Origin of the sequence: Candidatus Enterococcus ikei, assembly GCF_017316105.1 — a bacterium.
In the GTDB taxonomy this organism is placed as follows: domain Bacteria; phylum Bacillota; class Bacilli; order Lactobacillales; family Enterococcaceae; genus Enterococcus_L; species Enterococcus_L ikei.
In genome coordinates this window covers 1-196,384 of sequence record NZ_JAFLWD010000008.1, presented here as the reverse complement: position 1 = coordinate 196,384, position 196,384 = coordinate 1, and the positions used below count along the sequence as shown (strand labels likewise).

Here is a 196,384-nt window from a genome sequence, read left to right as displayed (position 1 = left end):
TTGAATCCGTTCACTTTTCTTTCGTTCATAGCTTATTTTTTATATTCTTTATTTATTCGATTTATGCTTGAAATAGTTAAACGATATCTGTTCTTCAAATCCTATCAAGCAATATAAATGATAGGTAGCCTCATCCATCAGTGATTATTTTTTAGCTTGCTTTCTATTAAATATTATCAAGGCTGCAACTGCTGATAATACGGCTCCAATAATCATTAAAATTGGAGATTTAATTTCCCCAGTTTTTAGTAGACGCTGCTGATTTCCGTCACTTTTTTCATTTGGAATACTGCTATTACTTTGAGTGGTGTTCGTTGTTTCTGTGGTCGATGTTTCACTAGACGACTCTGCTTCACTAGTTTCGGATGTTTCCGTCACTTCTATAAGGTTGGTTCTGGCTGTTTTCAATTCTTGAGTCGTTTGTTTGATTTTGTTACGACTAACGGCTTGCGGTGTTTCTTTTGCTATTTGCACGAGGTTGATAGCTTCTGTTTTTTTATCATTCCAAGGTGTCCAGCTTTCTGGTGTGTAGTCGTCTTTCTTTAGTTCATTATTTTCTTCAATAACTGTTTCTAATTCTTGGATGTCCGTTGGTTGAACAATTTCTTCAGTTGTTACTAATTGGTTGATCAGTGTTTCAGCAGCTTCTTCTAAATCAGTAAGTGTTGAATTTTCATTGTCTACCACAGTTTGAGCGTTCTCTTTGACCTCAGTTAATTTTTTGGCAGATGAATCTGTCAATTCTTCTAAATCAACACTTTCAACTTCATCGATTTTATCTGTGATCACATCAATGGCTTGATTCACATTTCCGTTACCAACACCACCATTGGCATAATTAGTTAGACTGGCATTTCTTGATTGTGGTGTTCCATCCTCGTCTAGAGTATTCGCATTGTTTACATATTTTACTGATGAGTCTGTGACTTTTGTACTGTAATTAACAACTGCCGAAACGTATCCTTTGTCTCCGCTATAACTTCCTAAGCTTTGTAGCGATAGTATAAAGCCATTCACAGTAGGAATTACGCTTGTTATATCTCCTTGAATATTGCTTGGGAGTTGATATTTTTTTAAACTTACTTTATCTGCATTACGATAGTTAACACCGAATGAATCGCCAAGCAACTGTTGACCTGCTCCCAAGCTATCATTAATGATTGGCAGCAGCAGGTTTTGTCCAGAATTATTGATCGTGATCGTCCAATTTATTTTTTGAGGATCTAATGAATCGAATTTTCCGCTTTTAAAAATAGTTGTCGGATTCGTCGTTCCAGTACTTACACCGTTAATTTTGTTTACCATAAGTTCAAGATCACTAGTTGCACCGTTGATTGGTAACGGGATTGGATTGACGCCTTCTGTAGTTTGATTACTCACAAGTTTGACCCAAAAGAAAAATTGACCACTGATTGTATTATGATCTGTAACATAATCATTAAATGTAACCGTAACTTTATTAGTTGCTCGATCGATTTTTGCTATACCGATCTCAGTGCCATTTTCACTAAGTAATGGAAAATCATTGTAATTTACCATTTGTAAAATAGCCGGTAACTCAAACGTCAGTTCATCCCCTGCTTGTGCTTCATCAGGAAGATAAAATGAGTAATTGACTTTGATTTTGTCACTGCTTTTCACACGATGAATCGGATTATTCGCAATGTCAGTCAAGCTCACATTCGTTAATAGCTCAGAACCATATTCTTTTTTTGCTTTAACAATAGGTTGTTGCTTTGTCTGACTCTCGGTGGTACTTTCCTCAGTCGCGGATATGGTACTATCAAGACTTTCAGTACTACTATTTTCAGCTTGCTGTTCAAGGAGCTCTTTACTCGAAGTCACGTAAGATTCAGTTGTACTAGAATTAGTTTCTACTGCGTTTGTTTTCATCGAAATCCCTGTAACCATCAGCCAGAAAATAAATAATAACATGCTGATTTTACCCAATCGTTTTATCCTTCGCATCGTTTTACCCTCCGTTTTTAACAACTTTTTTATTAATTTTTATTATATAGCTATTATTTGACGCTGAACATTGATTTGCTTATGATAAACGAAAGTATTGATTTCTTGCAAAAAAGAAACTTTCAGCTTAAAATTAAATAATAGATGTTATTTATAAAATGGAGGAATGATTTTATGAAGAAAAAAATTGGTTTTTTTGTCGGAAGTTTGAGAAAAGACTCTTATAGTAAAGCAGTCGCAGTTGCTATTTCAAGTTTATTCCCAGAAGAATATGAACCTGTTTTTATCAACTTACAGGAATTAGAGATGTATAACCAAGATTTGGATGACGAAGGAACGCCTCCAGCTGCTTGGACAAAATTTAGAGATGAAGTAAAACAACTTTCTGGTCTGGTTTTTGTCACACCAGAGTATAACCGCTCTGTTCCAGGAGTTTTAAAAAATGCTTTAGACGTTGGTTCCCGTCCTTATGGTCAAAATGTTTGGGATGGTAAACCTGGCTTAGTTGTTAGCGTATCACCTGGCGCATTAAGTGCTTTCGGTGCAAATCATCATTTGCGCCAATCACTGGTTTTCCTTAATGTTCCTACCCTACAACAGCCTGAAGCTTATATCGGTAATGTTGTGAATTTAATCAATGAGGATGGAACTATTGCTGAAAATACCATGAGTTTTTTCAAAACAATCGTTGATTCTTATCTTACCTTTTTAAAGAAAAATAGTTAATTGTATTTAAATAGTCTAAACCAACGTTGAAAAACTGTTTGGTTTAGACTATTTTTTTACTTTATTTTTTCTTCTTTTTCTTCTTCTTATTTTTCTTCACCATGTGATTCATGGCCATTTTACCAAGTTTTCCTTTGATACCTCCGCCAAGCATTTGATCCATACCTGGGATGTCCATATTTCCTTTAGACATTTGCTGCATCATTTTTTTAGATTCTTTGAATTGTTTGATCATTCGATTGACTTCAACCACATTATTTCCTGAACCGGCAGCAATTCTCCGACGGCGGCTTGGGTTCAATAGATCTGGATTTTCTCTTTCAGCTGGTGTCATTGAAAGAACCATTGCTTTTTTACGTGCCACATCTTTAGGGTCGACTTTGACATTTTCTAAGCCAGGCATATTGTTCATTCCAGGGATCATTTTTAATAGATCTTCTATTGGTCCCATACCCATTACTTGATCCAATTGTTCGATAAAATCATTGAAATCAAAGCTGTTTTCTTTCATTTTTATCGCAAGTTCTTCAGCTTTTTTCTCATCATAATCTTGCTGGGCTTTTTCGATCAGAGTCAGCATATCCCCCATACCTAAAATACGGCTGGACATACGATCTGGATGGAAAATTTCTAAATCTGTTAGTTTTTCACCGGAACCGATGAATTTAATCGGCGCTCCTGTTACAGCACGAATAGACAATGCCGCACCACCACGAGTATCACCATCAAGTTTGGTGATAACAACCCCAGTTATTCCTAGTTGTTGATTAAAGCTATCTGCTACATTCACTGCGTCTTGACCAGTCATTGCATCTACTACGAGTAATATCTCATCCGGTTCTGCAACATTTTTGATTTGTTTCAGCTCGTCCATCAGCGCTTCATCAACATGAAGACGACCAGCCGTATCAATCAAAACATAATCATTTTTCTTTTCTTTCGCCAGTTCCATTCCTTGGCGAACGATTTCTACAGGATCTGTATCAGTACCCATATCAAAGACTGGCACATCTAATTGTTGGCCTAGTACTTTCAATTGATCGATTGCAGCAGGACGATAAATATCGGCTGCAATCATCAATGGGCGAGCATTTTCAGTTTTGATTAAGTGTTTGGCTAACTTTCCACCGAAAGTTGTCTTACCTGCCCCTTGTAGACCGGCCATCATGATCACAGTTGGGATTCGCTCAGATTTGTTCAAGCTAACCGTTTCTGATCCAAGTGTGGCTGTTAATTCTTCATCCACAATTTTAACGATTTGTTGTGCAGGTGATAAACTTTCAAGAACTTCAACACCGACTGCTCGTTCACGGACACGTTTGGTAAAATCTTTCACAACTTGTAAATTTACATCGGCTTCCAATAATGCCAGACGTATTTCTCTCATCATTTCTTTTACGTCAGCTTCAGATACTTTTCCTTTACGACGTAATTTGCTCATTGCCTGTTGCAGGCGATCTGTTAAACTTTCAAAAGCCATAATCTCATTCCTCTACTTCTTGTATTTGTTCTATATAATTAGCAAGCGTTGTATCTTTTGGGTAGGTTTCGTTTACATATTTTTTCAGTCCATCTAATAATTCACCGCGTACAATATAATCAGAAAATAAATGAAGCTTTTTTTCATATTCTTCTAAAATTTTTCCTGTACGTTTGATATTATCATAAACAGCTTGACGGCTAACTTCGTATTCTTCTGCGATCTCACCTAATGAAAAATCATCAGCATAATACATCTCCATATAATTCATTTGTTTTTCTGTCAACAAAGTGGAGTAAAATTCAAACAACGCGTTCATTCGATTGGTTTTTTCAATTTCCATACTTGTTGCTCCTATCTTCAATCCCTATTAGGTTACCGATTTCTAGATGATTAGTCAATAGTTCTTGTTTGATTTTCAAGGATTTTTTCAAAAGAGTCTATTAGATGGTCATAATAGCTTTGGGCATTTGCGCAAAAATCATTTTTGGAAAAACGTTCTTTTACTATTTCTTGCCTATTTTTATGCTGACGATAACCAGTTAAAACAGCTTCTGACAAGGATCCATTGAACAATTGCTTTAATGTTGTCAAAGAAACTGGAAATAAACTCTCCACTTCCTCTTCTTGTAAGTCAAAATTCTCCAAAATGATTTCCTTACGAACCAAGTAAACATTTGTAAATTCATTATCAATAAATGTGCCTAAATCTATCTCTACAGGGAAAACACCTAAGAATTCAGCCATATCAGCAGAAACTTCAATACCTAATTCTTCTTTTACTTCTCTAAAACCATCAAGAACAGTCTCTTCTTCTAATAAATGTCCTGCAGCTGTGATATCTAATTGGTTAGGAAAATCTTTTTTTAAAGAGGAGCGTTTTTGAAAATAAATGATAACATCTTCTTTGTTAATCGTGTAAAACCAGCAATGAAAGGTTTCATGCCATAGTCCTTTTGCATGAGCTGTTTGTCTTGTGGCAGTTCCAATCTGCTGGTAATTCTCATCAAAAATCTTTAAGACTTCATTTTCTGCCATCATAAACCTCACAATCAATTTGTGTTTGCCAGTCACTTTCTGAAACAACCGTCAACCCTTTAGTGATAAAATAAGCTGTGGCTACTCCACAACCACTTCTATGGTTACCGGAAAAAGTGCCGTCGTAAATACTATTGCCACCACAAGATGGGCTATTTTCTTTCAAGATAATTGTTGTGATATTGTTTTCAACTAGTTTTTGATGCGCAATGATTGCTCCTTGTTTAAACACATCCGTCATATCCTCACCTGTTTTCGTAAGAACCTTCGCCTTATTCTTCCAGACATCAAACCCGTCTCCACCTATTATTTCAGCGGGTTCTCTAGGAATCGGTAAACCACTTAAAACTTCAGGACATACAAGCATTGCTAGTCCATCTGCTACTAATTTTTTTAAAGCACCGATCTCTTTTGCTTGCCCATCATAACGGCAACATATCCCACCAAGACATGCACTAACACCAATCATTTGCTTCCCTCATTTCAATCTTTATTATTATACCATTTCTTTTGCTTTGAAAGTAGTTTTAGAAACATTCCATAAAGTTTTTGATACCTGCAAATCTGTGATAAAATGACGTTGTATTTATTTCGTATTTAAAGGAGCCAAATAGATGAAGAAAGTACTCGTTGTCGATGATGAACCATCGATCCTAACGTTATTAACATTTAATTTAGAAAAAGACGGTTATGAAGTAATGACCGCTGAGGATGGTGCTGTTGGTTATGAATTAGCGCTGTCCAACCAATTTGATTTTATCATCTTAGATGTTATGTTGCCAAATATGGACGGCTTAGAAATCACAAAATCACTACGTAGAGAAAAAATCGATACACCTATTTTGATTTTAACCGCTAAAGATGATCAGGTTGATAAAATCATCGGTTTAGAAATCGGGGCAGATGATTATTTAACAAAACCGTTTAGTCCTAGAGAAGTTCTTGCAAGAATGAAAGCTATTTTCCGCCGTTTAAAACCTGCCTCCAGCAAGTCAGAAGAATTTGACGAAACGACTAAAGCACCTTTAGTATTAGGTGAAATCAGTGTTGATGAACAAAATTATCAAGTGAACGTTCGTGGTAAAAAAATTGAGCTGACCCCAAAGGAATTTGAGCTTTTAGTTTATTTCATCAAGCGTAAAGACCGAGTGATCGACCGCGATACTTTATTAGATCGTATTTGGAACTATGACTTTGCAGGCCAAAGTCGAATTGTTGACGTTCATGTTAGCCATTTGAGAGATAAAATTGAAATCGATCCGAAAAGACCAGAATACTTGGTAACAGTAAGAGGATTTGGCTATCGCTTTCAGGAGCCTAAAAAATGAAGAAACGCCAACGAATCGAATATCTTTTAGTTTGGGTCATGATGGTTGCTTTATTTATCGGTAGTGTTTTATTGACGAACTACTTTTTCAAAAAGGAATTATTAACCCAACAAGAAGAATATTTACAAAAAAAAGGAACATTGCTTCTTGATCAGCTTCCTTCTGAACTGTTTGTGACACAAACAGTTTCTGCCCAACAAAAAAAACTTGTTGATCATTATTCGACGGATGAAAATGAGCGATTAACTTTGATGAATGCCAAAGGAGACATTTTTTACGACAGTTCTAACTCAACGCTACACGATTCAAGAAGCAGCCGACCTGAAATAAAAGCTATTCTTTCAGGTGCTGATTTTGGCTCTGCTTTAAGAAAGAGTGCTACTGTAAATAAAGAATTGCTTTATTTAGCATTACCAATACGGGAAAAAGGCGAACTTATCGGTATTATTCGTGTGGCAGAAGAAACAACTCAGTTTTCAAATAGCATTCAATCATTTCGAAGGTACATTTTATTTACTTTAGGCATTTTATTTTTAATTATCACAGCCTTTGTATTTTTGTTACTTCATCAAAAAAATGAACCTCTCGTCACGGTTTTACCCGTCTTGAAAAAAATTGTGAAATATCCTGATGAAGCTCGCTCAATCATCCAGGATTCGCCTGAATGGAATGAGCTTTACCAAACCGTCAATGTCTTAAGCCAACAAATGAGCCAAACTTATTTAGCTTATACATCAACTGAGGAACAGTTTCACGCCTTATTAGATGAATTGATGATCGGTGTATTTATTATTGATGTCAAAGGAAAACTACAGCTGATCAACCCTAAAATGCTTGAAATCTTAACAATCAAAGAAAATGATGCAGGGAAAGATTATTTTGACGTAATCAAAGAACCAGCTTTAATCCATCTGATTCATCAAGTCATCACAGAAAAAAGTTCTATACACCAAGAAATTAAACTAACAGACCTACCAAATGAAACAATTTTAGATATGTCTTTACGATTCATAGAAGAAGATGGCAATGATTATCAAGTTTTAGGTATCGCCTATGATTTAACTCGTGTAAGACAACTAGAAAAAATGCAAAAAGACTTTGTCAGCAATGTTTCTCATGAGTTAAAAACACCTGTTACTTCTTTATTAGGCTTTACTGAAACACTGTTAGATGGAGCAAAAGATGATCCTGAAACGCTCTCTCAATTTTTAGAAATCATGCAAAAAGATGCGTTGCGGCTACAACAGTTGATTCAAGAGATTTTACAACTATCACGTGATGGTAAAAATATATCCTATGATGATCAAGAGCTGCTCTTACTATCATTCACTCAAGAAATTTTGCGGTCATATCGTAAACCAATCAAAGAAAAGAATTTAACTATACAAATTATCGGAAATGAAACAATAAAATATACTACAAAGTATGAGCTTTTTTATCCAATTATCAAAAATTTGATTGAAAATGCGATACAATATTCCCAAACGGACGGAACGATCACTATTGAATTTGGTTTCGAGGATGAATTCTTTTTTGTAGTCAAAGATAGTGGGATCGGGATTAGTTTGGAAGATCAAGAGCGGATTTTTGAACGCTTTTATCGAGTGGATAAAGCACGCAGCCGCCATTCTGGCGGAACTGGTTTAGGCTTGTCGATCGTACACAATTATACTGAATTATTAGGTGGTTCGGTAAGTATCGACAGCCATCTGGGACTGGGTTCATCCTTTAAGATCAGCTTACCTAAAAATAGTTAAATCAAAAAGAGGCGAATGTTTTCACATCCAGCCTCTTTTTGATTATTTTAGGGGAAGAATTTATTTTTTTGTGATTGTGCCAGCTACATCCCGTTCTACTTTCATACCAGTCATTGGCAAGTAGCCCAATTCTTTTACAACTCCATTTTGAACATCATCTGATACCATAAAATCTAGAAAAGCTTGCACGTTTTCGTCAGGTTGGCCTTTTGTATACATGTGCTCATATGACCAAATTTTCCAAGAATTGTCCGCAACGTTTTCTTCGGTTGGTTTTACATCATCGACACTTAAAGCTACTGTTGAGTCATCCATATATGAAAAAGCAAGATAACTGATAGCTCCTGGCGTTTGAGCAACGATTTGACGAACAGTTCCAGATGAATCTTGTTCTTGAGATTGAACTGCTTTTGCTCCATCTAGTCCCCATTTTTCAAAGGTTGCTCGCGTTCCGCTACCGCTTGGACGGTTGATTACTGCGATTTCTTGATCTTTTCCGCCTAGATCTTTCCAGTTTTTAGTTTTTCCGGTAAAAATATCGATCAATTCTTGTTTGCTAATGTTTTTAACGCCGACATCTTTATTGACCACAGGGCCCATTCCAACCACCGCGACACGATGGTCAACAAGTTTTGATGCATCTACGCCCGATTTTTCTTCAGCAAAAACATCAGAATTACCAATCGTTACAGCGCCATCGGCAACTTGAGAAAGTCCAGTTCCGCTACCGCCTCCTTGAACTGAAATTGTATAATTAGCATGCTCAGCAACAAATTGATCTTTTGCTGCATCCACTAAAGGTTGTAAGGCAGTTGAACCCACTGCTACGATTTTAACAGGTTGATTACTGTTACTTCCGCTATCTTTAGATTTATTACTACTCTCACTAGTTGCAGCTCCTTGGTTGCCGCATCCTGCGATTAAAAGTCCTACACTTAAAACAATTGCTGATAATAAACGTTTCTTCATTTCTACACGTCCTTTTCAATTAGTTACAAGCTTAGTTTAACAGCGGTGTGTTAATTCTGTTTCAACGTTCTGTAAATAATGAGTAAAGGAATGTAAAGGTTTTGTTGAGAAAAAAATAGATGTAGGACAAAACACTTCGAGTTTTATTAAGACCACCAAAAATTCAAATAAACGGTGTGAACAAGTCAAGTTCTTCGGAAATTTCCTAAAAAACCACACCATGCGTTTTATGCATTGCGCGGTTATTAGTCCAATTGTTCGAACCTAAACGACTTTTGTTACATCTTAATCTAAAATCTGAATATATCTATAAGTTGATGCACTTATTTCTCCATGCTAGCTGTTCTTGTATCAGCCTTTTAATTTTTTATATATTTTTCGATACGTTTCATTGCTTCTTTGAGTGTCTTCAAATCTGCTGCATAACTAATCCGTACATAGCCTTCTGCCTCTTTACCAAAAGCAACACCTGGGATGATAGCCACCGCTTGTTTCTGGGCTAAATCCACACAAAACTGCATGGAATCCTGCTCATATCCTTCAGGAATTTTAGCAAAGATATAGAAAGCCCCATTAGGCCGAGCTACCTCAAACCCTAAAGCGGTCATTTGATTATAAACAAAATCTCGACGCTCACGGTATTCTTCTTTCATAACTGCCGCATCATTCATGCCTTCAATTAAAGCTCTAACTGCGGCTTTTTGTGAAATAGTAGATGCTGCTGTGACCAAATATTGATGAACTTTGATTATTTCAGCGATCAAATTTTCTGGTCCAAAGATAAAACCTATTCTCCAGCCAGTCATTGCGTGCGATTTTGATAAACCATTGATTAAAATCGTTTGTTCTGGAATAAACTCTGCAATTGAAACATGCTGATCTTCATAAGTCAATTCACTGTAGATTTCATCACTGATCACAAAAATAGGATAGTTTTTCAATACTTCTGAAATTGCTCTTACTTCTTCACGATTGTACGTCACACCTGTAGGATTACTTGGATAGTTTAAAATAATTGCTTTGACCTTATCACCGTGTTCTGTCATCGCCTCTTCAATCATTTCTGGTGTTAAAATAAAATTATTTGAACTTGTATCAATATAAACTGGCTCCGCTTGAGCTAAAGTAATCACTGGTTCATATCCTGGGTAAATCGGCGCAGGCATCAACACTTTATCCCCTGGTTCTAAAATAGACAATAAGCTTGATGAAATCGCTTCAGTCGCTCCAACAGTTACTAAAACTTCTGAAGATGGTTGATAACTTACTCCATATTTTTCTTTCATAAAAAAGGTTGCTGCTTCACGAACATCCGTTAAACCAGCCATTCCTGAATAATGTGAAAAGTTATTATTGATTGCATCATGGGCTGCCGTTTTTACATGCTCTGGCGTATTAAAATCCGGCTCTCCCAACGTAAGTTTTATAATTCCTTCAATATTCGTTACTTGCTCGTCGAACTGGCGAATCGTTGAAACGGCAATTTTATATACTTGCTTGTTAAATCTCTTAGTTAAATCCATGAGACACCCTCCCAGACCTTCAACTTTTATCGCTTTTTGCGTTAGTTGAATTTTTCTTAATGGAATTATAATAGCATAATAAACTGTAAAATGAAATTTGTATTTCAAAAAAACAGGTTTTTCTTTTCGTTTTCACATATTTTTCTTGCACAAATTTCTCTGCTTCTTTATAGTTATAAGAAATGAAGGGAGCACGCAAATATGAAAGGCATTCGAAAGATCACACCTTATATTCCAGGAGAACAACCAGACTATCCACATATGATCAAACTAAACACAAACGAAAATCCCTATCCACCCTCACCGAAAGTAGCTAGTGCATTAAAACATTTTGATACAGAACAATTAAAACGATACAGCTCTATAGATAATTTGTCTCTGAAAAAAGCTCTTGGAAAAAAATACGGACTATCTTCTGATCATTTTTTAATTGGAAATGGTTCAGATGAAGTGTTAGCTTTTTGTTTTCTAGCATTTTTCAATAGTTCTGATCCTATTTTATTTCCCGATATCACGTATGGATTTTATAAAGTTTGGGCAGACTTATTTCAGATTCCTTTTAAAGAAATCCCGTTAACCGATGATTTTGAAATAGATTTAGAGGCTTACAATCAATTAAATGGGGGGATAATTATTGCTAACCCCAATGCGCCTACAGGCTTGTTTAAATCATTTACTGAAATCAAGTATCTCCTAAAAAAGCATCCAGAAGTTATCGTGATTATTGATGAGGCTTATATTGATTTTGCTGGACACTCTGCAGTTTCCCTTCTAGATAATTACCCGAATCTAATCGTTATTCGGACTTTTTCAAAATCAAGTTCTTTGGCAGGCTTGCGAGTGGGTTATGCCATAGGAAATCCTAAATATATTCAAATTGCGGAGAGTATAAAATCCTCCTTTAATCCTTATTCTGTAGATATGTTAGCTGAAAGATTAGCAGTTGCTGCAGTTGAAGATGAAGAATACTATGTAGAACTATCGAAGAAAATTTGTAAAACAAGAGATTGGTTTGCAGAAAGCATCAAAACATTCGGTTTCTCTTCATTCGTTTCAAAAACAAATTTTGTACTTCTAACACACCCGAATTTAAATAGTGAAGATCTTTATCATTATTTGGAAACGCAAGATGTATTCGTTCGTTATTTCTCAAAAATCGAGAGATTAAAAAATTATCTACGCGTTTCGATTGGAACACAAGAAGAAATGGAAAAAGTGGCTCAACTGATAGGAAATTTTGCCAAAGATAACCATCGTGACTTCTAGAATTGTTTTCGGAGTTAAACCGTTCTGATCCCACCGTTTATCCGACTTTCACGTGACTGGGATGTGATTCAACGGATTCTATCAAAAGATGCACAGATATACTGATCCATTGAAGATTTATAAATTTTTTTCTCCATTATTTTTATATACCAATTAAATTTTTTCTCATAGAACAATATTTACACTAAAAAAACCACCTTTTTAACACGGGTGGTTTTTTTATATAAGACTATTTTTAACCTAAGCAGAATTTAACTAATTTTAGCAGTTTCAAAATAACTGTTTTAATTCTTTAATAAAATATTGACCAATATCACTTATCGTTTTATTCTTTTGATAAAGTATACAGATTTTGTTATTTGTACTTTCTGCTAACGGAATCAACTTTATTTCTTTTTTAGTAAAACCTGTCACAACACCAGAACCTGACGCGTAAGCCTCAGTTTCAACAAGTAAATTCATCAAAGTCCCGCGATCATTTGTATAAATCACAGTTTCTTGTTCTTGATTTTCGATTAGGTCTTCTGAAAAATAGGCAAAGTTACTACCTTCTTGGGTAAATCGAACTTGAGGATAGCAGCATAATTGTTCCAGCTGGATTTCTTTTTGTGCGGCTAATGGGTGATTTTTCCCAAGAAAAATATGCGTTTTAAAGCTACCTACGATCTCATACGTCAAATTAGCTTGCTCTAAATAGCGCTCGATCCCTGCTTGATTTTGACTATTTAAATAAATAATTCCTAATTCGCTATGATAACTCTTTACATCTTCAATTACTTTTAATGTGGTAGTTTCAAATACTCGAAAGTTTTTGTATTGCTCTTTGAATTGCTGGATCACTTTGCCCATGACTTCCCCTAAGAAATCATAATGCTGAGAAGAAATCGAAAACCGTTCACTCGTAGTCACTTCTTGGTAGCGATTTTCAATCATTTCCATCTGGGTCAAAATTTTTTCTGCATGTTCTAAAAATGTCAGCCCTTCATCAGTTAAGGAAGCGCCTTTGTTTGTACGGATAAATAAAGTAACGCCAATTTCTTCTTCTAATTCACGAATCCCATTAGACAAGCTTGGTTGAGTGATAAAAAGTTTTTTCGCAGCTTCTCTAAAACTACCATTATTCGCAACAGCTACCACATACTTCATTTGTTGTATGTTCATAATAGCCCTCCATCCTATTCAGAAAAATAGATTTTTCGTCCATTTAACGATTGGACTGGTCGATTATTAAATGGCAACATGCCTTCGTCGATTCGTTGGAAAAAATCATGATCCATTTCTTGAACCGTATCAAAAACAAACCAATGAACGGGCCCTTTAGTTGGCGGTGTTGTTAATGATCCTAAATAGTGAAAATGAGATTTTTTTTCAGGTAAAAAAATTGAAGGATCAAACCATTGTTGATGTGTTTCTGAATTCCAAACAAAAGCAGCCTGTTTTTTTGAAAATTTATTGTCTTCTTTAGTAATCATAAATAAACAACCAACTACTAAGTTATCACCAGAATTATTCATATGAACTAGATGAAATTCTAATGGACAGTGTTCCCCATCAAAAGTGTGCTCACTCGGTGTATGGAAATGAATATCTGTTAAATAATATTTTTCATCTTCAAAAATCACATAACTTTCTGTATTCGGTGGAACAAAATGGAACGTATTTTTAAATTCTTTTTCTGTAAATTCTTCTGTTTTATAATGAAATGCAATTGCTCTATCCGTCGTTCCACCATTGATCAACTCTTTTGATAGATTGACAGGAGATTGATAAGGATATTTAGCACCCGTTGAAAACCAATCACATAGCGTATGCCAGTGCTCTGGTCCAAGTTCTCCTGTATATCCCCACTCTACATCCATATTCCTAATATTTTTCATCAAACCCCACCTTCAGATTTTATCATTTGAATAACTGTATCTTATTTATTAATAACAGTCAATTTTGAAAAACTGTTTATGTATAATTTAAAGGCCTATTTTTTTAATAACCAAGATATAGCATATCAGAAGAAAGAGATCTATCAAGAAAAAAGCATGATTTTTGAGCGCTCATTCAAAATCATGCTTTTTTACTTTAAATTATTTATCTAACCAATTTTCAGGATCTTTTTTCCAGTTTTTCAATAAAGTAACATCACTTTGTTCGATATAGTTCGATTCTAACGCCGCTTCGATCAATGTTGAATAGTTGGTCAAGGTAATTAAATCCATATTATGCTCTGCAAATTTTTCTTTTCCTTTCGGCAATTCATAAGTGAAGATTGCCGCAACACCTAAAACATCGGCTCCTTCACGTTCTGCAGCCTCTGTTGCTTCCAATACACTTCCACCAGTTGAGATTAAATCTTCGATTACAACCATTTTTTGACCTTTAAAAATCCGACCTTCAATTTGATTGCCTTTCCCATGTTCTTTTGCTTTACTACGAATATAAACCATTGGTAAGTCTAAAATATCCGCTACCCATGCCGCATGAGGAATTCCTGCTGTTGCTGTTCCAGCAATTACTTCAACCTCTGGATAAGCCTGCTTGATTTTTTCTGCTAAACCTTTTGCAATTGCCTTACGAACAACTGGATAACTCATTGTGATACGATTATCGCAATAAATCGGGCTTTTAAGCCCACTTGCCCAGGTAAAAGGTTCATTAGGACTTAAAAATACGGCTTCAATTGCTAATAAGTCCTTAGCGATTGCTTTTGCTAATTCTGTCATTATTGTTCTCCGTTCCATTCGTTTTTTATCGATTTATAAGCTTCATAAGGTGTATTCGCTTGAGTAATTGGTCTGCCCACAACAATATAGGTCGAACCAATTTTTCTAGCATCACTTGGTGTTACAACTCGTTTTTGATCTCCAACTTCACTACCGCTTGGTCGAATGCCTGGAGTCAAACAAACAAATGTTTCACTCGTTTTTTGATGAATGAGTTCTGCTTCTAATGCTGAACAAACTACACCGTCTAGCCCAGCTTGTTCTGCGCATTTTGCATAATGAAGCACGCTTTCTTTTAGAGGAACGTCGATCAATTGATCCTGGTGCATTTCTGCTTCACTTGTTGATGTCAATTGTGTAACAGCGATCAATACTGGTACGTTTCCCCCTGGTTTTGTTCCTTTTATCAAACCTGCTTTAGCAGCTGCCATCATACGTTTACCACCAGCAGCATGAACATTCGTGATATCTACCCCTAATTTTGCTAAACCTGTCATAGCTTTTTCAACGGTATTCGGGATGTCGTGTAGTTTCAAATCAAGAAAAACGGAATGTCCCAACTCTTTTAACCAACGGACAATCTCAGGCCCTTCTTGATAAAACAATTCCATTCCTACTTTGACAAATAGGGCTTCGTCTTTCGGAAATTTTTCTAAAAACGCTTCTACTTCAACTTTAGAAGGGAAATCTAAAGCGATGATTGGTCGTTGGGTCATTGATTTTTCCCCTCTTTCACTTCTTTGATTAGTTGCTCCAATGATTCGATCCCGAGTTCTACCATTCTTTGAGGTAAGGCATCAATCAGTTTAGGACAGATATATGGGTCAGTGAAATTCGCTGTCCCAACCGCTACTGCACTTGATCCAGCCATAAACATTTCCAATACATCATCTACTGTTTGAACACCACCCATACCAATAATTGGTAAATTTGAAATTTGAGCTACTTGATGAATTAGTCGAATGGCAACTGGTTTGATTGCTGGACCAGACAGCCCTCCTGTTTGGTTAGCTAAAATCGGACGACGTGTTTTTAAATCAATCCGCATACCTAAAAGTGTATTGATCATTGAAAACCCATCGGCACCACCGGCTTCAATTGCTTGTGCGACTGGTACGATATCTGTCACATTGGGAGATAATTTGACATAAATCGGCACTTTAGCGACTTTTTTTACTGCTTGTGTTAATTGGAAAGCAACTTCTGGATCAGTCCCAAAAGCGATCCCACCATGTTTAACATTAGGACAGGAAATATTTAATTCGATTGCTTTTACATTTGGAGCATCACCGATTTTACTGCAGACTTCTACATAATCTTCTTCACAAGCACCCGCAACATTGGCGATGATCGGTAAATCATAGGCTTCCAAAGCTGGTAGCTTCGTGTTCATGACAACCTCCAAGCCAGGGTTTTGCAAGCCGATTGCATTTAGCATACCACTAGGTGTCTCTGCGACTCTTGGGGTAGGATTTCCAAAACGTGCCTGTGGTGTTGTTGCTTTGACCATGATCGATCCTAACTTTCCAAGATCATAATATTTAGCATATTCTTCGCCAAATCCAAAACAACCACTTGCAGGAATAATCGGATTTTTCAGCTCCAAGCCTGGAATACTAACAGCTAAAGGATTCTTTATCATAAAACCACCTCACTTGCTCTAAAAATAGGACCTTCGTCACATACTTTCACACTTTTAGTACCTGTTTCATCATCTGGGACATGACAAACACAGGCATAACAAGCACCCATTCCACAAGCCATCCGTTGCTCCATTGAAAGAAAGACATTTGGATTATCAGAAAAAACTTGAGCAACCATTTTTAACATGCCATTTGCGCCGCAAGCGTACACCGCATCAGGACGTTCTTTTTTTACAGCATCTAACAAAAGATTTCCTACATTTCCTTCAACCCCAAATGATCCATCATCTGTAGCAAATCTAGTGTCACCTAAAGCGATAAATTCATCTTGGAAATAAGCAACTTCTTTAGAAGCATAACCAAGAAAATGTACCACTTCCACACCTTTTTGCGTTAATTGTTTCGACAATTCATACATTGGCGGAATGCCAATGCCGCCACCAATTACATAAGCCTTTTGACCAGCTGTCAAAACCTCGGTATCAAATCCATTTCCTAAAGGACCCATGACATCTAATTTATCTCCGGCAACCATTTTAGAAAAGACGGTCGTTCCATCGCCTTCTGTCCGATAAATGATTGTACACGTTTTTGCTTGTTTATCAATTTGATTTAAACTTATCGGTCTTCTTAAAAGCATATCTTCTCTAGGAACCTTGATATGAATGAATTGACCTGGTTTTTCCATCTCGTTGACTAAATCGCCTGTTAAAGTCATTTGAAAAATTCTAGGAGCTAATTGTTTTTGAGAAACAATCGTCATAATTTCCTGTTTCATGTTTGCTACTCCTTTACAAAATATTGTAGAGAGGATGGGACAGAAATGTTTAACCTTTTATTTCTCGGAGTTTTACGCTTCTGTCCGAATATCTCTAGATTGCTTCAGTTGAGAAGGCTCTTGATTCTAAGACTTTCAAAATGGCTTCAGCTGTATCCAATGAAGTAAATAACGGCACACCATGCTCTACGGCTTCGCGACGAATCAAAAAGCCGTCTTGATTCAAGTCTGAACGATTTTTATCCATCGTATTTACAACTACTTGTGCTTCACCTGTACGAATCAAATCAAGCACTGTTTGGCCGCCCTTATGGTTTATTTTATCGACTGTTTTGACGCGTAAACCATTTTCTTCTAAGAATTTTGCTGTGCCTTTTGTCCCAATTAAACTATAACCGATAGCGTTGAAGCGTTTTGCTAAGTTCAGTGCTTCTTCTTTTGTCTCATCAGCGATTGTAAAAAGAACAGCTCCATAACTTGGCAATTGCAGACCAGAAGCTTCAAAAGCTTTATACAAGGCTTTTTCTAAACTATGATCAGATCCCATTACTTCACCTGTTGATTTCATTTCTGGACCTAAGTAGGTATCAACTTTTTGTAGTTTAGTGAAAGAGAATACAGGCGCTTTAACGTGAACTTGTTTGCTTTCAGGATATAATCCGTCTTTATAGCCTAGCTCACTTAATTTCTGCCCAAGAATCGCTTTTGTTGCTATCTGAGCCATTGGAATGCCTGTAATTTTACTTAAAAATGGTACCGTTCGGCTCGCACGAGGATTGACCTCGATCACATAGACTTTTTCTTCATGTATGACAAATTGGATATTCATCATTCCGATACAGTTCAATCCAAGCGCTAACTTTTTAGTGTAATCAGCAATCGTTCTTTGGATATCTTCTGATAAGCTTTGTGGCGGATAAACAGCCATTGAATCACCAGAATGGACTCCTGCACGCTCAATATGTTCCATGATTCCTGGAATCAACACTGTTTCGCCATCACAAATCGCATCAACTTCACACTCTTTGCCTAACAAGTAGCTATCAACTAAAACTGGATGCTCTGGAGATGCTTTGACTGCATTCATCATGTAGTCTTCCAAATCTTTTTGATTCTCTACGATTTCCATGGCTCGTCCACCAAGAACATAACTTGGACGGACTAAAACTGGGTAACCAATTCTGTTTGCGACCTTTACGGCTTCTTCAGCACTTGTAGCCGTATCTCCAGGAGGTTGAGGTATATCTAATTCTTGTAACGCTTGTTCAAATAAGTCACGATTTTCAGCTCGATCTAAATCTTCAATCGAAGTGCCCAAGATCTTAACGCCTTGTTTCACTAAAGGTTCAGCTAAATTGATTGCTGTTTGCCCACCAAATTGAACAATTACGCCAGTTGGCTGCTCCAATTCGATTACGTTCATAACATCTTCTAAAGTTAATGGTTCAAAATAAAGTTTATCTGAAATCGAAAAGTCAGTTGAGACCGTTTCAGGATTACTATTCATAATGATAGCTTCATAACCAGCTGCTTGAATTGCCTTAACTGAATGAACAGTGGCATAATCAAACTCTACCCCTTGTCCGATCCGAATTGGGCCTGATCCTAATACTAGGACAGATGGTTTCTCTGAGCGAATACTTTCATTTTCAAATTCATACGTGCTATAAAAATAAGGTGTTTGAGATTCAAACTCTGCTGCGCAAGTGTCTACCATTTTGTAGACTGGAAGAATCTTTTGTTCATGGCGGTAATCAGTAACTGCTTTTTCAGTCATTTGCCACAATTCAGCAATCTTACGATCGGTGAATCCGTTTTGTTTCGCTTCTTTCAATACGGTTGTATCCTGCACATTTTCCTTCAACGTTGTTTCTAACTCAACGATATGAAGAAGTTTATCTAAGAAGAATAAGTCGATTTTGGTCAACATAGCTAATTCTTCAATCGGATAACCTCGGCGAATTCCTTCGGATAAATAAAACAGACGATCATCTTGTGCTTTCACGATTTTTTCAGTTAAACGTTCATCGCTAAACTCTTCCAACTCTTTTAATTCAATATGATAGGCGCCAATTTCAAGTGAACGGACAGCTTTTAACAACGATTCTTCAATATTGCGACCGATCGCCATAACTTCTCCTGTTGCTTTCATCTGAGTGCCTAAACGACGATCACCTTTTTCAAATTTATCAAAAGGCCAGCGGGGAATTTTCGCTACCACATAATCTAAAGCTGGTTCAAACTCAGCGTAAGTTGTCTCAGTGACAGGATTTTTCATTTCATCTAAAGTTAAACCCACTGCGATTTTAGCAGCTAGTTTAGCGATGGGATATCCTGTAGCTTTACTGGCTAATGCAGATGAACGTGAGACACGTGGATTTACTTCGATCACATAATAATTGAAACTATGAGGATCAAGCGCCAACTGAACGTTACAACCGCCTTCTATTTTCAAAGCTCTTATAATTTTTAATGATGCATCTCGAAGCATTTGGTATTCATAATCAGACAGTGTTTGGCTTGGAGCAAAAACTATCGAGTCTCCAGTATGAATTCCTACCGGATCGAAGTTTTCCATATTGCAGACAACAATTGCATTATCAGCAGAATCACGCATCACTTCATATTCGATTTCTTTAAAACCAGCAATACTTTTTTCAATCAGGCATTGGGTTGCCGGAGATAATTTCAAGCCATTTTCAGCTACGATTCGTAACTCTTCTTCATTATCACACATCCCTCCGCCAGTTCCACCTAAAGTGAATGCTGGACGTACAATAATCGGATAACCAATCGTGTTAGCAAATTCTACTGCCTGCTCCACAGTGTTGACTATTTCACTTTCGGGAATCGGCTGATCCAAGTCTTCCATTAATTGTTTAAATAAATCGCGATCTTCCGCTTGGTCTATTGCGCTTAATTTTGTGCCCAATAACTCGACATTCAGCTCATCTAAAATACCAGAAGCAGCTAATTCCATCGCCATATTCAATCCTGTTTGACCGCCTAAAGTTGGTAATAACGCATCTGGACGTTCTTTACGTAAGATACGGGAAACAAATTCTAATGTAATCGGTTCGATATATACTTGATCAGCAATTTCTTTATCCGTCATTATCGTTGCTGGATTTGAGTTTACTAAAACAACTTCGTAGCCCTCTTCTCTTAAGGCAAGACATGCCTGAGTACCAGCATAATCAAATTCTGCGGCTTGACCGATAATAATTGGTCCTGAACCGATGACCATAATTTTCTTGATATCTGTTCTTTTTGGCATTAGTCTTGCTCCTTCCACGCATCCATTAGTTCCATAAATTCATCAAATAAGTGAAGTCCATCATGTGGACCTGGTGCTGCATCTGGATGGTATTGAACAGTAAACGCTGGATATTGACGGTGTCTAACACCTTCGACAGTTCCATCATTTACTTCTACATGTGTGACCATCAATTTTTCTGGATCAACGGTTGCTTCATCTACTGCATAGCCATGATTTTGTGAAGTAAAATCAATTCTTCCAGTTGCGATTTCTCTCACAGGATGATTTAATCCCCGATGACCAAATTTCATTTTGTACGTATCTGCACCGTTGGCAAGAGCAAATAGCTGATGTCCTAAACAAATTCCGAAAATTGGTACTTTTCCTTGGATTGCTTGAATCATTTCAATCGCTTCTGGCACATCCTTTGGATCACCGGGTCCATTGGTCAGCATTACGCCATCCGGAGATAGCTCTAAAATCGTTTCAGCATCTGTGTTATAGGGTAAAACTGTCAAGTTACAATGACGCTTTGAAAGTTCACGTAAAATGCTATGTTTCAATCCAAAATCAACCACGACTACATTACGTCCGATACCAGGACTTGGATATGGTTTAGTTGTTGAAACTTGAGCCACTTGATTTTTAGGCATCACGGTTGCTTTCAGCTGATCAAATGCATGAGTTAAATCATCACCTGCATCAATAAATCCTGCTTTCATTGTCCCAACGGAACGAAGCTTTCTAGTCAAAGCTCGTGTGTCGATCCCTGATATGCCAGGTATTCCTTTTCTTTTAAGAAATTCATCTAATGTCATTTGAGCCCGCCAATTTGATGCAAGTCGAGCATGTTCTTTCACAATTACACCTTTACAAGTAGGAGAAATCGATTCATAATCATCGCGATTGACACCATAATTACCAACCATTGGATAAGTAAATGTAATGATTTGACCATTGAAACTTTGATCAGTGATCGTTTCTTGATAACCAGTCATGCTTGTCGTAAATACGACTTCACCAACCACATCGACTGCTGCACCAAATGCTTTTCCTTCAAAAACGGTTCCGTCTTCTAGTATCAATAATCGCTTCAAATTTATGCATCTCCTTTAGACCATGCTGATTGTCCATCAACAAAAGTCATTAGTGTATTTCCTTTAACTTTCCAGCCAACGAACGGTGTGTTGACACCTTGTGATTCAAAATCTTTATCATCGATCGCTTCTTCTGTCGCTAAGTCAAAAACGGCAATATCTGCTGGGCTGCCAATCGTTAATGTTCCTGCCTCTAAACCGAATATTTCAGCTGGTTTTGTTGCCATCCAGTCGATTACTTGTTCAAGAGTAAATTTACCTGTTTCAACAAAATGGGTATAAATCAATTGGAAGGCTGTTTCACTTCCGACAATACCGAAAGGTGCTTTTAAGAATGTTTGATTTTTTTCTTCTAATCCATGAGGAGCGTGATCGGTTGCAATACAATCGATCGTACCGTCCAAAAGACCTTCAATCAGTGCGTCACGATCTTCAGTTGCACGCAATGGCGGATTCATCTTCCAAAAACCATTATCTTCCGGGATGTTTTCATCGATTAAAATCAAGTGATGAGGAGCAACCTCAGCTGTTACATGAACACCTGCACGTTTAGCATCACGAATGACACGGACGCTTTCTTTGGTGGAGACATGACAAACATGGTAGTGTACGCCAGTCTCACCTGCTAAAATGACGTCCCGTGCAATTTGTGAGGCTTCTGTAGAGCTTAAAATCCCCGGCAAACCTAATTTCTTAGAAATCTCTCCCTCATGCATCACACCATCGAATAATAGTGACTCATCTTCTGTATGAGCAACAATCGCCATTCCAAGCGATGCGGCTTCTTTCATAGCCAGATGCATTGTCCCAGCAGTTTGAACTCCTACACCATCGTTTGTAAAAGCAAATGCGCCAGCTTCTTTCAAGGCTTTTTGATCTGTTAAAGTTTCGCTACGCAACTCTTCTGTGATAGGAGCGTATTGTAAGACTTTTACTACAGCATTTTTTTTGATGATCTCGTACACTTCTTTTAGTTTTTCTGCAGTATCTGGTACAGGATTTAAATTAGGCATAGCGCATACCGTTGTATAACCGCCCCTAGCAGCTGATTTGCTACCTGTTTCAATTGTCTCTTTATAGGTAAAGCCTGGCTCTCTTAAATGAACATGAACATCAACTAAACCTGGAGTGATCAGCTGCCCTTTTGCATCGTACACTTTTTCAAAGGTACTTTCGTCAAAAAACTCACCAATTGCTCTGATCTTACCATCTTCAATCCAAATTTCTGCTGGAATTAATTGATTGTCTTTTTTAATTATTTTTCCATTTTTGATAAGTGTTTTCATGTTGTTCACCTATGCCTTTCCATGTAATACTGCTTCTAAAATTGCCATTCTCATATAAACACCGTTGCTCATCTGTTGAATGATTCTGGATTGAATTCCTTCGACTAGTGAATCGGCTAGTTCAACATCACGATTAACAGGAGCTGGATGCATGATAACCGCATGCTTTTGTAGTTGTTTTGCTCGCTCAACTGTCAAGCCGTATTGCTGATGGTATTCTTCTTTTGAAAATAGTTCTGATCCATCATGACGTTCATGCTGAACGCGAAGCAACATCATTACATCAACAGTTTCAACCACTTCATCTAAAGGCATATAATGTCCATAAGCTTCAAATTGTTTATCGTACCACTCTTCTGGACCTGAGAAAAAGATTGTTGCACCAAGACGTTTTAGCATTTGCATGTTTGACTTGGCAACTCTGGAATGTGTGATATCGCCCACGATTGCAATTTTTAGGCCTTCAAAATAACCAAACTCTTCGTAAATCGTCATTAAGTCTAATAGACATTGCGTTGGATGCTGTCCGCTGCCGTCACCACCGTTGATGATGGAGCACTGGATCGTTTTACTTTGAATCAGTTCGTCATAATAATTTTCTTCACCGTGACGAATGACTGCCACATCTACTCCGATTGCTGACATTGTCAGTACCGTATCGTAAAGCGTTTCACCTTTTTTTACCGAGCTCATGCTTTCTTCAAATTCAATTACTTCGATCCCTAGTTTTTTCTCAGCAACGTCAAAACTTTTATGGGTTCGTGTACTATTTTCAAAGAACAAATTTGTCGCAAAGTATTGCTTTTTCTCAGGTTGCCATGTCGCACCTTGTTTAAATTCTTGTGCACGATGAATCAACCCCATAACCTCTTGATCACTTAATGCTTCTACGGTTAAAAGATGTTTTAAACTGATACGTTCAGATGTGATGATCATTCGTTTTCCTCCTTAGTTTTAAAGCTGAAAGGCTAGCTCTTGAAGCTAGATAACACAAAAGCTGAAAGGGCTTGTTCAGCCTTGAAGCTAGATAATGATTCTAACAACATTCCGCTTCATTTTTATTAGTTAGACTTTTCTTCACTACGTGCAGTTTCAGGTAAAATCAAGTTCAGAATAATTCCTAAAACTGTCGCTAATGCCATTGATGATAATTCAAAGGTATCTAGCTTAAATACCAATCCTCCGATACCAATAACTAAGATCACGGATGCGATAAGTAAGTTCTTTTTCTTGTCAAAATCGATTTGATTGTCAATCAGGATTTTTAATCCGCTTGCTGCAATTACTCCGAATAATACAAAACTGATACCCGAAATGACTGGACCAGGAATACTTAAAATGACTGCACTTAACTTCCCAACAAATCCAAGACCGACCGCAAAGACTGCTGCTCCTCCGATAACAAAGACACTGTGCACTCGTGTAATTGCTAAAACCCCGATGTTTTCTCCGTAACTTGTGACAGGCGGTCCTCCGACTAAACCAGCTACGATTTGTGCTGCTCCGTCTCCCATCAATGTTTTGGATAAGCCTGGATCTTGGAAAAAGTTACGTTTAGTTAATTTATTCAAGACCATTAAATGTCCGATATGTTCTGTCATTGTTACAAAAGCGATCGGTGCCATTGTTGTAATTGCATTTAGGTATAATTTAGGTTGATATTGAACGAAGGGGATTTCAAAGTTCGGCATAGCGAACCAAGCGGCATTTTTGATTGGCTCTACGTCTACGATTCCGAACGCTAATGCCACTAAGTAACCACTGACAATCCCTAATAAAATCGGAATCAAGCCGAGAAATCCTTTGAAAAACATGTTATAAAAAATCGTTAAGCCTAAAGTAATTAATGCGACCGCGATAAATTTAAAATCATATTCGCCATTATTGAACATAGCATTATTTGAAGCATTTGCTGCCAGGCCAAGACCTATGACCATCACTACAGGTCCGACAACGATCGGTGGTAAAATTTTATCCAACCAAGCTGAACCAATTTTGCTGATGATGATCGAAACGATCAAGTATACCAAACCTGTTGTCATCGCGCCTTGAGCGATTGCGGGATAACCATCGCTTTTCATCAACATTTGCATTGCTGCGATAAATGCAAAGCTACTTCCTAGATAGGCTGGTATTTTCCCTTTGGTAACGAACAAGTAAACGATTGTTCCAAGACCAGAACTGACTAAAGCAATTCCTGGGTCAATTCCAACTAAAATCGGGACTAAAACTGTTGCTCCGAACATAGTGAATAAATGCTGTAAACTTAAGCCGATCCAATGGGCTGTTTTTGGTCTATCATGAATATCTAAAACTGCTTCTTCATTGCGAAATTCTTTCTCTGTCATCTCAACCTATCCTATCTCTACTATTGTATTTGTTTATTCTTCAGTACTTGCAATCAAAATCCGGTCAGCGCCGTCTTTTTCTTCTACTTCAACAATGATTTCTTCAGCCATTGACGTTGGAATGTTTTTCCCAACATAATCTGCTCGAATCGGTAGTTCTCGATGCCCTCTATCAACTAAAACAGCTAATGAAATTTTTCTTGGTCGTCCAAGATCCATCACTGCATCCATTGCTGCCCGAATCGTTCGACCTGTAAAGAGTACATCGTCGATCAATATCACTTCTTTTCCTTCTAAAGAAACTGGAATATCAGATGAGTGAAGTTCTGGTTCATCTAATGAACGTTCTTTCATTGATTGTCCGTCCATATCATCACGATATAAGGTAATATCCAGCTCACCTACTGGAACCTCGATTTGTTCCAATTGTTTTAAACGTTCAGCAATTCTTTGTGCAATGTAGATCCCTCGAGTCTTGATTCCTACTAAAACAATATCTTGGATTCCTTTATTTCTCTCAATGATTTCATAAGTGATTCTTGTTAGTGCACGTTTCATTGTTACCGCATCGACAACTTCTTTTCCTTGCATTTTTTCTCCTCCTAAAATTTGTAGTTTTTACTAATGCCTTATGAACAATTTGTTTCAGTGTAAAGGCGATACACTTGCTCTTTTTCATGGGGTATTAGCGATTGTTCTTCCTAATTTTGAGTAGTTGAAGTTTTTTAGTGATTCACTAGTAAAAGTATTTCTCTCACTTCGTTCGCCAAGTATTTTTCATCAGCTACTCTGTCAGTCGCTGTGATGAAAAACAAAAATCCTCCTACCCGTGTTCGGATAGGAGGATTGAATTTATCTATACAAAGATACCATTCATTTCACACAGATTTTTTCTAAGCGCACCTAGATATTGTTCTGCATGTTTCCTTCTTAGCCTCACGGGACTACTCTTAAAGGATTACTTATTTAATTTTCTTTCTAAAACAGTGTACCTTTTCTTTTGAAATAAATCAATCATTATTCCTTAATTGGTCTAAAGTTTTTTCAAAAAGGTCAGGTAAAGGCGCTTCAAAGACCATCATTTGGCCAGTTGTAGGGTGTTTAAATCCTAACATTTCTGCATGTAAAAATTGTCCTTTGCCTTTTAAGGTTTTTCTTGGTCCGTATAATGGATCACCTGCAACGGGAAAGCCAATATATTTCATGTGTACCCGAATTTGATGAGTACGTCCTGTTTCTAATTGTAATTGAACCAAGGTAAAATCATTAAATCGTTCCAACACTTCAAAATGAGTTACAGCAGATTTGCCGCCTTCAATTACCGCTTGCATTTTGCGATCATTTTTTGAACGACCAATCGGTGCGTTGATTTCCCCTTTGTCATGAGATATTTCACCATGCACTAATGCAACATACTTTCTAAGTGAGGTTTTATCTTTCAATTGTTCAGCTAAAGCAACATGGGCTTTATCATTTTTGGCTACCATTAACAATCCAGAGGTATCTTTATCAATCCGATGAACGATGCCTGGTCGGATAATTCCATTGATTGAAGATAAATCTTTTATATGATACAACAACGCATTCACTAGCGTTCCATTTTGATGCCCAGCTGATGGATGAACCACCATGCCCTGAGGTTTATTAATAACAAGTACATCGTCATCTTCATAAACGATTTCGATTGGAATATTTTCTGCTTGAACATCCAATTCCTCTGGTTCTGGAATAGTAATGTTGATTTCATCATTTTCTTTGACTTTATAATTTGAACGAGTCACTTCACCATTGACTGTGATATTTTCATCTTTTAGCCATTGCTGGATTTGTGAACGAGAATGATCTTTCAGTAAGTCACTTAAGACCTTATCGATCCGTCCTTTTTCTTGTTTTATTTTTACAATAATTTGTTCCATTTTTTCCATCCTTTGCTGCTTTTTCGTCTAAAATCAAATAAATAAAGATACATGCTACACCAATAACTAACACGGAGTCAGCAACATTGAATATAGGAAAGTTAATAAATTCTGTCTGGAACATATCAACGACATATCCTAAACGTAAACGGTCAATAAAATTACCGATCGCTCCTGCAAGGACTAAACTCAATCCAACTGTAAACCACTTGCTTCCATTGATATTTTTAACTAAGATATACAAAACTACAGCTACCACGATCACCGTAATAATGTAGAAAAACCACATTTTCCCTTCTAAAAGGCTCCAAGCAGCTCCGGTATTACGAATATTAGTAAACGATAACACGCCAGGAATAAACTCCTTCGTTTCTCCTAATTGGATATTGGCGACCGTTAAATACTTCACCCACTGATCTAAACCGATCAATACTGCACTGATAATTAGATATATTGCTAACAACTGCGTTCATTCCTTCTCTAAATTATTGTATAAATCTCTTGGACGAATAATACCAAGTAAACTCCCATTTGGGTTACCATCTTTTGTAATCAATATTGCTTCCAGTCTAACTTGGGTCACAAACATTTCTTCTACTTGAAAAACAGTCGTCTCTTTGCTGACGAATTGGTAATTGCTTCCTTTGTAGTTATTTACTAAAAGTTCAGATGCTTTTTTACCCTCTAAATGGATATCACCTTTTGAGCTTTCAATCGCCAACCAGATACCTATACCGCGAACGGTTATTAATCCTTTAAAAACACCATCATCATAAATAGGAAACTGAGAATATTGTTTTCGAGCTACGATCGATAATATTTCTTTGATTGAAATATTCACATCAAAACCAGTAACTTTTTTTGAAAAACGAGGGAGGACTTTTTCTGGACTGATCAATGCTTGTTCGATTTCCTGCATTCGTTGAACGGCCCAATCATTTGGCTCAGCGATCACAAAATCAGTTGAAATACGTTCATGTACAATCGCATTTCTCAATTGTGCCATTTGGAGCAAGTCATCTTGAAAGAGCGTAATTTGACTGTCTTTTTTTCTAGCTAAACGGCGAACCATTTCGCTAAAACCCATGCTTGTGGGATTATTTAATTGTTCGCGAAACCATTTTTCAATTCGATTAAAGCTACTCAAAAATTCTTCGGCTCTCTCACCCATCATCTTTTCTCCTTGACTACATAAGCTTTATTTAACATAGAAAATACAAATCCAAAATAGATAATAAGCAATGCCAAGATTCCTAGTATATTTAAATGCAGTATTGGAATCAACAACATACCAATAAAGAGTATAACATACACTAAAATCAGAGAGGAATTCATCGTGATTTCCAACTCGATCACTTGTCCCGTATCAAGTACTGTATATGGAGCACTTTTCAAAAAGAAAAATGACGCCTGAATAGTACACTTTTCCTCATCTATTTCAATTTGCTTCGATTCGTTTTGACTCAAATATATCCACTTTTTATCATTTTTTTTAATCTCGATCGGACTACCCATTCCATAAAATCCGGTATTTCTAGTACAACGAATATTCATGCTGATTCCTCCTCGAGCTTTAGTTTAAAGTATATAACAAAAAACAGCAGACTGGAAGAAAGAAGTTGATTTGAGTGGAAATAAACTAGATTCTATAAAAAAGACTAGTTTATAACTCTACGAGTCACAACCTAGTCTTACAAAATCTTGATAACAATGGAATCATAAATAACCTTTTCCATCTAAAAATCACTATTTATTAAAACAAGCCAATCGCGTTCCCATCCTTGTCAACATCCATGTTCAGTGCCGCAGGCTTTTTGGGTAAACCTGGCATTGTCATAACATCTCCAGTTAACGCTACAATAAATCCAGCACCAATCTTTGGTACAAGTTCACGGATAGTAATTGTAAAGTCTTGCGGGCAGCCTAGCTTTTGAGGATCATCCGATAACGAGTATTGAGTTTTAGCCATACACACTGGTAATCGATCCCAACCATACTTTTCAAAAGTCGCCAATTGATTTTGTGCTTTTTTAGAAAAAGCTATATCACTGCCACCATATATTTTAGTTACAATCGCCTTGACCTTATCCTCCAAGTTCATCCCCATTTGATAAATGGTTTTAAAATCAGCAGTCTCTTCTTCGATAACTTGAGTAATACGTTTAGCTAGAGAAATTCCTCCTTCAGCTCCTTTTTCCCAAACACTAGTCAGTTCAACTGGGACGTTGATTGATTCACACAAATCATTTAAAGCATCGATTTCATTTTCGGTATCGTCAATAAATTCATTGATTGCAACAACTACTGGCAAACCGTAACTTTTCATATTTTCAACATGTTTTTGTAAATTAGCAAATCCCTTGACCAAGGCAGGAATATTTTCAGTATTTAGCGCAGTCTTTTCAATACCACCATGCATTTTAAGAGCACGAATCGTTGCAACGATCACCACGGCATCTGGTGCTTTTTTCAAATTGGGTACTTTGATATCTAAGAATTTTTCTGCCCCTAAATCTGCGCCAAAACCAGCTTCAGTTACAACATACTCACCAAGCTTTAATGCTGTCTTTGTCGCTAAAATACTATTACACCCATGGGCAATATTAGCAAATGGACCACCATGAACTAGCGCTGGCGTGCCATATATCGTTTGAACTAGATTAGGTTTTATCGCATCTTTTAGTAATAAGGTCAATGCTCCTTGTACGCCTAAATCACTAACGGTTACTGGCTCACGATCAAAGGTATAACCAACTACAATATTTCCTAAACGGAACTTAAGATCTTCTAAATCTGCTGCCAAACATAAAATTGCCATGATTTCACTGGCTACCGTAATATCAAAACCATCCTCACGAGGTACTCCTTGGATCGGACCGCCTAATCCAATAATGACTTGACGTAATGCACGATCATTCAAATCCACCACACGTTTCCATATCACTCGTCTAGCATCAATATTCAACTCATTTCCTTGTTGGATATGATTATCTAACAAAGCAGAAAGTGCATTATTTGCAGTTGTAATAGCATGCATATCCCCTGTAAAATGTAAGTTGATATCTTCCATCGGTAAAACTTGTGCGTATCCCCCACCTGTAGCACCGCCTTTGATTCCCATCACAGGTCCTAATGAAGGCTCACGTAAAGCAATCACTGTCTTTTTACCAATATGATTCAGCGCATCACCTAAACCGATCGTTACAGTGGATTTTCCTTCACCTGCTGGCGTCGGATTGATTGACGTAACTAATATTAGCTTTCCTTCATCTTTTTCCGCTAAGCGTTGTACTGCTGAAAAGTCAATTTTAGCTTTGGATTTTCCAAATAATTCCAAATCATCTGGGGTTAAACCAATCGATTCTGCCACAGTGTTTATGGGCAATAAGTCAACTTCTTGAGAAATTTCAATATCTGTTTTCATCAACAAACCTCTTTTCCCGAACTTTATTCGTGAAAAAATAAAGTTCGTTAAGCTATTTATCATTATAACGTTTATTTCATTCCTTTTCCATCACAAAAAGCGCTTTTTCACAAAAGATTGACGGGGTCTATTTTTCACTTTATAATGATGCTAGACTTTAGAATATAAAGGAGCGTGATTTGAATGGAAAAAGGGTTCGTCAAGTGGTTCGATAATAGAAAAGGTTACGGTTTTATTGGTTACAATGAAAACGAGGAAATCTTTGTTCATTTCACAGCAATTGAAGAAGATGGCTTTAAGTCATTAGAAGAAAATCAAGCAGTTGAATTCGAAGTAATGGAAGGCACACGTGGCTTACAAGCCGCTCATGTGAAGAAAATATAGAAAAAACAGCATCTTGTTTACACAAGATGCTGTTTTTTAATAATGTTTACCAATAGTCAACTGAGGATCTTCAATAACCCTACCAGTAAATGATTTTTGCTGTTTCATCGATTTTATGAACGCTCGTTTTGTTTTCTTTGTCATGATAAATAATTGTGTATCATCTTTGAAAGAAGGTGAGATTATTTCAATACACTTAGGTCCAACTCGAATTATTTCAATAGTAGCTAATTTTATTTTTTTGCGTCTGACTGGTAATAAAGCATGAATAAACAAGGATTCTTCTTCTATTACAAAATAACGATTATAACCTAATAAGGTAAAGAAAATGAAAATGCCTAATACAATATTACTTGTCAAATACGGACGTGTATACTCCAATGTCAGTATCAAACTTAAAAATAAAATGCCAAATGTACAGGACCAATAAATTATCGCTGTTGATAATTCTGGTTGCCAATGATAGACTTTTTTCTTCATGTAGCGACCCCTTAATAAAAATTCAGTATGTTATAATAATAACATACTTCAACTTTGAACGAAAAGAAAATAAGGAGATATTTATGTTACGAATATATGTCGATGCTGCAACAAAAGGAAATCCAGGCCCTAGTGGTGGCGGGATCGTTATTGTAGGAGATTCACTTCATGAACAAATCCATATACCTCTTGGCGAGTGTTCTAACCATGAAGCAGAGTTTAAAGTTTTTATTAAAGCCATTCAATTAGCTATTGAAAAAAAATTGAATGATCAAACTATTTTGATTCATTCTGACAGTAAAATCGTTGTTCAAACAATTGAAAAAAGGCACGCTAAAAATCCTTTATTCCAACCTTATCTACAGATCTTTCAGCAGTTAGAAAGTAATTTCCCACTACTATTAGTCAAATGGATTCCTGAAAGTCAAAATAAAGGTGCTGATACTTTAGCAAGACAAGCCTTACAAAAATTCCATTAACCTTGAAGTTTGGACGAAAGTGACATGATTTTTCTACTTTCAGTCTAACTTCAAGGTTTTTTACATCGTCAAATCTGCTATTTCACCATTCGTTACTCCAAGGATAGATAATGGCGATACCTCAATCTGCATTCCTCGTTTACCGGCTGAGACAATGATTGTATCGTATGTATTTGCTTCTTCTGCAAGATACGTTGGAAATAATTTTTTCATCCCAATCGGCGAGCAGCCACCTCTAATATACCCAGTTGTTTCTTCTAAATCTCTTAAATGGAGCATTTCAACTTTTTTATTTCCGCTCGCATGCGCTAATTTTTTTAAGTCTAGTTCTTTGTTACCAGGAATCACTGCAACGACTGGACCTGTTTTATTTCCTACAGTCACTAATGTTTTAAATATTTTGCCATCTTCTATTCCTAATTTTTCAGCAACGCTATCTGCACTTAAATGGTCCTCGCTCCACTCAAACTCATACTCTTTATAAGCTATTTTTTGTTGTTCAATAATGCGCATCGCATTTGTTTTTTGTATTTTCTTTTTCTTAGACAATTTCTTCACCTCGTAATTAAGTTTATCAAAGAATTTACTGGATGCAAGAAAAATAGACTAGTTAAAAATGAATGCTTCCATTTCTAACTAGTCTAATTTTTACATTGCTAAGGTTTTAAGGATTTCGCGTAATTCACCCACAGGCACTTGCCCCGGAGCTGATGCTTTTTTTGCTGCACCAAAAGTCATTGCTGAACCAAAAACTTCTCCACACATTCTGCTAACCATACCTAATTGTCCCATTGACATTGTAACGATTGGTCGATTTGCATGTATTTTTTTCATTTCATTTGTTGCTTCTAAAAGTGTTAAGACGTCCTCTGCAGATTGCGGCATTACAGCAATTTTGCAAATATCCGCATTTTTTTCCTGCATACTGCACAATCTTGAAACGATTTCTTCTTTATTCGGTGTTTTATCAAAATCATGGTTACACATCACGATTTTGATTTCTTTTTCATGAGCTGCTTTGATCGTTTCTTGAACAAGTTCTGCATCCATAAATAATTCCACATCTAGTAAATCAATTTGGCCCTGTTCGATAACAGTTTTATATAAATCAAAATATTGTTCATCTGAAAACGCAATTTCGCCGCCTTCTTGTTTTGTACGAAAAGTGAAAAGAACAGGTTTTTCAGAAAGAATTTCAGCGATTTTTTTTGACATCTCTGCCGCTGCTTGAAAATCTGCTACTTGGTCAAAGAAATCAACACGCCATTCAACAAGATCGCAATCGATCGTTAGTAAATGTTTCGCTTCTGCGATTAATTCTGCTTCATTTTTACCTACTAGAGGAACAATAATCTTAGGACTCCCGCTACCGAGAGTTACGTTTTTAACTGTGACTGTATTCATTCTTTGCATCCTCCTTATTTAGATGTATCGATTGTTTGACGATAGCGAATAAAAATAATAACTGCCAATACAAAACCGATTCCTGCAATGATTGTATCAAATAACATGATACCACGCACATTTGTTTTCGCAATTTGGGCAGCTGCCACTGGAATAACAAATGAAGCGATACTCCCAAATGTATAATAAATCCCTGTGATTGTCCCTTTACCTGCTGGGAACATTTCACCCATAACAGTTAATCCTAATTGTAACACGCCACCCGCTGCAAAGAAACCAACCAAAGCGGCACCAATCATACAAACAAGTGGTGTTGGGAATAACCACATAATCGCGATCGTCAAAAATGAAACAAAGGTATAAATAACAACTAGATAAACTGAACGAACTTTTGAAGCCATAATTGCTGTAAATGCTACACATAATAATGAACCAATAGAATAATAAGAAACTAACACGCCTGCATCCGTTTGAGCCATGCCTGCAACTTGTTCACCATATGTTCCGATAAATTGACTGATTAGATAAAAAGTTGCTTGAGCGATAAAACCATAGATCACAAAGGCAACCCCTTCAATAGCCATCTTAGGTTTTGATTTAAATTTAACTGCTGGAGCTTGTTCTACTGCTTCTTCCGTTTCTTCAGCAAGTTTAGCATCTGCATCTGGGAAAGGTTGTTTCCATAAATAAATTGCATTGACGCCAAGTAAAATTGCAGCGATCATAAATGACCAGCCAAACCATAAATGATTTGAAGCTAAGAATTTAATCATCAATGGCAAAGCAAATTGTCCACCTTGAATAAAGGCTTTTAACAAAACAGTTGCTGTTCCAGCAGTTTTTGGAAATGATTCCATCAACGCAGGATATGTTCCAGAATCTAGGAACGAATTAGAAATCCCGGCAATTACTGCAAAAAACATCGCTAACTCAACACTTGGACTATACAATATACCAAAGAAGTAAGCCGCGTATGTCACCATGCCTAAGTAAATAAATGGTTTACGTCCAAACTTATCAGATAAACGCCCAGAAATCATGATTGCAATCAGACGTCCGATTCCTAACATCGAAATAACTTTGGCGATTCCCATTAAATCTGTATCCCATTGAGTCATCAAAGAATTTTGATTTTGTGAAATAATAATAACGCCCATCCCATGGACAATGTAGTTGATATAAAGACCTATGGCGGTCGGTGTGTATTTATTTTTCATCGTTTTCTCCTAACTGTTAGTCCTTAAATAGTAATTCTTTAATATAATCAACAGGCATATCTTCTCCAGTGAAATGTTTGAAAGCTTCTGCTCCTTGATAAAGCATCATGCCTAGTCCGTTGATTGTTTTCTTCGCGCCATGTTCACGGGCAAATTTTAACAATTTTGTTTCTTTTGGAATATAGACAACATCAAAAACTACTAAATCTGGACGGATAACTTCAGGGTCATTGATCAAGCTTTCTTCTTGTAGAGGTTTCATACCTACTCCTGTTGCGTCAATATAAATGCTACTTTCACTAATTGATTGTTTAAACGCAACTTGATCAGACAAATCTGTTAGTGTTGCTGAACAATCTGTATTTTCATTAATTTTCTTAACAGTTGCTTCAGCGTTTTTATAGTGCTGATCATTAATATTGAAAATTCGTAATTCTTTGGCACCATCTAACGCTGCTTGAATCGCAATTGCTGTTCCTGCACCGCCAGCTCCTGTCATTGTAACGATTTGACCTTTGACTTCTACGCCTTCTTCTTTCAACGCACGCATCGCGCCAGTTCCGTCAGTTACATGCCCGACTAAATGGCCTTTTCCATCTTTGTTTGTGACAGTATTAACTGCACCAACTAATTTTGCAGCGGGTGAAAGCTCGTCTAAATAAGGAATGATCGCTTGTTTATTTGGCATAGAAACGTTTGATCCGCGAATTCCTAATGCACGAATTCCTTGAACTGCATCTTTTAATTCTTCATTTCCAACTTCAAACGCCAGATAAGCATAGTCTAAACCTAATTTAGCAAATGCTTCATTGTGCATTGTTGGTGATAAACTGTGGCGAATCGGTGTTGCAATCAAGCTGATCAATAATGTGTGTCCATCAATTCTTTCTGTCATGATAAATTCCCTCACTTTATATAGTTTGTGTCACTTGTAAACTTTTTGTTTGTTCAAACAACATTTTTTGTGTTCGTGTGTTTTCTAAAACTTCGATTGTTTTCAGAATGTCGCGGGCTTCTCTTGTCCCTTCCATGATTCGTCTAGCAACTTTACTGTCCCCCATATTTAAAAGTACAGCACCATTGCTTCTAGCATATTGATCAAGTTCACGAATCATCGGTGCTTCAGCACGCATTCCTAAACATACAAAACCTAAATCAAATGGTAATTCGATCATTTCTCCATCTTTTTCAACTAAAAAGCTATTTTCTCTAACTTCTGTCAGTTTTGTTTCTACATGGACTTCCACATCAAATTTTTCGACAATTTCCATCATCGCAAGTTTTGTAATCAAATCAAGATCTTTCCCGATTTCACCTTGCATTTCCACAATACTCACTTTTTTAGCACCACGTTCAGCATAATATTCCACAACGTCTAAACCAACAGCCCCTCCGCCAATCACAACAACTTCTTTTCCTTCAAACTCTTGGAATTTTGACATATCATCTAAAATATCAAAAATAGAGAAGATTTTTCTATTTGGATTATCCAATTGTTCTTTTAAGCCATTGATTGGTGGTAATAACGGTTTTGCACCCGTAGCATTAACAATGATATCTGGTCCGATTGCTTCGATATCAGCTAATGTTGCTGCATGATTTAAATGAATCGCTAAATTATCTAGTTCTTTACAACGATTGATTTCATAAGTAATAAAATCATCGATTCGTTTCTTATCTGGGAAACGAGCAATTTCATGACCTAAGCCGCCCAGATACTCTTTTTGTTCAAAAAGTTCTACGCTAACACCAACTTCAGCTGCTGTAGCTGCCGCTTCAAGTCCTGTCGTCCCTCCACCGATAACAACCATTTTAGTTGGATGTAGAATAGGTTTCATTTTATAGTCATCTTCATAATGTAGATCTGGATTTACGGTACAACGCATTGGGCGAGCTTTGGCAATACGATGATCAGCACATCCGATGTTGCAAGAAATACATTTTCTTAGTAAATCTTCTTGTCCATTGGCTACTTTGTTAACCCAGTTTGGTTCGGCAATCAATCCACGCCCCATTGCTAAAAGATCTGCATCTCCTGCTTCAAGGATTTCAGTTGCTCGTTTAGGACTGCGGATATTTCCAGAAGTAACGGTTACTTTATCAGGAAAACGCTCCTTAACCGCTTTTGACATATACGCACGCCAGCCATCCGCTAAATTCATTTTATCGATTTGATATTGTAAGCTGTCATTCAACGCAGCTGATACATTTAATATATCTACTTCCTCTGCAAAATAACTTAAAATTTCAATTGTATCTTCTAATGTATTACCACCTTCTAATAATTCATCTGCACTAAAACGAAGAGAAATTGGAAAAAACGGACCTACCGCTTTTCTAACAGCTTCAACCACTAATTTAGTTAAACGAGCACGATTTTCTGGACTTCCGCCAAATTTATCTGTTCGTTTATTATATAAAGGAGATAAAAACTGACTTAAAAGATACGAATGTCCTGCGTGAATTTCTACACAATCAAAACCAGCACGTTGTGCTCTTAATGCGCCATCAGCATAACGATCAACGATTCCATAGATTTCTTCTTCAGTCAAAGGACGTGGAATAGGATTACCTTTTTTTGAAGGAATATTTGATGCAGAAACTGGTTGCTCCCCTTCTAAGCGTAATCCATAGGCAGAAGCTCCTGCATGATTGATTTGAACAGACGTACACGCACCATAAGCATGCATCTTTTCATTAAAATGCCATAACCCAGAAATATATTGATCATTATCCATTCTTAATTGACGAGCACCATTTGTTCCCATCGGATAATCGATACACACATTTTCCAGAGTAATTAAACCAGTTCCACCTTTTGCTCGTTGTTCATAATAGGACACATGCTGCATACTGAATGTTCCATCCATATTAGCGAAGTTCGTTCCCATTGGCGGCATGACAACACGATTTTTCAACGTCATTCGTTTTACAGTTAAAGGTTCAAAGATTGCTTGATAATTATTCATGATAACCTCCTAAATTTAAAAGCGAAGCGAGCTCGTTCAACCTCGACTGGAAAATAGGAAATTATGAAAGAGGTGTTCTTTACCTCTTTCATCATTTATCTTTTTCCCGAGAGGTTAGCCCGCGTAGCTAGATAACAATAAAAGCGGACAAATCAGGTAATCCTGTAGAAAATTAAGAAATTGACATTGAAATGGTCTTTATTTCATTGACAATTTATCTATTTTCCTAAGGATTGATTTGTATAGCTAGATAACATTATCTTAAAGATAATTTTTAATTGTGAAATACTTAACAATTACTATGTCATCATTTTAATTCAATAAATCAATAAATTCCAATGAATGTTTTTTATCTTTTCTATAAATATATTTTATCAATGGGTTTTATTTCTTTTTTGATGCATCATTGTATAATTATTGATAAACTATATTTATGAATGAACCATAAGGAGTTTTGTAAATGAATTTAAGACAATTAGAGTTTTTCCGAATGTTGGCTGATACTCAACATATGACTCATGCCGCAAAGTTATTAAATACTACACAACCTAATCTTAGCCACTCCATGTCTGAGTTAGAAAAAGAATTAGATGCTCAATTGTTTGAAAAAAAAGGACGAAACATCCAACTGACAAAATACGGGAAATTTTTCTACACTTACGTTTCTACTGCTTTAGAAGAATTAACCAAAGGAGAGCGTGCTTTAAGAGAATTGGTCAGTCCAGAAAAAGGATTAGTTGATTTCGGGTTTATTTATACTGCCGGGTCATTTTTAGCGCCTATGTTAATGAAAGAATTCTCAGCGTATCCGGGAAATGAACAAATTCGTTTTAATTTATTTCAAGGAAATTCATCCGATATGACTGATTTATTGTTGAAGGAAGCTGTTGATATCGCCATCACTTCTAAATTAAAAGAAGATCAACAATTAAATTATGAAATTTTAACAGAACAAGAGATTGTCTTAGTTGTCCCGCTCCATCACCCTCTAGCTATCTATGATAGTATTTCATTGAAGCAAACAAGTGATTATCCATTCGTTTATTTTAATGAAAGAAGTGGGTTGCGTCCTTATCTTGATAAAATGCTGACAGCGGCATCTATCGCACCAAATATTATTTGTGAAGTTGAGGAAGATCATACCATGTTAGGATTTGTTGCACACGATTATGGAATTGCCTTGATGCCGAAAATTCCATCGATTTCAGCTTATAAAGTAAAAACTATTGCTTTAGAAGATAACTTTTTCCCCCGTTATATTTATCTAGCGACAAAAAAGGATCATTTTCTTTCGCCAGCCGCTTTACGCTTTAAAGAATTTGTGATCCCTTTTGCTCAAAATATGTTTTATCAATACAAAAATGACTGAGACATATCCCAGTCACATGGAATCAAAATAAAAGATGGGAGCAGAAGCATCTGTTACGCTACGCGTAGAGACACACTTCTGTTCCCACCTTTTTCTATTTTTTTATCTCAATAAAGAATACTTTTAAATAGTTTCCCTCTTCAAAATGACTATTTGTTTTAAAGTCATTAGGTAACTGGTACGTTTCTTTAAAGTTATAATGAACTTTTTTCTCTTCTAATGCTTGAATAATCATCTTTTTATACTTTTCAAGAGAAATATTAGCAGCATTTGTCGAGGCGATCAACAAGCCTTTATTTTCCATGATATCAATAGAATCTTTGACTAAATCTCCATAATTTTTTGCAACAGAAAATACTTTTTTCTTATTGCGAGCAAAACTTGGCGGATCTAAAACAATCACATCATACTTTAATTGTTTGCGAACAGCATATTTAAAATACTCAAAAACATCCATAACAATAATCTTTTGATCTTCTACAGCTAAGTGATTCACTTCAAACTGTTCTTTTGTTTTTGGTAAACTTCGCTTCGCTAAGTCTACACTTGTTGTGTTAACTGCGCCGCCCATGGCACTTGCGACAGAAAAAGCTCCTGTGTAACTAAACATGTTTAAAACGGATTTTCCAGCTGCTATTCCTTCAACTAAACGACCTCTAACTTCTTTTTGATCCAGAAATATACCTGTCATCAGTCCATCATTTAAATACGTGGCATAAGATACACCATTTTCAGAAACCAATAGTGGTTCAGGTGCCTCGGTTCCAAATAAGAGTTGTGATTCAGGAAGTGATTTATTTGGAAAACGAACTTTTTCATATGCTCCTTTGATTTCTAGAAAACTCTTTTGGAAGGCTTGTACAATTTCTGCTTTTTTTTGATATAACGTTTCATTATACCAAGAGAATACTGCAAAATCGTCATAACGATCAATAGTTAAGCCACCCAAGCCATCCCCTTCTCCATTAAATAAACGATAGGCAGAAGTTGAGCCGTCTTGTTCAAATACCGAGCGATGAGCCTTCGCTTTTGAAAATAGTTCTTCTAAAAAAAGTGAATCTATGCGACCTTGCCAATTCACTAGCCAGCCAATTCCCTTATTTTGTTCCCCAAGATAACCACTAGCAATAAAACGACCTTGATTATCGATCACGTTCACCCACTCTTTTGGAAAAGTGTTCGGAACCTCCATAAGGTCCTCTTTTTGAATCAGAGGATACCCTGCTTTAAATTTTTTTTCTGATTTTTTCGTTACTTTTATATCCATGTTTTTAGACATCCTTCATCTGAAATTCTTTATACATATACCTCTTATTTGTTTCGACCTTCATTAGTATATCAAAAAACAGTTCTTCTGTCCTTATCAATTATTGACAACTTAGCAAGCGATTATCTTAAGAAAAGTAAAATTTTATTAACTTTTCTACGCCAAATCTTGATTTAAATTGACATAGAAATACAGACAGAGTAGAATTAGAACAGTGTATGTAAAGCTTTTGAAAAACTTTCATTTGCTTTCTTTTAGATTTAACTTTAGAAAGGATACGTTTACCTTGAATATTTTAAAAAAATTAAAAATGCCTAATTTCTTAAATACACGGCTAGGACTATTCGGTTTCGTCGCTGTCTTGATTTGGCTAAAAAACATTTTTGCTTATACAGTAGATTTTCACTTAAGAATTGAGAATGCTTTTGAATATTTTATTCTCTTCATTAATCCAGTTGCATCAACATTTTTCTTATTAGCAATTGCATTATACATTAGAAGAAAAAAAGCATCTTACATTACCATGATGGTAATTTACTTTTTAATGACTTTACTGTTATTCTCAAATGTTGTTTACTACAGAGAATTTACTGACTTCATTACAGTGAATACGATGCTTGGTGCAGGAAAAGTAGCTAGTGGTCTTGGTGAAAGTGCCCTTCGTTTATTTAGACCGTATGATGTACTTTATTGGCTCGACTTTATCATTATTGGCATTTTATTGCTGACTAAAAAAATCAAAACGGATGAGCGTCCTGTAAGAGCTCGTGTTGCTGTTTCGATCAGCATGTTGTCAGCTTTGTTTTTTGCAGCAAACTTAACATTAGCAGAAACTGCACGTCCATCCTTGTTAACACGTCAATTTTCTCGTGACTATATTGTAAAATTTTTAGGATTGAACGCATTTACAGTTTATGATGGCGTTACTACTTATCAAACAAACCAAGTTCGAGCTGAAGCCAGTGAGAATGATATGGATAGTGTGGCAGACTATGTTAAAGGCCACTACGCAGCGCCAAACCCTGAAACATTCGGTATGGCTAAAGGTAAAAATGTAATTTATATTCACTTAGAAAGTTTCCAACAATTTTTGATTGATTTCAAATTAAAAGATGAAAATGGAGCTGAACATGTAGTTACACCGTTCCTTAACAGCATCTATCACAGTAATAGCACGTATAGTTTTGATAATTTCTTCCATCAAGTTGGACAAGGAAAAACAAGTGATGCAGAGACAATGTTTGAAAATTCATTATTTGGTTTAGATCAAGGTTCTCTTTTCACCCAAGTCGGTGGGAAAAATACCTTCCAAGCGGCTCCAGCTATTTTAGGTCAAGAAGCTGGTTATACGAGCGCTGTTTTCCACGGAAATGCTGGTAACTTCTGGAACCGCAATGAAACATACAAACATCTAGGCTATAACTATTTCTTTGATGCTAATTACTATGATGTGAATGAAGATAATTCGTTCCAATATGGCTTGCACGATAAACCGTTCTTCCAACAGTCAACACAATATTTGGAACATTTACAACAACCATTTTATTCTAAATTTATTGCTGTTTCGAATCATTATCCATATTCTCAATTTACAAATGATGAAGCTGGATTCCCGATTGCTCAAACATCAGATGAAACAATCAATGGATACTTCGCTACCGCAAATTATCTAGATAAATCTGTTGAAGAATTTTTCAATTATTTGAAAGCTTCTGGACTGTATGAAAATTCTGTTATTGTACTTTATGGTGACCATTATGGCGTGTCCACTTCTAGAAACCAAAACTTAGCTGAATTAGTTGGTAAGACAAAATCAACATGGAACGATTTTGATAATTCAACAATGCAGCGTGTTCCTTATATGATTCATATTCCGGGTCAAACAAACGGCGGTATCAATCATACTTATGGTGGTCAAATTGATGCATTACCTACCCTCTTACATTTAATGGGTATCGATACTAAAAATTATATTCAAATGGGGCAAGATTTGTTTTCTAAAGAAAATTCACAACTAGTTGCCTTTAGAAATGGAAATTATGTTTCACCTAAATATACAATGCTTGGCTCAAGTATCTATGAAACAGCCACTGGTCGTTTGATTGAAGAACCAACAGATCAAGAAAAACAAGAAGCTAAAGACTTGAAAGACAAAGCAAACTTACAGCTTCAAATGTCTGATCAAACCACAAACGGCGACTTGCTACGCTTTTATACAAACAGTGGTTTAGAACCTGTAAACCCAGATAACTACAATTACAAAGATCAATTAAAACAACTAGAGAAAATAGAAGATGAAAAAGGAAAAGAATCAACAAGTGTATATAGTAAAAACAATAATACATCGACTGTTGATAAATACCATACTGAATCTTACCAAGACTATTTGAAATCTGGGAAATAGTAACAATTAATCACGAAAGCTTGAGTAAATTACTCAAGCTTTTTTAAATCTTTTTCATAATTAATTCATATTCTTCTTTTATACTTATCGTAGTGAGGTGAATCTTTTGAAAAATATACGTTACGCTTTTGCTAGCGTTTCTTATCATAAAAAAATTTCTTTTGGCATTGGCATCTGTTCCGCATTTTTTCTATTTTTAGCAACAAGTATTTTGAACCTCATTGATATGGAAAAAATGTTGCATGATCAAGTCAGCAATTTGCCCAATATCTCTGATTACCTTGTTAATTATCACAAAATAATAAAGCTCTATTCCTCTTTGTATCTAGCCGTTTTATTTATTTGGGTGGTTTTGACTGCTGTAATCATTTTTATTTCATTGCGAGTAAAGGAACAAGATATGCTGAAGTGGCGTATTATGGGATTTTCAAAGCGGTTTGTCATCAAGCAATTGCTCTGGGAAAATCTTATACCCATAATTGTAGGAATGTTCACTGCAGCTGTATTCCTCTTAGTTTGCCAACATACATATGAGTTTATTTTAATACAGATTCGACCATGGATTACAGATGGATTAGGTATTAAACGTGTGGCTTTTTTCTCTTCAAATACAATTGTAGAAAGCACTCCAAATCAAATAGTGAATACGATTGGAAATACACATTTCCTTTCTATCGGAATCAGCGGTTTACCTGTCGCTACCATATTTAGGGCATTCTTAAAAAATTGCCTTGTCCTATTATCTATAACTACTGGAATCACTTTGTTATTATCAAGCTCATTTTCAAAAAAAACGAAAAAAGTATTTAGGATGTGAGTAAATGAATTTTTCTTTAGAACAAAATTGGACAGAAAATAGCTTTAAAGAGTTGTTTCAGCAACAACATATGACTGTTGTTCTAGAAGATCAAAGTAGTATTCAAGCAGATTTTTATTTTTTGATCGATAAATCTTTTGATATGAAACAATCAATGGCGATTGGTTTCATTCTATCTGAAAACACTTTTTTACCTTATCTTTCCATTAGAGATAATCTATTTGTAGGAACCTCCATCAAAGAAAAAAATAAAAAACAACTGCTCAATAACTATCTGGAGTATGTCGGACTTACGACAAGTGTGCTCAACAAATCTGAAGAGCAACTAACAACATTTGAACAAATCAAACTTCAATTGGTTCAATTATTGCTCATAGATAAAGACATCATTATTATTGATGATATCTTTCAAGAACTTTCCATTGGTCAACGCCAAGAATTATTACCGTTGCTTCAAAAAATTGCCAAAGAAAAACAAAAGGCGATCTTAGTTCTGACAAACGATATCCAAATTGCTGAGAGTCCATACATGGATAAAATCATTAAAACGGCTTAAAATTGAATAAACAACAAAACAAAAGCAGCTCCTTTGAAATTCTAGGAGCTGCTTTAATCTTGTTCTCTTTTATACCTTATTCTTGATCTTCGATTTCAACATCTGGAAATGAAATAGTAAAGCTGGTCCCTTTGCCTTCTTCGCTTTCAACATTAATCTTTCCTTTGTGTAACCTTACTAACTGCTGAACAATGGATAAACCTAGACCTGATTCACCATACTTTGTATTTTTTCTTGATGGATCAACTTTGTAATAGCGATCCCAAATATTTTGGACTTGCTCTTCTGACATTCCAATTCCTGTGTCAGTTATCGATACGATCGTCTCTAAATACCCTTTTTGAATACGAATTCTTATCTCACCATCGTGCGTAAATTGAATCGCATTTTGAATGATGTTTACCATGATCTGAACAAAACGATCATAATCTGCAAAGACATCTATACTTTCATCTGTCTCTAAAATAAGTTGATCATTCGCTGATTCTGCTTTTGCTTCTAATTGAGTAATAATGTTTTTTAACGTCTCAGTTGCATCAAATTTTTTGACTACAATACTAATTTGATTCGTTCTTATTTTTTCATAATCTAAATTCTCATTTACTAAACGAATAAGCCGAGATGTTTCGTTTTGCATAAGCTTAATCGCATTTTCTCTTTGAGCTTCTGGTATTGCATTGTATTGCAATCCTTCAAGCAAACCATTAATGGTCGTCAAAGGCGTTCTCATCTCATGAGAAGCGTCTGCCATAAATTGACGCCGACGGTCTTCCTGACGATCAATCTCTTCTCTAGATTCCTTTAGTGACTCAGCCATTTTATTAAAGTCTTCTGCTAAATCATCAAACTCATCCTTATCATGTGTAACGAGTTTAATGTCAAAATTCCCACTGGTTATCTCTTTTGTTGCTTTTCTCATTCGATTGATTCGTTTTACTTGGAAACTGGCAAAAAAGTAACTCAAAATCAAGCCTACAATACTTGATATGATAAATCCCTTAAACAGATTACCTGTTATTGCATCTACACTATCGGAAACATTTTTTGCTGGCTGCGTAACTACTAAAGCGCCAATAATCGTGTTTTCATTCGTTTGAGTATTTGTCTGAGTGACTGGTATCATGACATAGGAAGACATATTATCATTTCCATAGATATCTTTATTGACAGTGATATACTTTTCTTGTCCGTTCATCAATTTATCCCAGTTTTCTTCTATCAAAGAGTAATCTAATTTCTTCTTTGTATTGATTGGATATTGAATCGACATATCATGGTCAATAAAAACAAACTGAACATCTTGATTGCTCAATACACTTTCTGATATGGTAAAAGACATATTTAGTAACTCTTGATCGGTCATTCCTGGATATCGATTGATAGAGTCTTTGGTCTTCCATGATGACTGAGCGTACCCACGAAGTTGCTCATAATTTGTATCTTGCATCGTCTTTTTAGTAAGCTGCGTAAAGGATGTACCAACAATCAAAATGATCAAGATGATCACACCCCAAAACGCCAGTAATTGTTGATATAAATATTTCATCTAAGCGACTCCAGAATCATCAAATTTATACCCTACACCCCAAACGGTTTGTATAACTTGCGGTCCCACTTTTTCAATTTTTTGACGTAATTTTTTAATATGTGCATCTACTGTACGTTCATCACCAAAATACTGATAATCCCAAACCATCTCAAGTAATTGTTCACGAGAAAAGACCTGTCTTGGTTTTTTCGCTAATGTATAAAGCAAGTCAAATTCTTTTGGTGTCAACCCACCGATTAATTTATTATCAAGGTATGCTTCTCGTGTCTTTGTATTCATCTTAAAGTGATCTGTCTCTACATCAAATTGATCATCTGATCGTTCTACGCCATCTGTTGCATGATCCCCTATTTCTGAACGACGATGCAATGCTTTTATTCGAGCAATCAAAGTTAGCGGGCTAAATGGTTTTGTTACATAATCATCTGCACCCATTTCTAAGCCAATTACCTGATCACTTTCAGAATCTCTGGCAGTCAGCATAATAATCGGGACAGTATTCGATACTTTGCGGACTTCTCGGCAGACTGCCATTCCATCCATTGTTGGTAAGTTTAAATCCAACGTAATCATATCCCACTTTTCAGGATTTTCTAAAAAAGTATCTAAGCCTTCTTTACCATCATATTTAAATGTAGCATCCCAGCCCTCGTTTAAGAAAAACATTTGCATCATTTCTGATACGGATTCATTATCTTCTATCATTAATACATTCATTGTATATTCTCCTCTTCAATTCAAGTTTAACGTCACTTATATTATACTCTAAATTTTAACTATCTCCAATAACTTCTATCTTTCTTCAAAAAAGCTTTGTCTTTTATTCAATCTTTGATAAGATTAAGAATGAAAGGACGTTGAAAATTCATGGAAAATATACAAGCAGTTGCTTTTTTTGATTTAGATGGCACATTATTAGATAATAAATCACAAATCACACCTGAAATCACGAGTGCGATCCAGGCCTTAAAAGACAATCATGTCTTACCTTTGATCGCGACTGGTCGTACGATCGTAGAAATTGAACAGATTATGAAAGTTAGCGGCATTGATTCAGCGATCGTAATGAATGGACAGTTTATTCAAGTCGAAGGAAAGAAAATTTATTCAGATGAGTTTACTTATGAAGAGTGTTTAAAAATGTATGAGCATGTCAAACGTTTAGGTCACGAAATCTCGTATTACAATGATCAGCAAATTTGGTGTTCTGGTCATAATGAAATCGTTGCAAACGCCTATGCTTTTATCCATTCTGATGTTCCTGTAATCGATCGTTCTAGCTTAGATGGAAAAACAGTTAATATGATGTTAGTCTTATCGGAAGATGGTGACGCGCATTATTTAGAACATTTTCCAGAAATGACATTTTATCGTAATGGCCCGTACTCAATTGATACTGTTAGAAAAGGCGTTTCTAAAGGCAGCGGTGTCCAAAACTTATTTAAAACGTTAAATTTACCAAAGGTTCCAACTTTTGCCTTCGGTGATGGCATCAATGATCTAGCTTTATTTGAAGCTTGTGACAATAAAATTGCTATGGAAAATGCACGGATCGAATTAAAAGAACGTTCTAGTTTTATTACCAAGAAAAATACTGATGGCGGCATTGTTCATGCCCTAAAACATTTTGATTTGATTTAATGGATGTATCACTGAAAAATGGCAACAAAAAATCCCACTTCTTATTTAGAAGATGGGATTTCTTTTTTATGTCTTTTTTGATGAACACAGACAACGGTCCCTGTCACTTGAATCAGTAAGAGAAAAAACAGAATAACGCTTAATCCCATATGCCCTTGATCGAACGTTCTTTTTAACAATACAAGTAAAATCAGACTGCTTACTGAATAAAGTGACCATTGTTTATCCATAATATCTAGACCCCTTCGGTTTCTTACATACAAGGATAGGACTTTTGCTATAAAAATGCAAGTGTCTTTTATGAATCTGTGAGCTTTCCTTCAAAGTTTTAGGAGTTTTTTATAATTCTAAGGATATTCTAAACATTTCTATGTAAATTTTAAACATTTTTCAGTAGCAAAAGATTCTGTCCATTTCAAATAACAGGAAAAAGTGATACACTACTTTTATTGTAAACTTTACTGTAAGGAGTTTTGATTTATGTGTGAAAATAAAGAACCTAATATGCAACTTATTTTAGATACATGCTTGATGGCTGGTAAAATTATGACTGAGAGCGGTTCTGAAGTCTATCGAGTAGAAGATACGATGAATAGAATTGCTGAAAATGCTGGTCAAAATGAAAGTGTTAGCTACGTTACTGCGACAGGATTATTTATGGGATTCCGTTCTAGTAACTACACTCAATTAGAAAATGTTACAGAACGTAGTATTAATTTAGAAAAAGTCGCAATTGTAAATAACCTTTCACGGAAATTTGCTAATAAAGAAATTTCTTTGAATGAATTAAATCATAGACTAACAAACATTGATCATGATGCACCAACCTACTCAGTTCCTCTACAAATATTCGCAGCCGGACTTGTTAGTTGTACCTTGATGTATATATTTGGCGGTAATTGGAATGATTTTTTTGCTACCTTTATTATTGGTATGATTGGTTTTAGTATTTCTTTTTTTACTAAAGAATGGCTAAATATTAAGTTTCTAGATGATTTTCTTGCTGCTTTTACAATTGGTTTATTAGCCTATTTAGCGGTAAAATTTCACTTAGCTGAAAATATTGATAATATTATTATCGGTGCTGTTATGCCGCTTGTTCCTGGAGTTGCAATCACAAATTCTTTTAGAGATATACTCGCAGGTCATTTGCTGAGCGGAACTGCTCGTGCAACGGAAGCGATTTTTATTGCAGGCTCGATTAGAATTGGCATCGCAATTGTTTTTAAATTATTTATGTAAGGAGACCTGACTGTGGAAGTTATCATTCATTGTTTATTTAGTTATTTAAGTACGGTTACTTTTGGAATCGTTACAAATGTACCTAGAAAAGTGTTAAATGCTTGCGGCATCACTGGTGCTGTTGGTTGGATGATTTTTTGGTTGACAAAAAATTTAGAAGCCGGAGCGATATTTGCTAATTTTCTTGGAGCAATTGGTATTGGTTTAGTAAGTATTTATTTTTCACGCAGAAAAAAAATGCCTATGACGATTTTCAATATACCAAGCCTTGTTCCTTTAGTACCAGGCGGTCCAGCCTATCAAGCGGTTAGAAGTATTGTTTTAGGTGAGTATGTTGATGGCTTCCATTCAATTATTAAAGTCATCATGACAGCTGGAGCAATTGCTGCTGGTTTTATGGTTACCGGGATTGTTGAACGCCTGTTAAAAAAATTATTGGACAAAAATAAATCTGTGATAAAAACACAGTAATTAAAAAATGGATCAGAAGCGTTTACTTCTGATTCCACCGTTTATTCGTATTTAGAGTGTGGAACAAAAGTGCTTTTTACTTTTGTTCCACACTCTTTTTAATTCAATCAATTGCGATTTCTTCAGGCTCTTCTTCAAAAAACAGCAATAAGTCTGGTAATGTTAATTTTTCTTTTTCCTCTTTATTCAAATCTTTAATAATTCGACCTTTTTGCAAGACGATCAAGCGATTACCATAATGTAAGGCATCTTCCATTCTGTGAGTGATCATCAAACAAGTTAAATCGGCTTCTTTGATTCGTTGATCTGTCAACTGCATCAGCTGTTTAGATGTTTTCGGATCTAACGCTGCTGTATGTTCATCTAAAAGCAGTAATTCTGGTTTAGTCAGAGTAGCCATCAATAAGCTTAATGCTTGTCTTTGCCCGCCTGAAAGGTTACCAGTTGGTGTATCCAAATGTTTTTCCAGACCATTTCCTACTTCACTGCAAATCTTTGTAAAAAATGCTCTTTGTTCATTTATTTTACGTAAACGCAGCCCACGTTTTTTACCTCGATACATCGCTAAAAGTAAGTTTTCAGCAACAGTCATTCTTGGCGCTGTCCCCATTTTAGGATCTTGAAAAACACGTGAAAAATATTTTGCTCGTTTTTCTTCTGAATAAGTGGTGATTTTCTGGTCGTTGATAAATAAGTCGCCTTCACTCAAATCGATCGTTCCTGCAATACTATTGAATAACGTACTTTTACCAGCACCATTGCCGCCTAATACTGTAACAAATTCACCTTGAGCAATAGTAAGATTTACTTGATTCAAAATTACTTTTGTCTCATTCAATCCATTGTCGATTCGTTTTGTTGCGTTTTTAAGTTCTAAAACTGTACTCATTTTTTAACCTCCTTTTCTGGTAGAAAGTTTAACTTCAACGCTTTTTTCAGTTGAGGAATCATTAAGCACGCTGCTAAGATTACCGCAGAGAATATTTTTAAGTATGTTGTATCAAATCCAAGTTTGATTACTAATAAAATAAGTAATTGGTAAATAATACTGCCCACTACAATTGCTACTAAACGTTCAGCAAAGGTTAAATCACCAAACAACACTTCCCCAATGATGATCGATGCCAAACCAATAACGATTACACCTGTTCCTTTGTTGACATCTGCATAGCCGTCATTTTGTGCAATCAGAGCTCCTGATAATGCAATGACTCCATTTGATAAAGTCAATCCTAAAATTTTCATAGAATCAGTTTTGATCCCGATTGAACGAGCCATATGCTCGTTGTCACCAGTAGCAATATAGGCTTGTCCTAAATTAGTATTGAAGAAAAATAAGAGTAAGCTAATAATGATCACTAAAAATATCACACCTAAAAATACAATATCGTAATAGTTAGGTAAGTTTAATTGTAAAAAGAAATCTTGAATTTTAGGTTTGTTCAATAAAGATAAATTTGGTGTCTGCATCACATATAAAATAACGGAATTTAAACCAGACATCACTAAAATTCCTGCTAAGATCACTGGGATTTTTCCTTTAGTAAAAAGCAATCCTGTTACTAATCCAGCACACATTCCTGCTAAAACACCTAATAACGTTGCTAAGATTGGATGAATCCCTGATGTAATTGCTGTAACACAAACTGCTCCTCCTAATGGAAATGAACCTTCTGTCGTCATATCTGGAAAATTTAAAATACGGTAAGTCATAAAAATACCTAGTCCTAATATTGCCCATAACATCCCTTGGCCAATTGCTGAAACAATCATTTGATCCTCTCCTTATGTTTAGTCTATTATTTTTGCTTTTGATTGAATATCTTCAGGTATTGAAATCCCTAATCTATCCGCTTGTTTTTGATTAATAATAATATCCCCTGTTTTAAATGTATAAATCGGTGTTGTTGCAGGTTTTGCTTCTCCTGATAAAATGGCCCCTGCCATCTTCCCTGTTTGTACACCTAAATCAAACTGATTGATGCCGACTGTAGCCACTCCGCCTTGTTCAACCATTGTATCTACAGATGGAATTATTGGTGTTTTTGTTTTGTCAGCTTCACTGACCACCGTTTGCATCGCATTTGCTATAGTATTATCGGTTGGGATATAAATAACATCTACTTCACTTGTCATGACTTGAACTGTTTGCGCAATTTCGTTACTAGAAGGAACCGCAAATGTTTTTACAGTCAAACCTTTCGTTTCCGCAACTTTTTTCGCCTCTTCTACTTGATATTTTGAATTTTCCTCAGAAGATGCATACAAAATTCCGATTTTTTTACTTTTCGGCAAAATTTTCGTTACTAAATCAAACTGGGCATCAACTGGTGACTTATCGCTAACTCCTGTTATATTCCCACCAGGTTTTTGATTATTTTTTACAAGTCCAGCACTGACTGGATCAGTGATTGCTCCAAGTACGATTGGTATTTCGGATGTCGTATTAGCAAGTGCTTGTGCTGCTGGTGTTGCAATTCCTATCAAAACGTCAGACTTTTTTTCTTGGACTAATTGTTGGCTCATCGTAGTTAATTTACTTTGATCTGCTTGACCATTTTGAAAAGCAATAGTCATATTTTTCCCATCTTCATATCCTTTTTCTTTCAATCCAGCTTGTATACCTTTATAAATTTGATCCAAAGCTGGATGGCTGACAAATTGGAGTACTCCTACTGTCGGCATTTTTTCTTTAACCGTTTCTTTTTTTTCTACAAAAAATGATCCAATTAGAAAAATAACAATAATAAGCACGGTGATTGATAAGCGATTTCTTTTCATTTTTTATCCTCCTATATCTATCCTCAATAAGTAAACATTGCTTAAAAATAAGTTCAAATAAAAAAACAACGACAAATCCTAAACAGGAGCGGTCGTTGTTTTATAAACAAAAACCACATAGATCAATAATCATCTATGCAGTCAAAAAATTCATCACGAACAAACTAACATAGATACAAGATTTAGAATTCATCTTCTAAAGCTGTATCTATGAGAGTATCATACATACAACTATCTACGCCAGTTTTGCCATGAGTTATTCAATTGCTTAATTGGTTTTGATAGTTTATTCATGTAATCACTCCTATAGTTTTTCTATTAGAAACAGTCTACACCAAAAATAATTTGTTCGTCAAGTCTAAAAATGTCATAAACTTTACTTAAATTAAATTTTTTCTTTATTTTTCGATTTTTTTAGTCGTCTACGATAACTCCAGCTATCTTTTTGTTCCTTAACGGGATAAAATTTCAAATTAGTAAACATTTTTTGAGAAGCCTTGTTCCAATTAAAAATTTCACTTACAGTCATGAATTCTCTGCCCATTTTTTTTGACTTATAAATAAAATACTTTGTAACGATCCGACCAATCTGGCGATTACGAAACTCTTGATCAATGACAATTGCGTAATCGTCTTCCGCTAGCCAAACATCACCGATTATTTGAAATTTATGGCCATTTTTATATTCGATGTAATAAAGGATTCCGTGATCATTTTGCCATTCGTACATTTGTTTGATTTGCTCTTTTGTATAGGTACATTCCTTGCCAATAATGTTACGCATACTTTCCGGATCTTGGTACCATTTCAACGATTCCATTCGAAGCTTATCAAAAGGCACTAGCCGAATGTTTTCATTTATTCTGACTTTTTTTAGAGAATTACGATTGAAAGAGGACCCAGTATCAAGCCGAGTCCTCTTTTTAAATAATTCAGTTGCCAAAGTCCGCCATTTAGTACCTGTCACGTCGATCACTTCTTACATAAACGCGTTGTAGTTTAGTTCTCATCATTAAAAGTCCTAATAAAATGAATAGAGCGAATTCCATAGTAAGCCCTTCTTTCCATTAATAGATTTTATTCTACTGCCGAATCTTCTTCAAGAGGTTGTTCTTCATTCGTTTGCACTTGACTTGTTGTTTGTGTTGTCTCAGTTGTCGTTTGTGACGTAGCTGGCGCTGATGATGCTGGTGTTGCTGGTGGCTGAACGCTTTCTCCGATACTAGACAATGGTAATTGATTTAAAGCTGGAATCAGCATGGTTTTTGTGTCAAAGCTCTCATCAACAAGAATTCTGTTTTTTTCTTTGCCATTTTCAAAGAAGATGATCGTCACTTCATTTTTTTTGATATTATATTTTTTTTCTATATTTTCTGCGTCATAAACAAGTGGATAAATATAAATACTGTGGTTGAAATCTTTCATTTGCTTAGAATCTTTTAAAACATTGATAACATTTTCATAGTTTTCCCCACTAGGTACGGAGAATAAAACAGTCATCGCAGTTTTTTCACTGATTTCTTTATCAGCTGTTTTAGCTTCTAAATAATTTGCTTTCTTGCCTAACTTTTCTTGATTCACTAAAGATTCTATTTCAGATGAACGAATATTTGCCTGCATTTTCGGTACAAAGATAAATAAACTAATAATAAATAAAACAATCACAACTAAAATAATTGCACTAAGTTTTTTGTGTTTGTTTAAAGCGGCTATAAAGTCATCTTTAATATCGATAAAATTTTTGTTCATGTGGTCTCTCCTCTGCAACTTATATCTTTATTATACTAGTAGTTCTGACCTTTGCCTAGTATAACAAATAATGCTCTAGTAATTTTTAATAAAAAAACATAATAGTTCTCATATATAAATATATATATATACTAAAAAATAACAATAACTTGAGTTTTTCCCACCTGTTGACAAATTTCTTCTACTAGCCTATACTTTCTTTAAATGATGAATATATTAGAATACGATGAAAAGAAGAGTACTGTTTCATGAAAATTCATAAGAGAGTCTCGGTTGCTGAAAAGAGATAATTTGAACAAACAGGAAGATGGTCTTTAAGTAAGTATTGGCAAACACTTGTATAGCTAATACTGGGAGCGCCCATTATAGCGTCAAGGTATCGATCATTACGATCTTGTACCTACAGAGGAAAATCTTGTAAGAGATTTTTAAATTAAAGGTGGTAACGCGATTATTCGTCCTTTACTTTTGCAAAAAAGTAAGGGGCTTTTTTTGTACTTTTCATAATAATTATTTAAAAATGGAGGAAAAATAATGCCAAATAATAAGCAGAAAATACCGTTTCGTTATGATATCGTAGGAAGTTTTTTACGTCCTGAATCGTAAAAAAATGCACGTGCCTCATATGCAAATGGTGATATTACCAAGCAAGAATTAACAAAAGTAGAAGATCAAGCGATCATTGCTTTGATCAATAAGCAAAAAGCTGTTGGCCTTCATGCAGTAACAGATGGCGAATTTCGCCGTCGCTGGTGGCATCTAGACTTTATCGCAGGTCTGAATGGCATTACTGTTTATGATTTTCAAACAACTGCGTTTGGTATTTCAACCGAGGCTCAAGGAACCTATGTCAGCGGTCCATTGTCGTTTTCAAAAGACCATCCTTTTCTCGATCATTTTCGTTTTACTCAAAAACATGCATCTCCCACTTTAGCTAAACAAACGATTCCTGGGCCAAATATGATTTTCTTGGATTCGTTGATTTTGTCAAAACAATACAATGAGAATCCGATTTACGATTCTTTAGAAACCTTCAAGCAAGACTTGATCACAACCTATCAAGAAGCAATTCAAGCTTTCTATGATGCAGGCTGTCGTTATTTGCAACTAGATGATACAAGCTGGGGCGGCTTATTTGATGATCGCTTCCGTGAACTGATCAAAACTAACGGTTTGGACGCCGATCAACTGTTAAACGATTTCCAAGAAGTCACCGAAAGATCTTTAGCCAAAAAACCAGCTGATCTTGCTGTTACATTCCATTTTTGCAAAGGAAACTTTCAATCTCACTGGCTTTATAATGGTTCTTATGAAACAATTGCAAAAAATTTATTTTCTATTGAGGCATTTGACGGATTTTTCTTAGAGTATGATGATGAACGTTCTGGTGGATTTGAACCGCTCAAAGAATTACAAAATCAACGAATCGTCTTAGGTTTAGTGACAACTAAAAATGGTCAGCTAGAAGACCCCTCTTCCATCATTAAACGAATCAAAGACGCAAGCAAGTTTATTCCTTTAGAACAAATTTGTTTATCTCCTCAATGCGGCTTTGCTTCAACACACGAAGGAAATCATTTGACGGAAGAGGATCAATGGCAGAAAATTAAACTTGTCAAAACAATCGTGGAAACAGTTTGGCAAGATGCATAAATAAAAAGGAGGCAACAACATGACATTGATTAAAGAAGTTCCATTTCGCTACGATCAGGTAGGTAGTTTCTTACGACCTGAAAGATTAAAAGAAGCTAGAAAACAGTTTGAAAATAAAACAATTTCAGCAGAAGAATTAAAACTCGTTGAAGACCAAGCAATTATCGAGCTGATCAACAAACAAGTTCAAGTAGGATTAAAAGCCGTGACTGATGGTGAATTTCGCCGTAGTTGGTGGCATTTAGACTTTCTTTGGGGCTTAAATGGTGTCACACAAACAACCCCTGATGACGGTTATCAATTTAACAAAGTCAAAACAAGAGCTGCCTCTTATGAAATTACTGGTGACGTTTCTTTTAATCCGAATCATCCCTTTTTTGAGTCCTTTGCTTTTTTAAAAGAGCATACGCCAAAAGGAATTATTTCCAAAGCATCCATTCCTTCCCCGACTTTATTATTTAATCGGAAAAGCAGCAGTACGTTTATTTCTGAAAATTACCAAGATGAAACAGCCTTTATTGATGATTTGGTTGAAGCTTATCAAAAAACTATTCTAAAATTTTATGATTTAGGTTGCCGTTACCTTCAATTAGACGATACTTCTTGGGGGATGTATACAGGATTTATCGAAAATGCAAAAACGGAACAAGAAATACTGCAATGGCAACGTCATTGTGATGCCGGTGTTACGATTATCAATCAGCTTCTAGCGGGGCTTCCTGATGACTTAACAGTCACAATGCATGTCTGTCGTGGAAACTATAAATCTGACTGGGCTATTGCAGGTCCATATGACCATGTAGCTGCTTACTTAGCACAATTGACTATTGATGGTTATTTCTTAGAGTATGACGATGAACGCTCCGGCGGATTTGAACCATTAGCACAAATCTATAAAAGTGGCCCAACTAAAAAAGTCGTTCTTGGTTTAGTAACTTCCAAATTTCCTACGTTGGAATCAGAAGATAGTTTAATAAAACGGATTACAGAAGCAAGCACATATATACCACTAGAAAACCTGTGTCTTTCTCCTCAATGTGGATTTGCTTCCACCGAAGAAGGCAATCATTTAACAGAAGAGGAACAATGGGCTAAAGTACGATTAGTAATCGATACTGCTAAATCGGTTTGGAAAGATGCATAAAAAAACAAGAAGCGGAGTTATGCTCTCGCTTCTTGTTTTTTTATCGGTTCACCGAACGTGCCATGTAGTTGATTATGTGTCGCATTCTACGAATCGTTTCTTTGTTCGCACGTTCTTGACTCGTACCAACTGCTGGCAGTAATAAAATATCTGCACCCGCTTTAGCAATTTCTAAATTGGTTTCAAAAGTCCCAGAATTTCCTGTTAAACAAATAAAATTAATACACCTTTCCTCTACCAAATAGATTCATCAATTTCACATTCTTTAACTTTTATTTTCCACTTCCTTTATAAATAAAAAGAACTCCGTTATAATAGTACTATTATGTATATAGAATTGAGGGATGTTTATGTCATTTGATGGCGTATTTACTCATACAATGGTCTCAGAATTGTCTGAAGCGTTAGTCACAGGCCGAATTTCAAAAATTCACCAGCCTTATGACAATGAAATTATTTTAGTTATCCGTACGAAAGGGAAAAATCATAAATTACTTTTATCAGCTCACCCAAGCTATGCTCGGGTTCAACTGACCGATATCGCTTATGCCAATCCAGACACACCGCCAAACTTTGTCATGATGCTACGTAAGTTTCTTGAAGGAGCGATTTTGGAACAAATTCATCAAGTAGATAATGACCGGGTGATCCATTTTACTTTCACCAAAAGAGACGAACTCGGTGATTTACAAAATATCATTTTGATCGTTGAATTGATGGGCAGACACAGTACGATTGTTTTGATGAACAAAGAAAACGGCAAGATTTTAGATGCTATCAAACATATCGGCAGTTCCCAAAATAGTTACCGTTCTTTACTACCTGGCGTTGAATATATTGATCCGCCAAAACAAGAGCAACAAAATCCATTCTTAGCTAGTAAAGAAAAAGTCTTCGAGCTCCTTTCAAAAACTAGTGAAATCAATGGAAAATATTTACAAAGTCAATTTCAAGGTTTAGGCAAAGACACAGCTGATGAATTAGCATTTCGTTTAAATGAACAACCCAATGAAAAAATGCCTGTCTGGCAAACATTTTGGGCTTCACTTGAAACACAAACTAGCCCAACCTTAACAACGACTGAGAAAAAAGAGTTTTTCACTCCCCTTCCTTTTGTTTCACTAGATGGAAAACAACAAACTTTTGAAACGCTAAGTGAATTGCTCGATGTCTTTTATGGTGGAAAAGCTGAAAAAGACCGCGTCAAACAACAAGGTGGCGAACTGATCCATAAAATCGAAAATGAATTAAAACGAAATCAAAGTAAGGTCGTAAAGCTTCAACAAACATTAGCTGATACAGAACACGCTGAAAACTATCGTCGTGATGGTGAACTCTTGACAACCTTTATGGCTCAGGTTCCAAAAGGCGCTGAATTTGTTGAGTTGCCGAATTATTACGAAGAAGATCAGTTATTAAAAATAAAATTAAATCCAGCACTTACTCCTAACCAAAATGCTCAAAAGTATTTTCAAAAATATCAAAAATTAAAAAATGCTGTAAAAGTCGTTTATGGTCAAATTGAACAAGCGAATCAAGAAATCAGCTACTTAGAATCTGTCTTATCGCAATTAGAAATTGCAGGTCCGATGGATATCGAGATCATTCGTGAAGAATTGATCGAACAAGGCTATGTCAAAAAACGCGGTGCTAAAAAACAAAAACAGCCTAAGAAAAGTAAACCAGAAGAATTTTACGCTAGCGACGGCAGCTTGATTCTCGTAGGCCGCAATAATCTGCAAAATGATCAGCTGACTCTTAGAACAGCGAAAAAAACAGATATTTGGCTACATGCAAAAGATATTCCAGGCTCTCACGTCATCATCAAGAATACCGATCCATCTGAGGAAACATTATTGGAAGCAGCAAAACTTGCCGCTTATTATTCAAAATATCGTTTATCTGCCCAAGTTCCTGTTGATTATGTTCAAGTAAAACACGTGCACAAACCTAATGGTGCTAAACCTGGATATGTTATTTATGAAAATCAAAAAACGATTTATGTTACCCCTGACGAAGAATTCCTAGAAACATTAAAGAGGACGAAACAAAACTAGAAAACAGTTTTGCATCACCCTTTAAAAGCAAATAAAAAAACAAGGCAAACATAGCTTATTTTCAAATGAGCTGTGTTTGTCTTGTCTTCTTTTTTAATCACGAGCAACCATTGCTCGTTTAACTAAGTTATTCGATACCTCAGAAATAATCGTATTTGCTGAAACACCATTCAATACAGGCTTTTTAAGAGTCATATAAAAAATATACTCAGGGTTTTCAGTTGGTGTGATCGTGACTACCGAATGTAAATACTCTTGTGTTTGGTAGCTACCATTCTCAAAGAACTCTGCTGTCCCAGTTTTAGCAGAGACATTTAATCCTTCTATTGCATATTCTTTTCCCATCCCGTATCTCGGATCTACTGTAACATCTTTCATATATTCCAAGACTTTTTTAGCAGTTTCGCTGGAGATGGGTGTTCCTACAGTTTCTGGTTGGATCATTGTTTCTTCACCATTTGAAGAAACAATTTTACTGATAATATTCGGTTTTAGCATTTGTCCGCCATTAGCAATTGCAGTGTATGCCTGAAGCATTTGTAAGTTGGTAACAGAGATACCTTGTCCGTATGCGGTCATTGCTCTGTCTACCGTTGTCTTATTCTGAATCTCTCCAGCTGCTTCACCTGCTAAACCAAAATTTGTGCTTTGACCAAAACCAAACTTTTTAAGATATTCTTGCCACAAATCAGGCATTCGTTCTTGAAGTGTCACCATTCCTACATTACTTGACCAAGCTAATCCTTGCCTAAATGTCATATTACCATCGCCAACACCGTTATTCCAATCACTGATCTTGGTATCATCAATTTTGATACTTCCAGAGGCAAACTGTTCAGTTTCATTGAATTTATTTTCTTCAATTGCACTTGCAACCATCATACTTTTCATTGTTGAGCCTGGTTCATAGACATCTTCTACAAGAATATTACTCCATCGAGCAGTATTAGGATCATCTAAGCCTTTTTTTGTATCTAATTCAAATGATGGGCGTTGAGAAGTTGCCAAAATATTTCCAGTTTTTGCTTCCATCAAGGTAGCCGTTATATGTTCAGGCTGATATTTTGTTACAGCATCGTCTAATAACTCTTCCAAATAAAATTGTAAATTACTATCCAGCGTGGTGTAAATATCACTTCCATCAACCTTTTTTTTCTCTTTCACACTGCCAGGTTTTACATCACCTAAAGCAGAGTTTTTTTCATAGCTTCTAGAACCTTTTTTACCAGATAGTTTGTCATCATAGGCTTCTTCAATGCCCATAACGCCCTTTTCGTCGCCTTTGTCATTTTGCTGAGTATATCCAATAAAATAAGAGGCAAAATTGCCTACTTGGTACGCACGTTTTTTCTCTTCTCTAAAATAAATACCGGAAATTTTTTTCTTGTCCAGCTCTTCTTGAATGTTTCTTTTTGTTTCAAAATTCAAATTCTTACCATTCGTTCCAAATTCAACCGTAGTAACGGATTCTCCTTCTTCATTGACACTAGGTTTTAATTGTTTTAATGTCATGTCTTTATCTATTTTTACATATTTTTCAAAGATTTCAGCAATCGATGCCCAATCTTTTTCTTGAACATATAGTTTTTTACCTTCTAAATCAGTGTAATTTTTATCTAAAATTGCATATAGAGAAAATGCACTTGAATCCTCGACTAATACATTGCCATTTTTATCGAAAATCGATCCTCTTTTGGCTTCCAACGTTTCATGAACTTCATACAGATCTTTTGTCTTTTCAGAAAGAGAGGTTCCTGCAACCTTACCTGTAATCAGAATATATGAGAATCGAATTGTAAATAACAAGAAAATCAAAATGGCCAAAAATAAAACAATTACGCCAACTCGTTTTCGATTTTTAGTTGTTGAGAGATTACGACTATTAATTATGTCTTTTATTTTTTTCATTTTTGCTTATCTCCAAGTTGAGTTTTTGTGTAGCTTTCTATTTAAAAGTCTGGGTTTATACCTCGTCTTCTAAAGAACTGTGTTCTTTCATTCTACCTCTTTTAACCATTGATTTTCCGCTTGTTATTCACTTCTTAAACAAAAATTAGAATCTTGTAAAAGTACTTATTTTTTCCCTAAATGAAATTGAAGTTTCTATTCATACGCAAGCTAAAATAAAGAACATAACTCTAAATTTCTCTGAGTTATGTTCCTTTTTAACTTATTTTTTTCTTGCTACATGTACTTTCAATTGTTTGCCTTTGATTGTTCTTTCTTTCATCGCTTGAATAACCAGTTGACCTTTTCCATTTAAAATATCAACATACGTCACATTTTCTTGAATGGTGATAATACCAATATCTTCCGAGTTGATTCCTTCAATTTTTGAAATAGTTCCCACAAAATCAAGTGCACGTAATTTCTTTTTCTTACCGCCATTAAAATAAACTTTTGTGATTTCTTCATTTACTCGCTTGGCTTTTTGATGCTTTTGTTTTTGCTTCGTTGTAATTTTTTTCTCAAAAGCGGGTTTACTTCTAGCAACTAGTTTAGCATTTGGTAAAGTGATTCTTGTCATTGTCAGCTCAGCAAAAGCCTCGATTTCTCTTTTTAAAGTCTCTTCTTTTGGTGTGACAAATGTCAGTGCAAAACCTTCTTTACCTGCACGACCCGTTCGGCCAACCCGGTGAACATAGCTTTCTTTTTCAAACGGTACGTCTAGATTAATGACGTGAGTGATATTTTCAATATCGATACCTCGAGCAGCAACATCTGTCGCTACAAGGTAACGAAACTTTCCTTTTCTAAAAGCATCCATTACTTCAAAACGATCTTCCTGCATCATCCCGCCATGTAATTTTCCAACTGGATATTCTGCGTTGACTAAGAAATCGAATGTATCATTGACCATCTCTTGTGTATTGCCAAAAATAATACATGTGTCTGGATTTTCAACGATTGTTACCGCTTCTAGTGCTGCTAATTTATTGTCTTGTGTTACATCTAAAAAAGCATGTTGAATCTTAGGCGTTGTTTTTTCAGTTGCTTCGATTTTTACTATAGTTGGTTCATTTAAATAGGAACGACTCATTTGTTCGATTGTTTTGGGCATCGTTGCAGAAAATAAAAGCGTATTTTTAGCTTCTGACAATGCAGCAATGATCTCTTTAACCTGATCAATAAATCCCATATTCAGCATTTCATCTGCTTCATCAATAACTAAACAATTAATTTTTTCAAGAGGAAGTGTTCCTTTTATGATATGATCCAACACACGGCCTGGTGTTCCTACTACGATATGGCTTTTTTGTTTTAGTTCTGATTTTTGTTTAACAAATGAAGCTTTACCATAGACTGCTGTAGCTTTTATTCGTTTGTATCGTCCTATATTGATGATGTCTTCTTGTACTTGTTGAGCAAGTTCTCTGGTTGGTTCTAGAACAAGAACTTGTGGTTTATTTTCGGCCCAATCTACCTTTTCGCAAAGTGGAATAGCAAAACTAGCTGTCTTTCCGCTCCCTGTTTGAGACTGCACTAAAACATCTTTTCCCTTCAAAACAGCTGGAATAACCGCTTGTTGGACTGGTGTGGGTGTTTCGTAGCCTAAATCTGAAATAGCATTTAAGATTACCTCACTTAGTGGATAGGTATTGAAATTTATTTTACTCATTGTTTCCCCATTCTTCTATTTTATTGATCAAAATGACTTGCATGCTTTTGGTGTAAACTTATTTGTCATCTTCGTTATCTAAATAGTTTTCGATTTTTTTGACTCAGTTACTCATTATCCATGAAAAGTCATCGAACTGCAAGAGGAGGATTTACAAATAGGGTTTAGTAATCAAGTCACCTGAATTTGCTAACTCTTCAGGTGTTCCACTAAACATTAATTTCCCGCCTTTTGTACCACCTTCTGGTCCAATCTCAATGATCCAATCTGCCTGTTTGATCATACTTAAATGATGTTCTAAGAGAATTAAGCTACTGTTTTCATCCACCATTTGCTTAAAAAGTGTCAATAATTGATCGATATCAGCTAAATGTAGCCCATCTGTTGGTTCATCCAATAAGTAAATCGTTCCTTTTTTATGAAGCTGATTTGCTAATTTTAATCGCTGCAATTCTCCACCAGAAAGTGTTGTTAACGATTGATTCAACCGTAAATAACCTAACCCAACTTCCAACAGAGTCAACAATTCTTGCTTAAAGGATTGATCTAAAAAAAATTGACTACTCTCATTCACCGTCATTTCCAAAACATCCACAATCGTTTTGTCTTTATACGTGTATTTCAATACTTCAGGATCATATCGTGTACCATGACAGACTTCACAAGTAGTCACGATATCTTCCATGAAAGCCATATCAGAAACGATTACACCTTTGCCGCGACATCTTGGACAGGCTCCCTTTGAATTATAGCTAAATAAAGCAGCACTTACACCATTTTGTTTGGCAAATAATTCACGGATTTTCCTGAAGATATCCAAATATGTTAATGGAGTTGAACGTAAATTGATTCCAATACTTTTTTGTGAAATTGCTACGATCTCATGATTTTCTTCAACAGCAGTTTGACGAATGATTTCTCCCAATGAAGATTTGCCCGATCCTGCAACTCCACAAATAACGGTCATTACACCTAGAGGAATTTCTACAGAAAAGTCTTTTAAATTATGGAGAGTAGCGTTTTTTATCTCTAAAAAACTTTTTGGTTTACGCGGATTTTTTTTAATTGGGATTTCAGTCTGTAAAGCTTTGCTCGTTATAGTTTTAGACTGAAGAAATTCAGCATAATCGCCAGCAAATTGAAGTTCCCCGCCACCTTCTCCAGCACCTGGCCCCATATCAAGAATATAATCTGCACAGCGAATCAGTTGCGGATTATGTTCTACTAAAACCACGGTGTTTCCTTTATCTTTTAAAGCAAGCAACGCATTATTGATACGGTCGATGTCTTTAGGATGTAAGCCAGCGCTCGGTTCATCTAAAATATACATCATATCATTCAATGCGCTATTGATGTATTTAGAAATTCTGATCCGCTGTGCTTCACCGCCAGAAAGACTTCCAGTCGATCTTCCTAAAGTCAAATAGCTTAAGCCGATTTCAATTAAAGCCTCCAAGCGTTTTTGAATTTCAGGTTTGATATCTACCGCCAAAGGGGCATCGATCTTTTCAATAAAAGAAGTTAATTCATCCAGTGAAAACATCACGACATCAGCAATACTTTTACCTGAAATTTTACAGCTTCTCACTCGCTCGTTTACCCGAGTACCACGACATGCCGAACAAGTTTCGACAGTTATAAAACGATCTAATTGCTTTTGGTGTCTTTTTCCTTCATCTGATTGTAGAATACTCCTTCTCATCCGAGGGATCAAGCCTTCAAATAATGCAGTATGGGGCCATTTTTCTGGTGGATTTTTTAATTTTTGTTGTGGTGCATACAAAAATAATTCTAACTCCTCTTTCGTATAGTCTTTTATTTTCTTATCCAAATCAAATAGACCGCTGTCTGCATAACGTTTCCAACGCCAAAATCCCGCATGAAAAGTCGGAAAGTCTATCGGACCTTCATTTAAAGATTTATTAAAATCGACTAATTCATGAACATCAATAGTTGTCACGGTTCCAATACCATCACACTCAGGACATTTCCCATCAGGATGATTGAACGAAAAAGTATCTGAATAGCCAACAAATGGTTCTCCTACCCTTGAAAAAAGTAAACGTAAAAAAGTATAGATATCAGTATACGTTCCCACTGTTGACCGAGAATTGGAAGATAATTTCTTTTGTTCGATTACAATCGCAACAGGTAAATTTTCTATACTTTCAACAATTGGTCTACCATATTTAGGTAAGTATTTTTGTAGAAAGCTTGGAAAAGTATCATTCAATTCTCTGCGTGATTCAGCAGCTAGCGTATCAAAAATCAAAGAAGATTTTCCAGAACCAGAAACTCCTGTCACCACGGTTAATTTATGTTTTGGGATTTGAGTTGTCACGTTTTTCAAGTTATTTTGGGTTGCGTTTTTTATTTTGATCCATTCTTTCTCCATATTTCTCCCCCTACAATTAGTCTTTCTTGCAATAGCTGATACTTCTTACTCTCAACTATTTATTATAAAACTATCTAAAATGTATTACTAATAAAGTGATACACTTTTTCTTAGCCAGAATACGAAAAAGCCTATCTCGTTAGAGATAGGCAAGAAAGAGGGAAATGAAAAAATTGGTTTATTAGGGTTGAATTAATCATATTAGCCTAACCTTAAATAGAGCTTAAATGTTTCAGGTTTAAACACACTTTTCCAAAAAAGTCTTTTTTATTTAAGTATTATAAATTTCCGAAGAAAAAGACTTTTTCTTTTTCGCGGCATTGAATCTGAACGGATGAAAAAACTTTTTTTGAATGGATCATTTGTACTTTTTCATTTAAAGTTTTTAAGCAAAAGTAAGTTCTAACGACCTGTACGTTTTCTTTCTGTCTCTGGATATCTATCACCAACAATTTGAATTTGTTGCAACGCGCATTCAATCATTGTTTTTTCGTCAGGACTAAATACTATATTTGCAGCTTCAATATTTTCCAAAATCCGTTCCTTTTTCGTTGTTCCTGGAATTGGAACGATCCATGGTTTTTGATCAAGTATCCAAGCAATCGCAAGTTGTGCAGTTGTGACACCTTTCGCATCTGCAATTTCCTTCATAAAATCAAGTAAGACTTGATTCGCACTCATAGCTTCTTGGGTGAATCTCGGCAATTCACCCCGATTATCATTTTCACTAAAATGGGTATTTTTATCCAACTTTCCAGTAAGGTATCCCCTTCCCAATGGGCTATATGAAACCAAACCAATTCCCAGCTCTTCTAAAACAGGAAAAACTTCTTCTTCAACTTCCCGCCACCAAATCGAATATTCACTTTCAACTGCGGCTAATGGTTCCACTACATGAGCTTTGCGAATTGTTTGTGCCCCTGCTTCAGATAATCCCCAATGTAAAATTTTCCCTTCCTGTTTGAGTTTTTGAATCGTTAGCGCAACTTCTTCGATTGGCGTGTTTGGATCAATTCGGTGGATATAATACAAATCAATATAATCCGTTTTTAAACGTTTTAACGAGCCTTCTACAGCTGAGATAATCGTTTTTGGGCTACTATCTGGTTCATTTTTTAATCCATCGATTTTGAATCCGCCTTTTGTTGCAATTTGCACTTGTTTTCTTTTTCCAGCTAATGCTTCTCCAACCAATTCTTCATTCGTATACGGACCATATACTTCAGCCGTATCAAACATTTTGATTCCTGCATCAATCGCTGTATGAATAACATCGATCATTTCGTTTTTGTCTTTTACTGGACCTCGATGATAATTCAAACCCATACAACCAAATCCTATTTCTGATGTCACTAAACCATTTTCACCAAGTTTTCTTTCTTTCATAAATTGATCCGTCCTTTCTAATCGCTTTTATGATAAAACTATATCAATTAGAGTGAACTATAAGTCAAGTGTTTTCCTTTAAGATTTTTAATGAATCAGTCTAAAAATCACTTGGACATAGATAAGCAGATTCCTCTTAGCAAAATTTTAAAAAACACAAAAAAGTGCTGAAAATTGTTCCTTCCAGCACTAATATATAGGACATGAATCTTTCACTTTAGGATCAAGCGTAAAATAAATGATAAACCAAACCATCCAATCAAGCTAATACCTATTGCGATTACCCAGCCTAAAAGGTTATGTTCTAAAGGTAAAGGCATATTCATTCCAAAAAAACCAGTTACAATCGTTGGAATTGTTAACAAAATTGAAAGAACTGTCAAAATTTTCATCGTGTCATTCAAATTATTATTTAAAATATTATTATAGGTACCCGATAATTGCTGTAAAACTTGCGCTGTTAATTGAGCCATTTCAACTAACTGTCTAGCCTCAATCAACGTATCTTCCCACTGCTCTTTTTCAACCTCATTCAACGATTGGAAAATCACATTGGTTTTTATTTGTTCTAATAAAACTGCGTTTTGTTTTGTCGCTGATATAAAATAGGCAACACTAGTTTCTACATCAGATAAAGCTAATAAATTCGTCTTAGTCGTTTTCTCTTTCAGCATATTATTAATATGATTTCGCTCTTTATTCATCTCTTCAATCACAGGAAAAAATTTATCTGTAATTAAAAATAAACTCGAAAACAAGAATTTAAAAACAGAAATATCTGAATTGTTTTGTAAATATTTTTCCATATACTCAATAATATAGGTATTTTCATTATTTGTGATCGTTAATAATTGTTTATTTTTAATTAAAAATGTCATTGGTACAGCTTCGTAGTGATTGTTGTTCTTTTTATTTTGTGGAACATTGTAGATCAGAATAAACGCATCTAGTTCATTATCATATTCAATACGCGCACGTTCATTTTTATCTAATGCATAAGAGATAATTTCACTATCTAGACCATATTGCTTATATAAATCGGAATCCGTTGCAACTTGATCAGAGTTGATATTGATCCAAACATTTTCTCCATTGCCAAACTTTTTTTCAGTTATCATAAAAAAACCTCCTAATTTCTCTCAAAATACTCTTCAGCTTTCGTAAGATTCTCTTTCAGCTGTTGTTGCTCTTCTTTCGTCAATCCCTTACAAATTTTTTCATTGAGCTGTTCAAAAATAAGATTCACTTGACCTACTAACTGCTTACCTTCAGTCGTCAGAAAAATATTTTTCTGTCGTTCATTATTTTTGGGAATTTCACGATATACAAGATTCCTGTATTCTAAACCTTTTAAAATATTCGTGACCGTTGCCTGCTTTTTACCTAAATAATCTGCAATATCTCGCTGTATTGTAGCCGGGTGAAGAAAAATATAAGTAAGACTACGTGCTTGCAAACTATTTAACTGCAATGATTTTAATCGTGCTACCACATAATTTTGCTGTAAGATACTAAGTGTATAAATTTTTTCTGCCAAACCATCTTGATTAGAAACCATTCTGATCACCTCTTCGATAATAGTTTAAATTAAAACACTTTATTTTACAACTGTTTAAAAATATTCTATACACACAAAAAAGAAAGCCAGACAAAACTAACTATCCGTTTTGTCTGACTATCTATATCCAAGTTAACTTGCCATGTAAATTTATACAATTAATTTCTCAAAATAAGCTAACACACGTTGAATTTCTTGATTCCAAAAATCCCATGTATGCGCACCTTCACGCTCTTCATAAACATAATGAATAAGTGACCCTTCTGCTTTGCTTCGGAAGGTCTGATTATCCTGATAAAGAAAATCCTCTGTTCCACAAATTTGTAGAAAATGTGGCGCAGATATTTTACCTAAATTTGCAGAAAATAGTTGAAACAGATTATTCGAACTTTGAGCTAATCTTGATACGTCCCCAAAGATAAGTTTAAATGTTTCATTTCTTCCACTATCTCGTTCCCACAAAGACACAACATCCAATGCTCCAGATATGGAAGCAGCTGCTCTTATTTTGTCAGGATACGTCATTGCCCATTTAAACGCACCATAACCACCCATTGATAAACCAGCAACGAACGTTTTATCCGAAGAAGCTGACAAACCAAACCATTCATGGATCTTCTGCGGTAATTCTAACGTCAAATAATCCCAGTAATCAGCTCCAAAGACCATATTAGTATAATAACTAACCTCTACTTGAGGCATGATGATCACAAAAGGATATTCCTCTGCAAAACGTGCTAAACTCGTCGCATCTAGCCAAGCATTACAATCATCTGAATAGCCATGAAGTAAATAGAGCACTGGAGAATCACGTGTCATCTCCTCAGGCAAATAAACATTCACATGAGTTGCCTTTTCTAATATCTGTGATCGAAAGCTCATTCGTGCAAGCGCCATTCTTATCCATTCCTTTCAGAAAATGACGGTCCATCAATAAAGCTAGTATAAATATGATCATCGTCTGTTTCTTCCCCGGCAATTAATTGAATGATCTTTTCAGCAGCCAACATCCCCCAACGGTGTTTAGAATAAGAAATCGTCGCCAATCGTGGGTGAACAAAAGCGCTAATATCAATATTATCAAAACCAATCACGCGAATTTCTTTCCCAATTTCGTATGACGTTTCTTTAAAATATTTATAAATCCCAATGGCCATTTCATCATTCAATGCAAAAATATCTACAGGAAAAGTCGGATCTTTTTCCATGATTTCCTTCGCTGCTCGATATCCCGATGGTTCTGTGAAATCTCCTGAAATAATCTCATAGTCAATAGCAAACCGTTCCAATTCTTTGATACTAGCATTTAATCGTTCTTGACCATCGTAACTTTTTTGGGGTCCCGAAACTAAAAATAGTTTTTCCGTTTGACATGCTACAGCTTTTTCAATAGCTAAAGTGGCGCCGCCTTTATTATCGAGTAAAATTTTACGTACATTTTTATGTGTGATTAAACGATCTAAAATCACTAAAAAATGTCCTCGATCAGCGTATTGCTCGATTTCATTATTTTTAAATGTCCAATCCAAAACAATTGCACCATCGATCATTCGCTCGGGAATAAATAAATGTGATTTACTCCCGCTGCAAACAATCATTTCAAAGTTTTGAGCTTCTAAGCCTTTTTTTATACCATCCAATAACTCACCGTAAAAACTACCTCCATAATCGGCAAGATAAACACCAATTATATTGGTTTGTTGCCTTTTTAAGGTTCGAGCAGCCATGTTAGGAACATAGTCCAATTCCTCTGCAATCGCTTGAATTCTTGCCCGAGTTGCTTCAGTGACTTTTGGACTGCCGTTTAACGCATAAGAAACAGTTGAAATCGATACCCCTGCTTTTTTTGCAATTTCTTTGATTCCTACCATGAACGCTCATCTCCTAACAAAAAATATCTAGTTGGTTTTCTTTTTTATCTAAGCAACTCGTAAGTTCTTTTAATGAAACAATATAGCCGCCTGGTCGATATGGATTTTGTTCTCGTTGCGTAGCCAGTTCTGTTCCATTAGCTAAAACAGCTTCTTTAGAACTCCCTATATGAAAAGCAATCCGCACATCTTTACCGGCTATTTGATAAATCATTGTCAATCCGTCTAATTCTTTAGGTAAGACAGGATCTAGGGTCACATTTTGTTTGTCTTCTCGAATCCCCAATACATTCGTTAATAGCTGGTTCATATAAATTCCTGGTCCGCTAGAATAAATACGCCAGCCGCCTTTGACGCCAACACTACCATCTTTTAGTTTGTCAAAATTTTCTTGGGCATCGTATCTTGTTTTAAAATCACCATCTGAGCTACTAAAATAGACATTGGCCTGGCGAATTTCAGCATTTTTGACATGCTCTTTTATTTGAATCGGGTTAATAATATTCAACGCACGCCATGTTTCATCTGACTTACCTAATTTCGCCATCGCTTCGGTAAAACGGATATGAGCATGAACGTACTGCAACCCAATTTCACGACCAAAATTAGCCGATTGTTCAGCACGCTTAAAGTTTGTGCTTACGCCACCATTATAAGTTGCTGGTCGATTCATCAAACGAACCCCATCAGGAAATTGCAAGTGTTTTTTTATAATCTCATAGTGATGCTCCACTTGTTCTGCTGTCAATAATTCAGCGATCATAGTACGTGTCATCGGCAATAAACGATATTGGATTCCTGTTTTTTTGTCAGCTGGATGTATCATAAATTCGACATGGTCGGTATCTTCCATATAAACAAATCCTGGAATTGTTTCAGTAGATAAAATGTATTTTTCAAAGTCTTTTTTGATATTTACAGCTAACTCATGTAAATGCTCGCCGTAATTCGCATCAACTTCTGACAATAAACCAGCTAATTTATTGACTACTTGATACGTCAAAGCAACCGTCCAACTACTCGCCATATATTTTTTTAATTTATTATCATACGGTTGTAACGTATCATCCCAATCGCCATCACTGTAGCAAGATAAATACGTTCCCTCTAAAAAGTTGTCTTCAATAAACTGAATCTCTTTTTTTACATGATCAAATAATGTAGTGGTTTCAGTTGTTTTTAAGAATGTTGTACGATCAGTATAAGGAATTTCTTCATTTAAAATCCCGAAGTCTTTTGTTTTTGCTAAATAATCAGCCACAATTTTCATTGGCCAGACAATCACATCACCATGGCTTTCATCAGCTTTTTGTTTTTCATAACGATCAAACATAAACCACTGCGGCCAATTTCCATCATCTTCAAATTGATTAGCATAAACACTTTTAATGATCGAGCGCACAACTTCTGGTCGATTGACTGCAAAGAAAAATTCTGTTGGTCCTTGCGAGACATCTCTTGTTCCCCAAGCTGCTCCGCCATATTGCTCTAAACCGTGCGGAGAAAGATAGTGAACAAGCATATTATGGGTGTACCAACGTGATAAAATATTCATTGATTCGACCATTTCAGTTTCATGAGCTAGCTGAAAGTTATTCAAAAGCCCATTGATAAAGCTCAAATATTGATTGTTTTCTGTTTTATATAAGGTATTTACTTCCTTAAATGCCTCTCCTGTCAAACTTCCTTGGATATGCATAGAAAACACCGCTTGTTCTTCAATCACAAAAACCGTTAAAACTTCTTGTGATCCATCAGATAAAAATAGGCGTTCATCTGTTAAATCAAAAGGTTTATCTAGAGAAAAGTAATAGGTTAAATCTGGATACTCTTCATGGATAACAGAATTCGTTGACGCTTTTACAGTGACTAATTCATTTGCTTTCGTTATTTCATAAGCAGGATCTTCCTCATCTGCATTCATCACTAATTGATTAGTTAGCGCAAACGTATACTTCAACCCTTGTTGGCTTGTCACTTCTGTACGTATTTCTTTTGTATCACAAAGCGTAAACGTTCTCACTGTAATTATATCATTCTCTAATTTATAATACCATGTGCTAGAGTTTAATCCCATCTCAAATGCAGAAGGCATTGTCAAAATCCGCCATTTTTTGCCATCTTTGATATAGATTCTTTGTCCAGATTGTTTCATGATATTTAATCCGTTACGGCTGTTACTCATTAATTTGTTCATTGATGTATTACCTAAAACGATTTGTGAATTAAATAAACCATACATATAAACAGTCGTACTTAATAAAGGATGATCCACACTTAGCTCTGTTCCGCTTAAAAGAATATGTCCGTGCGCTCTTTCCATAACCACTTCTTTTTCTTTCAAAACTACATGATGATAATCGGTAGTAAAGAAAGAAACTACTTTATCATCAATCGTTTCAATTTGATTTTGAATTGGAAATAATTCGTTGCGTTCTTGATCGGTTAATGTTTGTCCTGTGATTGGTTCTCCAAGGTTTTTCTTAATGTATTTTCCTTTTTCAGATTCCTTATCTATTTTCAATGAGTCGTAATTTTTTTTGATATCTGTTGTTGAAATAAGTGGTTTTTCAATCACTGTTTCTTGATTTTTTATTGGTGCTCCATAAAAAAATATTTTCGTTTCATGCTCACCAACATCGTATCTTTCTGTTTGTAAAGCGATGTAGGCAAATTCGTATTGGTACACTTCATTTGCTAAAAATGCTTGATCCAAAGCATAAGCCCGATTTGTTTCTTTATAATCACGACCGAAAAATTGATACCCATCTGTCGAAAACCCAACCAATGGATTTAAACTACCTTGCTCAATCACTGGGAAATTCCCTTCTTGTGGTTGATTTTGACGAGAAGAAATAATGATTGTTCCATTTTCTTTTGCCACATGATGATCCACGTATTGAGACATGTACGCTTCATTTGAGCGAACAGCACCTTTAGTTGCATTACCGATATCTTGACCATAAATGACATCTACTTTTTGTTTAGCTCCCGTCAATGTCACTTGCCAAAACCAAATACCTGACTCTGCTATTTGAAAATCAACTCTGTAGGTTACGCCTGAAAAGCTGCCGACCCACGTTGCTTGTTCTTTGCTAATATGAAAATGACTAGCTGAATTCGAACCGACCATCGGTGCCGATTGAATCCCTTCTTCATCATAGACTCTTAAATATAGTTGATTACAACTGCCATCTAACGCATTTCCATGCAGTTGGTTAATCATTATATTTCCGTGTAGAAATTCGTAAAGATCTCCAGTCTCTAAAAACGAGACGGTTGTTCCACCCTTTTCAATTCTTCTTTTTTGATCCGTCATCTCACTCTTCCTATCTATTTCAATAATTTGAACGTTTTTGTTTGTACATCCCTACTATTTGATCCGATCATTAAGTCAAATGTTCCTGCGTCACTGGCATAACTCTGATCACTATGAACATAACGTAAAAATTCTTCAGTGATTGTAAATTGAACCGTCTTTTTCTCGTGTGCTTGTAGATCAACTTTTTCAAAGCCTTTTAATTCTTTCACTGGGCGAACAACTTCACCGATTTGATCACATATATATAATTGAACCGTTTCTTGACCAGAAATATCTGATTGGTTTTCTACAGTAATAGAAGCAGTTATTGTTTCACCAGATTTTAATTCATCTGAGCTTAGTTTAAAGTCAGTGTAAGTAAATTCGCTGTAGCTTAAACCATAACCAAATGGATATTTTGCAAAATTTGAAACGTCTAAATATTTACTTACATATTTTTCATTACCAGGTTTATAAGGTCTACCTGTATTATCGTAGTTGTAATAAACAGGTACTTGTCCCACTGTTTCTGGGAATGACATGCTTAAACGAGCACTTGGATTATACTCTCCATAAAGAATATCAGCTAATGCTGCGCCGCCCTCTGTCCCAGGGAACCATGCTTCAACAATTGCTTTCGCGGAGTCGATTCCTTGTAAATCTAGCGGACGACCATTGTAAAGTGTCACAATAATATTGTCATTTACTGCTTGAACAGCTTTAAATAAGTCTAATTGAGCTTGAGGTAACCGGATATCACTGCGGCTTGATGCTTCACCACTCATCCATTCTTCTTCACCAAGAGCTAAGACAACTTTATCTGCTTCTTTGGCTAAAGCAACAGCTTCATCGATTGCAGCTTGACTTGGTTTAAAATAGTCGAACGCTTCTTTTCCAATCACATACTCTGCCTCAAGTTGATCAACACCTTGCGCTAAAGAAATTGCTTCGTCTTTTTTACCTTGCCAAGACCAAACACCGATTACATCATGAGAATCCGCAGCAGGTCCTATGATTGCAACTTTCTCTTGTTTCGATAATGGTAAAATATTCTCATTTTTTAATAAAACAATTGATTTTCTCGCAATATCTCTTGCAATATCACGATGCTCTTTTGATAAAACGACTTCTTTTTCTAAAGCAACATCTGCGCCTCTATGTGGGTTTTCAAATAAGCCTAAGTCATTTTTCAATGTGAGAATTCGTAAAACGGCTTCATCTAGTATTGCTTCATCAACGACGTTTTCTTCTATTAATTCCTTCAAGTTTTCTGTATAGCAAGTCGTCATCATTTCAATATCTACACCAGCTTTGATAGCAAGTTCTGCGGCTTGTTTTTTATCTTCTGCCACACCATGAGGAATCAATTCGATCACTGCGCCCCAGTCGGAAATGACCACACCATCGAAACCAAACTCTTTTCTCAAAACATCTCTAAACAACCACTTGTTTCCTGTTGCTGGAACACCATCTACTGTGTTGAATGACGTCATAACTAATTTGGCCCCTGCATCAAGTGCTGCTTTATAACCAGGTAAATAGCTATCTCGTAATTGTCTCTCAGACATATTGACTGTGTTATAATCGCGACCGCCAATTGCCGCGCCATATGCCGCAAAGTGTTTAACACAAGCAGCTACACGGAAGAAATCATTTTTCAGATTATCCCCTTGGTACCCTTTAACAAATGCTTCTGCAAAACGACTATTTAAAAAGGGATCTTCCCCAGTTGATTCCATCACACGACCCCAACGAGGATCACGAACCAAGTCGACCATTGGTGAAAATGTCACATGCAACCCAGATACTGCTGCTTCTTTTGCAGAAACTTCTGCCACTTTTTTGGCTGCTTCCACATCCCATGAACTGCCTAAACCAAGTGGAATCGGGAAAATCGTGCGGAAACCATGTATAATATCCGCCATTAAAATCGTCGGTATGCCTAATCGGTTGTTCTCCATATAGGCTTTTTGTACACGGATAGCCTCTTTAGCACCTGAAATTCCAAGTGTTGTTCCAGCATTATTAATATCTTCATGTGTCAAACCCAGATCCGTCATCGGTCCTGTTTTTTCTTCTGCCTTTTCAGAATAAAATTCTGCGGCTAATTGAAGTAATTGTCCTACTTTTTCATCTAATGTCATTTGTTCCAGTAAATCTATTAATTGCTTTTGCTCCATATTTATTCACCTTTTCTTTTTATATTTTGGGGAAGATTCAAATTTTTATTCTTGGTGATTATTTTATTCCGGAAACGTTAAATCCTTGTAAAATATATTTTTGGAAAATCGAGAAGACAATCAAAATTGGAATAACCATAAAGGTCGCTCCTGCCATTTGTAAGGCATAATTTGACCCATGTTGTCCTTGTAATAGTTGTAAACCTACAGACAAGGTATAATATTTTTCATCATTGGCAATGATCAATGGCCATAAGAATGAATTCCACCCGCCGATAAAAGTTAAAATCCCTTGAACAGCTAAAATCGGGCGACTGACTGGTAAGATAATCTTGAAAAAGATATACCATTCACTGGCTCCATCAAGTCTTGCTGCTTCAAGCATTTCATTTGAGATAGTATTCATAAATTGTCGGAATAGAAAAATCCCGAATGCCCCTGCTAATCCTGGCAAGACAATCCCAATCAATGTATTCGTCAAACCAACGGAGTTCAATAATAAATACACAGGAATCATCGTTACTTGACCTGGAATCATCATTGTTGCTAAAACCATCAGAAAAAGACCATTTTTCCCTTTAAAATCAAACTTAGCAAAACCATAACCTGCCATAGCATTTAATAACAAGCCAATAAACGAACAAGCCGTAATGATCAATGTATTTTTAAGATATGTCCCAAAGTTTAATCTAAAAAACAGTTCTTTAAAATTATCGAATGTTGCTTCTTTTGGTAATAAACTAGGAACGATCTGATTGATCTCTGCATTCGTTTTGAATGAAGAAAAAATCATCCATAAAAACGGGAAAAAGGTCATAACACCCAGAACGCCTAAGAGGATACCTATAAAAAGCTTGAAGCTCATTTGCGCATTTTTATGTGAATTCATGTCGTTCTCTCCTTTTATCCTTCATTTTCTTTTTGTTTTGTTTGGATTCTCATTTGGATACTTGTCACGATAATAATCGCAATAAATAAAATCACAGATCCTGCTGCTGCATAACCAAATTTATTGTATTGGAAGCCTCTTTGGTAAATAAATAAGGCAACGGATAAGGTACTATCTAACGGTCCACCTTTGGTCATAACGAATGGTTCATCGAAGAATTGGAACCAACCGATCAAGGTTGTTACGGTTACAAAGAAAATCGAAAATTTCAGTAACGGAATCGTAATCTTTAAAATTTGTTGCCATTTATTGGCACCATCGATTTCTGCTGCTTCATAATATTCTTTTGGAATGCCTTGGATCGCCGCTAAGAAGATCAACATATTCAAACCGATTGCTTTCCAGACAGCTATAATGATCAGTGAAAGTTTTGATGTGCTAGGATCTGTTAACCACATAATCGGCCCAAGATTTAGATAGGATAATAAATGGTTTAACAAGCCGATTGTTGGATTATATAAATACATCCAGACAACAGAAACTGCCACGGTATTCGTGATCGAAGGACTATAGAATACTAAACGCATGAATGAGAAAAACTTATTCTCACCAAAATTGATCATAATAGCTAACGCTAATGAAGAAATAATAACTAGCGGCACACCGATAACGACATAATATGCCGTATTAAACATCGCTTGTCCGAAAACCTTGTCCTGAAATATATTTAAGTAATTATCAAAACCGACAAAATTTATCCGAGAAAAATCCGCTAAACCAGCTAAACTCATATCTGTAAAACTGATTGTCACTGCGATAAAAATCGGAATGATCGAAAAAATAAGTAATAACGCCACAGCTGGAGCGATAAAAAAATAAGGCGATTTTGTTTTTTTCATTTTTTTCTTTCCTCCTTATGTAAGATTAAAAGGAATAAAAGCTAGGTTCGAATCTATTGTTCACGAAATTTAAGATAAACAATATGTTCAGAGCTTTTATTCCCTTTTTCTTATAACTATTACTTGATCAATGTTTCCGTTTGTTCATTTAATTCATCCATTGCATCTTGTAGATTTTTTCCACTAACAACAACTTGTTCCCATTGTTTCATGAAGTTTTGAGAAATTTCATCCCATTGTTTTAATAATGGCATCGGTTGTGATTCATTTAATTGTTTTCCAAATACTGAAATTAATGGATCATTTTTAAAGACCTCAGAATTCCATGATTCTTTATTGGTTGGAAGTGAATTCGTACTTTCAAAGAATTTTGTTTGATTTTCGGGTTTTGAAAGATATTCGATCAATTTCATTCCGTCATCTTTTTTCTTAGAACTACTAAAGACTGCCAAGTTTGCACCGCCAGTAACAGACATATTGTTTACAGGTCCTTTCGGTAATTCAGCAACGCCCCATTTTCCATCAATATCAGGAGCAGAATCTTTAATGCTGTTGATCATCCAAGGTCCGCTAATGAACATTGGTACAACACCTTCACCACCAAAGCTTTGACCGATTTCTAACCCTAAATCCGTTTTAGGAGCTGAACCATCCTGAACAAGTTTATCTAAGAATTTTAAGGCATCGACCATTTCTGGTTGATTGAAAAGTGGCTTATTATCTTTATCAAATAATTTTGAGCCATTTTGACGAGCAAACATAAAGCCAAATGTTGGTTCTTTCAGTTCCACACCAAATCCATATTTATTCTCTCCACGAGCTGCTAATTTTTTTGCAGCCTCGGCTAATTCATCCCATGTTTTAGGTGCTTCTTTAAAACCAACACTTTCTAATAAATCTTTTCTATAATACAAGCCACGAGTTTCTGTGTACCAAGGCACAGCATACGTTTGTCCGTCAAATTGAGTTGTTGCTACAGAGCCATCGAAAAAGTTATCTGATTTCATGACATCATTTTTCTTTACGTCATCCGTTATATCCAATAATGCGCCCGCATCCACAAATTCACTCATATAAGTTGTACCCATTTGAACAACATCAGGACCCTCTTTAGAAGCAACTGCCGTTAATAGCTTATCTCTTGAAGTAGACCACGGAATACTTTGGATCTTGACTTTGATTCCTGATTCCTTCGTAAATGCATCAACAATTGGCTTGATTCCTTGATCACCATCACCCATATACCAAAATGTCAGTTCATCTGAAGCGCTTTCTTTATTTCCCGAAGAACATGCTGCCATTACACCTACAGTTGCGAATAAAGTTGTTCCTAGTATGCAAAGCTTTTTCCATGATTTCATACTTCCACTCCTCAATAATATTTAGTGAAACGTTTCTACAAAAATGATTATATTCCTTATACAGAATAAAAGCAAGCGTTTTCTTCCGAGGAATAACCACTATTCTAACCCATTAAAGGAAGAATTCGATGTAATCAGATAAAAACGTTTCACTAAAAAGGTCCAGACATTCTATTTTGATATAAGAATTAACCAGTTATTTAGCGAAACATAGATAAAAAACCTCACCGTAGTTGTCCCTAACTCAGCTGATGAGGTTTTTGAATCATTAAGTACTTTCTTGACGATAAAATAGTTAGTGTAGGATAAATTTTTTTATATCTTCTACAGCAATCGTTCTATTTTCTCCTAAGAATAACTGATGTCTTCCATTTTCATATATTTTTACAGATACTTGCGCCTTAGTAGCTTTGGCTAGATAATACGCACTTTTGTAATAGGTTGTTTCATCTTGCCTATTTTGTAAAATAAGCATTTTTTTATTTGCTTTCATTTGAATAGTGCGATTCAGCTTTTTCTTTGTTCTTTGAAGCACTGATAAGAAGTGAACGCACGAGCGAATAGAAACTGTTTTAGCGGAACTAAAATAGTAATCTAACGTTTCTTGTTTGTTGAAAAAAAGTCCTTGAACAATATCTTGCATAATTACTTTAGCATTATACAGATAAATTGGCGTACTACACAAAACTAGCTGATCTACTGCTTCTCGCTCTGATGCTAAAATTGTCAATAAGCCGCCCATTGAAAAACCGATACAGGTAATATGGAGGTACTCTTGCTCAAGTTCATCCAATTTTCTCTCAACATCCGCTAACCATTGATCGGAGGTTGCTTTTGAAAAATTTTCTTTGATCCCATCATGTCCAGTTAATTGAATCCAAAATGAATCAAGATTACTTTGTTTAAGATGATTATGTAAATAGAGGATTTCTTTTTCATTCCCGCCAAACCCATGGATGATTAGTATTGCTCTTTTTTTCATTATAGCCTACTTTCTTGTGGAATAAAGTGATAAAAAAATGAAATATTATTTTTCACTTTACCATTTTAACTTGAATACGGCTAATTATTGTTTACTATCTTAGCAATTTTAATAAAAATTAAGAAGGCAGAGAACGCTATCCAAAAAGAAAAGTAAATACTTCTCACCGCTCTATTTTCTTCCATTGTTTTTAGTTTTTCTTACGCTATTAACCAAAGTACAAACAGATAACAGCATCATAATAATCCCTTCTGCCATAAAAATGTCAGTATTTTCCTTCGAAGGCAGTATATTTCCTAATACAGAAATTGAAATGGGTGCACAAGCTGCGCCAATATTGAAACCGATTAATAGTAAAGATGTACTTTTTTCTGAATCCCCTTTTGTATCTTGATTCACCTCATTAAACAAATACGGGATAAATGTGCGGAAAGAAAAGCCGCACAACATTACAGCGAATGAAATTGACACTAAATTTTGAGAAATGGCAATCATAAACATCGATATACCTAATAGGAAAAAAGCAATCGGTAACGTCCATTTTTTAGTCATCGTAACGATTGATCCAAATAATGCCCCTGCAGTCATTGCACCTAATCCAACTAAGGCGATTAAATTACTACCATCTGTCGCATCGCCAAAACCTTTTTCAAGCAATAACGAGGTGATTTTCACCGTAACCGACATATATATTGTTACAACTATAATCAATAAAGCGATGTAACCATACGTTGATGGCTTGATTTTTTGACTCTTTGCCTCACTATTATGTTCCTCTCCATCTTTAGAAACGTCTGGAACAAACCATGTAAATAGTAATAAAATCGGCAAAGCAAGTAGATACGCCAAAAATGAACCACGCCAATTCATCACCAGCAATTGACCAACTGTAAATGTAATAATCATGCCACCAATTCCTTCAAAGGCGCTTTGAAAACCAATTACAGATGAAAGTTCTTTTCCTTGATACAGTTTTCCAGCTAGAGAAAAGAGTAATGGGTTAAACAAGCCAATTCCGATTCCAAATAATATCCTACTGAAAAAAACAAACCAAAAAGACTGTGTAAATACTGGCATAATTCCTGCGCTTAAAACAATTACAATACCCACTTGGACAGAGCGCTTGTAGCCAAATTTTCTAGCGAACATCTGGCTAAACGGTACTGTTAAGATGATAAATAAAGAAGGTATTGTGGTAATCAATTCAATCAGAGTAGGATTGATAGTAGGATAAGCTACTATCATCGCTGGAATATTCGCAGCAATTGCTCCACCTGACACGACAAGTAATGAAACAGATAATAACGAGAGTTTGGTTATTTTATTCACTGAGTTGTCTCCTTTAAGATACGCAAAAGATAGTTCTTATTTTTTATTCCCCAAAAATTTCTTTTGCTAAGTTAAAAGCTGACCACGCTTTTGGCCAACCTGTATAAAAAGCTAAATGAGTGATCAATTCCACCATTTCTTCTTTGGTCACACCATTTTGTTTTGCCATCTTCATATGTGCTTCTAATTGCGGTACACCTTGGGTCAATAGGCTTGAACAAGTGATCAAACTTCGGTCACGTGGTGAAAGTTGTTCTTCTCTTGCCCAAACCTCTCCAAATAATACATCGTCATTTAATTCTGCAAATTTTGGTGCAAATGCACCTAATTGATCTCTGCCGGCTGTTTGTTTTTTCATTAGGTAGGACTCCCATCTTTTATTCATTTTTTAATTGATCGTATAATTCATCTGAAACAGGTTCTAACCATTCTGGAGTGCCAGCTGTAATTGCTAAATGCTCAAACCAGCTATCTTTTGCCGCACCGTGCCAATGTTTCACACCATCATGCGTAACGACAACATCTCCTGCTGTTAAAAATTGAGCAGGTTTCCCCTCTTCTTGGTACCAGCCTTCACCACCAGTTACTAGTAAAAGTTGAAATCCGTCATGATGGATATGCCAATAATTGCGGCAACCAGGTTCAAAGGTAACATTTCCTACACCCACGTTGACCTCAGGATCTGCAACTAAATTTTTTAAATAGCTTTGACCGATAAAATAGTCTGCATACGCCTGATTTTTTTCACCTATAGGAAAAATCACACCATTTTTTACTTCTTCAAATTTTGCCATTTTAGTTTCCTCCAACTATTATGCTTATTTATGACCAACGATAACATGTGGAACATAAGGTTCTTCCAAAAACTGAACCTCTTCTTCAGTTAAAAGTATATCCAAAGCAGGAATCGCATTCGTTAAATGACTTTCTTTAGTTGCACCAATTATAGGCGCGACAACGGGGGCTTTTTGAAGTAGCCAAGCAAGCGCCACTTGTACGCGTTCAATCCCACGTTTTTCAGCAATTTCAGCGACTCTTTCAACGATGATTCGATCCTGATCAGCTGTCGTATCATATTTTGACATCGCTGTTTTATCCATTTCAAAACGTTTCGTTTGTGCGCTCCAATCACGTGTCAAACGACCTGATGCCAATGGGCTATATGGTGTAACTGCAATTTTTTGATCTTCACACAATGGCAGCATTTCTCTTTCTTCTTCACGATATAATAGATTTAAGTGATTTTGCATGGAAACAAATTTTGTCCAGCCATTTTTATCAGCTACTGCTTGAGCTTTGGCAAACTGCCACGCGAACATCGCAGAAGCACCGATATAACGGACTTTCCCAGATTTTACTACATCATGTAACGCTTCCATGGTCTCTTCGATCGGTGTATTATAATCCCAACGGTGAATGATGTATAAATCCACATAGTCCATGTTTAAACGTTCCAAACTAGCATCAATTTGATGGAAGATTTCTTTTCTAGAGAGTCCTCCACTATTCGGGACATCTTTTTTCATTGTTGTAAATAATTTCGTTGCAACAACGATTTCATCTCGATTTGCATACTCATTCAATGCTTTTCCAAGAATCCGCTCACTTGCACCGTAAGAATAAACATTGGCTGTATCAAAGAAATTTATTCCTAAATCCAGTGCTTTTTTAATCACTTTTTTGCTCTCTTCCTCTTCTAAAACCCACTCATGAAATCCACTATTAGGATCTCCAAAACCCATTGCGCCTAAACAAATTCTTGAAACTTCCATTCCTGTATTACCAAATTTTACGTAGTTCATTTTGTTTCCTCCTTGTTATAAATTCTTTTTATCACTAAATATATTCTATCTCTTAAAGTACACTCTAAGTCAAGCAGTATATTTAATAAAAAAAACTTCTAAAACATGATCCCTCTATAAATGAATAGAAGTACAACATGATCTAGAAATTAATTATTTTAATCGCTTAATATATCCGAAATCCAATGACCAAATTCACACGCTAAATGCAACTGATGCTGCTCAATCATGTAATTTGGCAAAATACTAGGAAATTCAACTAATGCTTTAAAACGAAAGCCATTTTCTTCTTTTTTTACTTGATGACGAACTCCACCAATGATTGTGCCATTTTCCAATCGAGCTGAACCAGCTGCTTGAACCGTGTAACCAGCAGTTAACTTCGACTTTAACCCTGTTTCGTCGCCATAATGGGCAAAGAAATGTGTCGGTAATGGCGCACCACCTGTAACTTCAATGACTTCTTGAATTGTTGGTGTAATACTTTGCAAAACATAATGATCCGGATTAGATCCTAGATTCATAGCTAAATGAACTTGATTATTTTTCATCATGATTTCTGTAATACGTTGCATTACCTCATGAGGTTCTAACTCACTATTTGGAACAACTATTTCAGTAATACTAAATTTTCTCTTGCCTCGTGAAACTCTCGTTGCGATAACCGACCCCATATTTCCAAGTCCAGATCTTTTGTTTAAAAGCTTTCGAAGTTGATCAAGCCCTATATCCATTTTAATTCTTAAAAGTTCTTTTTGCATTGCTTCAACATCTTTTTGCTCGGCCGATTCGTCAAATTGTGAATCATCTGAACTATCCGCAATCTTTTTTAAAAGCCTATGTGCTTTGATTAAACGTTTGTATTCCCACTCAATCACTTTTTCAGCTGGAACAACCATTCCACCTATTTCAAAAGTCATTCTATCTGTTTTGATCATTGGCTTTTCTCCTATTCTAAATCTGACCGTTAAATGATTATCAAATTTATTTTTTTATGTTAATTTTTGCTGATAATCCGTAATGCTTGTAGAAATACGATTTAACATGTTACTTAATGTCTTTATTTCTGTTTCAGTTAGCTCATTCAAATCTTTTATCAAAGAAGAGTAAAGTTCCTCATGAAGTTTTTCATGGTAAAGAAAAATCTGATTTCCTAAATCCGTTAATGTAAAGAAAATTTCTTTCCTGTTCTTTTCATCTTTGTGTTTCATGATTAAACCTAGCTTTTCAAGACGTGGTATTTGTTGTGAAATGGCACCTTTTGTTATACCTAAAATAGTTGCTAACTTCGTGGTATTCATATTTGGGTATCTGCCAATAGCTTCAATTAAATGCACTGCTCCAGTATTTAACCGTATACCATTTGGAAACATAATCGGCAATTTTTGAACATCACTCAATTCATTATTCACCCGAATAAAGCTTTCTAGTAATTGTTGAAAATATTGATTTTCTTCCATGATAAGCTCCTTCCACCAAATATTGTATAGCACTAAACAATGAGAATCAAATAGTTTGATTTAACTATAATTTTACACATTTTTTTCAAAATCGTTATCATAGAAAAAAGGCAACTCTTTTGGAGTCACCTTGGCTATTTAATGACTGAGCAAAGTTTTAAAAAAACTCACACTGCATTACATTGCTATTCTTATCAACTTCACCTCTATCTATTCAAATTAAAATCTCTTAACGCATTTTCAGCCGGAATCATATGCTCATCATAATTAGCTAATTTAAACTCTAACCTTTCAATAGCCACATTTAATTCCGATGCTTTTACTTTCAATTCTGCAATTTGGTCGGCAATGATTTCTTTACGAGCAGGTACAGTTTCATTTCCCACTTGAAACAAGGTCAAATATTCAACCAACGATTCAATTGATAAGCCCGCATTTCTCATTTGTCTACTAAAAACGATCCAATGTAAATCTTCTTCATCAAAATTACGAATCCCGTTGTCACTACGTTTCACAGGTGGAATTAAACCAATTCGTTCATAGTACCTAATCGTATCTGCAGAAACCCCACTTAATTCACTTATCTTCTTTATATTCATGCCTTATTCCTCCTCTGCACATTACTTAACAAGTCTCTTTCTTGTTCATTATAAAACAAGTTTCTTCCCATTTACAAACTTTCTTATTAACTTGAAGTTCACTTAAAGATTTGATTTTGCAACGTTAGTTTTGTGGATTATAAACAACAGCAGACAAAAAAACCATCTAATTTTACTTTAATCAGTAATTAGATGGTCAGCTATACTTGTTATAGCCATGGTATTTTTTGAGTAAATAACAGATGTAAACAAACCACAATCTAGCACAAATACATGCTCAATTTAATCTTCTTTATAGGTTCTCACCGTATTTGAAATAGAAGCTATACTATAAAGCAGTGCATCATCATACTCTTTATCCGCATCCACTTCTAAATGATCATTGAACATTTCTTCATATTCAGTGATCGACAACCCTTTTCGTTCAGCTAATTGTTTTTGATGCAACTCAGTAAGTAATTGGTTTTCAAAGCCACCAACAAGTGTACCGCTAAAAAATTCCGCTACAGTACCGGAACCATAACTAAATAATCCAATTTGCTCTCCTGCCTTTAATTTGGCATTTTCTAACAATGAAATCAGCCCAAGGTACAAAGAACCTGTATATAAATTACCCACTTGTCGACTATAAACAATACTTGCTTCATATTTCGCTAAAATTCGTTCTTGCTCTTCGGGCGCTTCATCTTCTAAAGCTGCTAACAAAGCTTTTTTGCCCATTTTTGTATAAGGTATATGAAAGGTTAACGCATGAAAATCAGCAAATGATTTTTTATGTCTTTGCTGATATTCTTTCCATACTTTTTGAAAAGCCTGAATATACGTTTCATTCGATAATTGGCCATCCACCATTGGATAATCATGTCCAACTGGGCGCCAAAAATCATAAATGTCTTGTGTCAACGCCACACTATCATTGTTCAATTGTAAAATTCTTGGATCAGCGGAAACTAACATAGCAATCGCCCCGACACCTTGCGTTGGTTCGCCACCAGAAGCTAAGCCATATTTAGCGATGTCAGAAGCAACAACTAATACTTTACTTTCTGGATGAATGTTAATGTGCGCCACGGCATACTGTAACGCAGCAGTTCCAGCGTAGCAAGCTTCTTTTATTTCAAATGCGCGTGCAAATGGTTGAATCCCTAACAAACGATGTAACACTACCGCCGACGCCTTGGATTCATCAATACCAGACTCCGTCCCTACGATCACCATATCGATTTGCTTTTTATCTTCATCCGTTAAAATATTTTTTGCAGCATTCGCAGCAAAAGTCACAATATCTTGAGTTTTTTTATTAACGGCCATTTTGTCTTGTCCAATACCGATATGAAATTTATTCGGATCTACCTCTCTTGCTAAAGCTAAATCGGTCATATCCACATAGTATGGTGGGACAAAAAAACTGATTTTATCTATGCCAACGTTCATTTTATATCTCCTTTATTGTTATTCTCAATTCATTACATAGTATAATTTATCATAAGTTCAAGCAAAATAGGTAGAAAAAAGGATCTTTTAAAATTTGTTAAAGAATTTCTGAAGTTTTTTTATTATAATTTATAGAGTATTCTTTTTTCATAAACCATGGTATATTTCATATTGGAGGTGACGTCGTGGAAATCGTAATTATCGACGCCTTAAGAACGCCTATCGGCAAGTATCGAGGACAATTAAATTCATTATCAGCCGTTGAGCTTGGAACGGCGGTTACAAAAGAATTACTTATAAGGAATACAAAAGCAGCAGAACATATAGGACAAGTCATTTTTGGAAATGTATTACAAGCAGGAAATGGGCAAAATCCGGCAAGACAAATTGCATTGAACAGTGGATTAGGCTTTGAAGTCCCCGCTTTTACTGTCAATGAAGTTTGCGGATCTGGTATGAAAGCTATCAGTTTAGCCAAACAATCCATTCAATTAGGGCAAGCTGACGTTATTATAGCTGGCGGAACAGAAAGCATGACGACTGCTCCTGCCATCACATACAAAGAAGAGGACACTTATTCCAAACCTGTGCCAACTATGATGGTAGACGGCTTAACTGATGCATTTAGCGGTAAAGCGATGGGATTAACAGCAGAAAACGTTGCTGAACAGTTTAATATCACACGAGAAATGCAGGATACCTTTGCGGCGCATTCACAGATAAAAGCAGCAAAAGCGCAAGCCGAAGGAAAGTTTGCAAAAGAAATCGTTCCTTTATCTATCAATGGTACTATTTTTGATTACGATGAAGGTGTTAGAAAAGATACAACTATAGAAAAATTAAGCACATTAAAAACAGTTTTCAAAGAAAATGGCTCTGTCACAGCTGGCAATGCCTCAACAATCAATGATGCCGCTTCAGCAATGATACTAGCTTCAAAATCATTCGCAGAAAAACATCAGCTTCCTTATCTTGCTATTATCAAAGATGTTACTGAAATTGGCATTGATCCAAGTATAATGGGCATTTCTCCAATTAAAGCCATTCAAACCTTATTACAACGCAACGATTTGAATGTTGAAGATATTGATTTATTTGAAATCAATGAAGCTTTTGCTGCTTCTTCGATTGTTGTCCAAAATGAATTGAGAATTCCTGACGAAAAACTTAACATTTGGGGTGGCGGTATTAGTTTAGGTCATCCAATTGGTGCTTCTGGGACGCGAATCGTTTCGACTTTAATTAGACAACTTGAAGACACAAATAATCGCTATGGTATCGCTTCACTTTGTGTGGGCGGCGGCTTAGGTCTTGCTATGCTTCTAGAACGGCCTAAACGAACAACAAGGGAAAAAAAGTTTTATCAACTATCCAGAGATGAGCGATTGACCTTCATACAGGAAACAGGAAATCTTTCATTAGAAAACAAAACAGAGTTAGAGAATATGTCTTTGAACGAAGAAATTGCTAATCATTTAATTGAAAACCAAATCAGTGAAATGTCAGTGCCCATGGGGATTGTGACGGACGTTTTAGTAAATGAACAATCATATAATGTCCCTATGGCAACCGAAGAACCTTCTGTTATTGCAGCCTGTAGTAATGGTTCTAAATTGATTCGAAATAACGGCGGCATTCAAAGCCATTTGTCTGAAGGTCTGTTGAGAGGTCAAATCGTCTTTATGAATGTGATTGATCAAACATCTATAAAAGAAAAAATCGAACAATCAACAGATGAAATTTTCATTCAAGCAGAAAAAACTTACCCCTCTATTGTAAAACGTGGTGGCGGTTTAAAAAGAATTCAAGTTCGTCAGTTCTCAGAGGATGATAGTTTCTTGTCAGTAGATTTACTTGTCGATACAAAAGATGCAATGGGTGCTAATATTGTAAATTCTATTTTAGAAGGCGTAGCCGATTTATTCCGCCAATGGTTTGATGAAGAAATTCTTTTTAGCATTTTAAGTAACCTTGCAACAGAATCCTTAGTAACTGCAACTTGTACCCTTTCGTTTGCTAGTTTGAGCAAAACTGGTGATTTAGAATCTGGAAAATTGGTTGCGGAAAAAATTGCAGCAGCTTCACAATTAGCTCAGATAGATTCATATCGCGCAACAACACACAACAAAGGAATCATGAACGGAGTAGATGCTGTAGTTTTAGCTACTGGCAATGATACTCGTGCGGTAGCTGCGGCTGCGCATGCTTTCGCAGTAAAGGGAGAATATCGCGGATTAAGTCAGTGGGAGCTCGTAGATGATGGTTTATACGGAAAAATAGAATTACCTTTAGCTATCGGAACAGTTGGCGGTGCTATTCGTGTATTGCCTAAAGCACAAGCAGCCTTAGAAATATTAAATGTAACGTCTGCTAAAGAATTAGCAGAAGTAATCGCAGCAATCGGTTTAGCACAAAATCTCGCGGCATTACGCGCGTTAGTCTCAGAAGGAATACAACAAGGTCATATGTCCTTACAAGCTCGTTCTTTGGCTATGTCTGTCGGTGCAAAAGGTTCAGAAATTGAAACCGTTGCAGAGAAACTAAAAACTGGTTTGATGAATCAAGAGCAAGCTTTAGCATTTTTATTAGATATAAGACAATAAAGTATTCTCATCTTACTAAAACTGAGGGTATAAATAAACTGAATGGTAGCCTGTTAAAAGTTAATCAGCTACCCATTCAGTTTATTTGTATCCTCTTTTTGTCGTTCGCTTAAGGACTGTAAATTATTGCAACCTTTAACTTTTAAAAATCACTCCAATATATTGATTTTCAATTCTCCTGCTACTTTTATTTTTACAGCTAAATTTTATTTATTTTTATTTGAACCTGTTACAATTATTTTTGAGGTGAGGATCATGGTTTTATCGATAATATTCTTTGTTTTGGGTATTCTCTCATTATTTAAGTACATCACAACAAGAGAAAAACTGTATTTATATATCACTTTGTCTTACTTTGCCTTTTCACTTTTTATAGCTCTTATTTTACATTATCTATTTAGTTATCCATTTTAAGCCTATTGAATGCATTTTTTGATTAAAACCATGGTTTTGACTATAATTTTAGAATTAAAAAGACATGAGCTCAAACGTCAAGTACACTACAGAACGGAAAAAATAAAACCCCTTGATAATCAAGGGGTTCATTGTTAATAAATAACAAGTTTTTAACGACGGATTTCTTTAATACGAGCTGCTTTACCGTGTAATGCACGTAAGTAATAAAGTTTCGCACGACGAACTTTACCATAACGAACTACTTCGATTTGAGCAACACGGGGTGTGTGTAATGGGAATGTACGTTCTACACCAACACCGTTAGAAATTTTACGTACTGTATAAGTTTCGCTGATACCAGCGCCGCGGCGTCCGATAACAACTCCTTCAAATAATTGGATACGTTCGCGCGTTCCTTCGACTACTTTCGCATGTACGCGAACAGTGTCTCCAGGACGAAATGCAGGGATATCCGTACGTAATTGTTCTTGTGTTAATTCTTGAATTAATGGATTCATTCTTTTTTCTCCTCATTCCAAACATTCTTATGGCAACTGCCACAGCGGAATATCGTAATAGTTGAGCGCTTTGCACTCACTGAAATAGTTTAACATAGCTATTGATTGCTGTAAAGGGATTTTTCTTTAAAGATAGTTTATTTCCTATTCCGTTTTTGACTTTTCTTCTTCAATAATCTCAGTAAGGAATTTTTTCATTTCATCATCAAGTTCAAGAGTTTCCAGCATATCAGGGCGTCTTAAATACGTTCTACGTAAAGATTCTTTCAACTGCCATTCTGCAATCAATTTATGATTTCCATTTGTCAAAACCTCTGGCACACTCATTCCCTTAAACTCAGCTGGGCGTGTATATTGCGGATGTTCCAACAATCCTGTTGAATGCGAGTCTGTTTGTGCTGATAGTTTATTCCCTAATACATCAGGAAGTAAACGCACCGTTGCATCGATCATAACCATTGCACCTAATTCTCCGCCAGTCAAAACGTAGTCTCCAAGTGAAACTTCATCCGTAACTAAAGAACGAATACGCTCATCATATCCCTCATAATGACCGCAAATAAAGACTAGATGCTCTTCTTCAGAAAATTCTTCCGCCATTTTTTGATCAAACCGTTTGCCTGCCGGATCCAGTAAAATCACACGTTTTTTGGTTTCTGGCGATGCTTCTTCAATTCTTCGTAAGTTATCATAGATTGGCTGAACTTTTAATAACATTCCTGCTCCACCGCCGTAAGGATAATCATCAACTGACTGATGCTTATTATCAGAATGATCACGGAAATTTGAAACATTGATTTCTAATAAGTTTTTCTCTACAGCTTTTCCAATGATCGATTCTCCCATTGGACCTTCAAACATTCTTGGAAAAAGCGTTAATACATCAATTCTCATCGTCAATCAAACCTTCTGGAATTTCTACACGAACGATGCCTTCTTCTAAATCAATTGACTTAACAACTGATTCGATATAAGGAATCAAGGCATCTTTTTTCTTAGGTCTTTGAACAACCCAGACATCATTTGCACCTGGCGAAAGAATTTCTTTGATCTTGCCAAGTTCTTCACCGTTTTCGTCAATAACAGTCAATCCAATGATTTCGTGATAATAAAATTCGTCGCCTGGTAAATCCTTTAAGTCGTCTTTTGACACCTTTAAAATTCCATCACGGTATTTTTCAACATCATTGATTGAAAAATGATCTTCAAACGTTACAATATCAAAATTTTTATGTTTTCGATGCGTTTTTATCGTTAATTCTATTGGCGCTTTTTTTTCTTGAAATAATGTCAAAACTGAGCCTTTTTTATATCGAAGCTCTGGAAAATCTGTTTGCGAAATTATTCTTACTTCGCCTTTTAAGCCTTGGGTATTGACGATTTTCCCAACATTTAAATATTCAGTCACTTAAAACCCTCATTTCAAAATTTTAGTCTTTTTCATTCTACCATTTCTATAGTCTGAATTCTATTATATATACGCAAAAAGAAAGCGATTCTTCGCTGAATCACTTTCTTTTAACATGTTTAAGCATTAACACCTGTTAAAGTTCCATAAATCAAGAACAAATTCAATGCAGTCAATACAATCGCAATGACCCAAGCAAGAATTTTTACCCACATAGGATTAGCAAACATACCCATGATTTTTTTATCACTCGTATACATCGTCAACGGGATGATAGATATTGGCAAAGCAATACTTAAGAATACTTGGGTATATAATAACAAATCTTCGACAGCCGATTCTCTACCGCCATAAAGAATCACACATATGATTACTGGCACGATCGCAATCAAACGTGTCACGACTCTACGCATCCACAGTGGCATTTTCAAGTGAATGAAACCTTCCATAACAATTTGACCTGAAAGTGTTCCAGTGATCGTTGAGTTTTGTCCAGAAGCAAGTAACGCAATCGCAAATAAAATACTCAAAACTGGGCTAGCTATATTTCCTACAATATCAGGATTTTTTAATGCATCGAATAAGTCCACAAACTTCCCTAAATCACTATTTGTTCCATAAAATAACGCACCACCTAAGATCAATAACAAACAATTAACAATGAATGCAACCGTCAATTGAATATTTGAATCCCAGATCGTAAACCGAATTGCCTTTGCCTTCTCTTTATCGTCATTACGATCAAATTTTCTTGCTTGAGCGATTGAAGAATGCAAATATAAATTATGAGGCATAACTGTTGCTCCAACAATTCCTAATGCTAAAAATAGCATCGATTTGTCACTGGCAATTCTTGTATCTGGAATAAATCCACGAAGTACTTCACCTATATTTGGATCAGCAAGCGCTACTTCATAAGCAAAAACAAAAAAGATAACCGCAATCAAACAAGCTACAATAGCTTCAATTTTTCTAAAACCTAATTTCGTTAATAATAACAATAATAATACATCAAACGTCGTAATCAACACGCCAATCAGCAATGGAAATCCGAATAATAATTGTAATGCCACAGCCCCACCGATTACCTCAGCAATATCCGTTGCCATAATCGCTAGTTCTGTAATGATCCATAAAACAAACCCTGTTTTTTTGCTTGTATGTTCTCTGGTTGCTTGAGCTAAATCTCTTCCTGTAACAATGCCTAATTTGGCTGCCATGCTTTGAAGCAGCATAGCAATCAAGCTTGATAATAAGATGACACTCAATAATGCATATTTATATTCTGCACCACCAGCAATTGATGTAATCCAATTCCCAGGGTCCATATAACCAACGGCCACTAAGGCTCCTGGACCACTATAGGCCATTAATGTTCGCCAAAAACTGGCGTTTTTCGGAACATCAACGGTGTTGTTGATTTCCTCAAGACTAGGACCGTTTGCGTAGTCCAATAACTTTTCTGCTTCATTTTTCTTTTCTTTCATGTATATCCTTCTTCCAACTATAAAGTATCAGGTTTATATTATTATATTTTTAGGCACCCCATAATCCTTAAAACAATTATAATCCTCTCATTGTTTCTTGTAAATAGGAACACTCAGTTATTTTTTTATTTAGGTCTAAAGTTGGATGTTTTTGCTGCTTGTTCTTTGTATAATTATCGTAATAAGTCGTTTCTTACAACTTTGTTCGTGAAAATTGATAAATAACAATGGTAAAATAATAAGAAGACTTTTATAATAGAATTAGTTACTTTATCTAGTTTTATGGCTAGTCTCTAGGAAAAATGATGACCTATTGTTCGTGACCAATAACCGCACAAATCTATTTTTCTACGAGTATGAACGAACCCGCTACGCTTTTAAATTAAGGAGATGATAAAATGAGCATCGCGCTTTCAAGAAAAATTATTAACTGCATTTCTATCGTTGGAATTATAGCCACGATTGCTGTGACGATTTACTTTATACGATTAGGTGTATTTAAAGATGTAGACGCTTTGAGAGGATTAGTCGGTGACTCAGTGATCTTAGGTCCTATCCTATTTATGCTGATACAAATTATTCAAGTGGTGATTCCAATCATACCAGGCGGTATCAGTTGTGCTGCAGGTGTTTTGATATTTGGTCCTTTTGCAGGATTTATCTATAATTATGTTGGTATTGCAATCGGTTCTGTAATTATTTTCTTGTTAGGACGACAATATGGTAAACCTTTTATTCTAAGTTTAGTTAGTGATAAAACCTATAACAAATATATTGGCTGGCTAGATAATGAGAAACGCTTCGAACGTCTTTTTGCATTAGCAATTTTTCTTCCAATCGCTCCTGATGATGCGCTTTGCTTAATGGCTGGATTAACGAAAATGTCTATAAAGAAATTTACATTGATCATTATTTTAGCCAAACCTGTTTCAATTTTCTTATATAGCTTAGCACTAATATACGGTGGTACATTCTTAAACGGTTTATTAGGTTTTTAGCATTTTAAATTATATAATAGAAACTTGCAGGATAGGATGCAACAGTATCCTATCTTCTTTTATTTTAGTTTTATAAGGGTGGATTAAATAATGAAATACTTAAAAAATAGTTTTAAAAATATGATTGATTTTTTTGCAGGTACGTCTGCTTACTTTCGTGATGTTTTATTGATGCATGGGTTTATGCTTTTTATTTTACTCCCTCTATTAGCTAGTTCAACACGCTTTATTTTAAGGCAAGGGAAAATCGAGTATCTGTCTTATGATACGATTCCAATCATCTTTTCAAAACATCCCGGCGTGCTTATTGCGTTGATTCTTGTATTGTTGACGATCGTAATTGCTGTCTTTTTTGAATTTACATTTTTACTTTTGAGTATCTTTTTTATAAAGAAAAAAGAACCGATCTCTTTGACGAATTTACTTAGAGGAACAATTCTTCAACTGAAAAAAATTCGCTTTAGTACCATTCTTTTTTTCCTATTTTACTTTTTCTTAGTCTTACCACTTAGTGGTTTAGGATTCAATTCAGATTTGTTGGCAAAAATAAAAATCCCCGCATTTATTATGGATTTCATCTTTGCAAATCGAGTGACGATTATTGGTTTAGTTGTTTTAGGATATTTAATTTTCTTTTATCTATCTATTCGCTTGATTTTTGCACTCCCTGAAATGATATTAAGAGATGTTCCTTTTCGCCAAGCTGTTAAAGAAAGTTGGCGCTCTACCAAAAATCATTTCTTTAGGATTCTTGGGCAGTTTATCGTAATTGGCGGCAGTATTATTCTTGTTTTTATTCTTAGTTATACAATCATATTAAGTGCTCAAGCCATTATTGAGACAGCTTTACCAAGTTACGCTTTAGTCAGTGCAGTCATTGCCATGACGTTATTACAATTTATTTTACTTCTTAATATTGTTTTTTCTACGGTGGGAATTTTTTATATTACGATCGATTATATGGATGATGAAGGATTTTTACCCGATTTACCCCAATGGTTTTTCGATCAGCCAAAACAACAAAAAAAAGAATGGACTGCTTTGAAAATTGGATTATTTGCATTTACTGCAGCGCTCTTTGGTATCGGTGTAGGGACTTACAATACCAATTACTTAAGCAATCCTTCTGTCACAGAACCGTTAACGATTTCTCACAGAGGAGTTGACTCAGCAAACGGTGTTCAAAATACACTTCCTGCTCTTGAAAAAACTAGTATGGAACATCCAACTTATGTAGAGATGGATATACAAGAAACCAAAGATAAACAATTCGTGGTTATGCACGATTTCAATTTGAAAAAACTTACAGGTGTAGATAAAAGACCAAACCAACTAACACTAGCTGAGCTGACTAAATTAGCCGCTAAAGAAAACGGGCTGGAAGCTAAAGTTTGTTCTTTTGATGACTATCTTGCTAAAGCGAAAGAATTACAGCAAAAATTATTGATTGAGATCAAAACAACGCCGCAAGATAGCTCTGACTTGGTTGAACGTTTTACTGAGAAATATCGTGATGTTATTTTATCGGAAAAACATATTCTTCACACGTTGACCTTTAATACGGCCACTCAATTAAAAGAACAAGAGCCAAAGTTTTACGTGGGGTACATCCTTCCCTTTAATATTGTGGGACCGCCGGTTGCAAATGTAGATTTCTTTACAATGGAATATACAACCTTAAATCGAAATTTCATCAACGCAGCGCATAATGATGGAAAAAAAGTCTATGCTTGGACTGTCAATGATGAAGATACGATGACTCGTATGATGTTTTACGGTGTAGATGGTATTGTTACAGATGAACTAGAGTTACTTAATGAAACGATCAAAACTGATTTAGATGAACTCACCTACTCTGATAAACTATTTCATTTCGTTATCGGGATTGGTTAAAATAGTGTAAACAAATAGAGTGACGTATAAACATTATCTGTTTTACGTCACTCTATTTATTTTGCGTTCATTCGTGTTTTACCTTCTTGGCACATATACAGAAGCGGACAAATATCACATTTTGGATTCCTTGCTAAGCAATGATACCGCCCGAAAAAAATCATCGTATGATGAGTTTTTACCCATAATTCTTTAGGGATTTTTCTCATTAAAGTCTGTTCGACTTCCATTACATTGGCATCTAACTTACAAATGCGTAAACGTTTCGAGACTCGTTCAACATGAGTATCAACCGCAATTGCGGGTTCACCAAAAGCATCACCCATCACCACATTAGCCGTTTTACGACCAACACCTGGTAAAGAAACTAGTTCTTCACGAGTTTCAGGAACATTTCCGTCAAAATGATCTAGTAATTGTTCAGCACAGGCCTTAATATTCTTTGCCTTATTTCGATACAAACCAATCGTTTTGATTTTTTGAATGATATCATCTATCGGTGCGTTTGCAAGTGCCTCAGGCGTTGGATATGCTGCAAATAACGCAGGTGTTGCTTTATTCACAGAAACATCCGTTGCTTGGGCGCTTAAAATAACCGCAATCAATAATTGAAAAGGACTTTTATGAGTAAGTTCGCACGCAGCATCTGGGAACATCTCATACATGATTTCTATCGCTTCCATTGTTTTCTCTTTGGAAAGCATCTACCTACCCCCTACTCACTATCTTCTGGATTAAGCCAATTGTGTAGAGTAACTTTGGGAATCGGCTCATTTGTACTACCATGTTGCTCGATTTCTTTTTGGATCAGTGCTTGTTTTCGACGTTTTTGATCTTCTGCTACTTGCTCTTTGGTCGTGATGTTTTTACGTTCCCATGCAAGTAGGATTCGATCGATATATTTCAAGCTATATGCCTGGTTCAGCACCGCTTCTCTTAATGCCAAACGAATAAGTTCGGGCTGATAGTGGTCTGTTTCTAACCATTGACCGATCATCTCCAATTCAATTGGCGATAATTGACGCCCAAACTCTTTTTCAAACCCTTGATAAAGCTGTTTAATTGTTTCTTCTGACGTCACTTCTTTTTGTTTGTCTGCCTGTTTTTGCTGTAAAAGGGCAATTTTTTCAAAAATCGGCAATAAATCATACGTATCCATCATTTGACCTTGTTCATTTTGTTTTGTTTCAATGCTTAAAAAGCCACGAGAAACAAGTTGATTCAACAACCTATAAATAACATCCATTGGTTTTCCCAAGATTTGACTGAATTCAGCTAGATCTGGAAACAAATCTCCTTTGGCTTGTGAGCGATACAATTGCAGCCAAAATAAAAATTCTTCATCGGTTAAACCAATCTTCTGATAGTTCTCGATCACTAAGTTGGAGACAGTTGTTTCACCAGCTTTTAGATATTCATTGATTGATAACATAACTGCTTCCTGCTTTCTGTTGCTAAATATATATAAACATTATTTGTTGATTTTGTACACATCATAGTAAACTGACCTCATATAATCGATCAAGTATTGCGGATTTAACGATTCCCCTGTTGCATCCAAAATCAACTGATTTGGTTTTCTTGAGGCTCCGTATTGATGAATGTGCTCTGTTAACCAATTTTTGATTAAAGAGTAGTCGTCGCTAGCCAGAAGAGCATCGACATCTACTTCTTTTTTCATCGCGTGAAGTAATTGAGCGGCATACATATAACCTAAAGCGTAGGAAGGAAAATAACCAAAACTCCCCCCAGACCAATGAACATCCTGCACGATTCCTTCTAAATCATTCTGCGGACGAATCCCTAAATATTCTTCATACTTATCATTCCAAATTTCAGGTAGATCATCAACCGAAATATCCTCATTAAAAATCATTTTTTCAATTTCATAACGGATGATGATATGAAGTGGATACGTTAAACTATCTGCTTCGATCCGAACTAAACTCGCTTTTGTTTCTTTCAAAGAATCATAGAAAGTATCAAAATCAATATCATCAAATGTCCCTTCAGTACATTCTTTAAAAAATGGAAATTGTTTAGTCCAAAATTGTTTATTACTGCCTATAATAATTTCATTAAATAACGATTGAGACTCATGGATTCCCATAGAAGTCCCAGTTGAAAGTGGCGTGTAATCATATTTTGGATCAATACTTTGTTCATAAATTCCATGACCGGCTTCATGAATAACCCCAAAAGTCGCCATTGAAAAATTATGTTCATCCCAACGTGTAGTGATTCGTCCATCATTACGATTTAAAGCCAACATAAACGGATGAACTGTATCATCTAAACGTCCACGAGTAAAATCATAACCTAACTGTTCTGCAACACCTACCACAAAGGTTCTTTGTTGCTCTTTAGTAACTCGTCTGGATAAGAAATCTGTACGCGGAGCAGTCCCTTTTTCGGCAATCGTTGCTCTAATTTCCATGATTCCATTTTTTAATTGATTAAAAATCTGATCTAATTTTTCAACACTTAGGCCAGGTTCATATTGATTTAGCAAGACATCATAATTTGTTGCTTCATCTTTTTTCCAATATGGAATAAATTCCTTTAAAAAATCAATGATTGTTTGAATTTCGCTTTTCATTTCAGCAAAATCTTTAGACTTTCTAGCTTGTAACCAAGCCGTATGTGCATTCGTTAAGGCTGTATTATATGCTTGCATCCGTTCAGCTGGAATACTGTGGTTTAACTCATATTCTTCTTTGACTTTTTTGTATACAGACAAACCAACTTCTGACAATTCATCAGAGTGCGTATCAAAATAAGCTAACGCTTCTTCTACTTTTGGTCCAACACTGCGTTCAAATGCCATCCCTGATAAATAACCAACAGCTTCTCCTCTAAATCCACTGCTAGCTTCTGGCATGCCTGTTTGGCTATCCCATTCCAGTAAACCTAAAGCTTCGTTTATTAACTGAATTTCCTTGATTTCTTGTAAAAATTCTTGTTCTTTCATAACATTCACCTACTCTTCTCTTGGCTTTCTCGGTGGTCTTTCTCCCCAATATTGGAACAAATCAGTACGCAACGCACCATTATACAGTTTTCTTTTCTTGGTAGCTCTTGCGCCATAATATTGCTCAAAGGTTAAATCACTCGTTAAAATATACTTACTCCATGTTTTGAGCGGACGGAAAACTTCGCCCATCTCTTTGTAGAGTTTACGTACAGACTCTTCCTCACCTAAACGTTCTCCATACGGCGGATTCGCAACCATTACGCCATATTCTTTTTCTGTTGTAAAATCACGCAAAGCCAATTGTTTAAATGTGATAGAATCACCTAAACCAATTTCTTCCGCATTTGCTTTGGCGATTTCAATCATTTTTCCATTGATATCTGATCCCATAATATCTAACTCGATATCATAATCTGCTTTTTCATCTGCTTCTTTACGAACTTTTTCAAAGACCGCTGAGTCAAACCAATCCCAAGTTTCACAAACAAACTCACGGTTAAATCCTGGTGCAATATTGTGTCCGATCAACGCTGCTTCTATACAGATCGTACCTGATCCGCAAACAGGATCAAAGAAAGGACGGTCTTTACGCCAATTCGTTAATGTCACTAATGCTGCAGCCATATTTTCTTTCAACGGAGCTCCACCTTTTTCAATTCGGTAGCCACGTTTAAATAAACTTGGACCTGTCGTATCAAGAGTTACCGTCACGTGATCTTTTAAAAGAGCAACTTCTAATTGAAAAAATGCGCCTGTTTCAGCTAAAGGAACTGTTGCCGGACGATGATACACTTCTCTTAAGCGGTTAACGATCGCTTTTTTAGTGATCGATTGACAATCAGGTGTGCTGTATAATTTTGATTTGATTGATTTTCCAGCTACAGGAAATTCTGCATCCATCGGTAAATAATCTTCCCATGGCAAAGCTTTCACTTTTTCAAATAATTCATCAAAGCTAAATGCATCAAATTCGCCAACAATAATTTTAATACGGTCAGCTGTACGCAACCATAAGTTTGTCGTAGCGATTGTTTCCATCGTGCCTTCGAAAAGAGCCTTACCATTTTCGACTTCACATGGAATCCCTAAATCACGAAGTTCTTTTCCTACTAAAGCTTCTAAGCCACTCGCTGCAGTTGCAACCAGTTTAAATGTTTTTTCTTTTGTCATTATATCTCCTCTTGTTCTTATTATTGTTAAGAACTGTTCATTACTCTATCTATACTAAAATGTTTATCTCTTACTTTAAAAAAAGCCTTCACAACAAAGTTGGAAGGTCATCCTGAATACTTGTAATTTTCTGTAAGCCATGTTCTGTATCGAATGCCTCTCAGGGAAAGACACTCGACGGTCATCATCTATCTGCAGAAATTAATCTGCCTCTTCTACTCGTTCATTTCCTTTAGAAGAGCGCCCCTACCATTGTTTGAGTTGCTCGCTCGAGGGGTTTACCGCGTTCCACCAATTCCGTTTCCAAAATTGCTTCGTCACTGTGGCACTTTCAAGGGTACTTTGACATAGCCGAAACCTTAGTCATTTTTCCTGCCGTTACTTTTTCAAGCACCTTAGCTTATGATTTCGCTAAGCACGAACACTACAGACATCTCAGTCTGTGCGAGCATGGACTTTCCTCAGCCTGAATAAATTCAAACCGCGATCACCCGAAAATTACAATATTTTGATTCAATCAATTAAAATTGACGTGTTTCTGAGTTATCTACTTCACGTTCATAAGGATTGTGTAAATTGCTTTCATACGGATTAGAATGACTCATGCCAGAAATTGGATTTGAAGCAGGAGTATCATCTAATTTTTTGCCGAATACTTCACGTTCTAAATTAGATAAACGTTTTAGAATGTCGAAGTTTGTTACAGCAGCACTCTTAGGCATTTCTTGACTACTGCGAGTCGGCATTGCTTGTTGTACTTTGGATGCTTGATCCACTTTAGCTAGTAAACGATTATTTTCTTCTTGCAACGTTAAAATTTCTTTGTTATACGCTTCATAATCTTTGATTACGTTATCTAAAAATTCATCAACTTCAACTGGATCATACCCGCGCATTTTTGTTTTAAATTCTTTTTGTAAAATATCTTTTGGACTGTATACTAAATTTGCCATACTTACACCTCTTTATTTTCTTTGATTAGGATAAAAGTTCATAGTTCAACAGCATTATTGTATCGGAAAATCGTCAGAAAATCAAACAGATTATCACTATTCCATCGAGTTTTGTAAATCATCCATTGTTATCATGCGGATTTCGTAAGGAAATTTTTCTGAAAAATGTTCCGCATCCTTTAAGAAATACTCTGTTTTACCGGGGTATTCCTTGTCATAAACTAATAAACTTGCACCAGTATGTTCTAATAAAAAACGCGTATGCATTTTTAATTGTGCTGGCGATTTATAAGGCTGATGACTTACCGAATCAACAAAATCTGCTAAAATCTCAATTTTTTCTAAATTTCCACGATTTTTTTCATTCCAATTACTACCAAATTCTTTAAAAGGATAAATAATGCCCAGCTTTAGTTCTGGATAATCATTTTTCAATTCCCCTACAACTTCTGCTGCCCAAATCTCTGTTCCAAGATTGCCGGAAACCAAAACCCACTCCAATCCAGTGTCTAAATAGCCCATAATTTCCTTTTTTAATACATTTTTAATAACTGTAATTTTAGGGTCATTGTCTTGAAAAGCCCCGATTTCAAAGCTTTTATAACCAGTCACATAAAGTGTTTTTACGTTTTCCATAGACATTCCTTTTCTTTCATAAAGATTTTTTGTTATAATATTGGCTAGGAGTGTGATAGAAATGGCTTTTCATTATCCTAATGGTACTCCCTATAACAATCATGAAGCACCGAAATCAAAAAAACAAGTAAAAAACCAAAAATCAGTTCAATTTGGTAAACGAGGAATGGACTTTGAAGAAGAGCTCAATAAAAGCAATGCGTATTATTTAACCCATAATACAGCAGTCATTCACAAAAAGCCCACCCCCGTTCAAATTGTAAAAGTTGATTACCCCAGCCGTAGCGCTGCTGTGATCAAAGAAGCTTATTTTAGACAAGCCTCCACAACTGATTATAATGGTGTCTACAATGGATATTATCTGGACTTTGAAGCAAAGGAAACCAAGAATAAAACATCTTTTCCTTTTAAAAACTTTCATCAACACCAGATCGAACATATCCAGCAATGTTTGGCACAAAAAGGGATTTGCTTCGTTCTAATGTGGTTCTCTTCATTGAATAGATGTTTCTTTTTTAGCGGAGAAAATTTAATAACCTATTGGTCAGAACAAGAAATCACTGGAAAAAAATCGTTGCCTTTATCTATTATTGAAAAAAATGGAATAGAGATCCAAATTGGAATTGCACCTAGAGTTCCATTTTTGGACGCAGTCGAGCAACATATTCAATCAAACAAAGGAGTTGCGATTAATGACAACTGATGAAATAGGATCACGTGCTGCGAGACACGGACATACACCTACTTCCAACACCACTGAAAACACACCTTCCAACGGCGGAAAAAAACCAAAGAAAAAGCGAATCCTTCTAAAAATCTTTCTAGGATTAGTTCTTCTTGGCATTCTTGGTTTACTTGCTGGCTTAGGTCTCTTCTGGTCTTATGCTAAAGAGGCGCCAAAACTGGACGATGACATGCTAAATGCAACAGTTTCATCAAAACTTTATGATGCAAATAATGAGGTTTTTGAAGAATTAGGTGCAGAAAAACGTGAAATGATCAAACCAACTGATGTTCCGCAATTATTAAAAGATGCGGTTGTGTCAGTTGAGGACAAACGTTTTTATAAGCATAGCGGTGTTGATCCAATCCGTATTTTAGGATCTGCTTTTTCAAACTTTAAAAATGGCGGTCTTCAAGGCGGTAGCACACTGACCCAACAGTTAATTAAACTTTCCTACTTTTCAACAAAAGAAAAAGATCAAAATCTTAAACGGAAAGCCCAAGAAGCATGGCTTGCGATGCAACTAGAAAAAGAAAAATCAAAAGAAGAAATTCTAACGTATTACATCAATAAAGTTTATATGGCAAATGGCCTGTACGGTATGGAAACAGCTGCTCAAAATTATTATGGCAAACCGTTAGCAGAACTGTCCCTTCCACAAACAGCTTTACTAGCCGGAATGCCGCAAGCACCAAATGATTATGATCCATATGTAAAACCAGAGATAGCTAAAGAACGTCGAGATGTTGTTTTATTTACAATGAAAGAAAACGAGAAAATCACACAAAAAGAATACGATGATGCTAAGGCAACACCAATTGATGACGGTTTACAACCTTTAAAACAATCGAATGAAAACCGTAAAATCGTTGATAACTATATCAGAGAAGTTATTGCTGAGGTAGAAGGTATGGGTAAAAATCCCTACACAGATGGTTTAGAAATTCACACAAACCTTGATATGAATGCGCAAAAACGACTTTACGATATTGTTAACAGTGACACTTATGTTAAATACCCTGATCAAGATTTTCAAGTTGCTTCAACAGTGATCGATGTCAAAACTGGTCAAGTCAAAGCCCAAATCGGCGGTCGAAATATTCCTGATGATGTCCAATTAGGAACGAATCTGGCAATCGAAACTGACCGTGATGTCGGATCAACAATGAAACCAATCGCGGACTATGGCCCTGCCATTGAAAACTTGAACTATTCGACAGGTCGAACAATGTACGATAAACCAACAAATTACGAAGGAACTACAATTCCTGTTACAAATGCTGATATGCAATATTATGGTGCTTTGACAATGCGTAAAGCTATCATGTTTTCTCGTAATACAACAGCGATTCAAACATTCGATGCTGTTGGTAGCGATAAATCTGCTGAATTTCTTAAAAACTTAGGAATTGAATTTAAACAGATCGTTGCCGCTAATGCAATATCAAGTAATACAAATGAGTTAGGCGGAAATAAATATGGTGTTTCTTCCTTAAAACTTGCCGCAGCTTACGCCTCATTTGCGAATATGGGCGTTTACAACAAACCTTATTATGTCAATAAAGTCGTCTACCAAGATGGTTCAGAAGATGTAACTGAAACAGAAAGTAAACGTGCTATGAAAGATTCGACTGCTTATATGATGACCGATATGCTCAAAGATGTTATCTCCGGCGGTACAGCCTTTAATGCAGAGGTTCCTGGATTGATCCAAGCCGGAAAAACCGGAACAGCGAACTATACTGCCGAAGATCTTGCAAAGATAGGCGCCTCTGAATCAGCCAGTATTGCGCCTGACAGCACTTTTGTTGGTTATACACCTCATTATGCAGTTTCTGTCTGGACAGGCTATAAACAACGTTTAACCCCTATTCCATACGAATATTGGGGAACAGCATCTGATGTGTATAGAGAAATGATGAGTTATCTATCAGAAGGAGTCTCTAATGATGACTGGACCATGCCTGACACGGTTATACGTTCTGGTAGTGAATTGTATGTCAAAGGAGCCTATGAAGAACAATTAGTGCCATCAAATACTAGCTACGAAAGTTCTTCGACTAGTGAAAGTTCAGTAAATTCGGAACCAGCTTCAAGCAGCTCTATAGTTCCTTCACAAACAGAACCACCAGTAAGTCAGTCAAGCGAGACACCCGTTTCGTCTACTCAACAAACAGAACCACAGATTTCAACAGCGCCATCTGAAGTCTTACCAAGCAGTGAGCCTACGTTGCCGTCAACCACTCCGACAACGCCTCCTGTGCAAAATAACGCAGCCAGAAGACGATCATCATCTTCCGGCTGACACATATAAAATAAAAGGTACGATGTCTAATTAACGACAACGTACCTTTTATTTTATTGATTATTTAATGCTGCCTCAACAAATCCTTTAATCAAATGTTGTGGTCTATTTGGTCTAGAAATCAATTCTGGATGGAACTGACAAGCAACAAAGAATTTCTTCTCTGGTAACTCAACAATTTCAACTAAGCGATTGTCTGGTGAAACACCAGAAAAAACTAAGCCATTTTCTTCAAATAATTGACGGTATTTATTGTTGAACTCATAGCGATGACGATGACGTTCTTGAACAACCTCTTGTCCTTCGTATGCGGCTGCTGTGACACTGCCTTTTTTCAACTTACAAGGATACAAACCTAAACGCAATGTTCCGCCAAGATTCTCAACATTTTCTTGATCTGCCATCAGATCAATGATGTTGTTAAGAATATCTGGATTATTTTCTGCTGAACCAGCATCTTCAAGTTTTACAACATTACGAGCAAATTCCACACAGGCCATTTGCATACCTAAACAAATACCTAGGAATGGTACATCATTTTCACGGGCAAAACGAATTGCTTCGATCTTCCCTTCTACTCCACGATCACCAAATCCACCTGGAACCAAGATTCCATCAGCATCTTTTAAGATTTCAGCAACGTTTTCTTCTGTCAATTCTTGTGAATCGATCCAGTCGATCGCAATATCAGAGTCAAAAGCAAAACCAGCATGTTTCAACGCTTCAACGACTGAAAGGTACGCATCAGGAAGTTCTACATACTTCCCAACTAAAGCAATTCTAGTTGTTTTCTTCAGGCCTAATACTTTTTCTTCTAATGCACGCCATTCAGTCATATCAGCAACTGGTGCATCTATTTTTAAATGATCACAGACGATCTGATCCATATTTTGAGCTTGCAGCGCTAATGGGATCGAATAAAGCGTTTCTACATCACGTGATTCAATAACAGCTTCTGGTGCTACATCACAAAATTGAGCTAATTTATTTTTTGTCCCTTGAGAAACTGGTAATTCTGTACGAACAACTAAAATATTTGGTTGAATCCCTAAACTGCGCAATTCTTTTACGCTATGTTGTGTTGGTTTTGTTTTCATTTCGCCGGCCGCTTTTAAGTAAGGAATCAGTGTTGTGTGGATATACATCACATTATCACTACCAACATCAGCTTTCATCTGACGTAAGGCTTCTAAAAATGGTAACGATTCAATATCACCTACTGTTCCGCCGACTTCCGTAATAATGATATCCGCATCTGTCATAGTAGCAGCACGCATGATTTTGTCTTTGATTTCATTTGTGATATGAGGTATAACTTGTACAGTTGCACCTAAGTATTCACCTTTGCGTTCTTTTCTCAATACTTCTGAATAAATCTTCCCTGTTGTCACATTAGAGTATTTATTTAAGTTGATATCGATAAAACGTTCATAGTGACCTAAGTCCAAATCTGTTTCGGCACCGTCATCTGTGACAAAAACTTCTCCGTGTTGGTAAGGACTCATTGTTCCTGGATCCACATTGATGTATGGATCAAATTTTTGAATCGTTACTTTCAAGCCGCGATTTTTTAATAAACGTCCTAAAGATGCTGCAACAATACCCTTCCCAATCGAAGAAACTACGCCGCCTGTAACAAAGATATATTTTGTCATAATATAAAAAAACCCTTTCTTAAAATAGATTTGTAGAGATAAGTGAGCAACGAATAGGTTGTTTTTTTACTTACTACAAAAAACAAAAGCTCCCTATCCAAAATGAATAGGGAGCTGGAATTCGTTGTAAACTTCTGACCTTCTCAAAGGTGCCCAAGTAGTATAATACAAGCAAATCTATTTGAGGTCAAGCATTTCTGTTAGAAGATTTTTGTTTTTTTAGTAAAGTTTTAAACCTTTACTCATTTAATCGTTGATATAAGCATTTTTATACGTGCTAGTCGCACCAAAGTTATGATACTCGATTCCTTTAACACCTGGACGGACTAATTGTCCTCTTGCTTGTTGATATAATGGAATCAACGCAACATCTTCTTCTACTAAAACTTTTTCAGCTGCAATCAATGTTTCCCAACGTTTTTCAGGTTCATTAGCATATTTATTAGAAGCGTCATCAATCAACTGATCATATTTTTCACTGCGGTAACTTGTTTTATTTTTTGTGCTTACTGAGCTTTCTAAGAACGTCATTGGATCTTGGTAATCTGGTCCCCACATACTAACAGAAAGTTCATAATCCCCTTTTTTCATCAGCTCAATTGAATTATTCAATGGAACTGTTTTTACATTGATTTTCAATCCTGGCAATGTTTTTTCTAATTGTCCTTGAATAAATTCAGCAACTTTTTTGTCGCCATCACCATCTTTAGATAGTAATTCGATCGTTACATCGCCATTCAATTCTTTTTTAGCTTTGTCTAAATATTCATTAGCTAATTTTTCGTCTGTTTTTACTAAGTCGCCTGCTTCTTTTCTAAAATCTTCTCCCGTTTCAGGATTAGCTACGAAATTTTTAGGAATATAACCATAAATATCTTTTGAACCATCTGCTAAAATATTTTCAACTAAACTTTTCTTATCTAGCGCATACGCAACTGCTTTACGTACGTTTTCATTAGCAAAGATCGATGGTTTGTCGTTTCTCTTTTGATTCATTCTTAAAGAGTAGACTTTTGAACGTTGGATTGCTTCGTAATCTGGATTGTCTTTATTTTGTTTAGCAAAGTCTCCTGTCAGAATCGCTACATCTAATTCACCTGATTCATACAGATTGAAAACAGTGTTTGTTTCTTTTAAGACTTCAAAGTGGATTTTTTCCGACTTCACTTTGTCTGCATCATAATAATCTGGATTCGCAACTAAATCCCATGACATTGAAGCTTGGTCCCAGTTCTCCATTAAGAATGGTCCATTGGAAACGATATTTTCGCTAGAAGTGCCATATTCTTTGCCTTTTTCAGTTACAAATTTTTCATTTTGCGGGAAGAATGGTGAAAAGGCCAATAATGAAGTGAAATAAGTAACTGGTTTCGCCATTTTGATTTCCAGTGTATAATCGTCTAACGCTTTTACACCAAGCTCATCCGCTGATTTTTCTTCATTGACGATTTCAGTACCGTTAAGAATTGTTCCATCCATTAAGAAGAAGTAATTCGCTTGATTTTTTGGATCAGCCATTTTTTTCCAAGCAAAAACGAAATCATTCGCTGTGACTTTATCGCCGTTTGACCATTTCGCATCATCTCTGAGTTTGATTTTATACGTTTTGCCATCTTCTGAAATTTCTGGCATTTCTTTAGCTACAGCCGGTATCACGTTATCTTTTTCATCTAGCTGATAAAGACCTTCAAACACGTTAGATTGTGCATTAACACTAGGCTCATCTTGTGTGAAGATCGTATCCATCGATCCTACTTCGGATGCTTCCATCAAATTTAATACTCTTGAAGATTTTTGTTCTGTTGATGCACCTTTACTGGCAGTATTATCTGTTTTATCGCTTGCTTTCCCTCCACAAGCTGAAAGTAATAGCATTGCTGTAATCAATGTAAGACTTTGTTTTAAACCTTTTTTCATACGTTTCACCTTTTCCTTTTCTTTTTTATTTATTACACAATTTCCTCCATTGAAACCAACTCTTGTTTTACTTCTAAGTAGGCATAAGGAAGTCCTTGGTTTTCATATTCGAATTCTCCTCGCTGATTGTCGATTGGATCCGCTCTTAAAAAGCGCTTTGGAGGATCAAAATCTTTTTGGATCTCGCTATTTGCTGGCATCCTGAATATATCTAAATTGCCGAAATAATAATTCCAACGATCTAAATCCCCATTTCTACGTGCGCCACCGCCAAATGATAAGTCAGCGAAAACCCAACCGTATGGTGCCACATAAAATTGTGCCCAATCGTGACAGCCTGTGTAGTATTGTGACACATATAGACCTGACTGCCATTTTGCGGGGATTTTCGCCATTCGACATAAAGTGATAAACAAGATTGCTTGAACGCCGCAATCCCCCTTTAAATTGACTGCAGCATACTCTGAAATATTATCAATCGTGAAATATTCCCGCATGAACGAATAATTGACTTTGGTTGTGATAAAATCATAAATTTTTCGTGCTTTTTTGATTGGATTAGTTTCCCCAGCTAAAATCTCTTCAAGCAGCTGTTCCAAATAAGGAGTAAAACGAATATGAGGTAGTTGTTCGCTTAGTTCAAATTCTGGTTGAAGCTCAGACACTTTGTTTGGATCTAGTTCAACGTAATCAACTTGATTGATAAAACTGTATTCAACTGAAAAAACTTGATCTTCTTCTAATGTCGTTTCAAAATAAACTGTTCGTTGTGCTGCTTTTTCAGGTGCAATAAAAGTAGCTTCAGGTGTCGTTTTTAAAATTTGAATATCTGAAGCTTGTTTGCATTCTTTTGGTAATGGCAAGTATACGCGAACTTTCTCACCTGGACGTTCGTGTTCTTTTTTCACTTGAATACTTGTTTTTAAATGAATTTTTACTTTTCTCCCACCCTGTTCTTTCATTAGCTGAACATTCTGGGTCAATTCTTGTTTTCTCAAACGGTCTACTTCGTTGTCTTTTTTAACAATCAATCTCGCTTCATAATCGGCTTGTGTCTTAATCAGATTCATCAAGAAACGACGTTGAAAATGAACCTTTCCATCAATATACAGCCAGTCGACTTTACCAGTTTCTTTTAAAACGGTTAACTCTTGCTCTTGATATTCTTTAAACGTTTCTTTCATCATCTGGTTTGCTTCAGCAATTGCGAATGGATACTCATTAATCCCAACGATCCGGATAATATCTTGTTCGATTTCTAAACGTTTCCTTAACGCTTCAGGTAATTCATTCGACAAGAGATGCTCAATCAATTTCCCGGCACCATCAAAGTCCCCATAATTTTTTAGTTTGATAACATCTTCCGGTAACGGCACACTCATATATTTTAGATCGTAATACATTTGACCACTCACCTTTCTTATTTACTTAGCCCCAAACCAGCTTTATCGGATAATGAAATCAGACTAGTTGGTTCTAATCCTACACCGCCTGGAATCGCGACTTCATTTAAACCAAAAGTTGCATCTAAATCTGCTCTAGTGATATTTTTGGTCGCTGCTGCTAAATGCGCGGCAGCCGTTACACCAATATTGGTCTCTTCTACCATACATCCGATCATACATTCAACACCAGCAGCTTCACAAATGCTATTGATTTTCAGTGCTTCATGGATTCCGCCGCATTTCATCAATTTGATATTAACGAAATCAACAGCACGTGCCTTGATCAACCGCAATGCATCTTTGGAATTAAAGCAACTTTCATCAGACATAATTGGTGTTGACACATTATTTGTGACAAAAGCTAAGCCATCGATATCATTGTACGCAACTGGCTGCTCTACTAATTCGATACTGTATTCTGCCAAATGATTGATTGTATTAACTGCTTCTTTAGGTTTCCAGCCTTGATTGGCATCTAAGCGTAAATTTATTTGACTGCCAACAGCCTCTCTTATCGCTTTGATCCGAGCGACATCGGCTTCAAAACCAGTTCCTACTTTTATTTTCAACGTATCAAACCCTTGTAAAACAGCTAATTTCGCTTTTTCGACCATTCTTTCAGTCGTATCGATGCCCACTGTCATATCCGTCTTAACACAAGAATCAAAGCCTCCTAAAAGTTTATATACAGGTAGATTAGCTTTTTTCCCAAATAAATCATAACAAGCAATATCGATTGCCGTCTTAGCGGATGGAGCAAGTGCTGCTACAGAATTCATGATACTATGAACTTTTTCTATGTCTAATGGATCGATTCCTAGTAATTGCTTTTCAAATAATTGAATACACTCTGTTGTTCCTTTTAAAGTTTCACCTGTAATCAAAATGCCAGGTGACCCTTCGCCGTAACCAATGATTCCTTCATCCGTTTCTATTTCAACAATCGCACTCATTGAGTGTTCAATCGTGCCCAGTGAGATTGTGATTGGTTCTTTTAACTTTACAGCCTTTGGTTCTACACTTATTTTTGTTATTTTCACTTGATTTCCCCCAGTATTATTTGCATTAAATTAGTGCGTATTTCTACGCTATGACTTACTACCCAAAATAATATATCAATCTAAACGAAATAATAAGCATTCTTTTTTTAATTTTGAATTAAATTTTACCACAAAAATTGAATTATTTGTTACAATTTTAAGTTTACTCTATGGAAATGTCAATATAATAATGAGATTTAGATGTGTTTTTTTTAATCGTAATCCAAGTGCTTGTAATTTTGTAACGAATTCGAGATAATATGAATGAAAAAAGGACTCTAAACAAAGGACGGCTGTCAATGGAATTTAGAAAAATTAAAAATTTACGGAAAGAAAAAAAAATCACCTTAACTGAATTAGGAGAAAAAACAGGATACTCCGCTAGTTTCTTGTCGCAAATCGAACGTGGAACTAATCGCCCTTCTCTAGAAGCATTGAGAAAAATCGCTGATGCATTAGACGTCACTGTAGCTTCACTTTTAGCGAATGAAGCGCCTCAAGTTATTCAGGATGACGAAACTTCAGAACATGGTTATAAAGTAATTCGAAACTCCTCTGGCACCATTTATAACCCTTGGCAAACGAATTCTACTTATTATGATACTCTGTTCAATTTACCCGTACATACAAATAACATGGTTATTTCAAAAATTTATATTGATGCACAAGCATCATCCAGCGGTCGGAAAATTGCTCATAATCTTTGTGAAATAAATTACGTAATCAAAGGTGAAGCAACAATTGAATTAAAAGATGAAATACTGATTTTACATGAAGGAGATGCGATTTTTTTAGAAGCTTTTACTCAACATAATATTATTAATGCAACGGAAGATGAATTGTTGCTATTTACATTACAGTTTTAGCGTAATGTCCTGCCTTATTGAAAAAGATTCTCATTTACAAAGTATTTAAAAAAAGGTATCATATGTAAAGAACGAACTGTCAAGAGTCCTGTTATATTTGCTGTTTTATTCATCCAAAAGCAAAGAACAACGGACGAACAATAAAAAGGAGTAGATACAATGACTGAAACAAATCAAGAGTGGTCTGCCGAAGAGGTTGAGGATATTAAGGAACAGATTTTAACCGCGTTAGAAACTGTGATTGATCCTGAACTTGGAATTGATATCGTTAACTTGGGATTGATTTATGAAGTTGAATTTGCACAAAATGGTGACACTGTCATCAAAATGACCTTAACAACCATGGGCTGTCCGTTAGCTGATGTTCTGACTGAACAAATCCATGAAGCTCTAAAAGAAATTCCTGAAGTAAAGAATCCAGAAGTAAAACTTGTCTGGTATCCAGCTTGGACGACTGATAAAATGTCCCGTTATGCTCGGATTGCTTTGGGTATTCGTTAAAGTTAACACTTAAATTAGTAACTAAAAAAGGAGTAACCGCTATATTTGCAGTTACTCTTTTTTTGCTACTTTCAAATAATTTTAGATTTGTTATCCTTATGAATATAATTCAATGCTTCCAAGTTTGAGACGAAATTAAGGTTGCTCAATCAGCGCTATTAAGATTTTTTTCATCGCTACAAAAACAGAACGGTTTTCAATTTTTTATTCATTTAATTTCACTCCCTAGATAATCAAATTTAGAAGGTTTTATGTATTTCATCTTTTCATTATTCTCTCAACCTACTATTTTTTTATTAAACAAAAAATAAGCCGAAAATCGCTGAAGTATAATCAGTAATTTTCGACCTAAAAATGTTAGTTTCTATTTTTTTTCAATACTGCATTCAGCATGATAATTCCCGTAACAATTGTGGTTACAGCCTGCAATAATTTGATTTTATCGATTCCTTTTGATTTGACGGTCATATTAACCCCTCCTGATGTTTATATTTCTATCTTACAACTAGAAGTAGTTCATTGCCAATAACAAGCTTACATAGACATTACTTAAATAAACGCATTTAAACTCTATTTTTATTGACTGATAATAAAAACACCTACAATTATCAAAATAACTGCTAAAACTTTACGAACACTCAGCTTTTCTTTGAAAATAAAATAAGAAATGATAACTGTCCAAACATAGGTCAATGAAGTCATTGGAAAAGCGATTGAATAATCTAAAAGTTTTAATAAAGCAATATTTGTCACCGCACTTAAGATATACAAAAACGAACCTAAATAAATCCAACCATTGGTCAATACAAGTTTAAGACTTAATTGCGGAAGATCATTCATGCCCTTTTTTAATGCCAACGCACCTGCACTACCAGAAAATGTCGTAACAACGAGAATCAGCAAAATCGTCGCATAATTGGTCATATGGTTTCCTCATTTCCTTCAATACCTAAAAGGACTGAACCTGCAATAATGAAACCTGTTCCTATTAACTTATACCAAGTGATACTTTCATTTAAAAACACTGCCCCCAAAAGGATCGATAAAGCAAATCCTAGACTCATCATCGGCTGTAAAATTGATACTTCTCCATAACGAAAAGCTGCCATCATGAAAAACATTCCAGCACCTGCTGCTATGAATCCGATAATATATAAGATGAATGCATAATTCCCCGTTCCATCTGCTCCAAATTTCCACGCCAATTGCCCTAAGCTACTTAATGTAGCAGCGATCAAAATCAATACAACACCCAAACTTACCTTCTGTTGCTTATTTTTTGAGTCCATATTTGTACTCCCTTCTTAACAATAGCGATCAATAAATTCAAAAACCGTGCCAAAATAGTGATCTGGTTCATAAATAAACGAGGATAAATGCGGCGCCTTTTCAACAATTAAACTTTCCTTTACCCCGTTTGTGGCTTCCATATTTTCATAAAGCATTTGATGTGGAACAAATTTATCCCCTGTGCCATGAATAAACAAAGTTGGCAAATTATTTTTGGCTAGTTGATCAACAGAAGAAGCTTCTTTAAGTGAATAACCAACTTTCTTTTTAGCTAAATAATCAGCAATCGTTAATATAGGAAACGCAGGTAACTTGAAAGCCGAGCGCAGCATTGCCCCAAATTCATTGTATACAGAAGAATAGCCACAGTCCACAATTAGACCTTTAACATTTTTCGGTAATTCTTCGCCACTTGTCATCATCACCGTTGCCGCTCCCATCGATCCGCCGAATAAAATAATTTCAGCTGACGGTTCCATTGAGATTATTTCTTGAATCCACTTTAATAAATCCAAACGGTCTAACCAGCCCATTCCGATGACATTTCCTGTACTTTTTCCATGAGCTCTTAAATCTGGAATCAAAATATTGTACTGTTGATCAGAAAACCTAGAGGCAACAAAAGCCATGTCACGCTGACCATAAGAACGATAGCCATGGACGCAAATCACCCACTTTTTACTTTCAGGGTGTGGAATGATCAAACGGCTGTAAAGCTTTTCCTCAGCTGTCTCCAGCCAATAATCTTGAGCAAAGCTTTCTTGCCAAAAGATATCCCCTTGTTGATTTTGTTTTTCTTCAGTAAGATCATAATGAGACTTTCCCTTATTGAAATTGTCTGGGTTCATCATTTTATGTCCCGTCGTGTCATACCATTTATTATCTCTAAAAAGAGCAACGTTCAAGAAAAAATTTGCTGCATAAACTGAAACTGCAACAATCAAAATCAATAAGATAACCAAAACCACCACAATCCACTTCAAAAATAACACCTCACTCCTAAAATTTAATGCCTTATTCAAGTATACTCCTATTTGAGAAAAAAAGTATGGATGTACTCAAGCGAAAAAACCTTCTCCAATTGGAAAAGGCTTCGATCACTTGCTATTGACAATCTAATGCAATTAGATCTTCATACGTTTCTCGACGAATCGCTAGTTTATCTTGACCATTTTCAACAAATACAACGGCTGGTTTTAAATTACGATTATAGTTATTGGCCATTGAATAGCCATAAGCACCTGTACTTGTAATTGCGAATAAGTCTCCTGCATCCATTGGCGGCAACTCGATTTCTTTGATCAAAACATCACCGGATTCACAATATTTACCAACGATTCTCACTTCTTCCAGTGTTTCTGTACTAATTCTATTCGCTAAAAATCCATCATATACTGCATCATACAATGCTGGTCTGATATTGTCCCCCATTCCGCCATCTACTGAAACATAATGCCGCACATTTGGGATCACTTTTTGGGCACCTACAGTGTAGATTGTTGTTCCAGCTTCCGCGATAATACTACGACCTGGCTCGATCCAAATTTCCGGGAATGCATAATCTAGTAATTCACATTGACCTTTCACCGCATTTACGATAGCTTTAACAAACGCTTCTGGTTCAAGTGGATCATCCGCTTGGGTGTATTGTACACCAAAACCACCACCCATATTCAAAATATCCACAGTATAGCCAAATGTATTTTTCCACTCATTTAAAATTAGCAACATTTTCTCAACAGCTGCCAAAAAACCTTCTGCAGAAAAAATTTGTGATCCAATATGACAATGAGCTCCTTTTAAAATCAGATGATCATCAGCTAATATTTTTTCTAAAGCTGCAGTTGCTTGTCCGCTATTTACATCAAAACCAAACTTAGAATCCACTTGCCCAGTCAAAATATAATCATGTGTTTGTGCATCCACTCCTGGCGTAATACGAAACATGACCGCTTGCTTCTTCCCTTTTTCCTTTAAAACAGCACTTAATAAGTCAATTTCATAAAAATTATCAATAATAATTGTTCCCACGCCTTGGTCTACAGCGAATGCTAATTCTTCTTTTGTCTTATTATTACCATGAAATTCGATATTTTCAGGTAACATGCCACCTTTGATCGCTGTATAAATTTCTCCAGCTGAAACCACATCACAACCGACTTCTTCTTCTGCTAAAAGTTTATACATCGCTAAACAACAAAATGCTTTACTTGCATAAATGACCTTATTTTTTACTCCTAAAGAGTTGAATGTTTGTTTAAATCCTCGGGCACGTTGACGAATATGTGCAACATCGTAAACAAATAATGGCGTTCCGTATTTCTCAGCTAAAGTAACGGTATCACAACCGCCAATCGTTAAATGTTCTTGTTCATTAAATTTTGCCGTTCCAAATAATAATGGCATCTCTTCACCTTCTTTAATTGATTATTAAAAATAATAGCATAAAAATGAAAAACTTCCTATCTATTTTTCATCATTTTCACAACGGAATCAGAAATTTAGTCTCTTTATATTGATCGTCTTCTGATCAATAACACTCACTCGGAAAGAACTTGATAGATTCTCTCACTTAACTCTCTCATCCCGTCTTCGGCTTGTTGATTTGCAAAAAGAATGACTAAATCTTGATTATTCTGATCTCCATAAATGACTGTGTCGTAGCCACCGAGATTTCCCTCAGAATATTTTAGTTCATCAAAATAAATCATCCCTGATTGATAGCCTTCGTTTTTTACACCAGCAAGCTGTTCATATTCATTTTGATCAAAAAGTTGCCCATTAGTTAAGCTTTGAAGAAACACAAGAAAATCTTCAGGGCTCATATACATATTCCCTGCCCCTAATAAACTGGAAAACAACTTATCACTTGTTGGAAAAGGATCAGGCTGATAATCTTGTCCTATATAAAAATACGGCTGTGCTTTCGTTTCATTTTTAGGTAAATCATCCCAAAAATACGTATGCTCTAATTCTAATTTTTCTATGATTTTCTTTTGAATAACTTCTTCATAAGGTTGCTGTAAAATTTTGGAAATAATGCCGGCTAACAGCGTATAATTTCCATTTGTATAAAAAAATTCTTTGTCCTGTGTAACAGTCAATGTTTTTAAAGTATTATCAAGTTGGCTTTTTTGATCCTTTAACAGTGTTGCAGGCTCTTCTTCTTCCATCATGATTCCAGAGCTATGGTTAAGCAGTTCTCTGATGGTAATATCCTGACTAAAATCAACTTCTGGAAAAAATGAATCTAACGTCGTATCAAACGTAAGTTGATCATCTTTTACTAATTCTAATATAATTGCTCCCGTAATTATTTTTTGCAAAGAAGCAATAGGAAATACACTGTCCACTTTGTTAGACAATTTCTTTTCTGCATCAGCATACCCATAACTTTGTTGAGAAAAAATAGCTCCTTGACTGACGATCAATGCAGTTCCTTGAAAATGAGCATCTTTGATTTCTTGATCAATATATTTTTTCATCTCTGATTTAGCAGTTTCTTCACCTTTGACATTTTGCTTCGACTCAGAGCCGGATTCTTCAAAAAAGCCGTTTTCCTTATTAAAAAACCATCCGATTAATAAAAACAAAACTAGCAATCCTACAATAATGTAGCCTTTTGATCGTTTACTCATTCAGTACACTTCTTCCTTTATCCATTTCAAATAAATTATACCATTTACTGAATGAAAAGCAGACTAAAATGAAAAGCTGGACTTACAGCAACGCACCAAACAAGTAATACTCTATGTGACTCCCTGTACCTAATTTTTTCAAACGAAGCTGTAAAAATCTAACGATTAGACTAAAGACCGCACAATGCATAAACGCATTGTGCAGTCTTTAGAAAATTTCCGAAGCCTTTGATTCTTAATAAACTTTTGTCTCACTCACATCTCACGGAACTTAGATATAGATTTTCAAATGTTTTCTACGACTCTTGAGCAATGGTTAAAATAGCAGCTGGAATCCGATACGGCGAACACGAAATGTAATCCACACCAATCTTTTTCAAGAAACGAATAGATTGAGGATCTCCGCCAACCTCACCACAAACGCCGATTTTAATTGTCGGATCAACCTCTCTTATTTTATCAACAGCAATTTTCATTAACATACCAACACCTTCTTCATCGATATGTTGAAATGGATCGTTTTTTAGAAGCTGTTTGTCTTGGTAAGCACCTATAAATTTGACTGAATCATCCCTAGAAAAACCATAAGTCAGTTGAGTTAAATCATTCGTACCAAAACTGAAAAAGTCAGCGGCTTCTGCGATTTTTTCAGCAGTTAAACAAGCTCTTGGTATTTCTAACATCGTTCCAATTTTATATGGGATAACTTGTTCTTTCTCATCAAAAATCTCTTGAATTGTCCGAACAAGACGTTCTCTTAACCAAAGCATTTCTTCTTGACTCCCGATCAACGGAATCATGATTTCTGGAACAATTGTTGAATTGCCTTCATGTTGAGAGACTTCTATGGCACTTTCAATAATGGCGGCGACTTGCATTTCATAAATTTGCGGCGTTGTAATAGCTAAACGGCAACCCCGATGCCCTAACATCGGATTTTGCTCATGTAGCTCTGCGATTCGATGATTGATTTGCTCTTTTGTTCGTTTTGTGGCATTTGCTAAGTGTATGATTTCTTCTTCCGTTTGCGGTAAAAATTCATGTAACGGAGGATCTAATAAACGAATAGTGCATGATTTATTTTTTAATAAAGTAAACATTGTTCGGAAATCTTCTTTTTGAAATTCTTTTAGTTGATTTAAAGGTGCCATGAGTGATTCTTCATTTTCTGCAAGAATCATTTTCCGCATTTCAAAAATTCGTTCTTCCCCGAAAAACATATGCTCCGTTCTTGCTAAACCAATCCCTTCCGCACCTAATTTTAATGCGGTTTCAATATCTGCTGGTGTTTCAGCATTCGCTTTAACATCAATACTTGCCGCCTCTTTAGCCCAATCTGTAATAATTTCTAAGACTTGCCATTCATCGCCTTGTACATAAGGGATACTACCTTTATAAATGGTTCCTGTTGTTCCATCTACAGAAATAGGATCACCTTGATGCAAAGTAACCCCATCTGCGGTTGCTTGTTCCAAAAATTCATCCACATAAACTTCTTCACAGCCTGCAACACAGCATACACCCATGCCTCTAGCTACAACAGCAGCATGTGATGTCATGCCGCCTCTAGAAGTCACGATGGCTTCACTAACGACCATTCCTTCTATATCTTCTGGCGATGTTTCTTGACGAATTAAAATAACTTTTTCCCCTTGTTCACTCGCTTTTTTCGCTTGTTCTGCCGTAAAATAAATGTTTCCACTGGCTGCCCCAGGACTCGCTGGTAACCCTTTTGCAAAAATGGCAGCCTCTTTTAAACACTCTGGTTCAAAAACAGGATGAAGTAATTGCGTCACCATTGTTGGATTGATTCGCTGAATGGCTTCTTTTTTAGAAATAATTCCTTCTTCTACCAACTGAATGCAAACTTTGAATGCAGATTTAGCTGTTCGTTTCCCATTTCTAGTTTGTAAAAGATAGAGTTTCCCATTCTCAATCGTAAATTCAATATCTTGCATATCTTTGTAATGATTCTCCAACAAACCGCTTAACTTCAAAAATTCTTGATATACTTTTGGCATCAACAGTTCAAGTTCACTAATCGGTTGAGGTGTTCTAATCCCTGCTACTACGTCCTCTCCTTGAGCATTCAGTAAAAACTCCCCGAAAATGCCTTTCTCTCCTGTCGCAGGATTTCTAGTAAATGCTACCCCTGTACCGCTTTTAGAACCAAAGTTTCCAAAGACCATCTCTTGAATATTGACTGCTGTTCCTAATGAATCTGAAATATTGTGTAAACGACGATATGTGATCGCTCTGCGGTTATTCCATGAACGAAAAACGGCTTCTACTGCTAAAGTTAGCTGTTCGTATGGATCTTGCGGGAATGGTTGATGACTGACTTCCAAAAAGATATCTTTATAAACCGCTACCAATTTCTGCCAATCTTCTGCCTGCATTTCAGTATCCAAAACATATTTATTCTTTGACTTATAAAAATCCAATTGTTCTTCAAATCGATTTTTATCAATCCCACAAACTACATCACCAAACATTTGTAAAAGTCTTCTATAACAATCATAAGCAAAACGACTATCGCCTGTTTTTTGAATCAAACCAATCACAGTTTCATCGTTTAACCCTAAATTTAAAATCGTATCCATCATTCCCGGCATTGAAAATTTCGAACCACTTCTCACTGAAACTAAAAGTGGATCAGCTGCTGCCCCAAATTTTTTCTTCGTTCTTCTTTCCATACTCTCAATATGTTGTCGGATTTCCATATTTAACTCATTTGAATCAAATTCTTTCTTTTGTAAATAATCTAAGCAAGCTCTTGTGGTAATGGTGAAACCAGTCGGTACAGGTAATGCTAATTTTGTCATTTCCGCTAAGTTAGCTCCCTTGCCTCCTAATAAATCTACTTGTTCTTTACTTCCTTCTGAAAAATCAATGACATATCTCACGAGCAAACTCTCCTTCGTTTCTATATAGTGTATCACATTACTTTAAAAACGATTATATTGTGTATCACATTGAAAGTCAACAGGTAATAGTGTAACTTTTTTTTATTGTTGCATTATTTTTATAAGAAATATATAATAATTAGTGTGTCACATTAAGAAAGTAGGTTGATAAAATGAAACTTACCTCAAGACAATTAGAGATCATCAAAATCGTCAAGGAAAATGAGCCCATCAGTGGAGACAGCATTGCTAAAACACTTGGTTTAAGCCGAGCAACCTTGAGAAGCGATTTAGCTATTTTGACGATGACTGGTTTGCTTGATGCGAGACCAAAAGTTGGCTATTTTTATACAGGTCAGACAATTGAACCTTTGCTTTATGAAAAATTGTACAAAAAAACTGTAGAAGATATTATGTTGCCACCCATACTTATCCATCAGAGTACAACGGTTTATGATGCCGTAACAAATTTATTTATGTATGATGTTGGCTCTTTATATGTTAAAGATGACAACGATGAGTTAAACGGCATTTTGTCTCGTAAAGATTTATTACGAGCTGCGATCAGTAACCCTAATACAGAAAAAACCCCTGTTGCTATGATCATGAGCCGTATGCCTAATATTATTACGATAACTCGCGACCGGACTATTCTAGAAGCGGGCGGATTATTGATGCAACATAGTATTGATACATTGCCTGTCGTTGAGATCAATCAACCAAAAAAAGTAATCGGTAAAGTAACAAAAACTAGGATGATGGCTTACTTTATTAATGCAGGTAATGACATTGAAAAAGAAAACTATTAACAAATAAAAAGGTTCTTCACGATTGCTCTTTTAAAATTTATTTAAAAAGAGACAAATTTAGAACTATAAAAAAAATAGGAGCGTGCATTTATGCAAAAGAACAAAATCAAAATTTATTTAGTATCAGATTCCGTTGGAGAAACTGCACAAAAAATCATTTCAGCCGTTTCAGCACAATATCCAAGTATTGATATGAGCGATATTCAACGTTTCCCTTTCATCACTGATGAAGAATTATTACAGCCCATTTTAAAAGATGCTCTACATGATAAAGCTGTTGTAGTCACAACATTGGTGAATAAAAAACTTGTAAATTTAGTCAAAGACTTCTCTAATCGTACCGGACTACAATATGTCGATTACATGAGTCCATTAAGTGAAATCGTTGAGGGAACCTTTGGCGTTCAGCCCTTACAAGAACCTGGGGCTATCCATAAGTTAAACGAACAATACTTCAGTCGTGTTTCAGCAATCGAATTTGCGGTTCGGTATGACGATGGTAAAGATTCAAAAGGCTTTTTAGAAGCTGATTATGTATTATTAGGTGTTTCTCGCACATCTAAAACACCATTGAGTATGTATATGGCAAACAGAAATCATAAAGTGGCGAACCTGCCTTTGATCCCAGAAGTTGCTTTACCTGCTGAACTAGACCAAATCGATCCTAAAAAAATCATTGGTTTAACAACAAGTATCGATAGTTTAATGGACATCCGTAAATCTCGTCTGCATTCTTTAGGGTTAAAAGAAGACTCTGCCTATACAAATGCCGATCGTATTCAAGAAGAGTTGGATTATGCAAATAGCGTTTTTGAAAAATATAATGCTTTAGTAATCAACGTCGATAAAAAATCTATTGAAGAAACAACAACGATCATCGAAGATTTAGCCCAAAACGAACGCTAAGGAGTCGTGCAGATGAGCAACTTTCAATCTAAAGAACTGATTGCTGAAATTATTAATCTAGAAGCCATTTTAAATTTACCCAAAGGAACCGAACATTTCATCAGCGACCTTCATGGGGAATTTGATGCCTTCAATCATATTTTAAGAAACGGTTCTGGAAGTATTCGTAACAAAGTTCATACTCTATTTAATCAAGAACTTTCTATAGAACAAATGGATGAATTGTGTTTTTTGATTTATTACCCTGAAGAAAAAATTCAGTCTTTAAAAAAACAACACACTTTATCTCAAAACTGGTGGTTTGAAACTATTGAACATCTGCTGATTATCGTTCGTTTTTCATCAAGTAAATATACTCGATCCAAAGTTCGTAAAGCCTTACCTAAAACCTATGCCTATATCTTAGAAGAATTGATTTATCAGTACGATGAAACCACTGACAAAAAAGCCTACTATCGTCAAATAATCAAAAAAATCATCGAACTTGATGAAGCAGAATATTTTATTACTGATTTAGCGTATTTGACTCAACGTTTTGTCATTGATCATCTTCATGTGATTGGAGATATTTATGATCGTGGGCCTCATCCTGACAAAATTATGGACTCTTTAACTGAGTACCATTCCTTAGACATTCAGTGGGGAAATCACGATATCATTTGGCTAGGTGCCGTGAGTGGATCAAAAGCTTGTTTAGCAAATGTATTGCGGATCTGCGCCCGTTATGGCAATCTTGATCTATTAGAAAATGCGTATGGTATTGATTTACACTTACTAAAATCATTTAGTCGTAAAACCTATCATGAGAATATCCATTTTAAGCCTAAGGAAAATCCTTACAGAAAGCTTTCAATAGCCGAAGTAACTGATTCGATGAAAATTCAGCAAGCAATGGCGATCATCCAAGAAAAGTTAGAAGGTCAAATTATCAAACGGCGACCAGAATTTCAGATGGAGCATCGATTGTTATTGAATACAATTCAAGAAAACCAGCTTACGATTAATAAACAAACTTACAATTTAGTCAATACTTGCTTTCAAACAATCGATTGGAATAATCCTTATCAACTATCTAAGGATGAAGAACGAGTTATCACAGATTTACTAGAGCAATTTCAACATGCCCAAAAATTAAATCAGCATATGGCTTTTCTCATAGAAAAAGGCTCACTTTATCTTTCCTATAATAAAAATTTATTGATACATGGCTGTATCCCTCTTAACAAAGATGGATCTTTTCAATCAGTGTTATTCAATAAAAAAACGTATAGTGGTAAAAGCTTACTTGATTTTTTTGAAGCTAATATTAAACAATCGTTTGAGCAACCTTGGCAAACTGAAGACTTTTCAACTGATCTCGTCTGGTATCTTTGGTGCGGTGAACGTTCATCACTCTTTGGAAAAAAAGCTATGAAAACATTCGAACGTTATTTTATCAAAGATAGTGAAACCCATATTGAGGAGAAAAATGCTTATTATGAGTTAAGAAATGATCCTGAGATCTGTTGCCGTATTTTAAATGCCTTTTCAATCAATGAACCAGATGCTCATATCATCAATGGGCATACACCTGTCAAACTACTCAAAGGTGAATCTCCAATTAAAGCAAGCGGAAAAATGATTGTGATTGATGGCGGCTTTTCACGAGCCTATCAAAAAGTGACTGGAATCGGCGGATACACACTCTTGTATAATTCTTTCGGAATGCAATTAGCGGCTCATAAACCTTTTTCTGACAAAAAAACTGCTATCGAAAAAAATGATGATATTATTTCCACACGTCAAATTGTAGATCGTCAGGTAAAACGATTGAAAGTCAAAGACACAACGATCGGTTTATCTTTGATAAAAGATACTAAACAGCTGAAACAGCGATTAGATAACCATGATCACTATTCTTATAAACATAAATAAAAAAAACAGAAGAGCTCAGAGACAAAACGAATCATCCGTTTTGTCTCTTGGCTCTTCTATTAGTTGATTAAGTCAAATTGTTGATTTTTCAATTCATAAACATCATCACATGCATTCCCGACTTCCTGCTCATGAGTTACGATAATAATACATTTTTGTTGTTCATGCGCTACTTTTTGAAATAGCTGAACAATGTCTTTTGACGTTTTTTCATCTAAATTACCTGTTGGTTCGTCAGCTACAATTAGTTCATGATCACAACATAGTGCTCTGACGATTGCGACACGTTGTTGCTGTCCACCTGAAAGTTGTGTCACATTTTGTTTAGCAAGCTTTTCATCAATCCCTACACTTGCTAAATTTTCCAGAGCATAGGTCTTTTTATCCACTTGTTTTGAACTAGATATTTCCATTGCCGTTAAGATATTGTCCAGCGCAGACATATAAGGCAACAAGTTATACGCTTGAAATATAATCGAAACATCATTTTTACGATAATTTCTAAGCCCAATTTTAGATAATGACTCACCATTATAAAGAATAGTACCTGCTTTTGGTACATCTAAACCTGCAATCAAGGAAAGAAAAGTTGTTTTCCCTGAACCGCTTGCGCCTAAAATAGCATACATTTTTCCACGTTGAAATTCTAAATTTACATTCTTATACAGAAATTCTTGTTCATTTTTGTACCAATATCCTACTTCTTGTGTTTGCAACATCGCATTTCCTCTTTTCTATGTGGTTAGTATTTTTTTAGGTTGTAGTCTTAAAATTCCAATGGAGGATAAAACGATTGAAAAGAAGCTGATCAATAATCCGAGAGCCGCTAATGTTGCGATCTCTTTTGGCTGAACAGAAATATTCAACTCTTCGATCGCTTTCGCTGCTTCTTCAGAACTTGCGCCAAGCATGCTCATGCCACCGCCAGGTCCGCCTTTTCTCTGTTCTCCTCTATTTCCCATTTCAGTTGGTTGTCCTTGATTATTTCCAGATTGTTGAGCAGTTTCAGTTTGTTGATTAATCAACTGCTCTCCAACTACATTTCCTACAATATTTCCGCTAAACGTGGCAATTACTAGTGCAACAAACATACAGAGAATGATTTCACTGAAAAATTGTAAAACAACTTTAAACCGTGATTCACCAAGAGACAACAAGACTCCGATTTCATAGCGTCGTTCTCTAATCGTCATCATAACAATCAAGGTCAATATGATCACTCCGGCAATTGCCACTAGAATAACGATATTTTTAGCAAAGCTTGCAACATTATTTAAAGGCTGTAGCATTTGTTGATACGCCTGATCATTTGTTTGCAGGCTAAAGTTTTCTGTATCGATCAATTTTTCAGCAGACTTAACGAAAGTATCCATTTCTTTGGGATCATCAAGGGTATAAAAAGCTGAATCAATGGTTCCTTTTGCATTCTCTCCTTTTAATGTATTAGCAAATGTATAAGATGTGTACAACGTATTTGATGGGTTTAAAAAATTAAACTGCATTCCCATACTGTCACCATTTTCAGAAGTTTTATAAATTCCTTTAACAGTCATGTCATAGGTTGTTGTTTCATCGTCTGGACTAGTTATTTTGAATGTATCTCCTACACTTAATCCATTAGCTTCAGCCAATGTTTGTTCGATCACAACATTGTTTGTTCCTTCATCCGAATCGTTGATTGCCTCACCACTCGTGATTTCAGCAACACCTTCAGAAAAATCACTCAACATGGATAGATCCATTACACCACTTACTTGAAAATCACTTTGCTTCATTTCAGACATTGGGCCTCCACCCATACGTCCACTTTCTTGAGGTTGATTTTCCTCTCCTGACTCATTCGTCTGTTCATTGTTGTTTGATTCAGAAGTTGTGTTCTCACTTGTTTCACTAGATATAGGCGTGATACCGTCACCTGCGCCAGCTGATGAAGATGATAAAAATGAATAAGACTTCACATTTGTTAAAGCTGCAATTTTTTGAGCATCTTCTAAAGAAACAGGCGTTAAACTAAAACTACCTGGATCTGGCCTTTCACTGCCGCTATTCGCCTGACTCTTTTTCATTGCAGCCTCGCGATTAGCAGATAAGGTAACTGTGGCACCGATACTTTTTTGAGCATTTTCTGTCGCAGTCAAGGCAGCACTTTTAATTGTCAATCCTGCTAAGACAAAAATCAAAATAGCTGAAAAAACAGCACATAATAAAAATGTTCGCCCTTTTTTTGCCTTCATACTTAATCCTGCTCGTTTGATAAAATTCATATAATTCCTCCTCAATATAAAAGCACAGTATGCTTGTGAACATTCATTACTTTAGTTGACGTACCTTAAATAAAACTTAAATGACAAATACATCATTATATTCTCAACAAATCTTGCAAAAGAAATAGAAAAATGATTAAATGATGATGGTCGCATTTTTATCAAAAGATTTTAGAGGTTTTAAGTTTCCTTTAATTAATCTTTGGTATGATTGGTTTAAGATTTAATTTTTTTGAAGGGAACGTAAGCTATTTGGAAAAAAAGAAAATGACTCTATATGGGATGATTTTCTCTATTTGTTTCTTTTTAATCGTATCGTTCTTTTTTTCTACCCATACAGTAGATTACGCAAACGAAACAGAAACAAATGAAAAAATTAATGCTCCAGTTAAAACTACATCTACTTCTGCCAGTAAAAATCCGGAACCTAAAGTAACAGAAAGCCCCGAATTAACGGCTTTTTACCATAAAATAAATCAAACAATGATTGATGCTGCAAAAAGTTTCAAAGGCGATGTTGGGATGACTTACGTTGATTTAACAACAGGTAAACAACTTTCTGTTGATGGAATGAAAGAATTCTACAGTGCTAGTACAATTAAAGTCCCTTTAGCTATGATGGTTGCTGACAAAGTTCAAGCTGGTAGCTTAAAATGGGAGGATCAACTTTCATTTAACGAAAAAGAAGATTACGAAGATGGTACTGGAATCATCATCAACAATATACAACCAACATATTCAGTAAGAACTTTACAAGAATATAGCATCACTTATTCAGATAATATTGCTAAAAATATGTTATATGATACTTTCGGTGGCGATGTAAAAGCCAAACAAACGCTTTACGCCCACTTTTTACAAAAAGAAACAGATTGGGATGACGCAAAATTCACTTCTGAAGATGCTGCGAAAATTCTCAAGATTTTATACGAAGAAAAATCATCTAATCAGGAATATCAAACGATTTATGATTACATGAAAAACACTGTTTTCCATGAACGCATGGATACCCCCACAACATCTGGAAAAGTTGCACATAAAATTGGTTCATACGAAGGTTTTCTACATGATATTGGGATATTGGAAACAGAACATCCTTTTATTTTGACAGTATTTACTAATGGACAGACAGATGCTGGAATCTCTTTTATTTCAATGGTCACAGATCAATTATGGTCTGTGCAAAGTAATGAATATCCAAAAAAATAATGATAAAAAAGATTATTGAAAGGCGTCATCAAAGGACGTTCTCTCTCAATAATCTTTTTTTATAATCATGTCTAAAGTAAAATTAAAGGCAAGCGAGCTGACTCAAAGGAGTCATCACTCGCTTGCCTTTTACTTCTAATTTCGACTTAATTACCCATGTTTTTGATCTTAATCAACCGAGTAATCTCACTTCGTTCATTTTCTTCTAATTTCATCTGAATATAATAAATTGTTTCTTCTAATTGAGGGATCGTCATATATTCTAACGCATTTACACGACGACGTGTCTTTTCTATTTCTTCAGACATCAACTGACAGGTCTTCTCCACTTCAGCCAATTCCAACAACTTCGGTAAAATAGCTGAAATTTTCCCAAAAACATCGTCGAGCTCTGCATTTGAGTTTAAATAACCGTAATTTAAAGGAGCTTCCACGGCCGTTTCATCATAATGAAAATTCATGATTGGAACCGTAACGCTCATAATATTTTTCTCGATGATATCAAGGGTTACCTCATTTGCTGGAATCGCTACTAATTCCTCGATAAAAGCTTCATTTAAGGTCGCATTAGCCAGTACAAAATTTGATAATGCACTTGTCAATTCTTCTTCTACATCGATTCGTAGTTGATTATTTTTTTTGACTAGTAAAATAAAGCGACGCATGAGCTCATCTTGTTTGTCTTTTAATAGCTTATGTCCGCGAGTTGCTGTGCCAAGTTGTTTCTTTAAACGAGAGAGTTCCATTCTTGTGGGATTCACATTTAACCGTGCCACTTTTGATCACTCTCCTTCAGTCAAATATTCGTCTAACATATCGTCTTTTATTCGTTTTAGTTCGGTTCTTGGAAGCATAGACAATAATTCCCAACCTAAGTCTAGTGTTTCATTGATTGAACGATTCTTGTAAAATCCTTGATTGACATATTCTTTTTCAAAACGATCAGCAAATTTAGCATAAATTTTATCTACCTCTGATAAAGCTGATTCACCAAGAACAACGGCCAATTCTTTAGCTTGTTTCCCTTGAGCATAAGCTGCGAACAATTGATTCATTGTAGGCGCATGATCGATCCGCGTTTTCCCTTCTCCAGTCCCTTTGTCTTTTAACCGAGATAACGAAGGCAGCACATCGATGGGTGGCTGAATGCCACTTTTATATAATTCTCTAGATAAAATGATTTGTCCCTCAGTGATATATCCTGTTAAATCAGGAATTGGATGCGTTTTGTCATCTTCTGGCATCGTTAAAATCGGAATCTGTGTTACAGAACCTTTTGTCCCGCGAATTCGACCAGCCCGTTCATACAGTGTAGCTAAATTGGTATAAAGGTAGCCTGGATAACCACGACGCCCAGGTACTTCTCGACGAGCTGCCGAAATCTCACGTAAGGCTTCACAATAATTAGTCATATCCGTCATAATTACTAGCACATGCATACCTTTTTCATACGCTAAGTATTCTGCTGCAGTTAGCGCCATTCTCGGTGTAGCGATTCGCTCGATAGCAGGATCATTAGCTAGATTCATAAACATCACAGAACGATCGATTGCTCCAGTTTGACGGAAATCTTCCATAAAAAACTCGGCTTCTTCAAAAGTAATCCCAATTGCAGCAAAAACAACCGCAAACTCTTCGTCGCTATTCAAAACATTTGCCTGTCTGGCAATTTGTGCCGCTAATTCTTTATGCGGCAAGCCAGAGCCTGAAAATACAGGCAATTTTTGACCACGAACTAAGGTATTCAAATGATCGATTGCAGAAATCCCTGTTTGAATAAATTCATCAGGATAATCTCTAGCCACTGGATTAATGACTTCCCCATTGATATCAACCATTTTTTCCGATAAAATTTCAGGACCATTATCTTTAGGTCGACCTAAACCATCAAAAATCCGACCGACCATATCTTCTGATACACCTAATTCCAAAGGATGACCTAAAAAACGAACTTTTGAATCACGAAGATTGATGCCACTAGTTCCTTCAAAAATCTGGACCATCGCTTTATCACCATTGATTTCAAGCACCTGACCACGACGAATTTCACCATTTTGCATGCGAACTTCGATCAATTCCTCATATTTGACTCCTTCGACTTTTTCAACAATCATCAAGGGACCAACAACTTCATTAATCGTACGATACTCTTTAATCATTCGTCATCCCTCCATCTGCAACGATTTGTTTTAAAACTTGTTTGATTTCATCCACCAAACCATCTAACCGATCGATTTGATTTTCTGGTAGATATTTACTTCTGGCAATTTGATTCCTTAATCCAACTGTTCCAAGCATGATTTCAGATAAATAAGCGCCTAAAGTTAATGCCTGTTGCCCTTCTTTGTAAAAAGTTAAGATCAAACGTAGCATTTTATATTGTTTTTCTCTAGAGGTAAATGTATCTACTTCGTCAAATGCATTTTGCTGTAAATAATCTTCACGAATTGATTTAGCCACTTCTAAAGTCAAGCGATCTTTGTCTGATAATGAATCGATTCCGACAAGACGAACAATTTCTTCTAATTGCGACTCTTCTTGTAAAATACGCATGCCTTCCATAACCATTTGAGACCAATCAACTTGAAGCTGTTGATCTAGGTATTTACCAACTTCTGAATCATATAAAGAATAACTTTGCAGCCAGTTGATTGATGGAAAATGACGTTTTTGTGCTAAAGTAGCATCTAATCCCCAGAAAACTTTTACCACTCGTAAAGTATTCTGAGTAACTGGCTCAGAGATATCTCCACCTGACGGAGAAACCGCACTGATGGCTGTAATACTGCCTTCACGATGATCTTTTCCTAACGCTACAACTTGTCCAGCACGTTCATAATACTCAGCTAAACGGCTACCTAGGTACGCTGGATACCCTTCATCACCTGGCATTTCTTCCAAACGTCCACTCATTTCACGCAATGCTTCTGCCCAACGTGAAGTTGAATCTGCCATAATAGCGACAGAATAGCCCATATCACGGAAATATTCTGCAATTGTGATACCAGTGTAAATCGATGCTTCACGAGCTGCCACTGGCATGTTAGAGGTGTTGGCGATCAACACTGTACGCTCCATAACAGATTCACCAGTACTTGGATCAATCAATTCAGGAAATTCGTTCAGTACATCAGTCATTTCATTGCCTCGTTCACCACAGCCCACATAAACAACTAAATCAACATCTGCCCATTTAGCGATTTGGTGCTGTACCACAGTTTTCCCAGCACCAAAAGGACCGGGAACAGCTGCTGATCCACCTTTAGTTACTGGAAAAAAGGTATCAATAACTCGTTGGCCTGTAAGAAGAGGAACATCTGGGTTTAATTTTTCCAAAATTGGACGACTACGGCGAACAGGCCATTTTTGCATCATTGTATATTCTTTTTCACCAGTTACGGTTTCGATGATATAAATGGTTTCTTCGATCGTAAATTCACCTTTTTTGACTTCTTTCACTACTCCACTAACACCAAAGGGCACCATGATTTTATGAGGGATCACTTTTGTTTCTTGGACAAAACCGATAATATCTCCTGCCGTTACCTCTTCACCAACCGCAACACTTGGTTCAAAAATCCATTTTTTTGTTCTATCTAACGCTGGAATCTGGACCCCTCTGCTTAAAAAGTTGCTTGCAGTTACTTCTGCAAAAGTATCTAAAGGACGTTGAATACCATCAAACATCTCTGAAATCAAACCTGGTGCAAGTTCAACCGACAACGCCTCTCCTGTTGTTACGACTGGCTCGCCAGGTCCAATTCCTGTAGTTTCTTCATATACTTGAATCGATGCAACATCTCCGCGCATCTCAATAATTTCTCCTATAACACCCAATTCTCCTACATGACAAATATCCTGAATACTTGCATCAGACATATTTTCGGCCATAACTAAGGGACCGGATACTTTAATAATTCTACCAGTTTGCAAAATCATTCCTCCTATTTAGAAAAGCTGAGCAGGCTCGATTCGCTCCGACTGAAAAATAGGAAACTATGACTGAGGCGCTTTTTGCCTTATTCATAGGTTATCTTTTTTCCGAGGAGTTAGCCTGCAAAGCTAGATCAAAGTAACGCTGAATATATTCCTGCTTTCTACAATATATTCTGCCCAACCGCTCGTTCAACATTTTCCTGAATTTCTTTCAAGCCAATCCCTTTTGTTCCATTATGACTTGGAATCAAAATAATCGCTGGTGTCACTTCACTTTTATAACGCTCAATCGTTTCTACAGCTAATTCAGAGGCATCTTCTGTAATAAAAATCACTCCAAAGTTACCCTTAGCCATCATTTCGATTGTTTCTCTGACTTGTTTCGCTGAGGCTGCATAAATGACCTCAAATCCAAACAGTTTAAACGGCATGACGGAATCTCTGTCGCCAATTACACCAATTTTATATACCATCCGTTATCCGCATCCTTTCTCTAACAACATCTATAGGAAAGTTACTTCTTTTACTAACTAGAATCAAACGGAGATTTTTCCATTCCACTTCCTTAGCGTTTAAAAAAGCTAATAGCGGTAACGGACCAAAAGCCATAATCTTGGCTTTATCATACAAACTTGTCAGGTAATCATCTTTTATCTTTTCAAAAGCAATTAAATCTAATTCTTTTGTTTCAGTGGAAACAATTGGTATAAGTAACCCACCATAGATTGTATTTAGGACAAAATCTGTAAAGACAGTTAACGGCTGCTCCGTATATTCTAAAAAAGTTTCTTTAGAGATATTGCCCGAACTAGATAAAACCGTTGATAAAAAATTCTCGTGCTGTCCTTGAATGATTCCTCTGGCCATTGTAGAAATATTAGTCAAATCTATAAAAGCTGTAACTTCTGCTACAATATCTTTAACCCCGATAGATTCCGCTAATTGCCTTTGGAACGTTAAAAAATTCCTATCATAAATAATATCAATCGCTTGAAGTGTGGATGATTCTTGAAAATAATCCAATACTTCAAGAACTGCATTCATCAATGTTTCAGGTAATTCAGTGGATATCCGAGTGCGTATCGCACTTTTTAGTGTTTCTATTGAATAGCGTCCATCCTCAATAAACAGATGATCCAAATTTTCCCCTGTCAGTTCAGCTTTTGTTAAAACTTTCAAGTTATGAAAAGTGGCTCTAGACGTATAAATTGCTATAATTTCAGGCTCTGGCGCCATTTCATACAACCACTCATACAATCTCCCTTTTTCTTTTGAATAAATATATTCAAACTGATCAGCAAAATCATCTGTCATATACGTTCCATAAATAGTATTTTTTAAAATCTCTTTTAGTTCTTTTGTATTTTTTGCGTTTAATAGTTGTTCATATTGACTATTGCTCAAAAGTTCTGTTTCTTTAAGACGTATCAAAGGATTGATTTGGTTATACGCAGTGTCTTTCATCATGATCCTCCTAGTTTAAAAACGTAATTAGCTCGATTTGCTCCGACTAAAAATAGGAAAAAATAAATGCAACAATCTTTGTCACAGGTATTTTTTTCGGAGGAACTTGCTAATAAAACGAAGCAACTGATTTACTTTTTTGAAAATTATTATTGAAACAGCATTTCTGCGATTTGAAAACTTTCCATTTTTTTGACTTCCTGAACCAGACTTGAAAACAAGAAATTATATTCAATCCCTTCTTTTGCAATGATAAATCCACCATCACCTAAAATCAGTTCGTTTTGCAGTACAAATATCAGTTTTTCAGAAGAATGTTCTAACAGCCATTGATCTGATAACTTACCTTTGGAAAATTCGCCCAACATTAACTGAACTTCTCCTTCAATTGGCAACTGCTCAATGATTTGTTCGACAAAAGTTTGAAATTCTATTTCAGTCCAGTGACTCATTCGTTCAACAACCTTTGAAAAAAGCTCTTCTAGATAAACTTGCTTCTGATTTAATGTTGCTTGTTTAATATCCAATTGCTGACGATTTTGTTTTTGTTTAAAGGCTTTATTTGTTTGTTCCTGATTTTTTTCGATCAATTTACTTTCTTGTAAAACTAACGCTTCTTCCATCTCTTGATACTCATGATCAATTCTTAGGGTTTCGGTTTGTTTTAGCGTTGCTACTTCTTCGTGACCTTTTTCTAGAATTTGTTCAACAATTTTTTCGATTGCATCCATTTTTTTCCTCCTGTTACTTCACATTTAGTACAAGTAAGAATGAGATAACAAACCCAAGAATGGCATATGTTTCCACCATGGCAGCGTAAATGATCCCTTTTGTTGCATGTTCTGGTTTCTTCGCTAAAATTTGAATTCCTGCTGCAGCAACTCGTCCTTGCGCAATTCCAGAAAATAATCCAGCAAAGGCAATCGGTAATGATGCAACAAAATAATCCAAGCCTTGAACCATTGTCATATCATTGTTTAAGTTGATAAAAATCAAGAAGGCAATAACGAAACCGTACAATCCTTGTGTTCCTGGCAATAATTGTAAAATCAACGCCTGACCAAATTTTTCAGGTTGTTCTGTTGTCAAGGCCGCAGCTGCTTCACCAGTAAAGCCAACACCCTTTGCTGAACCGATTCCGGCTAAGATCGTAGCCATCGCCATTCCTAAAACTGCAAAAAGAATGCCACCATTGTTATTAATTAAGTAATCTATCATATTTTTATTCCTCCACTATTCTTTGACTTTTGATTTTTTTTCGATATTCATGTACTTTTCTTCTGTTTTCAACGGTTTGAATGCACGACCACCGCCTGTATAAAATTTCCCAAAAAACTCTACGTACTGTAAACGCGCGCCATGAACGTAGGCACTTAGTAAGCTTAAAAAGAGATTCAATGCATGTAAAGCGATAATCAGTATGATTCCTACAGTAAATCGAGCTGCTGGAGGCATAAATGCGACTAACATATTAAATGCAGCAGCAATACTTCCGCCAGAAATACCTAAGGCCATTAGCCGAGTATAGCTGACTAAATCGCCAATATATCCGGTTAAACCATATAGCCCATAAAGACCTTTAGCCAATCCTTTAACTTTTGATTTTGATTGAATGATTGGGACAACCACGATTGACAAGGCAGAAATCACGGCGACAATACTTCCTGTCATAACTAAGCCATCATTCATAAATATCAACATACCTAAAACCACAATCAAAATCCCTACCAACAATCCTTGCCATGCAAAACTTTCACTGATACTCTCTAAATATCGTTTTCGCTTAGTTAGCTCAATCCCGTTGACCATCAAGCCTGTCAATAACTGGATGAACCCAAAAACAACCGATAAAATCAAGATCGTATTCACATCTTCCGTTGTTGATAAAATCGGAAACGGTAGATGAATGCCTAACAGAACTTTAGGCAATGCCGCTCCGAAAAAAGAACCATAGATAAATCCCCAGATGACGGTTGGAAATGACAATATCAGAAAGAAATCTGCAAAACGTTTCATTCCTCGTGGTAAAACCATCAGCTTAAGTGCCAGTAATGCACCTAATAACATCAACAAACCATAGCCAATATCTGCCACCATCATACCGAAAAATACCATATAAAAAGGAGTCATGATCGGTGTCGGATCGATTTCATCATATTTCGGCAAACTATACATTTCTGTGAGCATTTCAAATGGCGCTACAATCGAATTATTTTTCAATTTCACGGGAATATCCACTTGAATCTCATCTGCTGTTGGCTGATCAAAGGTGACATAAACTTCATCTATTTGTAAAGCTGCTGTTAGTTCCTCTTTCTCTTCTATTGGAATCCATCCTTGCAGGACAAAAAAATAGGAAGTATTTAATAGATGTTTTTTTACAGCTTCCCGATGAATATACGCATAGGTCATCTCTTCCGCTAAATAAAGTTCTTCCAAATGTTCACGATAAGAAGACAAACTGATTTTCACTTTCTTTTCTTCATCAACAAGTTCAGCTAATTCCTCTTTAGTCCTTTGATATGCTTCCTTCGGTAAAATATCATATGGGTAATCGAATGAATTAAAGCTATATTTAGTAGTAATTTCATCCACAAACATAGACTGATTTTTTAAATAAACCAAACTATAATACACATGATTTTGGCTATGATAAATTTCTTCCACATAAACAGATACAACTTTTTCTATAGCAGCTAAAAACTCAGCCTGATTAGCTGAACTAATTGTTCCTAGTAGAATATTCGTACTTTCTAGTGAATTATTTTTCGGGACAATATCTAAATACTGCCAACGAGCCAACCATTTTTCTTTTGACAACAAGTCTTTTCTCCTTGTCTCAATTGATGTCAATTGACTTTTCAATGAAGCAATTTCTTTTAAATATCCGCTGATTTTCAATTCATTAAAACTTTTCTCCAACTCGCTTAAGGTACCCACTCGTCTTTTTAATGGTTTCTTTTTAGAATTACTCTCAGCGTAACGCTCAATAAATACCAAGGCTTCCTGAATTTCCACCAACATAGTTTTGAAACGCTTCTTTTGGCTTTGGTCATCTTCTGAAAAGGTTGAAGCAAAGTGCTTTTTTATATAAGAGCTATCTACATTCGAATGAAAAAAATCTTTGATCTCAATCGCCTGCAAGCCCTGAATCGTTTGAAGAATTGCTTCTTCTTGATCTGCTGCAGCTATGATCGTCATTTTTTCCATTTTATTGACTGCCATAGATTTTTTTCACCCTTTCTATTACATAATCAACGATGGCTTCTTTATTTTTTTTATATTTTTCCTCAAACTCTTTATTTTTTTCTTGCGCTTCACTCAGTAAAATGTCTTTTTCCTTTTGAAGCTGTTCAGTTTTTTGTCGTTCTAATTCATGAAGTAACCTTTTCACTTTCTCTTGACTCTGTTCTTGTTTTTTCTTAAAATCTGCGGCTTGCTTTTGCTCATAGGCACCTATTTCTTCTTTAGCCTCTTGTCTCATTTTTTCAACGCTATTTTCCGCATCACGGATTTTATCTAGTGCTTCTAAAACCATTCTTTCACCCCTATCATTTGACTACTTCGTACGTCTCTTTATTATTGAAGGTTGTGCCTTAGTACAATCAAAAAGGGAATAACCTGTGCTTTTACATACTAAAAACACAACTTATTCCCTTAAACTTTGATTGAAAAATAAAAAAGGGCGTAAGTTCAAAAAACTGCTCTTCTCACCCCTTGAAGAACCTGATCCTTGAAGCTTGCGCCCAACCATTTTTATTTATATGCATTCATCTTAGCAAAAATGAACTCAAATTACAACTGCTTTACGTGTATACTTTATCTGACTTATCTACGAAAAAAAGAATCCCATCTTCAAACGAAGATGGGAAAGGAGTTTTACTCATGAGAGTAAATGAAAAAAAGTTTGTTGTTAGGATAAATTCATCTTACTACCCTATTATATTTTTTACAAACAAAATGCATTATAATTTTTATAAAAAAATGACATAATTCTAGAAAATGTTTTAAAAAAAGAATGCTTCCATATCATATGGTGAACGGTTGATTCGTTCAAGGATTGTTTCTTTCCATACATCTGTGAACCAGTCATACTGAATTTGATTGATAATACTTTTCTTTAGTTCATTTGTCATTACCTCACTAGTAATTTCCCCTTCGTAAAATGAGTCCAACGTTGTCAAAACTTTCACATTCGTATGCTGCTGAAACCGATAAATTCGCCCTTTTTCTATGTAATAAAACCAGTGATTAATAATAATCGCAAATCGTTCTTCCTTATTTTCAAGTAATCTGACAAACATTTGAGGTGTGATCTTCTTCATCTTTTCTACTCCTTTGGCAGATCATAAATATTCATTTATCCTACCTTTTAAGTCTTTATTTAACATCACTTTATCTTATCAAAAAAAAACTTAATAAACAATCTTGCTCCAAAAACAATTAACTATTTATTTTCTACATCATCCATTAAGAAAATTGCTAAACATCGATTTAAATTCAATCTCTATGTTTAAAACACTCAACTATTTGATATAATAAAAAATGAACTAACTATTAATTTATTGATTGGAGAAAAATATGGATCAGCATTTAATAAAAGTAACTACGACATTTCATCATACATGGATGATTGATCTGAAAAAAGATCCCTTTTCTGAAGAAAATAATATCTTGTTTGGAGATACATTGCGGCTTTCTATTGCTAAAAATGATTCCTATTATTTTTCAGAAAATATTGCACTAACATATAAGAAAGAAATCTTATCCAAAGAAAAACCAACAGAAAGCGAGATTGAATTTTTTCATTATATGAGAACTGCTAAAGAAAAAACATTTTCCAAGACACTCGCAGCAAAATATGACATAGAACAATACGTAGCTCAAGCAAATCCCTCTGAGCTTTTGGAGGTAAATAATTAAAACAAATCAAATAATAGCCTCTGATTTACTTCATTCAACAGGAAAAGTAAATCAGAAGCTATTATTTTGCACTTTTTTTGTTACGCACTTTTTACTTATACACTTAGTTTTTTTAGATAAATTTTTTGTTCACAAAAGTTGCTCTTTGATAACTTACAATCAGAAAGTAAAATAAAGTTCTTAGCCTCCTGCAGAAACAGTAAACACAGCAATAGCGCTAGTTACGAAAAGAATAATCGAAACCATTAGAACACCTCCAAGATAAATTAAAAAAAATCAAGGTTTGCAAACAAATAATTTTCCTTAAGTAAAGAATAACAAACAGAAGAGAATTTGAACAGTAAAATATTGCTAAAATGCGAAATTAGCAAGAAAATCTTTAATAATTTTCGTTTTTTTATTAAAATTGAGTTTTTTGCACCTTTCTTATGCTATAATCGCATAAGAAGGGAGATATATCCATGAATATCATAGAAACTTTACGTTTTTTCAGATTGAAATTAAAACTTACTCAACGGGAGATGATGCCTGATTATACAGACCCTTCGACCTACTCAAAAATCGAAAGTAACACTCGATCTTTAAAAGTAAGTGAACTTGAAGAAATATTAGGGCATATCTCTATTAATTCTGAGGAATTTTTCACTTTTGCAACGTTTGACAAAGAACAGCAATACTTTAGGAAATACTACTACTATTGCGCTGCTCATCTAGAAAATAAAAGTACAAAACAAAAACTACTTACTTATTTCTATTCTTTAAAAGAGAAGGAAGATAAAACCTTGCGAGAGTTATCAAACTATCTTGCTATTAAAAATTTCTTTCACGGTCAATGGGATGAAGTTGATTCAATAACCTCCAAAGAAATGAGCAGCACGTTTCAAACTCTCATGAATAAATCTTTTTATATTCAATATGACTATATAATTACTAACAATCTTATCCGATTTCTAGATGCAAAACAAGCCGATTTGCTCATAGCCCGATTATTTCCAATTAAATATGAAGAACAACGTGATTTTACCACCAAAAAATTTGCTCATAATATTCTGATTAATCTGATTTCCTTAAGACTTTACGCAAAAGACTATACCAGTGCAAAGAAATACATTAAACTGGCTAAAAAACAAGATAAACAAAACGAGAATTATAGTTTCAAACTAAACCTTCAGTATTTAAACAACCTCTTGAACTATCTTCTTGACGGTGAGCCAGACCATATGGAGCGCGTGTATGACTTCATTCACTTGTTAGAAAATGCTGGCGATATTATGCAAGCACAAGAAGTGAAAAAAGAAGTAAAAATGTTGACCCACGAGCGAGATAGTGAAAAAATGCTAAGCAGTTATTCCGTAGGTATTTTAAAGGATAGCTAATAGAACTTTACGATTAAAACTAGAATATCCCACCTTTTAAAAGGTGGGATAAGGAGTATTACTCGGATTGAGTAAAATGAAAATACTGTTAGGGTATATTTATAATACCACGCATTGTTATACATTTCAACCCCAGAGTAAAAAATATCTTTTTGTATGCCATTTCGTTCTAAAAATCAGACTCACCCTAATATAACCCTCTTATTCCTTTAAAATCCATTCTTTGCTTTCTCAAATAGTTTATTAATCATCCTAATTTACATTAACATCTTATATAAATATCTTCTTTTCTGTTAAAATAGAGAAAAATATACTTTTACAGGAGAATTCACTTGAATAGTAAACAAAGCCAAAAAAATACACTTATCTTATTGATATTATTGTGGATAAGCGCGATTTCGATTTTTCCTTATTTCTTGACTAACTATATTTTTAGTCAAGATGATCTATTATTTCACAGAACCAGATTAGATAGATATTACCAAACAGTTAAACATTTGGATTTTTTTCCTAGAGTCTTTCCTACAATGGGTTTAAATTTTGGATATGGTGCTGATTTATTTTATCCTTCTATTTTATTATTACCTTTTGCTTTTTTTCGAATAATCGGAATCAGTTTTGTTCCTTCTTACTATTTATACCAATTCTTAATCAGTTTCATCACAGCAGCTACCTCTTATTATTTTTTATATGCCATTAAAAACAAGAAAAAACAGGCATTATTGTTCTCTTGTTTTTATACACTTGCTACTTATCGTTTGATTGATCAATCTGTTCGGGCAGCACTAGGTGAGACATTAGCCTTTGCATTTTTACCGTTATTTATTTTAGGTGTCTACACGATCTTCTATACAAATCAGCATCGTTGGAAGCTATTAAGTGTTAGCATGAGTTTGTTAATCGCCAGTCACTTGATCACTGCTTTTTATTCCTTTATCTTACTGATTATTTTCATATTATTGAATTGGAAAAAATGCAAGCAGGCTCAAATAAAAAGTTTGATTCAATCTGGCGCTTTAACCATTGGTTTGTCCGCTTGGTTTTTATTTCCTTACCTCGAGCAAACCTATCATCTAACATTTAATTTTGCTAATACAACCCTATGGGCTACTGGACTGAATTTTAGTTTAAGCAATTTAATTAGCAATAGCCTTGCAAATGTGAGTGCCCCATTCACAGAACTTAAACCAAATATTGGCTTATTTTTATTAGTCGTTGTTATTATTGCATGTTTTAATTACCAAAAATTAACGACTAATAATAAAAAAATAACATTAGCTACACTCTGTTTGATTTTACTGGCAACAAATATTTTCCCTTGGGCATTTTTTAAAGTATCGGTACTAGCAACAATACAGTTTCCTTGGCGATTATTGCTATTTTCTTCCTTTTTTGCCAGTTTACTTGCAACTGGTCTGATCGAACAATTTCAGTTATTGAGTAGTAGACAGGTACTTATGTTTATTGCTATAAGCAGTTTTTTAACTATTAGCTTTAATGTAAACAATTTGATGCAAAGCAACAGCCAAAATAGTATAACCGTGACCAATAAAAATTACTCTGATTTTTATGAGTCAGAAATTGGACATGGAAAAGAGTATCTAATCAAAGATACTGATTTCAAAAAATATTTTGCTTCACCTAGTCCAATAATCGATGGCGTCTCTTCCTCCGATTCGTTGAATCAAGCTGACAATAAATACAACTATAGTTCATATACTTTACAGACTAATGGCACTCAAGAAGTTCAACTTCCTAAATTTTATTACAAAGGCTACGAGGTAAAAGATGGACAAAAAGTGCTCAGTAATTATAATAAAGCCGGGCTGGTCACAGTAAAACTAGACAATGGTATTCATAATATTACAGTCTCTTATAAAAAAACTGTTATTCAAACTGTTTCTCTTCTATTTTCTACTCTTTTAGCTGGACTGCTGATTTTACAATTTTTAATGAAAAAGAAGAAGTAAGTTTTTTATAAAAATGACCGGTAAATAAATATGGATTCGTCCATTAAAAAATATAGTTTGGCAAAAAAACTAATAGGAATTTCTCAGGAATATATGATCAATCTTTGCGAATCAAAGATATTGGTTGGACTGGGAAAAAGTACTGGTAGTATTTTAGTGAACTATAGCTACTTCATATTTAAAAATTGTGGAAAACTAAATATGAAGTGGCATTGATTCTTCTCATGATATCAATCAATTAACATAAACTTACTTAATCCACTTAATTTCTAGAAAATTATAACCAAGGTTTGAGTCAACTTGTCTTTCTTCATGATAAAAAACCGAATCTTGCTTTAGATTCGGCTACAATGCTTTGTTTATACAAGCTCACCAGGGCTGACTTGTTGGACCTACAGTAAATTCATTGACATTTACATCTTCTGGTTGATCGATTGCATAAGCAACAATACTAGCCACTCGATCAGGTGCAATGCCGTATTCATCATACAAATCAGCCATTCCTGCAGCTGTTTTTTTGTCTGTAATTGTATCAAGTAACTCTGTATTAATTGCAGCTGGGTAAATGGTTGCTGTACGGATATTTGTCCCCTCTTGCGCTGATTCCATTCTCAATACTTCCATTAAATCACGAACCGCCCATTTCGTTGCACCATAAACAGCACTTCCAGGGTAAGCTTTAAGACCAGCTACCGATGAAGTTGTAATCACATGTCCAGATTTTTGCTCAATATAATGGGGTAATACTGCTGCTAAACCGTTTAGCACTCCTTTGATATTGATATCAATCATTTGATTCCATTCATCTTCTTTAAGTGCTGATAATGGTGAACTTGGCATAATCCCAGCATTTAAAAAGATAACATCTATTTTTCCAAAAGTAGCAATAGCAAAATCCACCAGTTTTTTATTGTCTACTCGTTTCGTTACATCAGTTACTAAATAAACTGCCTCACCTGATTTTTGTTTGACTTTTTCAACAATAGCTTGCAGTTTTTCCTCTCTGCGTGCAGCTAATACAAGTTTTGCTCCTTTTTCAGCTAATAAGATTGCTGTTGCTTCTCCAATTCCTGACGAGGCTCCTGTAATAATTACTACTTTATCTTTAATGGTCATTTGTCTCTCTCCTTTGTTAGCTTTAGGGCTTCAAAGTAGCATGAACTGCAGTCATTTCTGCCCTAAAATTTAATAAATCTACTTCCGTTATTTTGCCTATTCTAGTATATGAATAATTTGTGGTTCGCTTGATTAGACACCAATTTAATTGGGAGTGATTGGCTTTCAATTGTTATGTTCATAACTTTTACTTCTTCAGTTTATCCTATCAGCTGATCTTTCAAACTATTCTATTCAGAAATACAAGAACGATCAAAACAAGCTTTCTTTTAACCTTCCTCATCTTCTTCAATTTTACGCACTATTTTGGCTGGGCTTCCTACTACAACCACATTGTTAGGAACATCTTTTGTTACCGTTGAATCAGCAGCAACAATCGAATTTTCTCCAATTGTCACCCCAGGTAAAACAGTTACATTTGCTCCAATCCATGCATTTTTCTTAATACAGATTGGATCTACTTTGATCCCACGCCTATGTTTAGGTGCTATTAAATGATTCACCGTAATCAATCTAGATCCTGGACCAATCAAAACCTGATCTTCAATCGTAATACCACCTAAATCGACAAACATTACATTTTGATTAATAAAAACGTCTTTCCCAAACGTAATATGCTGACCAAAATCACTATAGAAAGGTTGGGATATTTTTACTGACGAATCAATTACTTGCCCTGTTATTTTCTCTAAATATTGTAAAACCTCTTCATTAGGATAATATTGCGCATTCAACATCATAATCAATTGTTCATTATTCTGTTTTACTATATGAATTTCTTTGAATAAGGGCGAATCTTCTAAAATCTCCTTTCCTACAAGTTTCTTCTTAAGCTCAATATTTATCATTTGCTTCTCCTCCCTAGATTTCATTTATTTTTACTATCCAAAGTATACCTGAATCAGTTATACTTAACTAATACCTATAAGCCATACATAACTATTCTTTTTAGTTATAGAAAGGAGCAATAAAATGGAACTTCGCGTGTTAACGTACTTTTTAACGGTTGCAAGAGAAAAAACAATTAGTAAAGCTGCTGAGGTCTTACATATTTCACAGCCAACCCTTTCTAAACAATTAAAAGAATTAGAAGAAGAACTTGGTGTTACACTATTTATCAGGGGAAATCGATTTATCACATTAACAGAAGATGGTATCTATTTAATGAATAGAGGGAAAGAAATTCTATCTTTGGTTGAGTCAACAACTGCAAACCTTATTCAAAATGAAGTAATCAGTGGACAAATTACGATTGGCGGTGGAGAAACACAAGCGTTTGAGTTTCTTGCTCGTATTTTGCATGAACTTAGAAACAACTATCCAGAAATTAACGTACACCTCTATAGCGGAAATGCTGATGATGTATTGGAAAAAATTGATAAAGGCCTTTTAGATTTTGGACTAGTTATTGACCCAGTAGAAAAACAAAAATACGAATATATTCGACTGCCTTTAATTGACTCTTGGGGGATTTTAGTCAATAAATCACATCTTCTTGCTAACAAAAAAACAGTCCAACCAAAAGATATTGAACATACACCTTTACTCATTTCAAATCAATCATTTGTTGATAATCAGCTGTCTGAATGGTTTGGAGGAAATATAGAGCATCTTAATGTTGTTGGCTCATATAACCTACTTTATAATGCCTCACTATTGGTAAAAGAGGGTGTCGCAAGCGCTCTTTGTATTGATGGTATTGTAAATACGTCTAACACGAATCTAACCTTCATTCCCTTTTCTCCACCACTAACCGCAAATATCAACATTGTTTGGAAAAAAGACCAAATATTTTCAAGTGCTTCAAAAGAATTTTTACGTCTACTAAAGTTGGTTTAGTTATATCTGCCACAACTTAGACTTATTAAATAATCAGATTGATACGTTATCACATTTTTTAACTTATTAAGGTGTAGATAGCTATAAGTTGAATAATGGTTTTATGCGCTATTTAAGTAACATAAAAAAATTAGAGAAAGAAAATACCAGCCGAAGTAAAAAATTACTAGGCTGGTATTTCCTTAATGCTCTTTTTTGGTGGGATGGGCAATAATCCCTTTTTTGTAATCTAGCTTTCGATCCTTTAGCAACTTAGACTTAAAACAAACGGTATCTTCTCAGGAGTATTTACAAATAAGTAAGCATAATAAACCCCTGTTATCCCTGTCATAAGACTTAAATCTAAATTAAAATCATTAATTCTTTCATAGTTACAAATATCCTTAATTGAATTAAAACAGGCCTGTTGAATGAATTGTTTTAATTTATCTTTGTCCTCACTTGATTCCGTAACATAGTATTTGATAAGTGCATTACCTAATTCACCATGACACAAATTCATCCTTGTAAATCGTCTATTACTCATAAGTTCGTTAGCTATTTCAATGTCTTTTTGAAATAACAACTTACTTTCATATTTTTTTAATAAATATCTAGACAATAAAATCCCGGGTGTACCGTTACACCAACCAAGTGTATCGTAACTAATACTATCCTCTCTTAAATCTTCCCATCCCCATTCATGTCGATGATTATTTTCTTTATTTAACAATAAAATGATATATGAATCATATGTAAAATCATTACTACTATATTGATAATACTGTAGTGCTAGCATAATCCCAGACATCCCGTGAGAAAAACCTGTTATCAATTTTTGGGCTGTTGTCTGCTCCGAAATAACCTCTATCAGTCTATTAATAAAAGATTTTCCAAAATCTAAGAAAACGTTATTTTTTGATAAATTATATAAATTTAAGCAAACAATTGCTAAACCAGAAAAGCCATCTATAATATCGTAAAAGGGGATTTTTAAACACAAAATTCTTCTTGATAGCACAGTTAAAAACTGATCAGCCTTTATTAAATACTGTTTATCCTCAGTGATTTTAAAGCAGGCTTCACACAAATACAAAACAGAAGAACAACCTGAAAAAACACCTAAATTATTACAATTTTTGGGTACCACCAGATAGCAATCAATAATTTCATTTGCAAACTCTAAAAAGTCCTTATTGTTCGAGCTTGCATAGCGCGATATCGACAATAATCCAATGCCGATCCAACCAGTATACAATGAATGATCTAATTTTTTTATAAAATTTTCATCTAGCGAAAAAGTAATATTATATACAGAATCTAGATTGTTTTTGAATTGCTCTCTTAACAAATATAGAAAATCATCTATTTTTTCTTCGAAATCATATGAGCTTTCCTCTGTAAAAGTAGTTTCTATTTCTTTTAAAGAAGTTATATTAAGTTCAGTAAATTCTGTTTGAAATGAGCTATTTATTAATTTTTTTTGAAAAATAAGATCTTGTTTAGTCAATTTATCAAAATTCATTTCAAATTGTTCAAAAGGTGTATCAGAAAATTCATAAATAAGTTCATTATTTTTTTCATTCATAATTTTTTTACTAGTCGCTAAGATTTTCCAATGTGGAATATCACCATTCAAAAGACTCTCATAATCCCCATCATTTACCGTATGATATGTCTGTGAATTATGGATATTTAATAGAAAATTTTCTCTTCCATTTGCTTCTGACAAAAGCTTAGGGTGATAGCTAAGAGATAAAAAACTTGAATAGTAACTTGTATTGTTAAATAAAATCCGTACAAAAGAGTTATCATTAATACATTGTTTAGTCAATCGTATCAACTCCTCTTTATTAGATAAACAAAACTTATATCCTTTTTCAAACCCAAATAAAATTTCTCCTATAAAATCTTTAGCAATATATATTTTATCTTTATAATGTGGTAAATTTACTATTTCTTGCTCTTCCCGTTTTAACCTATATTCCATAAAACCATTGTCTAAAAATTGATAAGTTTCATTTGTTGAATATTTTCTATCAAACTTCTTATTTAACGCAGTCAGTTTATTTACTTCAAAAGTTTGAGATAATGGAGGAATCATCTGTGTATCTAAAACAGTATCCGATAAACCTTCGGTAGAAAGTTTTGCAAAAATGCATTCTGCATCAATAATAACTGGATCATTCCCGTAAGCAATCAGATTTTCATAATGGATATCTTGACCATTTAAAACATACATGAAAGCAAGCAAGACTCCAGCTTTTTCATAAAATTCTTTTGAATTTAAAGGATCATCTAATTCTTTAGAATGAACATATTCCATCCAATAGTATCCATTTCTTTCAATTATATTTACTGTTTTCAGTTTTTCATCATGATTTAAGTTATATACATAAATAAAATTATTTAACACCAAATCTGAAAAACATTCTCTTGGTTTATACACCACTTTTCCATCATCAAATTCAATAATACAAACCATTTGCCCTCCATTATGGGAATCACCTTGACCAAAAAAAAGATTCTTAATCTTATCTGTATTTATGATATTAAATAAACTGAACTCTTTTTTATCTTCGTATATTCTTTTTACAATCGTATTAAGATTATTAACAGACTGCTTATATAGGCGACCTAATATCCTTAAAAGACCAGGATATTTATCAAAAAAAATCAAAAATTCGTTTTCATTATTCTTATAAAAAAATTATAATCACGCATATTTTCAAGATTCAATTCTTTATTACTTGTTTTAATAAGATTAAAATCAAAAATCATCGTTCTAATAGAAATTTCTCTTACTTTATCTTTCAAAAATTTTTTTATACTACTAATACTTTGCTCTGAGTATAGGTTTAAATCTAATCTCAATGAATTTAAACACAATTCAGAAAAAATTTCACATAAAAAAAAATCTTCTAAAGAACTTGTTTGATTTTTATAATGATGCCATTCAACTAAAAGTTGATTCAAAAAAAAACTTTCACAATTACTACTGATTTGATTATGTTTTCTATTTCCCATAAATGACCAAGTCCTTTCATACTATATTAATTATATCTTTGTTCACATTGAGAAAATGATACTTTTTAGCACAAATTATAAAATAATCAAAGAAACATTTCTATCTATTCAGTTGAATGATACTTACTTTATTTTGTTTTAGAAATATAAAAACTGGAAGATATGTCTTCCAGTTTTTATATTTTATAACTAAGTACAACAACATGAACCTACATCCATCGTAAGACACGGTCCGCCTAATTTAGTTGCGCATGGTGTAATGTCAATAGAAACTACACATGAGAAACCCACAGACAGAAAAGAACGTGAAGAATATTTATTCAACCCTTCTAGTTCTTTATCTAAATTTCCAGATAAATTATACAAATCTTCCAAATCATTTCACCGCCTTTCCCATTTGATATATATAATGTAACTTATGAACATTATATAATAATGTTTTTTAATTAAATATATAATTAAATTATTTTTTGCTTAATGAGGTAAACATATAACAATTTAATAATGATTAAAATTAATTTTACTTAGACATTTCTATTTTTTTCACAGTGACATCTGTAAATTTTAACATTTGAAATCTATTTGCATTGAATTGCAAACCAATTCGAGAAAATCTAATATCCCCTGAATTTACTATTGTAGAATACTTTTGCCATTTATCATTACGTTGAACAAAGACTCGCTCTGTATTTGCTGCTCCTCCTTCGGAAGTCCATTTATTAAGCTGTAATGAACCATTACCATAAACTGCCGTACTACTTCCATAGCCAGAATATGAAACTTCATATACTGAATTTGGATCAATGTTAATCGTTTGGTCTACTGTGACATACCCTGAACCTACTAGTGAAACATAATTTCCATGTTCGTTAGTTTTAAGGGAAGCGTCTTTTCCACCTATACTCCAATTCTCGAATCCTTTTGAAAAATCTCCATTTTTAATTAAGTTTACATTTTCAGTTAGGTTGTTTTGCGTTTTTAATACTGAAAGGTCTTCAATATTATCTTGTGCATTAGCTTGTTCTACACCCATATAAATTGAAGCTGACATTACCATAGCAAGAGCTGCACCCCAAATAATTTTCTTTTTGTTCATAATTTCATTCCTCCAAATTTCAATATATTTTTATTGCATGATCAGTATATCACAATGTTTTCAACTAAAATTTAATTATTAATGTTTTTTAATTTTATACATACAATTAAAAAACATTAATTTCGAATTATTTCTCATATATTATATGAACAACATTTTTCAACACTAATATGAATTTTTTTTTACAAATAGAAAACAAACATTACTTATTATATATATTAATTAAAATGATTATGTCTTTAATACATGAGCTATCACCACAGAAAAATAAAATACCAAGACGTTTGTTTTAACTATTTTTGTTATTTTATCTCATTTTAATACTCGATAATAACAGGCATAAACCTACAACAGCAAAAAGAACTATAACAAATAATGCTTTAGTAATGAAACCTAAAACCTTGTAACTCTTAATCATTTTTCCAACTTCTAGTAACTGTATTTTGATACAACTCAATTAAACTATAAAATAAAATACATGTGAAAAGAGATTAAATTAGCACTTTTGTATCCATATACGTTTTTAAAAAGGCCAATTTATACGTATAAAAAGATTAGAGAAAGAGGTAATCCAGATTAAGACAAGAAGATCATTTGATGAATCATTCAAAAATTTCTGCTGTTAAGTTTATTGTACAGGGAGATTTTCTGTAAAAGAAATTATTACAGAACTGTGCGTTCATACGGATAGTCTTTATTATTTGGTTCAGGAAAAGAAATTGCTCTTTTTAATGCCCAATATAAAATTAAGAAACTAGAACTTTAGTTGCTAAAAAGGTTCCGAGTATTCTTGTAACAAAACAAGAAATCAGATTCCAATCTTTAAAGGAACATCAACAGAAAGTAACGATGGTACCCTGCCGAACATTGAATTGTCTCGAAAGCTGGATTTTATGAGTATCTGATACGTAAACCATCAAAAAAACAGCTATGTAAATTGCAAACGAGTCAAGAAACTTTTCCATCAAATGGTTTTATATCCGAAAAGAAGCTGTTATAAATATAAAAGATACAATAGCCACTATGCTCAATCAGGTGGCTACAAAATTCAAGATAGACTCGCCGCTTACACTGACATAAAAACAATGATGAATGGTATCAAAGGAAAAACAAGAAGAAGCCTTCATTTTGTTAGCTGATTACGTATATTATAGTAATCGCATTCAATTTAAAAAAATAGACAGTAGAAAAACTGTACAAACCTCTGTACATCAACGTTTTCACTGTCTGTCTCCATAACTTTTATGGAGACGGAATGAGTATTGACTGTCTAGTAAGATTTATAAGTCTATATAGGCTTAATTGACCTAATTTCAATAGATTTTACTCTTCATTTAAACTTATTTAAAAACAAATCATACTCGAAGGATTTTGGTCAAAATTTGGTCAATAAAAAAGAACACCTTCAAAACGTTGGTAAAACAACATTTCAAAGGTGTTCACTCATATGGAGACGGCGGGAATAGAGTTTCTTTGAAACATATCGTTCATTAGCGTTTCCTCTTAGCTTAGGATAATAACTACACAATTTAAAAGTCCAAGTACACTACTGTACACAATAGGTAGATATATCGTGGTCAATTACAGGGGCACTTAAAACGAAATTATCTCGGGCAAGCAACAATTATTCCTTTAAATTTTAATCATTTATCCTTTTGACTGTAACCAAGTTATGATAGTAAGAAATTTTTCGAAATATAATTTCATTGAAAAATAGTTATTTTCGATGTCGTCGTTCTCATAATCCATTTCTAAAATCTTTTTACAGCATTCAATTAAGTTCAATGAACTGCTATATTTTAAATTACTAAATCTAATAATTTCAAATGAAACGATAATTTTTTCTCTATATTCATAAAAATCATTGTAACCAATGTAGAAGTTTTTTGTAGTCTTGTACTATATTGAGATTCATACACGTAAAGATTATCTTCAAACTCACTCATAATTTCCTTTTCAACAAACAACTCTTATAAATTATTTTTAAATATCAATTTATTAGGACCGTTTTTTGAATTCAATGTAACAATTTACAATATATAACCACTTCTTATTCAGTCGCCGTGCTAAATAAAGCAGCTGCAAGACGAAAAAGAATACTACCAATTTTTAGCAAAAGTGGGGGGGGAACGTATCTCTTAATCAACTCGCTTCTCAAAATCGACTATCCAGTTTTTCTCATTACTAACTATCCATAACCCATTATTTGCTTGTTTTTCTGTCATTCCTGTTAAACGTTCCATGCCTTCACGAATAATTATAAATATACCTCTCTTCGCTTTACCACCGTCTAAGTAAAATGTTGATCCATCCAAAATTTTTATATTCTGGCACACATTTCTATACATCTTTACTTTATTTGCATAAATTTAGTCTTTAAGTAAATAGTCTATATATTTTTTAAAAAGATTCTGTTTTTTTCCATTCAGCATCATACCAGTAGCATGTATCTACTAATTCATTATTAATAATACCTTCCGAAATACACCCATGACAATTGGCTGATAGCAGACAATCTTTACAATTCTCTTTGCTTGGCATGACTATCTCTTTAAATTTGTTACTATATTTTTCCGAATAAGCTCCAATTGTTCCTTTTTTTAAGTTGTAAATTGGATAATCTATCATTAAACAAGGATGGATAAATCCATCTGGGTCAATTCTTATTAATTTAAACCCTGCACCACAGTGATGTTGTGAATGAAAATTATGATCCTCCTCTAATTGAACGATAAACGAATCGTCCGATATAATTTTTCCGAGTTCCTCTATCCATTCATCAACGATTAATTTTTTTCTAATATCAGCATTTATTCCATTTTCTTTACTTCTTCCTGCATCAATCAAGACAGCTAATCTGTGTCGTTTAACACCTTTCTCCTTTAATATATGAGATAATTCAAATACTTCGTCCTTATTCTGATCAATAAGAGTCGTAACCACATCAATATTATATTCTAGCTCTGTTAATTTAGAGATAAACTTCATCGAGCGAGAATAAGCATCTTTTCTTCCACGTATTGAATTATGTCCTTCTGTCAACCCATCTATACTTACTTGCACTCCAGCTATAAATTTTTGATTTTTCTTAAAAAATTCAAAAATTTTATCACTTTGATAGAAGCCACTTGTTAAAATAGTTATTACAATACCATTTTTTATGAATTCTTCTACTATTTCGTTAAAATTAGGATGGTATAATGGATCTCCTCCCGTCAACTGAACATACAATATACCATTGTCTTTCATCTCAATAGCAATTTTTTTTATTAAATCTAATTCTATAAATTCTTTCCTCTTCATAGAACATTCTCTATAACAATGTTTACAAAAAAGAGGACATTTATATGTAAGCTCAACAGTTAATATTGTCGGTATCCAATAATCTTGTGACCCCAGAATATCAATTTTTGCTCTAGATGCATGACCTTGTAATTCAACATCATTATTAAGAGTAGAAGTATAGATAAATTCTTTTACTATACTCAAGACTTTTCCATAATTTTCATTATATTTTACAGATAATATTCCTGCAATCTCCTCAATCGAGTTACTTCCATCTGAAAGACTAAATATTTCTGATGCGGTTTCATTTATTTGTTTTAAGAAATTTATATTTTCATCCAGACTTCTTATCAACGCTGATGATTCAGGATACTTAATTATTTTTCTTGGTTTTTTTAATAATGGATACATTTTTTCCTCCTCTTTTCCCACTCAACTATATAAAAAAGACCAGATAAACTCTGGCCTTCTTTACATTTTATAGAGCTACCATAGCCGCTCCACAAGTAGGTAATAATGGTACCCACGCTGCAAAACCGCCATTAAAGAAACAAGTTGCTACATTTTGATCCAAATATTGTGGTTTTTCCATGTTATTTTCCTCCTTTTATTTTTTTATAAAAAACATAGAACTAACAAGTATTTTTTTCAAAACCAATGTTAGTAAAATGTTTAATAGTAACAATGATAACAAGAATGTGATAACAAGTATTAGATTATTCCAAACAAGACTATAGGCTATCATTACTATTGATCCTACTATTAACGCTAAAAACATAGATATAAATTCACTTGTTTTTTTATCATCTACTACAACGGAAATCAATAAAACTACACTACCCATGATATATGTTATTAGGGGTAAGATGATGAACACTTTGGGATTAAATAGGTACAGCATCTGACTTTCGGAATTATACATTAGTATATACATTAACAATGTTTGAAAAATTTGAAATAACGTACCTACTACTACACATAAAAATATTTTTCCTATAATTACATTAAAGAAGTTGAATTTAGATAATAAGAGCATCTGTAATGTCGACTCTTCTTTTTCTCTAACAATAGAATCTCTAATCAAAATTGTTGAAAAAAATGAACTGAATAAAAAACTACATAAAATATTAATAGCTGGAGACATCACTCCTCCTTTTCCATCTTGAATAGCTATGAAACCTGATGAAATGAACGGTAATAGCATCATTAATAAAAATTTAATTGATGTATGTAGCAATTCAGTGACTTCTTTTTTGAAAATTATATAACTTTCACTCAACATTTTTTTCAGAATTAACACCTACTTTATCAAAGTATACAGTCTCTAAAACTGTTTCAGCTGTAGTATTTTTGTAAACTATTTTTCCTCTATTTAAAATCAATACATTTGTCGATATATCATTTATAAAATCAATATTATGACTGTTGATAATAATAGTTTTTCCCTTATCCATTAGCTCCACTAAGTAATCTTTTAAAATAATCAACATCTCTGGATCTAAACCATTAGTGGGTTCATCTAAATAAATAAACTCTTTCCCTGAAATTATGATTAATCCAATTGCTAATCTTTTTTTCTGTCCTTGAGACAACCTACTTGCTAATTTATTTTTAATGTCCCATAGTCCTAATTTTTGTAGTGTATCGTCTAAAAGAACTAATGTTTTAGATTTACTCAATGATAATTTAAATTCAAAATTTTGTAAAACAGTTAAGTGATTATAGTATCCCCCAAACTCTGGCAAATAATCATAATCATCACTATTATTTATAATACGTCCTTCTCTAGGTGATAATAATTTCATTATTAAATAGCTTAATGTAGTTTTGCCTGCACCATTATGACCTAAAACTCCCCAACACTCTCCTTGATTAATTTTTAAATTAATTTCAGATAACACTTTTTCTTTTCGTTTATATCCAAAACTAACATTTATTAACTCTATCATTCAATAGTATCTCCTCATCACAATATTATTTTATTATTCTATCTAACACATTAATAATATCTAATCCTTCATTAATAATGCATATTTCATTGTTAACTGTACAACAGATACTTTTTATAATTTGATTTGGATTATTTACAGGTTTTTCATTTAAATTAAAAAATAACAGCTCGTTCCCATCAACTGTAGGCTCATTAATCATCCCTAAATTGTCACAATTGTTATTTACAACTATTTCTCTTTGAATATTCATATGAGCATCATGAGACAATAGTGTTTTAAACAACAACTGATTATTTAAATAATAGCATTCTGTGAAATCTTTTCTCTTTACACTTAAATGAAAGTTTTTCTTTTTCATAAATCGATAAAGGTCTGAATATTCTTTATATTCACTTAATAACAACGATAGTGAATAAATAATTTAAGTATAAGCAATTTCTGATATATTTAAATATTCATCAATTACATTACTACTTATTTTTTTTATCTTATTATCACTATTAATATTTTTCAAACATTTTTCAAAATTATGCTTAATAGGAAATAATGAAGTAATCGAAATGTTGAAATCTAAAACATCAGCATAGTATTTACAAGTGTTGACTGCAATATCTTTAACTTTATCTTTGGTAATAATGCAAACTTTAAAATAATCTGGCTTTTCTGTATTCTTTTGTATTAATGATTCTTTTAAAGAACTATCTAACAAAAAATTTATGTCTTCTTTTTTAGAAAAAAAATGATACACATCCAATAAATAATCTGTCTTCATTCCTTCTATAAATGGAATACTTACTGACATTCTTTCTTCTTTTTTATTATATCCAAACATAGATAAAACTTTTGATTTAACTTGATTATTCAATATTTTCTCTGTGATACATATTGCAACAATATTTTTTTTGAAAAATTTGGATTTATTATCAATGATTTCTTTCACTTAAATTCCTCCACTTTTTTTTATATAAATTGTAGGGGATCCCACACCAACATCTAACATCTGATTATTCTTAACACAATAAGCATGGACTATTTTCAAATCATTCCCAATAAAAACAATACGTTCTAAGCTTTCTTGAGAATTTCCGGATAATAGTAAATTTTCCATTCTATATGTTGGAATTCCGTCTTCATAAAGAATTCCCCTAACAAATAATTGATAGTGACCTGTCCGAAAATCAACACCTCCACCAAAAATTTGAGAAATTTCTACATAGTTCTTATATTTTTCATGACAGTTATAATCAAAATTTTTACAGTTCTCAACATAGGTGACCCTCATTCTAGGAATAGTTTTTTTTAATATACTATCTGTTCTAAAAAAACCATCATTTGAATCAATCAAACTAATAATTTTTCCATTTTTTATCAGTTCAGTCCTTTTTATTTCAACATTATTATCGTCGTATTTGTTTAACCCTACAATATGTTCATTTCCTTTTATATCATCAGTAACAGATAAAAATTCACAATTTACCGAATCATTTACTGTTAAAATAGATATATTGTCAGACTCCAGTAGATGTCCTACTGTTTCATGTATAAAATATCCGCCAATTGCTGGAGGAAATAAAATATCATGTTCGTGTATATCAATTTTTTTTGAGGTAAATTTAATGTTTTTTTGAAATTCTGTAATTTAGAATACATAATTTTTTTAAATTTATCTCGCTCAAATAAAATTTTATAATCGTAATCTTCATATGAAGGAATATCATCCTTAATAAATATCAACCTGAAATAAGAAACTTCTCGAATTTCTACATGTTCGCCTACAACAATATTCTCTTTTTTTTTAAAGATAAACAATTGAATCTCTTCTTCCACTTGTCTGATAACATCCATTAAATCATCTAACGCTAAAAATAATTTCCTTATTTCTAACGATACAAAATTTTCTTGTAACAGATTATCATGTAACGGCTTATTGGAAGAATAAAAGGGGATTATTTCTTTTTTAATTTCTTGTTTATCCATAATGATAATTACTTTATGACTACACTGTAGCAATAGTTCGTTAAACATACATCCCTCCAAAATTAAAATAGATCATAGCAAGTTAAAACCTCATGCGAATATATTCACATGAATGCCTAAACACGGTAAATATGATAGTCAACCTAAAAAACACAAAATGTTCATTAATTCTTTTTTTAAATTATATATCTTAAACAAATGAAAAGCAATGTTTTTTTTACTTCAGTTAATCTTTTTCAAACCTATTACCGATATCCTCATGTTATTCAAAAAACTAAAGATGAAGCAGTTAAAAATTTTTCAGCTCTAGTAAATTTATAATTAATCGTGGTCAGTCTCTTGGTCAATCAAAAAAACAGGTGCTAAAAACGTCTTATGATCCTCTACAGATCAACGTTTCTAGCACCTATCTTTAAAAATCGAGTGGAGACGGCGGGAGTCGAACCCGCGTCCAAACACATTGTCACTTAAACTTCTACGCTCATAGTCATACTATTTTAAGGCTTCGCTGAAGTTCATGCCGCATAACAGGCCCAAACTCTCGCTAGTCTGATGATCTCTTCTAAATTTTACAGACGGAAAAATTTAGCGTATCCCACTTAATTTGAGACCCTTACCCGAGCACATGGGCGATGCCGGGAGGATCTTCACCTGCTGTTTTTACGCAGCTAGAGCGAAAGTATTGTTTTCGTTTTTAGCAGTTATATTTAACTGTAACGTTTTTACGTAGACGTAACCTACGAAACGCGATTCAAGCTCAACTATGCCTGTCGAATCCGTAACGTCCCCGTTAAGATTAAATAGCATAATATACGCTTTTGTTAGTATAACATATTTTTCTTGAGTTTTAAAGGATCAAGAGCTAAAATCTTACCCTTTAACCTGAACAGAATAACAAAAAAACAGTACTTATATCAATAGTCTTGGCTTTTAAAAAATCAATGTCCTGTTCCAAACGTGTTTACTAAAATTGTGCCAATCACAATGAATCCGATGCCAATTACTGTTGGCGTATTGATTTGTTCTTTCCAATAAACTACTGAAAAAACTGTGATTAATATAATTCCAACCGCGCCCCATAATGCATAGGCAACATTTAATGGCATATATTTTATAGCTTTCGATAAACTGTAAAAACAAACGATATAAGCAATCAAACATTCTACTGAGGGTAATAATTTACTAAATCCATCGGTGGCTTTTAATAAGTTTGTTGCTATGACTTCACTTATTATCGCTACAAAAAGATACAAATATCCAATCACACTCTTCCCTCCTCTGGCAATTCCTAAATCATTATATCAAAAATTCAAAAAAATTAAACAATGATTTTATTCTGCTTATATAAAAAATTCGATATACATAAAAAATCATCAATAGATTTAGCAATTCAAAATCCATTAATGATCTCTTACTTATGCTATTTTCTTATTACTAAATCAAGCTTCAGCATCATAATTAAGCATCCAATTAATACCAAATTTGTCAATAACCATCCCATATTTTTTAGACCAAAATGTTTTTCCTAGAGGCATTGTAACCTTACCACCTTCAGCTAAACGTGCAAAAAATCGATCGATTTTAGCTTCGTCACCTGTACTAATCACCAAAGAAATATTATTTCCCTCAGTAAGTGTCAAACCCATGCCATCCGGCACATCAGAAAACATGACTGGCACACCTTCAATTGTCATCGAAGCATTGATGATCAAATCTTTCCAGGCTTCTGGTGTTGGATGTTCAGGATCTTCTGGTGCATCAGCAAATGTCATTATTCCTTCGCTTTTCACATCAAAGACAGTTTCATAAAACGCAATTGCATCAGCTGATTGGTTCTTAAAATTCAAATATACTTCTAACATGATAGTCATCCTCTCTACCTATTTTTTATGATTATCTCACGTAAAAATAGATTAAGCGAAAGGGACGCTCATCTGTCAAGAAAAATCGGTTCCTTGCAGAAGTGCAGCAACAAATTCTTCTAAATATTCTTGGTCTACTTTATCATACCCATACGTTATTGAGCTATCAATATCCAAAACACCCAACAAAACTCCATCTTTGACCAGTGGTACAACAATTTCAGACCGAGCAGCTGAATCACACGAAATATAGTTTTTATGATTTTTGACATCCTCAACGACTAAGGTTTCACGTTTTTCAGCAGATTCTCCGCAAACGCCTTTTCCCATTTTGATCCTTGTACAAGAAACTTTTCCCTGGAAAGGTCCCAAGACTAACTCGTCTCCGTCAAATAAATAATATCCTGCAAAAACAGTATTAGGGAGCGCATCTGCTAATAATGCTGAAGAATTGGCCAAGTTAGCAATTTTATCCTGTTCAATTTCAATGATTGCGGCTTGCTGTTGTACTAATAATTGGTAAGCGGCGATCTTTTCTGCTTTTGTTTTCCACATTTTTAATCCACTCTCTTTTCTATAGGCGAAATAGTATGTTTGTTTATTATTTTCTCATTATAGCATACACTTCTATTTTATAAGTTTCAGGATCTATTTTTACTGATCATTCTAATAAAAAAACATCTCAACACAAGCTCTCGTTGAAATGTCTTTTTATTAGGAAAACAATTGCTCTTGATCAATTTGCTCCCAAGTATAACAGTCTTTGCCAAAGTGACCTTGACTTGCTGTTTTATAATATACTGGACGATCCAACTTTAAATGCTGAATAATACCCGATGGGCTTAAATCAACAGTATTCACGATCATCGAACGGATACTTTCTTGGGTAATTTTTCCAGTATTAAAGGTTTCTATATTTATAGATAACGGTTGGGTTAAACCAATTCCATAAGATAAACTGACTTCACATCGATCTGCATAGCCCGCTGCTACAATATTCTTAGCTAAATAACGAGCCATATAAGTAACTGATCGATCAACTTTTGTTGGATCCTTTCCAGAAAAAGCACCTCCGCCATGTTTAGCAAAACCTCCGTAGGTATCGATAATAATTTTTCTACCAGTCAAGCCAGTATCCCCTTTAGGTCCACCGATTATAAATCGGCCAGAAGGATTGATATAAAATTCTGTCTTATCTGTCAGCCACTTTGAAGGAATCACTTGTCTAATCACTAGATGTTCTATCTCTTGTCTGATAGTCTTATTCGTTACATAAGGACTGTGTTGTGCACTGATGACAACAGCCGTGACGGTTTCTGGTTGACCATCTCGATAACGCATTGTCACTTGTGCTTTTCCATCTGGTCGTAAATAAGAACAAATTCCTTTATCTCTTAATTCTGTTAATCTTTCCACTAAACGATTCGCTAAAACAAAAGGTAAAGGTAAAAATGTATCCGTTTCTGACGTCGCATATCCAAACATCATTCCTTGATCTCCAGCGCCTAACTCATCTTTTGAAACTGCCTGTTTAATATCTGGAGATTGATTTCTGATTAAATTGATAACTTGTCCTGTATAGCAGTCAAAGCCACTCTCAACGGAAACATAACCAATTTTTTCGAGAATCTTTCGAGCAATTTCTTCTTCATTTATCGAAACTTGACTTGTGATTTCACCGGCCAAAACAAGAGTGTTTTCTGTAATCAATACCTCACATGCTACATGACTTTTACAATCCTGCGACAAATAGGCATCTAAAATACCGTCACTAATTTGATCACACACTTTATCTGGATGACCAATCGTTACCGCTTCAGACGTATAATATTGTTCTGACATCACCATCACCATTTCCTATTTGATAGCTTCTCGCTTACGATATTCATGAGGAGTCATCTTCATATGTTTCGTAAAAACTCTCGTAAAATACGAAGAATCTGCAAAGCCGACTTCTGTTGCAATTCGATATAATGGTAAATCTGTCTCGTGCAAAAGACGACAAGATTCTTCAATTTTTAATAAGTTAACATAATCATTTACACTGATTCCTAGCTCTTTTCGAAATAATCGCCCAAAATATTGCGGATTCAAATAAACATGATTGGCAATATCATCAATCGTTGTTTTTTGTTTGAAATTTTTCTTGATAAATTGGATTGCTTTATTGATTCCTTCACTAAATTGCTTGTTGTAACTTTCTGAAAGAGTATATTTTTTCTTTCGTGTCATAAATTTGTCCAAATGTTGCATTATTTGTTTTTTGGTATAAGGTTTCAACAAGTACCCGCGAATATTATAAGTCAATCCCTGACTTAACAAGTCAAAATTTGAATAAATAGACGTCCAAATTGTGTAAATCGTTGGTTTTATCTGCAGCATTTCTTTTTGTAATTCCAATCCATTAACACCTGCTACTTCAATATCCATCACAACTAATTCTGGTTGAAACACTCTAGCTTTCTTTAATGCTTCCGTTCCATTTTGTACCTCGACTACATTTAGATTCTCACGTTGATAATTTTCTTTTATAATTTCTTTTATAAATTTTCGTTCTAATTCATCTTCTTCCACAATCATTATATTTTTCATGTACGTCATCCTCTGGTTATACTGTTAATCCTTTTGATGCTGGAATCATAACCTCTACAGCTAATTCATTTAACGTTTCTACTAGTTGAACACGGGCTTGATCCCCTAACAATTCAATCAATCTTTCATTACTTTTGGCGATCACTTGCTGAAATTCATCTTCTATAACACACGCTCGTTTTCTTTTCGAGACAATTTTCTCTTGAATAGTAATCACAATAGTTCTGTTTATTTCAGCAACTGTAAATAACAAAAAACAATCATCCCCGTATTTCGGCAATCTAGTTTCTAATAATTTTTCTACAATTGGAATCAGAGTCATCACAGGTATACGGTAATCTACCAACTCGGAGGAAAGATTCACTTGATACGATAAACGATTAGCAAATTTAGTTGTGCTGATTTCCAAGTAATTACTTAAATAACTAAATGCTTCTTTTAAAGAAATACAGTGATTTTGCGATTGATAATTATAACGAATCACACTAGATAATTTATAAACGGCTTCTTCCAGTTCAGGATTTTCATTAAAATGGGCTAACCTTGCTAATGTAGTGAGTGAATTAAATACAAAATAAGGTGTCAGCCCTTTGATATTGTCCTGATTTTCTATATGCTCAATTTTTTGTGATAAAATTTTTAAATTATTTTCCGTCTTCTGCTTCTCTTTTTTTAATTTTTCCATTGTCAAAGTTTGAGATAAAAAAGCGGCAAACACTGAAGCAAAATTCTCTACTTTTTCTAAATCATCCTCTTCAAAAAGATGTAAGACATTGATTCTTTCATTTGCACCAGCTTTATCGATATCAGATACAATCAATAAATTGATATCTGTCTCATCTTTAAAGAACGGGCCGAAAATCAACAGACCACGCTCGTTTCCGCAGTATTGAAACGGATAAACAAACTTACTTAATCCATAGCTACAACGATGGCAATATGGGGTGATTTTCTTTTTCCTAAAAATACCACTGCTGGAAGGACAAGAAGAACAATCCGTTGATCGTTTACAAAAGCTTTGATTGGCTTCATCGACCGTTGAATTTCCTTTATCGAAAGATTGAAAATGCGTACGCACCTTAAATGGAAACCTTTTCAACAATTCCTGAGACTGTTCAACAGTTTGCTGAGAAAGCTCTGATCTGGTGTAGACAGTTAAATAAACATTTTCCACACAACTTGCTCCTTTTTAATACATTTATGTCATACTCAGAGTATAACATAAATAACATTTTCTGCAATTTAAGCTTTTAATGCCGCCATCGTTAAATAATTATATGGTGTATTAAAATGGGGTAAAAAGAATATATCCAACAACTTCAATTTATCGATAGATAACTGTTCCTGAATTGCCAAAGAAAAAACATGAGTCATTGCTGAAACATCCAATCTTGAAGCAAGCTGAGCACCTAGAATTCTACGCGTTTTTTTATCGTAAACAATGCGTAATGTCACTGGTTCATTTTCAGATTTCATAAATAAAGGTTTTTGATAATCTTGGTGTTCAACGTAGGCTGCGTCTGGATTTTGCTGTCTTGCATTTTTATATGTCCAGCCCGTTGAAAATAAATTTAAGCCAAAAATTGAAATACCATTTGAGCCTTGGACTCCTGCAGTTTCTATTGGAATACCACACGCATTAGAACCCGCAACCACACCACTACGAACGGCATTTGTTGCCAAAGCGATATAATCTGTTTCGCCTGTGGTATTATTTAAAATAGTGCTACAATCACCAATTGCATATACATGTTTCTGACTGGTTTGTTGGCATCTATCTACAAGATATGCACCGTTTTTAAATAACGCTAACTGTTCTTTTCCAAGTAAGTTGTTTGGTTTGAACCCCACTGCTAAAAAAACGAAGTCTATCGCATACTCACCTTTATCAGTCACTAATTTTTCAACATGACCTGACTCGTTGCTTTTAAACTCACTAATTTTTTCATTAAATTGTCCTTTAACTCCTCTTTCTTCCATATTTTTAGCCATCATATCAGAAAATTCTTTGTCATAATAGCCACTTAGACATGTCGAAGCGGCATCGAAAAGTCGAACATTTTTTCCTCGACGTTTACAAGCTTCTGCCATCTCTACTCCAATATAGCCAGCACCAACTACAGCAATATTTTTGATAGATTCATCTTCTAGAATTTGATTGGCATACACTGCTTCATCGAATGACTTGATAAACTGAATATTTTTGCTTTTTATTCCTGGTAACGATGGTAAAATCGGAATTGAACCTGTCGCTAAAATCAGTTCATCATATGATTCTTGCCATCTTTTGTGCACATTTGATACAAAAACTAATTTTTGTTCAAAATCGATTTTTTCTACCACAGTCTCTAGATTAACTTCAATTCCTTTTTGTTGTAACCCTTCTTTTGATGTATAGAACAGTGATTCTGGCTCATCGATTTGTTCCCCCAACCATAAAGCACTGCCACAACCTAAATAACTGATTCGATTAGATTTTTCAAAGATAGTTACTTTGTTGTCTGAATGATCAACAATTGTATTTGCCGCAGCAATACCTCCGTGATTTCCACCTACAATCACAATTTTTTTCATGAGGTTTTCCCCACTCCTTTTAGTTTGAATAATTGATTTTTATCTGATTGTTCGTTATATGATCTTTAGCTAGCTCTGTTAATTTAGCATTTTTTGCTAGCGTGACTTGTTTCTTGTTCACAACATCTTCATAAGTAATAAATCCCGATAATACATGCTCCTCCAAATGATCAAGCATTTGACCATTTTGGGGTTTCACTTGGACAGATTCTTTGGAGACAGTTACACCTATTGCCGTTTCAATGGTTGATTTTAGTTGAATACTTTCAATAAATTCGACACCTAATCTTTCAAGGATTTCTTGATAGTATGCAAACATTTTTAAGTAATTATTCTTATTCACGGTCTTTTTCTCTTTAGATAAAAATTCAGGAATCAGTGTCCATATATTTTTTTCCATAATTAACGCTTGTTGCAAGGCATATAACCCATCAGTATCAGCTATACATAACGCACCTTTAGTTAAAAATTCTGTTGTCATATCAGGAATAAGGACAAAATCACAATTACTTATACTTTGTTCAATCTGTCTGAAACCACAGATTTGCTTGCCAAGTTTAGCAATCAAATTAGGCTGCTGTGCTTCTTCAATATATTCTGCTGATAGACAATAAAATAATTCAAGCGATAAATCTGCTAAATAATCATAACAAAACTCTTGGTAGTTACTTGCTCCAGTCAAAATCACTAAAGCTTTACTACTCGGTTTCGGTGTTTTTTGTAATAATCTTATCAGTTCTTTGATCAACTTCTCATCCATGCTGTTCACCTATTTTCACTTTTTCGGCATGATAGTAATCATTTGATTGTTACTGATTCCTAGCGCATTGGCCTCATCCATATCCAGATGGCATTCTAATAGAAATTGATCAGATACACGAATCACGACCTCATCTAATGTTCCACCGCGTTCACCTTCTACTCGAATTGAAACAAGTTGGCGGTCTATTACATTTAATTGTTCCGCTTCTATTGGCGTCATATGGATATGTCTCTTAGCAATAATCACTTTCTTTTCCATAATAACCGAACCAAAAGGTCCAATTACAGTCAATGTTGCTGCATTAGTTAAGTCTCCAGATTCTCTAACTGGTGGCTTAATACCTAAAGTAAAGCTATCGCTTTTTGAAATTTCAATTTGTGAAACTGGACGAACCGGTCCTAATACGCGCACTTTTTCAAATGTTCCTTTAGGTCCTGCGATTAAGACGGTTTCTTTTGCGGCATATTGACCTGGCTGTTTTAATTCTTTGATTGGTGTTAGTTTATAACCTTCCCCAAATAAGCTTTCTAAATCTTGTTGGCTCAAATGAATATGCCTATTCGATATACCGACTGGAATGGTATTTTTTATACTATCGCTAGGAATCGCGTTTTTTTCATTTAATAATCGAATCAATTGTTTTACTAATTGTTCATTTGTCATTCCATACATCCTTTCAGTCTTTTTTTAGTAACTATTTCTTTGACTGTTTGGTTTGCTTTTTAGTAGTCTTACTCTTTGCTAATTTCTTCACTGGTAATTTTTCTTTTGTTTTTTCAGAAATGATCTCACTCTCTTTTTCAGCTGGGTTTTCATTTATCTCAGTTTTATTTAGTTCATTTTGCTCTTCAATTTTTGGTGTGGCTACTGTTTCCTGAACCATTTTTCGTTTTTTCTTTGTGTTAAGAATATGATTGATTTTTAATACTTCATCCATTGAAAAAATAGAGAGTATATTTGGATACAATCTCGGAATAACGTGATAAGAAACAACTTTCCCGACTTTTTCTGCTGCAATGTGCCCTGCATCGATTGCAGCTTTTACTGCACCTACATCGCCAGCAACTATCATCGTAATCAATCCAGATCCAACACGTTTCGTTCCGACAAATGTCACATTTGCTGATTTCAACATGACATCAAGTCCTTCAACTGCTGGAGGAAATCCTTTTGTTTCAATCATTCCAATCGCTTCTTGATTCATCTTCTAACCCTCCTTTTTTAGGCTGCTCCAGCTTCTTTAACTGGCTAATTATCTTTTTTCATCTTCACTCCAATTACTTGTTGTAGAAATTGTTCTGATGGTGATGAAATGGTTGTGCAATTCACACTATATTTATGCATCTGGCTAGATTGTTTGACTGTTTCTATCGCAGTTGTTACATTTCCAACCTCTCCATTGACCAAAAAATAACCTTTCCCCGCCATTCCAATTGTTACTTTAATTTCAAGTAGTTCAACTGCCGATGCTTTTAATGCCGTATCGCATAATTTAATCAGTCCTACAGTTGAATTGACTTCTACAATACCAATTGCACTTAAGGTGCCAGCTATATGCTGTTTTCTATTTAGTCTGTAGATAATCTGTGGTGATACACGGAAAATCGCTGTAGTTTTGATAATTTCTTTCTTGTATTGTTCTTTAAAAAAATCTTCTGATTGTTTGATTTGACCAACGACTCCTGTATAAAGAATCAGATAACGGCCGGGACAAATTGCTTTTGATAGGTGAATATTTACTTCATAATTTTTAGTCAGTTCATTTAAAGCTTCCATTCCCTTTGCCATCGATTTCAGCTCGATCACACCAATAGAATCTTCTTGATTTCCCATTTGAGCCGGCCCTCCTTTTTCTCAATGCTTGACTACTCTGATTGGCAAATCAAACTGAGCCATGTATTCCCTGATATTTTCAAGCTCATCATCTGTATAAGACATATCAATATCTTGTAAAGGGTAAGCTTGACCTAATTGTTCATATTTGGCCACCCCAAGTTTGTGATAAGGTAAAATATCGATACTCTTTAAGTGACCGTTCGTGTAGATTTTTTTAATATACAAAACAGTCTCTTTTAATACTTCCAACGAATCGTTCAACCCTTTGATCAACGGCATTCTAACTGAAATCGTAGCTCCAGCTTGAAACAACTGTTCCAAATTTGTCATAATTCGTTCATTTCTTGCTCCAACTAATTCACGATGCCGTTCTGGATTAAAATGCTTCACATCAAATAAAAATAAATCAGTCACATCAACAAATTTTTTCATAGTTTCCCACTTTGTATATCCACACGTTTCAATCGCCGTATGGATCCCGTTATTCTTACATTCAGCTAAAAGTTCTACCGCAAAATCACCTTGATACGTCACTTCGCCACCGCCAAGAGTAACACCACCATTTGAACTCATGTAAAACAGAGTATCTTGTAAGATAACATCCATAACTTCTGATACAGTCATATCTTGACCCATCACCTTCAAAGCATTTTTAGGACATTTTTCTTCACAAATACGGCAACCGCTGCAAGAAATTTCACGATCAACAAAGTGTTCTTTCTGCCCATCGATCGTCGTACGCATTTTGTGGATATTTCTTGGGCAAACTTTAGCACAAATCCCACAATCATCACATAATGATTTTTGTTTCATTACTTGAAAACCAGGTTCTACACTTTCTGGATTCGAGCACCATTTACACCGTAACGGACAGCCTTTAAAGAAGACTAGCGTACGAATCCCGTCTCCATCATAAATAGAATATTTCTGGATATTAAAGATTCGGGCCGTTTTTTTTGCTGATAACATCTTCTCCACTACTTTCCATTATTTTTTCGGCAAATATTTTCTCAACATCTCTTTTCCAGCATCATTTATCTGATATGTTGTCAATAACTGATTGTGTTCATTGATACACGCATCTGCTTCATCTAATAAACCATTTTCTTTTAGTGCAAGTAAGTGATCTAAAAACGCCACTTCATTAAATTGCTTTTCAGCGCCATATTCTGGATGTAAACAAGTCATCAATTCTTGAAAATGCATTTTTTCCTGTTCTAATTCTTTAAGAACTCGAAAACGCAAAGGTAACAACGTTTCTGCCATTATGCTGCCTCCTTTTTAAAAAACGAAAGCGGATTGACTGATACCATGATTGCTCCAAAAGTAATTAACAATGCACCTACAATGACTGTCGGTGTAATCGCTGAAAAATCTTGAGAAACCACTGCTGAAAAAATAATTCCCCACATAACATAAGTACTATTTAAAGCCATTCCTTTGGCTACTCCACACATACTATTTGCGTTATACCACTGTAAAAATGAAACAGCTGCAACCAATGCGGCTAAAGCTAACACGACTAACGTTTTTGGTGATTGAAACACATGTTGGAAAATACCAAACCCATTTACTAATGGCATTACAATCAAAAAGAATGTTAAACCCGATGTAATATCACGAATCGTGATTGTTACTTTGGGATCAAGAACAGAACCGCCAAATGCTGAAAGCACACCTTCAAGTCCCCACCCTAAAGCAGCAACTGCGGCGCAAATAATACCTAAATAAAAATTCTCTACATTCCCCTCAGGTGGTGTATAAGAAATAACTACTGCACCAACTACACAAATAGCCATACCTGCCCAAACACGTTGAGTAATTTTTTCTTTTAAGAAAACAGCTGAAAGTAACGCACCAACTACTGGACATAACGCAGATATCGGCACCGCATATGTTGGGCCAGCAAAAGCAATACCCAATAGATATGCACCTTGTGCCACAGGTCCTCCCATTAAGGCTGCTAAACATGTCATTTTCCCTGGAAATAATTTTAAACTTCTAAAAATTTCTTTTAATCTACCTTGATAAGCGTTATAAATAATTAGCCAAACCGCTGCTAAAAAATCATTGAACCCCGCAAAAACCAAAGGTAGTGCATATGCATTTGGTTCATCTGAAAATAAAAATAGCGAGATTGCTAAAGCTAATAGTGCACTGTTCAAGCCAAAGAGTAAGCCAGAAGATAAACCATTTAACAGCCCTTTTCGTTCAAAACTGCTTGCTTGTTTGATTTTTGCTTGTTCAATATTGTTGACACTTAGATCGTTTACATTGTTCATTTTTTTCCTCCCTCTGTATATTGAGGTTGAGTAAAAAGTTGCTTAATCATCTTGATTACGTTGCGTGCATTAAACAACTTTTACTCACCATTACTTGATATCGAGAACGAATATACTCTCTAAAGTGAGTATTAGAAATGTTCGATCATTGTCCGACTAATAATTTCATCTTGTACTTCTTTACACAATTCAACAAAGTAAGCACTATAACCTGCCACACGAATAATCAAATCACGATATTGCTCAGGATGTTCTTGGGCTTTTAATAACAGATCATTGTCGATATAACTAAATTGCATCTGCCCATTTCCTAAAATCGATGCTGTCCGCAAGAGATTGATCAAACCATTCTCTCCTTCTGGCGTTTCTAAAATTCCTTTAAGCAATTTAAAGTTATGCACCATACCAATCGTCATACTTTCAACACCTAATTTACTAACTGATTTAATAATCGCTGTCGGACCAAATTTATCAGCGCCCTGACTTGGAGAAATCCCATCAGATAGTGGTACCCACGCATTTCTGCCGTTAGGTGTTGCAGCAGTCATTTCACCAAATGGCGTGTTGTTTGAAATCGATAATGTGCCATGACTCATTTTCGAATACAACATGTCATATTGTTGATGTTCTCTTTCAGTCCAGTTAATAATTTCAGCTGCAATTGAATCCGCATAATCATCATCATTTCCATATTTCGGAGCGTCTAAACAATCACGTTTGATTTGATCATATCCAACAAAATCAACATCTAAAGCTTCTTTGATTTGTTTTAATGTGTATTTACGATCTTCAAAGACTAATTTTTTGATAACGACCATTGAATCAACATACGTTCCTAAACCAGACCAAACTAGCCCCGGACCATTGTTGACTACTGCTCCACCATGTGTGACATCTTTTCCAGTATCCATACATCCTTCTACCATTAACGACATCAATGGTTTTGGTGCAACTTCTGAATGGACTCGTTGACTGATCACCGTTCCGATTGCTGATAAATGAACGATTCGTCTCAATTGTTCTTTAACAGCCTCATCAAATTGTTCAAATGTTGTAAACTGATCTAAATCACCTGTATCTATCCCTTGTTTTGAACCATGCCATTTCATGATCCCACGATTTAAAACAAATTCAATCGCAATTGGCCATTGTGTATAGCCTGTAGATGTCCATTGGTAGATTCTGCCAGATTTTTGCGGTTCAACACAACCCATTAAACAATAATCACGCGCATCTTCAATACCAAATCCTTTTGCCAACATCATCTTGATATGAGAATCATCAAAGTGACAAGCTGGAAATCCCATACCTGCTTTTACGACTTCAACAATTTTTTTCAAATATTTTTGCGGTGACTGATTATGAATGCGACAAGCCAATGAAGGTTGATAAACCTTTGTCATGCGGATCGCTTCCATGATGGCATATGTCAATTCATTCGTCGCATCTCCACCAGTACGTTTTACGCCACCGACTGTACAGTTGATGAACGGTTGGTAGCCAGCAAAGAACTTAGCTCCCCCTTCACTAGACAACCACATATACTCAGAACATTTGATAAAGAAACAACCTAACAATTCGATTGCTTCATGTTCAGTCATTCGTCCAGCTTCAAGATCTGCTTTATACATCGGATAGATATACTGATCTAATCGTCCTAAAGAAATACCCGTTTGATTTTCTTCAATAACAAATAATGATTCCATTGTCCAAATCGATTGCAATGCTTCTTTAAATGTTTTAGGCGGATTTGCGGGAACTTTCAACAAAACTTCAGCAGTTTCTAAAAGTTCAGATTTTCGAACTGGATCGCTTTCTCTCAAGGCTAATTCTTTCGCATGATCAGATAACCGTTTAGAATAATTTAAGATACCATCGCATGTTTCGATTTCGGCTTTGTAAAAATAAATTTTTTCAATGTCTTCTGGGTTACTCATAGATAGTTCAGCGAGTTTATTCTCTGCTTCTTCTTTGATTTTATTGATTCCTTTTTTGATCAATAAAATATCATACCCTGGGCATGTATCGCCTCCACCATTAATTTGGTGATAGGACAAATCACTGACAAAAGCTTCGCCTGAAAATTCCCAAAGTCCAGCTTCTTCATACTGTGATTGGCAGACTTCATCTAACGAACGTGTTTCCCAAAACGGAAAAATTTCTTCACGGAGAACTCTTTTCGTTTCATCCGTAATTTCAAATGGATCTTGAGGTCGTGAATCAATCGTATCAAGTTCATCTAACACCCAACGCCAAGCAATATCTGGAGCAACAGCTCCTGCACGGGGACGTCCACAAGGGTGACCCACAATCAGTTCATTCTCTTGAATGAGTAAGGGTGCTGTTTCACAAGCGTGTTTAAACGCTTTTGCCCGCAAAATGATTTTAGGCATGCCCCAATGTTTTTTTGCAATTTCAGTTACTGCTTTTGCTCGATGGGCCGTTACTGAAGGACGAATCGTTAAATAATGATCCTTCAATTTTTTCAATCTTGGACTAAATGAACTTAATTCATCGCCTTGAGTCGGTGCAGTATTGGATATAATAACAGGATCATCCTCTTTTAATTCTTGAATGATGCCTGAAAATAACTTAACTAATTCTTGTGACTCTGTACTGGATAAATTTTTAGTTGCATCCAGTAATTGTTTTTCTAAAAGATCCGTATTCATTCACTTTTCCTCCTTTAAATTAAAAGCACACTGTGATGCTAGCTTACTTAGAAACGTTCTCCTCTAAATGCTTTAGAACAAATATAAATCAGTTCTTCCTCGTTTGGCAGACGAGGTGTAGCAACAGTACAGTTGTCTTTTAATGCAAGCTGTCCAATTTCTTTTAGCTTTTCTTTTAACGCTTGTTTTTCTACGCCCATTTCAGATAATGACGTAGGTACATCCAATGCTTGATTTAATACTTTGATCGCTTGGATTAAATTTTCACAACTTTGTCTGGTCGTTCCTCCTGATATACCTAAAATTTCTGCCAAATAAGCATATCTTTCTGCAGTTTCTATTTTTATTTTATCTGTTAATCCAGCGTTGTATGCAATTACATGAGGCATCAAAACTGCATTCGTTCTGCCATGTGGAAGATGAAAAATCCCACCAATTGCATGGGCTAAACTATGATTGATACCTAAAGCTGCATTTGTAAAAGCAATTCCTGCCATACAAGAAGCATTATGCATCTTCTGTCTTGCTTCGATGTCTTCACCATTTTGATAGGCTGTCAATAAATAATCGAAGACCAATTTGATTGTTTTTTCAGCTAACGCATCTGAAAAATCAGAATGCTGTGTTGAAACGTATGCTTCTATTGCATGACATAGTGTATCTAGGCCTGTATCAGCTGTGACATTCGCTGGTACAGATCGAACAAATTGTGTATCAAGAATTGCAACATCCGGCGTCATTTTTTCATCAATGATCACTAATTTGTCGCCAGACATTTTAATCACTGAAAAGGCTGTAACTTCAGAACCTGTACCACTAGTTGAGGGGATACAAATAAATAATGGTTTAACTATTGATTGACTCATTTCGATGGAATATAGAATGCCTTTAGCTGTATCAATAACTGATCCACCACCGACTGCAATCACAACTTCTGGTTGAAATGCTGAAAAAATTTTGATGCCTTTAGTGACCATTTTTATCGTTGGATCGGGCTCTATATCAGAAAAAAGTTGAACTTGAAATCCATTTTTTTCTAGTTTTTCTTTAACGATTTGAGCATGACCAATTGTAATCATCATTTCATCACAGACTATCATTGCTCGATTTCCTTGAATTGTGTCTAAATAATCTAGAGCTTGATTGTCAAAATATATATCAGTTTTTAAATTAAAGCGTCTCATTCTTCTCCTCCTATACTCACGGCTGAATTTGTAATTGTTCTACAATTGCAACGATTGCCATATTGTCCTGAAACGTTTCACACCGTTCCGAGGTGGAGTATTCTCCTAATAAAACGATATCTTCAACACCAGCACCAACTTTATCTATAGCAACGTATAGATCTTCTTTCAATGTCATGTGCTGATCGATTTTTTGGACGATCAGTAATTTTGCCCCAGTTAATTCAGGACTTTTTTGATTTGATATGATTCGTCCTATTACTTTTCCTAGGATCATCGTTTTCACCAACTTCTATTGTTTAACACGCTCAAGTAAGACTTTCAAAATCGCTGCTATATCTTCAGTTTCCTGCAATTCTTTTGTCGATGGACAGCTAGCATTTTCTTGGTTAGCCCCAGCTCCTCTTAGGTCATCCAAGCTTCTAACACCAAATCCGACTTTACGAATATTGACTAGATTCCATGGACTTACATTATCTGATGTTGAGCCGTGTCCGATTGCACCACACCCTAATGTCAATGCTGGCGCTAGATTTGTTGTAGCACCGATTCCGCCAATTGCCGCCGGAGTGTTCACGAGTATTCGATATACAGGCTTTTTAAGGGCAAATTCTCGAATCACATCTTCATTTTTTGTATGAACTGTTAAAGTATGACCTTGACCTTCATTCGTCAAAAGTTCAATACAACGTTCACAAGCATTCTGCCAATCCTTCTCAGTATAATACGCTAAAACTGGGCATAATTTTTCCCTCGAATATGGATTTATGGAAGATATTGGTTTACCATTTTGATTTGAAACCAAAATTTTAATAGAATTATCAACTGAAAATCCTGCTTTTTCCGCCAAAAATTGTGCACTTTGTCCAACAACTGCTGCATTGATTGCACCATTTGGTTTCAACAAATAGTTTCCTAAGAGATCACTTTCTTCATTTGTCATAAAATAGGCACCTTGTTTAAGCAACTCTCGTTTTACTTCTTCAGCAATAAAATCTTCAGCAATAATTGACTGCTCTGACGCACAGATAACGCCATTATCAAAGGTTTTACTAGTAATGATATCTTCAACTGCTTGTTTGATATTAGCAGATCGTTCAATAAATGCTGGCCCGTTGCCTGGTCCTCCGCTAATGGTTGGCGTTCCAGAATTGTATGCTGCTCGAACCATTCCTTCTCCACCAGTTGCTAAAATAAGTGCGACATCTTTATGTTTCATCATTTCTTGCGTCCCCTGTAAAGTAAGCGTGTCAAGATAGCCGATCAAACCTTCTGGTGCTCCGGCTTCTATTGCAGCTGCGATAATAATATCTAATGTTTTTTTTGAACATTTCTGTGCATTAGGATGTGGGGAAAAAACAATCCCATTCCCAGATTTTAAAGCAATCAATGATTTATAGATTGCTGTAGATGTCGGATTAGTTGATGGAATCAAGGCCGTAATCACGCCTAATGGGATGCCTATGTCCATCGTTTTGTTGATTTGGTCTTCTTGAATGATTCCTAATATTTTCATATCTCGAATGTATTCAAAAACACGTTGGCTAGCAAATGTATTTTTTATGACTTTATCAGATACTTTTCCAAAGCCAGTTTCTTCATGAGCCATTTGTGCTAGCTCTACTGCATGCTCTTTAGCTTTGATTGCAACATGTTCAACAATGCTGTCGATTTTTTCAACTGAAAATTCTTTAAATTGTAACTGTGCTTTTTTTGCCCTTACTATGATATTTCTAGCTTCTTGAACAGAGCGCAAATCCTTATCTATTTCAACTAATACCATGTGTTCAGCCTCCTTCGCTTAGAATGTTGGCACTCCTTGGGATTTTGGTATTTCTCCCATTGAACGTAAAATGTTTAATCCAACTTCTCTTGCTGCAATCACAGACTGGCGAACTGCACCTGAATCACCTGTTACAGTTACTGCGATCTGATTGGCAAAGCTAGCATTTTCAACTGCTAAATATTGAACGATATCAACGCTGGCTGTTTTTAATGCAGTATCTGCCATAACTAAACCAACAGCTGCAGGACCTCCGATTACAATACCAAACGACTTGCCTTGTGTTGCTCCATAGGCTTTTTCTAAAGCTAAGCTAGCACGAGCCGTATAGTGAAATTCTACATGTCCTGACTCACTTGTATAAAAATCACCAAAATGATTTTCAGTAGATTGCAGCATGATTTCAACCGCACGACGTACATCTGATACATCATGAGCAGCAAAAATAACTGTGGCACCACGACCAGCACCGCTTTTAGTATCTCTTGCAAATTCGATTGACGCGATTTCTGTATTAGTAGCTTTAACTGCATCGTCAGCTGCCCAAATTAAAGTCGCACCACAACAACGTGAACTAACAAAACCTACGGAACGATAACTTGAATCTAAGTTGATCTCTTTTCTCAACTGAGTATCCAAATTAGCAATGACCAATCCGACTGTCCCACCGACTGTGGCACCTACATATTCAGTCACAGGTGTTACTTTTTCCATTGAATTATTCCCGCCAGTTAACACTTTTTCTAAAATTTCAGAATTCATTATTCATTCTCCTCTTCTTTGTTATTGATTGCGTTTACATTTAAGTTCGATTATTCAGCATCTATATCATGTTTGATGAGAATTTTATCAACATCTACATGAGGTCTTGGAATCACGTGTGATGAATTGATTTCGCCAACATTTCTTGCAGAAGCAACACCACTATCAACGGCTGACTTTACTGCTCCCACATCACCTCTTACCATTACTGTTACTAATCCTGAACCAACATTTTCATAACCCACCAATTGTACATTTGCGGATTTACACATTGCATCTGCTGCTTCAATAGCTGCAACCAAGCCTTTTGTTTCGATCATTCCTAACGCTTCGTGAGACATAGTATTTACCTCCAAAATAATTATTGTTTACATGTTTTAGTTTAACTTGTAAAATTCATAGATTTTTTTAAAATAAAGACCTTCTATTGTAAAAAAGAGAGGTTGTGAAAGAAATTGTTTGTCGCTATCCTGTTTTTTTATTATTGAAGATATTCATATTCTTCATAACAAATTCAAACGAATTCATACTTTTTTCAAGCTTTTTTATGTTTGATTTAATCTATTAAGGTTATAGTTTAATCATAGTAAACCACCAATAATTTTGTGGATGAACGTGGTGTTAAAACTCTTTGAGGACTAACGGATGTTTATTCTCGACCCGATGAGGTGTAGGTTCGAATCCTACCGTCCACGTACGTGCAACTTTAGCACTTGATTATACAATATCAGCTTTGAAAGGAAAGATGTCTTATGAAAAAAATGATCGTTACAGGAGCAACATTATCTGCAATTACCTTAGCTGCTTATTCATTTTTGAAACATACACCTAAACATCAACATGATTATGGCAAACTATATAAAAAAGTTGTCTTGAACGATTTGTGTTCAAGACAACTTTTTTATTATTTTTTCACAAGTTTAGTTATTTAAATAGTAAATGATACTCTCCTTCTTCAGCACTATCTAAGAATTGATATAAGATCAATTCCATGATCGCTAACATTGAAATATGCGAAGTGATTTCCATTTTATTTAAAAAAAATTCATCTGTAAAGACATAAAAATTAACATCGCTCATATTTTGAACCACGTTGTTATCTGCACCTGTAATTGAAACAATTAGTGGATGAGTAGCATTTTTTAAATGCTGCATCAATTGAATCCATTCTTCATCTTTGCCCTGATAAGTTAAAATAAATACCAGATCTTCAGCTTTGATCTGCTTTTGGACAACTGCCCGCATCGATTGATCTTCTGGAAACACGACCAAAAAACCAGCTGCTACAAATAAGTATCTTACGTATTGCATCAGCTGCTTATTCATCCCTTTAGCAAATAAATAGATAATTGGCTTTTTTTTCAACCGTTCCCCCACTTTGATCAGACTATTTTTATCGATCACCCGAACAGATTCATTGATATTTTTAAGATATTCTTCTCGATAATCTTTTTGGGAAACAACAAATGGGCTAACTTTTTCTTCTCTTTTCTGGTTTAATAGTGTATATTTGATGACTGTTGTAAATTCACTATAGCCAGAAAAGCCGATTTTTCTAACGAACCTCAAAAAAGTCGTGGTAGATACAAAACAATCATCCGCCACTTCACGAATGCTTTTATTTTTAATTTCATTTAAGTTTTTCACAACATAGTCAAATAGTAGATGTTCATTTTTGGTTAATTCTGCAACATGAGGGTTTACCACTTCAAAAAAGTCCATATACTTCCCTCCTACCTAATTTTAGGAATACTTTGCGCAATACAATGAATATTTCCGCCGCCTAACAAAATTTCTCGAGCTGGAACACCAATAATTTTGCGATTTGGGTATAGTTTTTCTAATAGTGATCCAGCTACTTGATCATTTTTATCATTAAACAAAGGATAAATAATGCCCTCGTTAGCTGTGTAATAACTAACATAACTAGCAGTCAGTCGGTCTCCTGGAAATCTTGGCAGCATGCCGTTTACTGGGTCTACTCCCTGACTTTCTTCTGTTGTGATATACATTGGTTCTGGCATCAACATTTTATGGATAATTAGTTTTCGTCCTTTTGCATCAGTTTCATTTTTTAGCTGTTCATAAGCTGCTTTAGAAATCTCATATTGAGGATCATCAGGGTCATCTGTCCAAGTTAGAACAATTTCACCTGGACGGATAATATTAAGCATATTATCGATATCACCGTTCGTCTCATCCAAAAAGAAACCTTGTTTTAACCAAATAATTTTTTCTACAGTGCAGTATAATTTTAAAATCGTTTCGATTTCCTCTTTTGAACGTTTACCATTTCTCCCTTCAGAAAGTAAAACTTCTTCTGTTGTATATAACGTTCCATCACCATCAAAATGAATCGAACAACCTTCTAAAATAAATTTCTCTAGAGAATAATAGTCAATCCGATTAAACTCGCATAATTTTTCAGCGATCAAATCGTCTTGATCCCACGGAAAGTAGAGTCCATCTAATAACCCGCCCCAAGCGTTAAAACGCCAGTCTACTCCCCGAACGTCTCCTTTCTTATTTATTACATAAATTGGGCCATAATCTTTGATCCAAGCATCATTATTACTCATCTCCATCACTCGGATTGATTCTGGTAGTAATTGTCGGGCATTTTTATATTGCTTAGCAGAAACCAACATCGTTACTGGTTCAAACATCGCAATCGTTTTGGCTACTTCAGCATAGGCTGTTTGTGCTGGTTTTCCACCATTACGCCAATTATCAGGTCGTTCTGGCCAAATCATATAAGTTTCTTCATGTGGCTCAAATTCTCCTGGTACGAAAAAACCATCCATTTTAGGATTGCTAGTTGTTAATTTCATACGAGCTTGTCTCCTTTACCTCATCAGTCGCTAGTGTTTTTATATGTAAGCGATATATTTTAATATATCAGAAAGAAAGAGTAGAAACTAGTTTTTGCCTCTACTCTTCTAATAAAACTAAGCCGTTATAATTGTACCAGTTTCTTCAGTCAACAAATTTTTGATATTTTCTAAGGAGGTGATCACGGCTTTGCCATTGGTATTTTCTTTAATAAATGTTATTGCGGCTTGTACTTTAGGCAACATACTGCCTGGTGCAAACTGATTTTCTTCCATATATTTCTCCATATCAGCAACCCTGACTTTCGTTAGATCAGATTGATTCGGTTGATTAAAATTGATGCTGACATGATCCACACCAGTTAAAATCACTAACATATCCGCATGAATTAAAGCGGCAATTTTTTCAGAAGCGAAATCTTTATCAATCACAGCTTCTACTCCTTGATACGTATCATCTTTCAAAATAACTGGAATTCCTCCGCCGCCACCTGCAATTGTTACAATACTATTTTCGACCAGTTGCTGAATCACTGGATATTCAACGATATCGATCGGTTTTGGTGAAGGAACGACTTTACGATAACCGCGGCCAGCATCTTCTATATACGTTGCAGATGTTTGTTTTTTTTCTCTCTCCATTTCGTCCTTACTTAAAAAAGGACCGATGGGTTTACTTGGTGTTTGAAATGCTGGATCTGTTTCACTGACAACCACTTGGGTCAAAAGAGTTGCTACATTTTTTGAAATATTTCTTTTTTTCAATTCATCAACTAAAGCGTTCTCCAACCAATAGCCAATACTACCTTGAGTCATTGCAACAGCGGTGTCAACAGGCATTGCTGGATTTTTTTCTGTTGCACCTACTTGCTGTTGTAATAATAAGTTCCCAACCTGTGGCCCATTGCCATGCGTGATGATCAATTCATGGCCTGCTTCAATAAAATCTGCTAAATAATAAGCTGTTTGTACTAATGCTTGTTGCTGCCCTTTGGCACTAGGATCTGTGGTTAAAATGGCATTTCCTCCCAGAGCGACTACAATACGTTTTTTCATTTATTTCACCTCACTTTGGTACTTGTTGGGTAATACAGTGGATATTCCCACCGCCTAAAAGAATTTCTCTAGCAGGAACACCAACAATTTTTCTATCAGGATATAATTTTTGTAATAACGCAATGGCTTTTTCATCATTTGGATCATCGAATAAAGGTAAAACGATCCCGCCATTTGCCGTGTAATAATTTGCATAACTAGCAGCCAAACGATCCCCTTTTTCTCTAGGCAATGTTCCTGCTACTGCATCAACTCCTAAACTTTCTTCTTCTGTAATTAAAATCGGTTTAGGTACATATAATTTATGAACAACTAGCTTGCGGCCCTTGGCATCTGTTTCGTTTTCTAAAATGTCCAAACATTCTTTTGAAATTTCATATTGGGGATCGTTTTTGTCATCTGTCCAAGCTAATACAACTTCTCCTGGTTTGGTAAAATTCACAATATTATCTACATGACCATTAGTTTCATCTAAATAAATACCACGCTTTAACCAAATGATTTTTTCTAGTGACAAGTATTCTTTTAGAACTTGTTCTATTTGTTCTTTTGAAAGCTGCGAATTTCTACCTTCTGATAGTAGACATTCTTCTGTTGTGATCAATGTTCCTTCACCATCTACATGAATAGAACCACCTTCTAAGACAAAATCATTTAAACGATACCGATCAATCCACTCTACTTCACAAATTTTTTGTGCCACTTGGTCATCTTTATCCCAAGGGAAATAAAGACCATCGACTAAGCCCCCCCATGAATTGAAGGTCCAATCTACACCACGAATGTCTCCTTCATCATTCTTCACAAAGGTCGGTCCACAATCTCGAACCCAAGCATCATCGTTGGCAATTTCAACAACACGAATATCTTCTGGCAACATATGACGGGCATTATCATATTGTTCAGCAGAGACACCCACAGTCACTGGTTCAAATTCATTGATTGCAGCAGCAACATCTACAAATGTTTTCTGCGCAGGTTTGCCACCGTTACGCCAATTATCTGGACGTTCTGGCCATAAAATATATACGCCCCGATGCGCTTCAAATTCCCCAGGCATGCGGAAGCCGTCTTTTTTCGGTGAACTATCAATTGTTTTCATGTTTTAAACTCTCCTTCTCTTGATTTTTTTCTGCTTCTTTTTTAACATACCCTTTATCCCCTAAGCGAATACAAATTTCTCCAATGATCGTTGCAGCCAGTGTTCCGATCAAGATCGGTATTTTTTCCGTAAACTCTGTACTAGATAACGGAACAATCGAGAAAAATAAAGTAATAACTAACAATGCCAATGGAATATAAGCAATAATTTTTAATAAAACAGGTCCTCCTGGTACTTTGAATGGTCTTTCTTTATCGGGATCGATTTTACGTAATTTCAAAAAAGCTGGAAACATCATGATATAGGAAAGTAATAATGCCACCACATTCAAGGCAAAGAACGCCCAAAAGATATTTTCATTTGGAATAAACGGTGCTGCCACTACTAACACTGAGGCGACTATTCCATTTACAATGGAAGCACCGACTGGCATTTCATTTTTAGGATTTTCTTTGGCAAACACTTTTGGCATATCATGATTTTTGGCAGCATAAAAAGCAACATAGTTTACGCCCAATGCCCAAGAAATTAGATTCGCCGCTAATGTATACATAAACAATAACCCAATAATGATCACAAACGGATTGATTCCACCGACTAATAAAATAAAGCTATCGATCAGCCCGCCTGAGGTTGATAATTGATCTGCCGGAACAGCTGCTCCCATTCCAAATGCAGCAAATAGGTAGAAGAATGCGATCAAAATACCTCCGAAGATAATAGCCTGTGGAATTTGTTTTTTAGGATTTTCCATATCACTCGCTAACGTTGTAACTACTTCAAAGCCTAAGAAGTTAAACAAAATAACTGAGATAAAACTTAAGCTTTCTAGATCAAAGGTTGGTAATAGTGCTTTTCCAGAAAAATCATTGGCCATCCCTTTGGTCACCGCATGATAGATTCCTAAGACACCTAGGCAAACCATGATCGCTACTTTTGCAAAAGCAGCAAGGTTTAAAATCCATTTACTATCACTAACGGGATAACAGCTAATGAATGTCACTGCCCAAATAAAGACTAATTGACCAATCACTAATGCTGGTGTTCCCAGCTCCAAACCAAAGATCTGTGTCATCACTTCCGTAAAAAGAACAGCCAAGCTTGCCATCCAAATTGGAAAATTGATCCAATAAAACCAAGCGACACGTGCTCCCCAACGACGGCCAAAAGCCATTTTGACCCAATCATAGATGCCACCGTCTCCTGTATACGTGGTCCCTAGTTCAGCAGAAATCAAACCATAGGGCAGGAAGAATAAAATAAGTAAAATACCCCACCAGAAAAATTGTGATGAACCGATTGCAGCGGCAGGAGCAGCAGATTCAACAACAAGTATGACAACAACTGCCATTAGAACTGCGTCAAACAACCGAAATTTCTTTTTTTCTTTCATGTTTTGTACGCACCTTTCATTAAGGAAATGGAAATAGAAGTAGAAAAGATTTTATGATCGACTCCACTTCGTTTCCATCATTTCTCTAAATTCACTTAGCAACTACAGCATTTCTCAACATTAATTCAAATTCAGCATCATACTGTTCACCAACTGCTTCACTAGCATAATCTAAGTACGGATTCATAAAGTAAACTAATAATGAACGCATTGCCGTTAAACGATTTTCAGCTTCATCTAAAACGATAGAGTAAGGAGCATCTAATACTTCGTCTGTCACTTCTTCCCCTCTTGTTGCAGGTAAACAATGTAAGAATTTAACATGAGGTGCCGCTCTATCGATCAAGCCTTGATTTACTTGATATTTTGGATAGAAGGTCGCCATCCGTTCTTCTTCTGATAATTCAGCTTCATATAAGCCATACCAAACATCTGTATAAATAAAATCGGCGTCTTTCATTGCTTCTTCTGGATCTTCTGTGATCAAAACACTGCCGCCAGAAAGCTCAGCATTTTTACGACCGATTGCCAATGTTTCTTCTTTGATTTGGAAACCTTTTGGTCCGAATTGAACAAAATCCATTCCCATTTTTGTTGCCATAAACATCGTAGAAACACATACTTGAGTTGCATCTCCTACAAAGACGATTTTACAATCACTAAGTTTTTTACCTACTGGCAAATGTTCTGTCATTGTAATGATATCGCCTAATTCTTGTGTGGGATGGTTATAATCACTCATACCATTGATAACTGGGATCGTTGCATCTTTTGCCAGATCGACAATGGTTTGATGACGTTCAACACGAGCCATTAAGATATCTACTAAACGTGATAACACACGAGCTGTATCTCCTAAAGATTCATGACCACCCAATTGAATTTGTCCCGGCGCTAAATATTGTGCATGACCACCAAGTTGTGTCATTGCTGTTTCAAAAGATACTCTAGTGCGCGTTGACGACTGTTCAAAAATCATTCCTAATGTTTTATCTTTTAAGAGCGGCGGATAGTAGCCATTTTTAATTGATTCTTTTAATTTTAAAGCGAGTTGGATCATAAAATCGATTTCTGCTTTCGTAAAATCATTTGTATCAACAAAGTCTCTTTTTCTCATCATTGCTTCCACCAATCCATTTTTAGTTTTTTATTGTCGGATTCCTCGAGTTTTCCTTTTGACGGATTAAGCATACATCGAAAACCACTCTTTTTGAAGCGTTTTCCAAACTCTTGATGAAGTGCAAAGCAGCTTGTATTTTGTTCCATTTTGCGTAACAGGTTACATAGATCATTTAAGTTCCATACAGCAAAAAGGACAAAAACGAGGGTTAGCTCCTTGCTTTTGTCCTTTTATTGTAATTAAGAATAGATTTAGTTCGTTAAATCTTCTCCATTAGTCGCAATGACTTTTTTATACCAGTCAAATGATTTTTTCTTCGAACGTTTCAACGTACCATTGCCCTCATTATCACGGTCTACATAGATAAAGCCATAACGTTTTTTCATTTCCCCTGTTCCAGCTGAAACAAGATCGATACAACCCCAGGTTGTATAACCTAATAAATCAACCCCATCAAGTTCTACGGCATCTTTCATCGCTTGAATATGAGCTGCTAGGTATTCGATGCGGTAATCATCGATCACATTGCCATTTTCGTCTGGTGTATCTACTGCTCCTAAGCCATTTTCAACGATAAACAATGGTTTTTGGTAACGATCATATAAGTCATTCATAGTTGTACGTAAGCCTAGCGGATCAATTTGCCAGCCCCATTCACTTGCTTCCAAGTATGGATTCTTCACTGAGGCAAAGATGTTTCCAGCTGTTTTTTCATTGATTGCTGGATCGGTGGATTGAACTCTTGAAGAATAGTAAGAAAATGAGATAAAGTCTACTGTATGTTCTTTCAATAATTCTAAATCCCCGTCTTCAATCGGTAATTCGATTCCTTCACGTTCTAATTCTTTCAACGCATAGGCTGGGTATTCTCCACGAGATTGTACATCGATAAAGAAGAAATTCTCACGATCAGCCTTGCGTGCTGCCCAAACATCTTCTGGTTTACATGTATAGGCATAGTTTGTTCCAGCTGCTAACATACAACCTACTTGGTTTTCTGGGTCGACTTCATGAGCGATTTTTGTTGCGATGGCGCTTGCTAATAATTCGTGATGCGCCGCTTGATATTTGACTTGTTCCTTGTTTTCGCCTTCTTCAAAATAAAGACCAGCCCCCATAAATGGTGCGTGTAAAATCATATTGATTTCGTTGAATGTTAACCAATATTTAACTAAGCCTTTGTAACGGTTGAAAATCACGTTACATAGATTTTCGTAAAAGCCAACCATTTCACGACTGCGCCATGCACCATATTTTTCCACTAAGTGCATAGGACAATCAAAGTGAGTGATGGTTACAAGGGGTTCTATATTGTGTTTGCGGCATTCTTTGAACAAATCTTCATAGAACTTCAAGCCTTCTTCATTCGGCTCAGTTTCGTCTCCTAGAGGGAAAATACGACTCCAGGCAATTGATAAACGGTAGGTTTTAAAACCCATTTCGCCGAATAACGCGATATCTTCTTGATAACGGTGGTACATGTCGATCGCATTTTGAGCTGGGTAGAAATGTTCGTCGTCAAAAGCAAACATTTTTTTCTCCCCTGTGATTACTGGAAAACGATCTGGACCAACTGGTGCTAGATCAACGTTAGCTAATCCACGACCTCCTTCGTTATAGCCGCCTTCACATTGATTGGCCGCTGTTGCGCCGCCCCATAAAAAGTCTTTTCTAAATCCCATAAAAAATCATCCTCCAATATATTAGAATAAAAGGTTTCTTATTATCGAATAACCTTCATTACTTGTTCACCTTGTTCTGCCAACGCTTTGGTTAATGTAATAATATCTCCAAAATCTGCTGAATTTGTTACAACAACGGGTGTAATTATATTATAGCCTTTTTCAGCAATTTTTTCTAAGTCAAATTCAACTAACTTATCACCAATTTGAACTCTTTGTCCTTTTTCTACAACATATTCATAACCAGTTCCATTTAGCTGAACAGTATCAATCCCAACATGTATCAATAATTCAATTCCTGAGTCACTCGTTAGCCCAATTGCATGTTTAGAATCAAAAACTGCTGTAACTGTTCCTGAAAATGGTGCATAGACAATACCTTCAACCGGCTTCACTGCAAAACCTTTACCTAAAATTTCTTCTGAAAACATACCATCTCCAACTACTGACAAAGGAACTATTTCTCCTTTTACAGGAGTTGCTACATTAATTACATCTTCAGAAATTGTAGAGTTTACTACTTTATCACTTTCACTTTCTTTTTGTGTTCCTTCAGTAACAGGCTCTTTATATAGAATATATGAAATAACAAAAGAAATCACAATACTAATTGCTGCACCAATACAAGCCATATATAAGTGCTTTAACGTATCATCTCCGATATAACTTGGAAGTGTCAATAAACCTGGTGAACCACCGGTAAAGTTTTTTACGCGGCTAATTCCCATGAATAAGCCCCCAAGACCACCACCGATCATCGCTGCATATAAAGGCGTTTTAAATCTTAAGTTGACACCATATAATGCAGGTTCTGTAATACCAAATAAGCCAGTTAAACCAGCTGAAGCTGCTAATTGTTTGATCGAAGAGTCTTTACTTTTAAGTCCAACTGCTAATGAAGCAGCACCTTGCCCTAGATTTGACGCCAACATTCCTGGATAAATAACTGTGTCATATCCTGTTGTCATACGATTATTGATTCCAATTGGAACAAGACCATAATGAGTACCTGTTGCCACAAATAATGGTGTAAATGCACCAATGATTGTTGGAACTAACCAAGGACTAAAGTTTTCCAATGCTTTGATTCCATTTGAAATACCATCGCTGATAAAGTAACCAATTGGGCCAATAACTACTAAAGAAACTGTACCAACAATAGCAATTGTAATTAACGGTTTGCTAAAGAATTTAATCACTTTTGGTGAAACTTTATCTGCAATTGGTTCAACATATGACATAAACCAAACAGACAAGATAATTGGAATAACTGAAGAGCCGTATGTTACAGCAGAAATCGGCATACCGAACAGATGAATTCCGCCTTCTCCGGCTTCTTTAATCGCATTGACCATTCCTACAAAATTAGGATGGAGTAAAATTCCGCCTACCATCATCGCTAAATACATATTCGTTTTAAATTTCTGAGCAGAAGAAGCCGCTAATAGAATTGGCAAGAAGTAAAAAGCAGAATCTGCCATAAAATCAATAATAATATAGGTTTGTCCAGTTTTATCGATCGCATTGAAAACAACTAATAATGAAAGAACTGCTTTTAACATCCCAGCTGCTGTAATTGCTGGTAGAATTGGCGTAAAAATACCTGTAATTGTATCAATAATTTTTGATGCGGTGCCACGATCATCTTTTTCGTTTGACTCCATTTGTTGTCCGTCTAAAGAGGGTATTTCTTTCAAAATTTCTTTATAGACACTGCCCACATCACTACCAATGATCACTTGATATTGTCCGCCTTTTGAAACAACACCCATAACACCTGTAGTATTTTTTATTTCATCTGTTTGAGCTTTTCCCTCATCTTTCAAGTTAAAACGTAATCTTGTTGCACAGTGAGTTAAACCACCAATATTTTGTTTCCCACCGATTTTTTCAATAATCGATTGTGCTAATTCCTGATAATTCATTCCTTTTCCTCCTAAACATAATAAAAACCATAAAAAATACCTAAGAAACCTCTTGTTTCAAAGAGATTTTCCTAGGTATAGCCTGCTCAAACGCAGTAACAATCCTTTAATTGTTGGTTATTCTTCTGATATGAATGGTAAGATAAATCATTTCATCTTCTTGTAAATCACGACCAAATTCTTTTCCGATATATTCACGAATTTTCAGCGCACAAAGGTATTCTTCTTGATATTTTTCTTTTAACATAAACAGAAAACCTTCATCCTTGTCTTTATCCAGCTCAATTCCACTAAACAAACGCTGTACAAAAAACTTTAAGTGTGTGATAAAACGTTCATAATTTAACGTATATTCATCCAAATCAGTTTTATAATGATACTTAACAATATTGATGATTTTTTGAATGACTTTCGTCATCTCAGAAACTTGGCTGACTTGTGAGAGATCCAGTTCAGCATTAACGATATGCAATGCTATAAAACCTGCTTCATCTTCTGGCAGCACAATGTTCAGACGATTAGAAATCATGTTTAATGCTTCTTTTCCGATCAAGTATTCATGATTATAAAAACGCTTGATTTCCCAAAGAAGTGCATTTCTAACAGGTAAACCATTATTGTGTCGTTCGATCGCATAATCGATATGGTCTGTTAATGTAAGATAGATATTTTCATTCAACTTTTTACCTAAAGAAACTTTGGCAAAACCAATAATTTCATTAGCGACCTGTAAATGCTCTAAACGAACATTTGACAATAGCTGAGTGAGTTTATTTGTACTGATGTCTGCATTACTCGTATACACTTTCTCTACAAGAGCATCATCAATGACATCACCTATCGTTTTTTTAAACCCAATTCCTTTACCCATCACCAATACTTCATGACCGTCTGCATCAAGAGACTTTACAATATTATTATTAATTACTTTTTTTACTTCCATGATATCTCCTCAATGAGATTAGATCAGCTAGCTAATTAAATGTTGATAAAAAGAAATAAAGTATAGCCTGAAAATTCAGTAACAATCTTGATTTCTCTTGTTATTAAAACATGAAAGTAAAGCGTTGTCAATAAAGGAAAAAAACAATCCTTGGCTTTGCTATGTATAAATTCCACTAATTAAATATTATTGTTACTTATCGTAAAACAATAAACAGCAAGACCGATTTGATTCATCTGTCTTGCTGTTTTTATTTCTCTCACTAATTATATCGAGTCTACTTAATATAAATACTTATTTCTTAAAATTTCTAAGTGATCTTTATCTACCGCTAATACTTCTTTTAAATAATTAGTTATCGTACCATAGCGTTTCTCTACAGTATTATAAGCACCATCTAAATAATCTTCTCTTGTTTGCTGTAGTGATGCCAGAAATGCTAATACATCTTCATTGTCAGTATATTTTTTATAGATTGCCATCCTTTTTGCATTTCTAGGCGCATTCATTTGATCAGTTAATAAATAATCTTGATAAATTTGTTCTTTATCTACACCCAATGCACCTAGATACAAGGCAGCCGCCCAACCCGTTCGGTCTTTCCCACCTTGGCAATGGAAAATCAGAGGCGTTACATCGTCTTGTAGGAGAGTTTTGAAAAATTTTTTATACGCCTCAATGGCATTTGCTCCTACTACCAATTGCTCCATTTGTTTGATCATGACATTGCGGTTTTTAATCAACTGCTGGCGACCTTCATCTGTCTTTACCATTACTTCTAATTGAGCTATTTTGTCTTCATCTTTTTTTGAAACAGATTGAGTACTAGCTTGTTGGGCAATGTCTGCATGAGGATTAAAATTAAATGTCTCACTTGTTGAAATCAACTTGTTTGGATCTTTGGCAATTTCTTCTGGCGAACGAAAATCAATGATTCGTTTAACTCCCATACGTTCAATGTATTCTTGACCATGCTCGTCGATTTGATGCAAGGCATCTGAGCGGAAAATTTTCCCCCAACTAGTTAATCGATTATCCGTTGTAAGGTAGCCCCCCATATCACGGCAATTATATAAATTAGTCAAAGGTACTCTTCGTTCTGCTCCTATAAAAGTTGTTACGTTTGATTTTAGATGAAAGTAAAGACGTTCTTTAGGATCTGGATCCGTCAATTTTTGCCAGCCTGTTTCGTAAAATTCAAAATAGATAGTATTATTCAAAGTTGAACTGTTTGTCCCATAATATACTTTTACAGGAACTTCCACTGTATCAGGAATGCAGATCGCCAATTCATCCCCGTCTCTTTTCACTTGAAGTGCTTGCATCATTTCACGCTCCTACTGATTTTCAAGATTTGCAGTTTCTTCTGCAACTCCTTGACTATCCAATTTTTTCATAAATGGCAGATACAGTAATAATACCACAACAAATTGAATCAACTGTACAACCAATCCTTGCCAACCAGCTGCCATAAAACCAGATAAGAAAGTTGGAAGATTTTTAGGCACATTCACACTAATAACTGGTAAAAATCCAATAATTGTAGCGATATATGCAATCCCTACGCAGACAGCTGCTGAAAGAGTCAATGGAATAAAAATGATTGCATTCATGATCATCGGAATCCCAAATTTCATTGGTTCAGTGATTCCAAAAATACTTGGCACTAAAGAGATTTTTCCAATTGATTTGAACTTTTCACTTCTGCTCATCCAAACTAAAATGACTGCTAATGCTAAGGCTCTAGGTCCTTTAAATGCATCTAAGAAGAATGAATTGATAATATTAGTAGCTGCTTCTCCAGCTGCTACTGCTTCCATATTTGCATATGCTTGTGTTGTAAATAAGACCGCAATAACTGAACCTACTACCATGCTTCCGTGAATACCAAAGAACCATAATAATTCTGATAAAAACATAATGAATAAAGCGGACCAAATCGAACCACCTAAAGATTCAAGTGGTGTTTGAAGATTTGTATAAATAAAATCATGAACATTTCCAAATTTAGTCTCAGCAAATGCTGTGCTGATCATAAGTATTACGATAAAAATAATTGCTGCTGGAACGATTGCTTCAAACGTTTTCGCAATAGCTGTCGGCACACTTTCAGGCATTCTAAAGGTGATACGTTTTTCTACCATCTTAGCAAACACCCAAGTCACGACTAATGCTACGATCATCCCAACGAAAATGCCTTTTGATCCTAAATAAGTTAACTCAAACGCCATCGCAGGCTTCTCTTTACCAATATCAAATGCAGTAATTGGAGTTAAAACAAAAAACGAAGCCAATGATAAAATAATTGAAGAAATCGCATCTCCTTTTTTCTCTCTTGCCATTGCACAAGAAATACCGATAATCACATAAATCGTGATAAGATTACTTGAAATAGATGTTCCTAACGAACAAGCTTTCATCACCATTTCAGGTAAGCCAGGAATCATTCCAATAATCGTTGCCAGACTTCCTACAATCGTGATTGGTAGGGTCATCATCATCCCATTAGCGATACTCTTAACAAAAGTATTATTTGAAAACTTATTGACAAATACATTCAACCCATTAATAAATGAACTTTTTTTCGTTTCTGACATTTGTAGTCCTCCTTTAACTATCCTTACCTAGATGCAATGACTTCTTGTGCCTTTTTAAAAACTTTTTCCCCATTCATCATGCCGTAATCCATCATCTCGATCACTAAAACTGGAATATTAGGATACTCTTTTTTCACATCGTCTTGTTGGTAACCAACTTGTGGGCCTAATAAAATAATATCTGAACCTGTCACTTTTTCTTCAAGTTCACTAAGACCACATGCGGAAATATTCGCTTCAATTCCTTGTGAATTGGCATACTCTTCCATCTTTTTAACTAACATTCCTGTTGACATTCCACCTGCACATGCTAATGTAATTTTCATCCTAAATCACCTTTTCCTTTTTATTTTTAATCATTCTGTTTAATTAAAATACGCAATTCTTGGAGTTCTTCATGTAAATCAATAAATTCTTTGGTAAAATCTGTTGCAGTAATCGCTGCCATCATATGATCTTGCGCATGTGTCAAAAACATATTTGCCGGTTCATCCGGATTATTCGCAAATTTTTGTAAAATATCTGTGTGATACTGATGAGCAATTTTTAAATTACTTTTGCTCTCCTCTAACATTTTTTTTGCGCTAGCGTTCTCTCCATTTTTAGCTTCTTTGATTGCATTCATCGCTAATGACTTTGCATTTCCAGCATAAACAATGATCTGCATAACGTCTGTCTCTGAAATCATTTAACCTTCTCCCTTCAAACACTAATTACGTTTACATAGTTATATACGCAATAAGTGTGCCAAACAATTAAGAGTTTGATTTAATAGCAATCACAGCACATGTGTTTCTTACTACATACAGATAAAACACATTTATCTTGAAGAGCAAAACACATTGTCATAAATAAAACAGATGACTTTGACTATTTCGATGCACAACATTATACTTAGTCCATAGAATACAAAACACACTATCTATCAAAGGTCGGGGAAAAAATGAAAAGAATTGATAAAGTAGCAGAATTACTTACCCAATACTCTGAAGAACTGCCTGTAACTGCGAGTGAAATTGCGGAACAGCTAAGTATCACTCGAGCAAATGTCAGCAGTGATTTAAACCAATTAGTTAAATTAGGTAAAGCAAAAAAAAGTGGCACTAAACCTGTTTATTTCTACTCAACATCTTCAAAAAAAGAAGCTACAGATAATATTTTGGACGAATTTATCAAAAAAAACCCTAGCCTTTTTCACTGTGGTGAACAGGCTAAAGCAGCTGTATTATATCCACCAAATGGAATGCATATCCTATTGACTGGAGAAACTGGTGTTGGAAAGAGTATGTTTGCTGAATTTATTTATACTTATGCTGTAACACAGAAAAAAGTGAAAGCGGATTCTAAATTTGTCACCTTCAATTGTGCAGACTATGCCAACAATCCACAATTATTAGTGGGTTCTATTTTTGGCGTTCTTAAAGGCGCTTATACTGGTGCAGATGATGATCGAGTAGGATTACTGGAAAAAGCAAATGGCGGTATTTTATTTCTTGATGAAGTGCATCGCTTGCCTCCTGAGGGACAAGAAATGCTATTTACCTTCATTGATCGAGGTATCTATCGAAGACTTGGTGAAACAAGTAGTGAAAGACAAGCACAAGTATTACTCGTTTGTGCAACAACAGAAGACACTTCATCTTCTTTGCTCCAAACATTTATCCGTAGAATACCAATGAGAATCGAAATCCCTAGTTTAGTAGACCGTGGTTTAGAAGAACGCTTAGGTTTGATTTCAACTTTCTTCCAAAACGAAACAAAGAAATTGAGAACACCAATAGAAGTCTCTACCAATACGGTTCGAGCTTTATTAGGATACCATTGTCCAAATAATGTAGGGCAGTTAAAAGCAGATATTCAACTGCTTTGTGCAAAAGCTTACGCCCAGTTTATTGCTAGACAAGAAGAAACCATCAAAATCAGTAGTTATGAACTTCCTCATTATATCCGGGAAGGTCTTTACAATACGGAGGACCGAAAAAAAATCTGGCTTCTTCTACCAAATATGAATGCTCGCTTCTTCCTTTTTAACGAAGAAGAAACCACACTATTTTTACCCAAAGATACAAAAGGAAATGATATCTACCAAATCATTGAGCAAAAAATGAGTGATATGGAACGAATCGGTTTGGATCTTTCTCAAACATCTGAAATCATCGACACCACGATCACCAATTATTATCGCTCATATAATAGCGATAATATTGTTGATTTAACAAACCTCGAACAGATTGTAGGTTCTGAAATCGTTGCAACAGCTAATAAAGTATGTGAAAAAGCCTCTCGATTATTAAACGTTTATCTGTCAGATAATGTCCGTTATGGATTAGCCCTCCATTTGTATAATACAATTCAGAGAGTCAAACGAGGTCAGACGATTATTAATCCGCGAATCACAGAAATTAAAAGCGAGTTTCCTCGACTTTTTGAAGCGGCTCAACATTGTCTTTCTGTTATCGAAGCTGACTTTAGCATCCAGCTCCCTGAAGATGAAGCCGGTTTTCTTGCACTATTTTTCACCTCTGAGGAGAGTCCAAATAAAAACAAAGCTAAAGTTGAAGTTATCGTTGTGGCTCACGGGGAGTCAACCGCAACAAGTATGGCTAATGTGGTCAACAAGCTTCTCGGAGAACGGATAGCTGTCGGATTTGATATGAGCCTTGAAGAAAAACCAATCGTTGCTTTGACTAACATTCAAAAGTATCTCTCTAGCAAAGATCAGTTAAAAGATGTCCTATTGTTGGTGGATATGGGTTCTTTGATTAATTTTAGTGATGAGCTAGAAAAAAAACTAGATATTCACATCCGTTGCATTGAACTTGTCAGCACTCTTCACGTTTTAGAAGCTAGTCGAAAAGCTTCCCTTGGCTATGGTTTAAATGAAATATTTGAATCAACTATGAATATCAAAGGTCTTTCTACTTACCAAAAAAAGAATGACGAACAAAAAAAATTAAAATTGTATATTCTTACACTCTGCACTACAGGTGAAGGTTCTGCCCAACTAATAAAAAAAATGCTAAGCAGCCGATTGAACTTAAGAGGTGGTGAATGTGAAATTGTCTCTCTACAAATAACGGATGAACATTTATTAGAACAAACCATTAGTAACTTAAGTCAATCAGGAAAAATCATTTGTACGATTGGCACTTTTCAGTTGACTCTACCCTCTCCACATTTTTCGATTACCGATGCGTTAGATGAGACAAAAACAGCAAAAATCCAGTCTCTTATTGATTATGAAATAGCCTTTGAAGGTATGCGAACTAATATTGCTAGTATGCTTGAATACGAACATGGTGAAAAACTAATCTTTTCAGTACGAGAATGGGTTGAAGCAATGGCTTTAGAAATTAATCCTGATATTTCTTATGAAATAAAAGTAGGATTAGCATGCCATGTTGTTTGTATGATCGACCGTTTAAAACAAGGAAAAAATGTCAGTAGCTTCCCACAAACAACAGCATTTCAAGAAAAATATACAAAGGAAATAAAAAGCGTCCAAAAAAATAGTCAATTTTTAGAAACATATTACGCAATTAGCATACCGCAAGATGAAATATTTTATATTACAGCCTTTTTTATGAGTGAATCATTTATTTAAAACAGTTATCCTAAAAAAGAAGCGACGAATCAATCTTCTATAAGTAGATTAATTCGTCGCATGAATTTTATTAAAATGAAAGCTGCGTATTGTCGAAACATCCAAGTCACTTGTTCATTAGTCATCAATACAACTCTTTTCCAAGTTACTTCTTCTATTCATATTCTTCTTCGGTTGCAAAATACTGATTATGAATAAACACAAATATCAAACCAATCAATACCATAAATGCGGCAAAATAGAATGTCACACTAGAATTCCAAATTTCTGCTAATTTTCCAGCTACAAAAGGTGCGATTGCTCCACCAAAAAAGCGAATAAAACTATAAGAAGACGAAGCAACACTTCTTTCAATTTCAGGAATCTCCATCGCAATAGTTGTCAACAACGTATTGATCAAGCCTTGGAAAAAACCTGCCAAAATTACACCTAAAGCAACTAATTCAGGCGCTTGTGCATTAAATCCAATAAAACTTAAACAAGCAAAGAAAAAGAATAATGCTAGTAAAATTGTTCTATAAGTATTGATTCTTTTCTCTAAAATAGGTGCAATAAATACAGAAGCAATTGCTAGTAAAGAGCCCCAGCCAAAAAAGACAAAACCAACTTGCATTTCTGTAAATCCTTCAAGTAAAAATGGCGCATAAGCTAACAACGTAAAAAAGCCAAAATTATACAACAACGCAATAATCCCGATTGAACGTAGCTTATGGTTACTTAATGCTTTAATCCCTGCAAAAAGAGAAACTTTTTTCTTTGGCTTCGCCATAGGAGATAATAACAATCCAATCGCTAACGTTGCGATAAACATCAATGTCGCCACACCGAAAAATGGTAAGCGCCAAGACATACTTCCTAACACGCCTCCAAGTAAAGGTCCAATAGCCATTCCTAGCCCCATAGAAGCTTCATACATAATAATAGCTTTTTCTGTTTGACCAGCCAGAACTCCGACAATTGTTGACAAGGCAGTTGAAATAAATAAAGCATTTCCCAAGCCCCAACCAGCACGCAAATAAATCAGCCCATTAATCGTTTCAGAAAAACCAGCTAAACATGAAAACCCTATAATAATAATAAGTCCGAAAATCAATGTTTTCTTTGCACCGATCCTACTTGAAATAAAACCTGTAAACAACATCATGACACCTGTCACCAGCATATAACTTGTAAATAGAAGTGTTGTTTGCGCTGGTGTAGCATCCAACTGTTTCGCGATTGTTTTTAAGATAGGATCAACTAAACCAATTCCCATAAATGCAATCATACAAGTGAACGCAACTGCATACGCGGAACGCAGTCCACCTTTATCAACCTTCACTTCTTCTAAACGTTCCTCTAAAAATTCTGATTCTTCCACTTCATTACCTTCTTTCTATATAAAAATACTACATAAATAAATACATGTCAATATTTACATGTATTTATTTATAATGTTTCTGCTTAATTTGTGCTATAATGGAAAATAAGCGGATTCAACATGGAAAAGGAGACCAGTTAGTATGAATACTCTTAGTTATATTTTACTTTGTATGTTAGTCAGAAAACCTTGTACCGGTTACGAATTAAAACAGTACCTCTCACTTTTTTGGGAAGCCCACCATAGTCAAATCTATACTTCGTTAGCAAAGCTTTTAAAAGAAGAATATGTTTCAGTTGAAAATGACGAAAAACATTCTCAAAAAAAAATCTACCATTTAACTAAAAAAGGAGAAAAAGTCGTCAATGTTTGGATAGAAGAAGAAACAAAAGAACCTTCTCAAAAAGACGAATTTCTTGCCAAAATGTATGTAGCTTCGATCTTAGATAAAGATACAGTCAAAGGTCTACTTTTCGAAAGAAAACAGCATCAATTAAAAATACTCAAGCAAAATCAAGAGAAACAAGCTCAAATCGATCAATTAACAGATCCACAAGAAAAACAAAAAAACTTTGGACGTTTTTTAGTCATCCAAAGAAAAATACGTATATGTGAAGAAGAGTTACAATGGTGTCAGTGGGCCGAAGAACAAGTTGAGCAGTTATTTTCTTCTAATCAATTGCTATAAGCTGATTTTTAACGATACAAAAAAGGAAAGAAAACAATTAAATGTCTTCTTCCCTTTTTTGTATCATTATATTTTATTTTTACGTATTTTAACTATGATAATTGATGTAAAAGAAAGAAATAGACCTAAAAATAATAAAAACACTTGATCTTTTTCTCCTGTTTTAGGTAATACTTGCTGTTCTTTATTTTTTTCAGTATTTTTAACTTTTATGTTTATTCCGCCTGATCCTAGAACATTATCTTTATGATTATCAATTTCTGTATTTTTTTCATAGTTATTTCCCTCAACAAATACAATTATTTTTTTAGATATTTTACCATAGGAATAAATTATCTCATATTCGCCCACTTTTGATGTATCCACTACGCCAGTAACTTTGATGTCCTTGAATTCAACAAATGCACCCGCTTTGTCAGTCGCACCATCAAAATTATCTTCTGGATTCCATTTATCTCCTACTTTAATCGCTGAGCTTTTCACATGAATACTTTCTTTATTTTCTTTTACAGTAACTACAATCGCTTTTACACTGTTAGCATATGCATAAGTAATTGGATACCTTCCCGGTACTTGAGTGTTAACTATCCCAATGATCATACTTTCATTAAATGGAATACTCATTCCATCTTTGTCATTTGCAGAAACAAAGTTATCTTGACCATTCCAGTCATCTCCTACATAAATGAACGAGTCTTTTGCCTGAATACTTTCTTTGTTTTCTTTTACGGTAACAGTTACCGTTTTTGATATACTACCATTTTTATAAGTAACGTGATAAACTCCCGGTACCTTTGGGTTTACCGTATCTTTTGTCATGCTAGGATCAAATTCTATAATCTCCCCATCAATATCAGTTGCCGAAATAAAATTATCTTTAGCTTCCCAAGTTTCTCCTATGTAAACAATAGAATCTTTTACTTCGAGTGTTTGCTTATTCTCTTTCACAGTAACAGTAATCGTTTTAGATATACTTTTATTTGTATAAGTAACTTCATAACTTCCAGGAACATTCGTATTAACTACATCATCCGTCATACTCGGATCAAAGGGTAGAATATTTCCATCCTCATCGGTTGCTGAAATAAAATTATCTTCTGGATTCCAGTCTTCTCCAACATATATCATAGAATCTTTTACTTCTAAAGTTGGTAATTTTTCAGCCCAATAATAATTACCGCTCATTGTTGAACCGTCATACTGCTCTGCTAATTCGTCTGATGTGTAAACAGGTCCTTTATGATCTCTTTGCCATTTGCCATAGTAAGGTGCAGTAGCACTAGGCATTGGTAGTTTTACTTCGTCTTTAAATTGAAATAGCTCCCCAAGTTTAATATGTTTAAGCCGCTTCATATTATCAAACATTTCATACATATAAACTACTTGACTCGTATTAAAACTGGATAAATCTAAACTACTTATTAGGCTAGCACTAAACATGTTATTTATATTTCTCGCTTGACTTATATCAAAATTTGATAAGTCTAAGTTCTCTATTTGGCTACCATTAAACATATTATCCAACTCTTTTACGCTACTTGTATTAAACTTAGATATATCTAAATTATTTAATTTACTCCATCTAAACATAGCATTCATATTTGTCACTTGAGTCGTATCAAACCCGGACAAGTCTAAATTATTCAAATCAAGGCCACTAAACATGCCACTCATATCTGTTGCTGCGCTAGTATTAAAATTTGATACATCTAAGCTCCTCACATTACTTCCACTAAACATACCACTCATATCTTCTACAAGACCAGTATCAAAGTTCGTTATATCTAAGTTACTCAAATTTTTAGTACCATAAAACATACTTCTCATAGAAGTGACTTTACTCGTATTAAAGCTTGATACATTTAAACTAACTAAACTAGTAGTATAAGAAAACATAAAACCCATCTCTTGAACTTGGCTTGTATCAAAATTTGATAAATCTAACACTACCAAACTACCTGCATTAGCAAACATGTCACGCATAAATTTTACTCCACTTGTATCTAATTCACCTAGGTTCATAATTTCAGTCACATGATTTAAGTCTGAAAAAAGATGGGAAGAGTTGCTAGCTGCTTTAACAGGACCATCAAAAATTATTTTATTGATTTGATTTTTAAATTGGGTCCAAGGAGATCTATTTTGAGTATTTGCAAATTCTCCGCTAGCTATGTGCAAGGTGCCTGTAGAATCAAGTTCCCATTTACTAGTACCAAATGTCCCTGAAACCAAAACCGCTTTTGAAGATCTTTCATTCTCTTCTTCATTTTCCATAATTGGTTCAGTAAATACTTCAGATCCAGTTACAGAATTATCTGTTTCATCTGTTGTATATTGACTTGTAGTTATTGCTTCATTAACATCAGAACTAGTGACACTTGAGCTTTCAGTTTCTGCAGTCCGATCTATATTATCAGAATTTTCTACTACCATCATTTCTGCACTTGTCAAAACTGGGCAAATATAACTAGCCAGTAAAATAGACAAAAAACAAATGTTTATTTTTTTCATAGTAACCTCTTTTATCTTATTTCTATTAACATACTAAGAGTATAACAACGACTGCAGTTTAATCGACATATCTTTGCTAACTTAGCAATAGTTAACATCTTACCAAATATCAATAGAAAAGTCTACAGTATCATTTTTTTTAAGTTTAAAACACTATCAAACCAGTCTTATATTGAACTTAAATGTGTCACAATTTTTTCTGATACTAATTTAATGATATCTAAAAGACTCAACTACTTACATTTCAATTCTTATATAGAATAGAACAAAATGAACCTCTTCTATATTAAACAAAAAGAAAAACATCAACGTATAGTTTACGTTGATGCTTCATTGATACCGGCGGCCGGGGTCGAACCGGCACGATCGTGAGATCACTGGATTTTGAGTCCAGCGCGTCTGCCAATTCCGCCACGCCGGCATGAAATATTTTTTTGCAAGGCGGTAACCGGATTTGAACCGGTGATGAAGGTTTTGCAGACCTCTGCCTTACCACTTGGCTATACCGCCATAATATGAAATTAATAATTCTCTTAAAGAGAAAACTGGGGTAGCTGGATTCGAACCAACGCATGACAGGATCAAAACCTGTTGCCTTACCGCTTGGCTATACCCCAAAAATTAGAGCTAAGGGCGACTGATGGGAATCGAACCCACGCGTGGCGGAACCACAATCCGCTGTGTTAACCACTTCACCACAATCGCCATAAAACATATAAGATAATACTTAGAGCTAAGGGCGACTGATGGGAATCGAACCCACGCATGGCGGAACCACAATCCGCTGTGTTAACCACTTCACCACAATCGCCATAAAATATTAACAGGGATAGTAGGAATCGAACCCACAATGACGGTTTTGGAGACCGTAGTTATACCGTTTAACTATATCCCTACTATGTAATGGAGGAAAGTGGATTCGAACCACTGAACCCTAAGGAACGGATTTACAGTCCGTCGCGTTTAGCCACTTCGCTATTCCTCCAAATGGCGCAAGACAGAATCGAACTGCCGACACACGGAGCTTCAATCCGTTGCTCTACCAACTGAGCTACTGCGCCAAGAAACTATAATAATAACGGTCTGGACGGGACTCGAACCCGCGACCTCCTGCGTGACAGGCAGGCATTCTAACCAGCTGAACTACCAAACCGTAATTTAATGGAGGTTGACGGGATCGAACCGCCGACCCCCTGCTTGTAAGGCAGGTGCTCTCCCAGCTGAGCTAAACCTCCAAAAAATATAAATGACCCGTACGGGAATCGAACCCGTGATACCGCCGTGAAAGGGCGGTGTCTTAACCGCTTGACCAACGGGCCAATAAGAAACTTAATACGGAGAGTAAGGGATTCGAACCCTTGAGACAGTGTTAACCGTCTACATGATTTCCAATCATGCTCCTTCGGCCTCTCGGACAACTCTCCAGAGTTAAAAGAAGCAAAATATTACTCATAAATCCTATATTAAGGAACTCCGGCAGTAGGACTCGAACCTACAACATCATGATTAACAGTCATGCGCTACTACCAACTGAGCTATGCCGGAATAATTAGCGTGGCGACGTCCTACTCTCACAAAGGGAAACCCTTCACTACAATCGGCGCTAAGAAGCTTAACTTCTGTGTTCGGCATGGGAACAGGTGTATCCTTCTCGCTATCGCCACCACACTGGGTGTTGT

The 196,384-nt window shown here is 35.2% G+C and carries 172 protein-coding genes, 13 tRNA genes, 1 rRNA gene, 2 other RNA genes, 3 pseudogenes and 1 other annotated feature; of the genes and pseudogenes, 34 read left to right on the top strand and 157 right to left on the bottom strand.

Annotated features, from left to right (window positions below):
* Positions 1 to 144: 144 nt before the first annotated feature.
* Complete coding sequence (locus JZO69_RS04080; protein ID WP_207111617.1) at positions 145 to 1,968, bottom strand: LPXTG cell wall anchor domain-containing protein; 1,824 nt, start codon at positions 1,966 to 1,968, stop codon at positions 145 to 147.
* Between the two features lie 174 nt (positions 1,969 to 2,142).
* Between JZO69_RS04080 and JZO69_RS04075 the strand changes: the two genes are divergently transcribed.
* Complete coding sequence (locus JZO69_RS04075; RefSeq protein ID WP_207111616.1) at positions 2,143 to 2,694, top strand: NADPH-dependent FMN reductase; 552 nt, start codon at positions 2,143 to 2,145, stop codon at positions 2,692 to 2,694.
* A gap of 61 nt (positions 2,695 to 2,755) precedes the next feature.
* Here JZO69_RS04075 and ffh read toward each other — a convergent pair whose 3' ends face one another.
* Genes ffh through JZO69_RS04055 form a run of 4 tightly spaced genes read right to left on the bottom strand, consistent with a single transcriptional unit; the run spans position 2,756 to position 5,681 of the window.
* The gene (gene ffh / locus JZO69_RS04070; RefSeq protein WP_207111615.1) at positions 2,756 to 4,174 is read right to left on the bottom strand and encodes a signal recognition particle protein; all 1,419 of its coding nucleotides are present in this window, start codon (positions 4,172 to 4,174) and stop codon (positions 2,756 to 2,758) included.
* A 4-nt stretch (positions 4,175 to 4,178) separates the two neighbouring features.
* Entirely contained in the window at positions 4,179 to 4,517 is a 339-nt protein-coding gene (locus tag JZO69_RS04065; RefSeq protein ID WP_207111614.1) for a putative DNA-binding protein, read from the bottom strand.
* 50 nt (positions 4,518 to 4,567) lie between these two features.
* Positions 4,568 to 5,212, bottom strand: a complete 645-nt coding sequence (locus JZO69_RS04060) for an NUDIX hydrolase (protein WP_207111613.1) — start codon at positions 5,210 to 5,212, stop codon at positions 4,568 to 4,570.
* Positions 5,199 to 5,681 carry a 2-thiouracil desulfurase family protein gene (locus JZO69_RS04055; RefSeq protein ID WP_207111612.1) on the bottom strand — a complete coding sequence of 161 codons (483 nt, stop codon included), beginning with the start codon at positions 5,679 to 5,681 and terminating at the stop codon, positions 5,199 to 5,201. The genes JZO69_RS04060 and JZO69_RS04055 overlap by 14 nt, the downstream gene beginning before the upstream one ends.
* Positions 5,682 to 5,826: 145 nt before the next feature.
* Between JZO69_RS04055 and JZO69_RS04050 the strand changes: the two genes are divergently transcribed.
* Entirely contained in the window at positions 5,827 to 6,540 is a 714-nt protein-coding gene (locus tag JZO69_RS04050; RefSeq protein ID WP_207111611.1) for a response regulator transcription factor, read from the top strand.
* Entirely contained in the window at positions 6,537 to 8,297 is a 1,761-nt protein-coding gene (locus tag JZO69_RS04045; RefSeq protein ID WP_207111610.1) for a sensor histidine kinase, read from the top strand. Before JZO69_RS04050 ends, JZO69_RS04045 begins: the two co-directional genes overlap by 4 nt.
* Positions 8,298 to 8,357: 60 nt before the next feature.
* Here JZO69_RS04045 and JZO69_RS04040 read toward each other — a convergent pair whose 3' ends face one another.
* Both JZO69_RS04040 and JZO69_RS04035 read right to left on the bottom strand, forming a co-directional pair.
* Positions 8,358 to 9,266 carry a phosphate ABC transporter substrate-binding protein PstS family protein gene (locus JZO69_RS04040; RefSeq protein ID WP_207111609.1) on the bottom strand — a complete coding sequence of 303 codons (909 nt, stop codon included), beginning with the start codon at positions 9,264 to 9,266 and terminating at the stop codon, positions 8,358 to 8,360.
* Positions 9,267 to 9,625: 359 nt separating this feature from the next.
* Positions 9,626 to 10,789, bottom strand: coding sequence for a pyridoxal phosphate-dependent aminotransferase (locus JZO69_RS04035; protein WP_207111608.1), 1,164 nt, complete (start codon positions 10,787 to 10,789; stop codon positions 9,626 to 9,628).
* A gap of 201 nt (positions 10,790 to 10,990) precedes the next feature.
* On the opposite strand from JZO69_RS04035, the gene hisC reads away from it, so the two are divergent.
* Entirely contained in the window at positions 10,991 to 12,055 is a 1,065-nt protein-coding gene (gene hisC, locus JZO69_RS04030) for a histidinol-phosphate transaminase (RefSeq protein ID WP_207111607.1), read from the top strand.
* Positions 12,056 to 12,325: 270 nt separating this feature from the next.
* Here the strand turns inward: hisC and JZO69_RS04025 are convergent, their stop codons facing one another.
* The 17 genes from JZO69_RS04025 to JZO69_RS03945 all read right to left on the bottom strand — a co-directional run bounded on the left by JZO69_RS04025 (position 12,326) and on the right by JZO69_RS03945 (position 30,520).
* Positions 12,326 to 13,216, bottom strand: coding sequence for a LysR family transcriptional regulator (locus JZO69_RS04025; protein WP_207111606.1), 891 nt, complete (start codon positions 13,214 to 13,216; stop codon positions 12,326 to 12,328).
* Positions 13,217 to 13,230: 14 nt separating this feature from the next.
* On the bottom strand, positions 13,231 to 13,932 hold the full coding sequence (locus JZO69_RS04020) for a carbonic anhydrase family protein (protein WP_207111605.1): 702 nt from the start codon (positions 13,930 to 13,932) through the stop codon (positions 13,231 to 13,233).
* A 201-nt stretch (positions 13,933 to 14,133) separates the two neighbouring features.
* Positions 14,134 to 14,769, bottom strand: a complete 636-nt coding sequence (pyrE, locus tag JZO69_RS04015; RefSeq protein ID WP_207111604.1) for an orotate phosphoribosyltransferase — start codon at positions 14,767 to 14,769, stop codon at positions 14,134 to 14,136.
* Positions 14,769 to 15,485 carry an orotidine-5'-phosphate decarboxylase gene (pyrF, locus tag JZO69_RS04010; protein WP_207111603.1) on the bottom strand — a complete coding sequence of 239 codons (717 nt, stop codon included), beginning with the start codon at positions 15,483 to 15,485 and terminating at the stop codon, positions 14,769 to 14,771. Before pyrF ends, pyrE begins: the two co-directional genes overlap by 1 nt.
* Positions 15,482 to 16,411, bottom strand: a complete 930-nt coding sequence (locus JZO69_RS04005) for a dihydroorotate dehydrogenase (protein WP_207111602.1) — start codon at positions 16,409 to 16,411, stop codon at positions 15,482 to 15,484. The genes pyrF and JZO69_RS04005 overlap by 4 nt, the downstream gene beginning before the upstream one ends.
* Positions 16,408 to 17,190, bottom strand: coding sequence for a dihydroorotate dehydrogenase electron transfer subunit (locus JZO69_RS04000; RefSeq protein ID WP_207111601.1), 783 nt, complete (start codon positions 17,188 to 17,190; stop codon positions 16,408 to 16,410). The genes JZO69_RS04005 and JZO69_RS04000 overlap by 4 nt, the downstream gene beginning before the upstream one ends.
* A 94-nt stretch (positions 17,191 to 17,284) precedes the next feature.
* Positions 17,285 to 20,467, bottom strand: a complete 3,183-nt coding sequence (gene carB, locus JZO69_RS03995) for a carbamoyl-phosphate synthase large subunit (protein WP_207111600.1) — start codon at positions 20,465 to 20,467, stop codon at positions 17,285 to 17,287.
* Complete coding sequence (locus JZO69_RS03990; RefSeq protein ID WP_207111599.1) at positions 20,467 to 21,546, bottom strand: carbamoyl phosphate synthase small subunit; 1,080 nt, start codon at positions 21,544 to 21,546, stop codon at positions 20,467 to 20,469. Before JZO69_RS03990 ends, carB begins: the two co-directional genes overlap by 1 nt.
* Positions 21,547 to 21,548: 2 nt before the next feature.
* Positions 21,549 to 22,832: a dihydroorotase gene (gene pyrC / locus JZO69_RS03985; protein ID WP_207111598.1), complete on the bottom strand. Its 1,284-nt coding sequence runs from the start codon at positions 22,830 to 22,832 to the stop codon at positions 21,549 to 21,551.
* A gap of 9 nt (positions 22,833 to 22,841) precedes the next feature.
* Positions 22,842 to 23,768: an aspartate carbamoyltransferase catalytic subunit gene (locus JZO69_RS03980; RefSeq protein WP_207111597.1), complete on the bottom strand. Its 927-nt coding sequence runs from the start codon at positions 23,766 to 23,768 to the stop codon at positions 22,842 to 22,844.
* 125 nt (positions 23,769 to 23,893) lie between these two features.
* Complete coding sequence (locus JZO69_RS03975) at positions 23,894 to 25,180, bottom strand: solute carrier family 23 protein (protein WP_207111596.1); 1,287 nt, start codon at positions 25,178 to 25,180, stop codon at positions 23,894 to 23,896.
* A gap of 33 nt (positions 25,181 to 25,213) precedes the next feature.
* A complete protein-coding gene (pyrR, locus tag JZO69_RS03970) occupies positions 25,214 to 25,771 on the bottom strand; it encodes a bifunctional pyr operon transcriptional regulator/uracil phosphoribosyltransferase PyrR (protein ID WP_207111595.1) in 558 nt (185 codons plus the stop codon).
* A gap of 419 nt (positions 25,772 to 26,190) precedes the next feature.
* Complete coding sequence (locus JZO69_RS03965; RefSeq protein WP_207111594.1) at positions 26,191 to 27,096, bottom strand: RluA family pseudouridine synthase; 906 nt, start codon at positions 27,094 to 27,096, stop codon at positions 26,191 to 26,193.
* Positions 27,047 to 27,559: a signal peptidase II gene (gene lspA, locus JZO69_RS03960; protein ID WP_207111593.1), complete on the bottom strand. Its 513-nt coding sequence runs from the start codon at positions 27,557 to 27,559 to the stop codon at positions 27,047 to 27,049. Before lspA ends, JZO69_RS03965 begins: the two co-directional genes overlap by 50 nt.
* Before the next feature lie 6 nt (positions 27,560 to 27,565).
* Positions 27,566 to 28,267 (bottom strand): CBS domain-containing protein, encoded by a 702-nt coding sequence (locus JZO69_RS03955; RefSeq protein WP_207111592.1) that lies wholly within the window; start codon positions 28,265 to 28,267, stop codon positions 27,566 to 27,568.
* Complete coding sequence (locus tag JZO69_RS03950) at positions 28,267 to 28,650, bottom strand: hypothetical protein (protein WP_207111591.1); 384 nt, start codon at positions 28,648 to 28,650, stop codon at positions 28,267 to 28,269. The genes JZO69_RS03955 and JZO69_RS03950 overlap by 1 nt, the downstream gene beginning before the upstream one ends.
* Before the next feature lie 199 nt (positions 28,651 to 28,849).
* Entirely contained in the window at positions 28,850 to 30,520 is a 1,671-nt protein-coding gene (locus JZO69_RS03945; RefSeq protein ID WP_207111590.1) for a formate--tetrahydrofolate ligase, read from the bottom strand.
* Between the two features lie 183 nt (positions 30,521 to 30,703).
* On the opposite strand from JZO69_RS03945, the gene JZO69_RS03940 reads away from it, so the two are divergent.
* Positions 30,704 to 30,904, top strand: a complete 201-nt coding sequence (locus tag JZO69_RS03940) for a cold-shock protein (RefSeq protein ID WP_207111589.1) — start codon at positions 30,704 to 30,706, stop codon at positions 30,902 to 30,904.
* A 36-nt stretch (positions 30,905 to 30,940) separates the two neighbouring features.
* Here JZO69_RS03940 and JZO69_RS03935 read toward each other — a convergent pair whose 3' ends face one another.
* Positions 30,941 to 31,384, bottom strand: coding sequence for an EbsA family protein (locus JZO69_RS03935; RefSeq protein WP_207111588.1), 444 nt, complete (start codon positions 31,382 to 31,384; stop codon positions 30,941 to 30,943).
* An 83-nt stretch (positions 31,385 to 31,467) separates the two neighbouring features.
* Here JZO69_RS03935 and JZO69_RS03930 point away from each other — a divergent pair, with 83 nt between their 5' ends.
* The gene (locus JZO69_RS03930; RefSeq protein WP_207111587.1) at positions 31,468 to 31,863 is read left to right on the top strand and encodes a ribonuclease HI family protein; all 396 of its coding nucleotides are present in this window, start codon (positions 31,468 to 31,470) and stop codon (positions 31,861 to 31,863) included.
* A 60-nt stretch (positions 31,864 to 31,923) separates the two neighbouring features.
* Here the strand turns inward: JZO69_RS03930 and ybaK are convergent, their stop codons facing one another.
* The 5 genes from ybaK to JZO69_RS03905 form a co-directional block, all read right to left on the bottom strand.
* Positions 31,924 to 32,376: a Cys-tRNA(Pro) deacylase gene (ybaK, locus tag JZO69_RS03925; protein WP_207111623.1), complete on the bottom strand. Its 453-nt coding sequence runs from the start codon at positions 32,374 to 32,376 to the stop codon at positions 31,924 to 31,926.
* 135 nt (positions 32,377 to 32,511) lie between these two features.
* On the bottom strand, positions 32,512 to 33,267 hold the full coding sequence (gene aroD, locus JZO69_RS03920) for a type I 3-dehydroquinate dehydratase (protein WP_207111586.1): 756 nt from the start codon (positions 33,265 to 33,267) through the stop codon (positions 32,512 to 32,514).
* A gap of 14 nt (positions 33,268 to 33,281) precedes the next feature.
* The gene (locus tag JZO69_RS03915) at positions 33,282 to 34,484 is read right to left on the bottom strand and encodes an MFS transporter (RefSeq protein WP_207111585.1); all 1,203 of its coding nucleotides are present in this window, start codon (positions 34,482 to 34,484) and stop codon (positions 33,282 to 33,284) included.
* A 16-nt stretch (positions 34,485 to 34,500) separates the two neighbouring features.
* Complete coding sequence (locus JZO69_RS03910) at positions 34,501 to 35,379, bottom strand: shikimate dehydrogenase (protein ID WP_207111584.1); 879 nt, start codon at positions 35,377 to 35,379, stop codon at positions 34,501 to 34,503.
* Positions 35,380 to 35,395: 16 nt separating this feature from the next.
* Positions 35,396 to 37,453 carry an oxidoreductase gene (locus tag JZO69_RS03905; protein WP_207111583.1) on the bottom strand — a complete coding sequence of 686 codons (2,058 nt, stop codon included), beginning with the start codon at positions 37,451 to 37,453 and terminating at the stop codon, positions 35,396 to 35,398.
* A 460-nt stretch (positions 37,454 to 37,913) separates the two neighbouring features.
* Between JZO69_RS03905 and JZO69_RS03900 the strand changes: the two genes are divergently transcribed.
* The gene (locus tag JZO69_RS03900) at positions 37,914 to 38,822 is read left to right on the top strand and encodes a LysR family transcriptional regulator (RefSeq protein ID WP_207111582.1); all 909 of its coding nucleotides are present in this window, start codon (positions 37,914 to 37,916) and stop codon (positions 38,820 to 38,822) included.
* Positions 38,823 to 38,916: 94 nt separating this feature from the next.
* On the opposite strand, the gene JZO69_RS03895 is transcribed toward JZO69_RS03900, so the two are convergent.
* Positions 38,917 to 40,089, bottom strand: coding sequence for a class I SAM-dependent rRNA methyltransferase (locus JZO69_RS03895; protein ID WP_207111581.1), 1,173 nt, complete (start codon positions 40,087 to 40,089; stop codon positions 38,917 to 38,919).
* A gap of 310 nt (positions 40,090 to 40,399) precedes the next feature.
* On the opposite strand from JZO69_RS03895, the gene JZO69_RS03890 reads away from it, so the two are divergent.
* The 3 genes from JZO69_RS03890 (at position 40,400) to JZO69_RS03880 (ending at position 43,866) form a co-directional block, all read left to right on the top strand.
* A complete protein-coding gene (locus tag JZO69_RS03890) occupies positions 40,400 to 42,493 on the top strand; it encodes an LTA synthase family protein (RefSeq protein WP_207111622.1) in 2,094 nt (697 codons plus the stop codon).
* A 106-nt stretch (positions 42,494 to 42,599) separates the two neighbouring features.
* The gene (locus JZO69_RS03885; protein WP_207111580.1) at positions 42,600 to 43,310 is read left to right on the top strand and encodes a hypothetical protein; all 711 of its coding nucleotides are present in this window, start codon (positions 42,600 to 42,602) and stop codon (positions 43,308 to 43,310) included.
* A gap of 4 nt (positions 43,311 to 43,314) precedes the next feature.
* Positions 43,315 to 43,866 (top strand): P-loop NTPase family protein, encoded by a 552-nt coding sequence (locus JZO69_RS03880; protein WP_207111579.1) that lies wholly within the window; start codon positions 43,315 to 43,317, stop codon positions 43,864 to 43,866.
* 76 nt (positions 43,867 to 43,942) lie between these two features.
* Here the strand turns inward: JZO69_RS03880 and JZO69_RS03875 are convergent, their stop codons facing one another.
* Positions 43,943 to 45,412, bottom strand: coding sequence for a sensor histidine kinase (locus JZO69_RS03875; RefSeq protein ID WP_207111578.1), 1,470 nt, complete (start codon positions 45,410 to 45,412; stop codon positions 43,943 to 43,945).
* Entirely contained in the window at positions 45,413 to 46,132 is a 720-nt protein-coding gene (locus tag JZO69_RS03870; protein WP_207111577.1) for a response regulator transcription factor, read from the bottom strand.
* A 150-nt stretch (positions 46,133 to 46,282) separates the two neighbouring features.
* On the opposite strand from JZO69_RS03870, the gene JZO69_RS03865 reads away from it, so the two are divergent.
* Positions 46,283 to 47,056 carry a Cof-type HAD-IIB family hydrolase gene (locus JZO69_RS03865; protein WP_207111576.1) on the top strand — a complete coding sequence of 258 codons (774 nt, stop codon included), beginning with the start codon at positions 46,283 to 46,285 and terminating at the stop codon, positions 47,054 to 47,056.
* Positions 47,057 to 47,097: 41 nt separating this feature from the next.
* Here the strand turns inward: JZO69_RS03865 and JZO69_RS03860 are convergent, their stop codons facing one another.
* The gene (locus tag JZO69_RS03860) at positions 47,098 to 47,286 is read right to left on the bottom strand and encodes a hypothetical protein (protein ID WP_207111575.1); all 189 of its coding nucleotides are present in this window, start codon (positions 47,284 to 47,286) and stop codon (positions 47,098 to 47,100) included.
* A 250-nt stretch (positions 47,287 to 47,536) separates the two neighbouring features.
* Between JZO69_RS03860 and JZO69_RS03855 the strand changes: the two genes are divergently transcribed.
* Positions 47,537 to 48,298: a threonine/serine exporter family protein gene (locus JZO69_RS03855; RefSeq protein WP_207111574.1), complete on the top strand. Its 762-nt coding sequence runs from the start codon at positions 47,537 to 47,539 to the stop codon at positions 48,296 to 48,298.
* Between the two features lie 12 nt (positions 48,299 to 48,310).
* Positions 48,311 to 48,769, top strand: coding sequence for a threonine/serine exporter family protein (locus JZO69_RS03850; protein ID WP_207111573.1), 459 nt, complete (start codon positions 48,311 to 48,313; stop codon positions 48,767 to 48,769).
* Positions 48,770 to 48,872: 103 nt separating this feature from the next.
* On the opposite strand, the gene JZO69_RS03845 is transcribed toward JZO69_RS03850, so the two are convergent.
* From JZO69_RS03845 to JZO69_RS03825, 5 genes are all read right to left on the bottom strand, one after another.
* Positions 48,873 to 49,658, bottom strand: a complete 786-nt coding sequence (locus JZO69_RS03845; protein WP_207111572.1) for an ABC transporter ATP-binding protein — start codon at positions 49,656 to 49,658, stop codon at positions 48,873 to 48,875.
* Positions 49,655 to 50,542 (bottom strand): ABC transporter permease, encoded by an 888-nt coding sequence (locus JZO69_RS03840; protein ID WP_207111571.1) that lies wholly within the window; start codon positions 50,540 to 50,542, stop codon positions 49,655 to 49,657. Before JZO69_RS03840 ends, JZO69_RS03845 begins: the two co-directional genes overlap by 4 nt.
* An 18-nt stretch (positions 50,543 to 50,560) precedes the next feature.
* Positions 50,561 to 51,550, bottom strand: a complete 990-nt coding sequence (gene trpX, locus JZO69_RS03835; RefSeq protein ID WP_207111570.1) for a tryptophan ABC transporter substrate-binding protein — start codon at positions 51,548 to 51,550, stop codon at positions 50,561 to 50,563.
* 385 nt (positions 51,551 to 51,935) lie between these two features.
* On the bottom strand, positions 51,936 to 52,517 hold the full coding sequence (locus JZO69_RS03830; RefSeq protein WP_207111569.1) for a GNAT family N-acetyltransferase: 582 nt from the start codon (positions 52,515 to 52,517) through the stop codon (positions 51,936 to 51,938).
* A 110-nt stretch (positions 52,518 to 52,627) separates the two neighbouring features.
* Positions 52,628 to 53,299 (bottom strand): hypothetical protein, encoded by a 672-nt coding sequence (locus JZO69_RS03825; RefSeq protein ID WP_207111568.1) that lies wholly within the window; start codon positions 53,297 to 53,299, stop codon positions 52,628 to 52,630.
* Between the two features lie 217 nt (positions 53,300 to 53,516).
* Positions 53,517 to 53,765, top strand: a binding site (T-box leader).
* Positions 53,766 to 53,833: 68 nt separating this feature from the next.
* Between JZO69_RS03825 and JZO69_RS03820 the strand changes: the two are divergent.
* A pseudogene (locus JZO69_RS03820) lies at positions 53,834 to 54,952 on the top strand (5-methyltetrahydropteroyltriglutamate--homocysteine S-methyltransferase).
* 19 nt (positions 54,953 to 54,971) lie between these two features.
* Positions 54,972 to 56,096 carry a 5-methyltetrahydropteroyltriglutamate--homocysteine S-methyltransferase gene (locus tag JZO69_RS03815; protein ID WP_207111567.1) on the top strand — a complete coding sequence of 375 codons (1,125 nt, stop codon included), beginning with the start codon at positions 54,972 to 54,974 and terminating at the stop codon, positions 56,094 to 56,096.
* Between the two features lie 40 nt (positions 56,097 to 56,136).
* Here JZO69_RS03815 and JZO69_RS03810 read toward each other — a convergent pair whose 3' ends face one another.
* The gene (locus JZO69_RS03810) at positions 56,137 to 56,337 is read right to left on the bottom strand and encodes a hypothetical protein (RefSeq protein WP_242586522.1); all 201 of its coding nucleotides are present in this window, start codon (positions 56,335 to 56,337) and stop codon (positions 56,137 to 56,139) included.
* Between the two features lie 109 nt (positions 56,338 to 56,446).
* Between JZO69_RS03810 and efbA the strand changes: the two genes are divergently transcribed.
* Positions 56,447 to 58,153: a fibronectin-binding protein EfbA gene (gene efbA, locus JZO69_RS03805; protein WP_207111566.1), complete on the top strand. Its 1,707-nt coding sequence runs from the start codon at positions 56,447 to 56,449 to the stop codon at positions 58,151 to 58,153.
* A 93-nt stretch (positions 58,154 to 58,246) separates the two neighbouring features.
* Here efbA and JZO69_RS03800 read toward each other — a convergent pair whose 3' ends face one another.
* The 22 genes from JZO69_RS03800 to JZO69_RS03695 all read right to left on the bottom strand — a co-directional run bounded on the left by JZO69_RS03800 (position 58,247) and on the right by JZO69_RS03695 (position 85,218).
* Positions 58,247 to 60,061: a penicillin-binding transpeptidase domain-containing protein gene (locus JZO69_RS03800; RefSeq protein ID WP_207111565.1), complete on the bottom strand. Its 1,815-nt coding sequence runs from the start codon at positions 60,059 to 60,061 to the stop codon at positions 58,247 to 58,249.
* A 262-nt stretch (positions 60,062 to 60,323) separates the two neighbouring features.
* On the bottom strand, positions 60,324 to 61,772 hold the full coding sequence (locus JZO69_RS03795; protein ID WP_207111564.1) for a DEAD/DEAH box helicase: 1,449 nt from the start codon (positions 61,770 to 61,772) through the stop codon (positions 60,324 to 60,326).
* 151 nt (positions 61,773 to 61,923) lie between these two features.
* The gene (locus tag JZO69_RS03790) at positions 61,924 to 64,167 is read right to left on the bottom strand and encodes an ATP-binding cassette domain-containing protein (RefSeq protein WP_207111563.1); all 2,244 of its coding nucleotides are present in this window, start codon (positions 64,165 to 64,167) and stop codon (positions 61,924 to 61,926) included.
* Positions 64,168 to 64,569: 402 nt separating this feature from the next.
* Positions 64,570 to 65,553, bottom strand: a complete 984-nt coding sequence (locus JZO69_RS03785; protein WP_207111562.1) for an aldo/keto reductase — start codon at positions 65,551 to 65,553, stop codon at positions 64,570 to 64,572.
* Between the two features lie 212 nt (positions 65,554 to 65,765).
* Positions 65,766 to 66,671 (bottom strand): magnesium transporter CorA family protein, encoded by a 906-nt coding sequence (locus JZO69_RS03780; protein WP_207111561.1) that lies wholly within the window; start codon positions 66,669 to 66,671, stop codon positions 65,766 to 65,768.
* Positions 66,672 to 66,682: 11 nt separating this feature from the next.
* Positions 66,683 to 67,111: a MarR family winged helix-turn-helix transcriptional regulator gene (locus tag JZO69_RS03775; RefSeq protein WP_207111560.1), complete on the bottom strand. Its 429-nt coding sequence runs from the start codon at positions 67,109 to 67,111 to the stop codon at positions 66,683 to 66,685.
* Positions 67,112 to 67,261: 150 nt separating this feature from the next.
* Positions 67,262 to 68,008 (bottom strand): alpha/beta hydrolase, encoded by a 747-nt coding sequence (locus JZO69_RS03770; protein ID WP_207111559.1) that lies wholly within the window; start codon positions 68,006 to 68,008, stop codon positions 67,262 to 67,264.
* A gap of 2 nt (positions 68,009 to 68,010) precedes the next feature.
* Positions 68,011 to 68,982 (bottom strand): LacI family DNA-binding transcriptional regulator, encoded by a 972-nt coding sequence (locus tag JZO69_RS03765; protein WP_207111558.1) that lies wholly within the window; start codon positions 68,980 to 68,982, stop codon positions 68,011 to 68,013.
* A gap of 13 nt (positions 68,983 to 68,995) precedes the next feature.
* Positions 68,996 to 72,301, bottom strand: a complete 3,306-nt coding sequence (locus JZO69_RS03760; protein WP_207111557.1) for a GH36-type glycosyl hydrolase domain-containing protein — start codon at positions 72,299 to 72,301, stop codon at positions 68,996 to 68,998.
* Between the two features lie 14 nt (positions 72,302 to 72,315).
* Positions 72,316 to 74,463, bottom strand: coding sequence for a beta-glucosidase BglX (gene bglX, locus JZO69_RS03755; protein ID WP_207111556.1), 2,148 nt, complete (start codon positions 74,461 to 74,463; stop codon positions 72,316 to 72,318).
* Positions 74,464 to 74,521: 58 nt separating this feature from the next.
* Positions 74,522 to 75,352, bottom strand: coding sequence for a carbohydrate ABC transporter permease (locus JZO69_RS03750; protein ID WP_207111555.1), 831 nt, complete (start codon positions 75,350 to 75,352; stop codon positions 74,522 to 74,524).
* 14 nt (positions 75,353 to 75,366) lie between these two features.
* Positions 75,367 to 76,251 (bottom strand): carbohydrate ABC transporter permease, encoded by an 885-nt coding sequence (locus tag JZO69_RS03745; protein ID WP_207111554.1) that lies wholly within the window; start codon positions 76,249 to 76,251, stop codon positions 75,367 to 75,369.
* Positions 76,252 to 76,370: 119 nt separating this feature from the next.
* Positions 76,371 to 77,612 (bottom strand): sugar ABC transporter substrate-binding protein, encoded by a 1,242-nt coding sequence (locus JZO69_RS03740; RefSeq protein WP_207111553.1) that lies wholly within the window; start codon positions 77,610 to 77,612, stop codon positions 76,371 to 76,373.
* Between the two features lie 295 nt (positions 77,613 to 77,907).
* Entirely contained in the window at positions 77,908 to 78,594 is a 687-nt protein-coding gene (locus tag JZO69_RS03735) for an alpha/beta hydrolase (protein WP_207111552.1), read from the bottom strand.
* Positions 78,595 to 78,765: 171 nt separating this feature from the next.
* Positions 78,766 to 79,923, bottom strand: a complete 1,158-nt coding sequence (locus tag JZO69_RS03730; protein ID WP_207111551.1) for an MFS transporter — start codon at positions 79,921 to 79,923, stop codon at positions 78,766 to 78,768.
* A gap of 43 nt (positions 79,924 to 79,966) precedes the next feature.
* Positions 79,967 to 80,281 (bottom strand): carboxymuconolactone decarboxylase family protein, encoded by a 315-nt coding sequence (locus JZO69_RS03725; RefSeq protein WP_207111550.1) that lies wholly within the window; start codon positions 80,279 to 80,281, stop codon positions 79,967 to 79,969.
* 19 nt (positions 80,282 to 80,300) lie between these two features.
* Positions 80,301 to 80,717, bottom strand: a complete 417-nt coding sequence (locus JZO69_RS03720) for a cupin domain-containing protein (RefSeq protein ID WP_207111549.1) — start codon at positions 80,715 to 80,717, stop codon at positions 80,301 to 80,303.
* Between the two features lie 24 nt (positions 80,718 to 80,741).
* Positions 80,742 to 81,725 carry an aldo/keto reductase gene (locus JZO69_RS03715; protein WP_207111548.1) on the bottom strand — a complete coding sequence of 328 codons (984 nt, stop codon included), beginning with the start codon at positions 81,723 to 81,725 and terminating at the stop codon, positions 80,742 to 80,744.
* A gap of 158 nt (positions 81,726 to 81,883) precedes the next feature.
* Positions 81,884 to 82,663: a hypothetical protein gene (locus JZO69_RS03710; protein ID WP_207111547.1), complete on the bottom strand. Its 780-nt coding sequence runs from the start codon at positions 82,661 to 82,663 to the stop codon at positions 81,884 to 81,886.
* 54 nt (positions 82,664 to 82,717) lie between these two features.
* On the bottom strand, positions 82,718 to 83,185 hold the full coding sequence (locus JZO69_RS03705; protein ID WP_207111546.1) for a MarR family winged helix-turn-helix transcriptional regulator: 468 nt from the start codon (positions 83,183 to 83,185) through the stop codon (positions 82,718 to 82,720).
* A 206-nt stretch (positions 83,186 to 83,391) separates the two neighbouring features.
* Positions 83,392 to 83,784: a MerR family transcriptional regulator gene (locus JZO69_RS03700; protein WP_207111545.1), complete on the bottom strand. Its 393-nt coding sequence runs from the start codon at positions 83,782 to 83,784 to the stop codon at positions 83,392 to 83,394.
* Positions 83,785 to 84,066: 282 nt separating this feature from the next.
* A complete protein-coding gene (locus JZO69_RS03695; RefSeq protein WP_207111544.1) occupies positions 84,067 to 85,218 on the bottom strand; it encodes a hydroxymethylglutaryl-CoA synthase in 1,152 nt (383 codons plus the stop codon).
* A gap of 185 nt (positions 85,219 to 85,403) precedes the next feature.
* On the opposite strand from JZO69_RS03695, the gene JZO69_RS03690 reads away from it, so the two are divergent.
* The gene (locus tag JZO69_RS03690) at positions 85,404 to 87,821 is read left to right on the top strand and encodes a hydroxymethylglutaryl-CoA reductase, degradative (protein ID WP_207111543.1); all 2,418 of its coding nucleotides are present in this window, start codon (positions 85,404 to 85,406) and stop codon (positions 87,819 to 87,821) included.
* 566 nt (positions 87,822 to 88,387) lie between these two features.
* Here JZO69_RS03690 and rplS read toward each other — a convergent pair.
* The 4 genes from rplS to JZO69_RS03670 form a co-directional block, all read right to left on the bottom strand.
* A complete protein-coding gene (gene rplS, locus JZO69_RS03685) occupies positions 88,388 to 88,735 on the bottom strand; it encodes a 50S ribosomal protein L19 (RefSeq protein ID WP_010761540.1) in 348 nt (115 codons plus the stop codon).
* Positions 88,736 to 88,879: 144 nt separating this feature from the next.
* Positions 88,880 to 89,629 carry a tRNA (guanosine(37)-N1)-methyltransferase TrmD gene (gene trmD, locus JZO69_RS03680; protein WP_207111542.1) on the bottom strand — a complete coding sequence of 250 codons (750 nt, stop codon included), beginning with the start codon at positions 89,627 to 89,629 and terminating at the stop codon, positions 88,880 to 88,882.
* Entirely contained in the window at positions 89,619 to 90,143 is a 525-nt protein-coding gene (rimM, locus tag JZO69_RS03675) for a ribosome maturation factor RimM (RefSeq protein WP_207111541.1), read from the bottom strand. Before rimM ends, trmD begins: the two co-directional genes overlap by 11 nt.
* 119 nt (positions 90,144 to 90,262) lie before the next feature.
* Entirely contained in the window at positions 90,263 to 91,630 is a 1,368-nt protein-coding gene (locus JZO69_RS03670; RefSeq protein ID WP_207111540.1) for an Nramp family divalent metal transporter, read from the bottom strand.
* A 608-nt stretch (positions 91,631 to 92,238) separates the two neighbouring features.
* On the opposite strand from JZO69_RS03670, the pseudogene JZO69_RS03665 reads away from it, so the two are divergent.
* Together JZO69_RS03665 and JZO69_RS03660 are read left to right on the top strand one after the other, a co-directional pair.
* A pseudogene (locus JZO69_RS03665) lies at positions 92,239 to 92,628 on the top strand (TVP38/TMEM64 family protein); the annotation flags it as partial.
* A 90-nt stretch (positions 92,629 to 92,718) separates the two neighbouring features.
* Positions 92,719 to 94,521: a glycerophosphoryl diester phosphodiesterase membrane domain-containing protein gene (locus JZO69_RS03660; RefSeq protein WP_207111538.1), complete on the top strand. Its 1,803-nt coding sequence runs from the start codon at positions 92,719 to 92,721 to the stop codon at positions 94,519 to 94,521.
* Between the two features lie 56 nt (positions 94,522 to 94,577).
* On the opposite strand, the gene nth is transcribed toward JZO69_RS03660, so the two are convergent.
* The 7 genes from nth to JZO69_RS03625 all read right to left on the bottom strand — a co-directional run bounded on the left by nth (position 94,578) and on the right by JZO69_RS03625 (position 100,254).
* Positions 94,578 to 95,225, bottom strand: a complete 648-nt coding sequence (nth, locus tag JZO69_RS03655) for an endonuclease III (protein WP_207111537.1) — start codon at positions 95,223 to 95,225, stop codon at positions 94,578 to 94,580.
* An 11-nt stretch (positions 95,226 to 95,236) separates the two neighbouring features.
* Positions 95,237 to 95,953: a DnaD domain protein gene (locus JZO69_RS03650; protein ID WP_207111536.1), complete on the bottom strand. Its 717-nt coding sequence runs from the start codon at positions 95,951 to 95,953 to the stop codon at positions 95,237 to 95,239.
* Positions 95,954 to 95,992: 39 nt separating this feature from the next.
* Complete coding sequence (locus tag JZO69_RS03645; RefSeq protein WP_207111535.1) at positions 95,993 to 97,492, bottom strand: carboxypeptidase M32; 1,500 nt, start codon at positions 97,490 to 97,492, stop codon at positions 95,993 to 95,995.
* A 9-nt stretch (positions 97,493 to 97,501) separates the two neighbouring features.
* Positions 97,502 to 98,665, bottom strand: a complete 1,164-nt coding sequence (locus JZO69_RS03640) for a THUMP domain-containing class I SAM-dependent RNA methyltransferase (RefSeq protein ID WP_207111534.1) — start codon at positions 98,663 to 98,665, stop codon at positions 97,502 to 97,504.
* Between the two features lie 128 nt (positions 98,666 to 98,793).
* Positions 98,794 to 99,164, bottom strand: an RNA gene (gene rnpB, locus JZO69_RS03635) — RNase P RNA component class B.
* A 22-nt stretch (positions 99,165 to 99,186) separates the two neighbouring features.
* Positions 99,187 to 99,618 (bottom strand): cell division regulator GpsB, encoded by a 432-nt coding sequence (gene gpsB / locus JZO69_RS03630; RefSeq protein WP_207111533.1) that lies wholly within the window; start codon positions 99,616 to 99,618, stop codon positions 99,187 to 99,189.
* 96 nt (positions 99,619 to 99,714) lie between these two features.
* Positions 99,715 to 100,254 carry an SLOG family protein gene (locus JZO69_RS03625; RefSeq protein ID WP_207111532.1) on the bottom strand — a complete coding sequence of 180 codons (540 nt, stop codon included), beginning with the start codon at positions 100,252 to 100,254 and terminating at the stop codon, positions 99,715 to 99,717.
* A 61-nt stretch (positions 100,255 to 100,315) separates the two neighbouring features.
* On the opposite strand from JZO69_RS03625, the gene recU reads away from it, so the two are divergent.
* Together recU and JZO69_RS03615 are read left to right on the top strand one after the other, a co-directional pair.
* Entirely contained in the window at positions 100,316 to 100,957 is a 642-nt protein-coding gene (gene recU, locus JZO69_RS03620; RefSeq protein WP_207111531.1) for a Holliday junction resolvase RecU, read from the top strand.
* Positions 100,947 to 103,283: a PBP1A family penicillin-binding protein gene (locus JZO69_RS03615; protein WP_207111530.1), complete on the top strand. Its 2,337-nt coding sequence runs from the start codon at positions 100,947 to 100,949 to the stop codon at positions 103,281 to 103,283. Before recU ends, JZO69_RS03615 begins: the two co-directional genes overlap by 11 nt.
* A gap of 53 nt (positions 103,284 to 103,336) precedes the next feature.
* Here the strand turns inward: JZO69_RS03615 and pyrG are convergent, their stop codons facing one another.
* From pyrG to JZO69_RS03595, 4 genes are all read right to left on the bottom strand, one after another.
* Positions 103,337 to 104,938, bottom strand: a complete 1,602-nt coding sequence (gene pyrG / locus JZO69_RS03610) for a CTP synthase (RefSeq protein ID WP_207111529.1) — start codon at positions 104,936 to 104,938, stop codon at positions 103,337 to 103,339.
* A gap of 246 nt (positions 104,939 to 105,184) precedes the next feature.
* The gene (locus JZO69_RS03605; protein WP_207111528.1) at positions 105,185 to 106,855 is read right to left on the bottom strand and encodes a peptide ABC transporter substrate-binding protein; all 1,671 of its coding nucleotides are present in this window, start codon (positions 106,853 to 106,855) and stop codon (positions 105,185 to 105,187) included.
* 32 nt (positions 106,856 to 106,887) lie between these two features.
* Positions 106,888 to 108,258, bottom strand: coding sequence for a transglutaminase-like domain-containing protein (locus JZO69_RS03600; RefSeq protein ID WP_207111527.1), 1,371 nt, complete (start codon positions 108,256 to 108,258; stop codon positions 106,888 to 106,890).
* A gap of 17 nt (positions 108,259 to 108,275) precedes the next feature.
* Positions 108,276 to 109,340: an enolase C-terminal domain-like protein gene (locus JZO69_RS03595; protein ID WP_207111526.1), complete on the bottom strand. Its 1,065-nt coding sequence runs from the start codon at positions 109,338 to 109,340 to the stop codon at positions 108,276 to 108,278.
* 299 nt (positions 109,341 to 109,639) lie between these two features.
* Between JZO69_RS03595 and JZO69_RS03590 the strand changes: the two genes are divergently transcribed.
* Together JZO69_RS03590 and JZO69_RS03585 are read left to right on the top strand one after the other, a co-directional pair.
* Positions 109,640 to 110,206 (top strand): helix-turn-helix domain-containing protein, encoded by a 567-nt coding sequence (locus JZO69_RS03590; RefSeq protein WP_207111525.1) that lies wholly within the window; start codon positions 109,640 to 109,642, stop codon positions 110,204 to 110,206.
* A gap of 159 nt (positions 110,207 to 110,365) precedes the next feature.
* Positions 110,366 to 110,707: a metal-sulfur cluster assembly factor gene (locus tag JZO69_RS03585; protein WP_207111524.1), complete on the top strand. Its 342-nt coding sequence runs from the start codon at positions 110,366 to 110,368 to the stop codon at positions 110,705 to 110,707.
* 576 nt (positions 110,708 to 111,283) lie between these two features.
* Here the strand turns inward: JZO69_RS03585 and JZO69_RS03580 are convergent.
* From JZO69_RS03580 to ppdK, 6 genes are all read right to left on the bottom strand, one after another.
* Positions 111,284 to 111,631 (bottom strand): EamA family transporter, encoded by a 348-nt coding sequence (locus JZO69_RS03580; RefSeq protein WP_207111523.1) that lies wholly within the window; start codon positions 111,629 to 111,631, stop codon positions 111,284 to 111,286.
* Positions 111,628 to 111,996, bottom strand: a complete 369-nt coding sequence (locus JZO69_RS03575) for an EamA family transporter (RefSeq protein ID WP_207111522.1) — start codon at positions 111,994 to 111,996, stop codon at positions 111,628 to 111,630. The genes JZO69_RS03580 and JZO69_RS03575 overlap by 4 nt, the downstream gene beginning before the upstream one ends.
* A gap of 15 nt (positions 111,997 to 112,011) precedes the next feature.
* A complete protein-coding gene (locus JZO69_RS03570; protein WP_207111521.1) occupies positions 112,012 to 112,980 on the bottom strand; it encodes an alpha/beta hydrolase in 969 nt (322 codons plus the stop codon).
* Positions 112,981 to 113,101: 121 nt separating this feature from the next.
* Complete coding sequence (gene lysA, locus JZO69_RS03565) at positions 113,102 to 114,403, bottom strand: diaminopimelate decarboxylase (RefSeq protein ID WP_207111520.1); 1,302 nt, start codon at positions 114,401 to 114,403, stop codon at positions 113,102 to 113,104.
* A gap of 134 nt (positions 114,404 to 114,537) precedes the next feature.
* Positions 114,538 to 115,635, bottom strand: coding sequence for a serine hydrolase domain-containing protein (locus tag JZO69_RS03560; RefSeq protein ID WP_207111519.1), 1,098 nt, complete (start codon positions 115,633 to 115,635; stop codon positions 114,538 to 114,540).
* 296 nt (positions 115,636 to 115,931) lie between these two features.
* Positions 115,932 to 118,541 (bottom strand): pyruvate, phosphate dikinase, encoded by a 2,610-nt coding sequence (gene ppdK, locus JZO69_RS03555; protein ID WP_207111518.1) that lies wholly within the window; start codon positions 118,539 to 118,541, stop codon positions 115,932 to 115,934.
* Between the two features lie 173 nt (positions 118,542 to 118,714).
* Between ppdK and ccpN the strand changes: the two genes are divergently transcribed.
* From ccpN to JZO69_RS03540, 3 genes are all read left to right on the top strand, one after another.
* Positions 118,715 to 119,350 (top strand): transcriptional regulator CcpN, encoded by a 636-nt coding sequence (gene ccpN / locus JZO69_RS03550; protein ID WP_207111517.1) that lies wholly within the window; start codon positions 118,715 to 118,717, stop codon positions 119,348 to 119,350.
* A 90-nt stretch (positions 119,351 to 119,440) separates the two neighbouring features.
* Positions 119,441 to 120,256, top strand: a complete 816-nt coding sequence (locus tag JZO69_RS03545; protein ID WP_207111516.1) for a pyruvate, water dikinase regulatory protein — start codon at positions 119,441 to 119,443, stop codon at positions 120,254 to 120,256.
* Between the two features lie 12 nt (positions 120,257 to 120,268).
* Positions 120,269 to 122,170, top strand: a complete 1,902-nt coding sequence (locus JZO69_RS03540; protein ID WP_207111515.1) for a fructose-1,6-bisphosphatase — start codon at positions 120,269 to 120,271, stop codon at positions 122,168 to 122,170.
* 59 nt (positions 122,171 to 122,229) lie between these two features.
* Here the strand turns inward: JZO69_RS03540 and JZO69_RS03535 are convergent, their stop codons facing one another.
* On the bottom strand, positions 122,230 to 122,889 hold the full coding sequence (locus JZO69_RS03535) for an ABC transporter ATP-binding protein (protein WP_207111514.1): 660 nt from the start codon (positions 122,887 to 122,889) through the stop codon (positions 122,230 to 122,232).
* A 15-nt stretch (positions 122,890 to 122,904) separates the two neighbouring features.
* On the bottom strand, positions 122,905 to 124,434 hold the full coding sequence (locus JZO69_RS03530; protein WP_207111513.1) for an ABC transporter permease: 1,530 nt from the start codon (positions 124,432 to 124,434) through the stop codon (positions 122,905 to 122,907).
* A gap of 252 nt (positions 124,435 to 124,686) precedes the next feature.
* On the opposite strand from JZO69_RS03530, the gene JZO69_RS03525 reads away from it, so the two are divergent.
* Complete coding sequence (locus JZO69_RS03525) at positions 124,687 to 125,643, top strand: serine hydrolase (protein ID WP_242586518.1); 957 nt, start codon at positions 124,687 to 124,689, stop codon at positions 125,641 to 125,643.
* A 146-nt stretch (positions 125,644 to 125,789) separates the two neighbouring features.
* Here the strand turns inward: JZO69_RS03525 and JZO69_RS03520 are convergent, their stop codons facing one another.
* The 10 genes from JZO69_RS03520 to JZO69_RS03475 form a co-directional block, all read right to left on the bottom strand.
* Positions 125,790 to 126,419, bottom strand: coding sequence for a V-type ATP synthase subunit D (locus JZO69_RS03520; RefSeq protein ID WP_207111512.1), 630 nt, complete (start codon positions 126,417 to 126,419; stop codon positions 125,790 to 125,792).
* A gap of 6 nt (positions 126,420 to 126,425) precedes the next feature.
* A complete protein-coding gene (locus JZO69_RS03515; protein ID WP_207111511.1) occupies positions 126,426 to 127,802 on the bottom strand; it encodes a V-type ATP synthase subunit B in 1,377 nt (458 codons plus the stop codon).
* Positions 127,795 to 129,576, bottom strand: a complete 1,782-nt coding sequence (locus JZO69_RS03510) for a V-type ATP synthase subunit A (RefSeq protein WP_207111510.1) — start codon at positions 129,574 to 129,576, stop codon at positions 127,795 to 127,797. The genes JZO69_RS03515 and JZO69_RS03510 overlap by 8 nt, the downstream gene beginning before the upstream one ends.
* A gap of 164 nt (positions 129,577 to 129,740) precedes the next feature.
* Positions 129,741 to 130,052 (bottom strand): V-type ATP synthase subunit F, encoded by a 312-nt coding sequence (locus tag JZO69_RS03505; RefSeq protein ID WP_207111509.1) that lies wholly within the window; start codon positions 130,050 to 130,052, stop codon positions 129,741 to 129,743.
* Positions 130,042 to 131,043 carry a V-type ATPase subunit gene (locus JZO69_RS03500; RefSeq protein WP_207111508.1) on the bottom strand — a complete coding sequence of 334 codons (1,002 nt, stop codon included), beginning with the start codon at positions 131,041 to 131,043 and terminating at the stop codon, positions 130,042 to 130,044. Before JZO69_RS03500 ends, JZO69_RS03505 begins: the two co-directional genes overlap by 11 nt.
* A 149-nt stretch (positions 131,044 to 131,192) precedes the next feature.
* A complete protein-coding gene (locus JZO69_RS03495) occupies positions 131,193 to 131,774 on the bottom strand; it encodes a hypothetical protein (RefSeq protein WP_207111507.1) in 582 nt (193 codons plus the stop codon).
* 13 nt (positions 131,775 to 131,787) lie between these two features.
* Positions 131,788 to 132,261 carry a V-type ATP synthase subunit K gene (locus tag JZO69_RS03490; RefSeq protein ID WP_010760283.1) on the bottom strand — a complete coding sequence of 158 codons (474 nt, stop codon included), beginning with the start codon at positions 132,259 to 132,261 and terminating at the stop codon, positions 131,788 to 131,790.
* A gap of 15 nt (positions 132,262 to 132,276) precedes the next feature.
* A complete protein-coding gene (locus JZO69_RS03485; protein ID WP_207111506.1) occupies positions 132,277 to 134,268 on the bottom strand; it encodes a V-type ATP synthase subunit I in 1,992 nt (663 codons plus the stop codon).
* Entirely contained in the window at positions 134,255 to 134,581 is a 327-nt protein-coding gene (locus JZO69_RS03480; RefSeq protein ID WP_207111505.1) for a hypothetical protein, read from the bottom strand. Before JZO69_RS03480 ends, JZO69_RS03485 begins: the two co-directional genes overlap by 14 nt.
* Positions 134,582 to 135,050: 469 nt before the next feature.
* Entirely contained in the window at positions 135,051 to 135,368 is a 318-nt protein-coding gene (locus JZO69_RS03475; RefSeq protein WP_207111504.1) for a hypothetical protein, read from the bottom strand.
* 256 nt (positions 135,369 to 135,624) lie between these two features.
* On the opposite strand from JZO69_RS03475, the gene JZO69_RS03470 reads away from it, so the two are divergent.
* The 3 genes from JZO69_RS03470 to JZO69_RS03460 all read left to right on the top strand — a co-directional run bounded on the left by JZO69_RS03470 (position 135,625) and on the right by JZO69_RS03460 (position 139,312).
* A complete protein-coding gene (locus JZO69_RS03470; protein WP_207111503.1) occupies positions 135,625 to 135,966 on the top strand; it encodes a hypothetical protein in 342 nt (113 codons plus the stop codon).
* Positions 135,967 to 136,427: 461 nt separating this feature from the next.
* Entirely contained in the window at positions 136,428 to 137,342 is a 915-nt protein-coding gene (locus JZO69_RS03465; protein WP_207111502.1) for a helix-turn-helix domain-containing protein, read from the top strand.
* A gap of 527 nt (positions 137,343 to 137,869) precedes the next feature.
* Complete coding sequence (locus tag JZO69_RS03460; protein WP_242586516.1) at positions 137,870 to 139,312, top strand: YfhO family protein; 1,443 nt, start codon at positions 137,870 to 137,872, stop codon at positions 139,310 to 139,312.
* Positions 139,313 to 139,681: 369 nt separating this feature from the next.
* Here the strand turns inward: JZO69_RS03460 and JZO69_RS03455 are convergent, their stop codons facing one another.
* The gene (locus JZO69_RS03455; protein ID WP_207111500.1) at positions 139,682 to 140,428 is read right to left on the bottom strand and encodes an SDR family oxidoreductase; all 747 of its coding nucleotides are present in this window, start codon (positions 140,426 to 140,428) and stop codon (positions 139,682 to 139,684) included.
* A gap of 269 nt (positions 140,429 to 140,697) precedes the next feature.
* Complete coding sequence (locus tag JZO69_RS03450; RefSeq protein WP_207111499.1) at positions 140,698 to 141,276, bottom strand: DapH/DapD/GlmU-related protein; 579 nt, start codon at positions 141,274 to 141,276, stop codon at positions 140,698 to 140,700.
* A 124-nt stretch (positions 141,277 to 141,400) separates the two neighbouring features.
* Between JZO69_RS03450 and JZO69_RS03445 the strand changes: the two genes are divergently transcribed.
* A complete protein-coding gene (locus tag JZO69_RS03445) occupies positions 141,401 to 142,267 on the top strand; it encodes a LysR family transcriptional regulator (RefSeq protein WP_207111498.1) in 867 nt (288 codons plus the stop codon).
* A 244-nt stretch (positions 142,268 to 142,511) separates the two neighbouring features.
* On the opposite strand, the gene JZO69_RS03440 is transcribed toward JZO69_RS03445, so the two are convergent.
* The 31 genes and pseudogenes from JZO69_RS03440 to JZO69_RS03290 form a co-directional block, all read right to left on the bottom strand.
* Positions 142,512 to 144,926 carry a type 2 lanthipeptide synthetase LanM family protein gene (locus JZO69_RS03440; protein ID WP_207111497.1) on the bottom strand — a complete coding sequence of 805 codons (2,415 nt, stop codon included), beginning with the start codon at positions 144,924 to 144,926 and terminating at the stop codon, positions 142,512 to 142,514.
* On the bottom strand, positions 144,923 to 145,273 hold the full coding sequence (locus JZO69_RS03435) for a hypothetical protein (RefSeq protein WP_207111496.1): 351 nt from the start codon (positions 145,271 to 145,273) through the stop codon (positions 144,923 to 144,925). The genes JZO69_RS03440 and JZO69_RS03435 overlap by 4 nt, the downstream gene beginning before the upstream one ends.
* Before the next feature lie 520 nt (positions 145,274 to 145,793).
* Positions 145,794 to 146,369 (bottom strand): carbohydrate binding domain-containing protein, encoded by a 576-nt coding sequence (locus JZO69_RS03430; protein WP_207111495.1) that lies wholly within the window; start codon positions 146,367 to 146,369, stop codon positions 145,794 to 145,796.
* Between the two features lie 2,138 nt (positions 146,370 to 148,507).
* The gene (locus JZO69_RS03425; protein ID WP_207111494.1) at positions 148,508 to 148,684 is read right to left on the bottom strand and encodes a hypothetical protein; all 177 of its coding nucleotides are present in this window, start codon (positions 148,682 to 148,684) and stop codon (positions 148,508 to 148,510) included.
* An 85-nt stretch (positions 148,685 to 148,769) separates the two neighbouring features.
* On the bottom strand, positions 148,770 to 150,065 hold the full coding sequence (locus JZO69_RS03420) for a radical SAM protein (RefSeq protein ID WP_207111493.1): 1,296 nt from the start codon (positions 150,063 to 150,065) through the stop codon (positions 148,770 to 148,772).
* 860 nt (positions 150,066 to 150,925) lie between these two features.
* The gene (locus tag JZO69_RS03415; RefSeq protein ID WP_207111492.1) at positions 150,926 to 151,603 is read right to left on the bottom strand and encodes an ABC transporter ATP-binding protein; all 678 of its coding nucleotides are present in this window, start codon (positions 151,601 to 151,603) and stop codon (positions 150,926 to 150,928) included.
* Positions 151,604 to 151,628: 25 nt separating this feature from the next.
* Complete coding sequence (locus tag JZO69_RS03410; RefSeq protein WP_207111491.1) at positions 151,629 to 151,964, bottom strand: hypothetical protein; 336 nt, start codon at positions 151,962 to 151,964, stop codon at positions 151,629 to 151,631.
* A 63-nt stretch (positions 151,965 to 152,027) separates the two neighbouring features.
* Positions 152,028 to 152,546 carry a hypothetical protein gene (locus JZO69_RS03405; RefSeq protein WP_207111490.1) on the bottom strand — a complete coding sequence of 173 codons (519 nt, stop codon included), beginning with the start codon at positions 152,544 to 152,546 and terminating at the stop codon, positions 152,028 to 152,030.
* Positions 152,547 to 153,149 (bottom strand): metallopeptidase TldD-related protein, encoded by a 603-nt coding sequence (locus JZO69_RS03400; protein WP_488349977.1) that lies wholly within the window; start codon positions 153,147 to 153,149, stop codon positions 152,547 to 152,549.
* The gene (locus JZO69_RS03395; protein ID WP_207111489.1) at positions 153,134 to 153,631 is read right to left on the bottom strand and encodes a hypothetical protein; all 498 of its coding nucleotides are present in this window, start codon (positions 153,629 to 153,631) and stop codon (positions 153,134 to 153,136) included. Before JZO69_RS03395 ends, JZO69_RS03400 begins: the two co-directional genes overlap by 16 nt.
* A gap of 373 nt (positions 153,632 to 154,004) precedes the next feature.
* Positions 154,005 to 154,372, bottom strand: a transfer-messenger RNA (tmRNA) gene (gene ssrA / locus JZO69_RS03390).
* Positions 154,373 to 154,521: 149 nt separating this feature from the next.
* A complete protein-coding gene (locus JZO69_RS03385; RefSeq protein ID WP_207111619.1) occupies positions 154,522 to 154,845 on the bottom strand; it encodes an SMR family transporter in 324 nt (107 codons plus the stop codon).
* Between the two features lie 177 nt (positions 154,846 to 155,022).
* Positions 155,023 to 155,454 carry a VOC family protein gene (locus tag JZO69_RS03380; RefSeq protein WP_207111488.1) on the bottom strand — a complete coding sequence of 144 codons (432 nt, stop codon included), beginning with the start codon at positions 155,452 to 155,454 and terminating at the stop codon, positions 155,023 to 155,025.
* A 66-nt stretch (positions 155,455 to 155,520) separates the two neighbouring features.
* Positions 155,521 to 156,000 carry a GAF domain-containing protein gene (locus JZO69_RS03375; RefSeq protein ID WP_207111487.1) on the bottom strand — a complete coding sequence of 160 codons (480 nt, stop codon included), beginning with the start codon at positions 155,998 to 156,000 and terminating at the stop codon, positions 155,521 to 155,523.
* A gap of 159 nt (positions 156,001 to 156,159) precedes the next feature.
* Positions 156,160 to 157,290, bottom strand: a complete 1,131-nt coding sequence (gene metK / locus JZO69_RS03370) for a methionine adenosyltransferase (protein ID WP_430733250.1) — start codon at positions 157,288 to 157,290, stop codon at positions 156,160 to 156,162.
* A 12-nt stretch (positions 157,291 to 157,302) separates the two neighbouring features.
* Positions 157,303 to 158,037 (bottom strand): response regulator transcription factor, encoded by a 735-nt coding sequence (locus tag JZO69_RS03365; protein WP_207111485.1) that lies wholly within the window; start codon positions 158,035 to 158,037, stop codon positions 157,303 to 157,305.
* 16 nt (positions 158,038 to 158,053) lie between these two features.
* The gene (locus tag JZO69_RS03360; protein WP_207111484.1) at positions 158,054 to 159,211 is read right to left on the bottom strand and encodes a histidine kinase; all 1,158 of its coding nucleotides are present in this window, start codon (positions 159,209 to 159,211) and stop codon (positions 158,054 to 158,056) included.
* Between the two features lie 68 nt (positions 159,212 to 159,279).
* Positions 159,280 to 160,611 (bottom strand): H2O-forming NADH oxidase, encoded by a 1,332-nt coding sequence (gene nox, locus JZO69_RS03355; RefSeq protein WP_207111483.1) that lies wholly within the window; start codon positions 160,609 to 160,611, stop codon positions 159,280 to 159,282.
* 19 nt (positions 160,612 to 160,630) lie between these two features.
* Complete coding sequence (locus tag JZO69_RS03350) at positions 160,631 to 161,371, bottom strand: hypothetical protein (RefSeq protein ID WP_207111482.1); 741 nt, start codon at positions 161,369 to 161,371, stop codon at positions 160,631 to 160,633.
* Between the two features lie 15 nt (positions 161,372 to 161,386).
* Positions 161,387 to 162,037, bottom strand: coding sequence for a phosphate propanoyltransferase (locus JZO69_RS03345; protein ID WP_207111481.1), 651 nt, complete (start codon positions 162,035 to 162,037; stop codon positions 161,387 to 161,389).
* 289 nt (positions 162,038 to 162,326) lie between these two features.
* Positions 162,327 to 162,578, bottom strand: a pseudogene (locus JZO69_RS16585) (BMC domain-containing protein); the annotation flags it as partial.
* A gap of 44 nt (positions 162,579 to 162,622) precedes the next feature.
* Positions 162,623 to 163,207 (bottom strand): BMC domain-containing protein, encoded by a 585-nt coding sequence (locus tag JZO69_RS03335; RefSeq protein ID WP_207111479.1) that lies wholly within the window; start codon positions 163,205 to 163,207, stop codon positions 162,623 to 162,625.
* 21 nt (positions 163,208 to 163,228) lie between these two features.
* Entirely contained in the window at positions 163,229 to 164,179 is a 951-nt protein-coding gene (gene cutD / locus JZO69_RS03330) for a choline TMA-lyase-activating enzyme (RefSeq protein ID WP_207111478.1), read from the bottom strand.
* An 18-nt stretch (positions 164,180 to 164,197) separates the two neighbouring features.
* On the bottom strand, positions 164,198 to 164,476 hold the full coding sequence (locus JZO69_RS03325; protein WP_207111477.1) for a hypothetical protein: 279 nt from the start codon (positions 164,474 to 164,476) through the stop codon (positions 164,198 to 164,200).
* Positions 164,476 to 165,492, bottom strand: coding sequence for a DMT family transporter (locus JZO69_RS03320; protein ID WP_207111476.1), 1,017 nt, complete (start codon positions 165,490 to 165,492; stop codon positions 164,476 to 164,478). The genes JZO69_RS03325 and JZO69_RS03320 overlap by 1 nt, the downstream gene beginning before the upstream one ends.
* A gap of 131 nt (positions 165,493 to 165,623) precedes the next feature.
* Positions 165,624 to 168,164, bottom strand: coding sequence for a choline trimethylamine-lyase (gene cutC, locus JZO69_RS03315; RefSeq protein WP_207111475.1), 2,541 nt, complete (start codon positions 168,162 to 168,164; stop codon positions 165,624 to 165,626).
* Positions 168,165 to 168,211: 47 nt separating this feature from the next.
* Positions 168,212 to 169,348: a 1-propanol dehydrogenase PduQ gene (locus tag JZO69_RS03310; protein ID WP_207111474.1), complete on the bottom strand. Its 1,137-nt coding sequence runs from the start codon at positions 169,346 to 169,348 to the stop codon at positions 168,212 to 168,214.
* A gap of 16 nt (positions 169,349 to 169,364) precedes the next feature.
* Positions 169,365 to 169,625 (bottom strand): EutN/CcmL family microcompartment protein, encoded by a 261-nt coding sequence (locus tag JZO69_RS03305; RefSeq protein ID WP_207111473.1) that lies wholly within the window; start codon positions 169,623 to 169,625, stop codon positions 169,365 to 169,367.
* 15 nt (positions 169,626 to 169,640) lie between these two features.
* Positions 169,641 to 171,131 carry an acetaldehyde dehydrogenase (acetylating) gene (locus JZO69_RS03300; protein ID WP_207111472.1) on the bottom strand — a complete coding sequence of 497 codons (1,491 nt, stop codon included), beginning with the start codon at positions 171,129 to 171,131 and terminating at the stop codon, positions 169,641 to 169,643.
* Between the two features lie 18 nt (positions 171,132 to 171,149).
* A complete protein-coding gene (gene pduB, locus JZO69_RS03295; protein ID WP_277989617.1) occupies positions 171,150 to 171,893 on the bottom strand; it encodes a propanediol utilization microcompartment protein PduB in 744 nt (247 codons plus the stop codon).
* A 50-nt stretch (positions 171,894 to 171,943) separates the two neighbouring features.
* On the bottom strand, positions 171,944 to 172,234 hold the full coding sequence (locus JZO69_RS03290; RefSeq protein WP_207111471.1) for a BMC domain-containing protein: 291 nt from the start codon (positions 172,232 to 172,234) through the stop codon (positions 171,944 to 171,946).
* A 411-nt stretch (positions 172,235 to 172,645) separates the two neighbouring features.
* Here JZO69_RS03290 and JZO69_RS03285 point away from each other — a divergent pair, with 411 nt between their 5' ends.
* Entirely contained in the window at positions 172,646 to 172,825 is a 180-nt protein-coding gene (locus JZO69_RS03285; protein ID WP_207111470.1) for a hypothetical protein, read from the top strand.
* Here JZO69_RS03285 and JZO69_RS03280 read toward each other — a convergent pair.
* From JZO69_RS03280 to JZO69_RS03220, 13 genes are all read right to left on the bottom strand, one after another.
* A complete protein-coding gene (locus JZO69_RS03280) occupies positions 172,818 to 173,615 on the bottom strand; it encodes a MurR/RpiR family transcriptional regulator (protein ID WP_207111469.1) in 798 nt (265 codons plus the stop codon). The two genes, JZO69_RS03285 and JZO69_RS03280, sit on opposite strands and share 8 nt — an antisense overlap.
* Positions 173,616 to 173,626: 11 nt before the next feature.
* Entirely contained in the window at positions 173,627 to 174,724 is a 1,098-nt protein-coding gene (gene aguA, locus JZO69_RS03275) for an agmatine deiminase (protein ID WP_207111468.1), read from the bottom strand.
* 117 nt (positions 174,725 to 174,841) lie between these two features.
* Complete coding sequence (gene arcC, locus JZO69_RS03270; RefSeq protein WP_207111467.1) at positions 174,842 to 175,780, bottom strand: carbamate kinase; 939 nt, start codon at positions 175,778 to 175,780, stop codon at positions 174,842 to 174,844.
* Positions 175,781 to 175,790: 10 nt separating this feature from the next.
* Complete coding sequence (gene aguA, locus JZO69_RS03265) at positions 175,791 to 176,882, bottom strand: agmatine deiminase (RefSeq protein WP_207111466.1); 1,092 nt, start codon at positions 176,880 to 176,882, stop codon at positions 175,791 to 175,793.
* Complete coding sequence (locus JZO69_RS03260; RefSeq protein WP_207111465.1) at positions 176,869 to 178,275, bottom strand: APC family permease; 1,407 nt, start codon at positions 178,273 to 178,275, stop codon at positions 176,869 to 176,871. Before JZO69_RS03260 ends, aguA (JZO69_RS03265) begins: the two co-directional genes overlap by 14 nt.
* A 91-nt stretch (positions 178,276 to 178,366) precedes the next feature.
* A complete protein-coding gene (ptcA, locus tag JZO69_RS03255) occupies positions 178,367 to 179,392 on the bottom strand; it encodes a putrescine carbamoyltransferase (protein ID WP_207111464.1) in 1,026 nt (341 codons plus the stop codon).
* A 254-nt stretch (positions 179,393 to 179,646) separates the two neighbouring features.
* Positions 179,647 to 181,077: a 6-phospho-beta-glucosidase gene (locus JZO69_RS03250; RefSeq protein ID WP_207111463.1), complete on the bottom strand. Its 1,431-nt coding sequence runs from the start codon at positions 181,075 to 181,077 to the stop codon at positions 179,647 to 179,649.
* A 41-nt stretch (positions 181,078 to 181,118) separates the two neighbouring features.
* Positions 181,119 to 183,002: a beta-glucoside-specific PTS transporter subunit IIABC gene (locus JZO69_RS03245; protein ID WP_207111462.1), complete on the bottom strand. Its 1,884-nt coding sequence runs from the start codon at positions 183,000 to 183,002 to the stop codon at positions 181,119 to 181,121.
* Between the two features lie 106 nt (positions 183,003 to 183,108).
* On the bottom strand, positions 183,109 to 183,945 hold the full coding sequence (gene licT, locus JZO69_RS03240; RefSeq protein ID WP_207111461.1) for a BglG family transcription antiterminator LicT: 837 nt from the start codon (positions 183,943 to 183,945) through the stop codon (positions 183,109 to 183,111).
* A gap of 281 nt (positions 183,946 to 184,226) precedes the next feature.
* The gene (locus JZO69_RS03235) at positions 184,227 to 185,273 is read right to left on the bottom strand and encodes a tyrosine-protein phosphatase (protein ID WP_207111460.1); all 1,047 of its coding nucleotides are present in this window, start codon (positions 185,271 to 185,273) and stop codon (positions 184,227 to 184,229) included.
* A 9-nt stretch (positions 185,274 to 185,282) separates the two neighbouring features.
* On the bottom strand, positions 185,283 to 186,542 hold the full coding sequence (locus JZO69_RS03230; protein ID WP_207111459.1) for a PTS sugar transporter subunit IIC: 1,260 nt from the start codon (positions 186,540 to 186,542) through the stop codon (positions 185,283 to 185,285).
* A 23-nt stretch (positions 186,543 to 186,565) separates the two neighbouring features.
* Positions 186,566 to 186,868: a PTS sugar transporter subunit IIB gene (locus JZO69_RS03225; protein ID WP_207111458.1), complete on the bottom strand. Its 303-nt coding sequence runs from the start codon at positions 186,866 to 186,868 to the stop codon at positions 186,566 to 186,568.
* Positions 186,869 to 186,894: 26 nt separating this feature from the next.
* Positions 186,895 to 187,230, bottom strand: coding sequence for a PTS lactose/cellobiose transporter subunit IIA (locus JZO69_RS03220; RefSeq protein ID WP_207111457.1), 336 nt, complete (start codon positions 187,228 to 187,230; stop codon positions 186,895 to 186,897).
* A 255-nt stretch (positions 187,231 to 187,485) separates the two neighbouring features.
* Here JZO69_RS03220 and JZO69_RS03215 point away from each other — a divergent pair, with 255 nt between their 5' ends.
* The gene (locus JZO69_RS03215) at positions 187,486 to 190,146 is read left to right on the top strand and encodes a sigma-54-dependent transcriptional regulator (protein ID WP_207111456.1); all 2,661 of its coding nucleotides are present in this window, start codon (positions 187,486 to 187,488) and stop codon (positions 190,144 to 190,146) included.
* A gap of 154 nt (positions 190,147 to 190,300) precedes the next feature.
* On the opposite strand, the gene JZO69_RS03210 is transcribed toward JZO69_RS03215, so the two are convergent.
* Positions 190,301 to 191,506 (bottom strand): MFS transporter, encoded by a 1,206-nt coding sequence (locus JZO69_RS03210; RefSeq protein WP_207111455.1) that lies wholly within the window; start codon positions 191,504 to 191,506, stop codon positions 190,301 to 190,303.
* 142 nt (positions 191,507 to 191,648) lie between these two features.
* On the opposite strand from JZO69_RS03210, the gene JZO69_RS03205 reads away from it, so the two are divergent.
* Complete coding sequence (locus JZO69_RS03205; RefSeq protein WP_207111454.1) at positions 191,649 to 192,194, top strand: PadR family transcriptional regulator; 546 nt, start codon at positions 191,649 to 191,651, stop codon at positions 192,192 to 192,194.
* Between the two features lie 66 nt (positions 192,195 to 192,260).
* Here the strand turns inward: JZO69_RS03205 and JZO69_RS03200 are convergent, their stop codons facing one another.
* From JZO69_RS03200 to rrf, 15 genes are all read right to left on the bottom strand, one after another.
* Positions 192,261 to 194,705 carry a bacterial Ig-like domain-containing protein gene (locus JZO69_RS03200; protein ID WP_207111453.1) on the bottom strand — a complete coding sequence of 815 codons (2,445 nt, stop codon included), beginning with the start codon at positions 194,703 to 194,705 and terminating at the stop codon, positions 192,261 to 192,263.
* Between the two features lie 337 nt (positions 194,706 to 195,042).
* Positions 195,043 to 195,126: transfer RNA gene (locus JZO69_RS03195), tRNA-Leu, on the bottom strand.
* Between the two features lie 18 nt (positions 195,127 to 195,144).
* Positions 195,145 to 195,215, bottom strand: a tRNA-Cys gene (locus JZO69_RS03190).
* Between the two features lie 35 nt (positions 195,216 to 195,250).
* Positions 195,251 to 195,322 (bottom strand) — tRNA-Gln (locus JZO69_RS03185).
* Between the two features lie 15 nt (positions 195,323 to 195,337).
* Positions 195,338 to 195,410: transfer RNA gene (locus tag JZO69_RS03180), tRNA-His, on the bottom strand.
* Positions 195,411 to 195,443: 33 nt separating this feature from the next.
* Positions 195,444 to 195,516 (bottom strand) — tRNA-His (locus JZO69_RS03175).
* Between the two features lie 13 nt (positions 195,517 to 195,529).
* Positions 195,530 to 195,600: transfer RNA gene (locus tag JZO69_RS03170), tRNA-Trp, on the bottom strand.
* A gap of 9 nt (positions 195,601 to 195,609) precedes the next feature.
* Positions 195,610 to 195,690: transfer RNA gene (locus tag JZO69_RS03165), tRNA-Tyr, on the bottom strand.
* Between the two features lie 3 nt (positions 195,691 to 195,693).
* Positions 195,694 to 195,766 (bottom strand) — tRNA-Phe (locus JZO69_RS03160).
* Positions 195,767 to 195,784: 18 nt separating this feature from the next.
* Positions 195,785 to 195,858: transfer RNA gene (locus JZO69_RS03155), tRNA-Asp, on the bottom strand.
* A 9-nt stretch (positions 195,859 to 195,867) separates the two neighbouring features.
* Positions 195,868 to 195,940 (bottom strand) — tRNA-Val (locus JZO69_RS03150).
* Between the two features lie 12 nt (positions 195,941 to 195,952).
* A tRNA-Glu gene (locus JZO69_RS03145) sits at positions 195,953 to 196,024 on the bottom strand.
* Between the two features lie 16 nt (positions 196,025 to 196,040).
* Positions 196,041 to 196,129, bottom strand: a tRNA-Ser gene (locus tag JZO69_RS03140).
* A gap of 47 nt (positions 196,130 to 196,176) precedes the next feature.
* Positions 196,177 to 196,250 (bottom strand) — tRNA-Asn (locus JZO69_RS03135).
* Between the two features lie 7 nt (positions 196,251 to 196,257).
* Positions 196,258 to 196,373: ribosomal RNA gene (gene rrf / locus JZO69_RS03130) — 5S ribosomal RNA — on the bottom strand.
* Positions 196,374 to 196,384 lie beyond the last annotated feature (11 nt).

Coding starts and splice junctions, on each gene's coding strand:
- JZO69_RS04055 (WP_207111612.1), bottom strand. CDS start 5,681: ATGATTGGTGTTAGTGCATGTCTTGGTGGGATATGTTGCCGTTATGAT.
- pyrF (WP_207111603.1), bottom strand. CDS start 15,485: ATGACCCAACGACCAATCATCGCTTTAGATTTCCCTTCTAAAGTTGAA.
- JZO69_RS03980 (WP_207111597.1), bottom strand. CDS start 23,768: ATGATCATCACATCTGAACGTATCAGTTTAAAACATCTTTTAACCGTA.
- JZO69_RS03910 (WP_207111584.1), bottom strand. CDS start 35,379: ATGACAGAAAGAATTGATGGACACACATTATTGATCAGCTTGATTGCA.
- JZO69_RS04050 (WP_207111611.1), top strand. CDS start 5,827: ATGAAGAAAGTACTCGTTGTCGATGATGAACCATCGATCCTAACGTTA.
- JZO69_RS03965 (WP_207111594.1), bottom strand. CDS start 27,096: ATGGAACAAATTATTGTAAAAATAAAACAAGAAAAAGGACGGATCGAT.
- JZO69_RS03245 (WP_207111462.1), bottom strand. CDS start 183,002: ATGAATTATCAGGAATTAGCACAATCGATTATTGAAAAAATCGGTGGG.
- efbA (WP_207111566.1), top strand. CDS start 56,447: ATGTCATTTGATGGCGTATTTACTCATACAATGGTCTCAGAATTGTCT.
- JZO69_RS03785 (WP_207111562.1), bottom strand. CDS start 65,553: ATGAAAGAAAGAAAACTTGGTGAAAATGGTTTAGTGACATCAGAAATA.
- JZO69_RS03940 (WP_207111589.1), top strand. CDS start 30,704: ATGGAAAAAGGGTTCGTCAAGTGGTTCGATAATAGAAAAGGTTACGGT.
- JZO69_RS03375 (WP_207111487.1), bottom strand. CDS start 156,000: ATGTGGAAAACAAAAGCAGAAAAGATCGCCGCTTACCAATTATTAGTA.
- JZO69_RS04035 (WP_207111608.1), bottom strand. CDS start 10,789: ATGGATTTAACTAAGAGATTTAACAAGCAAGTATATAAAATTGCCGTT.
- JZO69_RS03540 (WP_207111515.1), top strand. CDS start 120,269: ATGAGCAACTTTCAATCTAAAGAACTGATTGCTGAAATTATTAATCTA.
- JZO69_RS03855 (WP_207111574.1), top strand. CDS start 47,537: ATGTGTGAAAATAAAGAACCTAATATGCAACTTATTTTAGATACATGC.
- JZO69_RS04075 (WP_207111616.1), top strand. CDS start 2,143: ATGAAGAAAAAAATTGGTTTTTTTGTCGGAAGTTTGAGAAAAGACTCT.
- JZO69_RS03310 (WP_207111474.1), bottom strand. CDS start 169,348: ATGAGACGCTTTAATTTAAAAACTGATATATATTTTGACAATCAAGCT.
- JZO69_RS03470 (WP_207111503.1), top strand. CDS start 135,625: ATGGATCAGCATTTAATAAAAGTAACTACGACATTTCATCATACATGG.
- JZO69_RS03625 (WP_207111532.1), bottom strand. CDS start 100,254: ATGGAAAACGTAAAAACACTTTATGTGACTGGTTATAAAAGCTTTGAA.
- JZO69_RS03765 (WP_207111558.1), bottom strand. CDS start 68,982: ATGGTAGGAATCAAAGAAATTGCAAAAAAAGCAGGGGTATCGATTTCA.
- JZO69_RS03900 (WP_207111582.1), top strand. CDS start 37,914: ATGAATTTAAGACAATTAGAGTTTTTCCGAATGTTGGCTGATACTCAA.
- JZO69_RS04000 (WP_207111601.1), bottom strand. CDS start 17,190: ATGAAACAGGAAATTATGACGATTGTTTCTCAAAAACAATTAGCTCCT.
- JZO69_RS03840 (WP_207111571.1), bottom strand. CDS start 50,542: ATGATTGTTTCAGCAATTGGCCAAGGGATGTTATGGGCAATATTAGGA.
- JZO69_RS03305 (WP_207111473.1), bottom strand. CDS start 169,625: ATGATCCTAGGAAAAGTAATAGGACGAATCATATCAAATCAAAAAAGT.
- recU (WP_207111531.1), top strand. CDS start 100,316: ATGGCTTTTCATTATCCTAATGGTACTCCCTATAACAATCATGAAGCA.
- JZO69_RS03285 (WP_207111470.1), top strand. CDS start 172,646: ATGAAAAAAATGATCGTTACAGGAGCAACATTATCTGCAATTACCTTA.
- JZO69_RS03350 (WP_207111482.1), bottom strand. CDS start 161,371: ATGGATGAGAAGTTGATCAAAGAACTGATAAGATTATTACAAAAAACA.
- JZO69_RS03205 (WP_207111454.1), top strand. CDS start 191,649: ATGAATACTCTTAGTTATATTTTACTTTGTATGTTAGTCAGAAAACCT.
- JZO69_RS03815 (WP_207111567.1), top strand. CDS start 54,972: ATGACATTGATTAAAGAAGTTCCATTTCGCTACGATCAGGTAGGTAGT.
- cutD (WP_207111478.1), bottom strand. CDS start 164,179: ATGTTATCAGCAAAAAAAACGGCCCGAATCTTTAATATCCAGAAATAT.
- JZO69_RS03290 (WP_207111471.1), bottom strand. CDS start 172,234: ATGTCTCACGAAGCGTTAGGAATGATCGAAACAAAAGGCTTGGTTGCA.
- JZO69_RS03750 (WP_207111555.1), bottom strand. CDS start 75,352: ATGAATTCACATAAAAATGCGCAAATGAGCTTCAAGCTTTTTATAGGT.
- JZO69_RS03950 (WP_207111591.1), bottom strand. CDS start 28,650: ATGAATATTCGTTGTACTAGAAATACCGGATTTTATGGAATGGGTAGT.
- JZO69_RS03915 (WP_207111585.1), bottom strand. CDS start 34,484: ATGAAAAATAAATACACACCGACCGCCATAGGTCTTTATATCAACTAC.
- JZO69_RS03490 (WP_010760283.1), bottom strand. CDS start 132,261: ATGATAGATTACTTAATTAATAACAATGGTGGCATTCTTTTTGCAGTT.
- JZO69_RS03790 (WP_207111563.1), bottom strand. CDS start 64,167: ATGGAGAAAGAATGGATCAAAATAAAAAACGCAACCCAAAATAACTTG.
- nox (WP_207111483.1), bottom strand. CDS start 160,611: ATGAAAAAAATTGTGATTGTAGGTGGAAATCACGGAGGTATTGCTGCG.
- JZO69_RS03585 (WP_207111524.1), top strand. CDS start 110,366: ATGACTGAAACAAATCAAGAGTGGTCTGCCGAAGAGGTTGAGGATATT.
- JZO69_RS03845 (WP_207111572.1), bottom strand. CDS start 49,658: ATGAGTACAGTTTTAGAACTTAAAAACGCAACAAAACGAATCGACAAT.
- JZO69_RS04025 (WP_207111606.1), bottom strand. CDS start 13,216: ATGAACATACAACAAATGAAGTATGTGGTAGCTGTTGCGAATAATGGT.
- JZO69_RS03415 (WP_207111492.1), bottom strand. CDS start 151,603: ATGATAGAGTTAATAAATGTTAGTTTTGGATATAAACGAAAAGAAAAA.
- pyrR (WP_207111595.1), bottom strand. CDS start 25,771: ATGCAAGGAAAAGAAGTTGTCGATGCGGTAACAATGAAACGTGCACTA.
- JZO69_RS03605 (WP_207111528.1), bottom strand. CDS start 106,855: ATGAAAAAAGGTTTAAAACAAAGTCTTACATTGATTACAGCAATGCTA.
- lysA (WP_207111520.1), bottom strand. CDS start 114,403: ATGCCATTATTATTTGGAACGGCAAAATTTAATGAACAAGAACATTTA.
- JZO69_RS03435 (WP_207111496.1), bottom strand. CDS start 145,273: ATGGGAAATAGAAAACATAATCAAATCAGTAGTAATTGTGAAAGTTTT.
- JZO69_RS03955 (WP_207111592.1), bottom strand. CDS start 28,267: ATGGGTGAGAGAGCCGAAGAATTTTTGAGTAGCTTTAATCGAATTGAA.
- JZO69_RS03650 (WP_207111536.1), bottom strand. CDS start 95,953: ATGTTATCAATCAATGAATATCTAAAAGCTGGTGAAACAACTGTCTCC.
- JZO69_RS03575 (WP_207111522.1), bottom strand. CDS start 111,996: ATGGACTCAAAAAATAAGCAACAGAAGGTAAGTTTGGGTGTTGTATTG.
- ptcA (WP_207111464.1), bottom strand. CDS start 179,392: ATGAGAAAAAGAGACTTTGTTGATACAAATGATTTTACGAAAGCAGAA.
- JZO69_RS03505 (WP_207111509.1), bottom strand. CDS start 130,052: ATGGTATATAAAATTGGTGTAATTGGCGACAGAGATTCCGTCATGCCG.
- JZO69_RS03795 (WP_207111564.1), bottom strand. CDS start 61,772: ATGAGTAAAATAAATTTCAATACCTATCCACTAAGTGAGGTAATCTTA.
- JZO69_RS03715 (WP_207111548.1), bottom strand. CDS start 81,725: ATGAACTACGTAAAATTTGGTAATACAGGAATGGAAGTTTCAAGAATT.
- JZO69_RS03420 (WP_207111493.1), bottom strand. CDS start 150,065: ATGTATCCATTATTAAAAAAACCAAGAAAAATAATTAAGTATCCTGAA.
- JZO69_RS03530 (WP_207111513.1), bottom strand. CDS start 124,434: ATGAATTTTATCAAACGAGCAGGATTAAGTATGAAGGCAAAAAAAGGG.
- JZO69_RS03590 (WP_207111525.1), top strand. CDS start 109,640: ATGGAATTTAGAAAAATTAAAAATTTACGGAAAGAAAAAAAAATCACC.
- JZO69_RS03725 (WP_207111550.1), bottom strand. CDS start 80,281: ATGAAAAAACAAACAGCCGGCAGAGATCAATTAGGTGCATTTGCACCA.
- JZO69_RS03935 (WP_207111588.1), bottom strand. CDS start 31,384: ATGAAGAAAAAAGTCTATCATTGGCAACCAGAATTATCAACAGCGATA.
- JZO69_RS04040 (WP_207111609.1), bottom strand. CDS start 9,266: ATGAAGAAACGTTTATTATCAGCAATTGTTTTAAGTGTAGGACTTTTA.
- JZO69_RS03710 (WP_207111547.1), bottom strand. CDS start 82,663: ATGATCAAAACAGATAGAATGACTTTTGAAATAGGTGGAATGGTTGTT.
- licT (WP_207111461.1), bottom strand. CDS start 183,945: ATGGAAGTAAAAAAAGTAATTAATAATAATATTGTAAAGTCTCTTGAT.
- JZO69_RS03905 (WP_207111583.1), bottom strand. CDS start 37,453: ATGAATAATTATCAAGCAATCTTTGAACCTTTAACTGTAAAACGAATG.
- JZO69_RS03445 (WP_207111498.1), top strand. CDS start 141,401: ATGGAACTTCGCGTGTTAACGTACTTTTTAACGGTTGCAAGAGAAAAA.
- JZO69_RS04065 (WP_207111614.1), bottom strand. CDS start 4,517: ATGGAAATTGAAAAAACCAATCGAATGAACGCGTTGTTTGAATTTTAC.
- JZO69_RS03480 (WP_207111505.1), bottom strand. CDS start 134,581: ATGGTTTTAGAAGCACTAGATAAAATCCGTGATGCGGAAAATAGCGTT.
- trmD (WP_207111542.1), bottom strand. CDS start 89,629: ATGAGAATTGATGTATTAACGCTTTTTCCAAGAATGTTTGAAGGTCCA.
- JZO69_RS04060 (WP_207111613.1), bottom strand. CDS start 5,212: ATGGCAGAAAATGAAGTCTTAAAGATTTTTGATGAGAATTACCAGCAG.
- JZO69_RS03365 (WP_207111485.1), bottom strand. CDS start 158,037: ATGAAAAATATAATGATTGTGGAAGAAGATGAATTAGAACGAAAATTT.
- JZO69_RS03890 (WP_207111622.1), top strand. CDS start 40,400: ATGCCTAATTTCTTAAATACACGGCTAGGACTATTCGGTTTCGTCGCT.
- JZO69_RS03535 (WP_207111514.1), bottom strand. CDS start 122,889: ATGTTGCAAACACAAGAAGTAGGATATTGGTACAAAAATGAACAAGAA.
- JZO69_RS03660 (WP_207111538.1), top strand. CDS start 92,719: ATGAAATACTTAAAAAATAGTTTTAAAAATATGATTGATTTTTTTGCA.
- JZO69_RS03735 (WP_207111552.1), bottom strand. CDS start 78,594: ATGAAAAAAAGAGCAATACTAATCATCCATGGGTTTGGCGGGAATGAA.
- nth (WP_207111537.1), bottom strand. CDS start 95,225: ATGCTTTCCAAAGAGAAAACAATGGAAGCGATAGAAATCATGTATGAG.
- JZO69_RS03215 (WP_207111456.1), top strand. CDS start 187,486: ATGAAAAGAATTGATAAAGTAGCAGAATTACTTACCCAATACTCTGAA.
- JZO69_RS03300 (WP_207111472.1), bottom strand. CDS start 171,131: ATGGTATTAGTTGAAATAGATAAGGATTTGCGCTCTGTTCAAGAAGCT.
- JZO69_RS03465 (WP_207111502.1), top strand. CDS start 136,428: ATGAATATCATAGAAACTTTACGTTTTTTCAGATTGAAATTAAAACTT.
- JZO69_RS04005 (WP_207111602.1), bottom strand. CDS start 16,411: ATGATAAAGAATCCTTTAGCTGTTAGTATTCCAGGCTTGGAGCTGAAA.
- JZO69_RS03760 (WP_207111557.1), bottom strand. CDS start 72,301: ATGACGGATCAAAAAAGAAGAATTGAAAAGGGTGGAACAACCGTCTCG.
- JZO69_RS03800 (WP_207111565.1), bottom strand. CDS start 60,061: ATGAAAAAAATAAAAGACATAATTAATAGTCGTAATCTCTCAACAACT.
- JZO69_RS03545 (WP_207111516.1), top strand. CDS start 119,441: ATGCAAAAGAACAAAATCAAAATTTATTTAGTATCAGATTCCGTTGGA.
- JZO69_RS03515 (WP_207111511.1), bottom strand. CDS start 127,802: ATGATTAAAGAGTATCGTACGATTAATGAAGTTGTTGGTCCCTTGATG.
- JZO69_RS03460 (WP_242586516.1), top strand. CDS start 137,870: ATGGGTTTAAATTTTGGATATGGTGCTGATTTATTTTATCCTTCTATT.
- arcC (WP_207111467.1), bottom strand. CDS start 175,780: ATGAAAAAACGTATTGTAGTCGCTCTGGGAGGAAATGCCATTTTAACC.
- JZO69_RS03235 (WP_207111460.1), bottom strand. CDS start 185,273: ATGATGCAAGCACTTCAAGTGAAAAGAGACGGGGATGAATTGGCGATC.
- JZO69_RS03485 (WP_207111506.1), bottom strand. CDS start 134,268: ATGGCAGTCAATAAAATGGAAAAAATGACGATCATAGCTGCAGCAGAT.
- JZO69_RS03825 (WP_207111568.1), bottom strand. CDS start 53,299: ATGAACAAAAATTTTATCGATATTAAAGATGACTTTATAGCCGCTTTA.
- JZO69_RS03745 (WP_207111554.1), bottom strand. CDS start 76,251: ATGAAAAAAACAAAATCGCCTTATTTTTTTATCGCTCCAGCTGTGGCG.
- JZO69_RS04045 (WP_207111610.1), top strand. CDS start 6,537: ATGAAGAAACGCCAACGAATCGAATATCTTTTAGTTTGGGTCATGATG.
- JZO69_RS03395 (WP_207111489.1), bottom strand. CDS start 153,631: ATGTTTAACGAACTATTGCTACAGTGTAGTCATAAAGTAATTATCATT.
- aguA (WP_207111466.1), bottom strand. CDS start 176,882: ATGAAAACAATTGATAGTTCACCGAAAAAAGACGGCTTCCGCATGCCT.
- JZO69_RS03615 (WP_207111530.1), top strand. CDS start 100,947: ATGACAACTGATGAAATAGGATCACGTGCTGCGAGACACGGACATACA.
- JZO69_RS03580 (WP_207111523.1), bottom strand. CDS start 111,631: ATGACCAATTATGCGACGATTTTGCTGATTCTCGTTGTTACGACATTT.
- JZO69_RS03895 (WP_207111581.1), bottom strand. CDS start 40,089: ATGGATATAAAAGTAACGAAAAAATCAGAAAAAAAATTTAAAGCAGGG.
- JZO69_RS03475 (WP_207111504.1), bottom strand. CDS start 135,368: ATGAAGAAGATCACACCTCAAATGTTTGTCAGATTACTTGAAAATAAG.
- pyrC (WP_207111598.1), bottom strand. CDS start 22,832: ATGAAAACACTTATCAAAAATGGAAAAATAATTAAAAAAGACAATCAA.
- ccpN (WP_207111517.1), top strand. CDS start 118,715: ATGAAACTTACCTCAAGACAATTAGAGATCATCAAAATCGTCAAGGAA.
- rplS (WP_010761540.1), bottom strand. CDS start 88,735: ATGAATCCATTAATTCAAGAATTAACACAAGAACAATTACGTACGGAT.
- JZO69_RS03695 (WP_207111544.1), bottom strand. CDS start 85,218: ATGAACGTTGGCATAGATAAAATCAGTTTTTTTGTCCCACCATACTAT.
- JZO69_RS03455 (WP_207111500.1), bottom strand. CDS start 140,428: ATGACCATTAAAGATAAAGTAGTAATTATTACAGGAGCCTCGTCAGGA.
- JZO69_RS03780 (WP_207111561.1), bottom strand. CDS start 66,671: ATGATAACTGAAAAAAAGTTTGGCAATGGAGAAAATGTTTGGATCAAT.
- bglX (WP_207111556.1), bottom strand. CDS start 74,463: ATGGAGCAAAAGCAATTAATAGATTTACTGGAACAAATGACATTAGAT.
- ffh (WP_207111615.1), bottom strand. CDS start 4,174: ATGGCTTTTGAAAGTTTAACAGATCGCCTGCAACAGGCAATGAGCAAA.
- JZO69_RS03600 (WP_207111527.1), bottom strand. CDS start 108,258: ATGTATTACGATCTAAAATATATGAGTGTGCCGTTACCGGAAGATGTT.
- JZO69_RS03345 (WP_207111481.1), bottom strand. CDS start 162,037: ATGACAAATGAACAATTAGTAAAACAATTGATTCGATTATTAAATGAA.
- JZO69_RS03700 (WP_207111545.1), bottom strand. CDS start 83,784: ATGAATATAAAGAAGATAAGTGAATTAAGTGGGGTTTCTGCAGATACG.
- JZO69_RS03250 (WP_207111463.1), bottom strand. CDS start 181,077: ATGGGATTTAGAAAAGACTTTTTATGGGGCGGCGCAACAGCGGCCAAT.
- JZO69_RS03560 (WP_207111519.1), bottom strand. CDS start 115,635: ATGAGTAAACGATCAAAAGGCTACATTATTGTAGGATTGCTAGTTTTG.
- JZO69_RS03720 (WP_207111549.1), bottom strand. CDS start 80,717: ATGGCAAAATTTGAAGAAGTAAAAAATGGTGTGATTTTTCCTATAGGT.
- JZO69_RS03875 (WP_207111578.1), bottom strand. CDS start 45,412: ATGAAATATTTATATCAACAATTACTGGCGTTTTGGGGTGTGATCATC.
- pyrE (WP_207111604.1), bottom strand. CDS start 14,769: ATGACAGAATTAGCAAAAGCAATCGCTAAGGACTTATTAGCAATTGAA.
- gpsB (WP_207111533.1), bottom strand. CDS start 99,618: ATGGCAAATTTAGTATACAGTCCAAAAGATATTTTACAAAAAGAATTT.
- JZO69_RS03645 (WP_207111535.1), bottom strand. CDS start 97,492: ATGAAAGAACAAGAATTTTTACAAGAAATCAAGGAAATTCAGTTAATA.
- JZO69_RS03500 (WP_207111508.1), bottom strand. CDS start 131,043: ATGAAAGACACTGCGTATAACCAAATCAATCCTTTGATACGTCTTAAA.
- JZO69_RS03220 (WP_207111457.1), bottom strand. CDS start 187,230: ATGATTTCAGAGACAGACGTTATGCAGATCATTGTTTATGCTGGAAAT.
- carB (WP_207111600.1), bottom strand. CDS start 20,467: ATGCCAAAAAGAACAGATATCAAGAAAATTATGGTCATCGGTTCAGGA.
- JZO69_RS03975 (WP_207111596.1), bottom strand. CDS start 25,180: ATGACAGAGAAAGAATTTCGCAATGAAGAAGCAGTTTTAGATATTCAT.
- JZO69_RS04080 (WP_207111617.1), bottom strand. CDS start 1,968: ATGCGAAGGATAAAACGATTGGGTAAAATCAGCATGTTATTATTTATT.
- pyrG (WP_207111529.1), bottom strand. CDS start 104,938: ATGACAAAATATATCTTTGTTACAGGCGGCGTAGTTTCTTCGATTGGG.
- JZO69_RS03380 (WP_207111488.1), bottom strand. CDS start 155,454: ATGACTATCATGTTAGAAGTATATTTGAATTTTAAGAACCAATCAGCT.
- JZO69_RS03670 (WP_207111540.1), bottom strand. CDS start 91,630: ATGAAAGAAAAGAAAAATGAAGCAGAAAAGTTATTGGACTACGCAAAC.
- JZO69_RS03880 (WP_207111579.1), top strand. CDS start 43,315: ATGAATTTTTCTTTAGAACAAAATTGGACAGAAAATAGCTTTAAAGAG.
- cutC (WP_207111475.1), bottom strand. CDS start 168,164: ATGAATACGGATCTTTTAGAAAAACAATTACTGGATGCAACTAAAAAT.
- JZO69_RS03260 (WP_207111465.1), bottom strand. CDS start 178,275: ATGAAAGAAAAAAAGAAATTTCGGTTGTTTGACGCAGTTCTAATGGCA.
- JZO69_RS03860 (WP_207111575.1), bottom strand. CDS start 47,286: ATGGATAAACAATGGTCACTTTATTCAGTAAGCAGTCTGATTTTACTT.
- ybaK (WP_207111623.1), bottom strand. CDS start 32,376: ATGCGCATTATTGAACAACAAAAAATAGCTTATAAAGAGTATGAGTTT.
- JZO69_RS03410 (WP_207111491.1), bottom strand. CDS start 151,964: ATGAAAAAGAAAAACTTTCATTTAAGTGTAAAGAGAAAAGATTTCACA.
- JZO69_RS03865 (WP_207111576.1), top strand. CDS start 46,283: ATGGAAAATATACAAGCAGTTGCTTTTTTTGATTTAGATGGCACATTA.
- JZO69_RS03770 (WP_207111559.1), bottom strand. CDS start 68,008: ATGGCGCTTGCACGAATGAGCTTTCGATCACAGATATTAGAAAAGGCA.
- JZO69_RS03870 (WP_207111577.1), bottom strand. CDS start 46,132: ATGAATGTATTAATGATAGAAGATAATGAATCCGTATCAGAAATGATG.
- JZO69_RS03640 (WP_207111534.1), bottom strand. CDS start 98,665: ATGACAAAAGAAAAAACATTTAAACTGGTTGCAACTGCAGCGAGTGGC.
- JZO69_RS03945 (WP_207111590.1), bottom strand. CDS start 30,520: ATGAAAACAGATATTGAAATTTCTCAAGAAGTTGACTTATTGCCCATA.
- pduB (WP_277989617.1), bottom strand. CDS start 171,893: ATGAATTCTGAAATTTTAGAAAAAGTGTTAACTGGCGGGAATAATTCA.
- JZO69_RS04020 (WP_207111605.1), bottom strand. CDS start 13,932: ATGAAAAATATTAGGAATATGGATGTAGAGTGGGGATATACAGGAGAA.
- JZO69_RS03740 (WP_207111553.1), bottom strand. CDS start 77,612: ATGAAATCATGGAAAAAGCTTTGCATACTAGGAACAACTTTATTCGCA.
- JZO69_RS03325 (WP_207111477.1), bottom strand. CDS start 164,476: ATGGCAGAAACGTTGTTACCTTTGCGTTTTCGAGTTCTTAAAGAATTA.
- JZO69_RS03230 (WP_207111459.1), bottom strand. CDS start 186,542: ATGTCAGAAACGAAAAAAAGTTCATTTATTAATGGGTTGAATGTATTT.
- aroD (WP_207111586.1), bottom strand. CDS start 33,267: ATGAATACAGTCACAGTTAAAAACGTAACTCTCGGTAGCGGGAGTCCT.
- trpX (WP_207111570.1), bottom strand. CDS start 51,550: ATGAAAAGAAATCGCTTATCAATCACCGTGCTTATTATTGTTATTTTT.
- aguA (WP_207111468.1), bottom strand. CDS start 174,724: ATGAAATTAACAACTAGCAATCCTAAAATGGATGGTTTTTTCGTACCA.
- JZO69_RS03930 (WP_207111587.1), top strand. CDS start 31,468: ATGTTACGAATATATGTCGATGCTGCAACAAAAGGAAATCCAGGCCCT.
- JZO69_RS03280 (WP_207111469.1), bottom strand. CDS start 173,615: ATGGACTTTTTTGAAGTGGTAAACCCTCATGTTGCAGAATTAACCAAA.
- JZO69_RS03225 (WP_207111458.1), bottom strand. CDS start 186,868: ATGAAAATTACATTAGCATGTGCAGGTGGAATGTCAACAGGAATGTTA.
- JZO69_RS03200 (WP_207111453.1), bottom strand. CDS start 194,705: ATGAAAAAAATAAACATTTGTTTTTTGTCTATTTTACTGGCTAGTTAT.
- JZO69_RS03705 (WP_207111546.1), bottom strand. CDS start 83,185: ATGGAAGAAAATCAATATTTTCAACAATTACTAGAAAGCTTTATTCGG.
- JZO69_RS03495 (WP_207111507.1), bottom strand. CDS start 131,774: ATGGATGCAATCGAAAAAATTGTTGAACAAATTCTAGAAAAAGGTCAC.
- hisC (WP_207111607.1), top strand. CDS start 10,991: ATGAAAGGCATTCGAAAGATCACACCTTATATTCCAGGAGAACAACCA.
- JZO69_RS03335 (WP_207111479.1), bottom strand. CDS start 163,207: ATGGGAAATCAAGAAGATTCTATTGGTGTGATCGAGCTGAAATCGATG.
- JZO69_RS03775 (WP_207111560.1), bottom strand. CDS start 67,111: ATGGTTTCTAATCAAGATGGTTTGGCAGAAAAAATTTATACACTTAGT.
- JZO69_RS03320 (WP_207111476.1), bottom strand. CDS start 165,492: ATGAACAATGTAAACGATCTAAGTGTCAACAATATTGAACAAGCAAAA.
- JZO69_RS03430 (WP_207111495.1), bottom strand. CDS start 146,369: ATGAACAAAAAGAAAATTATTTGGGGTGCAGCTCTTGCTATGGTAATG.
- JZO69_RS03450 (WP_207111499.1), bottom strand. CDS start 141,276: ATGATAAATATTGAGCTTAAGAAGAAACTTGTAGGAAAGGAGATTTTA.